At 69.2% G+C, this 222,986-nt stretch carries 212 protein-coding genes, 6 tRNA genes, 1 other RNA gene and 2 pseudogenes (2 of these 221 only partly in view); 119 read left to right on the top strand and 102 right to left on the bottom strand.

Features of this window, described 5'->3' with window-relative positions; all coding sequences use genetic code 11:
• The 6 genes from E4191_RS12615 to hflX form a co-directional block, all read left to right on the top strand.
• Positions 1 to 636: the 3' end of a sensor histidine kinase NtrY-like gene (locus E4191_RS12615; protein WP_135313720.1), read on the top strand. 1,626 nt of this gene lie to the left of the window's left edge; the window shows 636 of its 2,262 coding nt (coding positions 1,627-2,262); its start codon lies beyond the left edge, outside the window; it ends in the stop codon at positions 634 to 636.
• Positions 633 to 2,024: a nitrogen assimilation response regulator NtrX gene (gene ntrX, locus E4191_RS12610; protein ID WP_135313719.1), complete on the top strand. Its 1,392-nt coding sequence runs from the start codon at positions 633 to 635 to the stop codon at positions 2,022 to 2,024. Before E4191_RS12615 ends, ntrX begins: the two co-directional genes overlap by 4 nt.
• Before the next feature lie 119 nt (positions 2,025 to 2,143).
• Positions 2,144 to 3,520, top strand: a complete 1,377-nt coding sequence (gene trkA / locus E4191_RS12605; protein WP_135313718.1) for a Trk system potassium transporter TrkA — start codon at positions 2,144 to 2,146, stop codon at positions 3,518 to 3,520.
• A gap of 14 nt (positions 3,521 to 3,534) precedes the next feature.
• Positions 3,535 to 5,166 carry a TrkH family potassium uptake protein gene (locus tag E4191_RS12600; RefSeq protein WP_135313717.1) on the top strand — a complete coding sequence of 544 codons (1,632 nt, stop codon included), beginning with the start codon at positions 3,535 to 3,537 and terminating at the stop codon, positions 5,164 to 5,166.
• A gap of 120 nt (positions 5,167 to 5,286) precedes the next feature.
• Complete coding sequence (gene hfq / locus E4191_RS12595; protein WP_042250201.1) at positions 5,287 to 5,520, top strand: RNA chaperone Hfq; 234 nt, start codon at positions 5,287 to 5,289, stop codon at positions 5,518 to 5,520.
• Positions 5,521 to 6,912 carry a GTPase HflX gene (hflX, locus tag E4191_RS12590; protein WP_135313716.1) on the top strand — a complete coding sequence of 464 codons (1,392 nt, stop codon included), beginning with the start codon at positions 5,521 to 5,523 and terminating at the stop codon, positions 6,910 to 6,912.
• A gap of 231 nt (positions 6,913 to 7,143) precedes the next feature.
• On the opposite strand, the gene E4191_RS12585 is transcribed toward hflX, so the two are convergent.
• The 11 genes from E4191_RS12585 to E4191_RS12535 form a co-directional block, all read right to left on the bottom strand.
• Positions 7,144 to 8,061, bottom strand: a complete 918-nt coding sequence (locus E4191_RS12585) for a carbohydrate kinase family protein (RefSeq protein WP_135313715.1) — start codon at positions 8,059 to 8,061, stop codon at positions 7,144 to 7,146.
• Between the two features lie 19 nt (positions 8,062 to 8,080).
• Complete coding sequence (locus E4191_RS12580; protein WP_135313714.1) at positions 8,081 to 9,244, bottom strand: zinc ribbon domain-containing protein; 1,164 nt, start codon at positions 9,242 to 9,244, stop codon at positions 8,081 to 8,083.
• 1 nt (position 9,245) lies between these two features.
• Positions 9,246 to 10,373: an SPFH domain-containing protein gene (locus E4191_RS12575; RefSeq protein ID WP_135313713.1), complete on the bottom strand. Its 1,128-nt coding sequence runs from the start codon at positions 10,371 to 10,373 to the stop codon at positions 9,246 to 9,248.
• 27 nt (positions 10,374 to 10,400) lie between these two features.
• Complete coding sequence (locus E4191_RS12570; protein ID WP_135313712.1) at positions 10,401 to 11,438, bottom strand: DUF2927 domain-containing protein; 1,038 nt, start codon at positions 11,436 to 11,438, stop codon at positions 10,401 to 10,403.
• Positions 11,438 to 12,637, bottom strand: a complete 1,200-nt coding sequence (locus E4191_RS12565; protein ID WP_135314462.1) for a toxic anion resistance protein — start codon at positions 12,635 to 12,637, stop codon at positions 11,438 to 11,440. Before E4191_RS12565 ends, E4191_RS12570 begins: the two co-directional genes overlap by 1 nt.
• 168 nt (positions 12,638 to 12,805) lie before the next feature.
• Positions 12,806 to 14,992 (bottom strand): 3-hydroxyacyl-CoA dehydrogenase NAD-binding domain-containing protein, encoded by a 2,187-nt coding sequence (locus tag E4191_RS12560; RefSeq protein WP_135313711.1) that lies wholly within the window; start codon positions 14,990 to 14,992, stop codon positions 12,806 to 12,808.
• A gap of 10 nt (positions 14,993 to 15,002) precedes the next feature.
• Positions 15,003 to 16,214, bottom strand: a complete 1,212-nt coding sequence (locus E4191_RS12555) for an acetyl-CoA C-acetyltransferase (RefSeq protein ID WP_135313710.1) — start codon at positions 16,212 to 16,214, stop codon at positions 15,003 to 15,005.
• Entirely contained in the window at positions 16,211 to 16,852 is a 642-nt protein-coding gene (locus E4191_RS12550) for a glutathione S-transferase family protein (RefSeq protein ID WP_135313709.1), read from the bottom strand. Before E4191_RS12550 ends, E4191_RS12555 begins: the two co-directional genes overlap by 4 nt.
• 277 nt (positions 16,853 to 17,129) lie before the next feature.
• Positions 17,130 to 18,908 carry an acyl-CoA dehydrogenase C-terminal domain-containing protein gene (locus tag E4191_RS12545; RefSeq protein ID WP_135313708.1) on the bottom strand — a complete coding sequence of 593 codons (1,779 nt, stop codon included), beginning with the start codon at positions 18,906 to 18,908 and terminating at the stop codon, positions 17,130 to 17,132.
• A 4-nt stretch (positions 18,909 to 18,912) separates the two neighbouring features.
• The gene (locus E4191_RS12540; RefSeq protein ID WP_135313707.1) at positions 18,913 to 19,311 is read right to left on the bottom strand and encodes a MerR family transcriptional regulator; all 399 of its coding nucleotides are present in this window, start codon (positions 19,309 to 19,311) and stop codon (positions 18,913 to 18,915) included.
• A 107-nt stretch (positions 19,312 to 19,418) separates the two neighbouring features.
• On the bottom strand, positions 19,419 to 19,796 hold the full coding sequence (locus E4191_RS12535) for a MerR family transcriptional regulator (RefSeq protein ID WP_135313706.1): 378 nt from the start codon (positions 19,794 to 19,796) through the stop codon (positions 19,419 to 19,421).
• 134 nt (positions 19,797 to 19,930) lie between these two features.
• Between E4191_RS12535 and E4191_RS12530 the strand changes: the two genes are divergently transcribed.
• The 6 genes from E4191_RS12530 to E4191_RS12505 all read left to right on the top strand — a co-directional run bounded on the left by E4191_RS12530 (position 19,931) and on the right by E4191_RS12505 (position 23,911).
• A complete protein-coding gene (locus tag E4191_RS12530) occupies positions 19,931 to 20,356 on the top strand; it encodes a PaaI family thioesterase (protein WP_135313705.1) in 426 nt (141 codons plus the stop codon).
• A 3-nt stretch (positions 20,357 to 20,359) separates the two neighbouring features.
• Positions 20,360 to 20,860, top strand: a complete 501-nt coding sequence (locus E4191_RS12525; protein WP_135313704.1) for a PaaI family thioesterase — start codon at positions 20,360 to 20,362, stop codon at positions 20,858 to 20,860.
• Between the two features lie 113 nt (positions 20,861 to 20,973).
• The gene (locus E4191_RS12520; protein ID WP_176562714.1) at positions 20,974 to 21,438 is read left to right on the top strand and encodes a hypothetical protein; all 465 of its coding nucleotides are present in this window, start codon (positions 20,974 to 20,976) and stop codon (positions 21,436 to 21,438) included.
• Between the two features lie 55 nt (positions 21,439 to 21,493).
• Complete coding sequence (gene ppk2 / locus E4191_RS12515) at positions 21,494 to 22,399, top strand: polyphosphate kinase 2 (RefSeq protein WP_168217451.1); 906 nt, start codon at positions 21,494 to 21,496, stop codon at positions 22,397 to 22,399.
• An 88-nt stretch (positions 22,400 to 22,487) separates the two neighbouring features.
• Complete coding sequence (locus E4191_RS12510) at positions 22,488 to 23,450, top strand: PhzF family phenazine biosynthesis protein (protein WP_228461299.1); 963 nt, start codon at positions 22,488 to 22,490, stop codon at positions 23,448 to 23,450.
• Positions 23,450 to 23,911 (top strand): tellurite resistance TerB family protein, encoded by a 462-nt coding sequence (locus E4191_RS12505; protein ID WP_135314461.1) that lies wholly within the window; start codon positions 23,450 to 23,452, stop codon positions 23,909 to 23,911. The genes E4191_RS12510 and E4191_RS12505 overlap by 1 nt, the downstream gene beginning before the upstream one ends.
• 15 nt (positions 23,912 to 23,926) lie before the next feature.
• On the opposite strand, the gene E4191_RS12500 is transcribed toward E4191_RS12505, so the two are convergent.
• The 3 genes from E4191_RS12500 to E4191_RS12490 are packed head-to-tail and all read right to left on the bottom strand — an operon-like array spanning position 23,927 to position 27,296.
• Positions 23,927 to 25,237 carry an NAD(P)/FAD-dependent oxidoreductase gene (locus tag E4191_RS12500; protein WP_135313702.1) on the bottom strand — a complete coding sequence of 437 codons (1,311 nt, stop codon included), beginning with the start codon at positions 25,235 to 25,237 and terminating at the stop codon, positions 23,927 to 23,929.
• Positions 25,234 to 26,589, bottom strand: a complete 1,356-nt coding sequence (locus tag E4191_RS12495) for a glutamine synthetase family protein (RefSeq protein ID WP_135313701.1) — start codon at positions 26,587 to 26,589, stop codon at positions 25,234 to 25,236. The genes E4191_RS12500 and E4191_RS12495 overlap by 4 nt, the downstream gene beginning before the upstream one ends.
• On the bottom strand, positions 26,586 to 27,296 hold the full coding sequence (locus E4191_RS12490) for a type 1 glutamine amidotransferase (protein ID WP_135313700.1): 711 nt from the start codon (positions 27,294 to 27,296) through the stop codon (positions 26,586 to 26,588). The genes E4191_RS12495 and E4191_RS12490 overlap by 4 nt, the downstream gene beginning before the upstream one ends.
• A gap of 147 nt (positions 27,297 to 27,443) precedes the next feature.
• Between E4191_RS12490 and E4191_RS12485 the strand changes: the two genes are divergently transcribed.
• From E4191_RS12485 to E4191_RS12470, 4 genes are all read left to right on the top strand, one after another.
• Positions 27,444 to 28,571: an aminotransferase class V-fold PLP-dependent enzyme gene (locus E4191_RS12485; RefSeq protein WP_135313699.1), complete on the top strand. Its 1,128-nt coding sequence runs from the start codon at positions 27,444 to 27,446 to the stop codon at positions 28,569 to 28,571.
• Positions 28,572 to 28,637: 66 nt separating this feature from the next.
• Positions 28,638 to 29,099, top strand: a complete 462-nt coding sequence (locus E4191_RS12480) for a GNAT family N-acetyltransferase (RefSeq protein WP_135313698.1) — start codon at positions 28,638 to 28,640, stop codon at positions 29,097 to 29,099.
• A gap of 71 nt (positions 29,100 to 29,170) precedes the next feature.
• A tRNA-Arg gene (locus tag E4191_RS12475) sits at positions 29,171 to 29,247 on the top strand.
• A gap of 284 nt (positions 29,248 to 29,531) precedes the next feature.
• On the top strand, positions 29,532 to 31,103 hold the full coding sequence (locus tag E4191_RS12470) for a glycosyltransferase family 61 protein (RefSeq protein WP_176562713.1): 1,572 nt from the start codon (positions 29,532 to 29,534) through the stop codon (positions 31,101 to 31,103).
• A gap of 36 nt (positions 31,104 to 31,139) precedes the next feature.
• On the opposite strand, the gene E4191_RS12465 is transcribed toward E4191_RS12470, so the two are convergent.
• From E4191_RS12465 to cobD, 3 genes are all read right to left on the bottom strand, one after another.
• Complete coding sequence (locus E4191_RS12465) at positions 31,140 to 31,349, bottom strand: hypothetical protein (RefSeq protein ID WP_135313696.1); 210 nt, start codon at positions 31,347 to 31,349, stop codon at positions 31,140 to 31,142.
• A 36-nt stretch (positions 31,350 to 31,385) separates the two neighbouring features.
• A complete protein-coding gene (locus tag E4191_RS12460; RefSeq protein ID WP_228461298.1) occupies positions 31,386 to 32,969 on the bottom strand; it encodes an FAD/NAD(P)-binding protein in 1,584 nt (527 codons plus the stop codon).
• 112 nt (positions 32,970 to 33,081) lie between these two features.
• Positions 33,082 to 34,044: a threonine-phosphate decarboxylase CobD gene (cobD, locus tag E4191_RS12455; RefSeq protein WP_135313695.1), complete on the bottom strand. Its 963-nt coding sequence runs from the start codon at positions 34,042 to 34,044 to the stop codon at positions 33,082 to 33,084.
• A gap of 197 nt (positions 34,045 to 34,241) precedes the next feature.
• On the opposite strand from cobD, the gene E4191_RS12450 reads away from it, so the two are divergent.
• The 6 genes from E4191_RS12450 (at position 34,242) to E4191_RS12425 (ending at position 38,215) form a co-directional block, all read left to right on the top strand.
• On the top strand, positions 34,242 to 34,745 hold the full coding sequence (locus tag E4191_RS12450) for a type III secretion system chaperone family protein (protein ID WP_135313694.1): 504 nt from the start codon (positions 34,242 to 34,244) through the stop codon (positions 34,743 to 34,745).
• A 36-nt stretch (positions 34,746 to 34,781) separates the two neighbouring features.
• Positions 34,782 to 35,597 (top strand): pyrroline-5-carboxylate reductase, encoded by an 816-nt coding sequence (proC, locus tag E4191_RS12445; protein ID WP_135313693.1) that lies wholly within the window; start codon positions 34,782 to 34,784, stop codon positions 35,595 to 35,597.
• Complete coding sequence (locus E4191_RS12440; protein WP_135313692.1) at positions 35,594 to 35,926, top strand: tRNA-binding protein; 333 nt, start codon at positions 35,594 to 35,596, stop codon at positions 35,924 to 35,926. The genes proC and E4191_RS12440 overlap by 4 nt, the downstream gene beginning before the upstream one ends.
• Positions 35,923 to 36,870 (top strand): 2-hydroxyacid dehydrogenase, encoded by a 948-nt coding sequence (locus E4191_RS12435; RefSeq protein ID WP_135313691.1) that lies wholly within the window; start codon positions 35,923 to 35,925, stop codon positions 36,868 to 36,870. The genes E4191_RS12440 and E4191_RS12435 overlap by 4 nt, the downstream gene beginning before the upstream one ends.
• A gap of 61 nt (positions 36,871 to 36,931) precedes the next feature.
• Complete coding sequence (locus E4191_RS12430; protein WP_135313690.1) at positions 36,932 to 37,129, top strand: CsbD family protein; 198 nt, start codon at positions 36,932 to 36,934, stop codon at positions 37,127 to 37,129.
• Between the two features lie 72 nt (positions 37,130 to 37,201).
• Positions 37,202 to 38,215, top strand: a complete 1,014-nt coding sequence (locus E4191_RS12425) for a magnesium transporter CorA family protein (RefSeq protein WP_228461297.1) — start codon at positions 37,202 to 37,204, stop codon at positions 38,213 to 38,215.
• On the opposite strand, the gene E4191_RS12420 is transcribed toward E4191_RS12425, so the two are convergent.
• The 10 genes from E4191_RS12420 to E4191_RS12375 all read right to left on the bottom strand — a co-directional run bounded on the left by E4191_RS12420 (position 38,212) and on the right by E4191_RS12375 (position 47,046).
• Positions 38,212 to 38,499 carry a protealysin inhibitor emfourin gene (locus E4191_RS12420; RefSeq protein WP_135313688.1) on the bottom strand — a complete coding sequence of 96 codons (288 nt, stop codon included), beginning with the start codon at positions 38,497 to 38,499 and terminating at the stop codon, positions 38,212 to 38,214. The two genes, E4191_RS12425 and E4191_RS12420, sit on opposite strands and share 4 nt — an antisense overlap.
• Before the next feature lie 31 nt (positions 38,500 to 38,530).
• Positions 38,531 to 39,607, bottom strand: a complete 1,077-nt coding sequence (locus tag E4191_RS12415) for a M4 family metallopeptidase (RefSeq protein WP_135313687.1) — start codon at positions 39,605 to 39,607, stop codon at positions 38,531 to 38,533.
• A 75-nt stretch (positions 39,608 to 39,682) separates the two neighbouring features.
• The gene (locus tag E4191_RS12410; RefSeq protein WP_135313686.1) at positions 39,683 to 40,690 is read right to left on the bottom strand and encodes a sn-glycerol-3-phosphate import ATP-binding protein UgpC; all 1,008 of its coding nucleotides are present in this window, start codon (positions 40,688 to 40,690) and stop codon (positions 39,683 to 39,685) included.
• A 1-nt stretch (position 40,691) separates the two neighbouring features.
• Complete coding sequence (gene ugpE, locus E4191_RS12405; protein WP_135313685.1) at positions 40,692 to 41,540, bottom strand: sn-glycerol-3-phosphate ABC transporter permease UgpE; 849 nt, start codon at positions 41,538 to 41,540, stop codon at positions 40,692 to 40,694.
• Positions 41,540 to 42,418 (bottom strand): sn-glycerol-3-phosphate ABC transporter permease UgpA, encoded by an 879-nt coding sequence (gene ugpA, locus E4191_RS12400; RefSeq protein WP_135313684.1) that lies wholly within the window; start codon positions 42,416 to 42,418, stop codon positions 41,540 to 41,542. Before ugpA ends, ugpE begins: the two co-directional genes overlap by 1 nt.
• Before the next feature lie 73 nt (positions 42,419 to 42,491).
• Complete coding sequence (ugpB, locus tag E4191_RS12395; RefSeq protein WP_135313683.1) at positions 42,492 to 43,805, bottom strand: sn-glycerol-3-phosphate ABC transporter substrate-binding protein UgpB; 1,314 nt, start codon at positions 43,803 to 43,805, stop codon at positions 42,492 to 42,494.
• A 104-nt stretch (positions 43,806 to 43,909) separates the two neighbouring features.
• The gene (locus E4191_RS12390) at positions 43,910 to 44,911 is read right to left on the bottom strand and encodes a DUF808 domain-containing protein (protein ID WP_135313682.1); all 1,002 of its coding nucleotides are present in this window, start codon (positions 44,909 to 44,911) and stop codon (positions 43,910 to 43,912) included.
• Between the two features lie 194 nt (positions 44,912 to 45,105).
• A complete protein-coding gene (locus E4191_RS12385) occupies positions 45,106 to 45,702 on the bottom strand; it encodes a fasciclin domain-containing protein (RefSeq protein ID WP_228461293.1) in 597 nt (198 codons plus the stop codon).
• A 70-nt stretch (positions 45,703 to 45,772) separates the two neighbouring features.
• Entirely contained in the window at positions 45,773 to 46,495 is a 723-nt protein-coding gene (locus tag E4191_RS12380) for an anti-sigma factor (RefSeq protein WP_135313681.1), read from the bottom strand.
• Positions 46,492 to 47,046, bottom strand: a complete 555-nt coding sequence (locus tag E4191_RS12375; RefSeq protein WP_135313680.1) for a sigma-70 family RNA polymerase sigma factor — start codon at positions 47,044 to 47,046, stop codon at positions 46,492 to 46,494. Before E4191_RS12375 ends, E4191_RS12380 begins: the two co-directional genes overlap by 4 nt.
• 180 nt (positions 47,047 to 47,226) lie before the next feature.
• Between E4191_RS12375 and cobS the strand changes: the two genes are divergently transcribed.
• Positions 47,227 to 48,198 carry a cobaltochelatase subunit CobS gene (gene cobS, locus E4191_RS12370; RefSeq protein WP_135313679.1) on the top strand — a complete coding sequence of 324 codons (972 nt, stop codon included), beginning with the start codon at positions 47,227 to 47,229 and terminating at the stop codon, positions 48,196 to 48,198.
• 47 nt (positions 48,199 to 48,245) lie between these two features.
• Here cobS and E4191_RS12365 read toward each other — a convergent pair whose 3' ends face one another.
• Positions 48,246 to 48,830: an NADPH-dependent FMN reductase gene (locus tag E4191_RS12365; protein ID WP_135313678.1), complete on the bottom strand. Its 585-nt coding sequence runs from the start codon at positions 48,828 to 48,830 to the stop codon at positions 48,246 to 48,248.
• A 127-nt stretch (positions 48,831 to 48,957) separates the two neighbouring features.
• On the opposite strand from E4191_RS12365, the gene cobT reads away from it, so the two are divergent.
• A complete protein-coding gene (cobT, locus tag E4191_RS12360) occupies positions 48,958 to 50,826 on the top strand; it encodes a cobaltochelatase subunit CobT (protein ID WP_135314458.1) in 1,869 nt (622 codons plus the stop codon).
• Positions 50,827 to 50,907: 81 nt separating this feature from the next.
• Here the strand turns inward: cobT and E4191_RS12355 are convergent, their stop codons facing one another.
• A complete protein-coding gene (locus E4191_RS12355) occupies positions 50,908 to 51,720 on the bottom strand; it encodes an NAD-dependent epimerase/dehydratase family protein (RefSeq protein WP_135313677.1) in 813 nt (270 codons plus the stop codon).
• On the bottom strand, positions 51,720 to 52,583 hold the full coding sequence (locus E4191_RS12350; RefSeq protein WP_135313676.1) for a glycosyl transferase: 864 nt from the start codon (positions 52,581 to 52,583) through the stop codon (positions 51,720 to 51,722). Before E4191_RS12350 ends, E4191_RS12355 begins: the two co-directional genes overlap by 1 nt.
• 228 nt (positions 52,584 to 52,811) lie before the next feature.
• Here E4191_RS12350 and E4191_RS12345 point away from each other — a divergent pair, with 228 nt between their 5' ends.
• The 6 genes from E4191_RS12345 (at position 52,812) to E4191_RS12320 (ending at position 59,184) form a co-directional block, all read left to right on the top strand.
• Positions 52,812 to 53,117, top strand: a complete 306-nt coding sequence (locus E4191_RS12345; RefSeq protein ID WP_135313675.1) for a hypothetical protein — start codon at positions 52,812 to 52,814, stop codon at positions 53,115 to 53,117.
• 171 nt (positions 53,118 to 53,288) lie between these two features.
• A complete protein-coding gene (locus E4191_RS12340; protein WP_135313674.1) occupies positions 53,289 to 54,095 on the top strand; it encodes a glycoside hydrolase family 25 protein in 807 nt (268 codons plus the stop codon).
• Positions 54,068 to 54,730, top strand: coding sequence for a CPBP family intramembrane glutamic endopeptidase (locus tag E4191_RS12335; protein ID WP_135313673.1), 663 nt, complete (start codon positions 54,068 to 54,070; stop codon positions 54,728 to 54,730). The genes E4191_RS12340 and E4191_RS12335 overlap by 28 nt, the downstream gene beginning before the upstream one ends.
• Positions 54,731 to 54,795: 65 nt before the next feature.
• Positions 54,796 to 56,571 carry an aspartate--tRNA ligase gene (gene aspS, locus E4191_RS12330; protein ID WP_135313672.1) on the top strand — a complete coding sequence of 592 codons (1,776 nt, stop codon included), beginning with the start codon at positions 54,796 to 54,798 and terminating at the stop codon, positions 56,569 to 56,571.
• 65 nt (positions 56,572 to 56,636) lie between these two features.
• Complete coding sequence (locus tag E4191_RS12325; RefSeq protein WP_135313671.1) at positions 56,637 to 58,004, top strand: DUF1800 domain-containing protein; 1,368 nt, start codon at positions 56,637 to 56,639, stop codon at positions 58,002 to 58,004.
• A 4-nt stretch (positions 58,005 to 58,008) separates the two neighbouring features.
• Positions 58,009 to 59,184 carry a DUF1501 domain-containing protein gene (locus tag E4191_RS12320; protein WP_135313670.1) on the top strand — a complete coding sequence of 392 codons (1,176 nt, stop codon included), beginning with the start codon at positions 58,009 to 58,011 and terminating at the stop codon, positions 59,182 to 59,184.
• Here E4191_RS12320 and E4191_RS12315 read toward each other — a convergent pair.
• Positions 59,181 to 59,915, bottom strand: coding sequence for a response regulator (locus E4191_RS12315; RefSeq protein ID WP_135313669.1), 735 nt, complete (start codon positions 59,913 to 59,915; stop codon positions 59,181 to 59,183). The two genes, E4191_RS12320 and E4191_RS12315, sit on opposite strands and share 4 nt — an antisense overlap.
• 126 nt (positions 59,916 to 60,041) lie before the next feature.
• Between E4191_RS12315 and mce the strand changes: the two genes are divergently transcribed.
• Together mce and E4191_RS12305 are read left to right on the top strand one after the other, a co-directional pair.
• Positions 60,042 to 60,446: a methylmalonyl-CoA epimerase gene (gene mce / locus E4191_RS12310; RefSeq protein WP_135313668.1), complete on the top strand. Its 405-nt coding sequence runs from the start codon at positions 60,042 to 60,044 to the stop codon at positions 60,444 to 60,446.
• Positions 60,446 to 60,715 carry a DUF1467 family protein gene (locus E4191_RS12305; protein WP_135313667.1) on the top strand — a complete coding sequence of 90 codons (270 nt, stop codon included), beginning with the start codon at positions 60,446 to 60,448 and terminating at the stop codon, positions 60,713 to 60,715. Before mce ends, E4191_RS12305 begins: the two co-directional genes overlap by 1 nt.
• Here E4191_RS12305 and E4191_RS12300 read toward each other — a convergent pair.
• The 3 genes from E4191_RS12300 to E4191_RS12290 form a co-directional block, all read right to left on the bottom strand.
• On the bottom strand, positions 60,672 to 61,385 hold the full coding sequence (locus E4191_RS12300) for an EI24 domain-containing protein (RefSeq protein WP_135313666.1): 714 nt from the start codon (positions 61,383 to 61,385) through the stop codon (positions 60,672 to 60,674). The genes E4191_RS12305 and E4191_RS12300 overlap by 44 nt on opposite strands.
• On the bottom strand, positions 61,385 to 61,957 hold the full coding sequence (locus tag E4191_RS12295; protein ID WP_135313665.1) for a nitroreductase family protein: 573 nt from the start codon (positions 61,955 to 61,957) through the stop codon (positions 61,385 to 61,387). The genes E4191_RS12300 and E4191_RS12295 overlap by 1 nt, the downstream gene beginning before the upstream one ends.
• A 170-nt stretch (positions 61,958 to 62,127) precedes the next feature.
• A complete protein-coding gene (locus tag E4191_RS12290; RefSeq protein WP_135313664.1) occupies positions 62,128 to 62,373 on the bottom strand; it encodes a hypothetical protein in 246 nt (81 codons plus the stop codon).
• Between the two features lie 144 nt (positions 62,374 to 62,517).
• Here E4191_RS12290 and E4191_RS12285 point away from each other — a divergent pair, with 144 nt between their 5' ends.
• The 3 genes from E4191_RS12285 (at position 62,518) to E4191_RS12275 (ending at position 65,146) form a co-directional block, all read left to right on the top strand.
• Entirely contained in the window at positions 62,518 to 63,303 is a 786-nt protein-coding gene (locus E4191_RS12285) for a M48 family metalloprotease (RefSeq protein ID WP_228461287.1), read from the top strand.
• Positions 63,304 to 63,306: 3 nt separating this feature from the next.
• Positions 63,307 to 64,644 carry a DUF2254 domain-containing protein gene (locus tag E4191_RS12280; RefSeq protein WP_135313663.1) on the top strand — a complete coding sequence of 446 codons (1,338 nt, stop codon included), beginning with the start codon at positions 63,307 to 63,309 and terminating at the stop codon, positions 64,642 to 64,644.
• A 115-nt stretch (positions 64,645 to 64,759) separates the two neighbouring features.
• Positions 64,760 to 65,146: a hypothetical protein gene (locus E4191_RS12275; RefSeq protein ID WP_135313662.1), complete on the top strand. Its 387-nt coding sequence runs from the start codon at positions 64,760 to 64,762 to the stop codon at positions 65,144 to 65,146.
• Between the two features lie 57 nt (positions 65,147 to 65,203).
• On the opposite strand, the gene ilvN is transcribed toward E4191_RS12275, so the two are convergent.
• From ilvN to E4191_RS12260, 3 genes are all read right to left on the bottom strand, one after another.
• Positions 65,204 to 65,764 (bottom strand): acetolactate synthase small subunit, encoded by a 561-nt coding sequence (ilvN, locus tag E4191_RS12270; RefSeq protein WP_135313661.1) that lies wholly within the window; start codon positions 65,762 to 65,764, stop codon positions 65,204 to 65,206.
• A 66-nt stretch (positions 65,765 to 65,830) separates the two neighbouring features.
• Entirely contained in the window at positions 65,831 to 67,585 is a 1,755-nt protein-coding gene (locus E4191_RS12265) for an acetolactate synthase 3 large subunit (protein ID WP_135313660.1), read from the bottom strand.
• Between the two features lie 175 nt (positions 67,586 to 67,760).
• Positions 67,761 to 68,600: an arginyltransferase gene (locus tag E4191_RS12260; protein ID WP_135313659.1), complete on the bottom strand. Its 840-nt coding sequence runs from the start codon at positions 68,598 to 68,600 to the stop codon at positions 67,761 to 67,763.
• 191 nt (positions 68,601 to 68,791) lie between these two features.
• Between E4191_RS12260 and E4191_RS12255 the strand changes: the two genes are divergently transcribed.
• Positions 68,792 to 71,587, top strand: coding sequence for a [protein-PII] uridylyltransferase family protein (locus tag E4191_RS12255; RefSeq protein ID WP_135313658.1), 2,796 nt, complete (start codon positions 68,792 to 68,794; stop codon positions 71,585 to 71,587).
• Between the two features lie 251 nt (positions 71,588 to 71,838).
• On the opposite strand, the gene E4191_RS12250 is transcribed toward E4191_RS12255, so the two are convergent.
• Positions 71,839 to 74,142, bottom strand: coding sequence for a glycosyltransferase family 2 protein (locus E4191_RS12250; RefSeq protein WP_135313657.1), 2,304 nt, complete (start codon positions 74,140 to 74,142; stop codon positions 71,839 to 71,841).
• 119 nt (positions 74,143 to 74,261) lie between these two features.
• Entirely contained in the window at positions 74,262 to 75,410 is a 1,149-nt protein-coding gene (gene carA, locus E4191_RS12245; RefSeq protein WP_135313656.1) for a glutamine-hydrolyzing carbamoyl-phosphate synthase small subunit, read from the bottom strand.
• Between the two features lie 156 nt (positions 75,411 to 75,566).
• Here carA and E4191_RS12240 point away from each other — a divergent pair, with 156 nt between their 5' ends.
• Together E4191_RS12240 and E4191_RS12235 are read left to right on the top strand one after the other, a co-directional pair.
• Positions 75,567 to 76,028, top strand: coding sequence for a GatB/YqeY domain-containing protein (locus E4191_RS12240; protein WP_135314456.1), 462 nt, complete (start codon positions 75,567 to 75,569; stop codon positions 76,026 to 76,028).
• Between the two features lie 44 nt (positions 76,029 to 76,072).
• A complete protein-coding gene (locus tag E4191_RS12235; protein WP_135313655.1) occupies positions 76,073 to 76,261 on the top strand; it encodes a DUF3008 family protein in 189 nt (62 codons plus the stop codon).
• Positions 76,262 to 76,300: 39 nt separating this feature from the next.
• On the opposite strand, the gene E4191_RS12230 is transcribed toward E4191_RS12235, so the two are convergent.
• From E4191_RS12230 to lipB, 4 genes are all read right to left on the bottom strand, one after another.
• Positions 76,301 to 76,747, bottom strand: coding sequence for a DUF2244 domain-containing protein (locus E4191_RS12230; RefSeq protein ID WP_407947022.1), 447 nt, complete (start codon positions 76,745 to 76,747; stop codon positions 76,301 to 76,303).
• 60 nt (positions 76,748 to 76,807) lie between these two features.
• Positions 76,808 to 78,487, bottom strand: a complete 1,680-nt coding sequence (locus E4191_RS12225) for a cytochrome c oxidase subunit I (protein ID WP_135313653.1) — start codon at positions 78,485 to 78,487, stop codon at positions 76,808 to 76,810.
• Between the two features lie 193 nt (positions 78,488 to 78,680).
• Positions 78,681 to 79,121: a c-type cytochrome gene (locus E4191_RS12220; RefSeq protein WP_135313652.1), complete on the bottom strand. Its 441-nt coding sequence runs from the start codon at positions 79,119 to 79,121 to the stop codon at positions 78,681 to 78,683.
• A 116-nt stretch (positions 79,122 to 79,237) separates the two neighbouring features.
• Positions 79,238 to 79,882: a lipoyl(octanoyl) transferase LipB gene (lipB, locus tag E4191_RS12215; protein ID WP_135313651.1), complete on the bottom strand. Its 645-nt coding sequence runs from the start codon at positions 79,880 to 79,882 to the stop codon at positions 79,238 to 79,240.
• Positions 79,883 to 80,063: 181 nt separating this feature from the next.
• Between lipB and E4191_RS12210 the strand changes: the two genes are divergently transcribed.
• Positions 80,064 to 80,150: transfer RNA gene (locus E4191_RS12210), tRNA-Leu, on the top strand.
• 116 nt (positions 80,151 to 80,266) lie between these two features.
• Here E4191_RS12210 and E4191_RS12205 read toward each other — a convergent pair.
• From E4191_RS12205 to E4191_RS12195, 3 genes are read right to left on the bottom strand one after another with little or no spacing between them, the layout of a single operon-like run.
• Positions 80,267 to 81,652: an efflux transporter outer membrane subunit gene (locus E4191_RS12205; protein ID WP_228461285.1), complete on the bottom strand. Its 1,386-nt coding sequence runs from the start codon at positions 81,650 to 81,652 to the stop codon at positions 80,267 to 80,269.
• Positions 81,649 to 84,759 (bottom strand): efflux RND transporter permease subunit, encoded by a 3,111-nt coding sequence (locus E4191_RS12200; RefSeq protein WP_135313650.1) that lies wholly within the window; start codon positions 84,757 to 84,759, stop codon positions 81,649 to 81,651. Before E4191_RS12200 ends, E4191_RS12205 begins: the two co-directional genes overlap by 4 nt.
• Before the next feature lie 9 nt (positions 84,760 to 84,768).
• Complete coding sequence (locus E4191_RS12195) at positions 84,769 to 86,100, bottom strand: efflux RND transporter periplasmic adaptor subunit (RefSeq protein WP_135313649.1); 1,332 nt, start codon at positions 86,098 to 86,100, stop codon at positions 84,769 to 84,771.
• Between the two features lie 111 nt (positions 86,101 to 86,211).
• On the opposite strand from E4191_RS12195, the gene E4191_RS12190 reads away from it, so the two are divergent.
• The gene (locus E4191_RS12190; protein WP_176562712.1) at positions 86,212 to 86,793 is read left to right on the top strand and encodes a TetR/AcrR family transcriptional regulator; all 582 of its coding nucleotides are present in this window, start codon (positions 86,212 to 86,214) and stop codon (positions 86,791 to 86,793) included.
• Between the two features lie 5 nt (positions 86,794 to 86,798).
• Here E4191_RS12190 and E4191_RS12185 read toward each other — a convergent pair whose 3' ends face one another.
• Positions 86,799 to 87,818, bottom strand: a complete 1,020-nt coding sequence (locus E4191_RS12185) for a LacI family DNA-binding transcriptional regulator (protein ID WP_135313647.1) — start codon at positions 87,816 to 87,818, stop codon at positions 86,799 to 86,801.
• A 156-nt stretch (positions 87,819 to 87,974) separates the two neighbouring features.
• On the opposite strand from E4191_RS12185, the gene E4191_RS12180 reads away from it, so the two are divergent.
• The 5 genes from E4191_RS12180 to E4191_RS12160 are packed head-to-tail and all read left to right on the top strand — an operon-like array spanning position 87,975 to position 93,666.
• Positions 87,975 to 89,033: a sugar phosphate isomerase/epimerase family protein gene (locus E4191_RS12180; protein ID WP_135313646.1), complete on the top strand. Its 1,059-nt coding sequence runs from the start codon at positions 87,975 to 87,977 to the stop codon at positions 89,031 to 89,033.
• Positions 89,034 to 89,035: 2 nt separating this feature from the next.
• A complete protein-coding gene (locus tag E4191_RS12175) occupies positions 89,036 to 90,148 on the top strand; it encodes a Gfo/Idh/MocA family protein (RefSeq protein ID WP_135314454.1) in 1,113 nt (370 codons plus the stop codon).
• Positions 90,145 to 91,683, top strand: coding sequence for a sugar ABC transporter ATP-binding protein (locus tag E4191_RS12170; RefSeq protein ID WP_135313645.1), 1,539 nt, complete (start codon positions 90,145 to 90,147; stop codon positions 91,681 to 91,683). The genes E4191_RS12175 and E4191_RS12170 overlap by 4 nt, the downstream gene beginning before the upstream one ends.
• Entirely contained in the window at positions 91,680 to 92,684 is a 1,005-nt protein-coding gene (locus E4191_RS12165) for an ABC transporter permease (protein ID WP_135313644.1), read from the top strand. The genes E4191_RS12170 and E4191_RS12165 overlap by 4 nt, the downstream gene beginning before the upstream one ends.
• A 46-nt stretch (positions 92,685 to 92,730) precedes the next feature.
• Positions 92,731 to 93,666: an ABC transporter substrate-binding protein gene (locus E4191_RS12160; RefSeq protein WP_135314453.1), complete on the top strand. Its 936-nt coding sequence runs from the start codon at positions 92,731 to 92,733 to the stop codon at positions 93,664 to 93,666.
• A gap of 42 nt (positions 93,667 to 93,708) precedes the next feature.
• On the opposite strand, the gene E4191_RS12155 is transcribed toward E4191_RS12160, so the two are convergent.
• The 6 genes from E4191_RS12155 to E4191_RS12130 form a co-directional block, all read right to left on the bottom strand.
• Complete coding sequence (locus E4191_RS12155) at positions 93,709 to 94,539, bottom strand: alpha/beta fold hydrolase (protein ID WP_135313643.1); 831 nt, start codon at positions 94,537 to 94,539, stop codon at positions 93,709 to 93,711.
• A gap of 103 nt (positions 94,540 to 94,642) precedes the next feature.
• The gene (locus E4191_RS12150; RefSeq protein WP_135313642.1) at positions 94,643 to 95,431 is read right to left on the bottom strand and encodes an enoyl-ACP reductase FabI; all 789 of its coding nucleotides are present in this window, start codon (positions 95,429 to 95,431) and stop codon (positions 94,643 to 94,645) included.
• A 21-nt stretch (positions 95,432 to 95,452) separates the two neighbouring features.
• Positions 95,453 to 96,682 (bottom strand): beta-ketoacyl-ACP synthase I, encoded by a 1,230-nt coding sequence (gene fabB / locus E4191_RS12145; RefSeq protein ID WP_135313641.1) that lies wholly within the window; start codon positions 96,680 to 96,682, stop codon positions 95,453 to 95,455.
• 23 nt (positions 96,683 to 96,705) lie between these two features.
• The gene (gene fabA / locus E4191_RS12140) at positions 96,706 to 97,215 is read right to left on the bottom strand and encodes a bifunctional 3-hydroxydecanoyl-ACP dehydratase/trans-2-decenoyl-ACP isomerase (protein ID WP_135313640.1); all 510 of its coding nucleotides are present in this window, start codon (positions 97,213 to 97,215) and stop codon (positions 96,706 to 96,708) included.
• Between the two features lie 132 nt (positions 97,216 to 97,347).
• Positions 97,348 to 98,220, bottom strand: coding sequence for a glycosyltransferase family 2 protein (locus tag E4191_RS12135; RefSeq protein ID WP_176562711.1), 873 nt, complete (start codon positions 98,218 to 98,220; stop codon positions 97,348 to 97,350).
• Complete coding sequence (locus E4191_RS12130) at positions 98,220 to 98,996, bottom strand: hypothetical protein (RefSeq protein ID WP_135313639.1); 777 nt, start codon at positions 98,994 to 98,996, stop codon at positions 98,220 to 98,222. The genes E4191_RS12135 and E4191_RS12130 overlap by 1 nt, the downstream gene beginning before the upstream one ends.
• 201 nt (positions 98,997 to 99,197) lie before the next feature.
• Here E4191_RS12130 and infC point away from each other — a divergent pair, with 201 nt between their 5' ends.
• From infC to E4191_RS12110, 4 genes are all read left to right on the top strand, one after another.
• Entirely contained in the window at positions 99,198 to 99,737 is a 540-nt protein-coding gene (gene infC / locus E4191_RS12125) for a translation initiation factor IF-3 (RefSeq protein ID WP_135313638.1), read from the top strand.
• Positions 99,738 to 99,811: 74 nt separating this feature from the next.
• The gene (gene dut, locus E4191_RS12120; protein WP_135313637.1) at positions 99,812 to 100,303 is read left to right on the top strand and encodes a dUTP diphosphatase; all 492 of its coding nucleotides are present in this window, start codon (positions 99,812 to 99,814) and stop codon (positions 100,301 to 100,303) included.
• Positions 100,303 to 101,355: a HesA/MoeB/ThiF family protein gene (locus E4191_RS12115; protein ID WP_135313636.1), complete on the top strand. Its 1,053-nt coding sequence runs from the start codon at positions 100,303 to 100,305 to the stop codon at positions 101,353 to 101,355. The genes dut and E4191_RS12115 overlap by 1 nt, the downstream gene beginning before the upstream one ends.
• A 26-nt stretch (positions 101,356 to 101,381) precedes the next feature.
• On the top strand, positions 101,382 to 103,406 hold the full coding sequence (locus E4191_RS12110) for a M3 family metallopeptidase (RefSeq protein ID WP_135313635.1): 2,025 nt from the start codon (positions 101,382 to 101,384) through the stop codon (positions 103,404 to 103,406).
• A gap of 78 nt (positions 103,407 to 103,484) precedes the next feature.
• Here the strand turns inward: E4191_RS12110 and E4191_RS12105 are convergent, their stop codons facing one another.
• A complete protein-coding gene (locus E4191_RS12105) occupies positions 103,485 to 104,042 on the bottom strand; it encodes an SH3 domain-containing protein (RefSeq protein ID WP_135313634.1) in 558 nt (185 codons plus the stop codon).
• A 169-nt stretch (positions 104,043 to 104,211) separates the two neighbouring features.
• Here E4191_RS12105 and E4191_RS12100 point away from each other — a divergent pair, with 169 nt between their 5' ends.
• Together E4191_RS12100 and E4191_RS12095 are read left to right on the top strand one after the other, a co-directional pair.
• Entirely contained in the window at positions 104,212 to 105,216 is a 1,005-nt protein-coding gene (locus E4191_RS12100; protein ID WP_135313633.1) for a 2-hydroxyacid dehydrogenase, read from the top strand.
• A gap of 12 nt (positions 105,217 to 105,228) precedes the next feature.
• The gene (locus E4191_RS12095; protein WP_228461284.1) at positions 105,229 to 106,374 is read left to right on the top strand and encodes an MFS transporter; all 1,146 of its coding nucleotides are present in this window, start codon (positions 105,229 to 105,231) and stop codon (positions 106,372 to 106,374) included.
• Between the two features lie 223 nt (positions 106,375 to 106,597).
• On the opposite strand, the gene panB is transcribed toward E4191_RS12095, so the two are convergent.
• A complete protein-coding gene (gene panB, locus E4191_RS12090) occupies positions 106,598 to 107,419 on the bottom strand; it encodes a 3-methyl-2-oxobutanoate hydroxymethyltransferase (protein ID WP_135313631.1) in 822 nt (273 codons plus the stop codon).
• A gap of 9 nt (positions 107,420 to 107,428) precedes the next feature.
• Positions 107,429 to 108,274, bottom strand: coding sequence for a pantoate--beta-alanine ligase (gene panC, locus E4191_RS12085; protein ID WP_135313630.1), 846 nt, complete (start codon positions 108,272 to 108,274; stop codon positions 107,429 to 107,431).
• Between the two features lie 152 nt (positions 108,275 to 108,426).
• On the opposite strand from panC, the gene E4191_RS12080 reads away from it, so the two are divergent.
• Positions 108,427 to 110,919: a GcvT family protein gene (locus tag E4191_RS12080; RefSeq protein ID WP_135313629.1), complete on the top strand. Its 2,493-nt coding sequence runs from the start codon at positions 108,427 to 108,429 to the stop codon at positions 110,917 to 110,919.
• A 167-nt stretch (positions 110,920 to 111,086) separates the two neighbouring features.
• Here the strand turns inward: E4191_RS12080 and E4191_RS12075 are convergent.
• Positions 111,087 to 111,161: transfer RNA gene (locus E4191_RS12075), tRNA-Gly, on the bottom strand.
• A 125-nt stretch (positions 111,162 to 111,286) separates the two neighbouring features.
• Positions 111,287 to 114,148 (bottom strand): excinuclease ABC subunit UvrA, encoded by a 2,862-nt coding sequence (gene uvrA, locus E4191_RS12070; protein ID WP_135313628.1) that lies wholly within the window; start codon positions 114,146 to 114,148, stop codon positions 111,287 to 111,289.
• A 175-nt stretch (positions 114,149 to 114,323) separates the two neighbouring features.
• Here uvrA and E4191_RS12065 point away from each other — a divergent pair, with 175 nt between their 5' ends.
• The 23 genes from E4191_RS12065 to trmB all read left to right on the top strand — a co-directional run bounded on the left by E4191_RS12065 (position 114,324) and on the right by trmB (position 138,759).
• Positions 114,324 to 117,758, top strand: a complete 3,435-nt coding sequence (locus E4191_RS12065) for a pyruvate carboxylase (protein ID WP_135313627.1) — start codon at positions 114,324 to 114,326, stop codon at positions 117,756 to 117,758.
• Positions 117,759 to 117,993: 235 nt separating this feature from the next.
• On the top strand, positions 117,994 to 118,311 hold the full coding sequence (ndhC, locus tag E4191_RS12060) for an NADH-quinone oxidoreductase subunit A (RefSeq protein WP_407947065.1): 318 nt from the start codon (positions 117,994 to 117,996) through the stop codon (positions 118,309 to 118,311).
• Entirely contained in the window at positions 118,302 to 118,835 is a 534-nt protein-coding gene (locus tag E4191_RS12055; protein ID WP_176562710.1) for a NuoB/complex I 20 kDa subunit family protein, read from the top strand. The genes ndhC and E4191_RS12055 overlap by 10 nt, the downstream gene beginning before the upstream one ends.
• A gap of 2 nt (positions 118,836 to 118,837) precedes the next feature.
• Positions 118,838 to 119,458, top strand: coding sequence for an NADH-quinone oxidoreductase subunit C (locus E4191_RS12050; protein ID WP_135313625.1), 621 nt, complete (start codon positions 118,838 to 118,840; stop codon positions 119,456 to 119,458).
• Positions 119,458 to 120,696, top strand: a complete 1,239-nt coding sequence (locus tag E4191_RS12045) for an NADH-quinone oxidoreductase subunit D (RefSeq protein ID WP_176562744.1) — start codon at positions 119,458 to 119,460, stop codon at positions 120,694 to 120,696. The genes E4191_RS12050 and E4191_RS12045 overlap by 1 nt, the downstream gene beginning before the upstream one ends.
• On the top strand, positions 120,696 to 121,607 hold the full coding sequence (gene nuoE / locus E4191_RS12040) for an NADH-quinone oxidoreductase subunit NuoE (RefSeq protein ID WP_135313623.1): 912 nt from the start codon (positions 120,696 to 120,698) through the stop codon (positions 121,605 to 121,607). Before E4191_RS12045 ends, nuoE begins: the two co-directional genes overlap by 1 nt.
• Before the next feature lie 115 nt (positions 121,608 to 121,722).
• On the top strand, positions 121,723 to 121,932 hold the full coding sequence (locus E4191_RS12035) for a DUF5337 domain-containing protein (RefSeq protein WP_135313622.1): 210 nt from the start codon (positions 121,723 to 121,725) through the stop codon (positions 121,930 to 121,932).
• A 24-nt stretch (positions 121,933 to 121,956) separates the two neighbouring features.
• Positions 121,957 to 123,252, top strand: a complete 1,296-nt coding sequence (gene nuoF, locus E4191_RS12030) for an NADH-quinone oxidoreductase subunit NuoF (protein ID WP_135313621.1) — start codon at positions 121,957 to 121,959, stop codon at positions 123,250 to 123,252.
• A gap of 101 nt (positions 123,253 to 123,353) precedes the next feature.
• Positions 123,354 to 123,749: a DUF5333 domain-containing protein gene (locus E4191_RS12025; protein WP_135313620.1), complete on the top strand. Its 396-nt coding sequence runs from the start codon at positions 123,354 to 123,356 to the stop codon at positions 123,747 to 123,749.
• A gap of 10 nt (positions 123,750 to 123,759) precedes the next feature.
• On the top strand, positions 123,760 to 125,772 hold the full coding sequence (gene nuoG, locus E4191_RS12020; RefSeq protein WP_135313619.1) for an NADH-quinone oxidoreductase subunit NuoG: 2,013 nt from the start codon (positions 123,760 to 123,762) through the stop codon (positions 125,770 to 125,772).
• A 4-nt stretch (positions 125,773 to 125,776) separates the two neighbouring features.
• Positions 125,777 to 126,523 carry a hypothetical protein gene (locus E4191_RS12015; RefSeq protein WP_228461283.1) on the top strand — a complete coding sequence of 249 codons (747 nt, stop codon included), beginning with the start codon at positions 125,777 to 125,779 and terminating at the stop codon, positions 126,521 to 126,523.
• Positions 126,524 to 126,541: 18 nt separating this feature from the next.
• Positions 126,542 to 127,573: an NADH-quinone oxidoreductase subunit NuoH gene (gene nuoH, locus E4191_RS12010; RefSeq protein ID WP_135313618.1), complete on the top strand. Its 1,032-nt coding sequence runs from the start codon at positions 126,542 to 126,544 to the stop codon at positions 127,571 to 127,573.
• Between the two features lie 3 nt (positions 127,574 to 127,576).
• On the top strand, positions 127,577 to 128,068 hold the full coding sequence (gene nuoI, locus E4191_RS12005; RefSeq protein ID WP_131576394.1) for an NADH-quinone oxidoreductase subunit NuoI: 492 nt from the start codon (positions 127,577 to 127,579) through the stop codon (positions 128,066 to 128,068).
• Positions 128,065 to 128,478 carry a carboxymuconolactone decarboxylase family protein gene (locus E4191_RS12000; protein WP_135313617.1) on the top strand — a complete coding sequence of 138 codons (414 nt, stop codon included), beginning with the start codon at positions 128,065 to 128,067 and terminating at the stop codon, positions 128,476 to 128,478. The genes nuoI and E4191_RS12000 overlap by 4 nt, the downstream gene beginning before the upstream one ends.
• Entirely contained in the window at positions 128,475 to 129,077 is a 603-nt protein-coding gene (locus E4191_RS11995; protein WP_135313616.1) for an NADH-quinone oxidoreductase subunit J, read from the top strand. The genes E4191_RS12000 and E4191_RS11995 overlap by 4 nt, the downstream gene beginning before the upstream one ends.
• Positions 129,078 to 129,137: 60 nt before the next feature.
• Complete coding sequence (gene nuoK, locus E4191_RS11990) at positions 129,138 to 129,443, top strand: NADH-quinone oxidoreductase subunit NuoK (protein WP_135313615.1); 306 nt, start codon at positions 129,138 to 129,140, stop codon at positions 129,441 to 129,443.
• 4 nt (positions 129,444 to 129,447) lie between these two features.
• A complete protein-coding gene (gene nuoL, locus E4191_RS11985) occupies positions 129,448 to 131,553 on the top strand; it encodes an NADH-quinone oxidoreductase subunit L (protein ID WP_135313614.1) in 2,106 nt (701 codons plus the stop codon).
• 2 nt (positions 131,554 to 131,555) lie between these two features.
• Entirely contained in the window at positions 131,556 to 133,109 is a 1,554-nt protein-coding gene (locus tag E4191_RS11980) for an NADH-quinone oxidoreductase subunit M (protein WP_135313613.1), read from the top strand.
• Between the two features lie 10 nt (positions 133,110 to 133,119).
• Positions 133,120 to 134,598 carry an NADH-quinone oxidoreductase subunit NuoN gene (gene nuoN / locus E4191_RS11975; protein WP_135313612.1) on the top strand — a complete coding sequence of 493 codons (1,479 nt, stop codon included), beginning with the start codon at positions 133,120 to 133,122 and terminating at the stop codon, positions 134,596 to 134,598.
• On the top strand, positions 134,588 to 135,355 hold the full coding sequence (locus tag E4191_RS11970) for a biotin--[acetyl-CoA-carboxylase] ligase (RefSeq protein WP_228461282.1): 768 nt from the start codon (positions 134,588 to 134,590) through the stop codon (positions 135,353 to 135,355). The genes nuoN and E4191_RS11970 overlap by 11 nt, the downstream gene beginning before the upstream one ends.
• A gap of 4 nt (positions 135,356 to 135,359) precedes the next feature.
• Positions 135,360 to 136,139: a type III pantothenate kinase gene (locus E4191_RS11965; protein ID WP_135313610.1), complete on the top strand. Its 780-nt coding sequence runs from the start codon at positions 135,360 to 135,362 to the stop codon at positions 136,137 to 136,139.
• Positions 136,132 to 137,808, top strand: coding sequence for a ribonuclease J (locus E4191_RS11960; protein WP_135313609.1), 1,677 nt, complete (start codon positions 136,132 to 136,134; stop codon positions 137,806 to 137,808). Before E4191_RS11965 ends, E4191_RS11960 begins: the two co-directional genes overlap by 8 nt.
• Positions 137,809 to 138,045: 237 nt before the next feature.
• A complete protein-coding gene (gene trmB, locus E4191_RS11955; RefSeq protein ID WP_135313608.1) occupies positions 138,046 to 138,759 on the top strand; it encodes a tRNA (guanine(46)-N(7))-methyltransferase TrmB in 714 nt (237 codons plus the stop codon).
• Positions 138,760 to 138,792: 33 nt separating this feature from the next.
• On the opposite strand, the gene glmS is transcribed toward trmB, so the two are convergent.
• Both glmS and glmU read right to left on the bottom strand, forming a co-directional pair.
• On the bottom strand, positions 138,793 to 140,610 hold the full coding sequence (gene glmS / locus E4191_RS11950; protein WP_135313607.1) for a glutamine--fructose-6-phosphate transaminase (isomerizing): 1,818 nt from the start codon (positions 140,608 to 140,610) through the stop codon (positions 138,793 to 138,795).
• Positions 140,610 to 141,953: a bifunctional UDP-N-acetylglucosamine diphosphorylase/glucosamine-1-phosphate N-acetyltransferase GlmU gene (glmU, locus tag E4191_RS11945; RefSeq protein WP_135313606.1), complete on the bottom strand. Its 1,344-nt coding sequence runs from the start codon at positions 141,951 to 141,953 to the stop codon at positions 140,610 to 140,612. Before glmU ends, glmS begins: the two co-directional genes overlap by 1 nt.
• Positions 141,954 to 142,068: 115 nt before the next feature.
• On the opposite strand from glmU, the gene E4191_RS11940 reads away from it, so the two are divergent.
• Positions 142,069 to 142,743 carry an HAD-IA family hydrolase gene (locus E4191_RS11940; protein WP_135313605.1) on the top strand — a complete coding sequence of 225 codons (675 nt, stop codon included), beginning with the start codon at positions 142,069 to 142,071 and terminating at the stop codon, positions 142,741 to 142,743.
• A 69-nt stretch (positions 142,744 to 142,812) separates the two neighbouring features.
• Here the strand turns inward: E4191_RS11940 and bfr are convergent, their stop codons facing one another.
• Positions 142,813 to 143,298 carry a bacterioferritin gene (gene bfr, locus E4191_RS11935; RefSeq protein ID WP_135313604.1) on the bottom strand — a complete coding sequence of 162 codons (486 nt, stop codon included), beginning with the start codon at positions 143,296 to 143,298 and terminating at the stop codon, positions 142,813 to 142,815.
• Entirely contained in the window at positions 143,246 to 143,539 is a 294-nt protein-coding gene (locus E4191_RS11930) for a (2Fe-2S)-binding protein (RefSeq protein ID WP_135313603.1), read from the bottom strand. Before E4191_RS11930 ends, bfr begins: the two co-directional genes overlap by 53 nt.
• Positions 143,540 to 143,658: 119 nt before the next feature.
• On the opposite strand from E4191_RS11930, the gene queA reads away from it, so the two are divergent.
• The 3 genes from queA (at position 143,659) to lpdA (ending at position 147,527) form a co-directional block, all read left to right on the top strand.
• Entirely contained in the window at positions 143,659 to 144,705 is a 1,047-nt protein-coding gene (queA, locus tag E4191_RS11925; RefSeq protein WP_135313602.1) for a tRNA preQ1(34) S-adenosylmethionine ribosyltransferase-isomerase QueA, read from the top strand.
• Positions 144,706 to 144,791: 86 nt separating this feature from the next.
• Complete coding sequence (locus E4191_RS11920) at positions 144,792 to 146,057, top strand: MFS transporter (RefSeq protein ID WP_135313601.1); 1,266 nt, start codon at positions 144,792 to 144,794, stop codon at positions 146,055 to 146,057.
• 78 nt (positions 146,058 to 146,135) lie between these two features.
• Positions 146,136 to 147,527, top strand: a complete 1,392-nt coding sequence (gene lpdA / locus E4191_RS11915; RefSeq protein ID WP_135313600.1) for a dihydrolipoyl dehydrogenase — start codon at positions 146,136 to 146,138, stop codon at positions 147,525 to 147,527.
• 100 nt (positions 147,528 to 147,627) lie between these two features.
• On the opposite strand, the gene E4191_RS11910 is transcribed toward lpdA, so the two are convergent.
• Positions 147,628 to 150,045: a penicillin acylase family protein gene (locus E4191_RS11910; protein WP_135313599.1), complete on the bottom strand. Its 2,418-nt coding sequence runs from the start codon at positions 150,043 to 150,045 to the stop codon at positions 147,628 to 147,630.
• Positions 150,046 to 150,198: 153 nt separating this feature from the next.
• On the opposite strand from E4191_RS11910, the gene E4191_RS11905 reads away from it, so the two are divergent.
• Both E4191_RS11905 and E4191_RS11900 read left to right on the top strand, forming a co-directional pair.
• Positions 150,199 to 151,065 carry an NAD(P)-dependent oxidoreductase gene (locus E4191_RS11905; RefSeq protein ID WP_135313598.1) on the top strand — a complete coding sequence of 289 codons (867 nt, stop codon included), beginning with the start codon at positions 150,199 to 150,201 and terminating at the stop codon, positions 151,063 to 151,065.
• 112 nt (positions 151,066 to 151,177) lie between these two features.
• Positions 151,178 to 151,561: a PaaI family thioesterase gene (locus tag E4191_RS11900; protein ID WP_135313597.1), complete on the top strand. Its 384-nt coding sequence runs from the start codon at positions 151,178 to 151,180 to the stop codon at positions 151,559 to 151,561.
• A gap of 59 nt (positions 151,562 to 151,620) precedes the next feature.
• On the opposite strand, the gene E4191_RS11895 is transcribed toward E4191_RS11900, so the two are convergent.
• Both E4191_RS11895 and E4191_RS11890 read right to left on the bottom strand, forming a co-directional pair.
• Positions 151,621 to 151,872 (bottom strand): ribbon-helix-helix domain-containing protein, encoded by a 252-nt coding sequence (locus E4191_RS11895; RefSeq protein ID WP_176562709.1) that lies wholly within the window; start codon positions 151,870 to 151,872, stop codon positions 151,621 to 151,623.
• Between the two features lie 10 nt (positions 151,873 to 151,882).
• Positions 151,883 to 152,077, bottom strand: a complete 195-nt coding sequence (locus E4191_RS11890; RefSeq protein WP_135313595.1) for a DUF4169 family protein — start codon at positions 152,075 to 152,077, stop codon at positions 151,883 to 151,885.
• A gap of 47 nt (positions 152,078 to 152,124) precedes the next feature.
• Between E4191_RS11890 and E4191_RS11885 the strand changes: the two genes are divergently transcribed.
• Positions 152,125 to 152,643, top strand: a complete 519-nt coding sequence (locus E4191_RS11885; protein WP_228461718.1) for a GNAT family N-acetyltransferase — start codon at positions 152,125 to 152,127, stop codon at positions 152,641 to 152,643.
• A gap of 39 nt (positions 152,644 to 152,682) precedes the next feature.
• Here the strand turns inward: E4191_RS11885 and fumC are convergent, their stop codons facing one another.
• From fumC to ssrA, 4 genes are all read right to left on the bottom strand, one after another.
• The gene (gene fumC / locus E4191_RS11880; RefSeq protein ID WP_135313593.1) at positions 152,683 to 154,077 is read right to left on the bottom strand and encodes a class II fumarate hydratase; all 1,395 of its coding nucleotides are present in this window, start codon (positions 154,075 to 154,077) and stop codon (positions 152,683 to 152,685) included.
• Between the two features lie 95 nt (positions 154,078 to 154,172).
• On the bottom strand, positions 154,173 to 155,054 hold the full coding sequence (locus E4191_RS11875; protein ID WP_135313592.1) for a dihydrodipicolinate synthase family protein: 882 nt from the start codon (positions 155,052 to 155,054) through the stop codon (positions 154,173 to 154,175).
• Between the two features lie 10 nt (positions 155,055 to 155,064).
• Complete coding sequence (locus E4191_RS11870) at positions 155,065 to 155,550, bottom strand: SspB family protein (protein ID WP_135313591.1); 486 nt, start codon at positions 155,548 to 155,550, stop codon at positions 155,065 to 155,067.
• A gap of 89 nt (positions 155,551 to 155,639) precedes the next feature.
• Positions 155,640 to 155,995: a transfer-messenger RNA gene (gene ssrA / locus E4191_RS11865) on the bottom strand.
• 104 nt (positions 155,996 to 156,099) lie between these two features.
• Here ssrA and E4191_RS11860 point away from each other — a divergent pair.
• Positions 156,100 to 156,372 (top strand): PepSY domain-containing protein, encoded by a 273-nt coding sequence (locus E4191_RS11860; protein ID WP_135313590.1) that lies wholly within the window; start codon positions 156,100 to 156,102, stop codon positions 156,370 to 156,372.
• Positions 156,373 to 156,504: 132 nt separating this feature from the next.
• Here the strand turns inward: E4191_RS11860 and E4191_RS11855 are convergent, their stop codons facing one another.
• Positions 156,505 to 156,819 carry a DUF1476 domain-containing protein gene (locus E4191_RS11855; protein WP_135313589.1) on the bottom strand — a complete coding sequence of 105 codons (315 nt, stop codon included), beginning with the start codon at positions 156,817 to 156,819 and terminating at the stop codon, positions 156,505 to 156,507.
• A 130-nt stretch (positions 156,820 to 156,949) separates the two neighbouring features.
• Between E4191_RS11855 and purC the strand changes: the two genes are divergently transcribed.
• From purC to E4191_RS11820, 7 genes are all read left to right on the top strand, one after another.
• Positions 156,950 to 157,711, top strand: a complete 762-nt coding sequence (purC, locus tag E4191_RS11850) for a phosphoribosylaminoimidazolesuccinocarboxamide synthase (protein ID WP_131575411.1) — start codon at positions 156,950 to 156,952, stop codon at positions 157,709 to 157,711.
• A gap of 17 nt (positions 157,712 to 157,728) precedes the next feature.
• Positions 157,729 to 157,968: a phosphoribosylformylglycinamidine synthase subunit PurS gene (gene purS / locus E4191_RS11845; protein ID WP_135313588.1), complete on the top strand. Its 240-nt coding sequence runs from the start codon at positions 157,729 to 157,731 to the stop codon at positions 157,966 to 157,968.
• Positions 157,969 to 158,061: 93 nt separating this feature from the next.
• Entirely contained in the window at positions 158,062 to 158,859 is a 798-nt protein-coding gene (locus E4191_RS11840) for an ABC transporter ATP-binding protein (protein ID WP_135313587.1), read from the top strand.
• Positions 158,860 to 158,884: 25 nt separating this feature from the next.
• A complete protein-coding gene (locus tag E4191_RS11835) occupies positions 158,885 to 159,631 on the top strand; it encodes a transporter substrate-binding domain-containing protein (RefSeq protein ID WP_135313586.1) in 747 nt (248 codons plus the stop codon).
• Positions 159,632 to 159,684: 53 nt separating this feature from the next.
• On the top strand, positions 159,685 to 160,566 hold the full coding sequence (locus E4191_RS11830) for an ABC transporter permease (protein WP_135313585.1): 882 nt from the start codon (positions 159,685 to 159,687) through the stop codon (positions 160,564 to 160,566).
• A complete protein-coding gene (locus E4191_RS11825; protein WP_135313584.1) occupies positions 160,563 to 161,387 on the top strand; it encodes an ABC transporter permease in 825 nt (274 codons plus the stop codon). The genes E4191_RS11830 and E4191_RS11825 overlap by 4 nt, the downstream gene beginning before the upstream one ends.
• 6 nt (positions 161,388 to 161,393) lie before the next feature.
• On the top strand, positions 161,394 to 162,725 hold the full coding sequence (locus tag E4191_RS11820; RefSeq protein ID WP_135313583.1) for a glutamine synthetase family protein: 1,332 nt from the start codon (positions 161,394 to 161,396) through the stop codon (positions 162,723 to 162,725).
• Between the two features lie 3 nt (positions 162,726 to 162,728).
• Here the strand turns inward: E4191_RS11820 and E4191_RS24480 are convergent, their stop codons facing one another.
• The 4 genes and pseudogenes from E4191_RS24480 to modA form a co-directional block, all read right to left on the bottom strand.
• The gene (locus E4191_RS24480; protein ID WP_231714321.1) at positions 162,729 to 163,403 is read right to left on the bottom strand and encodes a TOBE domain-containing protein; all 675 of its coding nucleotides are present in this window, start codon (positions 163,401 to 163,403) and stop codon (positions 162,729 to 162,731) included.
• Positions 163,404 to 163,822: pseudogene (locus E4191_RS23800) on the bottom strand (ATP-binding cassette domain-containing protein); the annotation flags it as partial. It lies immediately after the preceding gene.
• Complete coding sequence (gene modB, locus E4191_RS11810; RefSeq protein ID WP_135313582.1) at positions 163,822 to 164,490, bottom strand: molybdate ABC transporter permease subunit; 669 nt, start codon at positions 164,488 to 164,490, stop codon at positions 163,822 to 163,824. The pseudogene E4191_RS23800 and the gene modB, both read right to left, overlap by 1 nt.
• A 3-nt stretch (positions 164,491 to 164,493) precedes the next feature.
• The gene (gene modA, locus E4191_RS11805; protein ID WP_135313581.1) at positions 164,494 to 165,279 is read right to left on the bottom strand and encodes a molybdate ABC transporter substrate-binding protein; all 786 of its coding nucleotides are present in this window, start codon (positions 165,277 to 165,279) and stop codon (positions 164,494 to 164,496) included.
• Positions 165,280 to 165,497: 218 nt separating this feature from the next.
• Here modA and E4191_RS11800 point away from each other — a divergent pair, with 218 nt between their 5' ends.
• Genes E4191_RS11800 through E4191_RS23795 form a run of 6 tightly spaced genes read left to right on the top strand, consistent with a single transcriptional unit; the run spans position 165,498 to position 173,453 of the window.
• Positions 165,498 to 166,178 carry a hypothetical protein gene (locus E4191_RS11800; RefSeq protein ID WP_139615478.1) on the top strand — a complete coding sequence of 227 codons (681 nt, stop codon included), beginning with the start codon at positions 165,498 to 165,500 and terminating at the stop codon, positions 166,176 to 166,178.
• Positions 166,179 to 166,215: 37 nt separating this feature from the next.
• Entirely contained in the window at positions 166,216 to 168,543 is a 2,328-nt protein-coding gene (bcsA, locus tag E4191_RS11795) for a UDP-forming cellulose synthase catalytic subunit (RefSeq protein WP_135313579.1), read from the top strand.
• Positions 168,540 to 170,948 (top strand): cellulose biosynthesis cyclic di-GMP-binding regulatory protein BcsB, encoded by a 2,409-nt coding sequence (locus E4191_RS11790; RefSeq protein WP_176562707.1) that lies wholly within the window; start codon positions 168,540 to 168,542, stop codon positions 170,946 to 170,948. Before bcsA ends, E4191_RS11790 begins: the two co-directional genes overlap by 4 nt.
• Positions 170,949 to 170,950: 2 nt before the next feature.
• On the top strand, positions 170,951 to 172,051 hold the full coding sequence (locus E4191_RS11785; RefSeq protein WP_135313577.1) for a glycosyl hydrolase family 8: 1,101 nt from the start codon (positions 170,951 to 170,953) through the stop codon (positions 172,049 to 172,051).
• Complete coding sequence (locus E4191_RS11780; RefSeq protein ID WP_135313576.1) at positions 172,048 to 172,437, top strand: hypothetical protein; 390 nt, start codon at positions 172,048 to 172,050, stop codon at positions 172,435 to 172,437. The genes E4191_RS11785 and E4191_RS11780 overlap by 4 nt, the downstream gene beginning before the upstream one ends.
• The gene (locus E4191_RS23795; RefSeq protein WP_176562592.1) at positions 172,383 to 173,453 is read left to right on the top strand and encodes an outer membrane protein assembly factor BamD; all 1,071 of its coding nucleotides are present in this window, start codon (positions 172,383 to 172,385) and stop codon (positions 173,451 to 173,453) included. The genes E4191_RS11780 and E4191_RS23795 overlap by 55 nt, the downstream gene beginning before the upstream one ends.
• 4 nt (positions 173,454 to 173,457) lie before the next feature.
• On the opposite strand, the gene E4191_RS11770 is transcribed toward E4191_RS23795, so the two are convergent.
• The 3 genes from E4191_RS11770 to E4191_RS11760 all read right to left on the bottom strand — a co-directional run bounded on the left by E4191_RS11770 (position 173,458) and on the right by E4191_RS11760 (position 176,565).
• Complete coding sequence (locus E4191_RS11770) at positions 173,458 to 174,513, bottom strand: hypothetical protein (RefSeq protein ID WP_135313575.1); 1,056 nt, start codon at positions 174,511 to 174,513, stop codon at positions 173,458 to 173,460.
• Positions 174,500 to 175,363, bottom strand: a complete 864-nt coding sequence (locus E4191_RS11765; RefSeq protein WP_135313574.1) for a viral aspartic protease — start codon at positions 175,361 to 175,363, stop codon at positions 174,500 to 174,502. The genes E4191_RS11770 and E4191_RS11765 overlap by 14 nt, the downstream gene beginning before the upstream one ends.
• A gap of 131 nt (positions 175,364 to 175,494) precedes the next feature.
• Positions 175,495 to 176,565 carry a GGDEF domain-containing protein gene (locus E4191_RS11760; protein ID WP_176562706.1) on the bottom strand — a complete coding sequence of 357 codons (1,071 nt, stop codon included), beginning with the start codon at positions 176,563 to 176,565 and terminating at the stop codon, positions 175,495 to 175,497.
• A 243-nt stretch (positions 176,566 to 176,808) separates the two neighbouring features.
• On the opposite strand from E4191_RS11760, the gene E4191_RS11755 reads away from it, so the two are divergent.
• Positions 176,809 to 178,053, top strand: coding sequence for an EAL domain-containing protein (locus tag E4191_RS11755; protein WP_135313572.1), 1,245 nt, complete (start codon positions 176,809 to 176,811; stop codon positions 178,051 to 178,053).
• Positions 178,054 to 178,069: 16 nt separating this feature from the next.
• On the opposite strand, the gene E4191_RS11750 is transcribed toward E4191_RS11755, so the two are convergent.
• On the bottom strand, positions 178,070 to 179,209 hold the full coding sequence (locus tag E4191_RS11750; RefSeq protein ID WP_135313571.1) for an alpha-D-ribose 1-methylphosphonate 5-triphosphate diphosphatase: 1,140 nt from the start codon (positions 179,207 to 179,209) through the stop codon (positions 178,070 to 178,072).
• Between the two features lie 95 nt (positions 179,210 to 179,304).
• Between E4191_RS11750 and E4191_RS11745 the strand changes: the two genes are divergently transcribed.
• A complete protein-coding gene (locus E4191_RS11745) occupies positions 179,305 to 179,988 on the top strand; it encodes a DUF1045 domain-containing protein (RefSeq protein ID WP_135313570.1) in 684 nt (227 codons plus the stop codon).
• On the opposite strand, the gene phnN is transcribed toward E4191_RS11745, so the two are convergent.
• Genes phnN through phnG form a run of 8 tightly spaced genes read right to left on the bottom strand, consistent with a single transcriptional unit; the run spans position 179,964 to position 185,480 of the window.
• Positions 179,964 to 180,494 carry a phosphonate metabolism protein/1,5-bisphosphokinase (PRPP-forming) PhnN gene (gene phnN / locus E4191_RS11740; RefSeq protein WP_135313569.1) on the bottom strand — a complete coding sequence of 177 codons (531 nt, stop codon included), beginning with the start codon at positions 180,492 to 180,494 and terminating at the stop codon, positions 179,964 to 179,966. The two genes, E4191_RS11745 and phnN, sit on opposite strands and share 25 nt — an antisense overlap.
• Positions 180,491 to 181,189 carry a phosphonate C-P lyase system protein PhnL gene (phnL, locus tag E4191_RS11735; protein ID WP_135313568.1) on the bottom strand — a complete coding sequence of 233 codons (699 nt, stop codon included), beginning with the start codon at positions 181,187 to 181,189 and terminating at the stop codon, positions 180,491 to 180,493. The genes phnN and phnL overlap by 4 nt, the downstream gene beginning before the upstream one ends.
• 3 nt (positions 181,190 to 181,192) lie before the next feature.
• Positions 181,193 to 181,951, bottom strand: a complete 759-nt coding sequence (gene phnK / locus E4191_RS11730; RefSeq protein WP_135313567.1) for a phosphonate C-P lyase system protein PhnK — start codon at positions 181,949 to 181,951, stop codon at positions 181,193 to 181,195.
• A 5-nt stretch (positions 181,952 to 181,956) separates the two neighbouring features.
• On the bottom strand, positions 181,957 to 182,817 hold the full coding sequence (locus E4191_RS11725) for an alpha-D-ribose 1-methylphosphonate 5-phosphate C-P-lyase PhnJ (RefSeq protein ID WP_135313566.1): 861 nt from the start codon (positions 182,815 to 182,817) through the stop codon (positions 181,957 to 181,959).
• Positions 182,814 to 183,413 carry an HAD family hydrolase gene (locus E4191_RS11720; protein ID WP_135313565.1) on the bottom strand — a complete coding sequence of 200 codons (600 nt, stop codon included), beginning with the start codon at positions 183,411 to 183,413 and terminating at the stop codon, positions 182,814 to 182,816. Before E4191_RS11720 ends, E4191_RS11725 begins: the two co-directional genes overlap by 4 nt.
• Entirely contained in the window at positions 183,410 to 184,489 is a 1,080-nt protein-coding gene (locus E4191_RS11715; RefSeq protein WP_135313564.1) for a carbon-phosphorus lyase complex subunit PhnI, read from the bottom strand. The genes E4191_RS11720 and E4191_RS11715 overlap by 4 nt, the downstream gene beginning before the upstream one ends.
• Positions 184,489 to 185,046: a phosphonate C-P lyase system protein PhnH gene (gene phnH / locus E4191_RS11710; protein ID WP_135313563.1), complete on the bottom strand. Its 558-nt coding sequence runs from the start codon at positions 185,044 to 185,046 to the stop codon at positions 184,489 to 184,491. Before phnH ends, E4191_RS11715 begins: the two co-directional genes overlap by 1 nt.
• Positions 185,043 to 185,480, bottom strand: a complete 438-nt coding sequence (gene phnG / locus E4191_RS11705) for a phosphonate C-P lyase system protein PhnG (protein ID WP_135313562.1) — start codon at positions 185,478 to 185,480, stop codon at positions 185,043 to 185,045. Before phnG ends, phnH begins: the two co-directional genes overlap by 4 nt.
• 77 nt (positions 185,481 to 185,557) lie before the next feature.
• On the opposite strand from phnG, the gene phnF reads away from it, so the two are divergent.
• Complete coding sequence (phnF, locus tag E4191_RS11700; RefSeq protein WP_135313561.1) at positions 185,558 to 186,268, top strand: phosphonate metabolism transcriptional regulator PhnF; 711 nt, start codon at positions 185,558 to 185,560, stop codon at positions 186,266 to 186,268.
• 13 nt (positions 186,269 to 186,281) lie between these two features.
• On the opposite strand, the gene phnE (E4191_RS11695) is transcribed toward phnF, so the two are convergent.
• From phnE (E4191_RS11695) to E4191_RS24715, 6 genes are all read right to left on the bottom strand, one after another.
• Entirely contained in the window at positions 186,282 to 187,640 is a 1,359-nt protein-coding gene (gene phnE / locus E4191_RS11695; protein WP_135313560.1) for a phosphonate ABC transporter, permease protein PhnE, read from the bottom strand.
• Positions 187,637 to 188,482, bottom strand: a complete 846-nt coding sequence (gene phnE / locus E4191_RS11690; protein WP_135313559.1) for a phosphonate ABC transporter, permease protein PhnE — start codon at positions 188,480 to 188,482, stop codon at positions 187,637 to 187,639. Before phnE (E4191_RS11690) ends, phnE (E4191_RS11695) begins: the two co-directional genes overlap by 4 nt.
• A gap of 65 nt (positions 188,483 to 188,547) precedes the next feature.
• Entirely contained in the window at positions 188,548 to 189,447 is a 900-nt protein-coding gene (phnD, locus tag E4191_RS11685; RefSeq protein WP_135313558.1) for a phosphonate ABC transporter substrate-binding protein, read from the bottom strand.
• A 25-nt stretch (positions 189,448 to 189,472) separates the two neighbouring features.
• A complete protein-coding gene (gene phnC, locus E4191_RS11680; RefSeq protein WP_135313557.1) occupies positions 189,473 to 190,303 on the bottom strand; it encodes a phosphonate ABC transporter ATP-binding protein in 831 nt (276 codons plus the stop codon).
• 96 nt (positions 190,304 to 190,399) lie between these two features.
• Positions 190,400 to 194,158 (bottom strand): error-prone DNA polymerase, encoded by a 3,759-nt coding sequence (locus tag E4191_RS11675; protein ID WP_228461281.1) that lies wholly within the window; start codon positions 194,156 to 194,158, stop codon positions 190,400 to 190,402.
• Positions 194,155 to 194,919 carry a DinB/UmuC family translesion DNA polymerase gene (locus E4191_RS24715; RefSeq protein ID WP_331459643.1) on the bottom strand — a complete coding sequence of 255 codons (765 nt, stop codon included), beginning with the start codon at positions 194,917 to 194,919 and terminating at the stop codon, positions 194,155 to 194,157. The genes E4191_RS11675 and E4191_RS24715 overlap by 4 nt, the downstream gene beginning before the upstream one ends.
• A 137-nt stretch (positions 194,920 to 195,056) precedes the next feature.
• On the opposite strand from E4191_RS24715, the gene E4191_RS24710 reads away from it, so the two are divergent.
• Positions 195,057 to 195,362 carry a hypothetical protein gene (locus tag E4191_RS24710; protein ID WP_331459646.1) on the top strand — a complete coding sequence of 102 codons (306 nt, stop codon included), beginning with the start codon at positions 195,057 to 195,059 and terminating at the stop codon, positions 195,360 to 195,362.
• Here the strand turns inward: E4191_RS24710 and E4191_RS24705 are convergent.
• Positions 195,251 to 195,634, bottom strand: a pseudogene (locus E4191_RS24705) (Y-family DNA polymerase); the annotation flags it as partial. The gene E4191_RS24710 and the pseudogene E4191_RS24705 overlap by 112 nt on opposite strands.
• 233 nt (positions 195,635 to 195,867) lie before the next feature.
• Between E4191_RS24705 and E4191_RS11665 the strand changes: the two are divergent.
• The 4 genes from E4191_RS11665 to E4191_RS11655 are packed head-to-tail and all read left to right on the top strand — an operon-like array spanning position 195,868 to position 199,346.
• A complete protein-coding gene (locus E4191_RS11665) occupies positions 195,868 to 196,350 on the top strand; it encodes an HAD family hydrolase (RefSeq protein ID WP_228461279.1) in 483 nt (160 codons plus the stop codon).
• A gap of 2 nt (positions 196,351 to 196,352) precedes the next feature.
• Positions 196,353 to 196,550, top strand: coding sequence for an HAD family hydrolase (locus E4191_RS24175; protein ID WP_228461277.1), 198 nt, complete (start codon positions 196,353 to 196,355; stop codon positions 196,548 to 196,550).
• Between the two features lie 55 nt (positions 196,551 to 196,605).
• Complete coding sequence (locus tag E4191_RS11660; RefSeq protein WP_135313556.1) at positions 196,606 to 198,744, top strand: FAD-dependent oxidoreductase; 2,139 nt, start codon at positions 196,606 to 196,608, stop codon at positions 198,742 to 198,744.
• Complete coding sequence (locus E4191_RS11655; RefSeq protein WP_135313555.1) at positions 198,741 to 199,346, top strand: CDP-alcohol phosphatidyltransferase family protein; 606 nt, start codon at positions 198,741 to 198,743, stop codon at positions 199,344 to 199,346. The genes E4191_RS11660 and E4191_RS11655 overlap by 4 nt, the downstream gene beginning before the upstream one ends.
• A gap of 19 nt (positions 199,347 to 199,365) precedes the next feature.
• Here E4191_RS11655 and E4191_RS11650 read toward each other — a convergent pair whose 3' ends face one another.
• Entirely contained in the window at positions 199,366 to 200,451 is a 1,086-nt protein-coding gene (locus tag E4191_RS11650; RefSeq protein ID WP_135313554.1) for an FAD-dependent oxidoreductase, read from the bottom strand.
• A gap of 216 nt (positions 200,452 to 200,667) precedes the next feature.
• Positions 200,668 to 201,675, bottom strand: coding sequence for a class 1 fructose-bisphosphatase (locus tag E4191_RS11645; RefSeq protein WP_135313553.1), 1,008 nt, complete (start codon positions 201,673 to 201,675; stop codon positions 200,668 to 200,670).
• Between the two features lie 263 nt (positions 201,676 to 201,938).
• On the opposite strand from E4191_RS11645, the gene E4191_RS11640 reads away from it, so the two are divergent.
• Positions 201,939 to 202,577 carry a phosphatase PAP2 family protein gene (locus E4191_RS11640; RefSeq protein ID WP_176562705.1) on the top strand — a complete coding sequence of 213 codons (639 nt, stop codon included), beginning with the start codon at positions 201,939 to 201,941 and terminating at the stop codon, positions 202,575 to 202,577.
• Positions 202,578 to 202,863: 286 nt separating this feature from the next.
• Here the strand turns inward: E4191_RS11640 and E4191_RS11635 are convergent.
• Positions 202,864 to 202,939: transfer RNA gene (locus E4191_RS11635), tRNA-Ala, on the bottom strand.
• Positions 202,940 to 203,221: 282 nt separating this feature from the next.
• Positions 203,222 to 203,539, bottom strand: coding sequence for an FYDLN acid domain-containing protein (locus tag E4191_RS11630; protein WP_135313551.1), 318 nt, complete (start codon positions 203,537 to 203,539; stop codon positions 203,222 to 203,224).
• A gap of 97 nt (positions 203,540 to 203,636) precedes the next feature.
• Here E4191_RS11630 and E4191_RS11625 point away from each other — a divergent pair, with 97 nt between their 5' ends.
• The gene (locus tag E4191_RS11625) at positions 203,637 to 204,332 is read left to right on the top strand and encodes a M48 family metallopeptidase (RefSeq protein WP_135313550.1); all 696 of its coding nucleotides are present in this window, start codon (positions 203,637 to 203,639) and stop codon (positions 204,330 to 204,332) included.
• A gap of 31 nt (positions 204,333 to 204,363) precedes the next feature.
• Entirely contained in the window at positions 204,364 to 204,999 is a 636-nt protein-coding gene (locus E4191_RS11620; RefSeq protein ID WP_135313549.1) for a GntR family transcriptional regulator, read from the top strand.
• 194 nt (positions 205,000 to 205,193) lie between these two features.
• Here the strand turns inward: E4191_RS11620 and E4191_RS11615 are convergent, their stop codons facing one another.
• Together E4191_RS11615 and hemB are read right to left on the bottom strand one after the other, a co-directional pair.
• A complete protein-coding gene (locus E4191_RS11615; protein ID WP_135313548.1) occupies positions 205,194 to 205,820 on the bottom strand; it encodes a lipid-binding SYLF domain-containing protein in 627 nt (208 codons plus the stop codon).
• A 70-nt stretch (positions 205,821 to 205,890) separates the two neighbouring features.
• On the bottom strand, positions 205,891 to 206,886 hold the full coding sequence (gene hemB, locus E4191_RS11610; RefSeq protein WP_135313547.1) for a porphobilinogen synthase: 996 nt from the start codon (positions 206,884 to 206,886) through the stop codon (positions 205,891 to 205,893).
• Between the two features lie 96 nt (positions 206,887 to 206,982).
• Between hemB and E4191_RS11605 the strand changes: the two genes are divergently transcribed.
• The 4 genes from E4191_RS11605 to E4191_RS11590 are packed head-to-tail and all read left to right on the top strand — an operon-like array spanning position 206,983 to position 212,827.
• Positions 206,983 to 207,555 carry a hypothetical protein gene (locus E4191_RS11605; protein WP_135313546.1) on the top strand — a complete coding sequence of 191 codons (573 nt, stop codon included), beginning with the start codon at positions 206,983 to 206,985 and terminating at the stop codon, positions 207,553 to 207,555.
• Positions 207,556 to 207,597: 42 nt separating this feature from the next.
• Positions 207,598 to 211,116 carry a transcription-repair coupling factor gene (gene mfd / locus E4191_RS11600; RefSeq protein WP_135313545.1) on the top strand — a complete coding sequence of 1,173 codons (3,519 nt, stop codon included), beginning with the start codon at positions 207,598 to 207,600 and terminating at the stop codon, positions 211,114 to 211,116.
• The gene (locus tag E4191_RS11595) at positions 211,113 to 212,231 is read left to right on the top strand and encodes an aminodeoxychorismate synthase component I (protein ID WP_135313544.1); all 1,119 of its coding nucleotides are present in this window, start codon (positions 211,113 to 211,115) and stop codon (positions 212,229 to 212,231) included. The genes mfd and E4191_RS11595 overlap by 4 nt, the downstream gene beginning before the upstream one ends.
• Positions 212,192 to 212,827, top strand: a complete 636-nt coding sequence (locus tag E4191_RS11590) for an aminotransferase class IV (protein WP_228461275.1) — start codon at positions 212,192 to 212,194, stop codon at positions 212,825 to 212,827. Before E4191_RS11595 ends, E4191_RS11590 begins: the two co-directional genes overlap by 40 nt.
• Positions 212,828 to 212,889: 62 nt before the next feature.
• Here E4191_RS11590 and E4191_RS11585 read toward each other — a convergent pair.
• Together E4191_RS11585 and E4191_RS11580 are read right to left on the bottom strand one after the other, a co-directional pair.
• Positions 212,890 to 212,964, bottom strand: a tRNA-Asn gene (locus E4191_RS11585).
• 60 nt (positions 212,965 to 213,024) lie between these two features.
• Positions 213,025 to 213,888, bottom strand: coding sequence for an MBL fold metallo-hydrolase (locus tag E4191_RS11580; RefSeq protein WP_135313542.1), 864 nt, complete (start codon positions 213,886 to 213,888; stop codon positions 213,025 to 213,027).
• Between the two features lie 34 nt (positions 213,889 to 213,922).
• On the opposite strand from E4191_RS11580, the gene E4191_RS11575 reads away from it, so the two are divergent.
• The 5 genes from E4191_RS11575 (at position 213,923) to dusA (ending at position 219,505) form a co-directional block, all read left to right on the top strand.
• Positions 213,923 to 215,278 (top strand): ATP-binding protein, encoded by a 1,356-nt coding sequence (locus tag E4191_RS11575; RefSeq protein WP_135313541.1) that lies wholly within the window; start codon positions 213,923 to 213,925, stop codon positions 215,276 to 215,278.
• Between the two features lie 157 nt (positions 215,279 to 215,435).
• Positions 215,436 to 217,853 (top strand): endopeptidase La, encoded by a 2,418-nt coding sequence (lon, locus tag E4191_RS11570; protein WP_135313540.1) that lies wholly within the window; start codon positions 215,436 to 215,438, stop codon positions 217,851 to 217,853.
• Positions 217,854 to 218,001: 148 nt separating this feature from the next.
• Positions 218,002 to 218,340 carry an HU family DNA-binding protein gene (locus E4191_RS11565; protein ID WP_228461273.1) on the top strand — a complete coding sequence of 113 codons (339 nt, stop codon included), beginning with the start codon at positions 218,002 to 218,004 and terminating at the stop codon, positions 218,338 to 218,340.
• Between the two features lie 45 nt (positions 218,341 to 218,385).
• Positions 218,386 to 218,460: transfer RNA gene (locus tag E4191_RS11560), tRNA-Val, on the top strand.
• A gap of 55 nt (positions 218,461 to 218,515) precedes the next feature.
• Positions 218,516 to 219,505, top strand: a complete 990-nt coding sequence (dusA, locus tag E4191_RS11555; protein WP_135313539.1) for a tRNA dihydrouridine(20/20a) synthase DusA — start codon at positions 218,516 to 218,518, stop codon at positions 219,503 to 219,505.
• Positions 219,506 to 219,550: 45 nt separating this feature from the next.
• Here dusA and mazG read toward each other — a convergent pair whose 3' ends face one another.
• Complete coding sequence (gene mazG / locus E4191_RS11550; protein WP_135313538.1) at positions 219,551 to 220,366, bottom strand: nucleoside triphosphate pyrophosphohydrolase; 816 nt, start codon at positions 220,364 to 220,366, stop codon at positions 219,551 to 219,553.
• 255 nt (positions 220,367 to 220,621) lie between these two features.
• Here mazG and yajC point away from each other — a divergent pair, with 255 nt between their 5' ends.
• The 3 genes in view from yajC to secF are tightly spaced (at most 16 nt apart) and all read left to right on the top strand, a layout consistent with a single transcriptional unit that may run on beyond the window.
• Positions 220,622 to 220,954, top strand: coding sequence for a preprotein translocase subunit YajC (gene yajC, locus E4191_RS11545; protein ID WP_135313537.1), 333 nt, complete (start codon positions 220,622 to 220,624; stop codon positions 220,952 to 220,954).
• A gap of 16 nt (positions 220,955 to 220,970) precedes the next feature.
• Complete coding sequence (secD, locus tag E4191_RS11540; protein ID WP_135313536.1) at positions 220,971 to 222,635, top strand: protein translocase subunit SecD; 1,665 nt, start codon at positions 220,971 to 220,973, stop codon at positions 222,633 to 222,635.
• Between the two features lies 1 nt (position 222,636).
• On the top strand, positions 222,637 to 222,986 hold the beginning of the coding sequence (secF, locus tag E4191_RS11535; protein WP_135313535.1) for a protein translocase subunit SecF. Its footprint extends 640 nt past the window's final position; 350 of the gene's 990 nt are visible here — the first part of the coding sequence; it begins with the start codon at positions 222,637 to 222,639; its stop codon lies beyond the right edge, outside the window.

The raw sequence follows: 222,986 nt of genomic DNA, 5'->3' as shown, positions 1-222,986 counted from the left end.
GCCGAGGGCGACCGCGCCGCGCTGGAACAGTATACCGACGTCATCATCCGTCAGACCAACGACCTGCGCCGGATCGTGGACGAGTTCAGCCGCTTTGCCCGCATGCCGGAACCGGATCGGGCCGAGACGGACATGGCCGCCCTGCTGCGCGAGGTGGTGCTGCTGCAGCAGGATGCCCTGCACGGCGCGCTGGTCTGCGAGATCGGCGACACGCCGGTGATCGTCGATTGCGACGCGGGCATGATGCGGCAGGCGCTGACGAACCTGCTCAAGAACGCGGGCGAGGCGGTCGAGGAACAGGCGGCCCATGCCCCCGAGGGCTGGGTGCCGCAGATCCGCGTCGGCATGGACACCCAGCCCGAACAGGTCTGCATCCGCGTCATCGACAATGGCGCGGGCCTGCCCGCCGACCGCTCGCGCCTGTTCGAGCCTTATGTGACGCTGAAAAGCCACGGCACCGGGCTGGGCCTGCCCATCGTCAAGAAGATCGTCGAGGAACATGGCGGCAGCCTGTCCCTGACCGATGCCCCCGACCGGCCGGGCGCCATGGCCGAGATCCGGCTGCCGCGCGAACGCCATCCCGTCCGGGGGGCAAAACCGAAAAGCAGACACGACAAAGACGAGGCGACACCATGAGCGACATCCTGATCGTCGATGATGAACGCGACATCCGCGAGCTGATCGCGGACATCCTGAAGGACGAGGGCTTCGACACCCGGCTGGCTGCCAATTCCGACGAGGCGGTGGCGGCCCTGAACGACGCCGAACCCGCGCTGATGATCCTGGACATCTGGCTGAAGGACAGCCGGATGGACGGGATCGACATCCTCAAGCAGGTCAAGCGCAACAACCCCGCCGTGCCGGTGATCATCATCTCGGGGCATGGCAACATCGAGATCGCGGTCGCGGCGATCAAGCAGGGCGCCTACGACTTCATCGAGAAGCCCTTCAACATCGACCAGCTGATGGTGGTCATCAACCGCGCGATGGAGACCAGCCGGCTGCGGCGCGAGAACAGCACCCTGCGCCGGGGCGGCGACCGCGCCTCCGAGATGCTGGGCCATTCGGCGGCCTTCAAGCGGCTGCGCGACGGGCTGGACAAGCTGGCCAAGTCCAACGGCCGGGTGATGCTGGCGGGCGAGCCGGGCACCGGCAAGGAGATGGCCGCGCGCTACATCCACGCCCACAGCCCCCGTGCCGCCGCCCCCTTCGTCACGGTCCCCTGCGCCACGATCGAGCCCGAGCGGATGGAGGAGGTCCTGTTCGGCCGCGAATCCCCCGAACGCGGGATCGAGCCGGGGCTGCTGGAACAGGCGCATGGCGGGATCATCTATTTCGACGAGGTGGGCGACATGCCCATGGGCACCCAGCCCAAGATCCTGCGCGTGCTGACCGAACAGCAGTTCGTGCGCGCGGGCGGCGCCGACAAGGTGCGCGTCGACCTGCGGGTGCTGTCCTCGACCAACCGCGACCTGATGGCCGAGATCGCCGCCGGGCGCTTCCGGCAGGAGCTGTTCGACCGGCTGAACGTGGTGCCCATCGCGGTGCCCTCGCTGGCCGACCGGCGCGACGACATCGCGGCGCTGGCGCGGCATTTCATCACGCAGTTCCACCGCCACCAGGGCCTGACCCCGCGCGATCTGCCCGAGGAGACCGTGGCCGCGCTGCAATCCATGCGCTGGCCGGGCAATATCCGACAGCTGCGCAACGTGATCGAGCGGGTGCTGATCCTGGCCGAGGGCCATGGCCCGATCCTGCCGTCCGAGCTGGAGCCGCAGGGCGCCACGCCGGACAACAGCGAGACGCTGAGCCTGGGCCCCTCGGTCACCGCGATGGCGCTGCGCGAGGCGCGCGAGCTGTTCGAGCGGGAATACCTGGTGGCCCAGATCAACCGCTTCGGCGGCAACATCAGCCGCACCGCGCAATTCGTGGGGATGGAGCGCAGCGCGCTGCACCGCAAGCTGAAATCCCTGGGCGTGGTGGGCGGCATGCGCAGCGACGACGAGATGGCGATGGGGAAATAGGGCGGGGGCGCCCCCGATGGCTGCGGGCGGGCCGTGACGCGGGGGCCGCGCTTGCGCCCCGCGCGCGCCCGGCATAGGCAGGTGATGCGCCGGTCACGGCAGCGACAAGAGGGCTGTGGATGAAGATCATCATTTGCGGGGCCGGTCAGGTCGGCTGGCAGATCGCGCGCCATCTGTCGGGCGAACGCAACGACGTCACCGTCATCGACAACAACCCCGATCTGGTCCGCCGCGCCACCGAGGCGCTGGACGTGCAGGGCCTGACCGGCTTTGCCAGCCATCCCGACGTGCTGGATCAGGCGGGCGCGCGCGACGCCGACCTGATCATCGCCGCCACCCATTCCGACGAGGTGAACATGGTCACCTGCCAGGTGGCCCATTCCGTCTTCCAGATCCCGCGCAAGATCGCGCGGCTGCGGTCGGGCGCCTATCTGGACGCCATCTATTCCGACCTCTACCGCACCGAACACCTGCCCATCGACGTGGTCATCAGCCCCGAGCGCGAGGTCGCGATGGCCGCGCTGCAGCGCCTGTTGGCACCCTCGACCTTCGATGTGGAAACCTTCATGGGCGGCAAGATCCAGCTGCTGGGGATCGATCTGGAACCCGACTGCCCGGCCCTGAACACGCCGCTGCGCCAGCTGACCGAGCTGTTCTCCAGCCTGCGGGCCATCGTGGCGGGGGTGCGCCGCGAGGGGCGGCTGTTCGCGCCCGAGGCGGGCGACCAGCTGTTCTCCCATGACCAGATCTATGTCTTCAGCCATGCCGAGGACGTGGCCCGCACGCTGGACATCTTCGGCAAGCCTCCGCAGAAGCAGGAGCGCGTGACGATCATCGGCGCGGGCAATGTGGGCCTTGCCGTCGCGCAGGCGCTGGAGGCCCGCCCCGACCGCATCCGCGCCAAGCTGATCGAGCGTGACCGCAGCCGCGCCGAATTCGCCGCCGACCGTCTGGAACGGACCATCGTGCTGAACGGCGACGGGCTGTCGGCCGAGATCCTGGACGAGGCCGGCGTGCCGCTGGCCGATGCCGTGCTGGCCGTGACCGATGACGACAAGACGAACATCCTGGCCTCGGTCCGCGCCAAGCAGGCGGGGGCCAAGATGGCCATCGCGCTGATCAACGATCCGACGCTGGTGCCGCTGATGGCGGCGCTGGACATCGACGCCTATATCAACCCGCGCGCCACGACCGTGTCCACGATCCTGCGCCACATCCGCCACGGGCGGGTCCGCGACATCTATTCCATCGGCGATGCCGAGGCCGAGGTGATGGAGGCGCAGGTCCTGTCCACCAGCCCCATGGCGGGCCGGGCGATCCGCGACATCGACTTTCCCGAAGGCGCGCTCTTGGGCGCCGTGCGCAAGGGTGACCGGGTGCTGAAGCCCCTGGCCGACACCCGCATCGACGAGGGCGACATCGTGCTGATCTTTGCCCTGACCAAGGACGTCCCCGAGGTCGAGCGCCTGCTGCAGGTCTCGATCGACTTCTTCTAGACAGGGGCCGCCGCATGACCAGCACCGTCCAGCGACTGCCGCTTCTGATCCTGCTGGCCGGGATGGCGGCGCTGCTGATGCTGGTGCCCGCCGCCTATGCCTCGGTCACCGGATACGCGTCCATCGCGCGCAACTTCTTCTATGCGGCGCTGCTGACGCTGGTCTTCTGCGGGCTGATCGGGCTGGCGACCCAGGCCAATCCCCGCCCGCAGCGCGCCCGCGAGACGCTGCTGATGATGCTGGGCGCCTATGGCATCCTGCCCTTGCTGCTGGCGGTGCCCTTTGCCGAAAGCCAGCCCGACACCGGCTTCTTCAACGCCTGGTGGGAGATGGTGTCGTCGCTGACCACCACCGGCGCCTCGCTCTACTCGGCCGACCTGCTGCCGCTGCCGCTGCATCTGTGGCGGGCCATCGTCGGCTGGATGGGCGGGTTCTTCGTGCTGGTCGCGGCCGTGGCGATCCTGGCCCCCCTGCGCGTGGGCGGGTTCGAGATCATGTCCAGCCCTTATGGGCGCGAGGAATACCGCCAGCACCTGCCCAAATCCTCGGACCCGCGCCGCCCGGTCCTGCACATGTCCGATCCCCGCACCGAGGGGCACCTGTCCGACCCCACCAGCCGCCTGGCCCGCGCCGCGCTGGAGGTGGGTCCGCTTTACGCGGGGCTGACCCTGGCGCTGTGGGTGGGGCTGGCCATGCTGGGCGACCCGGCGCTGGTGGCGCTGACGCGGGCGATGGGGACGCTGTCCACCTCGGGCATCTCGCCGGTCATCGGCCCCGCCGGCCAGGCCACCGGCATCGCGGGCGAGATGCTGGTCTTTCTGTTCCTGATCCCCGCCCTGTCGCGCCGCTTCTGGCCCGGCGGCGCCGAATTGCAGGCGACCGACCGCTTGGTCGAGGACCCCGAGCTGCGCATGGCCCTGGCGCTGGTCCTGATGGTGGGCGCGGTGCTGTTCCTGCGCCATTTCCTGGGCGCCATCGAGATCGAGCGCAGCCTGCCCGAGGACGCGCATCCCCTGTCCGGGCTGGGCCGGGCGCTGGCGGCGCTGTGGGGCGGGCTGTTCAGCGCGCTCAGCTATCTGACGACGACGGGCTGGACCTCGGTCGAATGGGCCGATGCGCGGGCCTGGTCGGGGCTGGACGCGCCGGGGCTGATCCTGGCGGGGCTGGCGATGATGGGCGGCGGCATCGCCACCACGGCGGGGGGCGTCAAGCTGCTGCGCGTCTATGCCCTGGCCCGCCACGGCCAGCGCGAGATGGAGCGGATCATCCATCCCAGTTCCGTCTCGGGCGGGGGGCGCATCGCGCGGCGGCTGCGCCGCGAGGGGGCCTATCTGGCCTTCATCTTCTTCATGCTGTTCGCCATGTCCATCGCGGTGGTCATCTGCCTCGTCTCGATCCACGCCATCGAGTTCGAGACCGCGACGATCCTGTCCATCGCCGCACTGACCAATGCGGGGCCCCTGGCGGGCGCCATTCCCCTGACCCCGGCCTTCGAGGGGACCGCCGGCATCGCCTCGGCCCCGTGGGAGGGCTGGTCGGGCCTGCCCGACTTCACCAAGGCCGTGCTGGCCGCCGCGATGGTGCTGGGCCGGATCGAGACGCTGGCGGTGCTGGCCATCTTTTCGCCGGATTTCTGGCGGCGCTGAACCTTCAGGTGTGGCGCAAATGTTATCGAGACCGGGTTGCGCAAGCGCGCTTGCTTGCAAGGCCGGACGCATGCGCCTAGATATTGACATGACAGGGCAGTGAAAAACGGACGAAAACAGATGGCTGGCGACAAGCAGAACCTGCAGGATGCGTTCCTGAACCATGTCCGCAAGGCCAAGGTGCCGGTCACCATCTTCCTGATCAACGGCGTCAAGCTGCAGGGCGTCATCACCTGGTTCGACAATTTCTGCGTGCTGCTGCGCCGGGACGGCCAGTCGCAGCTGGTCTACAAGCATGCGATCAGCACGATCATGCCCGGCCAGCCCATCACCCTGTATGAAGGCGAGGACTGATTGGCCGACCTGACGGACACCGAAGCCAAGCCGACCCGTGCCTATGTGATCCACCCCGATCTGGGCCGCGCCCGGACCCAGAGACGCGAGCCCGAGCATTCGCTGGCCGAGGCCGTGGCCTTGGCCATGGCGTTGCCCGGCATCGAAATGGTGGGCTCCGAAGTCGCGAACCTGCGCGAGCCCAATCCCGGCAAGCTGTTCGGCAAGGGCAAGCTGGCCGAGATCAAGGAGCGGCTCGAGGCGCTGGAGGTCGAGCTGGTGCTGGTCGACGGCCCCGTCACTCCGGTGCAGCAGCGCAACCTGGAAAAGGACTGGGGCGTCAAGCTTCTGGACCGGACCGGGCTGATCCTCGAGATCTTCGCCGACCGCGCCCGCACCCGTGAGGGCGTGCTGCAGGTCGAACTGGCCGCGCTGTCCTATCAGCGCACGCGCCTCGTCCGCGCCTGGACCCACCTGGAACGCCAGCGCGGCGGGCTCGGCTTCGTGGGCGGCCCCGGCGAGACGCAGATCGAGGCCGACCGCCGCGCCATCGACGACCAGATGACCCGGCTGCGGCGCCAGCTGGAGCGCGTGGTCAAGACCCGCAGCCTGCACCGCGCGGCCCGCGCCAAGGTGCCCTATCCGATCGTGGCGCTGGTGGGCTATACCAACGCCGGCAAGTCGACGCTGTTCAACCGGATGACCGGGGCCGAGGTCTTCGTCAAGGACATGCTGTTCGCGACGCTGGACCCGACCATGCGCGCCATCCAGCTGCCCGATGCGGGCGCGGGCGGATCGGGGCGCAAGATCATCCTCTCCGACACGGTGGGCTTCATCTCGGATCTGCCCACGGAACTGGTCGCCGCCTTCCGCGCCACGCTGGAGGAGGTGCTGGAGGCCGACCTGATCCTGCATGTCCGTGACATCAGCCATCCCGAGACCGAGGAACAGGCCGAGGACGTGGCCGACATCCTGGACAGCCTGGGCGTCGACGAGGACGTGGCCGCCATCGAGGTCTGGAACAAGATCGACGCATTGGGCGACGAGACCCGCGCTGCCCTGCGCCGCACCGATGCCCGCACCGAGGGCGTGCAGGCCGTCAGCGCCCTGACCGGCGAGGGTCTGGACGACCTGACCGCCGCCATCGACCACCTGCTGGGCCAGGTCCTGGACGAGCCGCGGACCGAGGACGAGGTGACCCTGGATTTCGCCGACGGCCGCAGCCGCGCCTGGTTGCACGAGGCGGGCGTGGTCGAGCGCGAGGCGGCGGCCGAGGACGGCCTGCACCTGAACCTGCGTTGGACCACGCGGCAGAAAGGCGCCTTCGAGGCCTTCACGGGCACCGCCGAGGAGCCGGTCGAGGATGACGAACCCGACGCGCCGCGCACCGGCGGGTGGCACCCGGCGGACTGACCGGCACCCAGCCCTCGCGTCCCGCGACGACCGGTTCTCGAACCCGGGGCGCACCAACTGGCGACCCCGCCGAGGATATTTGTGCCAAGATGAAATCGGCCATCCTCCTGCCGCTCATGAAGGATCTTCGCGTTTCATCTTGGCGGAAGTATCCTGCGGGGGGAGTCGCGCAACGCGCGACGGGGGGCGCAAAGCCCCCCTCTTGCACCGCTTGGCATCAAGTACGGCAGATCAGTCCGATGCAGCCATCTCATGGGCCCAAGGCGGGTTGGCCCCCGGCCGCGAGACGGTGACCGAGGCGGCCTGTGCACCAAGCGTCAGGGCGGCGCGGATCTGGTCGGGGGTGATGGCCGCGATGCCGTCCTTGCTCAGCAGCCCCTGACGGTCGAGGCTGGCAAGGACGCCCGCGTTGAACGTGTCGCCGGCGCCGATCGTGTCGGCGACGGTCGTGCGCACGGCAGGAACGGCGACCGTCTCGCCGGCCCAGATGGCCCGGGCGCCGGATTCGCCGCCGGTGTGCAGGACCAGCTTCGGGCCGGTGGCGAGGATGCGGCGGGCGGCCTCCTCGGGGGCCAGGTCGGGATGCAGCCACTCCAGATCGTCCGACGACAGCTTGACGACGTCGGCCATGGGCAGCAGGCGCGCCAGACGGGCGCGATAGGCCTCGGGATCGGTGACGAAGAACGGCCGGATGTTGGGATCGATCATCACCGGCAGGCGGGCGTGATGGGCGGCGACCAGCCCTTCAAGGGTGGCGCCGCAGGGATCGGGCACCAGGCTGATGCCGCCCGCGAAAAGCGCCGTCACTGTCCGGGGCAGGGGGCCGATGTCGCCGGGCACCAGCATGCGCCCCGCCGAACCCTCGTCATAGAAGGAATAGCGCGCCTCGCCGTTCGTCAGGGTCACCAGCGCCAGCGTGGTCAGCCGGTCGGTGCGGGGGCAGAGGTCGGTGTTCACCCCGGCCTCGGCCAGCGGCGCCAGGATCTGGTCGCCGAAGGGGTCGCGGCTGATCGGCCACAGATAGCCCGTGGCCCGGCCCAAGCGACCCAGCGCGATGGCGGTGTTGTAGACCGCGCCGCCGGCCAGAGGCCGGAAGGCGCCGTCCTGCGGCACCATGTCGATCAGCGATTCGCCCGCGCACAGGATCATGTCCGTCCCCCTCTGTACCTCAGCCTGACCCCGTCACATACAGGATCGCCGTTAGCGCGACCAGCGCCACGGCCACGGCGGCGGCGATTTTCCAGGCCGACCACGGGCGCTCTCCCGCGACGCGGCCCGACTGGCCGTTCACCACGAAGCGATAGCTCTTGCCGTTGTAGCGGTAGGCGGCGGTCCAGACGGGCAGCAGGATATGCTTGAACGTCTCGGCCGAAAAATCGCTCTCCAGGCTGTCGATGCGCTGCTGGCTGCCGCCGATGGCGCGGCGCACATCGGTGGCGATGACCTGGGCCATCTGCGCCCGCGCCGCCTCGTGCCCGTCGGCCAGCGGGACGGTATAGCCCTCGGCCTCGAAGCCCGACAGGAAGGCCGGATCATAGCCCGACAGCTGCGACAGGTCCCACGGCACCAGCGCATCGGTGATCCGGGCGGGCAGCGCGGTCGAGGCCAGCACCAGCACGTCGTTGAAGTCGCGCGCCACCTCGCCCGAGGCGGGGCTCCAGCGGATGCGGGGCACCTGCCGGGCGACCCGTTGGCTGCGGCCGTTGACGGTCTGGGTGACCCATTGGGTCACGTAATAGACATCGCCGCGCTGGCCGCGATAGCGCGAGCGGCTGGCCGCGTCGAAGGTCCAGAAGGGCGAATAGACCCCGGTCAGCCGCCGGTCCCGCCGCGCATAGGCCGTCAGCCCCGAGGGCGCGAACCACAGCCCGCCCAGCCAGTCGGTCATCGCGTCGCGCGCCTGATCATGGGTCAAGGCAAAGGGCAGCACGCCCTGCGGCTTGATGCGGCGGGTGGCGCCGGTGTCGGTCACCACGGGCGAGGCGCAGAAGGGGCAGGCGCCGGCGTGATGGGTCTCGTCCAGGTCCACCCGCGCGCCGCATTGCGGGCAGGACAGCGTACGCACCACCTGCGCGATGGTCGAATCGGCGTCCAGATGCAGGCCTTGGTCCAGCGGGATCTCGGCCAGTTCCGGGGCCTTGTGGGCGGCGTCCCATTGCAGGGGCGGCGGGTTGGCGCCCGCGCGGGGCAAACCGGGCGCGCGGGCCGGGCCGGGGCCGATCTCCTGCCGGTGTCCGCACCAGTCGCAGACCAGACTGTGCTGGCCCGGCTGAAAGCGCAGGCTGGCCCCGCATTGCGCGCAGGGAAAGCGGTGTTCGGCGGGCGCGGCCACCTTACTGCGGCAGGGGCAGGGGCGGGGGCAGGGTGGTGAACAGCTGCGCCAGCTCGGCCACGTCCTCGGCGGGCAGCCAGCCGTCCTGGCCCGGCGCCCAGACCAGCGTGTCGCGCGCGAAGCGTCCCTCGGGCACCATGCGGCCCAGATGGCCGCGCCCGAAGGGACCTTGGGGCGCGCCGTCCAAGGCGACGTGCCAGACCGTCTCGACCGTGCGGCCGGGCAGGGGCGGGGGGCTGGCGGCCGCAGGCGCGGCGGTGGGCGCCGCGCCCCAGGGACCGGGCCGGGGGGCGGCGACGCCCATGCCCATCGCGGCGCCCATGGCCGCGCCGAAGCCCGCCCCCGCGCCGCCCTCGTTGCGGGCGGCGGCCAGCATCGCCTCGGAGGCGGCATATTGGCCGAAGCGGTCCAGATCGCCGATGATCCCCATGCTGGTGCGCTTGTCCAGCATCGCCTCGACCTCGGCGGGCAGGCTGATGTTCTCGATGTAGAACTCGGGCAGGATCAGGCCGTAGGCCTCGATCACCGGGGCGATGGCTTTCGCCACCAAAGCGCCCAGCTGGTCGGTGTTGGCGGCCATGTCGAGGACCGGGATATTGGCCGAAGCGATCGCGCGCGAGAACTCCTGCACGATCACGTTGCGGATCTGGAAGGCGATCTCGTCGCGGGTGAAGTCGCCATCGGTGCCGACGATCTCGGACATGAAGCGCGCCGGGTCGCTGACGCGCATCGAATAGGTGCCGAAGGCGCGCAGGCGGATCGGGCCGTATTCCGGATCGCGCGCGATGATCGGGTTGCGCGTGCCCCATTTCAGGTCGTTGAAGCGGGTCTTGTTGACGAAATAGACCTCGGACTTGAAGGGACTGCGAAAGCCGTGATCCCAGTGCTGCAGGCGGGTCAGCACCGGCAGGTTGTTCGTCTCCAGCAGGTAGAGGCCGGGGCCGAACACATCGGCCAGCTGCCCCTCGTGGACGAAGACGGCGGCCTGCCCCTCGCGGACGGTCAGCTTGGCGCCGTACTTGATCGCGCGCCCGACCGTGTCGTAGCGCCAGACCATCGTGTCGCGGCTGTCATCGACCCATTCGATGATCTCGATGAATTCGCCGCCCAGGATATCGAAGATGGACATGGCTTGCCTCTGGGGTTCGGGATGGGATCAGGCGGCCTCGCCCAGCAGCTCGGCAGCGATCTGCCGGACGAGGGGCGCGGCCTCGGCCTCGGTCATGCCGGGGGTCAGGCGCGGGTCGTAGAGGATGCGCAGCAGCAATTCGTCATGCCGGGTCAGCAGGGCGAATTCCTCGTCGTCGTTGAAGATCGAGGGGCGCGCGGCGGGGCTGTCGGCGGCCAGACCCATCCCCTGCGCCAGCTCCTCGTGGATGCAGGAGGTGCGCAGCAAGGGCGGCAGTTCCGCCCGGATCACCGCGACGGCATGGGCATAGTCGCTGGCGCCGCCGCGCGAATAGGCGAAGACCGAACAGCTGATCGCGGGTGGCAGGTCGGTCAGGATGCGGATATCCTGCGCGGGAATGCCGGGCACCAGCTGCGCCAGACGCGGGCCCGCGGCGCGGCGTTCATCCTCGTTCAGCACCAGGATGGTGAAGTTGCCGCGCTCGGCGGTCAGGCGGACCGGATGGCGGGTGGTGTCGGACAGGCGCGCGGCAAACTCAGCCACCTCGGCGCGCCAGGCGGGACGCGCGGCCATGTCGAAGGAGGCGCCGAATTCCAGCTGCATCCGCACCGGCTCGCGCCAGCGGCGCAGGGGGGCGGCGGCACTCTGCGCCACCAGCCCGTCCGAGGTCTGGCTGTATTCGTCGCGCAGCGCGATGGCGATGAAGTTGCGGGTCAGCGTCTCGGCGTCGATGGGCGCATCCAGCGGCACGCGGTCGCGGCGCAGCCGTCCCTGCGCCACCAGCCGTCGTTCGGCCGCGGCGTAGAAGTCGCGCTGCGACTGGCTGGCCTGGCTGGGATTGGCCGAGACCTGTCGCGCCGCCGCATTGGCCTCGCGGTTGCGCTCGGCGCGGGCGCGGCGCAGCTCGGCCTGGCTGGCGGGCTGGTCCTGCTGCAGGGCGGGGCGCGCGTCGGTGCGCGAGGGATCGGGCCCTTCGGGATCGATCCGCCCGCAGGCGGCTCCCGCCAGCAGCACCAGCGCCAGACCAAGCGCCGTCTTGCGCGAGGGCAGGGGCGCCTGCCGCATCAGCGCACCCCGCCGCGTCCGAGACGCGCGGTGTCCGCCGGGGCGGCGGGCCTTTGCGCCGAGGCCGAGGCCAGCGCGTCGCGCAGCTCCGCCTCCATCCGGGTCAGCTCGGTCTCGGCGGCAGCGCGGCGCGAGCGGCCCTCGTCCGCGATGCGCAGGCTGTCCTCGATCGTGGCGATCAGCTGGGCATTCGCGGTCTGCACGGCCTGGATGTCGAAGACGCCGCGCTCGGTCTCGGCGCGGATCTGGGCATTGGCCTGGCGCAGGTTGTCGGCATTGCGCGTCAGCAGCTCATTGGTCAGGTCGCTGGCCTCCTTGACCGCGCGGGCGGCCTCGGCGCTGCGCTGGATGGTCACCGCCTGCGCCAGCTGGGTCTCCCACAGGGGCACGGTGTTCACCAGGGTCGAGTTGATCTTGGTGACCAGCGACTTGTCGTTCTCCTGCACCAGCCGGATCGAGGGCAGGGACTGCATCGTCACCTGCCGCGTCAGCCGCAAATCGTGCACGCGCCGTTCCAGATCGTCGCGCAGGGTGCGCAGGTCGCGCAGCTCCTGCGCCTCGATCACCTGATCGGGCTGGGGCTTGGCAGCCAGCTCGGCCTCCTTGGCGGGGATGGCGTCGGTGTCCAGCTCGCGCAGCTTCTCGGTGCCGGCGGCGATGTAGAGCGCCAGCTCGTCATAAAAGGTCAGCGTGCGGTCATAGAGGATGTCCAGCGACTTGACGTCCTTGAGCAGCTTCTGCTCGTGCGATTCCAGCTCGGCGGTGATGCGGTCGATCTGGGTCTGGACCTGTTCGTAATTGGCCACGAATTTCGCGAAGGGCGCCGAGCGGCCCAGCAGCTTTTCCCACCAGCTGCGGCTGCGGCGCATGTCCAACTCGGTCGTGGAGAAGCCGCGGATGGTGGTCACCACCTCGCGCAGGCTGTCGCCGGCGGGGCCGACCTCCTTGGTCTTGACGTCGGCCAGCATGGCCTGGCTGATCTGCTGCAGATCCGCTTGGGCACGCGTGCCGAATCGCAGGATCGAGTTGCTGTCCTTCAGATCGATCTCGGCCATGCGCGACCGGATCTGGGCCTGGGTCGCCGGATCGGCCTCGGTCAGCCCGGAGGGTGCGGGCGCGGGTTCGGGCAGCGACGCCTGCGTCAGCGCATCGATCTGCGCCTGAGCGGCTTCGGCGCGGCGTTTGGTGTCGTCGGTCATCATCGGATCCCCTTGTCAGCCATCCGCCACAGGCGGTGCCGTCGCCATAGCATATGGCGAAATCACGTCCGATCAACGACATGACCGTCGGAAAGTTTCCGCCGATGGGCGGGGCGTCGCAGGCGAGGTGCCGGATGGGCCGCAGGCGCGGCCCATCCGAAGGGCGGATCAGGCGGCCGAGGGCTGCGCGGCCCGGGCGCCGTAGAAGCTGCCCTCCGTCTCGGCCATCTTGCGCAGCAGCGCGGGCACCTGGAACCGGTCGCCCTGCTCGGCCGTCAGGCGGTCGCAGATCTCGACCGCGCGGGCGGCGCCCAGCATGTCCAGCCAGCCGAAGGGACCGCCGGTCCAAGGCGCGAAGCCCCAGCCCAGGATGGCACCCACATCGCCCTCGCGGATGTCTTCGAGGACGCCCTCCTCCAGCGCGCGCACGGCCTCCAGGGTCTGCGCGAACATCAGGCGGTGCTGGACGTCGTGCAGGTCGGGCTGGTCCGCGCTGCGCGGATATTGCGCGTCCAGGCCGTCCCACAGCCCCTGCCGCTTGCCCGCCTCGTCATAGGCATAGAAGCCCGCATTCGCCTTGCGGCCCAAGCGGTTCTGATCGGCCATCCAGAACAGCACCTCGTCCACCGCGCCGTCGGGATAGGCGTCGCCCATCGCCGCGCGGGTCGCCTTGGCGATCTTGACACCCAGATCGATGCTGGTCTCGTCGACCAACTGCAGCGGGCCCAGGGGCATGCCCATCATCTTGGCCGCATTCTCGATCAGCGTGGGGTTCACGCCCTCGGCCAGCATGCGGATCCCCTCGTTGATATAGGGGATGATGCAGCGGTTGGCGTAGAAGAAGCGCGCGTCGTTGACCACGATCGGTGTCTTGCGGATCTGGCGGACGAAATCCAGTGCCTTGGCCACGGCGACCGGGCCGGTCTGCCGGCCCTTGATGATCTCGACCAGCAGCATCTTGTCCACGGGGCTGAAGAAGTGGATGCCGATGAACTGCTCGGGCCGCGACGAGGCCCGCGCCAGATCGCCGATCGGCAGGGTCGAGGTGTTGGTCGCGAAGATCGCATCCGCCGGGATGACGGCTTCCGCGCGCTTGGTGACCTCGGCCTTGACGGCGGGATCCTCGAAGACCGCCTCGACGACCAGATCGCAGCCCTCCAGCGCCGCGTAGTCGGTCGTGGCGGTGATGCGGGCCAGCACCTCGGCCTTCTTCTCGGGCGTGGCCTTCTTGCGGCTGATGGCCTTGTCCAGAAGGCCCTCGGACAGGGCCTTGCCCTTGTCGGCGCTGGCCTGCTGCGCATCGATCAGCACGACCTGGATCCCGGCCATGGCGCTGACATGGGCGATGCCCGCGCCCATCATGCCCGCGCCCAGGATGCCGACCTTGCGCACGGTCTGGTCGGGCGCCTCGGGGCGGTTCGCGCCCTTCTCCAGCGCCTCCTTGTTGATGAACAGGCTGCGGATCATCGCCGCCGAGGACGGGTTCATCAGCACATGCGTGAACCAGCGCGCCTCGATCTTCAGCGCGGTGTCGAAGGGCACCATCGCCCCTTCATAGACCGCGCTCAGCAGCGCCTTGGCGGCCGGATAGACGCCCATCGTCTTGCCATGCACCATCGCGCTGGCGCCCACGAAGGTCATGAAGCCCGCCGGGTGGAACGGCTCTCCGCCGGGCATCTTGTAGCCCTTGGCATCCCAGGGCTTGACCAGATCGGCCTCCTTGGCGGACAGGACCCATTCGCGGGCGGCGGTGACGGGATCGGCCACGACCTCGTCGATCAGGCCCGCCGACTTGGCCTTCTTGGGATCGGACAGCTTGCCCTCCAGCAGGAAGGGCGCGGCCATCATCGCGCCCAGCTTGCGCGCCAGGCGGGTGGTGCCGCCGCCGCCCGGAAAGATGCCGACCATGATCTCGGGCAGGCCGATCTTGGCCTTCGGATTGTCGGCGGCGAAGATGCGATGCGTGGCCAGGGGCAGTTCCAGCCCGATGCCAAGCGCCGTGCCCGGCAGGGCGCTGGCGATGGGCTTGCCGCCCTTCAGCGTCTTGGGATCCATGCCCGCGCGCTCGATCTTGCGCAGCAGGTGGTGCAGCGTCATGACGCCGTCGAAGACGCCCTGCGCGCTTCCCTGGTCCTTCATGCCCGTGATGACATTGAGGTCCATGCCGGCGGCGAAATCTGCCTTGCCGCTGGTGATGACGATGCCCTTGACGGCCGCGTCGGCCAGCGCTTGGTCGATCAGCCCGTCCAGGGCGGTCGCGCCCTCCATCGACAGCACGTTCATCGACTTGCCCGGCACGTCCCAGGTGATGATCGCCACGCCATCATCGCCGGTCTTCATGGTGAAATCGGTCATGGATGTCTCCTCACACGCGCTCGATGATGGTGGCCGCGCCCATGCCGGACGCGATGCAGAGGGTGGCCAGGCCCATGGTCTTGTCCTGCCGCTCCAGCTCGTCCAGCAGGGTGCCGATGATGATCGCCCCGGTGGCGCCCAACGGATGGCCCATCGCGATGGCGCCGCCGTTCACGTTGACCCGCGCCGGATCGACCTGAAAGGCCTGCATGAAGCGCAGCACGACGGCGGCGAAGGCCTCGTTCACCTCGAAGAGGTCGATGTCGCCGATCGACAGGCCGCTGTCCTTCAGGATCTTTTCGGTGACAGGGACGGGGCCGGTCAGCATGATCGTGGGATCGGTGCCGATCTTGGCGGTGGCGCGGATGCGGGCGCGGGGCTTGAGGCCATGGGCCTTGCCGAAGGCGGCATCCCCGATCAGCACGGCGGCGGCGCCATCCACGATGCCCGAGCTGTTCCCGGCATGGTGGATGTGGTCGATATGGGTCAGATGCGGGTATTTCAGCATCGCCACCTTGTCGAAGCCGGGCATCGTCTCGCCCATCTCCTTGAAGGCGGGGCGCAGCTTGGCCAGGTCCTCAGGCGTCGTGCCGGGGCGCATGTATTCGTCGCGCGCAAGGATGGTCAGACCGTTCTGGTCCAGCACCGGGACGATGGACCTGTCGAACCGCCCCTCGGACCAGGCCTGCGCGGCCCGGCGCTGGCTTTCCAGCGCCAAGGCATCGGCCTCCTCGCGCGAGAAGCCGTATTCCGTCGCGATGATGTCGGCGCTGATGCCCTGCGGCACGAAATAGGATTTCATCGTCAGCGACGGGTCGACGGCGATCGCCGCCCCGTCGCTGCCCATGGCGACGCGGCCCATCATCTCGACCCCGCCCGCGATATAGGCCTGGCCGGCGCCGCCCTTGATCTGGTTGGCGGCCAGGTTCACGGCCTCCATCCCGCTGGCGCAGAAGCGGTTGATCGACAGGCCCGGGATCCGCTCGTCGAGATCCGAGGCCAGCACGGCCGAGCGTGCCAGGCAGCCGCCCTGTTCCTTGACCTGGGTGACATTGCCCCAGATCACGTCCTCGACCGCATGGCCGTCCAGGTTGTTGCGGGCCTTCAGGGCATTGAGCAGCCGCGCGGACAGAGCCAGCGAGGTGACCTCGTGCAGGCTTCCGTCCGGGCGGCCCTTGCCGCGCGGGGTGCGGGCGGCGTCATAGATGAATGCGTCGGTCATGTGTCCTCCTTGGGCGCCCGGTCGGAGGGGTGCCCGGGCATCAGGTCATAGGGATGGGACCAGCCGGGCAGGGCGGCGATGCCCTCCAGCCAGCGGTCGATATGGGGCCAGTCGGCGCGGTCGAACCCAAAGGGCTCGGGGTAATAAAGGTATCCGCACAGCGCGAAATCCGCGACGGTCGGACCGCCGGGCGCGACCCAGTCCCGGTCCGCCAGATGGTCGTTCAGCACTTGGTACGCGGCCTTCAGCCGCCCCTGCAGATAGGCGGCCGCCCCGGCGGGGCGCTTCTCCTCGGGCAGGAAGTTCAGCAGGAAGCGCGCCGGTCCCGCCTGGCCCGAGATCTTGTGATTGTCGAACATCAGCCAGCGCAGCGTCTCGGCCCGGTCCGAGCCCTGGAATTTTCCGGCCTTCTCGGCGATGTGCAGCTGGATCACGGCGGACTGGGTCAGGACCAGATCGTCCTCGCGAAAGACCGGCACCTCGCCCATCGGGTTGAGGGCACGGAACGCCGCGCCCCGCGCCTCGCCCCCGAAGAAGTCGACATAGACGGGCTGCCAGTCATGGCCGGCCAGTTGCAGGGTCAGGGCGGCCTTGTAGGCATTGCCCGATTCGCCAAAACACCAGAGCTGTGCGGTCATCTTGCCTCTTCAAACAGCCGGGGGCTTCGCGCCCCCGGACCCCCGCGGGATATTTTCGGGAAGAAGAAGGGGCGGGTTAAACCTTCCTCAACCATTTGGCGCCACTCTGGGCAGGCGGTACAGGCTGGGAAGCCGATGACCGCTGAAGGAGAGGTTCCCGGCTCGCGCGCTTGATGCCGATGGCCCTGCGCGGGCCGGGAATGCCGCTTCTTCTTCACTCAAATATCTCCGCCGGAGGCATCCGCGCTGTCCACGGGCGCCGCGCGGCGGAGCAGGCTCAGAACGCTTCCGCTTCCAGTTCCATCACCGTGGCCGCACCGGACTGGATGCGCGCCAGATGGGTCGCGGTCATCGGCAGCTGGCGCTTCATGTAGTAGCGGCCGGTGATCAGCTTGGTCTTGTGGAAGGCCGGGTCGGCCGTTCCGGCGTCCAGCGCGGCCTGGGCGGCGACCGCCATCCGGGCCCACATGTAGCCGAGCGTCACATGCCCGAAGAGGTGCATGAAGTCGTAGCTGCCCGACAGCGCGTCGTTGGGGTTCTTCATGCCGCGTTCCATGAAGAACATCGACGCCGCCTGCAGATCCTTCGACGCGGCCTTCAGCGGCTCGATGAAGTCGGCGCGGATCGCGTCGTTCCCGGCCTCCTCGCGGCAGAAGGTCTTGATCATCTCGAAGAAGGCCATGACGTGCTTGCCGCCGTCCAGCGCCAGCTTGCGGCCGACCAGATCCAGCGCCTGCACGCCGTTGGCGCCCTCGTAGATCATGGTGATACGGGCGTCGCGGACGAACTGGCTCATGCCCCATTCCTCGACATAGCCGTGCCCGCCCAGAACCTGCTGCGCCAGCACGGTGGCCTCGAAGCCCTTATCGGTCAGGAAGCCCTTCACGACCGGGGTCATCAGCGAGATCAGCCCCTCGGCATCGGCATCCTGCCCCAGGTTGCTGCGATCGACCAGATGCGCCCCCCAGAGCGTCAGGGCGCGGGCGCCCTCGAGGAAGGATTTCTGGTCCAGCAGGCTGCGGCGGATGTCGGGATGCACGATCAGCGGGTCGGCCGCGCCCTGCGGGTTGTCGGCACCGGTCACGGCGCGGCCCTGCAGGCGGTCCTTGGCATAGGCCAGCGCGTTCTGATAGGCGGGCACGGCGCCCGCATAGCCCTGCAGGCCGACGCCGATCCGCGCCTCGTTCATCATGGTGAACATGGCGCGCATGCCCTTGTGCAGGTCGCCCAGCAGCCAGCCGCGCGCGCCGTCATAGTTCATCACGCAGGTCGCGTTGGCGTGGATGCCCATCTTGTGTTCCAGCGCGCCGACCGACACGCCGTTGCGGTCGCCCAAGGTGCCGTCCTCGGTCACCAGGAACTTGGGCACGATGAACAGGCTGATGCCCTTGGTGCCCGCGCCGCCGCCCGGCGCCTTGGCCAGCACCAGGTGGATGACGTTCTCGGCCATGTCGTGATCGCCGGCCGAGATGAAGATCTTCTGGCCCGTGATCAGATAGCTGCCGTCGTCCTGCGGCTCGGCCTTGGTGCGCAGCAGGCCCAGATCGGTGCCGCAATGCGGTTCCGTTAGGTTCATCGTGCCGGTCCAGTCGCAGCTGACCATCTTGGGCAGGTAGGTCTGCTTTTGCGCGTCCGTGCCATGGGCGTGGATGGCGGAATAGGCGCCATGCGTCAGGCCCTGATACATGTTGAAGGCCATGTTGGCGGACACGAAGATCTCGCCCGTGGCCACGCCCATCACATAGGGCATGCCCTGGCCGCCATACTCCGGGTCGCAGTCCAGCGAGGTCCAGCCGCCCTCCTTGACCTGCTCGAAGGCGGCCGCGAACCCGTTGGGGGTCCGCACGATGCCGTTCTCCAGCCGGCAGCCCTGCTGGTCGCCGGGCAGGTTCAAGGGCGCCAGCACCTCGGAGGCCAGCTTGCCCGCCGCCTCCAGCACCGCCTCGGTGAAGTCGGGGGCCAGGTCGTCATGGCCGGGAAGATCGGAATGCGACAGCTTCAGGACGTCGTGAAGGACGAACTGCAGGTCGCGGATCGGGGGCGTGTAGCTGGGCATGGCGTCATCCTGTGGGCTGTTCGTGGGGGGCTGCGGAAAGTCGGCCCTGGGCATCCGTGATCTGGACCCTGAGCTCGGCGATCGCCTCGCTCAGTTCGGCATATTGCTGTTCCATGTCGGCCAGCCGGGCGCGGCCGATCTCGATCGTGGCCGCGACCTGGGCGCGGTTGGTCCCGCCGGGCTCGTACAGCTCCAGCAGCTGGCGGATCTGTTCCAGGCTGAAGCCGAAGCGCTTGCCGCGCAGGATCAGCGTCAGCCGGGCCCGGTCGCGCCGGTCGTAAAGGCGGTGCTGGCCCCGGCGATGGGGGAAGATCAGTTCCCGCGCCTCGTAGAAGCGCAGCGTCCGGGGCGTGACCGCGAAGGCATCGCACATCTGGCGGATGGACATCAGGTCGTCGGACATATCGGTACGCTCCTCCTCACACCGGCTTTCCGTCCTGATGTGGTCATAACTTGAAGCTGACGCTCACGTAAGCGAAACGCCGCGTCACGGGTGGGCCTGCCGCCGCGTCAGCCCAGCTTGTCCAGCTCGTCCCGCGTGATGCGGCGCAGCTGGTCCAGGTCGTCGCGGGCGGCGCGCAGGTCGGCGATCTGCCCGTCCAGCACCGCAAGCTGCCGGTCGGCCATGTCGATCCAGACCTGGTACTGCTCGCGCGAGCCCTTCTTGTCGTAGATCTGCAGCCATTGCCGGATCTCCTCCAGGCTGAAGCCGAAGCGGCGGCCGCGCAGGATCAGCGTCATCCGCGCCACCTCGCGCGCGCCGTAGAACCGGGTGCGGCCTTCCTTGCGGGGCTGCAGCAGCTCGATGTATTCGTAGTAGCGCAGCGTCCTCGGCGTCACGTCGAAGCGCGTGCACATGTCCTTGAAGCTGATCCGGTCATCGCTCATCCGCGCCTCCTTGCCGATTTCCCTTCGCGTCAGCCTAGGGCGAGACGCGGGGTTTCTCAACCGAAACGCGCATCGGCGGGGGCTTGAGTGTGCGCGGCACCTGGCGCTACGCTCGTCCAAAGAAGGAGCGCCCGATGACCGACCCCCAGGATCACGCCCGCATTGCCAAGCAGTTCATCGAGGCAATCCCCCATGCCCGCGCCCTGGGCATGCGCGTGGACGAGATCGGCGCGGGCCGGGCGGTGATCAGCATGCCGTGGGCCGAGCATCTGGTGGGCGACCCGCGTACCGGCGTGATCCATGGCGGCGTCGTCTCGGCGCTGATGGACACCTGCTGCGGGGCGGCGGTGATGGTGCATCCGACGAACCCGCGATCGACCGCGACGATCGACCTGCGCATCGACTACATGCGCGCGGCGACGCCGGGGCAGCGGATCACGGCGCGGGCCGAATGCTATCACATGACCCGCAGCGTGGCCTTCCTGCGCGCCGTCGCGCTGGACGAGGACGAGGAGAACCCCGTCGCCGCCGCGACCGGCGCCTTCACGGCGGAAAGGTAAGCCATGGCCGACCGCAACGAGCCCCTGCACCAGATCAAGTCGCGCCGCGACAGCGCCCTGCACGCGATGGTCAGCGGCGTGCCCTACATGAGCTGGCTGGGCATCCGCTTCGACCGGCGCGGGGACGAGCTGACGGCGATCCTGCCCTATGACGAGAAGCTGATCGGCAACCCGATGCTGCCCGCGCTGCATGGCGGGGTGACGGCGGCCTTCCTGGAGGTCACGGCGATCATCGAGCTGGGCTGGGCCGCCATGTGGGAGGATCTGGAATCGGGCCGCATCGCCCCCGATGCCGCCGTCGAGGGCAGCCTGCCGCGCCTGCCCAAGACCATCGACTTCACCGTCGACTATCTGCGCTCGGGCCTGCCGCGCGACGCCTATGCCCGGGCCCGGGTGGTGCGGTCGGGGCGGCGCTATGCGAGCGTCCATGTCGAGGCCTGGCAGGACAACCGCGCGCGGCTGATCGCGCAGGCGACCGGGCATTTCCTGATGCCGCAACCCTGAGGCGCCGCCCCGACGCGCCGACCGGTGCGGACCATCCGGGGTGGATCAGGCTCTGGCGCCGGGCGCGATCCTTGGCCATGATGGGGCACGCCGTCACGAGGACCGATCCCGCCATGCTGCGTCTTGCGCTGAGCCTCTCTCTGCTGCTGCCCGTCCCCGCCCTGGCGGATGCGCCGCTGGTCGTCCTGGACCGCACGCAGCTGCCCTTCGACCTGGGGCCGGGCCATCCGGCCAACAACCCGGCGCGGGCGGGCAACGCGCCCCATGCGGCGTGGAATTCGGCGGGCAACACCGCCAACTCCGCCTCGGCCCCGGCGAACCGGCCCGAGAACCCGGCCAACGAGCAGCGGGTGATCTTCACCTCGGACGGGTCGGTGCTGGGCTATTACGCCCCCAATGCCGGGGGCGTTCTGAACCTGTTCGACCTGGGCGGGCGGCGCATCGCCTATCGCCCGGCGCGCGGCACGAAGAGCCTGTTCACCACGCAGGGCGCCTGGTGCGGGACGGTGGACGGGCTGCGCGATGGCGGGTTCGTCCTGGCGGTGACCCCCGAATGTGCGCGGCTCTTCGCGCGCTGACGCGGGATTGTCACATATCCCTCCTAGACCGCAGCAACATATTCCGGAGATGTCGATGACCAACACCTACAAGGACTGGCTGGAAGCCGAGCTGCAGGAAACCCTGGACGAGGACATGGAGCTGGAGCTGGAGGATGCGGTCCTGTCCGCCGAGATCCGCCGCATCTATCGCAGCCACCATCCCGACCAGATGGACCGCAAGACCTATTTCCACGAGCTGCTGCGCCTGCAGTCCGAGCTAATCCGCCTGCAGGACTGGGTCAGCCACCATCAGGAGAAGGTCGTCGTGATCTTCGAGGGCCGCGATTCGGCCGGCAAGGGCGGCGCGATCAAGCGCATCACGCAGCGGCTGAACCCGCGCGTGGCCCGCGTCGTGGCGCTGCCCGCGCCCTCGGACCGCGAGAAGACGCAGTGGTATTTCCAGCGCTACGTGCCCCATCTGCCGGCGGGCGGCGAGATCGTGCTGTTCGACCGCAGCTGGTACAACCGCGCGGGCGTCGAGCGGGTGATGGGCTTCGCGGGCGAGGACCAGGTCGAGCAGTTCTTCCAGGACGTGCCGGAATTCGAACGCATGCTGGTGCGCTCGGGGATCCGGCTGGTGAAGTACTGGTTCTCGGTCACCGACGAGGAACAGCAGATGCGCTTCCAGATCCGCATCCACGATCCGCTGAAGCAGTGGAAGCTGTCGCCCATGGACCTGCAGTCCCGCATCCGGTGGGAGGCCTATACCAAGGCCAAGGAGGACATGTTCGAGCGCACCAACATCCCCGAGGCGCCGTGGTACATCGTGCCCGGCAACGACAAGAAGCGCGCCCGCCTGAACTGCATCGATCATCTGCTGGGGCTGATCCCCTATGGCGACGTGCCCCATGAGGAGGTGCTTCTGCCCGACCGGGTCTTCAACCCCGATTACGAGCGCGAGGTCCTGCCGCGCGAATTGTACGTGCCGCAGAAGTACTGACGGGCGGGGCCGGGGGGAAGGGGGCTCCCGCCCCCGTCGCCTGGCGGCGACTCCCCCGGGGATATTTGGGCCAAGATGAAAGGGCGGCATGCTGGAGTTCTTCGTCTACGACGTGTTCACCGACCGGGCCTTCTCGGGCAATCCGCTAGCGGTGGTGATGGGGGCGGATGCCCTGAGCGGCGTGCAGATGCAGGCGATCGCGCGGCAGTTCAACCTGTCCGAGACGATCTTCGTGATGGCGCCGCGCGATCCGGCCCATGCGGCGCGGGTGCGGATCTTCCTGCCCCTGGCCGAGATCCCCTTCGCGGGCCATCCGACCATCGGCTGCGCGCTGCATCTGGCAGGCGGGGCGGACGGGGCGCTGGTGCTGGAGGAGGAGGCCGGGCCGGTCCCGGTGCGGATCGCCGCGGGGCTGGCCGAGTTCGCGGCGCCGGTGCTGCCGGTGCTGTCGCCCGAGGTGGTGGCGCCCGAGGCGGTGGCGGCGGGCTTGGGGCTGGAGGCGGTGCAGGTGGGCTTTGGCGCGCACCGGCCCTGCATCGCCCATGCCGGGCCGGGCTTCGTCTTCGCGCCGCTGCGCGATCTGGCGGCGCTGGCGGGGGCGCGTCCCCGGGGCGCGGCCTTCGACGCGCTCACCGGCGAGATCGCCAAGCTCTATTGCTATGCCCCCGAGGGCGCGGGCTTCCGGGCGCGCATGTTCGCGCCGGCCAATGGCGTCCCCGAGGATCCGGCGACCGGATCAGCCACGGCGGTGCTGGCGGCAGCCCTGCTGGCGGCGGGCGCGCTGGCCGAGGGCGAGACGCGGCTGTCCCTGCGCCAGGGGGTCGAGATGGGACGCCCGGCCGAGCTGGGCCTGCGCATCACCGTGGCGGGGGGCGCCTGGTACAGGTCTGCGTCTCGGGCCGGGCGGTGCGGGTGGCCGAGGGGCACATCCGTGTGCCCGGTGCGTGAGCGGGCGATGCGGGCGGGTCGCGGGCGCGCTGCCGCAGATGTGATCGGGGCCGCGCCGCCGCCGGGCTGGACCCGGGGCGGGCCAGGGGGCATGTTGCCATGATGTTCAAGGATCTTCTGACCCGTCTGATGGGCGATGCGCCCGGGCCCGACACCTTCGGCGCCGAGGATGCAGAGCTGGCCATCGCCGCGCTGCTGGTCCGCGTGGCCCGCGCCGACGATCACTATGACGATGCCGAACGTGCCCGCATCGACCAGGTGCTGGCCTGCCGCCGGGGCCTGACCCCGCATGAGGCCGCCGAACGCCGGGCCGAGGCCGAGGCGATGGAGGCTGAGGCCAGCGATACCGTGCGCTTCACCCGCCAGATCAAGGACCGCATCGCGCTGGAGGATCGCCAGGGCGTGCTGGCCGCGATGTGGGAGGTGGCCTTTGCCGATGACACGCGCGGCGCCGACGAGGACAGCCTGATCCGCCTCGTGTCCGGGCTGCTGGGGATCACCGACCGGGATTCGGCGCTGATCCGGCGTCAGGTGATGGTGCAGATGGGGCTGCCGCCCGCCTGATCGGAGGTCGGGCGCCTAGAAGCCCAGCCTGTCGCGCAGCCCGAACCATGCCATGCCCGCCACCAGCAGGGGCGCGCGCAAGGCCGCGCCGCCCGGGAAGGGGCGGGTGGGCACCGCCGCCATGGCGTCGAACCCCTCGGCCTGTCCCGCCACCGCCTCGGCCATCAGCCGTCCCGCCAGCGTCGCCATCGCGACGCCATGGCCCGAATAGCCGCTGGCCGACAGGCAGTTGGACGCGGGCCGGGCAAAGCAGGGCATGCGGTTCATGGTGATGGCCAGCGTGCCGCCCCAGGCATGGGTCAGGGGGATCTCCGCCAGCTGCGGATAGACCGACAGCAGATGCGGGCGCACGACGCCTTCGATGTCGCGGGGAAAGCGGTAGGTCGCGGTCTCGCCGCCGCCGAAGATCAGGCGGCGGCGGTCGTCCAGCCGCCAGTAGTTCACCACGAACTTGGTGTCGGCGGCGGCGATGCGGTCGGGCAGGATCTCGGGGAAGGCCTCGCCCAGGGGCGCGGTCGCGACGATGTAGTTGTTGATCGGCATGACGCGGGCGGCGATGTCCCGGTCCAGCCTGCCCAGATAGCCGTTGCAGGCCAGGATGACGTGATCGGCCGTCACATGGCCCTCTGCCGTGCGGACGGTGCTGGGCGTGCCCGCGTGGGGGGCGTGGTCGATGCCCGTGACCTCGCTGCCCTCGTGGATGCGGGCGCCTGCGGCCTCGGCCAAGCGCGCGAGGCCAAGCGTCAGGGCCAGCGGCTGGACATGGCCCGCGCCCCGGTCCAGATCGCCCCCGGCATAGGCGCTGCTGCCAAGCGCCCGTGCCAGCCCGTCGCGGTCCAGCGGCTGCACCTTGTCATAGCCGTAATGCCGCGCCAGATGGTCGGCCATGTGGCGGGCGTGATCGACCTCGGCGCCCGAGCGGCAGGCATGGGCGATGCCGTCGCGGACCGGCACGCCGGCCTCGGCGGCCAGCGCGCGGGTCAGGGCCTTGGCCTCCTCGCCCAGATCCCAGAGGCGGCGGGCGGTGTCGCGGCCCAGCTGCGCCTCCAGCCAGTCGACCTCCTGCCGCTGGCCCGAGCCGATCTGGCCGCCGTTGCGCCCCGAGGCGCCGAAGCCCACGCGCTGCGCCTCGATCACCGCGACCGACAGCCCGCGCCGCGCCAGATGCAGCGCGGCGGACAGGCCCGTATAGCCCGCGCCGATCACCGCCACGTCGGCCCGCGCCTCGCCCCGCAAGGGCGGGCGGGCGGCGGGCGGCGGGCTGTCCGCGGCATAGAGGCTGGGCGGATAGGCCCCGGGCCGGTCGTTCAGATGCAGCAGGTTCATACGTTCAGCAGCAGGTGTTCGCGTTCCCACGGGCTGATGACCTGCAGGAACTCCTTGTATTCGTTGCGCTTGACGGATTCGTAGACGGCGCAGAACTCCTCGCCCAGGACCTCGCGCATCTGCGCGTTCTCGACCAGCAGGTCCAGCGCGTCGCCCAGGTTGTAGGGCAGCTCGTCGCGCGACATGTAGGCGTCGCCCAGGCATTCGGCGCGGGGATTTTCCGCCTCGATCAGGCCCAGATAGCCGCAGGCGAGGCTGGCGGCGATCCCCAGATAGGGGTTGCAGTCCATCCCGGCCAGCCGGTTTTCCAGCCGCCGCGCCTCGGGGCCGGAGATGGGCACGCGCAGCCCGGTGGTGCGGTTGTCGCGGCCCCATTCCAGATTGATGGGCGCCGCGAAATCCGGGACATAGCGGCGATAGCTGTTCACATAGGGCGCCAGCAGCGCGATGGCCGCGGGCAGGTGCTTCTGCATCCCGGCGATGAAATGCAGGAAGGCCGGCGTCTCGCGCCCCCGCTCGTCCGAGAAGATGTTCTGCCCGGTCGCCTGGTCGATGACCGAGTGATGGATGTGCATCGCGCTGCCGGGCTCGCCCTCGATGGGCTTGGCCATGAAGGTGGCGAAGCAGTCGTGGCGCAGCGCCGCCTCGCGGATCAGCCGCTTGAAGTAGAAGATCTCGTCGGCCAGGGCCACCGGGTCGCCGTGGTTCAGGTTGATCTCGACCTGGCCCGCGCCGCCCTCCTGCAGGATGCCGTCGATCTCGAAGCCCTGCGCTTCGGCGAAGTCGTAGATGTCGTCGATGACCTTGCCGTATTCGTCGACCGCCGACATGGAATAGGCCTGCTTGGCGGCCGCCCTGCGCCCCGTGCGGCCCATCGGCGGGATGATCGGCTGGTTGGGATCGATGTTGCGGGCGACCAGGAAGAATTCCATCTCGGGCGCGACGACGGGCTTCCAGCCCTTCGCCTCGTAGAGCTGCACGATGCGCTTGAGGACGTTGCGCGGCGCGATGGGCATGGGGTTGCCCTGCTGGTCGGTTGCGTCATGGATGACCTGGATCGTCCAGTCCGCCGTCCAGGGGGCAGCGGTGGCGGTCGTGTAGTCGGGCACCATCACCATGTCGGGCTCGGTGAAGGCGCCCGAGGGGTTGTCGGCCCATTCGCCGGTGATCGTCTGCAAAAAGATCGAGTTGGGCAGGTAGAACTGGTTCTGCCGGGCGAATTTGGATGCGGGCATGGCCTTGCCGCGCGCGACGCCCGCGATGTCGGCCACGATGCATTCGACCTCGTCCAGGCGCCGGCCCGCCATGAAGGCCCGTGCGGCGGCGGGCAGCTTGTCGGTCCAGTCGCTCATGCGGCACCTTGGGCATCTTGGCGCGCCAGCGCGCGGGGTTGCTTGAAGAAGGCCTCGATCCGGTCGGCGATCAGGTCCGCGCCCTTGTGCTCGCCCATCCGGGCGGCGGCACCGTCCAGGAGGGCGTCGGGCACCACGCCCTTGGCGCGGGTGTCCATCAGGCCCTGCACGAAGGCGTCGTCGAATTCGGGATGCGCCTGCACGGTATAGGCGCGGTCGCCATAGATCAGCGCGGCGTTCTGACAGAAGGCGTTGCGCCCGGCCACCTCGGCGCCCGGGGGCAGGGCCACGACCTGATCCTGGTGCCAGGCGTTCAGGCGAACGGGCTGGCCGCCGAAGTCGTAATCCTGGGTGCCCACCGCCCATCCGTCGGGATGCTTGACGACCGTGCCGCCAAGCGCCTGCGCGATGATCTGGTGGCCGAAGCAGATCCCCACCATCGGCACGCCCGCGTCATGGGCGCGGCGGATGAACTCCTCCAGCGGCGCGATGAAGGGGTGATCCTCGTAGGCGCCGTGGCGCGATCCGGTCAGCAGCCAGCCGTCGGCCTCGGTCACCTGGTCGGGAAAGATCATCGCCTCGACATGCCAGGTGCGGAAGGTGAAGCCGCGCCCGGCCAGAAGGCGCACGAACATGTCGGGATAGTCGCCCAGGGTCTGCTTCAGCTGGTCGGGCGACTGGCCGCATTGAAGGATGCCGATCCGCATGAAAACCCTTGATGTTGTTCGGACAGGGGAAAGGTAGTCGCGCCACGGGGGGGCCTGCAAGGGGGGATCGGACCCAACCCTTTGGCGGTCTGGCCGCAGGGGCTCGGCGGGTCTAGACTGCCCCCCAAAGATGCGAAAGGACGCCCCATGCCCCATCAGCGCCCCCAGATCGACCCGCAGGGTCTGGACGAATTCTCGGTCGTCTTCACCGACCGCTCGCTCAACCACATGTCGCAGCGCTTCGGCCAGGTGATGCGCGACCTGTCCGCCACGCTGGCCGAGGTCTATGGCGCGGCCCAGGTGGCCATCGTGCCGGGCGGCGGCACCTATGCGATGGAATCGGTCGCCCGGCAGTTCGGCCGGGGCGCCCATGCGCTGATCGTGCGGAACGGCTGGTTCAGCTATCGCTGGAGCCAGATCTTCGAGGCGGGGGGCTTTGCGCGCGAGGTGACGGTCGCCATGGCCCGCCCGCAGGGGAACGAGCCGCAGCCCGCCTATGCGCCGCCCCCAATTGACGAGGTGGTGGCCAAGATCCGCGACGCGCGGCCCGATGCGGTCTTCGCCCCGCATGTGGAGACCTCGGCCGGGCTGATCCTGCCCGACGACTACATCGCCGCGCTGGCCGAGGCCGCGCACGAGGTGGGCGCGCTGATGGTGCTGGACTGCATCGCTTCGGGGGCGGTCTGGGTGGACATGGCGGCCACGGGCGTCGACGTGCTGATCTCGGCCCCGCAGAAGGGCTGGTCGGCCTCGCCCGCCGCCGGGCTGGTGATGCTGTCCGAGCGTGCCGCCGAGCGGCTGGCCGGGACCGCCAGCGACAGCTTTGCGCTGGATCTGAAGAAGTGGCGCGCGATCATGGCGGCATACGAGGACGGCGGGCACGCCTATCACGCGACTATGCCCACCGACGCGCTTCTGGGCCTGCGCGACGCGATGGAGGAGACCCGCGCGATGGGCTTTGCCCATGCCGCCGAGGCGCAGTGGCGGCTTGGCCGCGCGGTGCGGACCGAACTTGCAGCGCGCGGCATCCGCTCGGTCGCGGCCGAGGGGTTCCAGGCGCCCGGCGTGGTGGTCAGCTACACCTCGGACCCCGAGGTGAAGTCGGGGCGGGCCTTCGCCGCCCTCGGCACGCAGATCGCGGCGGGGGTGCCCTTGGCGCTGGACGAGGGCGAGGGGTTCTCGACCTTCCGCCTCGGGCTCTTCGGGTTGGACAAGCTGCAGGACGTGGACGGGACCGTGGCGCGGCTGGTGCCGGTGCTGGACCAGGTGCTCTGACGCTTTACCCGGGCGTCAGGCCGGGCTAATCCGCAGCGCCGACCCCGGCTATGCGGAGAGCCCCTGATGACGCTGACGATCGATCTGGAAAGCCCGCTTGGCGCGGATCTGGAGCCGCTGTTCCAGCGCCACACCGCCGAGATGCATGCCGACACGCCCCCCGATTCGGTCCACACGCTGCCCAGGGCCGCCCTGGCCGATCCGGCCATCGCCTTCTTCGTGATCCGCGATGCGGGCCTGCCGGTCGCGATGGGCGCGGTCAAGGATCTGGGCCGGTCCGAGGCCGAGGTGAAGTCCATGCATGTCCTGGCCGAACAGCGCGGCCGGGGCCTGTCGCGCATGCTGCTGCGCCACCTGCTGGCCCATTCGCGGCAGGCCGGCTTCCGGCGCCTGTCGCTGGAGACCGGCGTGCAGCCCGGCTTCGCGCCGGCGCGGGGCCTCTACGCGCGCGAGGGCTTCACCGAATGCCCGCCCTTTGCCAGCTATCGCCCCGACCCGCATTCGGTGTTCATGACCCTGCTGCTGTAGCCTTGCGCGGCCCCCGCATGCGATAAGGCTTTGAAAGCCGCCCCATCCGGCGCTATGAGAGGGTCAGTGACGGCCCCGTAGCTCAACTGGATAGAGCAATTGACTTCTAATCAATAGGTTGCAGGTTCGATTCCTGCCGGGGTCGCCAGTTTTCCGCCAATGTTCGATCCTGGACGGCATTCCGGCCCCGCCCCGGAGCCATGCTCCTTTTCTTACGGGCATGGGTCGCCGCAAAAAGGGGGGCGGCATTAATACCAAACAGTTTATTATTATATTACGGATATCAAACCGTCGCCGATCTGTCATTCTGCTCACGTCAGAAGCACCATTCATTATTCCTTAATCATTGCACCCTACACGCGAACCTGAGGTTGCCGGTGCAATGCAAAGATGCTAGCCCCCGTTCCAAGACAGCAGAAAAGAGCGGACAATATGCTGCACAGTTTTGCGAAAGACAGCGGGATAAGGCTTCTGGAATATCCCGAGGATATGCTGACAGAAACTCCGCTTGGGGATATTGCCGCATATAACCTTCTCGAAAATGAACGACGCAGCAAGATTTTCGATGCCCATCTGACGGATTATTACTGGCAGCGCCGCATGGTGATGGGATTTTCCGTCAGGACCATTCTGGCGGAGATCCAGCGGCCGAAGCTGAAGGGCACCTATATCACCACCCGGGGCAAGATCGTCCTGAACGGGGCGGCGGCCCATCGGGCCCGGAACAAGCTGCGCAAGGACATGAAGTTCGCGCCGGAAAGCGTCACGATCTTCGACCGGCTCATCGATCCCCGCTCCCTCAAGCTGACGACCGCGCAGGCCCGGTCGGTCTGGATCGACGCGAAGAACCTGCACAACTTCTTCCACTTCACCAGCGAAAGCCTGCATCAGGCTTTCGTCGCGGGATCCCTGGCCGAAACCTTCGACGACATCACCTTCGCGACGAAGAACAAGCGGATCGAGCCCTATATCGAACGGTGGGTGGCCGATTGCAACGCCTTGGTCACGCCGCATCTTTCCGCCAAGGCCTTCTCGCAGAACGAGGCGGACGACGTGCCCTCGGTCGTGATGCCGATCTCCTGCGAACATCTGCTGTATCAGTTTTCCGGCGATCATCACGGGAAAATCGCGGCCGCCCGGCCCGCAGGGCATAACTGGACCGGCTATGACGCCAAGCCGCATGCGGTCAAAACCCTTCAGCTGAACTCATTCGATCAAACGCTGGTCCGCTTCCGCGAGGCGATGGTCGAACGCGCTCAGGCGACCGTCAGGAAGACCTGGTCCAAGCTGATCTACACCGCGCGGGCGGAGGGGCTTGCCCGCAAGCGGGTGATGAAGGGCGAGACGGAACTGATCCGATCCCTGACGGCCCTCGGGTTCGAAGTCGTGCATTTCGAGAACATGTCCCCGCTCGAGCAGGTGAAATGCGTGAACGATGCGGATTGCGTCATCGGTCAGCATAGCGCGGGACTGACCAACATGCTGTTCGCCCGCGAGGACGCCCATGTCTTCGAGATCGCCACCTATCAGACGGCGGTCAGCCGGTGGGTCGATTTCATTCCCCTGTGTCATGCGGCGGGATGCCATTATCGTCTGATCGTCGTCGGCATGGATTTCGCCGATGAGGACAAGGACCCGTCCTTCAACAATGACGGCTTCTTCGCCCCTGTCGTTTCCGAAAAGGATACCCACCGGATTATCGACATCGTGACATCTGGAATGAAGGACAGGAAGGACGGACGTATGTCCGGACTGCTCCGGCATTGCCGTTTCTTCATGGACCGAAACGCCTATGCCCAGGCCTATCGCCTGCTTGACGCGAATATGGCGTTCTTTTCCGAATGCCCCGAATATTGGGAACAGCGCGGCCAGCTGGCCGAAACCTGCGGGCACAACAGGCGGGCGCACGAGTGCTATTCCCGATTGTTGAGCCTTTCGGAGTCGGACGAGGCCTGGCAGGGGCTGGCGCGGATAAAGGAAAAGCAGGCAGCCTCGGGGCAATAGTCCCACGACCACAGGCGCGCACGCACGCCTCGGTGCCTAGGTCGGATCGTTTTCCAGCGACAAAACCTCGATGATCGTCGCGCGCAGGCCCTTGAGGGGCTCGTTCTCGGTATGCGCCAGCACATAGGCATAGGCGCTGTCATGGCTGTCGAAGGCCATGTGCGGACCGGCGGCCAGGAACTCGCGCCCCGATTCGCACAGTTTCATGTGGGGCGCGGCGCCCATCACGATGGTGAAGACTGGCATGGGATTCTCCTATCTGGTCGGGATCGGGCGGGGGCGTCAGGACACGAGGTGGCGGCGCCTGCGGGTGGACAGGCCTCCGGCGATGGCGGCGGCGATGTCGGCGCTGGCCGTGATGCCTTGGACGAAGGGCCGATCATGCATCAGGTAGGGGATCGCGGCCAGGGACAGGCGCCCGGAATAGCCCGCGACATCGATCAGGCTGTAGTCCTGGGCCACGTCGGGGGTCGTCTGGCCCGCCGCCAGCAGGGCCTTGCGCAGCGTCGGGAAGGGCAGGTCGGCGCTATCCAAAGGCTTCTGGCCGCGGGCATCGACGAAGACCTCGAAGGTGAGTTCTTCGCCCTCGGTCCGGATCAGGGTGCGGGACCCGTCCCGGGTCAGGTCGTAATCCTCGCCCAAGGCACGGATCGACAGCAGGCCCGCATCGCGCAGCGCCAGCACCCGGCGGATCGATTCCGAGGGCACGGCGGCGTAATTGTCGACGAAGACCTTCTTCAGCCCCGCATCGAAGCGCGCGCAGTCGGCCTCGGGCAGGTCGGACAGGACCTCCTCCAGTGCCTCGTGCATCCGCAGTAGGGCATAGCGCCAGGGGACGGTTGCCCGGGCGGCCTTGTTCCGCTCGACCTCGGCCAGGTTGCGGCGGGCCCATCGGAAGGGATCGGCGGCCACGCGGACGGCGAAATAGGCCGGGGCGAAGCTGTCGGCATCCAGGCCCCCCAGCCCGATGCGCAGGGCGAAGGCGGGATCGGCCTGCATGATCTCGGCCCGCAGCAGATCGAACAGCGCGTCCAGCGGCGCAGGCCACGCAAGGCAGGACGCGACCGCGGGGCCGGTCATCACCGACAAGGGCTCGTGCGGGATCGGGCAGTAGAAATCCGCCTCGGGCAGGATCCCTGCGCGCGACATCAGCGTGATGTGCAGCCCGCGCCCTTCGGGGTGAAAGACCAGATCCTCGCCCTCCTGGACAAAGCGGCCATGCTGGTTGGCCACCGCCATGGCCGCATCGATGGAGCTGAGCGAGGTGCCCATGATGCCCACATCGGTGGCAGGGATGCGCGCCTCGATCAGCCCGGACCAGGGGCTGGGGAAATAGCTGCACGTCGCCTCGTCCGCATCGGGGAAGGAGTGGCCGGTGGCCAGGATCACCTGGTCGAAGGGCCCTTGCACGCCCAGGCCCGCGACCTGCAGGCACAGCCCCGCGTCGCCGGGGGCGATGTCCGCCACTTCGGCATTCTCCACGATCCGGATGTCGTGCCCGGCGCCGCGGGCCTGCGCCACCAGGGCCAGAAGCTGGTCGCGGAAATAGTCGCCCAGCAGCAGCCGGGGCGTGAACTGGCGGTCGTGCAAGATGGCCCGGTCCAGCCCGCATTCGGCCAGCCGGTCGTCGGGCAGGCGGCGCAGCCAGTCCAGATAGGGGATCACCACGGGCGGGATCTCGATGCTGGCGATATTGGCCAGCATCGCCATGCTGGAGGCGTCGGTGGAATAGGGCATGCCGACCCCGGCGCGGTCGGTCTTCTCGAACAGGGTGACCGACAGGGGCAGGCCGGTCGTCAGCAGCTGCTGCAAGGCATAGATGCCGGTCGGGCCGGTGCCGACGATCGCGATGCGTTTCTTCATCATGGTCCCGTGACGCTGTCGGCAGGAACGCCATCTGCCCCGGCTTGTTCCGGCAGCGGCAGGGCCCGTGGCGGGGCAGGAGGTCGCAGGCGCCCGACGCCGTCAGCCCGTCGCCTCAGGGCCGCAGCGCGGCGGTCACCCGGTCCCATTCCCCGGCATCGCCCGGGATGCCCAAGCGCAGCCAATGGTCGGAATAGGGGAAGCGTCGGCTCCAGATCCGTGCGCGGGCCAGCCGGTCCTGCGCGGCCCCAGCCTCGGGCGTGTGATACAGCCGGAACAGGTGCGTGCCGCCCAGGGGCCGCCAGCCCGCGCGGCTGGCCAGCCGGTCCAGGTTCAGGCTGGCCTCGCCGTGATAGGTGACGGCCTCGTCGGCCCACGACCTGTCGGCCATGGCGGCGGTCGCGATCTCCAGCGCGGGGCCGCTGACGGACCAGGGGCCCGCCGCCTCGCGCAGCCGGGCCAGCAGGTCCGGCTCGGCCAGCACGAAGCCGAGCCGCAGCCCCGCCAGCCCCCAGAACTTGCCGAAGCTGCGCAGCACCACCGCATTCGCGGGCAGGGCGGGGGCCAGCGACAGGTCGGGGCGCGGATCGGCAAAGCTTTCGTCGACGACCAGCCAGCCCACCCGCGCGGCCAGATCGGCCAGCGCCTCGGGGGGCCATTCGCGGCCGTCGGGATTGTTGGGGTTCACGACGACGGCCAGATCGGCGCCCGCCATCGCCGCAAGATCCGGGGCAGGGGTGACCTGCCACCCGGCGGCAGCAAGGCTGGCGGCATGTTCGTTGTAGCTGGGCGTCAGCACCGCCGCGCGCCGTCCCGGCAGCAGGCGGGGCAGCATCTGGATGGCCGCCGTGGCCCCCGCCACCGCCAGCACCCGGTCGGGGGCGCAGCCGAACCAGTCGGCGGCGCAGCGGACCAGCGCGGCCTCGGCCTTGGCCGTGGGCAGGGCGCGCCACGCGGTCGGCGACAGGGGCGGCACGGGCCAGGGACGGCGGTTGATGCCGGTCGACAGGTCGATCCAGTCGCCCGCGCCGTATTGCGCCACCGCCGCATCCAGATTGCCGCCGTGATCCCTTGGCATCCGCCGCCTCCTGCCCCTGTGGCCTTGGCCGTCCTGCTAGGCCAGCGCGAGCGGCTTCGCAATCCCGGCGCCCCTGATTCCCGCTTTACACGAGGGGCAAAGGTGACCACGATATATGGTGTAGGCATCGGGCACACCCGCCCGGTCTTGTGCAGCCGCCCAGTGACAGCGGTGCGCACCCCGGCAGGAGGCAGGCCATGGCACAGACCGACCATTTCATCGCCAGCGACGAGATCCATCCGATCGACATCGTCGAGGCCGTGGCCACCCATCACGAATGGGATTTCGACCGGCTGGCCGACAACCAGATCGCCATGGCGGTCGAGGGGCAGTGGCGCAGCTATTCCCTGACGCTGGCCTGGTCGCCCGGCGACGAGGTGCTGCGCCTGATCTGCACCTTCGAGATGGACCCGCCCGAAGGCCGCCTGCCCGCCATCTACGAGACGATCAACCTGGCCAACGACCAGGTCTGGGACGGCGGCTTCACCTTCTGGGTGCCGCAGCGGCTGATGGTCTGGCGCTATGGGCTGGGGCTGGCCGGCGATGCCATCGCCCTGCCCGAGCAGGTGGACCAGATGATCGGCAATGCGCTGACGGCCTGCGAGCGGTTCTACCCCTCGTTCCAGTTGGCGGGCTGGGGCGACACCACCCCCGCCGCCGCGCTGGACATCGCCTTGGGCGCCGCCTACGGACGGGCCTGAACGGGGCACGGCCCCGAGACCAAAAGGGGACAAGCCATGAGCGATTTCACCGAGATCAACCGGCGCGGTCTGGTGCTGGTCGGCTGCGGCCGGATGGGCGGGGCCATGCTGACAGGCTGGCTGGCCGGCGGACTGGAGCCCGGCGCGGTGACCGTGCTGGACCCCAAGCTGGCGCCCGAATGGCAGGACCGCGGCCTGCGCGTGAACGCGGACCTGCCCGACAGCCCCGCCGTCCTGGTGCTGGCGGTCAAGCCGCAGATGATGGGCGACGCGCTTGGCGCGATGCCGGACCTGTCGGACACGCTGGTGATTTCGGTCGCGGCGGGCACGACGATCGCCACGTTCGAGGCGGCGTTTCCCGGCGCCCCCATCGTGCGGGTCATGCCCAACACGCCCGCGGCTATCGGGCAGGGCATCAGCGCGATGATCGGCAACGGGGCCACCACCCCCGCCCATCTGGACCTGACCGAGGCGCTGATGCGCGCCGTGGGCCGCGTCGTCCGGCTGGAGAACGAGGACCAGATGGACGCCGTCACCGGCCTGTCGGGCAGCGGCCCGGCCTATGTCTTTCACATGATCGAGGCGATGGCGGCGGCGGGCGAGGCGCAGGGCCTGTCGCCCGCGCTGGCGCTGGAGCTGGCGCGCATGACCGTCGCGGGCGCCGGCGCGCTGGCCGTTCATGCCGACGAGGATCCCGCGGTGCTGCGCCGGAACGTGACCTCTCCGAACGGGACGACGGCGGCGGGGCTGGCGGTGCTGATGGATGCGGACAGCGGCCTGCCACCCCTGATGGCGCGCACCGTGGCCGCCGCGACCGAACGGGGCCGCGAGCTGGGGCGGGGTGCGGCATGACCCTCACCCATGACGACTTCCTCAAGGTCGACATCCGCGTGGGCACCATCACTCGCGCCGAGCCCTTCCCCGAGGCCCGCAAGCCTGCGATCAAGCTGTGGGTCGATCTGGGAGAGATGGGCGAACGCAGATCCTCGGCCCAGATCACCCGGCATTACGACCCGGCCCGGCTGGTCGGCACGCAGGTGCTGTGCGTGGTGAACTTTCCCCCTCGCCAGATCGGTCCCGTCCGGTCCGAGGTGCTGGTGCTGGGCGTGCCCGATCCCGAGGGCGAGGTCGTGCTGATCCGCCCCGACCAGTCCGTGCCGAATGGAGGGCGCCTGTTTTGAAGGTCCTTGTCACCCGCCCAATGACCGACCGCGCCACGCAGGCGATCCGCGCGGCCTGCGACGCGACATTCCGCGACAACACGCCCCTGACCGAGGCCGAGGCGGCGCAGGCGATGCGCGACCATGACGCGATCATTCCGACGCTTGGCGATGCCTTCACGGCGGCCGCGTTCCAGGGTGATCCGCGCTGCCGCCTGCTGGCCAATTTCGGCGCGGGCTACAACCACATCGACATCGCGGCGGCACAGGCGGCGGGCGTCACCGTCACCAACACGCCCGACGTGGTGACGGATGCCACCGCCGACATCTCGGTGACGCTGATGCTGATGGTCCTGCGCCGCGCCTCGGAAGGCGAGCGGATCCTGCGCGCCGGGGACTGGACCGGCTGGAACCCCACGCAGCTGCTGGGTCACGAGATGTCGGGCCGCACCCTGGGCATCATCGGCATGGGTCGCATCGGCAAGGCCATCGCCCGGCGCTGCCATCACGGCTTCGGGATGGAGGTGGTGTTCTTCAACCGCTCGCGTGTCTCCGATCCCGGCGTGCCCGCGCGCCAGATCGACGATCTGCGGGACCTGCTGGCCGCATGCGACGTGGCGGTGATCGCCGTGCCGGGGGGCGCGGGCACGCGCGGCCTGATCGGGGCGGAGGAGCTGCGCGCCCTCGGGCCGCAGGGCTGCCTGGTCAATATCGCCCGCGGCGACGTGGTGGACGAGGACGCGCTGATCGCCGCCCTGACCGACGGCACGATCGCCGGCGCGGGCCTGGACGTCTATGCGCGCGAGCCGCTTGTGCCCGCCGCTCTGATCGCCGCACCCAACGCCACGCTGCTGCCGCATCTGGGCACCGCCACGGACGACACCCGTACCCGGATGGGCCTGCGGGCCCTCGCCAACCTGCAGGCCTTTGCCGAGGGCGCCCCGCCTCCCGATTTGGTGAGCTGAGGAACCGGGCCGGGCCAGAGGCGTTTGATATCCATACATCATCGTCTTCAAGGAGATCGACATGAACTGGGATATCATTCAAGGCAAGTGGAAGCAGCTCAAGGGTTCGGCCAAGGAAAAATGGGGCGAACTGACCGACGACGAGCTGGACCAGATCGACGGCAACAAGGACAAGATGGCCGGCAAGCTTCAGGAGAAGTACGGCTATACCAAGGATCAGGCGGACAAGGAAATCGACGACTATTTCCGCGACAAGTGATCGCTGAAGGTCATCTATGACCGGACAGGGCGCCCCTCATGGGGCGCCCTTTTCCATGCCCTCCGGCCCCGCTTGATCCCGCGCCCGGGCCGGGGCACCAAGGGCGCAGCCAAGGAGGCCGCCATGCATTACGCCTATGCCGTCCAAGGCAACCGTCTGGTCCCCCACGATCCCGACCGCGATCTGGGCGAGGCGTTGTGGATCGACCTCATCCAGCCCTCGGATGCCGAGATGGATCGGCTGCGCGATCTGGGCGTGCCGCTGCCCGACCTGGCCGAGATGGAAGAGATCGAGCTGTCCAACCGCCTCTATCGAGAGAACGGCTTGGACTACATGACCGCCGTCCTGCCGGGCGAGACGGCCGGGGGCGATCGGTCCTCCATGCCGGTGACCTTCATCCTGTCGGCAGATCGGCTGGTGACCGTGCGCCACCATTCGCCCCGGCCCTTCCTGACCTTTCCGACGCGGGCCGAACGGTCGACCTTGGGCTGCGGCGGGCCGGACCGGCTGTTCGCGGGCCTGATGGAGGAGATCATCGCCCGGCAGGCCGACATCCTGGAAGGCTCGGGCCGGGTGCTGGACCAGACCACCGCCGGCATCTTCGAACGCAGCGCGGCGGCGGCGTCCTCGGACCGGTTGCAGGCCGCGCTGCAGGGCGTGGGCCGCGAGGCCGAGACGATGGCCCGCGTCCGGCTGGCCCTGCTGACCATCGAGCGGATCTTGGCCTTTTATACCGCCACCATCGACGACCGCCCCGAGGCCGATCGGCTGCGGCCGGTCATCCGCGCGCAGATGCGCGACGTGCAGGCGTTGGAGGTGCATGCGGACTTCCTGGGCAGCCGGGTCAGCCTGGCCGTGGACACCACGCTTGGCATGATCAACCTGCAACAGAACAACACCGCCCGGATCCTGTCGGTCATCGCCGCGCTGTTCCTGCCGCCGACGCTGATCGCGAGCATCTACGGGATGAACTTCACCACCATGCCCGAGCTGGACAAGCCCTGGGGCTATCCCCTGGCACTGGCGATGATGGGGGCGGCGACGCTCGGCACCTGGCTGTTTTTGCGCTGGAAGCACTGGCTCTAGACGCTGTCGATCAGGTCCAGCATCTCGGGCGGCAGCTGCCCCTCGGACAGGGTGACGCTGTGCGGGCCGTCGGCGGCATCCCCGGTCACGGTGATCGCATAGCGCATCCGGTCGGGACAGCCGGGGCAGGGGGTCCGGGCCAGTTCCGACAGCGCACCGGGCCGGAAGGCCGCGCACAGCGCCGCGCGCATCTCGGCGGGCTGGGCATCGGTGTCGATGCGGCGGGACTGGGCGGCGGCCGCGATGCCGCCGAAGCCGCCATGGCTGCGGATCTCGATGATCATGCGGACCTCCGTTCTGGGCCCGAAGATAGGATCAGACGGCGATTCCGACAAGCTTCCATGCGCGGCGCAGCAGCAGCACCGGGGCGCTGCCCGCACCCTCCAGCGCCGAGGCCGCGCGCAGTGTCTGGTCGGCCCAGTCCGCAAAGCTGGCCATGGGGTTGTTGATGTCCTGCAGCGTCTTGTACCAGATCCGGCCCGGCACCTCCCAGGCCCGCCCGCCCAGATAGGCGCAGAACAGGTAGAAGGCGTGGTTAGGGATGCCCGAGTTGATGTGCACGCCGCCATTGTCGTCGGTCGTGGTGTTGAACTGGTCCATGTGCCAGGGCTGCGGATCGGTGCCCAGCAGGTCGTCCGAATAGGCCGTGCCCGGCGCCTTCATGCTGCGCAGGGCTGTGCCATTGATGCCGGGGCCCAGGATGCCGCGCCCGACCAGCCAGTCGGCCTGATGCACCTCCTGGCCCAGCACGCGCTGCTGGGCCAGTGCGCCGAAGACATCGGCCACATGCTCGTTCAGCGCGCCCGACTGGTTTTCATAGATCAGCCCGCCGGAATGCTGGATGACGCCATGCGCCATCTCGTGCGCGATCACCGACAGCTCCAGGAACGTGCGGAAGATCTTGCCGTCGCCGGTGCCATAGGCCATCTGCTGGCCGTCCCAGAAGGCGTTGTTGTAGTTGCGGCGGTGCTGCACCGTCGCCACCAGCGGCATCCCCCGCCCGTCCAGCGAGTTGCGGCCATATTCCTCGGCGAACAGCGAGAAGACCTGCCCCGCGCTGTCATAGGCCATGTCGGCATCAGCGATGCCCGAGGGGCCGTCGCCCTCGGACCGGACCAGACGGCCGGGCAGGGCGGCGCGGAATTCGCCGTCATGGATGCGGCGGTCGGGACAGCAGAGGTCGGGATCGGCCTCGGGCAGCACCCCCTGCAGGCCCGGCGGCAGGCTGGTGAAGGCCGCCCGCTCGTCGCGCATCTGCTCGTCATGGCGCAGCAGGGTCCGGGCCATGTCGGCGGTGGCCGGATCGCCGCGCAGGGCCAGCACCCGCAGCATATAGGGCGGCACGATGCAGGCGATGGGGTTGTGATGGCTGCAGGACAGGGACAGGCACATGAGGCGACCTCCGGCTTCGGACTGGCCCCACGGTAGCACGGATCACCCGCCCGGCAAGGGGCGAATGTTCACGTTTCAGTCCAGTCGCTTTCCCGTGTCCTTGTGGAACAGGTGCAGCGCATTCGGGCGATAGGACAGGCGCAGGTCGTCCGACAGCTCCGCATCCGAGGCCATGGTGATGGTGATGCGCTGATCGCCGGTCTTGCCATGGACCAGACGCTGCGCGCCCAGTTCCTCGACCGCCAGCACGCGCATCTGGATGGGGCCGTCGGGGGTGACGGTCAGGTCCTCGGGGCGGATGCCGATCTGGCCCGCATGGGCGCTGCCCGCCAGATGCGGCACGGCGCTGCTGTCGATCAGGTTCATCGCCGGGCTGCCGATGAAGCTGGCCACGAAGGCCGAGGCGGGGCGGCGATAGACCTCCAGCGGCGTGCCGATCTGTTCGATCTGGCCGCCGTTCAGCACCACCAGCCGGTCGGCCAGCGTCATCGCCTCCAGCTGGTCGTGGGTGACATAGATGGAGGTCGTGCGCAGGCGCTTCTGCAGCTCCTTGATCTCCAGCCGCATGGCGACGCGCAGCTTCGCATCCAGGTTCGACAGCGGCTCGTCGAAGAGGAACGCGGCGGGTTCGCGCACGATGGCGCGGCCCATGGCGACGCGCTGGCGCTGACCGCCGGACAGGGCGCGGGGCTTCCGATCCAGGAACGGTCCGATCTGCAGGATGTCCGAGGCGATGCCCACGCGGCGTTCGATTTCCGCCTTGGGGGTGCCGCGGTTCTTCAGCCCGTAGGCCAGGTTCTGGCGCACCGACATATGCGGGTAGAGCGCATAGTTCTGGAACACCATGGCGATGTCGCGGTCGGCGGGTTCCACATCGTTGACCACGCGGTCGCCGATGCGGACCTCGCCCTCGGAGATGCTCTCCAGCCCCGCGACCATGCGCAGCAGGGTGGATTTCCCGCAGCCCGAGGGGCCGACAAGGACCAGGAACTCGCCATCCGCGATGTCGATATTGACGCCGCCCACGGCGCGGGCGCCTCCGGCATAGACCTTGCCGAGGTTGTTCAGGGTGATGGATGCCATCTTATTTCTCCGTCTCGACAAGGCCCTTGACGAACAGGCGCTGCATGGCGACCACCACGATCACGGGCGGGATCATCGCCAGCATCGCGGTCGCCATGACCAGATGCCATTGCGGCAGACCGTCCACGGCATCGGCCATGCGCTTGATCCCCGCAACGATGGTGTAGTAATCCGAGCTGGTCGTGATCAGCAGCGGCCAGAGATACTGGTTCCAGCCATAGATGAACAGGATCACGAAGAGCGCGGCGATATTGGTGCGCGACAGCGGCAGCAGGATGTCGCGGAAGAATTTCATCGGGCCCGCGCCGTCGATGCGCGCGGCCTCGGTCAGCTCGTCCGGGATGGTCAGGAAGACCTGGCGGAAGAGGAACGTGGCGGTGGCGCTGGCGATCAGCGGGATCGACAGGCCCGCATAGCTGTTCAGCATGCCCAGATCGGCCACAACCTGGAAGGTCGGCACGATGCGCACCTCGACCGGCAGCATCAGGGTGATGAAGATGCACCAGAAGGCCAGGCCCCGGAAGGGAAAGCGGAAATAGACCACCGCGAAGGCCGACAGGACCGAGATCACGATCTTGCCGATGGCGATCGACAGGGCCATGATCATGCTGTTGAACATCATCACGCCCACCGGGGGGGTGCCGCTGGTCGACACGCCCGCGCCCAGCATCTGGCTGTAGTTGGCGATCATCTGGTCGCCCGGCCACATCGGGATCGTCCCCGACATGAAGGCCGTGGGCCCGTGGGTCGAGGCCACGAAGGCCACCCACACGGGCAGCGCCACGATGCAGACGCCCAGGATCAGCGTCAGATGGGCGAGAAGGTTCAGGATGGGGCGGTTCTCGATCATCAGTAGGCCACCTTCTTCTCGACATAGCGGAACTGGATCACCGTCAGCACCAGCACCAGCACCATCAGCACCACCGATTGCGCGGCGGACGAGCCCAGGTTCTGCCCCACGAAACCGTCGAAATAGACCTTGTAGACCATGATGTTGGTGGCCTGCGCCGGGCCGCCCTCGGTCGTGGCGTCGATGACGCCGAAGGTGTCGAACATGGCATAGACGATGTTGACGACCAGCAGGAAGAACGTGGTGGGCGACAGCAGCGGAAAGGTGATGTCGAAGAAGCGCCGCACCGGGCCTGCGCCGTCGATGGCCGCCGCCTCGCGCAGGGACGCCGGGATCGCCTGCAGGCCCGCCAGGAAGAACAGGAAGTTGTAGCTGATCTGCTTCCACGCGCTGGCGATCACCACCAGCGTCATCGCGTCGCCCTTGTCCTGGATGTGGTTCCAGTCATAGCCGAAGCCCCCCAGCAGATAGGGCATGATGCCGATGGTCGGGTTGAAGATGAACCACCACAGGATGCCCGCGACCGCGGGCGCCACCGCATAGGGCCAGACCAGCAGGGTGGTATAGACGCGGGTCGACCGGATCATCCGGTCCACCGCGATCGCCAGCAGCAGCGACAGGCCCATCGACAGCACCGTGACCGAGATCGCGAAGACCGCCGTCACCTGCAGGCTGTTGAGGTATTCCGGGCTGCCCCACAGCCGGGCGAAGTTTTCCAGCCCCACGAAGGCCGTGCGGGTGCCGAAGGCGTCCTCGCGCAGGAAGCTCTGGCGGACGGCCTGACCGGCGGGCCAGAGGAAGAAGACGAAGGTGATGACCAGCTGGGGTGCCAGCAAGAGCCAAGGCAGCAGCTGATTGCTGAAGATGGTGCGCTTCATCGGGGACCTGCGGCAGGAACGGGAAAGACCGGGGCCGCGCATGGTGCGCGGCCCCGGCCGTCATGGGAAACGCTTACTGGTTCTGGGCCTGGAACTGGTCCAGCAGGTCGTCGCCGCGGGCGACCACCGCATCCAGCGCGCCCTGCGCATCCTTGGAGCCGGACAGAAGCTGCTCGAACTCCTCGTCGATGACGCCGCGGATCTGGACGTAGCTGCCAAAGCGCAGGCCCTTGGAGTTCTCGGTCGGCTCGTTCAGCGTGATCTGGCGGATGCCGGTATCGGCGCCGGGGTTTTCCTCGTGGAACGCCGCCATCGCGTCATAGGCGGCCTGCGTGATCGGCAGGTAGCCCGTGAAGGACGCCCAATCCGCCTGGACCTCGGGCTGGGTCAGGTATTCGAAGAAGGCGGCGGTGGCCGCGTATTCCTCGTCCGACTTGCCCGACAGCACCCACAGCGAGGCGCCCCCGATGATCGAGTTCTGCGGCGCGCCGTCGACATCGTCGTAATAGGGCAGCATGCCATAGCCCAGGTCATAGGCCTCGGAATTGGCGATGACGCCCGCGCGGCTGGCCGAGCTGCCCATCATCATCGCGCATTCCTGCGAGTAGAACATCGGGGCCGCGCCGTCGGCGCCGACCGGGCCGCCATACTTGAAGATGCCCTCGTCGGACCAGCGCTTGAGGTTGCCCCAGTGCTGAACCTGGACGGGGCCGTTCAGCGACAGGCGCGCATCCAGACCGCCGAAGCCGTTCTCCAGCGTGCCGATCGGCTGGTTGTGCCAGGCGGACAGGTTCTCGGTCTGGACCCAGCTGATCCACTGGGTGGTGAAGCCGCAGGTCGCCGCCTCGGAGTCCATGATCTGGTTGCTGAATTCCTCCAGCTGCGCCCAGGTCTGGGGCGGCTGCTCGGGATCCAGGCCGGCGGCCTCGAAGACCGACTTGTTGTAGTACAGGATCGGGGTCGAGCTGTTGAAGGGCATCGACAGCAGGTTGCCTTCGGGATCGGTGTAGTAGCCCACGACCGAGGGCAGGAAGGCGGAGGGATCGAAGTCCTGGCCGTGATCGGCCATCAGCTGGTGGACCGGGACGATGGCGCCGTCGGCGGCCATCATGGTGCCGGTGCCGACCTCGAAGACCTGCACGATGGCGGGCTGCTGGTTCGCGCGGAAGGCGGCGATCGCGGCGGTCATCGTCTCGGGATAGGTGCCCTTGTAGGACGGCGTGACGGTGTACTCGTCCTGGCTGTCGTTGAAGCCCTGGGCGATCTCTTCCAGCTTCGCGCCAAGCTCGCCGCCCATGGCGTGCCACCATTCGACATTGGTCTGGGCCTGTGCGGCGCCAAGCGACGCCATCAGCGCCACCGCGGATGCGGTGCTCAATCGGTTCATGGTCAGTCCTCCCCTAGGAGTTGCGGTGCTGTCCCCGCCTAGCGGCGGGTCGTGACAGCTTCGCAACGCTCATGCGACAGTCTTGTGACGACTGAGGGGTCCGGTCAACGATTTTCGTTGGCGTTCGGTTTTTTCCGCATCTGCGCGATTGCCCCCTTGCCGGTTTCGATGAGCGGCGAGACGACCCGCGTGGCCACCGGAATCAGCGCCAGACCCAGGATCAGACCGATCACCCCGTCGCAGAAGGCGGTCACGATCCACGCCACGACCCCGGGGGCGGCCGGCACGGCGGCGGCCGCCGCGACGGACCAGTCGTGGATCAGGTCATAGGGCGCGTGCCAGCCCAGCTGGTGCAGCCCGTGGACGATGATCTGCCCGCCGACCCAGATCATCGCCGCCGTGCCGACGACGGTCAGCGCGGTCATGAAGCCCGGCATGACCTTGACGATGCCGCGCCCGAAGCCCGCCACCGCGCCGTTCGACCGTGTCGCCAGATGCACGCCCAGATCGTCCGCCTTCACCACCAGCGCCACGAAGCCATAGACGGCGACGGTGATTGCCACCGCCACCAGCGCCAGGATCACCGCCTTCATCCACAGGCTGTCCTCGGCGGGGATGGTCGACAGGGCGATGGTCATGATCTCGGCCGACAGGATGAAGTCGGTCTTGATGGCGCCCGCCACCCGCGCCTCTTCCAGCGCGGCGCCGTCGGTGTCGGGATGGGTGTGCTTGTCGCTGTCATGGGTGTCGGTCTTGTGGAAGAGATGCGCGACCTTGTGCGCACCCTCAAAGCACAGATAGGCCCCGCCCAGCATCAGCAGCGGCGGGATGGCCCAAGGGGCCAGCGCCGACAGCAGCAGCGCGATGGGCAAGAGGATCACCAGCTTGTTGAAGATCGACCCGCGCGCGATCTTCCACACGATGGGCAGCTCACGGCTGGCATCGAAGCCGTGGACGTATTTCGGCGTCACCGCCGCATCGTCGATGACCGCGCCGGCGGCCTTGGCGCCGGCCTTGGCGGCCTGTCCCGCCACGTCGTCGATCGAGGCCGCCGCCACCTTGGAAATTGCCGCGATATCGTCAAGAAGCGCGATCAGCCCGCTCATGTCATCGTCCCTCGAAAGCCCCGGTTGCGGCATCCTGCCGCAGCGCAGTGGCACCCGGCAACGCGGCCCGAGGCAAGGGGGTTCATCGCGGTCCCGGCCATCAGGCCAGAAAAAACCCGCGCAGACGGATCTGCGCGGGCAACGATCAGGGATCGGGTCGGGGGCCGGACGGGTCCGGCCTTCAACTGCGGGCCTCAGGCGGCGGGCAGCAGGACCGTGTCGATGACATGGATCACGCCGTTCGACTGGTCGACATCGGGGATCAGGACGGTGGCGGCATTGCCGTTCTCGTCGGTGATCTGCAGCGCGTTGTCGCTGGCGCGGATCGACGCGGTCAGCGTGCAGCTGCCCACGGTCTCCAGCGCGGCCGAGCCGCCGCCCTGCTGGATCATGTTGCCAACCGCGGTCGAGAAGGCCTCGGTGGGCACGACATGGCAGGTCAGGATGGTCTGCAGCGCTTCCAGGCTCTCGGGCTCCAGCAGGCCCTCGACGGTGCCGTCGGGCAGCTTCTCGAAGGCGGCGTTGGTGGGTGCGAAGACGGTGAAGGGGCCGGGGCCCGACAGCGTCTCGGCCAGACCGGCGGCCTGCACGGCGGCGACCAACGTGGTGTGATCGGCCGAGTTCACGGCGTTCTCGACGATGTTGTTGGTGGGCAGCATCTCGGCGCCGCCGACCATCGTGTTCTGGGCGAGGGCAGGGGCGGACAGGGCGACGGTGGCGGCAAGGATCGAAGCGCCGACTTTGGCAAAGCTGGTGTTCATGGTCTTTTCCTCCAGTTGGGTCCGGCGCATCTCTGCGTCCGATACCCCCAAACACGAGAGGGGTGGGGTTTAGTTGCGCCGGGTCCCGATCACCGCGTCATCACAACGCGGTGAGCCCGGCGATGGCCACGACCGGCCCGGTGGCCTGCCCGGTGGGCGACCCGCCGGCGGGCTCGTCCGACAGCGCAAGCCGCACCAAGGGCGAGGGCTCCATCCCCTCGGGCAGGGTCATGCGCATCTCGCCGTCGCGCGGCATCACGCCCATCGAGACGGGGGTCGCGTCCTCGGACCCGATCCACCAGACCTCCCAGTCCCGGCCCTCGGGCGCGGCGCCGCTTTCCAGCGCGATGCGCACGTCGCGGCCCTCGATCCGGGCGGCGGCCTGCAGGACGGCATCCGCGCCCGACAGCTGCGCCTGATAGACCGGCGCGCCGGGGGCCATGGGCGCCTCGGGTCCGGGCTGGCCCGGCTGCCACAGCAGGGCCACGGTCGCGGCGACGGCCAGAAGGCCCGCCAGCCACCCGGCGGGGCCGCGCCACCACGCCGGGCGGGCGGTGGGATCGTTGGCCAGCGGCGGGCGGGCATGGCCAAGCCGCTCGCGGATCGCCTGGCGCGCGCGGGCGGGAGCCATGACCGGGGTCAGCCCCTCGGCCAGCCCGGCCAGCCGTTCCTGCCAGCCGCGCACCGCGCGGGCAAAGCCCGGGTCCTGCGACAGCCGGGCCACGGCGGCCTCGGCCACAGCGCCGTCCAAGAGGCCCAGGGCCAGTTCGGCGGCCAGGACTTCGTCATCCTCGGCGGGGGTCAGGGGGGTGTCGGGGGTCATTGGGTCACGCAATCCTTCAGCCGCAGCAGGCTGCGGCGCAGCCAGCTGCGCACGGTGTTGATGGGCAGCCCCTCGCGTTCGGCCAGATCGGCATAGCTGAACCCCTCCAGATAGACGGCCCGCACCGCCCCGGCCTGCGGCGCCGCCAGCTGCGCCAGGCACTCGTCCAGCATCCGGCGTTCCTGCGCGGCGATGGTCGCCGATTCGGGCGTGGGATCGCCCGAGGCGACCTGCGCCGCCGCATCCTCGGGCGCGGTGGGGGGGCGCGCGCTGCGTGCCCGCAGCCGGTCGATGGATCGGTTCCGGGCGATGGTGATCAGCCAAGTCATCGGCGACAGCCCGTTCGCGGCATAGCGCGCGGCGCCCTGCCAGATGCGGATATAGACCTCCTGCAGGGTCTCCTCGGCCTCGGGGCGGTCCTTGAGGACCGACAGGCAGACCGCATGCAGCTTGGCCGAGGTCGCGTCGTACAGCGCGTCAAAGGCCGCCCGGTCGCCCAGGGCGACGCGAGAGATCAGGCTTTCCAGGTGGGATCGGCGGGCATCTGTCAAAACCGGGTCGTCCTTGCCTTGGGGCCGCGATACGCCGCACCTTAGGAAGCCTGCCCCGCTCCGTCAACGCGCGCCCCGCCCTGCGCCCCCGCTGCGCGGCCCGTCTTGCGCAGGCCCGTCTTGCGCCTGCCCGGCGAATGCGCGATCAATGCGCCGATATGATGGAAAGGGCCCGGGCCGATGCTGGACATGAACGCGAAACCCACCGAAGAGATCGACCTGCGCGAGGTGTTCGGTCTGGACAGCGACATGAAGGTCAAGGGCTTCTCCGACCGCAGCGAGCGGGTGCCCGAGATCGACAGCACCTACAAGTTCGACCCCGACACCACGATGGCGATCCTGGCGGGCTTTGCCTACAACCGCCGCGTGATGATCCAGGGCTATCACGGCACGGGCAAATCGACGCATATCGAACAGATCGCGGCGCGGCTGAACTGGCCCTGCGTGCGGGTGAACCTGGACAGCCATGTCAGCCGGATCGACCTGATCGGCAAGGACGCGATCAAGCTGGTCGACGGCAAGCAGGTCACCGTGTTCCACGAGGGCATCCTGCCTTGGGCCTTGCGCAACCCGACCGCCATCGTCTTCGACGAATACGACGCGGGCCGCGCCGACGTGATGTTCGTGATCCAGCGCGTGCTGGAGGCCGACGGCAAGCTGACGCTGCTGGACCAGAACGAGGTCATCACCCCGAACCCGTTCTTCCGCCTCTTCGCGACCGCCAACACGGTGGGTCTGGGCGACACGACGGGTCTTTACCACGGCACCCAGCAGATCAACCAGGGCCAGATGGACCGCTGGTCGCTGGTGGCCACGCTGAACTACCTGTCCCATGACGCCGAGGCCGCCATCGTGCTGGCCAAGGTGCCCCATTACAACACCGAGAAGGGCCGCAAGACCATCAGCCAGATGGTGACGCTGGCCGACCTGACGCGCACGGCCTTCATGCAGGGCGACCTGTCCACGGTCATGTCGCCGCGCACGGTGATCTCCTGGGCACAGAACACCCGCATCTTCGAGAATGTGGGCTACGCCTTCCGGCTGACCTTCCTGAACAAGTGCGACGAGCTGGAACGCCAGACCGTCGCCGAGTTCTACCAGCGCCTCTTCGACGAGGAACTGCCCGAAAGCGCCGCCGCCCGCGCCGTCTGAGACGTCACGTCCCGGGGCCGCTAAGCGCCCCGGGACGTGACCTGCGATCAGGGCTTGGGCGCGTCCTTCAGCAGCTTGGCCCAGAAGGTCAGCTCGTCCAGCATGCCGTCCAGCCCGCCCTGCAGGTGATCCTCGATCGCCGACATGGGGGCGTCCTCGCCCAGGGGCGAGACCTTCATGAAATCGCCGCCGCCGATATGGACGGCATTGCGCAGCGGCACCATCTGCAGCTCGACCGCGATCAGGCGCAGCTGTTCGACCGCCCGCGCGCCGCCCACGCCGCCATAGGCCAGCGCCGCCATCGGCTTGCGGTTCCATTCCTTGTAGGCCTGGTCCAGCGCGTTCTTCAGCGCGCCGGTGATCGAATGGTTGTATTCTGCCACCACGAAGACGAAGCCGTCGAACCCGGCAAGCTTCTGCTGCCACGCCACGGCGCGCGGATCCTCGGACGGCGCCCAGAGGTTCGAGGCGGCCTCGTCGAAGAAGGGCAGGTCCTGGTCGCGCAGGTCGACCAGCTCGAAATCCAGATCGGCATGGTCGGCCACCCAATCCATGAACCACTGGGCGGGCTTGTCGGCAAAGCGGGTCTTGCGGGTCGAGCCGATGATGACGGCGATGCGGGGATTGGACATGGGAACCTCGGGCTGTGGGAACTGGGACCGTAACACCGGCAGGGCCGCGCGGGTTGCCTTTAGAGCGCGCCGTGCCGGGCCTTCGGTTCCCCTTGTCTGGCGCGGCGGGGGGTGGTTTATGAAGAGCATGAAGAAATCCGACAATCCCGCCGATCCGTTCAAGAAGGCCCTGTCCGAGGCGACACGGGCGCTGGCCCATGACCGCGATCTGAACGTGACCTACAGCGCCGATCCGGCGGGCGTGGCGGGCGACACGATGCGCCTGCCGCAGATCAGCCGCCGGATGGGCCGCGAGGAGGTGCTGCTGGCGCGGGGCACGGCGGATGCGCTGGCCATGCGGCTGCGCCATCACGACGCGGGGCTGCACAACCGCTACATCCCGGCGGGCCCGATGGCGCGCGAGCTGTACGAGGCGATGGAGACGGCGCGCTGCGAGGCACTTGGCGCCCGCGACATGCCCGGCGCCCTGTCCAACATCGACGTCAAGATCGGCGCCGAGGCCGACAAGAAGGGCTATGCCCAGATCAAGGCGCCCGCCGATGCGCCCCTGTCGGTCGCGGCGGGCTATATCCTGCGGCAGGCGGCGACGGGGCGCGCGCTGCCACCCGGCGCGCAGCACGTGGCCGACCTGTGGCGGCCCTTCGTGGAATCCCAGGCCTCGGGCGCGCTGGCCGACGTGAACCGCGCGCTGGCCGATCAGGCGGAATTCGCGCGGCTGTCGCGGCGCATCATCACCGACCTGGGCTATGGCGACCAGCTGGGCGAGGATCCCGACCAGCCGCAGGACGACGACGCCGAGGACAATGCCGAGCAGGACGAGGAGTCGGGCGACAGCCAGTCCCAGGACGAGGAGGATGGCGAGGACAGCGAGGCCAGCCCCGAGCGCAGCCAGGAGCAGACCCAGGACGAGCGCCAGGCCCAGGTCAGCATGGACGAGGGCTCCGAGGACGAGATGTCCGACGAGGCCGAGATGCCCGATCAGGACAGCCCTCCGGACATGCCGCCGCCGGTCAGCGAGGCCAGCCCCGACTACCGGATCTTTGCCCAGACCTGGGACGAGGAGATCCGCGCCGAGGATCTGGCCGACCCCGCCGAGCTGGAGCGCCTGCGCGCCTATCTGGACAAGCAGCTGGAGCCCTTGCGTGGCGCCGTCAGCCGTCTGGCCAACAAGCTGCAGCGCCGGCTGCAGGCCCAGCAGAACCGGTCCTGGGAGTTCGACAAGGAGGAGGGCGTTCTGGATGCCGGGCGCCTGGCCCGCGTGGTGGCGAACCCGACGACGCCCCTGTCCTTCAAGGTCGAGAAGGACACCGAGTTCCGCGACACGGTGGTGACCCTGTTGATCGACAATTCCGGGTCGATGCGCGGTCGGCCCATCAGCATCGCCGCGATCTGCGCCGACGTTCTGGCCCGCACGCTGGAGCGCTGCAACGTCAAGGTCGAGATCCTGGGCTTCACCACCCGCGCCTGGAAGGGCGGGCAGTCGCGCGAGGCCTGGCTGGCCGCGGGCCGCCCCGCCCAGCCCGGCCGCCTGAACGACCTGCGCCACATCATCTACAAGTCCGCCGACGCCCCTTGGCGCCGGGTGCGCCCCAATCTGGGGCTGATGATGAAGGAAGGGCTGCTGAAGGAGAACATCGACGGCGAGGCCTTGGAATGGGCGCACAAGCGCCTGACCCGGCGGGCCGAGGCACGCAAGATCCTGATGGTGATCTCGGACGGGGCGCCGGTGGACGATTCGACCCTGTCGGTGAACCCGGCGAACTTCCTGGAACGCCATCTGCGCGACGTGATCGCCATGGTCGAGAAGCGCCGCGCGGTCGAGCTGCTGGCCATCGGCATCGGCCATGACGTGACGCGCTATTACGAGCGCGCGGTGACCATCACGGATGCCGAGCAGCTGGCGGGTGCGATCACCGAGCAGCTGGCGGCCCTGTTCGACAGCGATCCGAGGAAGCGTGCGCGGGTGCTGGGCATGGCTTCGATCCGGCGCGGCTGAGGTTTGCGTCCCGCGACGGCCGGGGGCGCTTCGCCCCCCGGACCCCCCGAGGATGTTTTTTGCCAAGATGAAAGGGCCACGCTAGTCGCGCAAGAGCGCCGGGAGGGTCCGGCTCAAAAGCGCGACGCCGCCGGGATGCCAGCCGAGAGCCGTGAGGGCGGCGCAGTCGGGCAGGCGCAGGGGGTCCGGGTCGGCGCGCGGCGGGGGCGGGTGCGGGCAGCCGGTGAGGTCGCGGACCATGCCGAGGAGGTCGTGGCGGTCGAGAATCAGGTCGCTGCAGTTCAAGGTCGGCGGCGGGGCCGGATGGGCCAGCAGCAGGATCAGGGCCTGGGCCAGGTCGTCGACATGGACCTCGGTCGCGACGCGGGGGGCGACGGGGTGTCCGGCGCGGTAGTCTGCGAAGAGGGACCGCCATTTATGCGCGGGACCGGGGCCATAGACGCCCGTGGCGCGGATCGCGCATCCGGACAGGGGCAGGCGGGCCAGATGCGCCTCGGCCTCGGCCTTAACCCGGCCGTAGAGGCTGGTGGGGCGCGGGGGCAGGTCGTCGGGCAGGCGCATTCCGGCCGGATGGCCGTCATGGACCGCGCGCGACGACAGGAACAGCACGCGGCCCAAGCCCTGCTGCGCCGCCTGATCGAAGAGCGCGCGGGTGCCGTCCAGGTTGGCGGCGATGAAGGCCGCGGGGTCGTCGCCCTCGCCGCCGCGATAGCGGCCCGGTGCATGGGCGAGGGCGCAATGGATCAGGGCGTCCTGACCGGCAAGCGGTGCCGGGTGGCCCAAGTGCCAGCCCTGCGCGCGGCCCAGGGGCGTGACGCGGTGCCCGGCGGCGGTCAGGGCCCGGGCCACGGCCCCGCCGATGATGCCCGAGGCGCCGGTCAGGGCGACGCGCATCAGGCGCCGGGGCCGGGCAGGGTGGACAGGTCGGGCATCGGCCGGCCCGCCGCGATGTCGCGCCAGAGGCCGATCAGCGGGGCGAGTTGCTGCGCCTTGTCATGGTCCTGCCAAGGCTTCTCGTACTGGAAATGCAGGATCCGCACCTGATCCCAGCTGAACAGCTGCGGCATGTGCAGCCAGACATATTGCAGCAGGTTGTGGTGGATCGAGAGGCCCTGCCAGTCGGGATAGACCTCCTGCAGGAAGCTCTGGTCGGTGCGCCGCCAGAAGGCGCCGGGGCGGTCCAGCCGGTCCCGCATGCCTTCGAAGGTGGCGCGGTCGGGGCGGGCGGTGAAGACGCCCGAGTTCATGCGGTGGAACCCGTCCAGCCCGTCATAGACATTGGGCGCGGCGCAGAATTCGGGAAACTGGAACAGCTTGTCCACGCCGCGCAGCACGACGGCATCCGCGTCGATGAAGACGCAGGCGTCGTAATCCAGCTGCCACAGGCGCAGCTTGATGAAATTGTCGAGGGGCGTGTGGAAGTTGGGCTTGCCGCCCTTGGTGAAGGCCGCGCGGGCGTGCAGCGCGTCCCGCGCATGGGCCTGGTCGAAGGCGGCCGAGGTCGGCAGCAGGTCGGCGGCGATCAGGCGCGGGCCATGGGGGCGCAGGCGGGCCAGATCGGCCTTTGACAGCCCGCGATGCAGCACCACGAGATCGGCCTTCGTGCCGGTCAGCCGCAGCGAGCGCAGCAGCGCCTCGGCGCCGGGCAGATAGGCGGGGTTGCTGACCAGCGTGACATAGGCGTGGTCCGCCCGGCGGGGGCTTTCGGCGATCAGCCCGTCGGGCAGGGCGGCGGTGGCAGGGCGGGGCAGAGCCATGATCGGGGTCCTGGGGTGGGGCTGCGGCGTGATGCCGCGCTGGCCCCGTCATGCCAGACGGATGCCGGGTCGGGCAACCATGTAGGCGGGGATATGGGCCCTGTCCGCCGGATCCCGCCGCAGCGGAGGGCCGGGGTCCCCATGCGGCGTCCCGAGCGCGGCGGTGAGGGGGGGAACCCCGCACCCCGCGCGACGTTGCGCTGTGACTCATCAGAGAGGGAACCCCCCATGTCCTACAATCACGACGATCCGCAGAAAGCCGCCAGCAAGCACAAGCCTGCCATCATTGCCATCATCGTGGCGCTGGTCGTCGCAGGCTTGGCGTTCCTGGTCTTTACTCCCGGGGCGAACGAGCAGGGCGACGGCATCGCCACCACCGCGCCGCCGTCCGACGTCCCGGTGACCGATGCTGCCGGCCTGGGCGAAGATACCGCACCCCCGATGGTCTCGGATGCCGACACCCCCGCCGCCGGCACGACCGCCCCCGCGGGCACCGTCGATGCCCCGGCAGGCGCGGACGCTCCGGCCAACTGAGCGGCCACACGACCCATGAGATCCCGACACGGGGCCCGGAGCGATCCGGGCCCTTTCTGCGTCCTGACGCAACCGTGACCGCCCCGGCACGATGACATTGCCTCACGGGTTTGAGATAACCCCGCACAAAGGCGCGCAAAGCGCAGGAACGATCGGAAGGACGGGGCAGGGATGACATTTCTGACAAGACTGATGCTGGGGCTGGCGGTCCTGACCTTCGCGGTCGCATGTGCCCGCACCCCTCCGCGGGGCGGGGCCCCGGCCACCTATCAGGCGGCACCGGGCCCGGGGGCCACGCCGCAGCTGGGCGACCGCCGCCCCCATGCCTGGACGGGCGGGGCGCCCTACGGCCATGCGGTCCATGGCATCGACGTCTCGCGCTGGCAGGGCGACATCGACTGGAGCCGGGTGCGCGGGTCGGGAATCAGCTTTGCCTTCATCAAGGCAACGGAAGGGGGCGACCACGCCGACCCCAACTTCCGCCGCTACTGGTACGAGGCCGCGCAGGCGCGCATTCCGCGCGGCGCCTATCATTTCTACTATTTCTGCCGCTCGGGTGCGGAAAACGCCTATTGGTACATGCGCAACGTCCCGCGCGAGGCGGGATCGCTGCCCCCCGTCCTGGACCTGGAATGGACCAATTCGCGCAATTGCCCGCGTCGCCCTCCGGCGGCCGAGGTGCTGCGCGAGGCCGAGGTCTTCATGCAGCTGGTGGGCCGCCACTATGGCCAGCGCCCGATCATCTACACCACGGTCGACTTCTACCGCGAGAACCAGCTGGGCCGGATGAATGCCGAGTTCTGGCTGCGCTCGACCGCGAACCATCCAAGCGTGACCTATCCGGGGCAGCGCTGGACCTTCTGGCAGTACACCGGCACCGGGATCGTTCCCGGCATCCAGGGTGACACGGACATCAACGCCTTTGCGGGCTCGGCTACGGATTGGGCACGATGGTTGCAGGCACGACTGGTGCGGTAGCCCCGCATCGCTGGCTGAAGCTGGAATTCGCGGCGCTCTATATCGGGGCGCCGCTGGCCATCGCGCTGTTCCTGCCGCCCGACCAGCTATTCACGGCGCTGGCGATCTTCAGCCTGGCGGGCATGGGCCTCTTGTGGCTGACAGGGGGCTTCCGTTGGCGGGTGCTGGTGCGCGGCTGGCGGCGCATGCCCTGGCGCGAGGTGGCGGGGATCGCGCTGGCGGTGCTGGTGGCGGGCTGGGTGATCCTGTCCCTGACCAGCCCCGGCGCGCTGTTCGCCATGGTGCGCGACCGGCCCGAGTTCCTGCTGGTGATCTGGACCTTCTACCCGATCCTGTCGGCGCTGCCGCAGGAGCTGATCTTCCGCCCGCTGTTCTTCCACCGCTACGGCGCCATCCTGCCCCAGGGGCGCGCGGCCATCGCGCTGAACGCGGCGATCTTCGCCTTCGCGCATCTGATGTTCTGGTCCTGGATCGTGGCGATCATGACGTTCATCGGCGGCTGGATCTTTGCCCGCGCCTATCTGCGCCACGGGTTTCCTGCGGCCTGGGCGCTGCATGCCGTGGCGGGAAACATCCTGTTCGCGGTGGGCATGGGCGTCTATTTCTACAGCGGCAATGTGGTGCGGCCCTTCTAGTGAAAGGTTGACTTCCCGCCCGTCCCGCGCTTTGAGCGGGGGCTTCAATCAACGGGGAAACGCTCATGCACGCCTATCGCAGCCATACCTGCGGCGACCTGAAGGCCGCCGATGCCGGCACCACCGTCCGACTGTCGGGCTGGGTGCACCGGGTCCGCGACCACGGGGGCGTGCTGTTCGTCGACCTGCGCGACCATTACGGCATGACCCAGGTGCTGGCCGACAGCGACAGCCCGGCCTTTGCCGCCATGGACAAGCTGCGGGCCGAGACGGTGATCCGCATCGACGGCCGCGTGAAGCTGCGCGACGCCAGCCTCGTGAACGCCAAGCTGCCCACCGGCGAGATCGAGGTCTATGCGACCGAGATCGAGGTGCTGGGCCCCTCGGACGAGCTGCCGCTGCCGGTCTTCGGCGATCAGGACTACCCCGAGGAGACGCGGCTGGCCTATCGCTTCCTCGACCTGCGCCGCGACAGCCTGCACGCCAACATCATGCTGCGGTCCAAGGTGATCCGGTCGATCCGCAACCGCATGTGGGACCAGGACTTCACCGAGTTCCAGACCCCGATCATCACGGCCAGCTCGCCCGAGGGCGCGCGCGACTTCCTGGTGCCCTCGCGCCTGCATCCGGGCAAGTTCTATGCGCTGCCGCAGGCGCCGCAGCAGTTCAAGCAGCTGATCATGGTCGCGGGCTTCGACAAGTATTTCCAGATCGCGCCCTGCTTCCGCGACGAGGATCCCCGTGCCGACCGCAGCCCCACCGACTTCTACCAGCTGGACATGGAGATGTCCTTCGTCCGGCAGGAGGACGTCTTCGCCACCGTCCAGCCGGTCATCCAGGGGCTGTTCGAGGAATTCGGCAAGGGTCGCCGGGTCGATGCCGACTGGCCGCTGATCCCCTATGCCGAGTCGCTGCTGAAATACGGCACCGACAAGCCCGACCTGCGCAATCCGATCGAGATGCAGGTGGTCAGCGACCATTTCCGCGGCTCGGGCTTCGGCATCTTCGCCAAGCTGCTGGAGCAGGAGGGCACGCAGGTCCGCGCCATTCCCGCGCCATCGGGCGGCAGCCGCAAGTTCGCCGACCGCATGAACGCTTTTGCCCAGAGCCAGGGCCTGCCCGGCATGGGCTACATCATCTGGCGCCGCGCCGAGGATGGCTCGACCGAGGCCGCCGGCCCCATCGCCAAGGCCCTTGGGGCCGAGAAGACCGAGGCAATCCGCACGCAACTGGGTCTGGCCGAGGGCGACGCGGCCTTCTTCCTGGGCGGACGCCCCGACCAGTTCGAGGCCGTCGCGGGCCGCGCCCGGACCGAGATCGGCCGCGAACTGGGCCTGATCGACGAGAACCAGTTCAAGTTCGCCTGGATCGTCGACTTCCCGATGTACGAGAAGACCGATGACGGCAAGATCGACTTCAGCCACAACCCCTTCTCCATGCCGCAGGGCGGGATGGAGGCGCTAAATGGCGATCCGCTGGACGTGCTGGGCTATCAGTACGACCTGGCCTGCAACGGCTACGAGCTGATCAGCGGCGCGATCCGCAACCACACGCCCGAGATCATGTTCAAGGCCTTCGAACTGGCGGGCTATCCGGCCTCCGAGGTCGAGAAGCGCTTCGGCGGCATGGTCAAGGCGTTCCGCTATGGCGCGCCGCCGCACGGGGGTTGTGCCGCGGGCATCGACCGCATCGTGATGCTGCTGGCCGACGAGCAGAACATCCGCGAGGTGATCATGTTCCCGATGAACCAGCGCGCCGAGGACCTGATGATGGGCGCGCCCTCCGAGCCCACCAACGAGCAGATGCGCGACCTGCGCCTGCGGGCGCTGCCGAAAGAGTGACCTGACATCGGGGGGTGTCCGTGGCATGATGCTGCAGAGCAGCAATCACCCGGACCCTCCGCCAGATGCTACCCTATGACCACCTCGCCGCGTTCCGCCTTGGCTATGGCCTGTCGCCGCACCTGACCCCGCCCGCCGATCCGCAGGCGGTTGCGGCCTCCGTGCAGGCCTCCACCAGCCTCGCCCCGGGCGATGTCACGCAGGACCAGCTGCGCGACTGGCAGATCGAGGGTCAGGAGCTGGGCCGCAACCGACGCGAGGAGATGCCCGGCGCGGACGAGGCCTTCCGCGCGCATCGACAGCAGATGAACGGCATCTTTCGCGGCGCCATCGTGCAGCGCTTTGCCCGGGCCGTGGACGATCCCTCGGGCTTCGGCGAGCGGCTGGTCTGGTTCTGGGCGGACCATTTCACCGTCGCGGGGCGCAACCACTACACCAACCTGATGACCGAGGCGCTGATCTCGGACGCGATCCGTCCGCACCTGACCGGGCGCTTCGCGCAGATGATGTTCGCCGCCGAAACCCATCCCGCCATGCTGACCTATCTGGACCAGTCGCGCTCGATCGGGCCGAACTCGATCCAGGCGCGGCGCAATCCCGACAAGGCCGGCGGGCTGAACGAGAACCTCGCCCGCGAGATGATCGAACTGCACAGCCTGGGGGCAGGGGCGGATTACGACCAGCAGGATATCGAACAGCTGGCCGAACTGCTGACCGGCCTCGCCTACTATCCGCGCCAGCCCGGTGTGTTTCAGCGCCGGCGCGCCGAACCCGGGGCCGAGACGGTGCTGGGCACCAGCTATGGGGGGCGCAAGGGCAGCCTGGACGACATCCGCGCGGTGATCGACGATCTGGCCGTCCATCCGGCGACCGCCGCGCATCTGGCGCGCAAGATGGCCGTGCATTTCGTGGCCGACGATCCGCCGCAGGCGCTGGTCGACCGGCTGGCGGGCGTCTTCTCCGAGACGGGCGGCGATCTGGGGGCGATGAACTTGGCGCTGGCCGAGGCGCCGGAACTGGCCACCCATTTCCGCGTCAAGATGCGCCAGCCCTTCGAGTTTCTCGTGGCCGGGATGCGCAGCCTGGGGATGGACGGGGCGCAGATCCGCGACCTGCCGCCGCGCAAGGTGGGCCTGCACCTGATCCAGTCGATGGCGATCATGGGCCAGCCCTGGGCCAGCCCGCCGGGCCCCGACGGGTGGCCCGAGGCCGCGGAAAGCTGGGCCAGCCCGCAGGGTCTGGCGATGCGTATCAACTGGGCCCTGGCGGCGCCGGCGGCCCTGGTCGGGCGGCTGCCCGATGCGCGCCGCTTCCTGCACAGCTGCCTGGGCGATACCGCGTCCGAGACTCTGGCCTGGGCCGTGCCGCGCGCCGAAAGCCAGGCCGATGGCGTGGCGCTGATCCTGGCCTCTGCCGATTTCAACCGGAGGTGATGCGATGCTGACCCGGCGCCTGTTCCTGAAATCCACCGCGCTGATCGGCTGTTCCGCCGCCGCGCATCCCCTGATGTCCACCGCCGCCTTCGCCAGCGCGCCGGGCGACAACCGGCTGGTCGTCATCATCCTGCGCGGCGCGATGGACGGGCTGGACGTGTTCCAGCCCTATGGCGACCGCGATCTGGCCGCGCTGCGCAAGACCCTGTCGCTTGGTCCCGACCATGGCGCGACCGACCTGGACGGGTTCTTCGCGCTGCACCCGGCTCTGTCGCAACTGCTGCCCCTGTGGAACGCGGGCCAGTTGGGCTTCGCGCCCGCCGTCTCGACCCCCTATCGCGACAAGCGCAGCCATTTCGACGGCCAGGACATGCTGGAGGCCGGCACCGGCACCGATCTTCAGGCCGACATCCAGCAGGACGGCTGGCTGAACCGGCTGCTGCAGCAGATGCCCGGTCAGGACAGCGAGACCGCCTATTCGGTGGGCGTGGCGCAGATGCGCATCCTGCGCGGCGCGGCCGAGGCGAAAAGCTGGACCCCCAAGGCGAACATGGACCTCAGCCCGCAGGCCCAGCTGCTGCTGACCCGGATCTATCACGACGACCCGCTGTTCCGCGAGGCCAGCGCCCAGGCGATCGAGATCGTGTCGGGCCTGTCGCCCGAGCTTCCCGAGGCGAAGCGCGGCCAGGAGCATCTGGAACTGGCGCGCTTTGCCGCCGACCGGCTGAACGGGGCCACCCGCATCGCCAGCTTCTCGCTGCCGGGCTGGGACACGCATGCGGGCCAGGCGCGGGGGATCGAGCGGTCGCTGACCCGGCTCTCCGAGACGATCCTCAGCCTGAAGGCGGATCTGGGCGCGAACTGGGACCGCACCACGGTTCTGGCAATGACCGAGTTCGGACGCACCGTGCGCGAGAACGGATCGGCGGGCACCGATCACGGCACCGGCGGCGCCATGCTGATGGCGGGCGGCGCCGTCCGGGGCGGGCGCGCCTTGGGCGAGTGGCCGGGGCTGGCCGAAGGTGACCTCTATGCCGGGCGCGACCTGATGCCCCTGCGCGACATCCGTGCCTATGCGGCCTGGGCGATGCATGCCAAGTTCGGCATCTCCAAATCCGCGCTGGAGGGGGCGGTCTTCCCCGGCCTGGACATGGGTCCCGATCCCCGGATGCTGGCCTAGATCTCGGCCACGCGGGACAGGCGGTCCTGGACAAGGCTGCTGATCCGCGCCAGGTCGGTGGCCAGCGCATGGCCCGCCAGATGGTCGCGGGCCAGCGCCGTCGCCGCCGCCTCCAGCGCGGGATCGTGCGAGGATCGCGCGACACCCGCCAGGAAGCGCGCGATATAGTCGACAGCGGTCGTGTCCCGGGCGCCCGACAGCACCTCGGCCACATGGGTCAGGTCATCACGCAGGCCCGAGCGGTCGGGGCGGATCACGTCGTCGGGCAGGACCCGCAGCACCACCGCGGCGGTCTCGGGCGGCAGGACGGTCAGGATCGTCTGCTGGAACAGCGCCAGGCTTTCGACGGGCTTGGGCAGGAAGCCGTCCGCCCCCGCCGCCAGCGCCTCGCGCGCGCGGTCCGGGTCCCCCGACATCGCCAGGATGACCGGCACGCGCGGCTCGACCGCGTGCAGGTCCGCGATCAGCTGTCCCCCGTCGCCATCCGGCAGGCCCAGATCCACGATCACCACCGCCGGGCGATAGGTCCGCAGATGGCGCGTGGCCGAGCGCAGGCAATCGGCGCGGCGAATGCGCGCACCGGATTTCAGGCACAGCAGGCGCACCGCCTCGCTGGCAAAGCGCGAATCCTCGACCACCAGCACGGTCAGGCCGCTCAGCGGGCGGGGCGGCAGGGTCAACCGCCAGTGTGGCAAGGACTTTTCCGGTTCCGTCGCGGTCTGTGTCAACATCGGCCGATCCCCATTCTGGATGTCCTCTCCAGTTAATCGCCGACTCGCTAAGAAGCCGTTAACGGCCTGCGGTTTTCCTTTCGCGCCGGGGCCGATGGGCATAGAACGGGGCAAATGGAGGATGTGATGATCGGCCGCCTGAACCATGTCGCAATTGCCGTCCCCGACCTCGCGGCGGCCTCGGCGCAATACCGGACCACTTTGGGCGCCGATGTCGGCCCGCCGCAGGACGAGCCCGACCACGGCGTGACCGTCGTCTTCATCACCCTGCCCAACACCAAGATCGAGCTGCTCCATCCCCTGGGCGAGGACAGCCCGATCCGGGGGTTCCTGGACAAGAACCCCTCGGGCGGCATCCACCACATGTGCTTCGAGGTCGAGGACATCCTGGCCGCCCGCGACCGGATGCAGGCCGAGGGCGCGCGCGTCCTAGGCAGCGGCGACCCGAAGATCGGCGCCCATGGCAAGCCCGTGCTGTTCCTGCATCCCAAGGATTTCAACGGCTGCCTGATCGAACTGGAGCAGATCTGATGAACCTCACCGGCGGTATCGTGCTGTTCGCCTCCCTCTGGTTTCTGACGCTGTTCTGCGTCATGCCCATCGGCCAGCGCAGTCAGGCCGATGCGGGCGCCGTCGTGCACGGCACCCATGCCGGCGCCCCGGAGGGGCTGAACTGGCGGCGCAAGCTGATCTGGACCACGGCGATCACCAGCGTGATCTGGGCCGTGCTGGCCTGGATCATCCTGGGCGGCGTGATCACCCGCGCCGATATCTCGCAGCTGGATCAGCTGATCCGCTGATCATCTGGTAGAGATGGGTGAAGGCCGCCGCCGCCAGCAGCGGCACGGCGATGTTGACCAGCGGGATGACCAGACCGACCGCCACCAGCACCCCCGTCGCGGTGATCCGCCCGGCATGGGCGCGGCGCAGGTCCTTGGCGGGACCCTCGGCCAGATGGCGGCGGGCGGCCATCTGGAAGAACTCGCGCCCCAGCAGCCAGCCGTTCGCACCAAAGAACAGAAGCGGCGCCAGCGGTCCCAAGAAGGGCGTCAGGATCAGGCAGATCACCGCCACCGCCAGCACCGCCGCCACCACGGCCAGCGATTCCAGCACCCCGTCGAAGAAATCCAGCGAGGCGCCGCGCCGGTCGGGATAATGGATCGCCTCGACCTTCTCGGCCACGGTCTCGGCAAAGAGGCCCGCGAAGCCAGCGGCGACCGGCGCCATCAGGAAGATCCCCATCACCGGAAACAGCGCCAGGGACCCCCAGGACAGGACCTGCCCGAACTCGACTTGGCCCAGCCATGGCAGCGTCAGCCCCCCCGGCAGCCACAGCCGCACCGCCCAGAAGATCATCGCCTGCAGCGCCACGAACAGCCCCAGGGTCAGGGCGATGCCCAGCAGCACCAGCTTCAGCACCGAGGGGCGCAGCAGGTCGCCCCAGCCCTTCGCCAGGGCGCGGAGGGGCATCACGGCAGCCACCGGGTCTTGGCGGCGATGTCGGGGCGCGGGCGGTCGGGCGGCGTCAGGGTGCGGGTGCCGATATGGATCATCCCGGCCACCCGCTCATGTTCGGCGATCCCCAGGTGGGCTTGCGCGAAGTCGTGGTTCAGCGCCACGTAGCCGCTGAGCCAGGCCGCCCCCCAGCCCGAGGCCAGCGCGGCATTCACCAGCCCCAGGCAGACCGCCCCGACCGACAGCATCTGTTCCCATGTCGGCACCTTGGGACTGTTCACCGGGGAAAAGACGACGGCCACGATCACGGGGCTGGCCATGGCCGAGGCCGCCTTGTCCGCCGCCGCCTGATCCTGCCCGTCCGCCAGCACGGCGGCCTGCAGGGCGGGGGCCAGCGCGTCCAGCGCCTGCCGCCCCAGCACGATGAAGCGCCACGGCTCCAGCTTGCCGTGGTCGGGGACGCGGGCGGCCAGCGTCAGCAGCTCGGTCAGCTGCGTCTGGTCCGGCCCCGGGCCGGTCAGCAGCTTGGGCGGATGAGAGCGGCGGCTGGCCAGAAACTGCAGGGCGGCGTCGTTGCGATGGTCCATGCGGATCTCCTCGGGTTTGTCCGGGGTGTCTCAGATGCCCGCACCCATCGCAAGCGGGCTTGCGGGGCAGGGGCCGCGCGGGCCACCGGGGCGGCGCATGGGCGACCTGACCCATCCGGCGCCACCGGGCACCGTGCCGGGCCTGTACGCACCCAGCTGCTCCCGTTGGACTAGTCCGGCTTGTCGAGGCGATAGTTGCCCTCGGGCAGGTTCAGCGCCAGGCGCAGCTCGGTCAGCTGGTGCATGGACAGGGTCACGCGCACCACCTCGTCGCCATCCGCGCTCATCTGCTCCAGAACCACCCGGTCGTCGAAGCCCAGGATGACGACATCCTCGTTCAGGGGGCGGGCGCCGGGGGCGGCCTCGTCGATCAGGGTGATCACGGTCGCGTCGAAATCATGCTCGATGGTGAACATCCGAATCTCCTTGATAAGGGTCCGACAATCGCGTGAATGGGCGGCTGCGGCAAGCGGTCGGGGTTTACGTCCCCCCCCACGGGGTAGACTGCCCGGGAACGAAGGTCGCGCCGGATCTGCCGGCGCCGGAACAAGGCGGAATTCATGGGCAAGGTGAGGACGCGCGGCTGGCTGGCGGGACTGGTCGCGGCCGCAATGACGGTGTCGGCCTGCGCGCCGATGCCCGCGCCCCAGACCGGACCCGCCAGCGACCCCTATGGCGCCCGCAGCGCCCCGGCCCCGGCGCTGCCCGCCCCCTCGGCCCCCCATGCGGCGACTCCGGACGGCGCGGCGCGCAGCTTCGTGCAGGTCATGCGCCGGATGGAGCCCGCCATCCGCCAGGATTGCCTGAACCGCCGCACCCGCCCGATCAGCTGTGATTTCGTCTTCGTCGTCGACGACCGCCCGGGGCTGGAGCCGAACGCCTTCCAGACCGTCGACCGCAACGGCCGTCCGGTCGTGGGCTTCACCCTGTCGCTGATCGCGCAGACCCGGAACCCCGACGAGATCGCCTTCGTCGTCGGCCACGAATCGGCGCATCACATCCTCAACCACCTGGACCGGAAGTCTGGGGCGGCCACGGCGGCGGCGGTGGTGCTGGGCAGCATCGCCTCGGCCTATGGCGGCGACCCCTCGGCGATCGAGCGCGCGCAGGAGATCGGCGCCTCGGTCGGCGCCCGCTACTATTCCAAGGAATGGGAGCTGGAGGCCGACTATCTGGGTGCGATCATCACGCTGAACGCGGGCTTCGATCCGATCAGCGGCTCGGGCCTGTTCCAGCGCATCCCCGATCCCGGCAACCACGTGCTGGGCACCCACCCGGCCCGGGCGCAGCGGCTGGCGCAGGTCCGCCGCGCCGTGGCCGACGTGCAGGCCGGCCGGGTGCGCTGAGCCATGGCCGAGCATTGGGGCGTCGGAGGGCTGCGCTGGCGTCTGCGCGAGATCCTGCAGACGCTGTGGGTCCGCGTCGCGGCCTTCGCGGCCCTCGGCCTCGTGACCGCTGCCACGGGTTCGCTGATGGGCCCCTTCATCCCCGACGGGCTGGCCCTGCAGATCGGGGCCGAGGCGATCGAGGCGATTCTCGAGATCATTGCATCGTCGATGCTGACGGTCACGACCTTCTCGCTGTCGATCCTGACGGCGGCCTATGCGACGGCCAGTTCCGGCTCCACGCCGCGGGCGGTGCAGCTTCTGGTGCGCGACGGCGTCAGCCAGACGGTCTTGGCGACCTTCATGGGCGCCTTCGTCTTCAGCCTGGTCGGGCTGATCATGCTCAAGACCGAGCTCTACGGGGGCGGCGGGCGGGTCGTGCTGTTCGTCGTGACGCTGCTGGTGATCGCGGTCATCATCCTGTCGCTGCTGCGCTGGATCAACCGGCTTGGAGAGCTGGGCCTGATCGGCGACAACCTGGCCCGGGTCGAGCAGGTGACGCTGGATGCGCTGCAGACGCGGCTGGAATCCCCCTGGATGGGCGCGAACCCCCTGCGCGGCCCGCCGCCCGCGGACAGCGTGGCGATCATGGCGCCCGAGGTCGGCCATGTGCAGAACCTGGACATGCAGTCCCTGTCCGACCTGGCCGACAAGGCCGGAGTGATCCTCTACCTGACCGCCGCCCCCGGCGACATGGTGCATCCGGCCCAGGCATTGTGCCATGTGCAGGGCATGCCCACCGACCCCAAGGCGGCGCATGCGCTGCGCCGCGACCTGATCGCCTGCATCAACCTGCGCCCCGCCCGCAGCTTCGCCCAGGATCCGCGCTTCGGCTTCGTGGTCCTGACCGAGATCGGCCAGCGCGCCCTGTCGCCCGCCGTCAACGATCCCGGCACGGCCATCGCCGTCATCACCCGCATGCTGCGCATCCTGTCGGTCTGGACGCACGAGGTCGCCCCCGAGGTCCGCTTCCCCCGCCTGCATGTCCGTAGCATCACCGCCGAGGATCTTCTGCGCGACAGCCTGATGCCCTTGGCGCGCGACGGCGCGGCGATGGTCGAGGTGCATCGCGCGGTTCAGAACATGCTTCTGGCACTGACCCGCATGGCGCCGTCGGTCTTCGAATCAGCCGCGTCTGAACTGTCCCGGTCGGTTCAATTTTACGCCGGGCAAGTCATTGTTTTACCTCGGGAAATCGAAGAACTGGATCGCATGTCGAATCAGGTTCTGGCGGCGTCGGAAAAGGTTGTGCCGTCCAAGCCACGCGACAACCGCCAGATGAATAAAAGTTCCCTGTCCTGATGGAAAAAGCTGGCGTGTCGGCGGGATTCTGCTCTAGTCAGGGAATGCTTGTGCAAGATGAAATCGAAGCCGCACTATTGGGCGCCTCGGCGCCGCGACGATTGGGGGAACGGCCATGATTGGTGTTGTCGTCTGGAGCAACGCCTCGCGCGAGAAGGCGATCATCTGGTGTGAAGACCAGTCGACCTTGGCCTACCTGCAGGGCCGCGCCAATTTCATCGATGCCCAGAAGTGGCCGGACGGCCTGAAATGGCCGCAGGCCGGGGATCTGGTCGAGCTGGAAACACGGACCGCAGGCAACCTGCGTCACGCCTTCAACGTGTCCATGCTGTCCGAACAGATGGCGCCGCATCTGCCGCAGATCCTGTCCCAGTATCACCCCGAGCCGCGCGGCCCCCAGCTTCGGGTCGTGTCCCAGCAGGAGTGGCCCCAAGGCCCCGCATCCGCGCCCCACCGCGGCGACGACGGCTATGCGCCCACGCGCAGCAACGCCGCGGGCTGATCTCTCGGACCTCGGGCGGACGGCGGCGATCAAGCGCCGCCGAGACCTCACGACAGCCTAGATGCCCCGCGACAGCGCCGCCACGCCGGTGCGCGCGATGTCGGTCAGGCCCAGGGGGCGCATCAGGTCGGCAAAGGCGTCCAGCTTGGTCGACGGGCCGACCAGTTCGAAGACGAAGCTTTCCAGCGTCGAATCGACCACATTGGCGCGGAAAATCTCGGCGATCCGCAGCGCCTCGACGCGCTTCTCGCCCTGCCCGCGCACCTTGAACAGCCCCAGTTCGCGCTCGACCGAAGGGCCCTCGACGGTCAGGTCATGGACCTCGTGCACGACGACGATCCGGCCCAGCTGCGCCTTGATCTGCTCGATCACCGACGGGGTGCCCCGGGTCACGACCGTGATCCGAGAGCGATGCCCGGTATGATCCACCTCGGCCACGGTCAGGCTGTCAATATTGTAGCCGCGCCCCGAAAACAGCCCGATCACCCGCGCCAGCACGCCCGGCTCGTTCTCGACCAGCACCGCCAGGGTATGGCTTTCCTCAAGCTGCAGGTTGGGGTCGCGCAGGTCATAGGCCGAATGGCGCGACATGCCCTTCTGGATGTTCAGTGCATTCATGGCTCTGCCTTTTCATCTTGGCATCAATATCCCGGGGGTCGGGGGGCTGGCCCCCCGTCCGGCAGTTCAGACCAGCACGGCGCCTTCGGATTCGATGACGCCCAGGGTCTCGGCCTCGCCCATCAGCATCTCGTTATGCGCCTTGCCCGAGGGGATCATCGGGAAACAGTTCTCGTGCTTCTCGACCAGCACGTCCAGGATGTAAGGACCATCGTAATCCAGCATCGCCTGGATGGCCGCGTCCAGATCCTTGGGATCGCGCACCTGCGCCCCCTTGCAGCCGAAGGCCTCGGCCAGCTTGACGAAATCGGGCAGGCTGTCGGACCAGGACTGGCTGTAGCGCTCGCCATGCAGCAACTGCTGCCACTGGCGCACCATGCCGAGGCGCTCGTTGTTCAGGATGAACTGCTTGACCGGCAGGCGGAACTGCACGGCCGTGCCCATCTCCTGCATGTTCATCAGCCAGCTGGCATCGCCTGCCACGTTGATGACCAGCGCCTCGGGATGCGCCATCTGCACGCCGATCGACGCCGGCAGGCCGTAGCCCATCGTGCCGAGCCCGCCCGAGGTCATCCAGCGGTTCGGCCCCTCGAAGCCCAGGTACTGCGCCGCCCACATCTGGTGCTGGCCCACCTCGGTGGTGATGTAGCGGTCATGGCCCTTGGTCAGCGCCTCCAGCCGCTGCAGCGCGTGCTGCGGCTTGATGATCGTGTCGCTGTTGCGGAAGCCCAGGCAGTTCTTGGCCCGCCAGCCCTCGATCTCGGCCCACCAGGCCTTCAGCCCCGCGCCGTTGGTGCGGCGGCCGCGCGACTTCCAGACCTTCAGCATGTCCTCCAGCACATGGCCGACATCGCCCACGATCGGCACGTCCACCCGCACGACCTTGTTGATCGAGGACGGGTCGATGTCGATATGCGCCTTGACCGAGCCCGGGCTGAAATCCGCGATCCGCCCGGTGATGCGGTCGTCGAAGCGCGCGCCGATGTTGATCATCAGGTCGCAGCCATGCATGGCCAGGTTGGCCTCGTAGGTGCCGTGCATGCCCAGCATGCCCAGCCACTTGTCGCCCGAGGCCGGATAGCAGCCCAGCCCCATCAGCGTCGAGGTCACCGGGAACCCCGTGGCCTCGGCCAGTTCGCGCAGCAGCTGGCTGGCGCCGGGCCCCGAATTGATGACCCCGCCGCCGGTATACAGGATCGGTCGCTCGGCCTGTTCCATCAGCTCGACCAGCCGGGTGATGGCCGCCAGATCGCCCTTGCGGGCGGGCTGGTAGCGGCCGGTATCGACCTGCTTCGGCCCCACATAGGTGCCGGTCGCGAACTGCACGTCCTTGGGAATGTCGATCAGCACCGGCCCGGGCCGGCCCGAGGTCGCCACATGGAATCCCTTGTGGATGGTCGCGGCCAACTGCTCGGTATCCTTGACCAGCCAGTTGTGCTTGGTGCAGGGGCGGGTGATGCCGACGGTATCGGCCTCCTGGAAGCCGTCGGTGCCGATCATGAAGGTCGGCACCTGGCCCGACAGCACGACCAGCGGGATCGAATCCAGCAGCGCATCGGTCAGCCCGGTCACCGCATTCGTGGCCCCCGGACCCGAGGTCACCAGCACGACGCCCGGCTTGCCGGTCGAGCGGGCATAGCCCTCGGCCATGTGCAGCGCACCCTGCTCGTGGCGGACCAGCACGTGGGTGATGTCGTTCTGCTGGAAGATCTCGTCATAGATGGGTAGCACCGCCCCGCCCGGATAGCCGAATACGGTGTCGACGCCCTGATCGCGCAGCGCCTCGACCACCATTCTCGCACCCGTCATTGTTCGGGACATTGCCTTGCTCCATCCATCAAAAATACCCGTCGGACGGGACGATCCCTGACCCGACGTCGGCGCAAACTAGGGTCGCCAACTGGCAGGGTCAATGGGGATCGGCGGATAAAGTGACGCAGGAGGCGGGCAATTTGAAATTTTATTTCGCGGTTTAGGTCGCCGCGATGGCCCGTCGTTACCGGTCCGACTGCGGTAGCGCGATCCGGGCCACCTGCTCGACGATCGGATCGACGGACAGGGGGTGGGCCTCGTTGGAATGGGCCTCGGGGCTGCCGATATCCTGCCAGACCCCGCCCTTGTAGATCTCCAGCGCGCCGAAGCGGGCCTTGTAGTCCATCTTGCGGCTGCCCGGCACCCAATAGCCCAGATAGACGTAGGGCAGGTTCGCCGCCCGCGCGATCTCGATATGGTCCAGGATGATGTAGGTGCCGATGCTGGCCGGGCGCAGCAGCGGGTCGTAGAAGCTGTAGACCAGGCTCAGCCCGTCATCCAGCACGTCGGTCAGGCAGACCCCCGCCAGATGGTCGTCGCCCTTGGCCAGGTCGGGCATGGCGTCGTCGCTGCAGCGGTATTCGATGACACGCGTCTTGACCGGGGTCTCCTCGATCATCGCGGCGAATTCGAAGATGTCCATGTCGGCCATGCCGCCATCCGCATGACGGCTGTCCAGATAGCGGCGGAACAGCTCGAACTGCTCCTCGGTCGCCCAGGCACTGGTGGCCAGCCGCCGCAGGGGCGCGTTGCGCGCGCGGATGCGGCGCTGCGTGCGCGAGGGCTGGAAATCCGCGACCCGGATGCGCGCCGACATGCAGGCCACGCAGCTTTCGCAGCTGGGCCGATAGAGGACGTTCTGCGACCGGCGAAACCCCTGCCGCGACAGGGCGTTGTTCAGATCGCCCGCATTGTCGCCCTGCAGCGCGGTGAACAGCTTGCGTTCCGCGCGACCGTGCAGATAGGGGCAGGGCTGGGGCGCCGTGACGTAGAACTGCGGCGCATGGGGCAACGTATGGCGCATCAGGCGCGCCCCTTGCGGCTTCTGGTCAGGTTACGGCGGGTCATGCGGGGGTTGCGAGGTCCGTTTCGCAGGGCGTGTGTCGGCCAGAGCCTAGCAACCTTTGCCGGACAGGCCAAGCGCCGAAAGCGTACGCGCACCCACCCACCCGGCTTGGCGTTGACGGCGGGGCGGCGGCGCCTAAGGTGGCGGGCATGAGCTTTTCCGACCGCATCACCCGCCGGCCGCTGCCCGTCGACCCCGCCCGCGGGGCCGATGCCGCGGCGCTCTGTCCCGACCTGCCCCAGAGGCTGCGCGATCTGGTCGCGGGCGTCGCGGGCTCCAGCCCCTATCTGGCCGACCTGATCCGGCGCGAGGCCGCCTGGCTGCCCGGCGCGCTGGATCATGACGACGTGGTGGCGCGCGAGACGGCGGGCTTCGACGATCTGGACGCGGCCGCCCTGTCGGTCGGCCTGCGCCGGGCCAAGCGCCGCGTGGCGCTGCAGGCCGCGCTGGCCGATCTGGGCGGCGTCTGGCCGCTGGAGCAGGTGACCGCCGCCCTGTCCGACCTGGCTGACCGCGCCGTCGACCTGGCCCTGCGTGCCCATGTCCGGGCCGAGGTCGCGCGCGGCAAGCTGCCCGCCACCGGGGCCGATGCGGGCGGCATCTTCGCGCTGGCCATGGGCAAGGGCGGGGCGCGAGAACTGAACTACAGCTCGGACATCGACCTGATCGTGCTCTTCGACGAGACCGCCTATCCCGAGGCCGATCAGGCCGAGGCTCGTGCAGCCCTGATCCGTGCGACCCGCAAGATGGCCGGCACCCTGTCGGACGTGACCGAGCACGGCTATGTCTTCCGCACCGACCTGCGGCTTCGGCCCGATGCCTCGGTGACGCCGGTCTGCATCTCGGCCGCCGCGGCGCTGGCCTATTACGAGGCCGAGGGGCGGACTTGGGAACGCGCGGCCTTCATCAAGGCCCGCGCGGCGGCGGGCGACATCGCGGCGGGCGAGCGGTTCCTGCGCGAGTTGCGTCCCTTCATCTGGCGCAAGCATCTGGACTTCGCGGCGATCCAGGACGCCCATGACATGCGGCTGCGCATCCGCGACCACAAGGGACTGGGCGGGCGGCTGGAGGTCGCGGGCCATGACATGAAGCTGGGCCGCGGCGGCATCCGCGAGATTGAGTTTTTCACCCAGACCCGCCAGCTGATCGCCGGCGGGCGCGACCCGGACCTGCGCGCCCGCGACACGGTCGGCGGGCTGGCCGCGCTGGCCGCCAAGGGCTGGATCCCCGCCGATGTGGCGGCGGAACTGACCGACCACTACCGCCGCCACCGCGACATCGAGCACCGCATCCAGATGGTGAACGACGCCCAGACCCACGTCCTGCCCAAGGACGGCCCCGGCCTGCGCATCATCGCCGCCCTGATGGGCGAGGCCGATCCGCAGGCCTGGGCCACCGCTCTCAAGACCCGGCTGGAGCGGGTGCATGGCCTGACCGAACGGTTCTTCGCCCCTTCCGAGCCGACCGAGGACCGGCCCCCCCTGTCGGACGCCGCGCAGGCGATCATCGACCGCTGGCAGGACTATCCCGCGCTGCGGTCCGACCGCGCCCGGCAGATCTTCCGCCGGATCGAGGCGCCGCTGCTGTCGCGCATGGCACGCGCGGGCCATCCGGCCGAGGCGCTGGCGCGCTTCGACAGCTTCCTGTCGGGCCTGCCCGCCGGGGTGCAGCTCTTCTCGCTGTTCGAGGCCAATCCCCAGCTGATCGACCTGCTGGTCGACATCTGCGGCACGGCGCCTGCGCTGGCCGCCTATCTGGCGCGCCACCCGTCGGTGCTGGAGGCGGTGCTGGCGGGCAGCTTCTTCGCCCCCTGGCCCGGCGAGGCGGGGTTGCAGGCCGAACTGGACCGCGCCCTGCAGCGCGCCCTGACCCAGCCCGGCGGCGGCTACGAGCGGGCCTTGGATGCCGCGCGGCGATGGGCGCATGAATGGCAGTTCCGCAGCGGCGTGCATCACCTGCGCGGCCTGATCGGCGCCGAGGAGGCCGCCGCGCAATATGCCGATCTGGCGGGCGCCTGCATCGCTGCGCTGTTCCCGGTGACCGCCGCCGACTTCGCCCGCCGCCACGGCCCGCCGCCGGGGCGGGGCGCGGTGGTGCTGGGCATGGGCTCGCTTGGCGCGCGGGTGCTGAATGCCGGGTCCGACCTGGACCTGATCGTCATCTATGACGCGGACGGGGTCGAGTCCTCGGATGGACCGCGCCCGCTGGCCACGCGGCCCTATTACGCGCGGCTGACGCAGGCGATGGTCACCGCCCTGTCCGCCCCCACGGCGCAGGGGCGGCTCTACGAGGTCGACATGCGCCTGCGCCCCTCGGGCCGGCAGGGGCCGGTCGCCACCGCGATCGAAAGCTTCGAGGCATATCAGATGGACGAGGCCTGGACATGGGAGCATCTGGCCCTGACCCGCGCCCGCGCCGTCGCCCGGATCGGCGCGGATGCCCCCGCCCTGGCCCAGCAGATCGAGGCGCTGCGCCGCCGGATCCTGACCCGGCGCGGGGGCGACGCCCGCGTCCTGCCCGACCTGGCGCAGATGCGCGCCCGCCTGTTCGCGGCCAAGCCCGCCCATGGCGCCCATGACGCGCGGCAGGGGCCGGGGCGGCTGCAGGACATCGACCTTCTGGCGCAAAGCTGCGCGCTTCGGGCCGGGGATCCCGCCCATGGCACGCTGGCGCAGTTGCGCGCGGGCCGCCGGGCCGGGCTGCTGAGCCCGCAGGTGGCCGACGGCCTGTCCTCGGCCTGGCGGGCGCTCTGGGGCCTGCATGCGGCGGTGCGCCTGCTGACGGACCGCCCGCTGGACATGGACGAGATCGGACGCGGCGGCCAGGCGTTCCTGCTGCGCGAGGTCGATGCCGCCAGCCCCGAGGCCCTGCGCGCGGCCTTGGCCCGGCAGGTCGATACTGCCCGCCAGCTGATCGAGGACCACCTGCCTCCGCCCGATCCGTGATCAGGGCGCAGGTAAGGCGGGCAGATGCGTCGAGGCAAGGTCCCTGCTTGAGGGGCAACCGCAGAGATCGGGCTCCGAGGCGCTCTTGGCGCTGCCTGTCTTCAGGTGGTTCCTCCGAAGCCCGAAGCCCGAAGCCCGAAGCCCGAAGCCCGAAGCCCGAAGCCCGAAGCCCGAAGCCCGAGGCCAGATGCCCGAAGCCAGATGCTGAAAGCCTGCGCCGGCACGCGAGTTTGTCGAACGTCGGTGTTCCTTCACGGCTTATCTTGAACTGCCCCCTCCCCTCGTAAAGCGGGCGCAAAGACAACCCTGCGCGAATCATCACGCTCACCGCTGCGCCATGGACTGGTGCCGGTCGCCGCTCTGGCGGTGTTCCGCAGCCTCCTCCCGATCATTGGCGGCACCATCCACCGGTGCCGCATCCCGCGGTGCAGGTCCGTCGCCAGATCCCTGTCCTTTGGAAAACCCCGCGCCGTGCGACATCTCGTCCGCATCGCTGGCGTGCTGGGCGGTCTCCTGCAGTTCGGCTGCGACCTCGGACAGCGAGCGTCCGCCGATCTGGCCCAGGACGGGCAGCGAGACGAGGCCGGGGGTGAGGGCTGATCGGCGGCCTCGACGAAAAGCCCGTGGGCGGTCTTGTCCCAGTAGAAGGGCTTGGTCACCACCTCGTAGATGGCCTTCCAGCCGGCAAGGCAGCCAAGCGGGTGGTAGAAATGCAGCGTCGGCACCCAAGGCAGCAGATGGCGGTGCTTGCTGCCCCGGACCGCGCGCATGCCCACGAAGATGGCCAGCGCCTCGGAGCCGATGAACAGGCAGAAAAGCCCCATCACCGCCCAGTCCCCCAGGCTGCTTTCCAAGGGCGCGCGCAGCGGGTGGGGCAGGCCGAAGGCCAGAAGCCAGAAGCTCCACAGCACCGGGGCCATCAGGTATTGCGACAGTGCGCCGAGGAACTGTACTTGGAAGCCCCAGAAGCGCCGCGCCCCCAGGTCGCGATAGAGCGCCGCCGGATCGCGCATGTGGACCCCCCAGGTCATCGCGTAACCCTTGAGCCAGCGCGACCGCTGCTTGACCCAGGGCAGGCCCCGGCAGTTGGCCTCTTCGTCGGTGGTGGTGTCGATGATCTCGGTCCGATAGCCGCGCCGGGCCAGGCGGACGCCCAGATCGGCATCCTCGGTGACGTTCCACGCGTCCCAGGCCCCGACCTGTTCCAGCAGGGGTCGGCGGAAGAACAGCGTGGTGCCGCCCAGGGGCACGACCAGCCCAAGCCGCGCGACACCGGGCAGCAGCACCCGGAACCAGCTGGCATATTCGACCGTGAAGCAGCGGGCCAGCCAGTTGGTGCGGGGGTTGTAGAAGTCCAGCGCGCCCTGCAGGCAGGCCACCTCGGGCGGGGCGGTGCGGAAGCGGTGGGCGACCTTGTGCAGCTGGTCGGCATCGGGGCGGTCCTCGGCGTCCCAGATGCCCACGATCTGGCCCCGGCAGAAGTTCAGCGCATAGTTCAACGCCCGCGGCTTGGTCTTGATCGGGCCGTCGGGCACCCGGATGACCCGGATCCAGGCGGGCAGGCGGGCCCCCTCCAGCGCCTTCTCGGTCACCTGATCGCTGGCCTCGATGACCAGCAGGATGTCGGTCAGCTCGCGCGGATAGGCCAGCCGCGCCAGCCGGGCGACCAGCTTGCCCGTCACGTCGCTTTCCTCGAACAGCGGCACCATGACCGAGATCACGGGCAGCGCGGCATCCGGCACGGGCGGCTGCCCGGCCTCGACCTGCGCCCGGGCGATCCCCTCGACCTCGATCCGGACACGCCGTGCGGCCAGGAAGGACAGCAGCTTGAGCCCGCTCTGCGTCAGCAGGGTCAGGACCGCCCATCCGGCCAGCAGCGCCACCAGGACCGCGGGCGCCGCGACCACGCCCACAAGCGCCAGCGCCAGCAGCCCCGCAGCCAGCCGTCCGGTGCGGGCATGGTTCTGCGTGCGGCAGCTTTCCATGGCAGGCACCCGCGTCTCGGCCTCGCGGATCAGGCGGGTGCCGCGCGAGGTCAGGACCGCGGCCTGCGCCTGATCCTCGTTGCACAGCAGCATCCGGACATGGCCGAACTCGGGCGGCAGCAGCGGCAGGCAGGCGGCGAATTCGTCGGGGCGGGCGGTGGCGATCCAGGTGACGCCGCCGATCCGCCGCCACGGCAGCAGGCCGTGCGTCAGGCAAAAGCCCGCGCCCGCCACGTCGATCAGGCGCGGATCGGCGCGGCTTTCGGTCGGGTCGATGCAGCTGGTGCGCCATTGCCGGGACAGGGCGCGGGTCAGTGCGTCCGGCGCGACCGCCCCCTGCGCCAGCAGCACCTGCCCAAGCCGCAAACCGTGGCGCTGCGTGACGACGGTGGCCTTCAGCAGATCGTTCGGGGTGATGGCCCCGTCTTCCAGCAGGATCTGCCCCAGGGGGCGCGGATCGCGGGTGCCGGGGGCGGGGCCGCGCAGCACGACGGCGCCCTGTCGCCCCGCCGCAGGATCGGCCCGGTCGGGCAGGTTGGCGGGACGCGGCAGATAGGCAAGCTGGGCCATGATCGATTCCCCGTTGGATCGACCTCATCTGGCATGGCGATGCTTAACAGCCGGTTAAGCCGGAGCGCGGCGCGGCAGGGGCCGACCGCCCCTGCTTAGATCCGTCGCCCGGGAGCGGTTCAGCCGCGACGCGCGCGCATCGAATCGGCAAAGCGCTTGAACAGGTACAGGCTGTCCTGCGGCCCCGGCGCGGCCTCGGGGTGGTACTGCACCGAGAAGACCGGGCGGTCGGCCATGCGGATGCCGCAATTGCTGCCGTCGAACAGGCTGACATGGGTCTCGACCACGCCCGTGGGCAGGCTTTGCGAATCGACCGCGAAGCCGTGGTTCATCGAGGTGATCTCGACCTTGCCGGTCTCGACATCGCGGACGGGGTGGTTTGCGCCGTGATGGCCGTGGCCCATCTTGACGGTCGTGGCGCCAAGCGCCAGCGCCAGCATCTGATGGCCCAGGCAGATGCCGAAGATCGGCATGTCGCGGTCCAGCAGCCTCTGGATCATCGGCACGGCATAGGCGCCGGTCGCAGCCGGATCGCCGGGGCCGTTCGACAGGAACACGCCCTCGGGCTCGTGGGCCAGCACCTCCTCGGCGGTGGCGGTGGCGGGCAGGACGGTCACCTCGGCCCCATGCGCCACCAAGGACCGCAGGATGTTGCGCTTGGCGCCGTAATCCAGCGCGACGACCTTGAAGGGCCTGTCCTCGGGCGAGGTGCCGAAGCCCGCGCCCCACTGCCACGCGCCCTCGTCCCACCGATAGCTTTGCGCGCAGCTGACATCCTTGGCCAGATCCAGCCCGACCAGGCCCTTCCAGTCGCGGGCGCGGGCGACCATGGCCGCGATGTCGAAATTGCCGTCGGGATCATGGGCCAGCATGACATGGGGGGCGCCCTGCTGGCGGATCGCGCGGGTCAGGCGGCGGGTGTCGACGCCGCCCATGCCCACGCGCCCGCGCCGGGCCATCCAGCCGGTCAGGTCAGAGGTGGCGCGCCAGTTCGACGGCTCGGTCGGGTCCCACCGCACGATGATGCCGCTGGCGACCGGGTCGGGGGCCTCGTCATCCTCGGGGGTGACGCCGGTATTGCCGATATGGGGAAAGGTGAAGGTCACGACCTGGCTGGCATAGGAGGGATCGGACATGATCTCCTGATAGCCGGTCATGGCGGTGTTGAAGACCAGTTCGGCCACCACCTCGCCCGGGGCGCCGAAGCCCTGACCATAGAAGACGGTGCCATCGGCAAGCGCCAGGCAGGCGGTCGGTTTTGCAGCCATGTCGGCACCTCTGGTGTGAAATCAGGCGGTGGATAGTGGGGCGCCGCCGCAAGGTCAACCCGCCCCGGCGGGGGCCTGCCGCTTGAACCCGGGCGCGGGCAGGGCTAGATGCCAGTCTTTCCGGGCGCATTCCGCGCCCTGGATCCGGAGACGATCATGGAATTGCGAGCCAAGCTGCAAGCCGCGACCAAGGAGGCGATGAAGGCCAGGAACAGCTCTCGTCTGTCCACGCTGCGCCTGATCGGGGCGGCCGTCAAGGACCGCGAGATCGCGGCGCGCGGCAGCGACGGGGACGGCACCCTGACCGAGGCCGACCTGATCGCGATCCTGTCCCGCATGGTCAAGCAGCGCCAGGAATCGGCCCGCGCCTATGAAGAGGGCGGGCGGCTGGAACTGGCCGCCAAGGAGGAAGAGGAAATCCTGGTGATCCAGGAATACCTGCCCCGCCAGATGAGCGCCGAGGAAACCGTGGCCGCCATCGACAAGGCCATCGCCGACCTGGGGGCCGAGGGCATCCGCGACATGGGCCGCGTCATGGCCGCGCTGAAGGAACGCCATGCCGGGCAGATGGATTTCGGCGCCGCGGGCCCGGCGGTCAAGGACCGCCTGCTGGCCTGAACCTTTCGGCCGGATGACACGTTCGGCGGGCAGGAGGTGACCCCATGCCCGCCAGATCCAAGGCCCAGCAGCGCGCCGCCGGCGCCGCCCTCTCCGCCAAGCGTGGCGAGACGAAGGTCGGCGACCTCAAGGGCGCATCGAAGGACATGCATGACAGCATGTCCGAGGACGAACTTCAGGACATCGCCGCGACCGACCTCGACGACCTGCCCGATCGCGTCGACGGGACGTGACGCGGGGCGCATAGCCGGTTCGCGGCGCCCTGTTCCCGATCAGCGCAGATGCGACAGGCGACGCAGCAGCTCGTCGCACAGGCTGCGGCGTTCGTCGGGCGTCAGGAAGGCGCCCAGCTCGATCTCTCGCTGGCCGTCCGACAGGGTCAGGTAGGCCTCGACCGGTCCCTTGCGCAGGACCGGACGCACCCAGTAGCTGTTGGTCTGCCAGATCCGCTCGGGGCGGCCCGGATCGTTGCGGCGGATCTGCAGGCGGCTGCGGTCCATGACCAGCTCCTCGCGCGTCTGTCCGCTGCGATAGCTGTGCTGGATGGCGAACCACACGCCCCCCACCGCCAGCACCATGAAGGGCAGAAGCCCCCACAGCACACCCGTCCCCAGCACCGCCAGGATCGGCAGCGACAGGAACGCCGCCGTCACCGCGATGAACCAGACGAAGCCGCGCTTGGGCAGGGACCGGTGCGGCCAGAGGGTCAGGGTTTGCAAAAAGGCCCCGGACGTGTCCGGGGCCGTTTCTGTCCATTGATATGGCATCGTCGGACGATCTCAGTGGTTGGCGCGGCTGTGGTCCCAGTCCTCGCGCTTGGGCAGCTGCTCGAACGTGTGCTCGGGCGGGGGCGAGGGCAGGGTCCATTCCAGCGTGTCGGCGTACTCGTTCCAGTAGTTGTTCTGGGTGACGCGCTTGCCGGCCAGCAGCGTGTAGAACACGATGCCGATGAACAGCAGGAAGGAGGCGAAGGACAGGTAGGCGCCCCACGAGCTGACGGCGTTCCAGAACGCGAACTCGACCGGATAGTCGATGTAGCGGCGCGGCATGCCCTGGCGACCCAGGAAGTGCTGCGGGAAGAAGGTCAGGTTCGAGCCGATGAACATCATCCAGAAGTGCAGCTTGCCCGCCCATTCCGGATACTGGCGACCCGACATCTTGCCGATCCAGTAATAGACCCCGGCGAAGAGGGTGAAGACCGCACCGAGCGACATCACGTAGTGGAAGTGCGCCACGACGTAGTAGGTGTCGTGATACACGCGGTCCAGCGGCGCCTGGCTCAGCACGACCCCGGTGACCCCGCCCACGGTGAACAGGAACAGGAAGCCGAAGGCCCAGAGCATGGGCGTCTTGAACTCGACCGAGCCGCCCCACATCGTCGCGATCCACGAGAAGACCTTGATGCCCGTGGGCACGGCGATCGTCATGGTGGCCAGCATGAAGTAGCTCTGCTGGGTCAGCGACATGCCGACGGTGTACATGTGGTGCGCCCACACGACGAAGCCCAGGATGCCGATCGCGGCCATGGCCAGGACCATCGGTAGATAGCCGAAGACCGGCTTCTTCGAGAAGGTCGCGATGACGTGGCTGATGATGCCGAAGCCGGGCAGGATGATGATGTAGACTTCCGGGTGTCCGAAGAACCACAGGATGTGCTGGTACAGCACCGGGTCGCCGCCACCGGCCGGGTTGAAGAAGTTCGTCCCGAAGTTGCGGTCCATCAGCAGCATGGTGATGGCGCCGGCCAGGACGGGCAGGGCCAGCAGGATCAGCCAGGCGGTGATGAAGACCGACCAAGCGAACAGCGGCACCTTGAACAGGGTCATGCCGGGGGCACGCATGTTCAGGAAGGTGGTGATGATGTTGATCGCGCCGACGATGGACGAGGCACCCGAGACGTGGACGGCGAAGATCGCCAGGTCCATCGAGTAGCCGCCCTCGTTGGTGGACAGCGGCGGGTACAGCACCCAGCCCACGCCCGAGCCCAGCTGCTGGTTGCCGCCCGGCGACAGCAGCGAGGCGACGCCCAGCAGCAGGCCGGTCACGTACAGCCAGTAGCTGAGGTTGTTCATGCGCGGGAAGCTCATGTCCGGCGCGCCGATCTGCAGCGGCATGAAGTAGTTGCCGAAACCGCCGAACAGCGCCGGGATCACGACGAAGAACATCATCAGGACGCCGTGATAGGTGACCAGGACGTTCCACAGATGGCCGTTGGGCGTGCAGGCCTGGCTGGCATCCGCGAAGAATCGCGCGCCTTCCAGACACATGTACTGAACACCTGGCTCGTGCAGCTCCATCCGCATGTAGACGGTGAAGCTGACGGCGATCAGGCCGGCCAGACCCGATGTGAACAGGTAAAGGATACCAATGTCTTTGTGATTGGTGGACATGAACCAGCGGGTGAAGAACCCGCGGGTGTCATGGTGGTCGTCATGGCCGTGTGCGGCTGCGTCTGCCATACCCGAACTCCCTCAAGATGTCGTCGACCCGGTCAGGCAGACCGGCATAATCACGCATTCTTTAGACCACCCGGACTGACCGGGCAATGCGTCACAGTGGCCTCGATCAAAGAACGCCCCCGCAGGCATGCCTGCCGGCGGGGGCGCAAGGCAGAGGGGTGCGGCAGCGCGCCGCACCCGACCCGGGATGGTATCACTCGGCCGGGGCATCCGGCGAGACGCTGACCAGATAGGCCACCAGATCCTCCTGGTTGCGGTTCAGCTTGAAGGTCATCTTGCTGCGCGCCGAATCGTCGCCCGACTTCTCCTTTACCCAGGCCGTGGGGTCGGTGACGTAGGCGACCAGCTCCTCGGGGGTCCAGACCATGTCCGGATTGGCCTCGGCCGAGGCGATCAGGCCGTCGCCATAGCGATAGCCTTCTTCGGCGGCGATGCCCGATCCGACGATGTTCCACAGGTTCGGGCCGGTCGCCCCGCCCCGCACGATATCGGTGCCCTCGCTGTCCTGGATCATGTGGCAGGCCCGGCACTTGCGGAATTCGCCCTCGCCCGCGGCAACGTCGCCCATCTCCTGCGCCGTTGCGGGAATGGCTAGGGTCGCGCCCAGAAGGGCGCCGACAATGGCTGATCTCATGCTGTAGTTCCTCGCTCCGCCCCTCGGGGCCTTGGTCTCCCAAAGGTCAAGCTAAGGGCAAGACGGCGGGAAAGGCCAGCCATCGAAAGGTCGCATCCGAAGACGTGATGCGGAAATCAGGTAAAATTGCGGGAAAAGGCTTGGCGCAGGGCGACATCCAGATCGGCCATCCCGACCGGCAGCCCCAGATCGACCAGCGAGGTCACCCCGTGCCCGCTGATCCCGCAGGGCACGATGCCGTCGTAATGGCGCAGGTCCGGATCGACATTGATCGACAGCCCGTGGAAGCTGACCCACCGCCGCAGCTTGACCCCGATCGCGGCGATCTTGTCCTCGTGCTGGGATCCGTCGGGCAGGGGGGGCTTGTCGGGCCGCGGCACCCAGACCCCGACGCGCCCTGCCCGGACCTGGCCCGAGACGCCGAACTCGGCCAGCGTGTCGATCACCCAAGCCTCCAGCTGCGCGACGAAGGCCCGCACGTCGCGCCCGCGCCGGTTCAGGTCCAGCATGACATAGGCGATTCGCTGCCCCGGCCCGTGATAGGTGTACTGTCCGCCGCGCCCGGTCGCATGGACGGGAAAGCGCGCCTCCAGCAGGTCCGAGCCCTTGGCGCTGGTCCCGGCGGTATAGATCGGCGGATGCTCGACCAGCCAGACGGCCTCGTTCGCCGTGCCCGCCAGGATCGCGGCCACCCGCGCCTCCATGACCGCCACGGCCTCGTCATGGCCGGTCAGGCCCTTGCTGATGATCCATTCCACCATGGGGCCGATGTGGCGCGCCCGGCCGCCGCCGTCAATGGGGCGCCCTCGGGGATTGCTCGGGTCCGGAAATATCCCGGGGGGTGGCGCAAGCCGGGGGCAGCGCGCCCCTCGACGACGGCCATCCGCAAATACCCCTTTCCAACACCGCGCCGCTCGGCTATCAGGCGCGCACTGCCCGGATGCGGCCGTGGCGGAATTGGTAGACGCGCAGCGTTGAGGTCGCTGTTCCTTAACCGGAGTGGAAGTTCGAGTCTTCTCGGCCGCACCAAGGCAGGCTGTCCATGAGCTTCATGGATCCCCCCCCCCTCAAGAACAGAATCGCCTGCACATCGCGACGCCCCCCGGGGCCGGTCGCGGCGACAGGTTGCTGCCGCCGCGTCGGGATCACTCGGCGATGCTTGCCACGGCGGCACCTGCACCTGTCGCGATCTGCAGCGCGGCCCATTCGCGGGCGGCGTCGTTGCGGGCCGAGGCGGCCTGCAGCCGGGCTGCCGCGCGCTGGCGGTCGGCGTCCAGCAGGTCGACCAGCGGCAGAGCGCCGGCCTCGAAGTTGGTGCGCGCCAGATCATAGGCCCGGTCATAGGAGGCCGCGGCCTCGTCCAGCGCCGCGACGCGCTGGCGCAGGCGCCGCAGGTTCGACTGGCTGGTCTGCACGTCCTCGACCGCCGCCGCGACCGAGGCGCGCCAAGCCAGATCGGCAGAGCGTGCCTCGGACAGACGGCGGGTGCGGGTCGCGGCCAGCACGCCCTGGCCCGCCACCGGCAGGGACAGGCGCGGGCCGAAGCCCCATCCCGTCGCCCCGCCCGAATCACTGACCGTGCCGGTCAGCGACAGCGAGGGCAGCATGTCCGCCGTGGCCACGCCCACCGCCGCCAGCGCCTGCGCCAGGTCTTGCTGGGCGGCGCGCACGTCGGGGCGGTTGCGCAGCAGGTCGGCAGGCACGCCGGTGCCGGGGCCGGGCGGGATGCGCAGCGCCCCCGATCCGCCCTGCATGGTGGTCATCAGCGGCCCGGCCTGCCGGTTCAGCAGCGTGGACAGGCGATAGACCTGGGCCGAGAACTGCGCCTCGAAGGCGGGCAGGTCGGCGCGGGCGGTCTGCAGCAGCGCCTCGGTCTGGGCGATGTCGTAATCGGTCGCCAGGCCCAGGGACAGCATGTTGCGCGTGACCTCCAGCGTGCCCTCGCGGGTGCGGATCGTCTCGCGCGTCAGGGCCAGCGCCTGCTGGTTGTAGCGCGCCTCGGAATAGGCGCCGATGACCTCGGCCAGCCAGGCCAGCCGGGTGACCTGCACCTGCGCCTCGGCCGAGGCATAGGCGGCCGCGGCCCCCTCGCGCGCGCGGCGGGCGCCGCCGAACAGGTCGAAGACGAAGCCCGCCGACAGGGTGGCGCTGCTGGAATAGCCGGTGGCCAGCCCGTCGCCGCCCGACCGCACGCGGCTGGCCGAGGCCGGATCGCCCGCGACCTGCGCCGACAGGGGCTGGGTCGCCTGCAGGTCGGCGGCGGCGGCGCGGATGCGCTCGTTGGCGGTGATGATGTCCAGGCTGGTGTCCAGCCCGTCCGCGATCAGCCGCGACAGGGTGCGGTCCTGATAGCCCGACCAGAAGGCATTGGCGCCCAGCTGGCCCAGGGGCGCGGCCCCGCCCTCGTCATAGGCCGCCTGGACGCGAGTCTCGGGAAGGTCGGACGGATCCGGCCCCACCGCCGCGCAGGCCGAGATCATCAGCAGCGCCGTCAGCGACAGCGCGGCCCGCGCCGAATGAGAGAATGTCACGAGGTCTTTTCCTTTCGGCTCAGCATCTGCCGCAGCTTCAGCACGGCAACATAGAAGACGGGCACCAGGAAGATCCCGATCACCGCGGACGAGGCCATGCCCCCCAGAACCCCGATCCCGATCGAGTTCTGCGCCCCGGCCCCCGCGCCCGAGGCGATGGCCAGCGGCAGCACCCCCAGCATGAAGGCGAAGGTGGTCATCAGGATCGGCCGCAGGCGCTGGCGAGAGGCGATCAGCGCGGCCTCGGCCACCGATTTCCCCTCGTGCACCTGGGCCTGGGCGAACTCGACGATCAGGATGGCGTTGCGGGCCGCCAGCCCGATCGTCGTCAGCAGGCCCACCTTGAAGTAGACGTCGTTCGACTGCCCGAACCACAAGGCGGCGGCCAGGGCCCCCAGGATCCCCACCGGCACGGTCAGCATGACCGCCAGCGGCACGGCCCAGCTTTCGTAAAGCGCGGCCAGCGACAGGAACACGACCAGCGCGGACAGCGCGAAGAGCAGCGGCGCCTGATTGCCCGAAAGGCGTTCCTGATAGGACAGGCCCGTCCAGGCGGTGCCGTATCCGCCCTCCAGCTCGCCCACCATCTCCTGCATGGCGTCCATCGCGGCGCCCGAGGACAGGCCCTGCACGGCGGCGCCGCTCAGTTCCAGCGCGCGGGTGCCGCCGAAGCGCGCCAGCGCCTGCGGTTCCTGCTGCCAGCTCTGGTCCGAGAAGGCCCCGAACGACACCATCTCGCCCTGGTCGTTGCGCGCATACCAGCGGTCGATGTCCTGCGGCTGGCTGCGGGCCTCGGCCTCGCCCTGCACGATCACCGGGCGCAGGTCGGTGCCAAGCGAGAAGTCGTTGACGTCCCGCCCCGCGAAGATGACCGACAGCATGGCGTTGACCTCCTGGATCGACAGGCCGAAGGCCGCGGCCTTCTGCTGGTCGATGTCCAGGCGCAGCGCGGTCTGGGTCGCGGCCTCGTTGCCGCGCAGGTTGGTTACGCGGCCGTCGGCCTGCGCCCCGGCGACCAGGTCGTCGGCGGCGGCGATCAGCGCGTCCTGGCCCTGGCCCGACTGGTCGACCATGTACATGGTGAAGCCCGACGAGGTGCCCAGGCCTTGGATGGCCGGCGGCTGCAGCACGAAGATGTTGCCCTGCCGGTTGGTGGTGAAGAAGTATCCGTTGGCCCGGCCCACCAGCGAGGCGATGTCGAAGCCCTCGCGGGCGTCGTAGTCGCGCAGTTTCACGAAGACCATCGCGTTGTTCTGGCCGGTGCCGCCGAAGCTGAAGCCAAGCGCGGCAAAGACCGATTCGACCGTGTCGGATTCCTGCGTCAGCAGGTAATCCTCGACCTTCTCGACCATCGCCTGCGTCTGCTGGGTGGTGGATCCGTCGGGCCCTTGGATGATGACCAGCGCCACGCCCTGATCCTCGTCGGGCAGGAAGGATCCCGGCAGGCGGTCGAACAGCGTCATCACGCCGAAACCGATGACGACCAGGACCAGCAGCATGCGCAGGGGCCGCTTGACCATGCGGGTGACGGCGCCGACATAGCCGTCGTTCACCCGGTCCAGGTTGCGGTTGAACCAGCGCGCGGGCGCGATGCCCCCCTGGCCGTGCTTGCGCGGCTTGAGAAGGCTGGCGCACATGGCGGGCGTCAGGATGACGGCCACGCCCAGGGACAACACCATCGCGGTGATGATGGTGATCGAGAACTGTCGATAGATCACCCCGGTGGCCCCGGTCATGAAGGCCATGGGCAGGAACACCGCCGACAGGACCAGCACGATGCCGACCAGCGCGCCGGTGATCTCGTCCATGCTCTTCTCGGTGGCCTCAACCGGACCCAAGCCCTCTTCCTCCATCACCCGCTCGACATTTTCCACCACGACGATGGCGTCGTCGACCAGCAGGCCGATGGCCAGCACCAGCGCGAACATGGTCAGCGTGTTGATCGTGTAGCCCGCCGCCGCCAGCACCGCGAAGGTGCCAAGCAGCACGACGGGGATCGCCACGACCGGGATGATCGTCGCCCGCCAGCTCTGCAGGAAGACCAGGATCACCAGGAAGACCAGCACCACGGCCTCGGCTAGGGTGTGATAGACTTGGCTGATCGATTCCTCGACGAAGGGCGAGGTGTCGTAGGGATAGACGATCTCGACGCCGGCGGGCAGGGCGCCCGCCACCGCGTCGATCGTCTCGCGCACCGCCTCGGCCGTGTCGACCGCATTGGCGCCCGTGGCCAGGTTGACGGCAAAGCCCGCCGCCGGATTGCCGTTGTGGCGCGATTCGCCGCCATAGCTTTCCTGGCCGATCTCGATCCGCGCCACGTCGCCCAGAAACACGGTCGAGCCGTCTGGATCGACGCGCAGCAGGATGCTTTCGAACTCGTCCACCGTCGACAGCTGCGACTGCGCCGACACGGACACCGTCAGCCGCTGGCCTTCGGCCGCAGGTTGCGCGCCCAGGTTGCCCACGGTGACATTGGTGTTCTGCGCCGCGACCGCCGCCGTCACGTCGGCGGGGGTGACCTGATACTGGACCATCTTCATCGGATCCATCCAGATCCGCATCGCATAGCCCGACCCGAAGGTGTTGATCGAGCCCACGCCCGGGGTCCGCTTGACCGGATCCTCGATCAGCTGCGCGATCAGGTCGCCCAGCTCGACCGTGGAATAGCTGCCGTCGGGCGAGGTCAGCGCCCCCACCAGCAGGATCGACGAGGTCGAGCGCGCGACCTGCACGCCCTGCTGCTGCACCACGTCGGGCAGCTGCGAATTGACCAGCTGCAGCTTGTTCTGCACCTGCACCTGCGCGATGTCGGCGTCCACGGTGTCGTCGAAGGTCAGCGAGACCGAGGCTGATCCCGGGGTCGAGTTCGAGGTCATGTAGATCAGGCCGTCGATGCCGGTCATCGCGTCCTCGATCACCGTGGTGACCGAGCTTTCCACGACCTCGGCCGAGGCACCGTTATAGGTCGCGCTGACGCTGACCGTGGTCGGCGCGATCTGGGGATATTGCTCGATGGCAAGGCTGTTGAGGCCGAGGGCGCCGACCAGCATGGTGATCAGCGCGATGACCCAGGCAAAGACGGGTCGATGGATGAAGAAACGGGCCATGGGTCTGGGTTACTCCGTCGCGGGCGCGTCAGCGGGCGCCTCGGCGGCGGGGTCAGCCGCCGGCATGTCTGCGGGGGGCGCGTCCGCCGCCGGGCCGTCCGTCGCTGTACCGTTCGATGCGGGGCCGTTCGATGCGGGGCCGTCCGATGCGGGGGCCTCGGCAGATGCGGCATCCGCGGGCGGGGCGTCCGCGGGGGCGGCGGTCTCGCGCACCACGCCCGCCTCGTCGAAGGTCACCGGGACGCTGACGACCTCGGCCCCCTCGGCCAGGCCGGTCAGCCCGTCGACGACCAGCATGTCGCCGTCCTCCAGCCCCTCGGTCACGATCCATTGCTGCTGATAGCTGCCATCCTCGGTCAGCTGGCGCTGCTGCACCGCGCCGTCCACGACGACCCAAGCCGACAGGTTGCCGATCTTGTCGCGGCTGGCCGCCGATTGCGACACGAGGAACGCCTCGGTCACGCCCAGCTCGACCTGCCCGCGCAGGAACATGCCCGGCAGCAGCAGGTTGTCGGGATTGGCGAAGCGGAACCGCGTGTCGATCGACCCGGTCGAGGTCGAGACCGTCACGCCCGGCGCCACCAGCTCTCCCACCGCCTGGTATTCGCGGCCGTTCTCCAGCGTCAGGACAGCGTTCAGCTCGTCGTTCAGGCGCAGGTTGCCGTCGTTGATGTCGTCCAGCACGCTGAGAAACCGCGACGAGGGCTCGTACATGTCCACCTCGATCGGGTCCAGCTGGGTCACCGTGGCCATCGCCTCGGCCTGACCGGCGGTCACCAGATCGCCCACCGAAGCCTCGGCCACGCTGGCAAAGCCCGAGATCGGCGTGGTCACGGTGGTCCATTCCAGATCGGCCTCGGCCAGGATCAGGGCAGCCTCGGCCGATTGCTGGGCCGCCCGCGCCTGGTCCAGCGTGGCCTGCGCCTGCTCAACCTGGGCCTGGGTGGTGCCCGATCCCAGCAGCTGCTGCGTGCGGTCGAACGAGGATTGCGCCTGCGTGACCTGCGCGCGGGCCGAGGCGACCTGCGCCTCGGCGCCCGCCAGGTTGGCCTGATAGGTCCTCTCCTCGATGCGGAACATCGGCGTGCCGGCCTCGATCAGCTGGCCGGGCTCGTAGAGAATCTCGGTGATGATGCCGCCCACGCGGGGCCGGATCGCCGTGTCCGAGGCCGCCACCGCCCGTCCGGGCAGGGTCACCACGCGGGGCACGTTCTGGCGCGCCACCTCGACCACGCCCACCTGCTTGGGCGGCATCCCGCCCGGAGCCTGGGCCGCCGCAGGAAGGGCTGCAAGCATCGCGCCGGCCAAGGCCGCGCCGGTGGCAAAGATCGTCTTGTGCATGGTGATGGATCCCGATCAATCGCCCCGCGGGCGCCGTTGTTGGCTGCTCATTGCATGATTTTGCGGAGTGTGCAATGTTTGCTTTTACTGCACGAGGAGGGTGCCCGCGAAATGTCCATCAATCTCCGTGATCGGCGCCGACAGCAGACCGCCAAGGATATCCAGCTGGCGGCGCTACGCCTCAGCCTGTCCCTGGGCTATCCGGCCGTGACCACCGATTCCATCGCCGTCGAGGCCGGGATCAGCCCGCGCACCTTCTTCAACTACTACCCCAACAAGCAGGCCGCCGTGCTGGGCGAGCCGCCCTCGCTGGATTGCGACTGCGCGGCTTGGATCGTCACCTCGACGGCGCCGTTGCGCAGCGATCTGGCGCGGCTGCTGGGATCCATGCTGGAACAGAAGCAGCTGGACCGGCAGATCGTGCGCATGATCGAGCAGATCTGGGACAGCGCGCCCGAGCTGATGACGATCTTTCGTAATTCCATGGACAATATCGCGCTGGCCATCGGGCGGCTGCTGGAGGCCCGGCTCGGCCCCGGCCGCCAGCAGGAGGCGATGCTGGTGGCGGAACTGGCCACCCACGCGCTGTCCAACGCGGTCCGGGCCTGGGCCGCGGACGAGACGATGCGCGTGGCCGACATCCCGCCCCTGATCGAGCGGCAGATGGCCGAGGTCGGGGGCCTGGTGATCTGATCCCGCTACCTTGCGATCCCTGTGCTGTCTCGTTCCAGGAGTTCGACATCGAGGGTGAGGGTGTTCTGGGGTGTCTCGCCTGCCATTCTTTGGATGAGGGTTTCGGCGGCTTTTCGTCCGAGGCGGGCGCGGTGCTGTCGGATGGTGGTGAGGGCGGGGAGGCAGAAGGCGGCCATCTCGATGTTGTCGAAGCCGATGACCGAGATGTCGTGGGGCACGCGCAGGCCCGCGGTGATCAGGCCGGTCATCAGGCCGATGGCCATCTCGTCGTTGTCGCAGAAGACGGCGGTGGGGCGGTCGGGCAGGGCCAGCAGGCGGGCGGCGGCGTCGCGGCCGCAGCGGGCGGTGAAGTCGCCGCCGAGGCGGTCGTGGGGCCCGGGCTCGGGCAGGCCGGCCCGGGCCAGGCCCTGCAGGAAGCCCTGGCGGCGGGCATGGGTGAGCGAGCTGTCCCCGGGGCCGGTCAGATGCAGGATGCGGCGATGGCCGAGGCCGGTCAGGTGGGCGGCGGCCAGGCGCCCGCCGCCGGCATTGTCGGCCAGCACGCGCGGCGCGGCCAACCCCTCGATCCATTCGCAGGCCTGGACCAGCGGCGGGCATCCGGGGCGGTCGAACAGGCCCGGGTCCAGCCGCCCGTCCAGCACGATCACCCCGTCCGAGCGCGAGCGGTTCAGATAGGGGGCCAGCACGGTCATCGCGGGCTGGTCGGGCACGGCGGTGGTGTCCATGACCAGAAGGCTGAGGTGGTGGCGGCGCAGCACCTCGGAGATGCCCGACAGGATCTGCGAGAAGAACGGATTGGCGAGGTTGGGGACCAGCGCCAGCACGCCGCCGACCTGCTGCTGGCGCAGGTTCCGGGCGGTGAAGTTCAGGGTGTATCCGGTCTGCGCGATGGCCTCCTCGACGGCCCTGCGGGTGGCCTCCGAGACGATGGCGGGGTTGGACAGGGTGCGGCTGACGGTGGCGACCGACACGCCCGCCAGCTTGGCGACATCGAGGATGCGGGGCGGACGGGATTGATCTGACACGGGAAACGCACCTTCGGGCGACGGGGGGCAGGGTCACGCTTAGCGGAAAAAAGGCGGTTGTAAACCGTTTCATCCTGTGGTTTCGTCCGATGAAACCGATTACACACGCTGGAATCGGCCAAGGAGGAGCTTCGGGGAGAGGCTTCGGGAGGATGCATGCAGACCATCAAGGGCCCCGGCCTGTTCCTGGCGCAGTTCGTCGGCGATGCCGCGCCGTTCGACAGCTTCGACGCGATCACCGCATGGGCGGCGGGCTGCGGCTATCTGGGCGTGCAGGTGCCCTCGGGGGCGGCGTCGCTGATCGATCTGGACCGGGCGGCGGCCTCGCGGACCTATTGCGACGAGCTGTCGGGACAGGCGCGGGCGCATGGCGTCCAGATCACCGAGCTGTCGGCGCATCTGCAGGGCCAGCTGGTGGCGGTGCATCCGGCCTTCGACGCGGCCTTCGACGGCTTCGCGCCGGCGTCCGTGCGCGGCGACGCGGTGGCGCGGCAGGCCTGGGCGGTGGATCAGGTCCGAAAGACCATCGACGCCTCGGCGAACCTGGGTCTGGACCGGATGGCGGCCTTTTCCGGCGCGCTGGCCTGGCCCTACCTCTATCCCTGGCCGCAGCGCCCGGCGGGGCTGGTCGAGGCGGCCTTCGACGCTCTGGCGGCGCGCTGGCGGCCGATCCTGGACCATGCCGACAGCCGCGGCGTCGACATCTGCTTCGAGATCCATCCCGGAGAGGACCTGCATGACGGGGTGACCTTCGAGATGTTCCTCGATCGCGTGGACCAGCATCCGCGCGCCAGGATGCTGTACGATCCGTCGCATTACCTGCTGCAGCAGCTGGATTACCTGGCCAACCTCGACATCTATGCCGAACGCATCGGCATGGTCCATGTGAAGGATGCCGAGTTCAACCCGACGGGGCGGCAGGGCGTCTATGGCGGCTACCAGCCCTGGGTGGACCGGGCGGGGCGCTTCCGCAGCCTTGGCGACGGGCAGGTGGACTTCAAGGGCATCTTCTCCAAGCTGGCCACGATGGGCTTCGATGGCTGGGCGGTGGTCGAATGGGAATGCGCGCTCAAGCACCCCGAGGACGGCGCCCGCGAGGGGGCGGCCTTCGTGCGCGACCACATCATCCGGGTGACCGACCGGGCCTTCGACGACTTCGCGGATGGCGGCGCGGATGACGCGGCCAACCGCCGGATGCTGGGGCTGGGGGCATGAGCATGGACAGGCATATCCCGATCCGGCTTGGCATGGTGGGCGGCGGCGCGGGCGCGATGATCGGCAATGTGCACCGCATCGCGGCGCGGCTGGACGGGCGGTTCGAGCTGGTGGCGGGCGCGCTGTCCTCGGACCCCGCCCGGGCGGCGTCCAGCGCGGCCGCCGCGGGCATCGCGCGCAGCTATGACGACTTTGAACGGATGGCGCGCGACGAGGCCGCCCGCCCCGACGGGATCGAGGCGGTGTCGGTCTGCACGCCCAACCACCTGCACGAGCCCGTGGCCCGGGCCTTCCTGGCGCAGGGCATCCACGTGATCTGCGACAAGCCGATGACCGCGACGCTGGCGCAGGCGCAAGATCTGGCCGCGGCGGCGCGGGCCTCAAGCGCGCTGTTCGTGCTGACCCACAACTATTCCGCCTATCCGCAGATCCGCCAGGCCCGCGCGATGATCGCCCGCGGCGATCTGGGCGCGCTGCGGCTGGTGCAGGTCGAATATGCCCAGGACTGGCTGACCGAGGAGACGACCAGCAAGCAGGCCGACTGGCGCACCGATCCGGCCCGCGCGGGTGCAGGCGGCGCGATCGGCGACATCGGCACGCATGCCTTCCAGCTGGCGCGCTTCGTCACCGGGATGCTGCCCGAGCGGCTGGCCGCGGACCTGAGCAGCTTCGTGCCCGGGCGCCGGCTGGACGACAACGCCCATATCCTGCTGCGCTACGGCACCGGGGCGCGGGGGATGCTCTGGGCCTCGCAGGTGGCGCCGGGGCGCGAGAACGGGCTGCGGCTGCGCGTCTATGGCGAGACGGGCGGTCTGGAATGGCAGCACGACCTGCCCGAGACGTTGCTTCATACCCCCTTCGGCCAGCCCGCGCAGGTCCTGCGCCGGGCAGGTCCCGGCAGCACGCCCGAGGGCAGCCGCGTGCCGCCCGGCCATCCCGAGGGCTATCTGGAGGGCTTCGCCAACCTTTACGCCGAGGCCGCCGACGCGATCCGCAGCGGCGTGCATCCCGACACGCTGCCGGGCCTGCGCGACGGGCTGGAGGGGATGGCCTTCATCGACGCCTGCATCCGCTCGCAGGCCGCCGACGCGGCGTGGGTCGAGGTGACGCCATGACCCTTCCCGGACCCACCACCCCCGCCCCCGTCCTGGCGCTGGATGCCGTCACCAAGGCCTTCGGCCCGATCGAGATCCTGCACGGCGTCGACTTCGCCCTGCATCCCGGCGAGGTCCATGCCCTGATCGGCGAGAACGGTGCGGGCAAGTCCACGACCATGAAGATCCTGGCCGGCTATCTGGACCCCACCGGCGGCCGGGTGCTGCTGGAGGGGGCGCCCGTGACCTTCGTCGGCTCGGACGAGGCCGAGGACCGGGGGATCATCATGATCCACCAGGAGTTCAACCTGGCCGAGCACCTGTCGGTGGACCAGAACGTCTTTCTGGGCCGCGAGCTGAGGCGCGGCTTCCTGCTGGACCACAGGGCGATGCGCGCGCGCACCGCCGACCTGCTGGCGCAGCTGCACTGCCGGGTCGATCCGGCCACGCCCGTCAATCGCCTCTCGGTCCCCGACAAGCAGATGGTCGAGATCGCCAAGGCCCTGTCGCGCGACGCGCGCGTGCTGATCATGGACGAGCCCACCGCCGTGCTGACCGAGCGCGAGACCGAGGTGCTCTTCGCGCAGATCGCGCGGCTGCGGGCCGAGGGCGTGGCGATCCTCTACACCTCGCACAAGCTGGGCGAGGTGAAGCGCATCGCCGACCGCGTCACCGTGCTGCGCGACGGCACGATGGTGCGCTCGGACCTGACCGCCGACGTGACCGAGGACGACATGGCCGCCGCGATGGTCGGGCGCGAGCTGTCGGATCTCTATCCCCCCAAGGTTCCAGCCCAGGTCGGGGGCGGCGCCGAGCCGATCCTGGAGGCCCGCGGCATCACCGTGCCGGGCATCGTCCATGATGCCAGCCTGGTCCTGCACCGGGGCGAGGTGCTGGGCATCGGCGGGCTGGTCGGATCGGGACGCACCGAGCTGGCCGAGGCCATCGCCGGGCTGCGCCCCCGCACGGGCAGCGTCCGCCTGGACGGGGTGGACCTGCCCGCGGGGCAGGTGGCCCAGGCCATGCGCGCGGGGCTGGCCTATCTGACCGAGGACCGCAAGGGCGCGGGGCTGCTGCTGGACAAGTCCCTGCGCGAGAACCTGACCCTGCCGCTGCTGGAGACCTTCGGCCGCCCGCTGATCGACCGCAGGCGCGAGGAGGCGGCGCTGGACCGCGCCATCGCCGAGTTCGGGATCCGCGCCCCGGCCCGCGACATGGCGGTGGGCGATCTGTCGGGCGGCAACCAGCAGAAGCTGCTTCTGGCCAAGGTGCTGCTGCCCGACCCGCGGGTGGTGATCATCGACGAGCCGACGCGCGGCATCGACATCGGCACCAAGCAGCAGATCTACACCCTCATCGCCCGGCTGGCCGCCGAGGGGCGCAGCATCATCGTCATCTCGTCCGAGATGCCCGAACTGATCGGCCTGGCCAGCCGCGTGATCGTCATGCATGCCGGCCGCATCGCCGGAGAGCTGTCGGGCACGGCGGTCACCGAAGGCGGCATCGTGCGGTTGGCGATGGGCATGGACGACACATACAAGGACACCGCCGCATGAGCACGGCCACGCACGCACAAACTTCCGCCCCCCGCCGCCGGCGCGTCAACCTGACCGTCATCGCGCCGCTGGTGGCGCTGCTGGTGCTGATCGGCATCGGCATGGCGCTGAACCCGAACTTCCTCAGCTATGCCAACATCACCAACGTGCTGGCCCGCTCGGCCTTCATCGGCATCATCGCCATCGGCATGACCTTCGTGATCACCGCGGGGGGGCTGGACCTCTCCGTGGGCTCGATGGCGGCCTTCGTGGCCGGGCTGATGATCCTGGTGATGAACCTCCTGACCGACAGCATGGGGCCGGGCCTGCCGGTCATCGCCCTGGGCATCGCGGTGGCGCTGCTGGCGGGGCTGGCGGCGGGCTTCATCAACGGCATCCTGATCACCCGGGCGGGCATCGAGGCCTTCATCCTGACGCTTGGCACCATGGGCATCTATCGCTCCCTGGTGACCTGGCTGGCCGATGGGGGCACGCTGTCCCTGGGCTACGAGATGCGCGAGATGTACCGCCCCGTCTATTACGGCGGCATCCTGGGCATCGCCTGGCCGATCATCGTCTTCGCCCTGCTGGCCATCCTGGGCGAGATCGCCATGCGCCACACCGCCTTCGGCCGGCACTGCGCCGCGATCGGCTCGAACGAGAAGGTCGCGCGCTATTCGTCCGTGGCGGTGCTGCGGGTGCGGCTGGCGACCTATGTGCTGCTGGGCGTGCTGGTGGGCATCGCGGTCGTGATGTACGTGCCGCGCCTTGGATCCGCCTCGGCCACCACCGGCCTCTTGTGGGAGCTGGAGGCGATCGCCGCCGTCATCATCGGCGGCACGCTCTTGAAGGGCGGCTTCGGCCGGGTCTGGGGCACCGTCGTGGGCGTGCTGATCCTGTCGCTGATCGGCAACCTGCTGAACCTGACCGACTTCGTCAGCCCCTATCTGAACGGCGCCATCCAGGGCGTCGTCATCATCCTGGCCGTCGTGCTGCAACGCAACACCGGCGCGGCGCGCTGAACCTGATCCCGTGGGAGGAGAACCACCAATGAAAGCCACTTTGCCAATGAAGGCCACCCTGGTCGCCACCACCGCCCTTCTGGGCCTGACCGCCGTCCCGGCGCTGTCCCAGACCGTCGGCATCTCGATCCCCGCCGCCACGCATGGCTGGGCCGGCGCGCTGAACTTCCATGCCGAGCGCACCGTCGCCCGCCTGGCCGAGGCGAACCCCGACATGGAGTTCGTGCTGACCACCACCTCGGATCCCGGCCAGCAGGTCTCGGACCTCGAGGACATGGTCGCCACCCGCGGCATCGACGCGCTGGTCGTGCTGCCCTTCGAATCCGAGCCGCTGACCGGCCCGATCGCGCGCATCGCCGACAGCGGGGTCTGGGTCACGGTCGTCGATCGCGGCCTGGCGCAGGAGGGGATCGAGGACCTCTATGTCGCGGGCGACAACGACAGCTTCGGGCGCACCGCCGGCCAGTACTTCGCCCAGACCCTGGACGAGGGCGCGCAGGTCGTGGTGATGCGCGGCATCGCCTCGACCGTCGACAACGAGCGCGTGGCGGGCTTCGAGGCCGCGCTGGAGGGATCGGGCGTCGAGGTCGCCGCCATGGATCACGGCAACTGGAACCGCGACACCGCCTTCAACCTGATGCAGGACTGGCTGTCGCGCTTCCCCGAGATCGACGCGGTCTGGGCGGCCGACGACGACATGGCCGTGGGCGCGCTCGCCGCCATCGACCAGGCCGGCCGCACCGGCGAGATGTTCGTCGTCGGCGGCGCCGGCATGAAGGAGATGGTCGACCGCATCCGAAACAGCGATCCCACCGTGCCGGTGAACGTCACCTATCCCCCCTCGATGATCTCCACCGCCATCGAGATGACCGTCCTCGGCCTCACCGCAGGCGCCCCCATGAGCGGAGACTTCATCATCGCATCCGAACTCATCACACCCGATAACGCCGAAAACTTCTACTTCGAAGACAGCCCGTACTAAGGGGATAAGAGGCGCGGGGGGGAGGACGCCCCCCGCGTGCCGTCAGTCCGCTGCGCGGCAGGCCTCCAGCCAGCGGCCGATCGCCTCCAGCGCGGGGGCCTCGTCCAGCCAGGGAATATGGGCGCGGCCCGGCACCTCGGCCAGGATCAGGTCCGGGCGCATCCGCACCATCCGCGCCACGGTCTCGGGCGCCAGAAGGTCCGAATTCGCCCCCCGGATCAGCGCGACCGGTATCGCCGCCGCCGCCTGCCACAGGGGCCACAGATCCACCGGCGGCCCGTCGAAGGCCGCCAGGAATGCCTCGCGCAATGCCGGATCATAGGTCAGCGCCAGCCCCTCCGGCGTCTCGACATAATGCCGCCGGACGTCCTCCAGCCAGCGTCCCTCGGGCACGTCCGAAAACCCCGGCATCAGGTCGGGCAGGCGCCCGGCCAGCGCCGCATGGGTGGGCGCTTCGGGCGCGCGTCCGACATAGTCGAAGATCCGCTCGAGTCCCGCCCTCGCGATCTCGGGCCCGACATCGTTCAGGCACAGCCCCAGCATCCGCTCCGGCGTGGTCGCAGCCAGAACCATCCCGATCAGCCCGCCCCGGGACGTGCCCAGCACCGCCGCCCGGTCCACGCCCAGATGATCCAGCAGCTCGACCGCATCGCGGGCCTCGCGCGGCACGGTATAGCTTTCGGAGCCGGTCCAGTCCGATCCCCCGCGCCCCCGATAGTCCATGCGGATCAGCCGCACCCCGTCCAGATGCGGGGCGAGGTAGTCGAAATCCGACATGCCGCGCGTCAGCCCCGCCAGGCACAGCACCGGCAGTCCCGTGCCCTCGTCCGCATAGACCAGACGCGCCCCGTCACTCGCCCGAAACTCAGCCATGCGCAGCCCTTTCATCTTGGCGAAAATATCCCGGGGGTCCGGGGGCTGGCCCCCGGCTCAACCTAATGGTTCCTATTCTGCGGGCCGGCCCCCGGCACCAACCTCAGAGGTTCTCGCTCTGCGGCATCCCCAGCACGTGATAGCCGCCATCCACCGTCACGATCTCGCCCGTGGTGCAGGCCCCCCAGTCCGAGGTCAGCCACACGGCCGTGCCGCCGATCGCCTCCAGCGTGGCATTGGCACGCAGCGGCGCATTGGCCTCGGTGTGGCGGAAGGTCTTGCGTGCGCCGCCGATGGCGGCACCGGCCAGCGTCTTCATCGGGCCCGGGCTGATCGCGTTCACGCGGATGCCGTCGGGGCCCAGGTCGTTGGCCAGATAGCGCACACTGGCCTCGAGCGCGGCCTTGGCCACGCCCATGACGTTGTAGAAGGGCGTCACCCGGTTCGATCCGCCATAGGTCAGGGTGATGATCGAGGCGCCCGGTGCCATCAGCGGATGGGCGCGGCGCGCGACCTCGATCAGGGAATAGCAGCTGATCTCCAGGCTGCGCTTGAAGTTGGCGCGGCTGGTGTTCATGAACCGGCCGGTCAACTCGTCCTTGTTGGAAAAGGCGATGGCATGGATCAGGAAGTCCAGCTGGCCCCACCGCTCGGCCAGGGTCGCGAAGGCCCCGTCCAGCGAGGCGTCGTCGGTCACGTCCACATCGACCAGAAGGTCCGATCCGACCGAGGCGGCCAGCGGCTCGACCCGCTTGCCGAAGGCCTCGCCCTGATAGGAGAAGGCCAGCTCAGCCCCCTCGGCCGCCATCGCGCGCGCGATGCCCCAGGCAATGGACCGCTCGTTGGCGACCCCCATGACAAGCCCGCGCTTGCCCTTCAGAAGATCGCCCATGAGCTGTCCCTTGTCGTTACGTCATTCCAGATAGCGCGACATCAGCAGCGTGGCATTGGTGCCGCCGAAGCCGAAGCTGTTCGATAGGACCGAATCCAGCCCGGCATCGTCGACGCGGCTGGAGGCAATCTCGCCCGGTTGAATCTCGGGGTCCAGCGTGGTCACGTTCGCCGAGGCGGCGATGAAGTCATTTTGCAACATCAGCAGCGCATAGATCGCCTCGTGCACGCCGGTCGCGCCAAGCGAATGCCCGGTCAGCGACTTGGTCGAGCTGACCGGCGGGGTCGCGCCCTCGCCGAAGATGCGGCGGATCGCCTTGATCTCACCCAGATCGCCGACCGGGGTCGAGGTGCCGTGGGCGTTGATGTAGCTGACCTTGCGGCCCTCGGGCAGGGTGGCCATGGCGACGCGCATCGCCCGCTCGCCGCCCTCGCCCGAAGGTGCGACCATGTCGTATCCGTCGCTGGTGGCCCCGTATCCGGTGACCTCGGCATAGATCTTGGCGCCGCGCGCCAGCGCGTGGGACAGCTCTTCCAGCACCACGACGCCGCCGCCGCCCGCGATCACGAAGCCGTCGCGGGTCGCATCATAGGGGCGGGAGGCGGTCTCGGGCGTGTCGTTGTACTTGGACGACATCGCGCCCATCGCGTCGAAGAGGCAGGACAGCGTCCAGTCCAGTTCCTCGCCGCCGCCGGCGAAGACGATGTCCTGCTTGCCCATCTGGATCTGCTCGACCCCGTTGCCGATGCAGTGCGCCGATGTCGCGCAGGCCGAGGTGATGGAATAGTTCACGCCCTTGATCTTGAAGGGCGTCGCCAGGCAAGCCGAGTTCGTCGACGACATGCAGCGGGTCACCATGAAGGGGCCCATCTTCTTGGGCGCGCCCTTCTCGATGACCGTCTGGTGGGCCAGGAAGAAGTTCGAGGTCGACGGCCCGCCCGATCCCATGATCAGGCCGGTGCGCTCGTTCGACACGTCGCTTTCGTCCAGGCCGCTGTCGGCGATCGCCTGCTCCATGGCCAGGAAGTTGTAGGCCGCCCCCGGACCCATGAAGCGCAGGTTGCGCTTGTCGACATGGTCCTCCAGCACGATCTGGGGCATCCCGTGGACCTGGCTGCGAAAGCCGTGCTCGGCATATTCGGGGGCGAAGACGATGCCCGATTTGCCGGCCCGCAGGCTGTCGGTGACCTCGTCGGCCGAGTTGCCGATGGGGGATATGATGCCAAGCCCGGTGATGACGACGCGACGCATGGGGGCCTCCTTGATGAGTGGGATCAGCTGGCCGACAGGGCCACTTTCATGTCCTTGACCTGATAGATGACCTCGCCATCGGCCTCGACGCGGCCATCGGCCACGCCCATGGTCAGGCGGCGGGTCTGCAGGGCCTTGGTGAAGTCGACGGTATAGCGCAGCAGCTTGCGGTCGGGGCGGACCATGCCGGTCAGCTTGACCTCTCCCACGCCAAGCGCATAGCCGCGCCCCTGCCAGCCGCGCCAGCCCAGGTTGAAGCCGGTCAGCTGCCACAGCCCGTCCAGGCCCAGGCAGCCGGGCATGATCGGGTTGCCGGGGAAATGGCAGGTGAAGAACCACAGGTCCGGGGTGATGTCGAATTCGGCCACGATATGGCCCTTGCCATGTTCGCCGCCATCCTCGGACACCTCGGTGATGCGGTCCATCATCAGCATCGGCGGCTCGGGCAGTTGGGCATTGCCGGGGCCGAACAGCTCTCCGCGCGCGCAGGCAAGCAGGTCGTCGCGGGTGAAGCTGGTCTGGGTCAAAGCCATGCGGGTCGTGCCTTTTCTGGGCGGCCCCTGCGGGCCGGGCGGGATCGTCGGATTGCGCAAGGGTCTATCATCCGGGGTCAGATCGACGCAAGGGCAAGCGGCGCGCCGCCCCCGCCGCCGGTCACCCGCCGCCTAGAACCACTGCCCGGGCTCCATCAGGCCCAGGTTCATCAGCTGGTCGCCGCTCCACTCGAAGGGATGCGAGTTGCGCCAGGTCAGGCTGCCCACCTGGTCGCGCGACCCGGGATTGGTCGCCAGCGCCTTGGCCACCCGGAACGAGGCGATGGCGGCGGTCAGGTTGTGGTGCCAGGGACAGGAATAGGTGTTGTATTCCTCGATGGAGAAGCGGTGATCGGCAGTCACCTGCAACCCCGGCGCTGCACGGAACAGGGCGATGCGGTCGATGCGGCGCCGGTCGGGGGGCAGCAGCTCCTCGTAGCGCCAGCGCAGGCCGCCGTGGAAGTCCAGCTGCCGGTCGCGCGCCTGACCGTCGGGCCCGATCCGGCCAAGCGCGTAATAGCCCGCGCGGTCGAACAGCGGCGCGTCCAGGTCCACGGCATCGGGATGGGTCGTCAGGTCGCCCGCATAGAGGTCGACCACATAGCTCAGCATGGCGGGGCGGCGTTCCTCGGTGTGAAAGCCCAGCATCTCGCCCACGCTGCGGGTCTCGCAGAAGGGATAGAACAGGAATTCGGCATTGTAGCAGTAGTACAGCCAGGTCCCCGTCGGCACCGCGCGGATGACCGCGTTCACCGCCTCGACATGGGCATCGGGGCGGCGAGTGTCATAGGGCAGCTGCGTGACCTTGGAGGCCAGCACCTCGGGCAGGTCCTGCGGCTGGTCCGAGAACAGCAGGATGTGCCGGAAGCCGCGTCCGATGTGATGTTCGACGGTCGCGGCGACGGCGGTGGCATCCTCGACCAGGATCAGCGCCAGCGGACCCTTGGCCAGCACCTCGGGCTTGCGGGCCAGGAAGCGCTCCATGCTTTCCGGGGGCAGCAGCATCAGCGCATCACCGCCTTGACCTGCTCCAGCGCCTGCGCCAGCAGCTGGGGATTGCCCTCGGCGGCGGCGACCAGTTCCTTGAGCGTCTGCTTCTGCGGCTCGGCCAAGGTGGCGCCGTCGATGATCCGGTCGACCTGCGCGCGGTCGAACCCCTCGGGGGTCAGCAGCGCCTCGATCCGCGCGGCGATCGAGGCGGCGTCGGCGGTATCTGACGCGGCCTCGGCGGCATCCTGCGCGGCGGTCGCGGCCTCTTCGGCGGCTTCGGCCGGCGCCAGCGCCGTCACGCCGGCGGTCGCACCGGCAGCGGCGGCGGCAGCACGGTCGGCGGCGTCCAGGGCGGCGACGGCGGCGGCCTCGGCGGCGTCGGCTGCGGCCGAGGCCGGGGCGGCGCCGGTATCCTCGGAGGCGCGGGCGGCTTCGGCGGCGGCATCCGCGGCGATGGCCGCGGCATCGGCTGCGGCGTCTGCCGCGGCCTCGGCGGCGGCCTGGTTGTCGGCATCGGGATCCGAGGGCGCCTCGTCCGCCAGTTGCGCGGCATCGCCCGCGGCCTGGGCCGCATCCTCGGCCAGACGCGCGGCGGCGCCCGCATCGGTCTGCGGCACATCGGCCTGCGGCGCGTCGGCGGGGGCAACCTCGGCGGGGGCAGGGGCCTCGACAGAGCCTTGGGCGGGGGCTTGGGCCAGGACTTCGGCCTCGTCATCCGCGCCTTGCAGGAACAGCCATCCGCCCCCGGCCGCCAGCAGAAGAATCACGACGATCGGCAACAGTTTGGACATGCGGCACCTGGGAACTGAGGATATGAGCCCTTCTATGGCACAGCCCTTCGGGCCAGAAAACCCGCCGCAGGGCCCGCAGGACCTCCGATCCGGCCCCGGATGGTCGATTTGCGGCCGATATCGATCAATTCCGGTTGAAACATGGCGCGCGGGGCCTTATTTTCCTGCCACTTGCGCATTGGCCATTAAAGGAGCACCGCCATAGCCCGTCGCCCGCATAACGCACCGCCCCAACGTGACACCGGCCCCCGGACCAACGAACGCATCCGCGTGTCCGAGATCCGCCTGATCGGCCCCGAGGGAGAGAACATCGGCGTCGTGCCGCCCTCCGTCGGCATGCAGATGGCCCAGGATGCCGGGCTGGATCTGGTCGAGATTTCGCCGAACGCGGCCCCGCCGGTCTGCAAGGTCATGGACCTCGGCAAGTACAAGTACGAGATGCAGAAGCGCGAGGCCGAGGCCCGCAAGAAGCAGAAGGTCATCGAGGTCAAGGAGATCAAGTTCCGTCCGGGAACCGACATCCACGACTACGACGTCAAGATGCGCAGCGTGATGAAGTTCCTGGAAGGCGGCGACAAGGTCAAGGTGACCCTGCGCTTCCGCGGCCGCGAGATGGCCCATCAGGATCTGGGACTGGAACTGCTGCACCGGGTCCGCGACGACGTGGGCGAGGCCGGCAAGGTGGAAACCATGCCCAAGCTGGAAGGCCGCCAGATGGTCATGATGATCGCGCCGAAATAGGCCTGCGACACATGCGACATCTTCAGGGCCGCGCGGGCATTGCCGCGCGGCCTTTTGCATGGCTAGGGTGGCGCATGACCGATGCCCCCCAGATCCGCCTGATGCGCCTGCCCGAGGGCGACCCCGCCATTCCCCTGCCGCGCTATCAGACGCCCGGCGCGGCGGGCGCCGACCTCTGCGCGAACCTTGCCCCCGTCGACCGGGCCGCCGGGATCACGCTGCCGCCCTTGGGCCGTGCGCTGATCCCCACCGGGATGGCGCTGGCCATCCCCGAGGGGTGGGAGGTGCAAGTCCGCCCCCGCTCCGGTCTGGCGCTGAAGCACGGGATCACCCTGCCCAATGCGCCGGGCACCATCGACAGCGACTATCGCGGCCCGCTTGGGGTGATCCTGCTCAACCTGGGCGATGCGCCCTTCACCGTGGCCCATGGCGACCGGATCGCGCAGATGGTCGTGGCCCCGGCCCCGCAGGCCCGCTTTGCGCCGGTCGCGGCGCTGGACGAGACCGCGCGCGGGCAGGGCGGCTTCGGCTCGACCGGGACCGGGCCGGACCGGGGGGGCATCTGATGCTGGGCGTCTTCCTGATCGTGATGCTGCTGATTCTGGGCCGCGTGCTGCATCTGCCGCGGCAGGTGACGCTGCTGATGATCGGCCTGCTGTGGGTGGGCATGCTGTCGCTGCAGGTGGTGGCCCCGGGCAGCGGGGCGGCGGCGGCGGTCGGCGGATCGGCGGCGGGCTGGCTGGTGCTGGGCGCCATGGTCGGGCTGGTCATCGCCTATCGCGGCCTTCTGCGCCGGTTGCGCGCCCGCGCGACGCCCGATCCCGTGCCGGTCACCCGCGACGAGGGCCTGTCGGGGGCCGAACTGGACCGCTATGCCCGCCATCTGGTCCTGCGCCAGATCGGCGGCGGGGGCCAGATGCAGCTGAAGGCCGCGCGGGTGCTGGTGATCGGCGCGGGGGGGCTGGGCTCGCCTTTGTGCCTGTACCTGGCGGCGGCGGGGGTGGGGCGCATCACCCTGGCCGATGACGACACGGTCGGCCTGTCCAACCTGCAGCGGCAGGTGATCTTTCGCGACGATCTGCGCGGCGAGCCCAAGGCTTATGCCGCGGCGCAGGCGATGCTGGCCCTGAACCCGCATCTGGACATCACCCCCCTGACGCGGCGCATCACGGAAGGCGACGGTGCCCTGATCGCCGCCCATGATCTGGTCATCGACGGCACCGACAGCTTCGCCACCCGCGCCGCCATCAACCGCGCCTGCGTGGCGGCGGGCGTGCCGCTGATCTGGGGCGCCATCGGGCAATGGGACGGGCAGGTGACCCTGTCCGATCCGGCGCGGGGCGGCCCCTGCATCGCCTGCCTCTTTCCCAAGGCCCCCGAGCACGACGCGCCCTGCGCCGAGGCGGGCGTCGTCGGCGCCCTGCCCGGTGTCATCGGCAGCCTGATGGCGCTGGAGGCGATCAAGCACCTGACCGGCGCGGGGCAGGGGCTGCGGGGCCGGATGATCCTGTTCGACGGGCTCTATGGCGAGACGCGGACGATCGGCACCTTGCCCGATCCGGGCTGTCCGGTCTGCGGGCGCCAATCGGCTCTGGCCCGCGGGGCGGCGCCTCTCTAGGGTCGGGGCAACCGACAGGAGGTCTCATGAACCCGCAACTGACCCGCTGGACCGGCCCCGAGGGGCTGCCGCGCTTCGATCTGATCGCCGATGCCGATTTCGCCCCGGCATTCGACCGCGAACTGGCCGCATCGGAGGCCGCGCATGAGGCGATCGCCGCCAATCCCGACGCGCCCGACTTCGCCAACACCATCGCCGCGATGGAGCTGGCCGACGAGGGGCTGAACCGCGTCCTGTCCGTCTTCTACACGCTGGCCGGCGTCGATTCGAACGAGGCGCGTCAGGCGCTGCAGCGCGATTTCGCGCCGCGCCTGGCCGATCACGGCAGCCGCATCAGCATGGACCCCCGCCTTTACGCCCGGGTCAACGCCGTGGCGCAGAGCGCCTCCGCCCTGCCGCCCGAGGATGCGCGCATCACCGAACTGGCGCTGCGCGACCTGACCCGGGCGGGGGCCGGGCTGGACGAGGCGGGGCGCGCCCGGATGACCGCGATCCGCGCCCGGCTGGCGGTGCTGACCACCCAGTTCACCCAGAACGTGCTGGAGGATGAGCGCGACTACATCCTGCCCATCCCCGACGACCGGCTGGAGGGCCTGCCCGGCTGGCTGCGACGCGCCATGCGGGCGGCGGCGAAGGAGCGCGGGCTGACCGGCCAGATCGTGACGCTGAACCGCTCGCTGATCGTGCCCTTCCTGGAACATGCGGGCGACCGGGCGCTGCGCGAGACCGCCTTCCGCGCCTGGACCGCGCGCGGATCGGGGGACGGTGCGGGCGGGCAGGGGACCGACAACCTGCCGGTCCTGCACGAGATCCTGGCCCTGCGCCATGAGCGCGCGCAGCTGCTGGGCTTTGCCGATTTCGCCTCGTGGAAGCTGGACACCCAGATGGCCGCCACGCCCGAGCGGGTCGAGGCGCTGCTGTCCGAGGTCTGGACCGCCGCCCGCGCTCGCGCCGCCTCGGACGAGGCGCGGCTGACCGAGATGCTGCGCGCCGACGGCGTCAACGGCCCGCTGGAGGCCTGGGACTGGCGCCTGTATGCCGCCCGGCTGCGCCAGCAGGATCACGACGTGGATGCCGATCAGGTGGCGCCCTATCTGACGCTGGACGCGATGCTGGGCGCGGTCTTCGACGTGGCGCAGCGCCTGTTCGGGCTGGAGTTCCAGCCGCTGCAGGCGCCGCTGTGGTCGCCCGATGTGCGCGCCTGGCGGGTCACGCGCGGGGGACAGCTGATGGCGGTCTTCGTGGGCGATTACTTCGCGCGGCCGTCCAAGCGGTCGGGGGCGTGGTGTTCGTCGCTGCAGGTCCAGCACAAGCTGGGCGAAGGGCAGCGGCCCATCGTCGTCAACGTCTGCAACTTCACCCCGCCCGAAGAGGCAGGCGCCCCGGCCTTCCTGTCCTGGGACGATGCGCGGACGCTCTTTCACGAATTCGGCCATGCGACGCATCACATCCTGTCGGACGTGACCTGGCCCTCGATCTCGGGGACCTCGGTGGCGCAGGACTTCGTCGAACTGCCCAGCCAGCTGTATGAACACTGGCTGGAGCAGCCCGCCGTGCTGGATGCCCATGCCCGCCACCACGAGACGGGCGAGGTCCTGCCCGCCGACCTGCGCGACCGCCTGCTGGCGGCGGGCAAGGCGGGGGCGGGATTCTCGACGGTGGAGTATCTGGAAAGCGCGCTGGTCGATCTGGCCTTCCATCGTGGCGCACCGCCCCAAGATGCGATGGCCCGGCAGGCCGAGATCCTGACCGCGCTGGACGGGCCGCGCGCCATCCCGATGCGCCACGCCACGCCGCATTTCGCCCATGTCTTCGCGGGCGACAGCTATGCCAGCGGATACTACAGCTACATGTGGTCCGAGGTCATGGATGCCGACGCCTTCGCGGCCTTCGAGGAGACGGGCGACATCTTCGATCCGGCCACCGCGCGGCGGCTGGAGGAGACGATCCTGTCGCGCGGCGGATCGGCCCCGGCGGACGAGCTGTGGATGGCGTTCCGCCAGCGCATGCCGGGGGTGGATGCGCTGCTGAAGGGGCGCGGGCTGGTCTGATGCGCCCGAGAGGGGGCGCTGCCCCCGCGCCTGCGGCGCCCCCCCGGGATATTTGCGGACCGCCGCAGGAGGGTGGGGTCAGTCGCGGATTTCCGCGGCGTCGACGCCCCAGATGGTGGCCTTGGGCACCCAGCCCCGCTGGCCGCCGCCCGAGACGCGGCACCAGTCGGGGTCGCATTCGTTCAGGCGCAGGATGGCTCCGGCCTCGGCCCGGGCCACGATGTCGGCATCCGGGTTGGGGCGGGTGCGCAGTTCCAGCATGTCCTGGGTCACCAGCGCGGTGCGCACGCCGGACAACAGCGCATAATGGATCCAGCCGCCGGTGCCGTCGCGATCCTCGACCCGGCGCCAGTGGCCGAATTCGGCCACCACGCGCAGCGGCATGCCGGCATGGCGGAAGACCCAATCGATGCGGTGCGACAGGCTGGGGCCGCGCCGGGCATTGCCCTCGTTTCCCTTGAGGCTGACATAGCGGGGCAAGGGCAGGTTGGTCACCGGGCCGCGCTGACCGGCCACGGTCTGCGCCTGCTCGGCCGGGGTCTGCGCCGCAGCCGGGCCGGCCAGGCCCCAGGCCCCGATCATCCCCGCAAGCGCGAGTGCCGCCGCTGCGCCCGTTCTGCCAAGCCGTGCCGTCATGCCCTGTCCGTCCCTGTCCTGCGTGGGCCGCCCCGTGCCCCGGATGGGGTGGCGGCCCTCTGGGGTCTTGTGCCGGCCCCTCAACGCGGGCAGTTTGCCAAATGCGGCCCCCGATGGAAAGGGCGGGCCGACATGCCTGTCCGACCGCGTGCAACACAGTGAGGTGACCATGCCCGCCAGCCCCTTGTCCGACCGCCGCAAGCTGCGCGTGGCCGTCACCCGGCGCCTGCCCGACGCGGTCGAGACCCGCATGTCCGAGCTGTTCGACATCGTGCTGCGCAATGACGACCGCAAGCTGGGCCAGGACGAGCTGGTGGCGCTGATGGAGGGGGTGGACGTGCTGGTGCCCACCGTCACCGACCAGATCACCGCCGCCATGCTGGCCCGCGCGGGCGAGCGGCTGAAGCTGATCGCCAATTTCGGCGCGGGGGTGGATCATATCGACGTGCTCTCGGCCCGCCAGCGCGGCGTGCTGGTCAGCAACACGCCGGGCGTGGTGACCGAGGACACCGCCGACATGGCCCTGGCGCTGATCCTGGCGGTGACGCGCAAGATCCCCGAGGGGCTGGCCGAGATGCAGGCCGGGCGCTGGCAGGGCTGGTCGCCCACCGCGCATCTGGGCGGGCGCGTCGGGGGGCGGCGCCTTGGCATCCTGGGCATGGGCCGGATCGGGCAGGCCGTCGCGCGCCGGGCCAATGTCTTCGGCATGCAGGTCCATTACCACAACCGAAAGCGCCTGCGCCCCGAGATCGAGGAGGCGCTGCAGGCCACCTGGTGGGAGAGCCTGGACCAGATGCTGGCGCGCATGGACATCGTCAGCGTGAACGCGCCGCACACGCCCTCGACCTTCCACCTGCTCAATGCGCGGCGGCTGAAGCTGATGAAGCCCTCGGCGGTGATCGTGAACACCTCGCGCGGGGAGGTCATCGACGAGAACGCCCTGACCCGGATGCTGCGCGCCGGAGAGATCGCGGGCGCGGGGCTGGACGTGTTCGAGCATGGGCACGAGATCAATCCCCGGCTGCGCGAACTGCCCAACGTGGTCCTGCTGCCGCATATGGGCAGCGCCACGGTCGAGGGCCGCGCCGAGATGGGCGAGAAGGTCATCATCAACATCAAGACCTTCGCGGATGGCCACCGGCCGCCCGATCTGGTCGTGCCGTCGATGCTGTAGGGATCCATGGACATGACGGACGGAAGGGCGCGGTGGGCGGTCTCGGCCCTGTTCTTCGCCAATGGGCTGCTGGTGGGCAGCTGGGCGCCCAAGATCCCGGTGCTGATGGCGCGGTTGGGAATCACCGAGGCGATGGCCGGGCTGATCGTGCTGGGTCTGGGCGCGGGGTCCTTGTGCGTGATGCCGCTCTTTGGCGCGATGGTGGCGCGGGCGGGATCGGCGCGGGCGGTGCGGGTCGCGGCCTGGGCCGCCTCTTCCTCGCTCGTCTGGATGTCGATGATGCCGGGATACTGGTCCGTCGCGGCGGCGGTGTTCCTGTTCGGGGGCGTGATCGGCGGGATGGATGTCGCGATGAACGCCAATGCCGTCGCGGTCGAGCGGCACCGGGGGCGGGCGATCATGTCCTCCTGCCACGGATTCTGGAGCCTCGGCGGCCTGGCCGGGGCCGGGGCGGGCGGGGCGCTGATCCTGGCATTTGGCGAGATATTTCATTCGGTTATGGTGACCGTCGCGGTGGTGGGGGTGCTGGTCTGGGCGCTGCCGCGCCTGCTGGAGGACCGCCCGGCGCCGGAGGCCGAGAAGGTGCCGCTGCGCCTGCCGCGCACGCCCTTGCCCTATCTGATCGGGCTGATGGCGCTGACCGCGATGATCCCGGAAGGGGCGATCCTCGATTGGGCGGCGGTCTATCTGCAGCGCGAGATGGGCGCATCCTTGGCCGTGGCGGGCTGGGGCTTCGCGGCCTGCGCGGGGACGATGGCGGTGATGCGGTTTCTGGGCGACGCGCTGCGGCGGCGCTTCGGCGCGGTGACCACGCTGCGTGCCAGTGCGGGCGTGGCGATGGCCGGGCTGGCGCTGGCGGGGCTGGCGGATACGCCGGGGCCAGCGATTGCAGGCTTTGCGCTGGCCGGGATCGGGATCGCCAACATGGTGCCGATCGCCTTTTCGGCGGCCGGGAACGTGCCGGGGCTGGCGGCCGGGATGGGCCTGTCGGTGGTCACGATGATGGGCTATTCCGGCATCCTTCTGGCGCCGGGCAGCATCGGCTTTCTGGCCGAGCATCTGAGCCTCGGGACGATCTATCTGGCGCTGGCGGTGCTGCTGGTCATTCCGCTGGCGCTGTCGCGTCTGGCGGGGACGGCGGATTTCGAAAAGAGGTAAGGTCCGGCGCAACGGCTGCGGGCGTTGCTTTGGCGGTGCGCGCAACGGCCGGGACGGGGGCGGCGCGGATCGGGCAGCGATTGCTGGGGATTCGGCCGCACCGGGGGTGCACGGGGGCGGCACCGGCTGTGCACAGGCTGTACACCGGTTGCGGGCGTTGCGCGGGGGACGCACCCTTTGGCGACCCCCTGCAGGATATGCCCGCGAAGAGGATGGGGCCGGCTCAGCGGTAGAGGTTGGCGGGCCCCGGAAAACTGCGGTCGCGGACGGCGGCAGCGTAGGCCGCGATCGCGTCCTCGGCGCGGGGGCCCAGATCGCCGAACTTCTGCACGAAGCGGGGCACGCGGCCCGAGAGGCCCAGCATGTCGTCCAGAACCAGGATCTGGCCGTCGCAGCGGGCGGAGGCGCCGATGCCGATGGTGGGGATGGACACGGCCTCGGTCAGGCGGTCGGCCAATGCCTCGGTCACGCCCTCGATGACGACCGAGAAGGCGCCGGCGTCGCTGACGGCCCGGGCATCGGCCAGATGGGCGGGCCAGCTGGCCTGATCGCGGCCTTGGGTCTTGAAGCCGCCCAGCGTGTGGGTCGATTGCGGGGTCAGGCCGATATGGGCCATGACCGGGATGCCGCGGTCGGTCAGGAAGCGGATGGTGGGGGCCATGCGGGCGCCGCCCTCCAGCTTGACGGCGCCTGCGCCCGTCTCGGCCATGATGCGGGCGGCGTTGCGGAAGGCGGCTTCCGGGCTTTCCTCGTAGCTGCCGAAGGGCATGTCGATGACGACCAGCGCCCGGGCGCTGCCGCGCATGACGGCCTGGCCATGCAGGATCATCATCTCCATCGTGACGCCGAGGGTCGAGGGCAGGCCGTGGACGACCATGCCAAGGCTGTCGCCCACCAGGATCACCTCGGCATGGGGATCGACGGCGGCGGCCATGGGCGCGCTGTAGGCGGTCAGCGCGACGATGGGCGTGTCGCCCTTGCGGGCGGCGATCTGGGGGGCGGTGATGCGGCGGACGGGGGCCGGATCGGAGGGGCGTGCGGACATGGGCTTTCCCTATGGATGGACGACGCGCTGGTCGATCAGCAGCACCTCGCCGAAGCGGACGGCCAGCAGGATCACCACGGGGCGGTCCAGCGTGGCGATGCGCGTGAGGTCGCCCGCGTCGCGGATGTCGATGGAGCGGATCTGGCCTCGGGGCTCTGCCGCCAGCAGGGCGCGGATCGCGCGGCGCAGGGCGGCGGGCGTGGTGCCTGGGGCGACCATCGCCTGGGCCCGGTCCAGCGCGCGGGCCAGGATCGGGGCGCTTGCGCGGTCCTCGGGCGTCAGGCGCTGGTTGCGCGACGACAGCGCCAGCCCGTCGGCATCGCGCACGGTGGGTCCGGCGAGGACCTGCACGGGGATGTCCAGATCCGCGACCATCTGCCGGATCAGGGTCAGCTGCTGATAGTCCTTTTCGCCAAAGACCGCCGCCTGCGGCTGGATGATGTTGAAGAGCTTGGTCACCACCGTCGCCACCCCGCGGAAATGGCCGGGCCGCAGCCGTCCCATCAGCATGCGCCCGAGGCCCGTGACCTCGACCTGGGTCTGCGCGCCGGGGCGGTAGATGTCGGCGACCTGCGGCAGGAAGACCGCGTCGCAGCCCGCGCCCGCCAGCAGGTCCAGATCCTGCGCCTCGGACCGGGGGTATTTGTCCAGATCCTCGCTGGGTGCGAACTGCGTGGGGTTGACGAAGATCGAGGTGACGACCCGGCCGCCGCCCTGCGCGTCCAGCCAGTCGCGGGCGCGGGTGACCAGCGACAGGTGCCCCGGATGCAGCGCGCCCATGGTGGGGACCAGCGCCACGCGGCCTGCACCCTCGCGCCAGTCGCGCATGGCCTGCGTGCTGCGGCAGATCTGCATGAGGGCCCCCCTGGAAACGTGGCGCAACCTAGCGGCGGGGCCGGGCATGGGCAAGGCCATGTCGTTTTTCGCCCGCATGTGTCGGGCGCCTTGGACGCCACGTCGCGGGGATGGGGCATCACAGGGAAAATCGGTCCAGATGAGGTCACGGGATGAAGTCGCAGGTGAAGGTTCTTGTCGTCGGAGGCGGCGCCGTGGGCTGCGGGATCGCGCTGCATCTGGCCCGCGCGGGCTGGGACACCCTGCTGGTCGAGCGCGACGAGCTGACCGCCGGGTCCACCTGGCATGCGGCGGGGCTGCTGCCCCTGTTCAACATGGGCTATGCGACCAGCCATATCCACGATTACTCGGTGCGCCTTTATGCGGGGCTGGAGGCCGAGACGGGGCTGAACGCGGGCTTCACCCGCTGCGGCAACCTGCGCATGGCGCAGACGGATGCGCGGATGGACGAATACATGCTGTATTCCGCCACCGCCGAGACGGTGGGGATCGAGCATCAGTTCCTGACCCCGGCCCAGATCAGGGACCGCTGGCCGCTGGTCCGGACCGAGGATCTGAAGGGCGCGCTGTTCCATCCGACCGATGGCTACATCAACCCCGCCGACGTGACGCAGGCCATGGCCAAGGGCGCGCGCATGGCGGGATGCGCCATCGAGCGCAAGATCCAGGTGAACGGCTATCGCTGGACCGGGTCCGACTGGGTCGTGACGGTCGAGCGGATGGTCGAGAAGGGCGGCAACCTGATCCCCTCAGGCGAGGTCTTCGAGATCCGGGCCGAGCATGTGGTGACCGCCACCGGCAACCATGCGCAGCGCACCGCGCGGCTGCTGGGCATCCGCATCCCCGCGATCCCGGTCGAGCACCAGTTCATCGTGACCGAGCCGGACCCCGCGCTGATGCGCTGGCGGGCCGAGGGCAATCCCGAGCATCCGGTGCTGCGCGACGCGGACGCCAAGTGGTACGTGCGCGAGGAGCGGGGCGGCTGGATCCTGGGCCCCTATGAGAAGGGGGCGCCGGCGCGCTTCCCCTATGGCGTGCCCGACAGCTTCCGCGCCGATCTGTTCCCCCTGGATCTGGAGCGGATCGAGGAGGAGTACATGGCGATGATCCACCGCATCCCGACCAGCGAGACGGTGGGGCTGAAGGACGATTTCAACGGGCCGATCTGCTACACCCCGGACGGCAACCCCTTGGTCGGGCCCGCGCCGGGCCTGCGCAACATGTGGCTGGCCGAGGGGTTCAGCTTTGGCATCACCGCCGCCGGGGGGGTGGGGCATTATCTGGCGCAGATGATGGTCGAGGGTGAGGCCGAGATCGACATGGCGTCTTTGGACCCGCGCCGGTTCGGCGACTGGATGACCACCGAATATGCCGTGAAGAAGAACGAGGAGGCGTATGAGAACGTCTTCGTGCTGCATCATCCGGATGAGGAGCGCGGCGCGGCGCGGCCGCTGCGGACCTCGCCCGCCTATGACCGGCAGGCGGCGCGAGGCGCGCAGTTCGGGCAGGTGAACGGCTGGGAGCGGCCGAACTACTACGCGCCGATGGGCTTCGACGACCATGACAGCCGCAGCTTCCGGCGCGGCGGCTGGTGGAAATATGCGAAGGCCGAGGCCGAGGCGGTGCGGAGCGCGGCGGGGCTGGTCGATGCGACAGCCTTCGCAAAGCATGTGGTGACCGGGCCGGGGGCGACGGCGTTCCTCGACTGGCTGACCACCAACAAGCTGCCCAAGGTGGGGCGGATCAACCTGACCTATGCGCTGACCGATGCCGGGACGGTGCGGACGGAATACACCATCGTGCGGCGGGGCGAGCAGGATTACTATCTGGTCTCGGCGGGGGCCTGGACGGATTACGACCGCGATCACCTGGTGAAATCGGCCGAGGATTTCATGGCCTCGGGCGGGGCCTTCGTGGCGGTGCAGGACGTGACGACGCAATGGGGCGTCTTCGCCATCGCCGGGCCGCAGTCGCGCGCGGTGCTGGCGCAGCTGGTCCGGGATGCCGAGCCTGCGACCGTGTTGTCCAACAAGCGCTTTCCCTGGCTGTCGATGCGGCGGATCGAGCTGGGCATGGTGCCGGTCATGGCCATCCGCGTCGCCTATACGGGCGAGCTGGGATGGGAGCTGCATCACCCGATCGAGATGCAGAACCACCTGTTCGACCGGCTGATGGAGGCGGGCGAGCCCCTGGGGCTGACGCTGGTCGGCGCGCGGGCGCAGAACTGGCTGCGCCAGGAGAAGTCCTATCGCGCCTTCGGCACCGAGCTGGGCCGCGATGCGACACCGCTGGAGGCCGGGCTGGACCGCTTCGTGGACCTGTCGAAGGACTTCCGCGGCAAGGCGGCGATGGAGGGCAAGGGGATCCGGTCGCTCTGCGTCACGCTGCGCATCGACGGGCCGGCGGATGCCGATCCCTGGGGGCGCGAGGGGCTGTTCCTGGACGGCGCGCGGATCGGGCGGCTGACCTCGGGCGGGTATTCGGTGGCCTTCGGGCAGCAGATCGGCATGGGCTATGTCCGGCCCGACCTGGCGGTGCCGGGGACGCGGCTGCAGGTGCGGATGTTCCGCGAACTGTTCGACGCGGTGGTGTGCGAGGACAGCCCGCATGATCCGCAGAATGCGCGGATCCGGGTCGATGGCTGAGGCCCTGGTCGGGCGGTGAGGGAGGCGGGGGGCCTTGCGCCCCCCGTCGCGTGCCGCGACTCCCCCCGCAGGATATTTATGCCAAGATGAATGGGGGGCGGTGTTTGCTGGGGAGGCGTCTGGGGGACATGCAAAAGGCCGGACCCTTGGGTCCGGCCTTTTTGTGTTGGAGCGGGCGAAGAGATTCGAACTCTCGACCCTAACCTTGGCAAGGTTATGCTCTACCCCTGAGCTACGCCCGCGCTCCGTACCTGTGGCGTTCCGGTTGGACCGTTCCGCCTTCGGTGAGCGGTGATCTAAGGGAGGGCGCGCGGGGCTGCAAGGGAAAAAACGACCCAGGGCGTCATTTTTTCCCCGGCAGGCGGGGTCATTCGGCGGCGCGGATGCGGACGGGTTTCAGCATCGGGCCGAGGTAGCGGCCCGTGTGGCTGGCTTCGACCAGCGCCACGTCCTCGGGGGTGCCGGTGGCCACGATCACGCCGCCGCCGTCGCCGCCCTCGGGGCCGATGTCGATGATCCAGTCGGCGGTCTTGATGACGTCGAGATTGTGTTCGATCACCACCACCGTGTTGCCTTGGTCGACCAGCTCGTGCAGCACCTCGAGGAGCTTGCGCACATCCTCGAAATGCAGGCCCGTGGTGGGCTCGTCGAGGATGTAGAGGGTGCGGCCGGTGGAGCGGCGGCTGAGTTCCTTGGACAGCTTGACGCGCTGCGCCTCGCCGCCCGACAGGGTCGTAGCCTGCTGACCGACCTTGATGTAGCCCAGCCCCACCTGCATCAGCGCGTCCATCTTTTCGCGGATGGGCGGGACGGCGGCGAAGAAGCCCTGCGCATCCTCGACCGTCATGTTCAGCACGTCGGCGATGGACTTGCCCTTGAACTGCACCTCGAGCGTCTCGCGGTTGTAGCGCTTGCCCTTGCAGGTCTCGCATTCGACATAGACGTCGGGCAGGAAATGCATCTCGATCTTGATGACGCCGTCGCCCTGGCAGGCCTCGCAGCGGCCGCCCTTGACGTTGAAGCTGAAGCGCCCGGGCTTGTAGCCGCGCGCCTTGGCCTCGGGCAGGCCCGCGAACCAGTCGCGGATGGGGGTGAAGGCGCCGGTATAGGTGGCGGGGTTCGACCGGGGCGTGCGCCCGATGGCGCGCTGGTCGATGTCGATGACCTTGTCGAGATGCTCGAGCCCGCGGATCGTCTCGCAGGGGGCCGGGGTCTGGCGGGCGCCGTTCAGGCGCAGGGAAGCGGTCTTGAACAGCGTCTCGATGGTCAGGGTCGACTTGCCGCCGCCCGAGACGCCGCTGACGCAGACGAACTTGCCCAAGGGAAACTCGGCGGTGACGTCCTTGAGGTTGTTGCCGGTGGCCTTGACCACGGTGACCTTCTTGCCATTGCCCTTGCGACGCTCTGCCGGCACCTCGATGGCGCGGGCGCCCGAGAGATACTGGCCGGTCAGGCTGTCCGGGTCGGCGGCGATCTGGTCGGGGGTGCCGTGGCTGACGACCGTGCCGCCATGGACGCCCGCGCCAGGGCCCATGTCGAAGACGTAGTCGGCGTGGCGGATCGCATCCTCGTCATGTTCCACGACCAGCACGGAATTGCCCTGATCGCGCAGGTTCATCAGCGTGGTCAGAAGCCGGTCGTTGTCGCGCTGGTGCAGCCCGATGGAGGGCTCGTCCAGCACGTAGAGAACGCCCGTCAGGCCCGAGCCGATCTGGCTGGCCAGGCGGATGCGCTGGCTTTCGCCGCCCGACAGCGTGCCCGCGGCGCGCGACAGGGTCAGGTAGTTCAGGCCGACATTGACGAGGAAGCCCAGACGCTCGCGAATCTCCTTGAGGATGGCGGCGGCGATCTCGGTCTTCTGCTTGGAGAGGTGGTTGGGGGCGTCCTGCACCCAGTCCAGCGCCTCCTGGATCGACAGCTGCACGACGCGGCCCACATGGTCGCCGGCGATCTTGACGGCCAGCGCCTCGGGTTTCAGGCGATAGCCGTTGCAGGCGCCGCAGGGGCGGTTGTTCTGGTAGCGTTCGAACTCCTCGCGGACCCAGTTCGAATCGGTCTCGCGCAACCGGCGCTCCATGTTGGGGATGACGCCCTCGAAGACGCGGGCGATCTCGTAGACGCGGCCGGCATCGTCGAAGCGGAACTTGATCTCCTCCTTGCCCGAGCCGCGCAGGAACATCTGCTGGATATTGTCGGGCAGGTCCTTCCACGGGGTCTCCTTGTCGAAGCCGTAATGCTTGGCCAGCGCGTTGATGGTCTGGGTCAGGTAGGCGGACTTGGTCTTGGCCCAAGGGACGATGGCGCCCTTGTCGACGGACAGGGCGGCGTCGGGGACGACCAGGCGGTCGTCGAAGAACAGCTCCATCCCCAGCCCGTCGCAGACCGGGCAGGCGCCGAAGGGGGCGTTGAAGCTGAAGAGGCGCGGCTCGATCTCGGGGATGGTGAAGCCCGAGACGGGGCAGGCGAACTTCTCGCTGAAGGTCAGGCGTTCGGGCTCTTCCTCGCCCTCGGTGGCCAGCTCCAGATGGGCGATGCCGTCGGCCAGGTTCAGGGCGGTGCGAAGCGAGTCGGCCAGCCGCGTCTCCAGCCCCTCGCGGACCACGATGCGGTCGACGACGATGTCGATGTTGTGGCGGAACTTCTTGTCGAGGGTGGGGGCCTCGTCCAGGTCGTGGAAGGTGCCGTTGATCTTGACGCGCTGGAAGCCCTGGCGCTTCAGCTCCATCAGCTCCTTCTTGTACTCGCCCTTGCGGTCGCGGACGATGGGGGCCAGCAGATAGGCGCGCGTGCCTTCGGGCAGGGCCATGACGCGGTCGACCATGTCCTGGACCTGCTGCGCCTCGATCGGCAGTCCGGTCGCGGGCGAATAGGGGGTGCCTGCGCGGGCAAACAGCAGGCGCATATAGTCATAGATCTCGGTCACCGTGCCGACGGTCGAGCGGGGGTTCTTCGAGGTCGTCTTCTGCTCGATGCTGATCGCGGGCGAGAGGCCCGAGATATGGTCCACATCGGGCTTGCCCATCATGTCGAGGAACTGGCGCGCATAGGCCGACAGGCTTTCGACATAGCGGCGCTGCCCCTCGGCATAGACCGTGTCGAAGGCGAGGCTGGACTTGCCGGATCCCGACAGGCCGGTGATCACCACCAGCTTGTCGCGCGGAATGTCCATGTCGACGTTCTTCAGATTGTGTTCGCGCGCGCCGCGCACTTCGATGAACTTCTGTTCCATGCGTGCCCCTTTGACCGCTGCCACAGATAGGGACGCTTGGGCGAAAAGCAAGTTCCATTTGTGAACATAAGTGGAACATGGCGAGTCTGCACCCAAGGTCGCGGCTGTTCACGGACACTTGCGCTGCACTGCGGCACGGATAGGATGCGGCAATCAGTCATAGGGGGCCCGCGCCATGTTCAAGAAAATTCTTATCGCGAACCGGGGCGAGATCGCCATCCGCGTCATGCGCGCGGCCAACGAGCTGGGCAAGAAGACGGTCGCCGTCTATGCCGAGGAAGACAAGCTGGGCCTGCACCGCTTCAAGGCCGACGAGGCCTATCGCATCGGCGAGGGGCTGGGCCCGGTCGCGGCCTATCTGTCCATCCCCGAGATCATCCGCGTGGCCAAGCTGGCGGGCGCCGATGCGATCCATCCGGGATACGGGCTGCTGTCCGAGAACCCCGATTTCGTGGATGCCTGCGTCGAGGCCGGAATCACCTTCATCGGCCCGCGCGCCGACACCATGCGCGCGTTGGGCGACAAGGCCAGCGCCCGGCGCGTGGCGATCAAGGCGGGCGTGCCGGTCATCCCCGCGACCGAGGTGCTGGGCGAGGATTTCGACGCCATCAAGGCTGAGGCCGCCGAGGTCGGCTATCCGCTGATGCTGAAGGCCAGCTGGGGCGGCGGCGGGCGCGGCATGCGGCCCATCAACAACCCCGAGGAGCTGATCGAGAAGGTCCGCGAGGGGCGCCGCGAGGCCGAGGCGGCCTTCGGCAATGGCGAGGGCTATCTGGAGAAGATGATCCTGCGCGCCCGCCATGTCGAGGTGCAGCTGCTGGGCGACACGCATGGCGGGCTCTATCATCTCTATGAACGCGACTGCACCGTGCAGCGCCGCAACCAGAAGGTCGTCGAGCGCGCCCCCGCCCCCTATCTGAGCGAAGACCAGCGGGCCGAGGTCTGCGCGCTGGCGCTGAAGATTGGCCAGGCGGTCGGATACCAGAATGCCGGGACCGTCGAGTTCCTGATGGATATGGACAACCAGCAGTTCTACTTCATCGAGGTGAACCCCCGCGTTCAGGTCGAGCATACCGTGACCGAGGAGGTCACCGGCATCGACATCGTGCAGTCCCAGATCAAGATCGCCGAGGGCGCGACCCTGGCCGAGGCCACGGGGCATGCCGCGCAGGCCGACATCACCCTGTCGGGCCATGCGCTGCAATGCCGGGTCACGACCGAGGATCCGCAGAACAACTTCATCCCCGATTACGGCCGCATCACCGCCTATCGCAGCGCCACCGGCATGGGCATCCGCCTGGACGGCGGCACGGCCTATTCGGGCGGCGTCATCACGCGCTACTATGATTCGCTGCTGGTCAAGGTGACAGCCTGGGCGCAGACGCCCGATCAGGCGATCAAGCGCATGGACCGGGCGCTGCGCGAGTTCCGCGTGCGGGGGGTCAGCACGAATATCGACTTCGTCATCAACCTGCTGAAGCATCCGGTCTTCCTGGACGACACCTATACGACGAAGTTCATCGACACGACGGACGACCTGTTCACCTTTGCCAAGCGGCAGGACCGGGCGACGCGCATCCTGACCTATCTGGCCGATATCAGCGTGAACGGTCACCCCGAGACGGCGGGGCGCCCGCTGCCGCCCGCGCAGGCGCGCGCGCCGATCCCTCCGGCCCCCAAGGGCGCGCCCGCGCCGGGCACGCGGCAGATGCTGGAGGACCAGGGCGCGCAGGCGGTGGCCGACTGGATGGCGGCGCAGACGCAGCTGCTGATCACCGACACGACCATGCGCGACGGCCACCAGTCGCTGCTGGCCACCCGGATGCGGTCCATCGACATGATCCGCGTGGCGCCCAGCTATGCCGCCAACCTGCCGCAGCTGTTCTCGGTGGAATGCTGGGGTGGCGCGACTTTTGATGTCGCCTATCGGTTCCTGCAGGAATGCCCGTGGCAGCGGCTGCGCGACATCCGCGCCAAGATGCCGAACCTGATGACGCAGATGCTGCTGCGCGCGTCGAACGGGGTCGGCTATACCAACTATCCCGACAACGTGGTGCAGTTCTTCGTGAAGCAGGCGGCCGAGACGGGGGTGGACGTGTTCCGCGTCTTCGACAGCCTGAACTGGGTCGAGAACATGCGCGTCGCCATGGATGCGGTGATCGAATCGGGCAAGATCTGCGAGGGCACGGTCTGCTATACCGGCAACATGCTGGACCCCGACCGGGCCAAGTACGACCTCAAATACTATGTGAAGACCGCGCAGGACCTGAAGGCCGCGGGTGCGCATGTGCTGGGGCTGAAGGACATGGCGGGGCTCTTGAAGCCGCCCGCCGCCCGTATCCTGATCAAGGCGCTGAAGGAGGAGGTGGGCCTGCCCATCCATTTCCACACCCATGACACCTCGGGCATGGGCGGGGCGACGATCCTGGCCGCGGCGGATGCGGGCGTCGATGCGGTCGATTGCGCGATGGATGCGCTGTCGGGCAACACCAGCCAGCCGACGCTGGGCAGCGTCGTCGAGGCGCTGGCGCAGACCGAGCGCGACACGGGGCTGGATATCGGCGCGGTGCGCGCGATCAGCAACTATTGGGAGCGGGTGCGCGAAAGCTATGCCGCCTTCGAATCGGGGCTGCAGTCGCCGGCCTCGGAGGTCTATCTGCACGAGATGCCGGGCGGGCAGTTCACCAACCTGAAATCGCAGGCGCGCAGCATGGGGCTGGAGGATCGCTGGCACGAGGTCGCGCAGGCCTATGCCGACGTGAACCGCATGTTCGGCGATATCGTCAAGGTCACGCCGTCGTCGAAGGTGGTGGGGGACATGGCGCTGATGATGGTGTCGCAGAACCTGACGCCCGAGGATGTCATGAACCCCGACCGCGACATGTCCTTCCCGGATTCGGTCGTGGACATGATGCGCGGCAATCTGGGCCAGCCTCCGGGCGGCTGGCCGCAGGCGATCCAGGACAAGGTGCTGAAGGGCGAGGCCCCGATCACCGACCGCCCCGGCGCGCATCTGGAGCCGGTGGATCTGGAGGAGGTCCGCGCCAAGCTGTCCGAGGAGCTGGACGGCAAGGCGATCGACGACGAGGATCTGAACGGATACCTGATGTATCCCAAGGTTTTCACCGACTACATGGCACGCCACGAGACCTATGGCCCGGTCCGCACCCTGCCCACCCGCAGCTTCTTCTATGGCATGGAGCCGGGCGACGAGATCAGCGTCGAGATCGACCCGGGCAAGACGCTGGAGATCCGGCTTCTGACCCTGGGCGAGACCGACGAGAAGGGCGAGATGAAGGTCTTCTTCGAGCTGAACGGCCAGCCGCGCCAGGTGCGGGTCCCCAACCGCAAGGCGACCGGCACCTCGGCGGCGCGGCCCAAGGCGGATCCGGCCAATGCGGGCCATGTCGGCGCGCCGATGCCGGGGGTCGTGGCCTCGGTGGGCGTGACGGCGGGGCAGGCGGTGGCGCAGGGCGACCTGCTGTTGACCATCGAGGCGATGAAGATGGAGACCGGCCTGCATGCCGACCGCGACGGCACCATCACCGCGCTGCATGTGAGCCCGGGCCAGCAGATCGACGCCAAGGACCTGCTGGTCGAGATCGGCTGACCCGAGGGCAGGGGGCAGGGGGGGACCCTCTGCCCCGGCCTGTGGCTTGCGGACAATCCGGCGCAATTCGCCGCGCCCCTGCGGCCCTGCGCCCGTTGACCCCGGCCCCCGCCGGGTCTAAACCCGCACTCAGCCAACCCGTCGCGGGGCAGCCATGATCCCGCGACCGACAAGGGGATCACCGCCCGTGGAACACCTCGCGCAGGACTATCTGCCCATCCTCGTCTTCGCGGGGATGGCTTCGGCACTTGCCCTGATCTTGCTGCTGTCGGCCATGATCATCGCCGTGCGCAACCCGGATCCGGAAAAGGTCAGTGCCTACGAATCCGGCTTCAACCCGTTCGACGACTCGCGGATGAAGTTCGACGTGCGGTTCTATCTGGTGGCGATCCTGTTCATCATCTTCGATCTCGAGGTGGCGTTCCTGTTCCCCTGGGCGGTGAGCTTCCAGTACATCAGCCCGACGGCCTTCTGGTCGATGATGGTGTTCCTGGGCGTGCTGACGGTGGGCTTTGCCTATGAATGGAAGAAGGGGGCGCTGGAATGGGCGTGATGACCGGCGCGAATACCGCAGGGCCCGACCGCGAGGTCGCGACCGGCGCGCTGAACCGCGAGCTGCAGGACAAGGGCTTCCTGCTGACCACGACCGAGGACATCATCAACTGGGCGCGCAACGGGTCCTTGCACTGGATGACCTTCGGGCTGGCCTGCTGCGCGGTCGAGATGATGCACACCTCGATGCCGCGCTACGACCTGGAGCGCTTCGGCACCGCGCCGCGCGCCTCTCCGCGCCAGTCGGACCTGATGATCATCGCGGGCACGCTGACCAACAAGATGGCCCCGGCGCTGCGCAAGGTCTATGACCAGATGCCCGAGCCGCGCTATGTCATCAGCATGGGATCCTGCGCCAATGGCGGCGGATACTATCACTACAGCTATTCCGTGGTGCGCGGCGCCGACCGGATCGTGCCGGTCGACATCTATGTCCCGGGCTGCCCGCCGACCGCCGAGGCGCTGCTCTACGGCATCCTGCAACTTCAGCGCCGCATCCGGCGCACCGGCACGCTGGTGAGGTGACCATGGCGCAGTATCAAGACATCGACGCGATGGACCAGCTGGGCGAGCACATCAGGCTGCGCCGCCCCAACGAGGTCGTGGGCACCTCGGTCTCGTTCGGAGAGCTGACGGTCACCGCCACGGCCAGCGGCGTGCTGGACCTGATCGACTTCCTGCGCAGCGACAGTTCCTGCCGCTTTTCCACGCTGGTCGACATCACCGCGGTCGATCACCCGTCGCGCCAGCAGCGCTTCGACGTGGTGTGGCATTTCCTGTCGATGTACCAGAACCACCGCATCCGCGTGAAGGTGGCCATCCGCGAGGACGAGATGCTGCCGACGCTGACCGGCATCCATCCCTGCGCCAACTGGTTCGAGCGCGAGATCTTCGACATGTTCGGGATCCTGTTCACCGGGCATCCCGACATGCGGCGCATCCTGACGGATTACGGCTTCTCGGGCCATCCGCTGCGCAAGGACTTCCCGACCACCGGCTATGTCGAGGTCCGCTATGACGAGGCCGAGAAGCGCGTGATCTACGAGCCGGTGCGGCTGACGCAGGAATACCGGCAGTTCGATTTCCTGTCCCCGTGGGAGGGCGTGCAATACGCCCTGCCGGGCGACGAAAAGGGGGCCGCGAAATGATGGACGGCGATATCCGGAACAACCAGTACGACGACGGCAGCGAGGATCTGCTGACCGGCGAGCAGCGCATCCGCAACTTCAACATCAACTTCGGTCCCCAGCACCCGGCCGCGCACGGCGTGCTGCGCCTGGTGCTGGAGCTGGACGGCGAGATCGTCGAACGCGCCGACCCGCATATCGGGCTGCTGCATCGCGGCACCGAGAAGCTGATGGAAAGCCGCACCTATCTGCAGAACCTGCCCTATTTCGACCGGCTGGACTACGTCTCGCCCATGAACCAGGAACATGCCTGGTGCCTGGCGATCGAGCGGCTGACCGGCACGCCCGTGCCGCGCCGCGCCAGCCTGATCCGGGTGCTGTTCTGCGAGGTGGGGCGGATCCTGAACCACCTGCTGGGCCTGACCACCGGCGCGCTGGACGTGGGCGCGCTGACCCCGCCGCTGTGGGGATTCGAGGCGCGCGAGGATCTGATGATCTTCTATGAACGCGCCTCGGGCGCGCGGCTGCACGCGGCCTATTTCCGGCCCGGCGGCGTCCATCAGGACCTGACCCCGGACCTGCTGGACGACATGGAGGAATGGTGCGGCCGCTTCCCCAAGGTGCTGGACGATCTGGACACGCTCTTGACCGAGAACCGCATCTTCAAGCAGCGGCTGGTCGATATCGGCATCGTCAGCGAACAGCAGGCGCTGGACTGGGGCTTCTCGGGCGTGATGGTGCGCGGATCGGGCATGGCCTGGGACCTGCGCCGCAGCCAGCCCTATGAATGCTATGACGAATTCGACTTCAAGATCCCGGTCGGCACGAATGGCGACTGCTATGACCGCTTCCTGTGCCGGATGCAGGAGATGCGCGAATCGACCAGCATCATGCTGCAGGCGATCGCCAAGCTGCGGGCCGAGGGGCCGGGCGACGTGATGGCCCGGGGCAAGATGACGCCGCCCAAGCGCGCCGACATGAAGCGCGACATGGAAAGCCTGATCCACCATTTCAAGCTGTATACCGAGGGCTTCCGCGTTCCGGCGGGCGAAGTCTATGCCGCCGTCGAGGCGCCCAAGGGCGAATTCGGCGTCTATCTGGTCAGCGACGGCACCAACAAGCCCTATCGCGCGAAACTCCGCGCGCCGGGCTATCTGCATCTGCAGGCGATGGACTGGATGGCCCGCGGCCATCTGCTGGCCGACGTGCCCGCGCTGATCGCCACCCAGGATATCGTTTTCGGAGAGGTCGACCGCTGATGCTGCGCCGCTTGCACCCCGTCCAGCCGGACAGCTTTGCCTTCACGCCCGCCAACCTGGACTGGGCGCGGGCGCAGATGACCAAGTATCCCGAGGGCCGCCAGCAATCGGCGATCATCCCGATCCTGTGGCGCGCGCAGGAGCAGGAGGGCTGGCTGTCCCGCCCCGCCATCGAATATTGCGCCAGCCTGCTGGGCATGGCCTATATCCGGGCGCTGGAGGTGGCGACCTTCTACTTCATGTTCCAGCTGCAGCCGGTGGGCCGCGTGGCGAACATCCAGATCTGCGGGACGACGACCTGCATGATCTGCGGAGCCGAGGATCTGGTCGCGGTCTGCAAGCGCAGGATCGCGCCGACCCCGCACACCCTGTCGGCGGACGGCAAGTTCAGCTGGGAAGAGGTCGAGTGCCTGGGCGCCTGCGCCAATGCGCCGATGGCCCAGATCGGCAAGGACTACTACGAGGACCTGACCGCCGAGACCCTGGAATCGCTGATCGACCGCATGTCGGCGGGCGAGGTTCCGGTGCCCGGCTCGCAGTCGGGACGCTTCGCCTCGGAGCCCGCGACCGGGCTGACCAGCCTGACGGAGGCCCAGGGGTTCGAGTCGGCGAATGCCAGCGTCGCGCTGGCCACCGAGATCGGCGAGACGCTCAAGCGCATCGACGGGACCGAGGTGCCGATCCTGACCAAGTGGCGGCGCAACCCGGAGGCGGCGATCGACGACCAGACCGGCATCGACAGCGCCCCCGAGATCGAGCCGCGCCCCGCCGAGGGTGCGCCGGCCGACGCGACCGGCGCGACCGAGCAGGAGGCGCAGGCCAGTTCCGCCGCGCGCCCCGTGTCCAAGCGCGAGCCCGCGAATGTGCGGGCGGACGAGACCGATGCCGTCAAGGGCTCGGGCAAGGACTGACCGAGACGACAGTGCTGATGCAGAAGGGGATCGCCGCGATGCAAGGCTTGTGCAGACCGACCGCAGCAGGCGCCGCGCGACCCCCGCGCCGGCAGCCCCGCCGCAGGTCCGCGTGATGGCCGCGCCCGACCGCGATGCCCGGCAGATGCGGCTGGTGGCGATCGTGATCGCCGTCGCCATGCTGGGCTGGCTTGCGGTGCAGGCGATCGGGCGGGAATATGGCTGGGCGGCGGAGTGGGCCTATCTGGCCGACCTTGCCGCCATCGGCGCTTTTGTCTGGTCGCTGATCGTGACCTGGCGTATCTGGCGGCGCAGGAATGCGTGACGCCGGGAATAGAGGATTTGACGGATGCTGAAAGACCAGGATCGCATTTTCACCAACCTGTACGGCATGGGCGACCGCAGCCTGAAGGGCGCGCAGTCGCGCGGCCATTGGGACGGCACCGCCGAGATCATCGGCCGCGGCCGGGACAAGATCGTCGAGCAGATGAAGGCCTCGGGCCTGCGCGGGCGGGGCGGTGCGGGCTTTCCGACGGGTCTGAAATGGTCCTTCATGCCCAAGGAATCGGACGGGCGCCCGTCCTATCTGGTCATCAATGCCGACGAATCCGAACCCGCGACCTGCAAGGACCGCGAGATCATGCGCCATGATCCGCATACCCTGATCGAGGGGGCGCTGATCGCCAGCTTCGCGATGAACGCGCATGCCTGCTACATCTACCTGCGCGGCGAATACATCCGCGAGAAGGAGGCCCTGCAGGCCGCCATCGACGAATGCTATGACGCGGGGATGCTGGGCGCGAATGCGGCGGGATCGGGCTGGGAGTTCGACCTGTACCTGCATCACGGCGCCGGCGCCTATATCTGCGGCGAGGAGACCGCCCTGCTGGAAAGCCTGGAGGGCAAGAAGGGCATGCCGCGCATGAAGCCGCCCTTCCCGGCGGGCGCGGGCCTGTACGGCTGCCCGACCACGGTGAACAACGTCGAATCCATCGCCGTGGTGCCGACGATCCTGCGGCGCGGGGCGGAATGGTTCGCGGGCTTCGGGCGTCCGAACAACGCGGGCGTCAAGCTGTTCGGCCTGACCGGGCATGTGAACACCCCCTGCGTGATCGAGGAGGCCATGTCGATCCCCGTGCGCGAGCTGATCGACCGGCATGGCGGCGGCATCCGCGGCGGCTGGTCGAACCTCAAGGCGATCATCCCCGGCGGCGCCTCCTGCCCGGTGCTGACGGCCGAGCAATGCGAGAGCGCGATCATGGATTACGACGGCATGCGCGAGGTGAAATCCAGCTTCGGCACCGGCTGCATGATCGTGATGGACCAGTCCACCGACGTCATCAAGGCGATCTGGCGGCTGTCGGCCTTCTTCAAGCATGAAAGCTGCGGGCAGTGCACGCCCTGTCGCGAGGGCACCGGCTGGATGATGCGCGTCATGCACCGCCTGGTGACCGGCGAGGCCGAGGTCGAGGAGATCGACATGCTGCTGGACGTCACCAAGCAGGTCGAGGGGCACACGATCTGCGCCCTGGGCGACGCCGCCGCATGGCCGATCCAGGGCCTGATCCGCAACTTCCGCGGCGAGATCGAAGACCGGCTGAAGGCCAAGAAGACCGGGCGCATGGGCGCGCTGGCGGCGGAATGATCGCAGGGGCGGCATATCACGGGGCCCGCACGGGCTCGTGTCGGGCAAAGCGCCCGGCGGGTGCTTATGTGGAGACACGTCATCACCCGAAGGATCGTGCCATGTTTCGCCCCCTGATCGCCGCCCTTCTGCTGGCCGCCACGCCCGCCGCCGCGCTGGAGCCCCTGTCGTCCGAGCCTTACGTCAACGACCGCCTGGTGCAGGCCCGCGTGGCCGATCTGGTCCGTCGCGGCTGCCCCTCGATCGACGCGCGGTTGGTGCGGGCCTTCAGCGAGGCGCGGGCGCTGAAGCGCTATGCCCGCGACAAGGGCTATTCCGAGGCGCAGATCGACGCGTTTCTGGACAGCCGCCCCGATCGGCAGCGCATCTATGCGCAGGCCGACCGCTATATGGTCGAACGCGGCGTCGTGAACGGCGATCCGCAGACATTCTGCCGCCTCGGGCGGGACGAAATCGCACAGCAGACGGTCGCCGGATCGTTGCTGAGTGCCAGGTAAGGAACGGATCATGGCAGAGCTGCGGACAATCAAGATCGACGGGACCGAGATCGCGGTCGATCCCAACCTGACGCTGATCCAGGCCTGCGAGCAGGCCGGGATCGAGATCCCGCGCTTCTGCTATCACGAGCGTCTGTCCATCGCGGGCAACTGCCGGATGTGCCTGGTCGAGGTCGTGGGCGGCCCGCCCAAGCCCGCCGCCTCCTGCGCGATGCAGGTCAAGGACCTGCGCCCGGGGCCCGAGGGCGCGCCCTCCGAGATCCGCACCAACAGCCCGATGGTCAAGAAGGCCCGCGAGGGCGTGATGGAGTTCCTGCTGATCAACCATCCGCTGGATTGCCCGATCTGCGATCAGGGCGGCGAATGCGACCTGCAGGACCAGGCGATGGCGTATGGCGTCGATTTCAGCCGCTATCGCGAGCCCAAGCGCGCCTCGGAGGAGCTGAATCTGGGCCCGCTGGTCGCCACCCACATGACCCGCTGCATCAGCTGCACCCGCTGCGTGCGCTTCACTTCGGAAGTGGCCGGCATCAGCCAGATGGGCCAGACCGGCCGGGGCGAGGACAGCGAGATCACCAGCTATCTGAACGAGACGCTGGCCTCGAACCTGCAGGGCAACATCATCGACCTGTGCCCGGTGGGGGCGCTGGTCAGCAAGCCCTATTCCTTCAAGGCCCGCCCGTGGGAGCTGTCAAAGACCGAGACCATCGACGTCATGGACGCGCTGGGCAGCGCGATCCGCGTGGACACCAAGGGGCGCGAAGTCATGCGCATCCTGCCGCGCAACCATGACGGCGTGAACGAGGAGTGGATCAGCGACAAGACCCGCTTCGTCTGGGACGGGCTGCGCCGCCAGCGGCTGGACCAGCCCTATCTGCGCGAGGGGGGGCGGCTGCGCCCCTCCACCTGGCCCGAGGCGCTGGCCGCCGCCGCCCACGCGATGAGCGGCAAGAAGGTCGCGGGCCTCGTCGGCGATCTGGCCTCGGTCGAGGCGGCGTTCAGCCTGAAGACCCTGATCGAGGGTCTGGGCGGGTCGGTCGAATGCCGCACCGACGGCGTGAAGCTGCCCGAGGGCAACCGCAGCGCCTATCTGGGCAATGCGGCCATCGCCGATATCGACACGGCCTCGCGGATCATCCTGATCGGGACCAACCCGCGCGACGAGGCGCCGGTGCTGAACGCCCGCATCCGCCGCGCCTGGACGCAGGGCGCGCAGGTGTCGCTGATCGGCCCGGCGGTGGACCTGACCTTCGACTATGACCATCTGGGCACGGACCGCGCGGCGCTGACCACGCTTCTGGGCGGCATCGAGGCCAGCGACGAGCGGGGCCTGATCATCGTGGGGCAGGGCGCGCTGCGCGAGGCCGATGGCGCGGCGGTGCTGGGCCATGCGATGGCCTTGGCCGAGGCCGGGAACTGCGGTCTGCTGGTCCTGCACGGGGCGGCCGGGCGCGTGGGCGCCATGGACGTGGGCGCGGTGACCCGTGGCGGGCTGCCGGCGGCCATCGAGGGGGCGCAGGTGATCTTCAACCTGGGCGCCGACGAGGTCGACATCGCCGCCGGTCCGATCGTCATCTATCAGGGCAGCCACGGCGATCGCGGCGCCCACCGGGCCGACATCATCCTGCCCGCCGCCTGCTATACCGAGGAGATGGGCCTTTTCGTGAACACCGAGGGCCGTCCCCAGCTGGCACTGCGCGCGAACTTCGCGCCCGGCGAGGCCAAGGAGAACTGGGCCATCCTGCGCGCGCTGTCGGGCGAGCTGAACCGGACCCTGCCCTGGGACAGCATCGCGCAGCTGCGCCGCAAGCTGATCGAGGCGGTGCCGCATCTGGGCCGCCTGGACCAGATCGCGGAGACCGAGTGGCAGCCCCTGCCCAAGGGCGACCTGGGCCGCGCCAGCTTCGTCAACCCGGTCAAGGACTTCTACCTGACCAACCCGATCGCCCGTTGCTCGCCCCTGATGGGCGAGCTGTCCCGGATGGCTGCGGCGCGTCAGGCGCCTGCCCTGGCTGCGGAGTAAGCCGATGCCCACACCGATCCGATTTCGTTCCGCGGCCCTGCTAGGCACCGTCCTGGCCCTGTCGGGCTGCTTTGCCGGAACCTCGGGCGGTGATCGCCCCAGTGCCGCGCCCGTGGCGCAGATGCCGGGCACGGCGGGGGCGGGCGTCCTGAGCCGGGCGCGGATCTCGACCCAATCGGCCGAGATCCTGATTCTGGAAGAGGACGGATCGGTCACCACGCTGGATCTGGACAGCGCCGGCGGCCGTGACGCCTTCGAGGTCAGCGAGGCCGATCTGGCCGCGCTGAACGCCAACCTGGACATGGATTTCGGCGGGCTGGTCGCGCCGAACCTGCCGCGCCGCAAGACCGCGCAGGAAGAGGCGCTGGAGGCTTTCGCGGCCCGGACCCAGCCCGCGCTGCCCACGCTGCCCGAGGGGGTCGAGATCGACCCGCAGGTCTTCCTGGCGGTCAAGGTCGACGCGCTCAACCGCGGGGCCGGGGCCGATCTGGTCGAGGTGACGGCCAATCTGCGGCAGGGGGTGGACGCGGATATCGCGTTTTCGTATGCCACCTGCGCATTGGCCGGTTGGGCCAGGGACAATGGCAACCCCTATGGACGGCACATCCGGACGCTGCAGGCCGAGCGGAACGGCAAGCTGCTGATCGGCGCGGCCTTCCTTCTGTCGGACGACAAGCCGATGGGATTGCGGGTGATGGAAACGGAAGACACCTTGCGCGAATGCAGGGCACGCGGCATTCCCGCGGCGTAAGGCAAAGGGACGGGCAACATGGCTGATTTTTGGGCTTCCTCATGGGGCATCGCCATCATCCTGCTGGCGCAGGGTCTGGCGATCATCGTCTTCGTCATGCTGTCGCTGGTCTACATGGTCTATGGCGACCGCAAGGTCTGGGCGGCGGTGCAGATGCGCCGCGGCCCCAACGTGGTCGGCCCCTGGGGCATCCTGCAGACCTTTGCCGATGCGCTGAAATTCGTCGTCAAGGAGGTCGTGATCCCCGCCGGGGCGGACAAGTTCGTCTTCTTCCTGGCGCCCTTCCTGTCGATGATGCTGGCGCTGCTGGCCTTCGTGGCGATTCCCTTCGCGCCGGGCTGGGTGATGGCCGACATCAACGTGGGCATCCTGTTCATCTTCGCCGTCTCCTCGCTGGAGGTGTACGGCGTGATCATGGGCGGCTGGGCGTCGAACTCGAAATTCCCGTTCCTGGGCTCGCTGCGCTCGGCCGCGCAGATGATCAGCTACGAGGTCAGCCTGGGCCTGATCATCATCGGCATCGTGATCTCGGCCGGGTCGATGAACCTGACCGCCATCGTCGAGGCGCAGCGCGGGGCGGGGCTGCTGTCCTGGTTCTGGCTGGCGCATTTCCCGATGCTGGTGCTGTTCTTCATCTCGGCCCTGGCCGAGACGAACCGCGCGCCCTTCGACCTTCCGGAAGCGGAATCCGAACTGGTCGCGGGCTTCATGACCGAATATTCCTCGACCCCTTACCTTCTGTTCATGGCGGGCGAGTACATTGCCATGTGGCTGATGTGCGCGCTGATCAGCCTGCTGTTCTTCGGCGGCTGGCTGTCGCCCATCCCGGGCCTGCCGGACGGGGCGATCTGGATGTTCCTGAAGATGGTCTTCTGGTTCTTCATGTTCGCCATGGTGAAGGCGATCGTGCCGCGCTATCGCTACGACCAGCTGATGCGGATCGGGTGGAAGGTCTTCCTGCCGCTGTCCTTGGGCTGGGTCGTGCTGGTGGCCTTCCTTGCGAAATTCGAAGTCTTCGGGACCTTCTGGGCCCGCTGGGCAGGAGTGTAAAAGATGGCTTTCGACGTCGTCCGCGCCACCAAGTACTTCCTGATGGTGGATTTCATCAAAGGCTTCGGCCTGGGCATGCGCTATTTCTTCGCGCCCAAGGCCACCATCAACTATCCCCATGAGAAGGGACCGCTGAGCCCCCGCTTCCGGGGCGAGCACGCGCTGCGCCGCTATCCCAACGGCGAGGAACGCTGCATCGCCTGCAAGCTGTGCGAGGCGATCTGCCCCGCGCAGGCGATCACCATCGATGCCGAGCCCCGCGACGACGGCTCGCGCCGCACGACGCGCTATGACATCGACATGACCAAGTGCATCTATTGCGGCTTCTGCCAGGAGGCCTGCCCGGTCGATGCCATCGTCGAGGGGCCGAACTTCGAATTCGCCACCGAGACGCGCGAGGAGCTGTTCTACGACAAGGCCAAGCTTCTGGACAACGGCGCCCGGTGGGAATCCGAGATCGCCCGCAACCTCGCGATGGACGCGCCCTACAGATGACCGATCCCTTCACCAAGATGTTCCAGCAGATGCTGAGCCAGGGCCAGGAGATGGCCCGCACCTTCAATCCCGCGCTGGAGCATTTCGACCTGAAGGCGGTCGAGAAGATGTTCCCGACCATGCCCGCCGACATGCTGGAGATGTGGTTCGGCCGCACCTTCAACCGCGAGGGGCTGGATGCCAAGACCCGGCTTCTGGTGACGGTCGCGGCGATGACCGTGCAGGGCGCCCTGGCCGAGCCGCAGCTGCGCATGACCATCCGCCACGCGATGGAGGCGGGCGCCACGCCGCGCGAGATCGCCGAGGTGATCTATCAGATGGGGATGTTCGGCGGGCTTCCCGCGATGCAGAAGGCGCTGGAGATCGCGCAGGGCGTCTTCACCGAATCCGAAGGGAAAGCCCAGCCATGATGACCTTCGCCTTCTACCTCTTCGCCATCTCGGTCTGCACGGCGGGCTTCATGGTGGTGCTGTCGCGCAACCCGGTCCATTCGGTGCTGTGGCTGATCCTGGCCTTCCTGTCGGGGGCCGGGCTTTTCGTGCTGCTGGGCGCGGAATTCGTGGCCATGCTGCTGATCATCGTCTATGTGGGCGCGGTCGCGGTGCTGTTCCTGTTCGTGGTGATGATGCTGGATGTCGATTTCGGCAATCTCAAGGGCGAGTTCGCCCGCTACCTGCCGTTGGCGGGGCTGATCGCGCTGGTGCTGCTGGCGCAGCTGGCCATCGCCTTCGGGGCCTGGGAGAGCAGCGAGCAGTCGATCGCCCTGCGCTCGGTTCCGATCGTGTCGCAGGAGGTGAACACCAACGCCATCGGGCTGGTGCTTTATGACCGCTACATCCTGCCGTTCCAGTTCGCCGGGCTGATCCTGCTGGTTGCGATGATCGGGGCGATCACCCTGACGATGCGCCACCGCAAGGACGTCAAGCGCCAGGACGTGATCAAGCAGATGCACCGCGACCCGGCCAAGGCCATGCAGCTGCGCGACGTCAAGCCGGGGCAGGGGCTGTAAAGGCCCCCGCCCGCGCCAACAGAAGAGCAACGGGTACAAGAACCCGGAGGGACTGAGACGATGATCGGACTGACACATTACCTTGTCGTGGGGGCGATCCTCTTCGTCGCCGGGATCTTCGGCATCTTCGTGAACCGAAAGAACGTCATCGTCATCCTGATGTCGATCGAGCTGATGCTTCTGGCGGTCAACATCAACTTCGTCGCCTTCTCGGCCCATCTGGGCGATCTGGGCGGGCAGATCTTCACCCTGTTCATCCTGACCGTCGCCGCGGCCGAGGCCGCCATCGGCCTTGCCATCCTGGTCGTCTTCTTCCGCAACCGCGGCACGATCGCGGTGGAAGATGTCAACGTGATGAAGGGGTAAGGCCATGCTGCAATTCATCCTGTTCGCGCCCCTCCTGGGCGCGCTGATCGCGGGCTTCGGCTGGCGGATCATCGGCGAACGCGGCGCCCAGGTGCTGACGACCGCCATCCTCTTCGCCGCCGCCGCCCTGTCCTGGGTGGTGTTCCTGACCTTCGACGGGCAGCTGCTGCAGGTGCCGGTGCTGGACTGGATCGTCTCGGGCGACTTCACCAGCGAATGGGCGATCCGGCTGGACCGGCTGACGGCGATCATGCTGATCGTGATCAACTCGGTCTCGGCGCTCGTGCACCTCTACAGCTTCGGCTACATGGCGCATGACGAGAATTTCGGCGATGACGAGCCCTATCGCGCCCGGTTCTTCGCCTATCTGTCCTTCTTCACCTTCTCGATGCTGATGCTGGTGACAGCGGACAACCTGCTGCAGATGTTCTTCGGATGGGAGGGCGTGGGCGTCGCGTCCTATCTGCTGATCGGCTTCTACTTCAAGAAGCAGTCGGCCGGGGCGGCCGCCATGAAGGCCTTCATCGTCAACCGCGTCGGCGATTTCGGCTTCCTCTTGGGGATCTTCGGGCTGTGGTGGATGACCGGCACGATCCAGTTCGACAAGCTGTGGGCGCAGATCCCGATGCTGGCCGAGACGCAGATGACCTTCCTGTGGCGCGACTGGAACGCGGCCAACGTGCTGGCGATCCTGCTGTTCATCGGCGCGATGGGCAAGTCGGCGCAGCTGTTCCTGCACACCTGGCTGCCCGACGCGATGGAGGGGCCGACGCCCGTGTCGGCGCTGATCCACGCGGCCACCATGGTCACGGCAGGCGTCTTCCTGGTCTGCCGCATGTCGCCCCTGTACGAGTTCGCCCCCGAGGCGAAGATGTTCATCGTCTATGTCGGCGCGACCACGGCGTTCTTCGCCGCCACCGTGGGCCTGGTGCAGAACGACATCAAGCGCGTGATCGCCTATTCGACCTGCTCGCAGCTGGGCTACATGTTCGTCGCGGCGGGCGTGGGCGTCTATTCGGTCGCCATGTTCCACCTGCTGACCCATGCCTTCTTCAAGGCGATGCTGTTCCTGGGCGCCGGATCGGTGATCCATGCGATGCATCACGAGCAGGACATGCGCAATTACGGCGGGCTGCGGAAGAAGATCCCGCTGACCTTCTGGGCGATGATGATCGGCACCATGGCCATCACCGGCGTGGGCATCCCGCTGACCCATATCGGCTTCGCGGGCTTCCTGTCCAAGGATGCGGTCATCGAGAGCGCCTTCGTGGGCAGCAGCTATGCCTTCTGGATGCTGGTGATCTCGGCGCTGATGACCAGCTTCTACAGCTGGCGGCTGATGTTCCTGACCTTCTTCGGCACGCCGCGCGGCGATCACCATGCGCATGACCATGCCCATGAAAGCCCGCGCGTGATGACCGCGCCGCTGGTCGTGCTGGCCTTCGGCTCGATCTTCGCGGGCATGATCTGGTACAACAGCTTCTTCGAGGAGGAGGGCGTGCAGGGCTTCTTCGGCCTGCCCGTGGCCGAGGCCGAGCATGCCGCCGCCGAGGGGACCGAGCCGGCCCTCATCGACCCCCCCGCCGCCGAGGCGCCCGCGGATGCGGGCCACGCCGCCGCCGATGCCACGGACGGCATCCGGACCGAGGGCGTGGTCGTGGGCCAGGGCGCGATCTACATGCATCCCGACAACCACGTGATGCACGACGCCCACTATGTCCCGGCCTGGGTCAAGGTCTCGCCCTTCGTGGCGATGCTGATCGGTCTGGGGCTGGCCTGGCTGATGTACATCCGCCGCCCCGAGCTGCCCGGCCAGCTGGCCGCGCAGCAGCGCGGGCTGTACCAGTTCCTGCTGAACAAGTGGTATTTCGACCAGGCCTATGACGCCATCTTCGTGCGCCCGGCCCGCTGGATGGGCCGCAAGCTGTGGACGGGCGGTGACGGAGCCGTTATCGACGGCGCCATCAACGGGCTGGCCTTGGGAATCATCCCGCGCCTGACCCGCTTCGCCGGACGGGTGCAGTCGGGCTATCTGTTCCACTATGCCTTCGCCATGGTGCTGGGGATCGTGGGCTTGCTGATCTGGGTGATGATGCGGGGCACGTACTGATCATGACGAACCTTCTTTCGATCATCACCTTCCTGCCCATCGTGGCGGCGGGCATCCTGGCGCTGTTCCTGCGCGGCGACGATGCCGCCTCGCAGAAGAACGCCAAGTGGCTGGCCCTGATCGCGACCAGCGCGACCTTCCTGATCTCGATCTTCCTGCTGACCGGGTTCAACCCCGCCGACACGGGTTTCCAGTTCGTCGAGGATCACGCCTGGATCATGGGCCTGCGCTACAAGATGGGCGTGGACGGCATCTCGATCCTGTTCGTGATGCTGACGACCTTCCTGATGCCGCTGACCATCCTGTCCTGCTGGGACGTCAAGATCCGCGTCAAGGAATACATGATCGCCTTCCTGGTGCTGGAGGGGCTGATGATCGGCGTCTTCACGGCGCTGGACCTGATCCTGTTCTACCTGTTCTTCGAGGCGGGCCTGATCCCGATGTTCCTCATCATCGGCATCTGGGGCGGCAAGGACCGCATCTATGCCAGCTTCAAGTTCTTCCTCTATACCTTCATCGGCTCGGTGCTGATGCTGGTGGCGATGATCGCCATGGCGCGCACCGCGGGCACCACCGACATTCCCACGATGCTGGCCTTCGACTTTCCGTCGGTCACGATGCAGGTGCTGGGCTTCACCGTGATCGGCGGCATGCAGACGCTGCTGTTCCTGGCCTTCTTCGCCAGCTTCGCGGTCAAGATGCCGATGTGGCCGGTCCATACCTGGCTGCCCGACGCGCACGTGCAGGCCCCGACCGCCGGGTCGGTCGTGCTGGCCGCCGTGCTGCTGAAGATGGGAGGCTACGGCTTTCTGCGCTTCTCGCTGCCGATGTTCCCGGTCGCCTCCGACCTGCTGCAGCCGCTGGTGCTGTGGATGTCGGCCATCGCCATCGTCTACACCTCGCTGGTGGCGCTGGCGCAGTCCGACATGAAGAAGCTGATCGCCTATTCGTCGGTGGCCCATATGGGCTATGTCACCATGGGCATCTTTGCCGCCAACCAGCAGGGGCTGGACGGGGCGATCTTCCAGATGCTGTCGCACGGCTTCATCTCGGGCGCGCTGTTCCTCTGCGTTGGCGTCATCTACGACCGCATGCACACGCGCGAGATCGACGCCTATGGCGGGCTGGTCAACCGGATGCCGGTCTATGCGCTGGTCTTCATGTTCTTCACCATGGCCAATGTCGGCCTGCCCGGCACCTCGGGCTTCGTGGGCGAGTTCCTGACCCTGATGGGCGCCTTCCGCGCCAACACCTGGGTGGCGCTGGTCGCCACGACAGGCGTGATCCTGTCGGCGGGCTATGCGCTGTGGCTCTATCGCCGCGTCACCATGGGTGCGCTGATCAAGGAAAGCCTGCGCACGATCACCGACATGACCCCGCGCGAGCGCTGGATCTTCGCGCCGCTGATCGCCATGACCCTGATCCTGGGCGTCTATCCGCGCCTTGTCACCGACATCACCGGCCCCTCGGTCCAGGCGCTGCTGGTGGACTTCCACGACGCGCTGCCCGAAGAGGCCGCCGATGACGACCTGGCTGCGGCCGCCGTCAGCCATTGAGGAACGCAAGATGACCGGTTTGGATCTCTCCACCATTCTGCCAGAGCTGTGGCTTGCGATCTATGCGCTGGCGGCCCTGCTGGCGGGAGCCTATCTGGGCAAGGACCGGATCGCGATGCCGATCCTCTGGGCCAGCGTCCTGGCGCTGCTGGTGGCGGGGGCCTATGTGGGCCTGTCGGAGCGCCCGCAGCAGATCGCGTTCTTCGGGATGTTCGTCGACGACGCCTTCGGGCGCTTCGCCAAGGTGACGATCCTGCTGTCCGGCGCCGCCGTCCTGGCGATGAGCGCCGACTATCTGGACCGCCACGGGCTGATGCGCTTCGAATATCCGATCCTGATCGTGCTGGCGACGATCGGCATGATGATGATGGTCTCGGCCGGCGACCTGCTGTCGCTCTACATGGGGTTGGAGCTGCAGTCGCTGGCGCTCTATGTCGTGGCCGCGATGCGGCGCGAGAGCGTCAAGTCGTCCGAGGCCGGCCTGAAGTATTTCGTGCTGGGCGCGCTGAGTTCGGGCCTGCTGCTCTATGGCGCCTCGCTGGTCTACGGCTTTGCCGGAACGACGCAGTTCTCGGGCATCATGCAGGCGGTGCAGGCGGGCAGCCTGCCCCTGGGCCTTCTGTTCGGTCTGGTCTTCCTGCTGGTCGGTCTGGCCTTCAAGGTCTCGGCGGTGCCCTTCCACATGTGGACGCCCGACGTTTACGAGGGCTCGCCCTCGCCGGTGACGGCCTTCCTGGCCACCGCGCCCAAGGTGGCGGCCATGGCGCTGATCGCGCGGCTGATGTTCGACGCCTTCGGCAACGTCCCCGCCGACTGGACGCAGATCATCGCGGCGCTGGCGGTGATGTCGATGTTCCTCGGCTCGATCGCGGGCATCGGGCAGCGCAACATCAAGCGCCTGATGGCCTATTCCTCGATCGCGCATATGGGCTTCGCCCTGGTGGGTCTGGCGGCGGGCACGGCCTATGGCGTGCAGGCGATGCTGATCTACATGGCGATCTATGCGGTGATGAACGTGGGCACCTTCGCCTTCATCCTGTCGCTGGAACGCGAGGGACGCCCGATCACCGATCTGGAGAGCCTGAACCGCTTCGCCCAGGCCGAGCCGCTGAAAAGCTTTGCCGTGCTGTTCCTGATGTTCAGCCTGGCGGGCGTGCCGCCCTTCCTGGGCTTCTTCGCCAAATACGGCGTGCTGACGGCGGCGGTCGATGCCGGCATGTCCTGGCTGGCCATCGCGGGCGTCATCGCCTCGGTCATCGGCGCGTTCTACTACCTGCGCATCGTCTATTACATGTTCTTCGGCGGCGAGAGCGAGGGCGTGACCAGCCGGATGGGTGCGGTCCAATATGCGGCGCTGCTGGTCTCGGCCGGGGCGCTGCTTCTGGGCGCGGTCACGATGCTGGGCGTGGACGAGGCGGCGGCCACCGCCGCACTGTCGCTGGTCGAGCCCCTGGTGGTCGTCGACCCGGCCGTGGTCGTTGTCGAGTAATCCCGCGTCCTGGCCTGAGGGTGTCGCGCGGCATGTCCTGGACCGCGTGGACAGCACGAATGCCCATGGGCTGCGGCTGGCCCCGTCGCTGAGCGGCCCCGCCTGGATCATGGCGCGGCGGCAGGAGGCCGGTCGCGGCCGTCGCGGCCGGGCCTGGACCGACCCGCCGGGCAATTTCGCAGCCACCTTGGTGATGCGCCCCGAGGGCGGGCCGGGCGACGCCGTCCGCCTGTCCTTCGTCGCGGCGCTGGCGGTGCATGACGCGCTGCGCGCCCTTTGCGGCCCGGGGCTGGCCCTGTCGCTGAAATGGCCCAACGACGTGCTGCTGAACGGCGGCAAACTGTCGGGGATCCTGCTGGAAAGCAGCGGCGCGGGCGGGCAGGTCGCGGTGCTGGCCGTGGGCATCGGCATCAACCTGGTCGCGGCGCCCGAGCCCGAGCAGCTGGAACCCTGCGCCCTGCGCCCGGTCAGCCTGGCCGGAGAGACGGGTCTGCAGATCGCGCCCGAGGATCTGCTGGACGCGCTGGCCGCCAGCTTCGATCATTGGCAGCGGCAGATGCGGACCCAGGGCTTCGAGCCGATCCGCGCCGCCTGGATGGCCCGGGCCGCACGCTTGGGCGAGACGATCACCGCCCGCATGGGCACGACGGAGACGACCGGCCGCTTCGACGGCATCGACCCCACCGGCGCGCTGGTCCTGACGACGCCGCGCGGCCGGCAGGCGATCTCGGCCGCCGACATTCATTTCGGCGGATAGACCCATGCTTCTGTGCATCGACACCGGCAACACCAACACCGTCTTCTCGGTCTGGGACGGGACGCAGTTCCTGGCGCATTGGCGCATCCGCACCGATCACCGGCGCACGGCCGACGAATACTATGTCTGGCTGTCCACCCTGATCGCGGTGAAGAAGTTCGAGCTGCAGATCGACGCCTGCATCATCAGCGCCACCGCGCCGCGCGTGGTCTTCAACCTGCGCGTGCTGTGCAACCGCTATTTCGACACGCGGCCGCTGGTGGTGGGCAAGCCCGACTGCCTGCTGCCGGTCGAGCCGCGCGTCGACATGGGCACCACGGTCGGCCCCGACCGGCTGGTGAACACCGTGGGCGCCTATGACCGCCACGGCCCCGACCTGATCGTGGTCGATTTCGGCACCGCCACCACCTTCGACGTGGTCGACGTGGACGGCGCCTATATCGGCGGCGCCATCGCGCCCGGCGTCAACCTGTCGCTGGAGGCGCTGCACATGGGCGCGGCCTCGCTGCCTCATGTCGATGTGACGATGCCGGGACGGGTGATCGGTACGAATACGGTTGCATGTATCCAGTCCGGCGTGTTCTGGGGATATGTCGGTCTGGTCGACGGTATCGTGGACAAGATCCGCGCCGAGCGCGACCGTCCGATGAAAGTCATAGCCACTGGCGGGCTCGCGCCACTCTTCGATCAGGGATTCGACCTGTTCGATGCCATAGAAGACGATCTGACGATGCACGGGCTTCGGCTCATTCACGATTACAACAAGGAGATGGGAAATGGCTGAACGCCTGATCTATCTGCCGCTCGGCGGAGCGGGCGAAATTGGCATGAATGCCTATGTCTACGGTTACGGTCAGCCCGGCAAGGAACGTCTGATCCTTGTCGACCTGGGGGTGACCTTCGGAGACATGGAAGGCAGCCCGGGCATCGACCTGATCATGCCCGACATCACCTGGCTGGAGCAGAACCGCCACCGGCTGGAGGCGATCTTCGTCACCCACGGGCACGAGGACCATATCGGCGCCATCGGCCATCTCTGGGGCCGGCTGGACGCGCCGATCTATGCCCGCCGCTTCACCGGCACGCTGGTGCGGCTGAAGATGGAGGAATACGGCCTGCCCGCCGAGGCGGTCAACATCGTGGCCCCCCGCCCCGAGGTCACGCAGGTGGGACCCTTCTCGGTGCAATACGTGCCGATCAGCCACTCGATCCCCGAAAGCTCGGCGCTGATCATCGACACGCCGGCGGGCCGCATCGTGCATACGGGCGATTTCAAGACCGACGTGACGCCGGTCCTGGGCGATGCCTTCGATCCGGTCGGGCTGTCCGAGATCGCGGCCGAGGGCGACGGGGTGAAGGTCCTGGCCTGCGACAGCACCAACATCTTCTCGACCCATCCGGGCCGGTCCGAAGCCGTGCTGGCCACGCCGATCCTGGAATGGGTGATGGCGCAGCCGAACATGGTGGTGGCGACGACCTTCGCCAGCAACGTGGCGCGGCTGAAGACGCTGGCCGATGCGGCCCGTGCCTCGGGGCGCAAGGTCTGCCTGCTGGGCCGCGCGATGCGGCGCATGGTCGGCGTGGCCTTCGATTCGGGCGTGCTGAAGGACTTTCCGGACACGATCGGCCCGGAGGAGGCGGCCAAGCTGCCCCGCAACAAGGTCCTGCTGCTGGTCACCGGCAGTCAGGGCGAGCGCCGCGCCGCCAGCGCGCAGCTGTCGCGCGGCCGCTATCTGGGCCTGTCGCTGAAAGAGGGCGACAGCTTCCTCTTCAGCTCCAAGACCATCCCGGGCAACGAGAAGTCGGTCGGCCGCATCATGAATGCGCTGAGCGAGGCGGGGGTCGAGGTCTATGACGCCGATGACGGGCTCTACCACGTGTCGGGCCATGCCAACCGCCCCGACATCGAGGCGGTGCACGACCTGCTCAAGCCGCGGATCGTGATCCCCATGCATGGCGAGCATCTGCATCTGCGCGAGCACATGCTGCTGGCCCGTGCCAAGGGGATGACTTCGGAGATCGTGACCAACGGCAAGATGCTGGACCTGACGGGCGACCGCCCCAAGGTCGTGGATCATGTCGAGACGGGGCGCCTCTATCTGGACGGCAACCAGCTGATCGGGTCGATGGACGGTGTCGTGCGGGACCGCATCCGGCTGGCGCTGAACGGCCATGCCATGGTCAGCGTGATCGTGGACGAGGACGACAAGGTCCTGCCCGATGCCTGGGTTGAGCTGATGGGCCTGCCCGACAAGACCCGCGCCGGCGGCGATCTGGCCCGCCATGTCGAATCCGAGCTGTCCGAGTTCCTCGAGCGGGCCGATGCCCGCACGGTGCGCGACGATGGCAAGATGGACGAGGCGATCCGCAAGATCACCCGCCAGGTCGCCATGGAAGAGATCGGCAAGAAGCCCGAGGTGACGGTCATCATCAGCCGCCTGATGGCCGACTGACCGCCCGCTTGCGTCCCGCGACCGCCGGGGGGCTTCGCGCCCCCCGGACCCCCCGCGGGATATTTGGGCCAAGATGAAGGCAAGGGCCTCCGGGCCCTGCCGCGAGGCCTCTCTTTCTTCTTCATGAAAATATCCTGCAGGGGGTCCGGGGGACGCAAAGTCCCCCGGCCGTCGCGGGACGCACATGGCCGCGCGCCGGGGCTTGAAACCGGCCCCGGCTTGCGGCACTTCGGCGGCATGAGCGACTCAAGCCCCCCCGTCTTCGATCCGAACCCGCCGCGCCGCAACTTCTATGGTCGCCGGCATGGCAAGACCCTGCGCCAGAGCCAGAAGGGCTATCTGTCCGAGGATCTGGGCGAGCTGCGCCCGCGCGGCATCACCCTCGAGGACAATCCCGACCGTCACCCCATCGACCCCAAGACGTTCTTCGGGGACGACCGCCCGCTCTGGCTGGAGGTGGGCTTCGGCGGCGGCGAGCACATGGTGCACATGGCCGCGACCTATCCCGACATCGGGATCATCGGCTGCGAGCCCTATATCAACGGCGTCGCCATGCTCCTGGGCAAGATCCGGGCGGCGGGGGTCGAGAATGTCAGCGTGCATCCGGGCGATGCGCGCGACCTGATGGACGTGCTACCCGACGCCTCGATCGCGCGGGCCTTCCTCATGTATCCCGATCCCTGGCCCAAGCTGCGCCATCATCGCCGCCGCTTCGTCACGCCCGAGCATCTGCAGCCCCTGGCGCGGGTGATGGCCCCGGGCGGCATCTTCCGGGTGGCCAGCGACATTCCCGACTACATCCGCCAGACCCGCGAGGAGGTCCCTCCGGCGGGGTTCGAGATGATCGGCGATACCGACCAGGCCTGGGACGACTGGACGCGCACCCGCTACGAGCAGAAGGCGCTGCGCGAGGGGCGGGCGCCCCATTACGTCACCTTCCGCCGGCTGTAGGGACACGGCCCGCCGGATCGGCGGGCCGTGCTCTCATTCCACGGTGACGGATTTGGCCAGGTTCCGGGGCTGGTCCACGTCGGTGCCTTTCGCCACGGCGGTGAAATAGGCCAGGTACTGCATCGGCACCGCGTAGAGGATCGGCTGGAACACCCCGCCGCCCGAGGGCAGGGCCAGGCTGGCCGTCACCCCTTCGCCCGCCGCCGCGATCCCGCCGGCATCCGAGATCAGCAGGACGCGGCCGTGACGGGCCATCACCTCCTGCATGTTCGAGATGGTCTTGTCGAACAGCGCGTCATGCGGGGCCAGCACGACCACAGGCACGTCGCCGTCGATCAGCGCGATGGGCCCGTGCTTCAGCTCGCCCGAGGCATAGCCCTCGGCATGGATGTAGCTGAGCTCCTTGAGCTTCAGCGCGCCCTCCAGCGCCACAGGGTACAGCGCGCCGCGCCCCAGATAGAGGACGTCGCGGGCCTGGGCCAGCCAGTCGGCCTGCACCCGGCAGTCATCCGACAGGGCCAGGGCCTGGGCCAGCAGCGCGGGGATGCTGCGCAGGTCGCGCAGATGGGCGGCCAGCCCCGCATCGTCGATCCGGCCCCGCGCATGCGCGGCTTTCAGCGCCAGCACGGCCAGCACGGCCAGCTGGCAGGTGAAGGCCTTGGACGAGGCCACGCTGACCTCCATCCCCGCCAGGGTCGGCAGGGCCAGATCGGCGTCGCGGGCGATGGCCGAGGTGCCCACGTTCACCAGGCCCACGGTCTGCGCGACCTTGCCGCGCGCGTAATGCAGGGCGGCCAGGGTATCGGCGGTCTCGCCGGACTGGCTGACGGCCACGAAGAGGCTGCGGTCCGACAGCGGCGGCTCGCGATAGCGGAACTCGGAGGCCACGTCGATGTCGCAGGGCAGGCCCGCCAGGCTCTCGAACCAGTATTTCGCGACATGGCCCGCCAGATGCGCCGTGCCGCAGCCGACCAGGGTGATGCGGTCGATGGCGGCCAGGTCCAGCCCGTCGGGCAGCACGATGCGGTCGTCCTTGACGTAGTGGGTCAGCACGTCGCCGATGACCACCGGCTGCTCGGCGATCTCCTTGGCCATGAAATGGCGATGGCCGGCGCGGTCGATCACGCTGGCGCCCACGTCGATGCGGGCGATGGGGCGGTGGGTCTGCTGACCTTGGGCATCCGAGACCTGCATGCCGGCGCGGGTCAGCACGGCGTGATCGCCGTCCTCCAGATAGGTGATGCGGTCGGTGAAGGGCGCCAGGGCCACGGCGTCCGAGCCCAGATACATCTCTCCAGTGCCGTGGCCGATGGCCAGCGGGCTGCCCCTGCGGGCGGCGATCAGCAGGTCGCCCTCGCCCTGGAACAGGAAGGCCAGCGCGAAGGCGCCGTGCAGCTGCGCCAGCGTCGCGCGGGCGGCCTCCAGCGGGGTCAGGCCCCGACCCAGGTGATGGGCGCACCACAGCGCGACGGTCTCGGTGTCGGTCTGCGATTCGGGCTGGATGCCCAGATCGGCCAGGCCGGCGCGCAGCTCGCGGAAGTTCTCGATGATGCCGTTATGGACGACGGCGACGGAGCCCGACTGGTGGGGATGGGCGTTGACCTCGGTCGCGGCGCCATGGGTGGCCCACCTTGTATGGCCGATGCCCGCATGGCCGGGCAGGGGGTCGTGGACCAGCCGGTCGCTGAGGTTGACCAGCTTGCCCACCGCGCGGCGGCGGTCCAGCCGGCCCGAGGCGTCGACGGTGGCCACGCCCGCACTGTCATAGCCGCGATATTCCAGGCGCCGCAGCGCGTCGACCAGCTGAGGCGAGACCTCGTGGCTGCCCAGGATTCCAATGATGCCGCACATCAGCGCGCCTCCCGTGCGGCGCGCAGCGCCGTCATCAGTCGGACCGCAAGGCCCGGTTTCGTGGCCTGCCGCGCGCGGCTGATCGCCAGCGCGCCGTCAGGAATGTCCTGGGTGATGACGCTGCCCGATCCGGTCATCGCATCGGCGCCGACCGTCACCGGGGCGACCAGCATCGTGTCGCTGCCGATGAAGGCGCGCGGCCCGATCACCGTGCGGTGCTTGGAGACGCCGTCATAGTTGCAGGTGATGGTGCCCGCGCCGATATTGCTGTGCTCGCCCACATGCGCGTCGCCCAGATAGGTCAGGTGGCCGACCTTGACGCCCTCGTCCAGGACCGCGTTCTTGATCTCGACGAAGTTGCCGACATGCACGTCGCCGCCCAGTTCGGCGCCGGGACGCAGGCGGGCGAAGGGGCCGACGGTGGCGCCGGCGCTGACATGGCAGCCTTCCAGATGGCAGAAGGGCAGGATCTCGGCCCCCGATTCGATGGTGACGCCGGGGCCGAAGACCACGTTGGGGCCAATGATCGCGTCGCGCCCGATCACCGTGTCCAGCGCGAAGAAGGTGCTGGCCGGATCGGTCAGAGTGACGCCGTCCTCCATCGCGCGGGCGCGGGCGCGGGCCTGGAAGGCGGCCTCGGCCGCGGCCAGTTCGGCGCGGGTGTTGATGCCAAGCGTCTCGTCCTCGTCGCAGATGACGACATCGGCGCGGTGGCCTTCGGCGCGGGCCAGGGCGGGCAGGTCGGTCAGGTAGTATTCGCCCGAGGCGTTGTCATTGGTCAGCCGCACCAGCAGGCGCCGCAACAGGCCCGCATCCAGCGCCATGACGCCCGAATTGCACAGCGCGATGTCGCGGGTGGCGGCGTCGGCGTCCTTGTATTCCACGATCCGGTCCAGCCCCAGCGCGGTGACGATCAGGCGGCCGTAGCGGCCCGGATCCTCGGCCTCGAAGCCCAGCACCACCAGGTCGGAGGGATGGCTGGCCAAGGCCGCCAGCGTCTCGGGGCTGATGAAGGGGGTGTCGCCGTAAAGGACGATGACGCGCCCCTCGAACCCCTCCAGCGCGGGCAGGGCCTGGCGGACGGCATGGCCGGTGCCCAGCTGCTCGGGCTGCAGCACGGTCGCCGCCTCGGGGTCGAGGCGGGCGATGGCCTTGGCGACGGCGGGGGCCCCGTGGCCGGTGACCACGACGATCTGTTCGGGATCGAGGCTGTGGGCGGCGGCAAGCGCATGGCCCACCAGCGGCACGCCCCCCAGCCGGTGCAGCACCTTGGGCAGGTCCGATTGCATCCGGCTGCCCTGGCCTGCCGCCAGAATCACAACCGCCATCGCATTTTCCGACATGCCGACCCCATCGCCTGTTTGCTTTTCGTCCCCGGCGTTCTAATCGGGGCGGGACGCGCTGGCTAGGGTCGGCGCATCACCTTTGTTTTCCGATCGTTTCCGAAGGGGATGGCGCATGGCGGGCACGGTGGTCTTCGATCTGGACGGAACGCTGGCCGATACCTCGGGCGATCTGGTCGCCGCCGCCAATGCCTGCTTCCGGGCGCGGGGCCTGGGCGACCTGCTGGATCCGGCGGGCGACGCGCTGACGGCCTTCCACGGCGGGCGGGCGATGCTGCGGGCGGGATACGGGCGGATGGGCCCCGACCACCTGCTGCCGCCGGGCGCCGAGGACGAAGATTTCAACCTGCTGCTGAGCCATTACGGCGCGTCCATCGCGGTGCATACGAAACTGTATCCCGGCGTCATGGAGACGCTGGACCGGCTGGCCGGGGACGGGCACATCCTGTCCATCTGCACCAACAAGCCCGAGGCGCTGGCCCATCAGCTGCTGGGGGCCCTGGGCATCGCCGACCGCTTCGCCGCGATGATCGGGGCGGACACGCTGCCGGTGAAGAAGCCCGATCCGCGCCATTACCGCGCCGCGGTCGAGCAGGCGGGGGGCGAGGTCGCGCGGTCCTTCCTGGTGGGCGATACCGAGACCGACCGCAAGACGGCCGCGGCCGCCGGGGTGCGCTGCGTATTGGTGGGGTTCGGGCCGGAGGGCGAGGCGATCACCCGGCTGGCGCCGGACGCGCTGCTGGCGCATTTCGACGCATTGCCCGATCTGGCGCGGGACTGGCTGGGGTAGGAAGAAGGGGGGCGCTGCCCCCCATCGCCATAGGCGATTCCCCCCGGGATATTTTCATGAAGAAGAAGCCTATTCGGCGTCGTCGGCGGGGCTGGCGTTGAGCTGGCCGTAGTTCTGGGGGCCGATCGTCTCGAAGAGGTGCAACTGCGTCTCGAGGAAGTCGATATGGCCTTCCTCGTCCTGGATCAGCTCCTCGAACAGCATCTTGCTGGGATAATCGCGGACCTGGTCGCAATGGTCGCGCGCCTCGATATAGAGGCTGCGGGCCTCGTGTTCGGCGGCGAGATCGCTTTCCAGCGTCTCCTTGAGGGTCTGGCCGATGCGCAGCGGGTCCAGCTTCTGCAGGTTCGGATGGCCCTCGAGGAAGATGATCCGCTGGATCAGTCGGTCGGCGTGGTTCATCTCCTCGATGGATTCCTCGCGCGACTTCTTGGCGATCTTGCCGAAGCCCCAGTCCTCCTGCAGGCGGTAGTGCAGCCAGTACTGGCTGACCGCGGTCAGTTCAGACCGCAGCGCGGCGTTGAGATAGTCGATGACCTTGGCGTCGCCCTTCATCGGGGAGCTCCTTCTTGCTGTCTGCGCGCGTCCTCAGGATCGGCGGTGCGACGCCCAGCTTATCGCAGGCGCGCATGGTGTCCAGAAAGAGCGGCATGCAGCCGCCGCAATCGGCGCGTTTCCCCAAGGCGTGATAGATCTTGCCGGGCGTGATGATGGTCTGCGCGTCCGCGGTCCGCATCCAGTCGATGGCGGCGCGGATGTCGTGGTCCGAGATCTGGGTGCAATGGCAGACGATCATGGCGGGCTCCCTGTCGCGGTGAAACTGACGGATTTGCTCGGGCTTGTAAAGTCCGAGCGTTTCGCTTGGGCATCACGGCCGCTTGACCCCGGCGCGGGCGCGCCGCACAAGCCGGGGCCATGAAGCTGTCCGATTTCGATTTCGACCTGCCCGCCCATCTGATCGCCACGCGGCCCGCCCGGCCGCGCAGTTCCGCGCGGCTGCTGCGCGCCGAGGGCGGGCGGATCGAGGACCGGCATGTGGGCGATCTGCCCCGGATCCTGCGCCCGGGCGATCTGCTGGTGCTGAACGACACCAAGGTGATCCCCGCGCGCCTGTCGGGCACCCGCACGCGCCAGTCGGCGCAGGGCGAGGTCACCGCGCGGATCGAGATCACCCTGCTGGAGCCTGCCGCCGAGGGCTGGCAGGCACTGGCCAAGCCCCTGCGCAAGCTGCGTGCGGGCGAGGTGATCCGCTTTGGTGATGCCCTGTCGGCCGAGGTGGCCGAGATCGGCGAGGGCGGGCTGCGGCTGGTCTTTGACGCTGTGGGCGAGGCCTTCGACGCGGCGCTGAACCAGGTGGGGGCGATGCCCCTGCCGCCCTATATCGCCGCGCTGCGGGCGCCGGACGATCAGGACCGGCTGGATTACCAGACGGTCTGGGCCGCGCGGCGGGGGGCGGTCGCCGCGCCCACCGCCAGCCTGCATTTCGACGCGCCCCTGCTGGCAGCCCTGCGGGCTCGGGGGGTCGAGTTCGTGCATGTCACGCTGCATGTCGGCGCGGGCACCTTCCTGCCGGTCAAGGTCGAGGACGTGACGACGCATCGCATGCATGCCGAATGGGGCGAGGTGGATGCCGCCGCCGCCGCCGCCATCACCCGCGCGAAATCCGAGGGGCGGCGGGTGATCCCGGTGGGCACCACCGCGCTGCGGCTGATCGAATCGGCGGCGACCGGGCCGGGGCGGGTCGCGGCCTTCCGGGGGACCACCGACATCTTCATCTATCCCGGCCATCACTTCCGCGTCACGGACGGTCTGATGACGAACTTCCACCTGCCGAAATCGACGTTGATGATGCTGGTCTCGGCACTGATGGGGCCGGAAAAGATCAAGGAAATCTATGGACATGCGGTCCGGGACGGGTATCGTTTCTTCAGCTATGGCGATGGGTCGCTGCTGATCCCCTGAGGTCGCATTCCGGCTGGCATCGGCCGGTCGGCCCGACTAGGGCAGGGGGCTGACCCCTCCCCACCCCTGACGAGACGAGACCCGCGATGATTTCGGTGTTGCGCACCACTTGGCCGCTGCTTCTGGGCATCCTTCTGCTGATGGTCGGCAACGGCATGCAGGGCACGCTTCTGGGCATCCGGGGCGGGATCGAGGGCATCCCGACACTGCAGATGTCCATCGTCATGTCGGGATATTACGGCGGCTTCCTGCTGGGCAGCCTGACCGTGCCGGACCTGATCAAGAACGTGGGCCATGTGCGGGTCTTCGCGGCCTTGGGCTCGCTGGTCTCGGCGGCGCTGGTGCTGTTCGCGGTCGAGCCGCACTGGATCAGCTGGACGGCGCTGCGCTTTCTGATCGGGTTCTGCTTCTGCGGGGTCTATGTCACGGCGGAGAGCTGGCTGAACGCGGGATCGACGAACGAGAACCGGGGCCAGTCGCTGTCGGCCTATATGATCGTGCAGCTGCTGGGGATCGTGGTGGCGCAGGCGCTGCTGAACGTGGGCGATCCGGGGGGATACCTGCTGTTCATCATCCCCTCGGTGCTGGTGTCGCTGGCCTTCACGCCGATCCTGCTGTCGGCCCAGCCCGCCCCGCAGTTCGAGACGATCAAGCGGATGTCCTTCGGCGATCTCTACCGCGCCAGCCCCCTGGGCTGCGTGGGCATCTTCCTGATGGGCGGGGTGTTCTCGGCGCTGGCGGGCATGTCCTCGGTCTGGGGCGCGCAGGTGGGGCTGTCGGTGGCGCAGATCAGCCTCTTCGTGGCCGCGATCTATGCAGGCGGGCTGGTGCTGCAATATCCGATCGGCTGGATCTCGGACCGCTACGACCGCCGCAAGCTGGTGCTGATCCTGTCGGCCATCGGCGGGCTGGCCGCGCTGATCGTGATCGCGGCGCAGCCGGGCACGGTGGGGCTGATCGTCACGGGCGCGGTGATGGGGGGCGTGGCCAACCCGATCTATGCGCTGCTTCTGGCCTATACCAACGACTATCTGGAGCAGACGGACATGGCCTCGGCCTCGGCGGGGCTGCTGTTCATCTATGGGATCGGCAGCATGGGCGGGCCGATCATCACCGGCTGGCTGATGGGGGCGATCGGGCCGGACGGCTACTGGGTCTACATGGGCGTGCTGCTGGCGCTGCTGACGGCCTATGCGGGCTGGCGCGCGACGCAGCGCCGGGCGCTGACCCCCGACCAGCAGGGCAGCTTTGCCGTCATCACCCCGAACGCCACCCCCCTGGCGGTCGAGGCGGTGCTGGACGAGGCGCAGTCCGACAACCCGCCCAGCCAGCAGGCCGCCGCTCCCGGCTGAGGGGGCCGCGCGCCCGGCTTGCCGGTGTGGCGCGAATGGTTTAACGCTGAACTATATTGCATTTCAGCGGGGGACCCGATGGCCCAGAATTTCGACATGGTGGTGATCGGCGCCGGACCGGGCGGCTATGTCGCCGCGATCCGGGGCGCGCAGCTGGGCCTGAAGGTCGCATGCATCGAGCGCGAGCATCTGGGCGGCATCTGCCTGAACTGGGGCTGCATCCCCACCAAGGCCATGCTGCGCAGCGCGGAGGTCTATCACCTGATGCACCGCGCCAAGGAATTCGGCCTCAAGGCCGACGGCATCGGCTATGACCTGGACGCGGTGGTCAAGCGCTCGCGCGGGGTGGCCAAGCAGCTGTCGGGCGGCATCGGGCACCTGTTCAAGAAGAACAAGGTCACGACGATCATGGGCGCGGCCAAGCTGGCCGGCAAGGGCCGCGTGACGGTCACCACCGACAAGGGCACCGAGGAGATCACCGCCAAGGCGATCGTGCTGGCCACCGGCGCCCGCGCCCGCGAGCTGCCCGGGCTGGAGCCCGACGGCAAGCTGGTCTGGAACTACAAGCATGCGCTGGTGCCGCCGCACATGCCCAAGAAGCTGCTGGTCATCGGATCGGGCGCCATCGGGATCGAGTTCGCCAGCTTCTTCAACACTCTGGGGGCCGACACGACGGTGGTCGAGGTCATGGACCGCGTGCTGCCCGTCGAGGATGCCGAGATCGCGGCCTTCGCCAAGAAACAGTTCGTCAAGCAGGGCATGACGATCCTGGAGAAGGCGTCGGTCAAGAAGCTGGACCGCAAGGGCGACACCGTCACCGCCCATATCGAGAGCGGCGGCAAGACCGAGACGCGCGATTTCGACACCGTCATCTCGGCCGTGGGGATCGTGGGCAACACCGAAGGGCTGGGCCTGGAAGAGGCCGGGATCAAGGTCGACCGCGCCCATGTCGTGACCGACAGCTATTGCCGCACCGGCGTCGAGGGGGTCTATGCCATCGGCGATCTGGCCGGTGCCCCCTGGCTGGCGCACAAGGCCAGCCACGAGGGCGTCATGGTGGCCGAGCTGATCGCGGGCGGGCATCCCCATGCGGTCGATCCGGGATCCATCGCGGGCTGCACCTACTGCCATCCGCAAATCGCCAGCGTCGGTCTGACCGAGGCCAAGGCGAAGGAGATGGGGCTGGAGATCAAGGTCGGCCGCTTCCCCTTCATGGGCAATGGCAAGGCCATTGCCTTGGGCGAGCCCGAGGGCATGATCAAGACCATCTTCGACGCCAAGACCGGCGAGCTGCTGGGCGCGCATATGGTCGGGGCGGAAGTGACCGAGCTGATCCAGGGCTATGTCATCGGCCGCAAGCTGGAGACGACCGAGGCCGACCTGATGGAGACGGTCTTCCCGCATCCGACCCTGTCCGAGATGATGCACGAATCCGTGCTGGACGCCTATGGCCGCGCGATCCACTTCTGATCGCGCTCGATGACGGAGGGTGGCGGGGGGCCTTGCGCCCCCCGTCGCGTTCCGCGACTCCCCCCGCAGGATATGTGCGGACCGCCGCAGGAGCGGGGGGTCAGGGAAGGGGGGTCAGGGTGGTGACGCCCGCCGAGGCCGCCCGCGCCAGGTCGGGATCCAGCGACATGCCCACATATTCGCCCCGCCGCCAGAGGCCCGCCAGGTCGTCGTAATGGCGCGAGAGCGGGTGGCCGGATTGTCCCGTCGAGGTGATGAAGACCGAGCTGTCGGGATCGGCCAGGTCCATCACCGTGCGGAACCCCGCCCCCGTCTCTGCCTGGAAGGGCAGGGCGCCGGCGCCGTAGAGGCTGCTGCGGGCGACCGTGAACTCTCCGCCCGAGAGGGACTGGGTGATGTTCATGATCCAGCCGAGCGCGGGCAGGCCCCCCAGGCCCGGGTGGTGATGGCGGGCCTGGTGCGCGTCGCCCCATCGCCAGCTGGCCACGTCGGGCCCGTAGCGTGCCGTCAGGTCCAGGATCGCGCGGTCCAGCGCCTGGCGCGCGATGGTGGCGCAATCCTCGGTCGCGGCGCTTTGCACGACGTTGCACCAGCGCGCGGCGCCGCCCCGGTTGCGGAAGACCGCGTCGATGAAGGTGGGCTGCAGGCGGGCGATGTCGTCGGCCAGCGGTCCCAGCTCGTCGCGGATCAGCCGGTCCTGCAGGGCGGCCATCCAGGCGGCGTGGATCAGCGGCTCGGGCAGGTGCTCGTTCATGGCGCCGTCCCATTCGGCCAGCAGGGTCAGCGCGTCCTGGCGCTGGCGTTCGGGCGTGCCGGGGGCGGCGGGATCGCCGGTGAACCACAGGTTGGCGCCCACCAGCGGCAGCAGCGCCCGGGCCGCCGGGCTGACGATGTCCAGCTGCGCCGCGATGAAGCTGTCGCGGGAATGCACCTCGCGGTCGGCCAGGAGGCGGGTGAGGCGGCCGCGGCGCAGGTCGTCCGGGGCGGGCTCCTCGGTCGAGAGCGACAGGCCATCCGCGGCGCGATGCGCCTCGGAGGCCAGCGCGCGGGCCCGGGGCCAGGCGGTGGAGGCCAGCCAGCCCGGCGCGGGCAGGGCGCCCCCGGTCGGATGGTCTGCCGCGCGTTCGGGGGCGGCGCCGGCGGCCAGGCGGGTGACGCGGCCGCCCTCGGCCAGGGTCACGTTCAGCGCGGGCGCCACGACGCCGGCCAGCGCGCGCCCGGCCTGGTCCGTCCCTTGGGCGCGCATCAGGCCCATCAGCGCGGTCATGGTGGTGTCCTGGCGCGAGAGCCCCGTCCAGCGCAGGGCCGCGACATGGCCGATGGGCGTCACGTCGCGCAGGCCCGGGTCCAGCCCCGGCACGACCGGGCCGTTCAGCGTGTCGCGCAGCGTGATGGTGCGGGGCGGGGCGTCCAGCACGCGGATCACCTCGGTCCGGGTCTGGAAGGGCGTCCAGCCCTGCGGGCCGCGATAGCGGTCGGGATTGCCGGGCTGCACCTCTTCGATGGCGATGTCGGCATCGTCCAGATCCAGCGGCGTGATCCCCCAGGACAGGCGTGGGTTGCGCCCCGACAGGACCAGGGGCAGGCCGGGCACCGTCGCCCCGATCACGCCGCCGCCCTGCAGCTGCAACCGCGCCAGATAGAAGAGCGAGGGCACCGTCAGCCCGACATGCAGGTCGTTGGCCAAGAGGGGGCCATCGGCGGCGGTGCGCTGCGGCTCGGCCGCGAAGGCATTGCCGCCGAAGCCCGCGCCGGGCAGCAGGAAGCTGAAGGGATCGCGCGGCGCATCCGCGTCGCGGCGGCGTTCGGGCGTGCCGAGCCGGGCGCCGGGAAAGAGCGAGGCATAGGCGGGCAGGTCGGCGGCCACGCCCGCGCGCGACAGGATCTGCGGGCCGCCCTCGGGCCAAGCCAGCGACAGGCGGGCGCGCAGGATCTCGTCGGCGGCGGCATGGCTGCCGGCGGCGGCCAGCAGCTTCAGGATCGCCAGCGAATCCGCCGGCTGCCAGAAGGTGATCACGTCGGGCACCAGGAAGAATTCCGGCGCGCCGCGACCCATCGCACCCTCGTTGACGATGCCGATCCAGCGGTTCACCCCGGCCGCATAGGCCGACAGCGCCGCCCGGGTGGGGGCGTCCTGCACCTCGAGCGAGGCCTGCGCGTGGCGATAAAGCCCCATCCGGCGGATCAGGTCGTCGGCGGGCAGCGCGCGGGGGCCCTGGATCTCGGCCAGGCGGCCTTGGGCCGCGCGGCGCAGCATCGTCATCTGGAACAGGCGGTCCTGGGCATGGGCCAGGCCCAAGGCGAAGAACACGTCCTCGTCGGTGGCGCCGAAGATATGGGGCACGTTCTCGGTCGAGCGTACGATCTCGACCGGGGCCGAGATGCCCTCGACCGCGTGGCTGGCGGTGTAGTCGGGCAACGAGCGGATGGCGAAATACCAGATCAGCACCGCCGCCAGGACCATCAGGACGATCAGGCCGACGGTCAGCCGCAGAAGCCAGCGAAACAGGATCAGCATGGGGGGCGGGGTCCTTGCGGCGAAAGGCGGTGCGGTGGGACGGCGATGGGGCGGGTTGACCCGGCGGCGCTTGGGTGGTGGTGTGCTGCATAGGACAGGCGCGCGGCCATTTCAACGCGCCCGCGCGGTCCGCGGCACCCGACGGAGGACAGCATGGCCAAAACGGCATTTCTGGGACTGGGCGTGATGGGGTTTCCGATGGCCGGGCATCTGGCCGGGGCGGGGCATCAGGTCACGGTCTACAACCGCAGCCCCGCCAAGGCCGAGGCCTGGACCGCCCAGCATGGCGGCGCCTCGGCGCCCGTGCCGCGCGCCGCCGCCGAGGGGGCCGAGATGGTGCTGGCCTGCGTGGGCAATGACGACGACCTGCGCCAGGTCTGCCTCGGGCCCGACGGGGCCTTCGCGGGGATGCGGGCCGGGGCGGTCTTCGTCGACCACACCACCGTGTCGGCCGAGGTCACGCGCGAGCTGGCCGAGGTCGCGCAGGCGGCGGGCATCGCCTATGTCGACGCGCCCGTCTCGGGCGGCGAGGCGGGGGCCCGGAACGGCCAGCTGTCCATCATGTGCGGCGGCGCCGAGGCCGATGTGGCGCGCGCCGCGGCGGTGATCGGGGCCTATGCCAAGATCTGCCGCCGCATGGGGCCGGTCGGCGCGGGACAGATGACCAAGATGTGCAACCAGATCGCGATTGCGGGGTTGGTTCAGGCGCTGTCGGAATCGCTGGCATTCGCGCAGAAGGCGGGGCTGGACGTCGCGGATGTCGTCGAGGTGATCAGCCAGGGGGCGGCCAGCAGTTGGCAGATGGTCAACCGCCACGCCACGATGGCGTCGGGGTCGTTCGATCACGGCTTTGCCGTGGACTGGATGCGCAAGGATCTGGCGATCTGCCTGGCGGCGGGGGACGAGCTGGGCGCGGCCCTGCCGGTGACGGCGCTGGTGGATCAGTTCTACAAGGACATCCAGGTGATGGGCGGGGGACGGTGGGACACCTCGTCCCTGATCGCCCGTCTGGTGCGCTGACGTACATGCGGGACGGGTTGCAGGAGGGCGGAAATTTCGTCCTTTTGAGCCCGCCCGGGGTCCAAGCGATTCGCGCGGCGGGTCAGGGGCCATTGGGAAAGGACTGAACGCCATGGCTGAACGCATCTTTCGCGGACAGATGGAATTCGACATCGTCGGCGTCAACGAACACGAGGCGGTGGGCGAGATGGAGGTCACCGAGGCCATCCTCAACGGCTTTGGCACGATCCAGGCGGGCGCGCTGGTCTGGTTCGCGGATGTCGTCGCAATGAGTCTGGTCCTGGGAGACGAGCAGCCGCAGGAGGGGCGGGACAATTTTCCCGTGGCCGTCACCCTGAACGCGCAACTGCTGGGCAGCTGCCGCGACGGTCATCTGGTGGCCCGGGCGCGCTGGATGATGCAGGAGGGCGATGTCCTGGCGGTGCGCACGAAGGTGCGCGATGCCGAGGGGCGGGTGCTTCTGGATCTGACCTCGACGCTGGTCGGGGCGCATTGACGGGACTTGTGCCGTGACGGCAGGGGGGCTGCCCGCCCCCCTCTTGGCCTGCGGCCAATTCACCCCCCGGGGATATTTCCGCCAAGATGAAGGGCCAGGCGTTTCTCGGCCGCGTCGATCGCGTAGAGGCGCAGGGCGGTGGCCAGGCCCACCCCGGGCGGACGGGCATGATCGATCCGGCCGATCAGGGCGGCGCGGGTCAGATCAAGGGCTGCGGCCTCGCGCGCCAGCGCCTTCCAGAACGGATCCTCGAGCGAGACGGACGTGCGGTGGCCGTCGATGCTGACCGAGCGCTTGACCGGCGCGGTCATGGGGGGAAGGTCAATCATCGCCGGGGGCGGGGTCGTCCTGGCGATGCGCGTCCAGCCTGAGGGCGGCGCGGGTCGCCTCGGCCGTGCGGGCGTCGCGCAGATGGGCGGGTTCGCCGAAGCGGGCGGCGTTGGTGTCGCCCTCGGCGCGCTTGTCGCTGCGGGCGCGCTGCTTGCGGGCTTGGCGCAGGTTGATGATCCGGGTCATGGGCGGTCCCTTGGGGTGGCGTTCATTCTGCCGCGCGGGGCCGGGGGCTGGCAAGAGGGGGCCGCGCGACGACCGTTCCGACGCTGAAGACGGCGCGGCTGGCGCTGCGGGCGATGCGGTTCGCGGACTGGCCGGGCTATGCCGCGCTGATGGGGTCCGGGCGGGCAGGCTACATGGGCGGGCCGTTCGGGGTGCCGGCCGCCTGGGGCATGTTCTGCGCGGATCACGCGCAATGGGAGTTCTGCGGCTCGGGCGCGCTGATGATCGAGGATCGCGCGACGGGGGCCTGCCTGGGGCAGGTCGGGATCAATCGCGGGCCACTGTTTCCCGAGCCGGAGCTGGGCTGGATGGTCTGGCCCGATGCCGAGGGGCGGGGGATTGCCCATGAGGCGGCGGTGGCGCTGCGGGACTGGGCGCGGGACGTGGCGCGGCTGGACAGCCTGGTCAGCTATGTCGATCCGGCGAACGCCCGGTCCTGCGCGCTGGCGCGGCGATTGGGGGCATGGCGCGACGACCGGGCGGCGCGGCCCGATCCGGACGACCTGGTCTTTCGGCATTTCGGATGAGGCTGCGGCGCGCCGGGGTGGCCGGCGCGCCGCGCGGCGTCAGCCCTTGGGGCTGATCATGTCCTCGGGGCGGACGACGCGGTCGAAGGTCTCGCCATCGACGAAGCCCAAGGCGATGGCCTCTTCGCGCAGGGTCGTGCCGTTCTTGTGGGCGGTCTTGGCGACCTTGGTGGCGTTGTCATAGCCGATGGTGGGGGCCAGCGCCGTCACCAGCATCAGCGATTCGCGCATCAGCTGGTCGATGCGCTTGACGTTGGCCTGCGTGCCCACGACCATGTTGTCGGTGAAGCTGGAGGCCGCGTCGCCCAGAAGCTGCATGGATTGCAGCACGTTGTAGGACATCATCGGGTTGTAGACGTTCAGTTCGAAATGGCCCTGGCTTCCGGCAAAGCCCACCGCGGCGTCGTTGCCCATGACATGGGCGCAGACCATGGTCAGCGCCTCGGCCTGGGTGGGGTTCACCTTGCCGGGCATGATCGAGCTGCCGGGCTCGTTTTCGGGCAGGATCAGCTCGCCCAGACCCGAGCGGGGGCCGGAGCCCAGGAGGCGCATGTCGTTGGCGATCTTGAAGAGCGATCCGGCCACGGTCTTCAGCGCGCCCGAGAACATGACCATCGCGTCATGGGCGGCCAGCGCCTCGAACTTGTTGGGCGCGGTGACGAAGGGCAGGTCGGTGATCCTGGCGATCTCGGCCGCGATGGCCGTGTCCCAGCCCACCTTCGTGTTCAGGCCGGTGCCGACGGCGGTGCCGCCCTGGGCCAGTTCGTAGATGTCGGGCAGGCAGGCCTTCACCCGCTCAATCCCCTTGCGGACCTGATGGGCATAGCCGCCGAACTCCTGCCCCAGGGTCAGGGGCGTCGCGTCCTGCGTATGGGTGCGGCCGATCTTGATGATGTCCTTGAACTCGGCCGATTTGGCCTCGAGCGCCGCGGCCAGCTTGTCCAGACCGGGCAGCAGCACGTCGCGGGCCAGCATGGCGATGCCCACATGCATGGCGGTGGGGAAGGTGTCGTTGGACGACTGGCCCATGTTGCAATGGTCGTTGGGGTGAACGGGCTTCTTGCTGCCCATCTCGCCGCCCATGATCTCGATCGCGCGGTTCGAGATCACCTCGTTGGCGTTCATGTTCGACTGCGTGCCGGATCCGGTCTGCCAGACGACCAGCGGGAAGTTGTCGTCGAAGCGGCCCTCGAACACCTCGGTCGCGGCCTGTTCCATCGCATCGGCCAGATCGGCGGGCAGATCGCCCGTGGCGCGGTTCACGCGGGCGGCGGCCAGCTTGATGGCGCCCAACGCGCGGATGATCGGGACCGGCTGGCGTTCCCATCCGATGGGAAAGTTGATGATCGAGCGCTGCGTCTGCGCGCCCCAGTACTTGGAGGCGTCAACCTCCAGCGGGCCGAAGCTGTCGGTTTCGGTGCGGGTCATGGTCATCCGGGTCGCTCCCTCACGGTTTCGTGGGGGTTGTAGCGGGCGGGGCGGGGATAGGCAATTCGCATGCCATGGCATGCTGGCACAAACAGGCCCCCTCAGCCGTCCAGCGCCTGCATGGCGGCACGCAGGCTGGGGGTCAGCGCGTCGGGCAGGGGCAGGATCGGGCGGGGCGGCTGCGCGTCTGTCAGCTCCATCAGCCTGGCGCAGGCATGCACGACCCGCAGGCTGCCATGGGCCTGGAACAGGTCCCACATGGGGCGGAACCGCGCCTGCACGCGGTCGGTCTGTGCCCGGTCGCCCGAGCCCGCCGCGCAGGACAGGGTCAGCGTGTGGTCGGGCCACAGCCCCGCGGCGACGCTGAACCAGCCATCCGCGCGGTTGAGCAGCGCATCGGGGCAGCCCCAGTCCCCGCTGTAGCCGATGATGAACCCCTGGGGCAGGTCGGCCCGCAGGGCGGCGATCTGGCCCGCGATGTCGCCGTCGGCGGGCAGGGGCATCTTGACCGCCGTCACCGAGGGCAGCGCGGCCAGACGCGCCAGCAGCGCGGGCGGGAAGGTGAAATGCGTGGTCGAGGGGTTGTTGTAGATGCAGATGGGCAGGTCCGAGGCATCGGCCACGGTCTGGAAATGCGCGAAGACCTCGTCCTCGGTCAGCGGCGTGTAGGATATGGGGGCCAGCAGCAGGCCCGCCGCCCCCGCATCCGCCGCGTGCCGCGCCAGCGCGGCCGAGATGTCGCTGCGCAGCGCGCCCACGCCCGCGATGACCGGCACCTTGCGCCCGGCCGCGTCCAGCGCGGTTTCCAGCACCTCGCGCCGCTGGCCGGGGTCCAGATAGGCATAGCCGCCGGTCGAGCCCAGAACGCCGATGCCGTCCACCCCCGCGCGCGCCAGCCGCAGGATCAGGCGGCGCAGGTCGGGCACCAGCAGCCTGCCCTCGGCATCGGTGGGGGTGATGGGAAAGGCCGACAGCCCGCGCATCGCCTTCGGCCTACTTGCGCCAGCGGTCCAGGCGCACGACCTCTCCGCCGCCCGAGGGGGGCTTGTCGTCGCCGTCATCCTCGACATCCAGCTGGAATTCGGCGTCGGCCTCGGCATCCTCGTCGTCGTCCTCGTCGCCATCCTGCGTCTCGAAGCGCAGGCCGAACTCGACCGAGGGGTCCACGAAGGTGCGCAGCGCGTCGAAGGGGATCTTGAGCGGCTCGGGCTGGTTGCCGAAGTTCAGGGTGATGGTGAAGTGGTCGGGCTGGATGGTCAGGTTGTCGAACCAGTGCTGGATGACGATGGTCATCTCCTCGGGATAGCGGTCGCGCAGCCATGCGGCCATCTCGACGCCGTCGTCGCGGGTGTCGAAGGTGATGAAGAAATGATGTTCGCCCGGCAGACCCTCGGTGGCGATCTTGCGCAGCACCTCGGCGATCAGCCCCTGCATCGCGCGACGCATCATCCCGCCGTAATCCAGTCCCTGCCGCGCCATGCCATGCCCTTTCCTGTCCCGAACCCAAGCATAGGGATATGACCGGCGATGAAAAGGGGGGCAGGCAGGGTTTCGAGGCGGGGGGATTAGGTGCAGGATTCTGTTGCCAGGCTCCTGCGGGCCCCGCCTTACGCTGCTAGGCGCAAGGGCTTAGGTTTCGATCTCTCGAACTGCTTACGCAGCCAGAGCGACCGGAGCACGGTTGTCGTTGGCAACTGTACAATTTGCACCGATATCGGTGGTAGCTCACCGAGACAAAGCATAACCCCTTTAGACGTTCGTCGATCCTGTTTCGACCCCATTGTCCCCCAACGAGGGTGATCTGGTGGAGTCGCCGGGTACCGCCCCCGGGTCCGATCCGCTTATTACGAGCGCGTTTATGTCCATAGTCCGGATTGCTCCGGACAGGACCGATATAGGACATTCCCGGGCCTGCCGCAAGATGGCGGGCGCGGGGCGACGCAGCGGTCATTGCCATGCGTGGGGAACGGAACCGTCGGGCCGCAGCGGGTGTTGGCCCGGCGAATGTCTGACACCAAGGAAATCACCATGACCCTTCGCATCCTGACCGCCGCCGCCCTGATCCTGTCGCCCGCCGCCGCCCTGGCGCAGGTGACCCCCGGAGACATGCCCCCGGCCGGCGCCATGCCCCTGTCCGAGATCATCGCCAAGGTCGAGACCGACCTGGGCGCCGATCTGGGCTATATCGACGACATCCAATGGGACGACGACGGCTATTACGAGGTCGAATACCACACCGCCGACGACCGCGAGGTCGAGATGCGCATCGACCCGACCACGGGCGAGACCATCGCGCGCTGAGGCCGGGCACAGCATCGCGACGATTTGGGGCGGCCTTCGGGCTGCCCCTTTTTCGTGGCCGCGCCTGCCCTGCGGCACGCAAAAGGGGGAGCGTCTCCGCTCCCCCGATCGTCGTTCCTGACCCGAAGGCCGTCAGCTTTCGTCGGCGACCTGGCGGCGGGCCTCGCCGGTCAGTTCCGCCATCTTCGCGCGGATGGTCGCGGCGTCGGCATGGCCCGCCAGATCGGCCTCGACCTTGCGGAAGACGTCCTCTTCGCCGGGCTCGTCGAAATCGGCGCTGACGACGGTCATCGCATAGCTGCGCGCCTCGTCGCCGGTCTTGCCCAGCAGGCCGGCCGCCCATTCGCCCAGCAGGCGGTTGCGGCGCGCCTCGGCCTTGAAGCGCAGGTCGGCATCATGGGCGAACTTGCTTTCATAGGCGCGTTCGCGATCGTTGAAGGTGGACATGGATCACTCCTGACTGTCTTGTGTCCCAGATATGCCCCTCGGGGGCAGCTGTCGCAAGCCTCGTATTGCCCCCGGGTGGCATTCTGCGCTAAGCCGCATCTTCAGGGACATGCGAAAGGACGGTGGGCCCATGGCACCGCGGCGCAAGAAGGTTTACGAAGGCAAGGCGAAGATCCTGTACGAAGGGACCGAGCCGGGCACGCTGATCCAGTATTTCAAGGACGACGCCACCGCCTTCAACGCGCAGAAACGCGCCACGATCGAAGGCAAGGGCGTGCTGAACAACCGCCTGTCCGAGTTCTTCATGAACGGGCTGACGAATATCGGCGTCCCCAACCACTTCATCCGACGCATCAACATGCGCGAGCAGCTGATCCGCCAGGTCGAGATCATCCCGCTGGAGGTGATCGTGCGCAACTTCGCCGCAGGCTCGCTGTCCAAGCGGCTGGGGCTGGAGGAGGGCACGCTGCTGCCCCGTCCCATCGTCGAGTACAGCTACAAGAACGACGAGCTGGGCGACCCGATGGTGTCCGAGGAATACGTGATCGCCTTCGGTTGGGCGACGCAGCAGGATCTGGACGACATCATCAGCCTGGCGCTGCGCGTGAACGACTTCCTGTCGGGGGTCTTCTACGGCGCGGGGATCAAGCTGATCGACTTCAAGATCGAGATCGGCCGGGTCTGGGACAACGACTTCATGCGCCTGATCGTGGCCGACGAGATCAGCCCCGACAGCTGCCGGCTGTGGGACGTCAAGACCGGCCAGAAGCTGGACAAGGACGTCTTCCGCCGCGACTTGGGCAACCTGACCGACGCCTATACAGAGGTCGCGCGCCGTCTGGGCCTGATGCCCGCCAACACCACCAGCCTCAAGCCGACCGCGATCAACTGAACAGAAGGACTGCCGCCATGAAGGCACGTGTCACCATCATGCTGAAGGACGGCGTCCTCGACCCCCAGGGCGAGGCGATCCGCCATGCCCTGGGGGGCCTGGGCCACAAGGACGTCTCGGGCGTGCGCCAGGGCAAGCTGATCGAGCTGGACCTGACCGCCACCGATGCGGACGCGGCCCGCGCCGAGGTCGAGGCGATGTGCAAGGGCCTGCTGGCCAACACCGTGATCGAGAAATATTCGATCGAGATTGCGTAAGCTTTCACCTGACGCCGCGGCAACCTGCGCTTATCGCCGGGTTGCCCCACTGAACCCGTTGCAAAGCGGGGCCATTTCACGCCCAATGCGCGGATGACGAACCAGATCCCTTCCCCCGACGCCGCCGCCCCGGTCATCACGATTTCGGGGCTGCACAAGTCATATGGCCAGCTGGATGTGCTGAAGGGCGTGTCCATGACGGCGCCGCGCGGCCATGTGATCAGCCTGATCGGATCCTCGGGCTCGGGCAAGTCGACGCTGCTGCGTTGCTGCAACCTTCTGGAAAACAGCCAGGACGGCGAGATCCTGTTCGAGGGCGAGCCGGTGCGCTGGAAGGGCCGGGGCCAGGCCCGCGTGCCCGCCGACCGCGCGCAGGTCACGCGGTTTCGCACCAACCTGGCGATGGTCTTCCAGCAGTTCAACCTGTGGGCCCACATGACGATCCTGCAGAACGTGATGGAGGCCCCGGTGACCGTGCTGGGTGAGGATCGTGCGGTGGTCGAGGCCCGCGCCCGCGACCTGCTGGCCAAGGTCGGCATCGGCGACAAGGCGGACGCCTGGCCCGCGATGCTGTCGGGCGGCCAGCAGCAGCGCGCCGCCATCGCGCGGGCGCTGTGCATGGAACCCAAGGCGCTTCTGTTCGACGAACCCACCAGCGCGCTGGACCCCGAACTGCAGCAGGAGGTCGTGCGCGTCATCAAGGATCTGGCGGGCGAAAGCCGCACGATGATCCTCGTCACCCATGACATGCGGCTGGCCGCCGATGTCAGCGACCACGTCGTCTTCCTGCATCAGGGCGTGGTCTGCGAAGAAGGCCCGCCGGACCGGCTGTTCGGGAACCCGCAGACCGACCGTCTGCGCCAGTTCCTGTCCGCCTCGATGGCCCAATAAAAGACCCCAACAGGAGACTATGTTCATGAAATCGCTGACCCTTGCCGCCACCGCCCTGGCCCTGACCGCCGGTCTGGCGCCCGTGTCGTCCCTGGCCCAGACCGTCCGCATGGGGACCGAGGGCGCCTATGCCCCCTACAACTTCATCGACGACGCCACCGGCGAGGTCACCGGCTTCGAGATCGAGCTGGGCAATGCGCTGTGCGAGCGCGCCGGGCTGGACTGCACCTGGGTGCGCAACGACTGGGATTCGATCATCCCGAACCTAGTGTCGTCGAACTATGACACGATCATGGCAGGCATGAACATCAACGAGGAACGGCAGGCGGTCATCGCCTTCACCCAGCCCTATACGCCCGCGACGCCCTCGGCCTATGCGGCCCTGTCGGCGGATGTGGATGTCGAAAGCGCCATCATCGCCGCGCAGACCTCGACCATCCAGTCGGGCCATGTGGCCGAGACTGGCGCCGTGCTGCTGGAATTCCCCAATCCCGACCAGACCATCGCCGCCGTCCGCAACGGCGAGGCTGATGCCGTGCTGGCCGACCGCGATTTCCTGGCCCCCATCGTCGAGGAATCCGGCGGAGAGCTGGTCTGGGTCGAGGGCATGGATCAGGTCGTGCTGGGCGAGGGCATCGGCATGGGCCTGCGCCAGTCCGACACCGAACTGCTGGAGACCTTCGACGCGCAGATCACCGCGATGAAGGAAGACGGCAGCCTGAACGAGCTGATCCTCAAGTGGTTCGGCGAGGACGCGCTGGTCTTCGAATGATCTGACCCGCCGCCGCGGGCCCTTGTCCCGCGGCGGCCCTCGCGGGGCCTTCCATGTTCGCATATTGCGCCGATCCATCCCTGCTTGAAGGGCTTGCCTGGCTGTCGTGCTACCTGACCTCGGGCACGCATCTGCTGTTCTATGCCAGCTTCGGGACCGTGCTGCTGCTGCTGGCCGTGACGGCGCCCATCGCGCTGCTGTTCGGCTTCGGCGGCGCCATGGCCAGTCGGTCGCGGATCGCGCCGCTGCGCTGGTTCGGGGGGCTTTACACCTCGATGGTGCGCGGGATCCCGGACATCATCTTCTTCCTGTTCGTGCCGATCGCGCTGGACCAGGGCTTCGAATGGCTGCGCCATCAGGTCCTGTGCGAGACCGACGCCCCGGTCCGCCAAGGCAACGATTTCGTCGTCTGCGCGGCGGCCAAGCTGCCGCTGAACACCGCCGCCCCCTGGGTGCATGACGCCTATGGGCTGTTTTTGGCGGTCATCGCCTTCTCGGTCGTCTTCGGCGCCTTCGCCGCGAACGTGCTGTCTGGCGCCATGAACGCCGTGCCGCGCGCGCAGCTGGAGACGGCCGAGGCCTATGGCATGTCGTCCCGGCAGGTGAACCGGCGCGTCCTGATTCCGCAGATGTGGACCTATGCCCTGCCGGGCCTGTCGAACCTGTGGATGATCCTGATCAAGGCCACGCCCCTGCTGTTCCTGCTGGGGGTCGAGGATATCGTCTATTGGGCGCGCGAGCTGGGCGGGTCCAAGACCAGCGCCTTCAGCTATCCGCATCCCGACTGGCGGCTGTACTATTTCCTGGGGATCCTGGTCTTCTATCTGGGGATGACCTGGATCTCGGGCCGGGTGCTGGACCGGGTGACGCGGCGGCTGTCGCGGGGACAGGCGACCATGGGCGGTGACGCCGGACGCGCGGCGGTGCCCGCATGAGCTGCGTCCAGACGATCATGGATTACGGGCTGCGGTCGCTCGGCATCGGCGAACGCCTTCTGCCGCGCGCCGACTATACCCTGTGCCAGCAGGCGACGCTGATCGGCTCGGGACTGATCTGGAACCTCTATTTCGCCATCATCGCGCTGTCGGTGGGCTTCTTCATCGCCACCGCGCTGGCCCTGGCCAAGACCAGCCCCAACCCCTGGCTGCGCAAGCCTGCGGATGCCTTCATCTTCGTCTTCCGGGGCAGCCCGCTGTTCATCCAGTTCTTCATCGCCTACGAGATGCTGGTCCTGCTGCCGCGCGCGGGCCTCGACATCTTGGGGATGACCGTCCAGACCAGCTGGCTGACGCGGGCCTGGGCGGGGGCGCTGATCGTCCTTATCCTGAACACCGCCGCCTACAGCGCGCAGATCTTTCACGGCGCGCTGATGACCGTGCCGCGCGGCGAGGTCGAGGCGGCAGACGCCTATGGCCTGACCGGCTGGAAGCGCTTTCGCCGGGTGATCTGGCCCACCATGCTGCGGCTGGCCTGGCCCAGCTATACCAACGAGGCGATCTTCCTGTTCCACGCCACGACGCTGGTCTATTTCTCGGGCTTTCCGGCCTTCCAGCAGAAGGGCGACGCACTGTACTATGCCAGCTATTTCGCCGACCGGACCTTCAATCCCTTCGTCGCCTATCCCATTGCGGCGGCTTATTTTGTCGCCGCGACCTTGGCTTTGATCTGGATCTTCGGCAGGGTGAACCGGCGGCTGAACCGCCACCTTCCGGGCGCGGCCCGCCGCATCCGATACCGCCCCTTGTTGATGAGATGAACCGATATGGAATGGCTGCGCGAACATCCCGAGGTCAAGACGATCCGCATGGCGGCCGCCGACCTGAACGGCGTCGCGCGGGGCAAGCGCATGCCCGCGCGCTATGCCGGCAAGCTGCTGGAGGAGGGGACCAAGTTTCCCTATTCCGTCCTCAACCTCGACATCTGGGGCGAGGATGTGGAGGACAGCCCGCTGGTCTTCGAATCCGGCGACCCCGACGGGCTGCTGCTGCCCACCGAACGCGGGTTCCTGCCCATGCCCTGGCTGGACGCGCCCACGGGCCTGTTGCCCCTGTGGATGTTCCATCCCGACGGCACCCCCTATGACGGCGATCCGCGTCAGGCGCTGGCGCGGGTGGCCGAACGCTATGTCGCCGCCGGGCTGACGCCGGTGGTGGCCACGGAACTGGAGTTCTTCCTGATCGACGACAGCGGCAAGACCCTGCGCGTGCCCCCCAGCCCTCGGTCCGGCAAGCGCCGCACCGGGGGCGAGGTCCTGTCGCTGCGCGCGCTGGACGCGTTCGATCAGTTCTTCACCGCGCTCTATGACGCCTGCGAGACGATGGACATTCCCGCCGACACCGCCATTTCCGAGGCGGGGCCGGGCCAGTTCGAGATCAACCTGATGCACCAGGCCGATCCCTTGAAGGCCGCCGACGATACCTGGCTGTTCAAGATGCTGGTCAAGGGCATCGCGCGGTCCTACGGCTTTGCCGCCAGCTTCATGGCCAAGCCCTACGAGGTCTTCGCGGGCAACGGGATGCACATGCATTTCTCGATCCTCGACAAGGATGGGGTGAACATCTTCGACAATGGCGGGGAAGAGGGCACGCAGGCCCTGCGCCAGGCCGTGGCGGGCTGTCTGCGCGCCATGCCCGGATCGACGCTGCTGTTTGCCCCGCACGAGAACAGCTATGACCGGTTGGTGCCGAATGCCCATGCGCCGACCGGCATCGGGTGGGCCTATGAGAACCGGACGGCGGCGATCCGCATCCCGTCCTCGAACCCCAAGGCGCGGCGGATCGAGCATCGCGTGGCAGGGGGCGACGTGAACCCCTACCTGACCATCGCCGCGATCCTGGGCGCCGCCCTGATCGGGATCGAGGAGGGGCTGGAGGCGCCCGAGCCCTTCAAGGGCAACGCCTATGACAAGCAGTTGGACCAGCTTCCCGGCGATTGGGGTGCGGCGATCGAGGCGTTCGATCAATGCCCCGACATCCGCCGCATCCTGCCCGCCCATCTGGTCGACAACTACCTGATGACCAAGCGGCAGGAGCTGCATTACATGGCGGAACTGTCCGACGAGGAGACGGTCGAGCTGTATCTGGACACGGTCTGATCCCTAGCCCGCGTCCCGCGCGATGTGGTCGCGGGCGACCGACATGGATTTCAGGATGGCATGGGTCTGCTCGCCGGGCTGCAGGGCCAGCTGGTCGGCGGCGCGGCGGGTGATGCGGGCCAGCAGCTGGTCCGTGCCCACGGCCAGCCGGACCATCACCGCGGGGCCGTCCCCCTGTCGCTGATCGATCACCCGCACGGGCAGGATGTTCTGCGCCGACAGGCCCTCGGGCCGGGCGCGCGACAGGATCACGTCATGGGCCATGATCCGCACCTGCAGGCGCGTGCCCGGCGCCGCATCGACGCGGGGCAGCCAGATCGTGCCGGTGGCGGTGGTCAGTTCCGACATGCCGTCCGGGTGGTGACGCAGCACGGTGGCGCGCAGCATCGCCGCCGCCTCGCGCAGGCCCACCGCGCGCAGGGCGGCCGGGTCGGACAGGACGGCGGCGGTCGGACCTTCGGCCACCATCCGCCCGGCGGCGATCACCACCATCCGGTCGGCCAGTGCCTGCGCCTCGGTCATGTCATGAGTGACCAGCACGACGGGCATCGCCAGATACGCGCGCAGCGACTGGATCTGCGCATGCAGCCCCTCGCGCGTGGCGCGGTCGACGGCCGAGAAGGGCTCGTCCAGCAGCAGGGCCTTCGGACGCCGGGCCAGGGCGCGGGCGATGGCCACGCGCTGCTGCTGGCCCCCGACAGCTGCGCGGGGCGGCGGTCCGCCAGCCCGCCCAGATCGACCAGATCCAGCAGGCGCAGCGCCTCGGGCAGCCGATGGGCGCGGGGCAGGTCGCCCATCGCGCAGGCGACGTTCTGCACCGCCGTCAGATGCGGGAAGAGGGCATAGGACTGAAAGACCACGCCCACGCGGCGCCGGTCGGGGGGCAGGATCACCCCGGCCCGCGTGTCCAGCCAGACCGCGCCGCCCGCCACCACCCGCGCCTGCGCCGGGCGCCACAGCCCGGCGATGGTGCGCAGCAGCGTCGTCTTGCCGGACCCCGACGGCCCGACCAGCGCCAGCAATTCGCCCGGCTCGACCCGGAAGGACAGGTCCAGCGGGATCGGGCCGGTGTCGCGGACCGTGACCTCCAGCGCCATCAGCCCAGCCTCCGCCCGATGCGGGCCGAGAGCCACGTCGTCGCCATGATCGCCGCCAGCGAGATCCCCACCAGCACCGCCGACATGATCGCGGCGCCGCGGTCGTCGAAGCCCTGCACGCTGTCATAGATGGCGATGGCGACGGTCTTCGTCTCGCCGGGGATGGACCCGCCGACCATCAGCACGATGCCGAACTCGCCAAGCGTATGGGCGAAGGTCAGCACCAACGCGGTCAGCACGCCCGGCCAGGCCAAGGGCAGCTCGATCCGCCACAGCCGCCGCAGGGGGGACATGCCGCAGCAGGCGGCGGCCTCGCGCAGATCGACGGCGACGGCCTCGAACCCGCGCTGCGCGGGCTGGATGGCAAAGGGCAGGTTGAAGATGACCGAGGCCAGCACCAGCCCCGGAAAGCTGAAGACCAGCTGCCCGCCGAAGACCTGCGTCCACAGCTGCCCGAGGGGCGAGGCCCCCCCGAAGGCCGTCAGCAGGTAGAAGCCGAAGACCGTGGGCGGCAGCACCAGGGGCAGCATGATCAGCGCCTCGACCAGCCGCTTGCCGCGAAAGCGGCGATAGGCCAGCGCCCGTCCGGCCAGGATCGAGACCGGCAGCAGGATCGCCACGGTCCATCCCGCCAGGCGCAGCGACAGGGCGAGGGCGGTCCAGTCCACGGCCTAGCCCTCCGGCAATTCGAACCCGTGGCGGGTCATGACCGTGCGGGCCTCGGCGCCCTGCAGATAGGCATGGAAGGCCCGCGCAACCTCGCCCGCATCCTTCAGCAGCACCATGCGCTGGCGCAGGGGGGCGTGCAGGTCCTGCGGGATCAGCGCGAACTCTCCGCGTTCAGCCAGTTCGGGCGCCAGCGCCAGCGAGAGGGCGATGATCCCGCCCGCGGCATCGCCCGACAGCGCGAATTGCGCGGCCTGGCTGACATTCTCGCCCAGGACCAGCGCGGGGCGGATGTCGTCCCAGAGGCCGCGCGCCATCAGCGCCTCCCGCGCGCGCAGGCCGTAGGGGGCGTGGTCGGGATTGGCGATGGCAAAGCGGGTGATCCGCCCCTCGGCCAGCATCCGCGCCAGATCGTCCATGCGCGGATCGGGGGTCAGGGCCGAGCCTTTCGGCGCGATCAGCACGATGCGGCCCAGGGCGTACAGATCGCCCGCATCCTCGGTCAGCCCCTCGGTATCAAGATCGGCCACGAAACTCTCGTCGGCGGCCAGGAACAGCTCGAACGGCGCCCCCGCCCGGATCTGCCGGGCGAAATTGCCCGTCGAGCCGAAGGACAGCCGCACCGACTGCCCCGTGTCGCGGGTGAAGGCCGCCGCGATTTCGGTCAAGGCGAATTGCAGGTCCGAGGCCGCCGCCACGACCGGCGCGGTCTGCTGCGCGGCGGCAAGGCGGGGCGGGACGAGGCAGGCCAGCGCTGCGGCCAGCAGAAGGCGGCGTCGGGTGGGGGTCATGTCCGTCGGTCTCCGGCTGCGGCACGGGACGGTTATCGGACGGGCGGGGCGGTCTCTTCAAGCGTTATCTCCCGCCGGATATATCGCCTGTTTTCGTGGCGAAGGATGATCCGAATGCCACAGGCACGCATTTGACGTGTGCGATATGCCGGCGGCTCTTCCGAAAGTTGACGGAACTGCGCTAGACTGTTCATTCAACAACCTGCAGGGGTGGTGGAATGTCCAAGGCTCGTGGCCGTGTCGGCGCCGGATGGCGGCGGGTGCGCGCAATTCCTCTGCTGCTGGCCGGGCTGGCGCTGTCCGCCTGCACCGAGGGGCCGGCCAGCCTGCTGACCACGCCCGCGCAGCTGCAGGAACGCACGCCCTTCACCCAGGTCGCGCCCACGCAGAGCTGGATCAACGCCCCGGGAATCGTGCTGGTCATGCAGCGCGGCCTGCGCGGCGAATCCCAGCAGCGGGTGGCCTTGGCCAACCAGACCGGCGTGCCGGGCGACAATGTCGTCGTCATGCGCGCCCAGAGCCTCAGCGGCCGGCCCGGGCGATTCGGCTACGAGGACTTCATGTCCCGGATCGGCGGCGCCCCGGCGCCCTTCGAGGCGGTCACCTCGGGCGACCTGATCTCGGCCGAGGACGATGTCGGCCCCTATTTCTGGACCGAGCAGCGGTTCGGGGACAGCACGATCTGTGTGCTGGGCATCCGCCGCATCACCTCGTCGCAGCGGCTGCTGCCGGGAACGGCCACGGTGCTGGACATCATGCTGCGCAACTGCGTGCTGGGCGAGGCCGAGGAGGCGCTTGGCCCCCTGATGAGCGGCAGCGTCAGCGCGCCGCCCGTGACCGGCGCCGTCGTGGGCGAATCGCGCGTCATCTCTCCGCTGGCCGCCCCGGCGGTCCGCTGACACATCACCCTCCCCTTGCCGAAAAGGCCCTCTGCCGATGACCCGAGGCCGTTCCTTCCCGCGATGGTTCCTGCCCTTGTGGCTGGTGGCGATCGTCCCCGTCCTGATCCTGGCCTCGGTGCCGACCTCGAACGCGGCGCAGGCGATGCTGGGCGTGGCCTCGGTCACGCTGGTCGCGGGCCTCAAGCCCTTCGCCGCGCATATCGTGGCGCGGATCGCGCTGATGAGCATCGCCAGCGTCACGGTGATCCGCTACCTGGTCTGGCGTCTGACCTCGACCCTGCCGGATGTGGACCTGACCCTGTCCTTCGTGCTGGCGATGCTGCTTCTGCTGACCGAGTTCTATTCGATCCTCGTCTTCTTCCTCAACGCCTTCATCACCGCCGATCCGGTCATGCGCGACCTGCCGCCCCAGGTCCGGGCCGAGGATCTGCCCACCGTCGACATCTTGGTGCCGTCCTACAACGAGCCCATCGAGATGCTGTCGATCACCCTGTCGGCGGCCAAGAACATGATCTATCCGGCCCGCCTGCGCCGGGTGGTCCTGTGCGACGACGGCGGCACCGACCAGCGCTGCGAATCCAGCGATCCCGTCATGGCCAAGGCGGCCAAGCAGCGCCGCGCGCAACTGCAGCAGCTGTGCCTGGATCTGGGGGTGATCTATTCGACCCGGGCGCGCAACGAACACGCCAAGGCCGGCAACATGAGCGCCGCCCTGGCCCGGCTGGACGGCGAACTGGTCGTGGTCTTCGATGCCGATCACGTGCCCTCGCGCGATTTCCTGGCCCGCACGGTGGGGTACTTCACCCAGGACCCGCGCCTGTTCCTGGTCCAGACGCCGCACTTCTTCATCAACCGCGACCCGATCGAGCGGAACCTGGGCCTGAAATGCCCGCCCGAGAACGAGATGTTCTACGGCAAGATCCATCCCGGCCTGGACCGGTGGGGCGGCGCCTTCTTCTGCGGATCGGCGGCGGTCCTGCGCCGCAAGGCGCTGGACAGCGTCGGCGGGTTCGCGGGCGAGACGATCACCGAGGATGCCGAGACTGCGCTGGAGATCCATTCCAAGGGCTGGCGCAGCATGTATCTGGACCGCGCCATGATCGCGGGCCTGCAGCCCGAGACCTTCGCGTCCTTCATCCAGCAGCGCGGCCGGTGGGCGGCGGGCATGATGCAGATGCTGATCCTGAAGAACCCGCTGATGCGCAAGGGCCTGAACCCGCTGCAGCGGCTGTGCTACATCAACTCGATGTCCTTCTGGCTGTTTCCGCTGATCCGGATGGCCTATCTGCTGGCGCCGCTGTCCTACCTGTTCTTCGGGGTCGAGATCTTCGTGACCACCCTGAACGAGGCGGCGGCCTATGTCCTCAGCTACATGGCCATCGTGCTGCTGGTGCAGAACGCCGTCTTCGCGCGGCAGCGCTGGCCGCTGATTTCCGAGATCTACGAGATCGCGCAGGCGCCCTATCTGGCGGGCGCGATCATCCGCACCGTGCTGCGGCCCCGCGCGGCCAAGTTCAACGTGACCGCCAAGGACGAGACGCTGGCCGAGGACTACATCTCGCCCATCTACCGCCCGCTGCTGATCCTGTTCGGGCTGACCGCGGCCGGGGTGGTGGCGCTGATCGCGCGCTGGATCGCCTTTCCGGGCGACCGCAGCGTGCTGATGGTGGTGGGCATCTGGGCAGTCCTGAACATGCTGCTGGTCAGCATCTCGCTGCGCGCGGTGTCCGAAAAGCAGCAGCGCCGCGCCTCTCCGCGCGTCGCCATGCAGGAAAAGGGCAGCCTCAGGTGGGACGGCTCGGACGGGCAGGCGATCCCGGTGACGGTCTGCGACGCCTCGACCAGCGGCGTGGGTCTGGAGATGCGCGACCTGCCCGGCCCGGCGCGGTTGCGGGCGCCCGCGCTGCGCTCCGAGGTGATCTTTCGCCCCGACTTTCCCCATGCCCCGCATCTGGAGCGCGACGTGCGCGCGGTGCTGCTCAAGACCTCGACGGCGGGCAGCGGGGCGGTGGTCCTGAACCTGCAATTCGTGGCCGAACAGGATTTCGACGTGCGCGAGGCGGTGGCGCATCTGATCTTCGGATCCTCCGAACACTGGTTGGCGCAGCGCCGGGACACCCAGTCCGGCAAGGGGCTGGTCGCGGGGCTGTTCTATGTCCTCAAGCTGACGCTGACCTCTCTGCCGCTGACGGTGCGGGATTTCGCGCGCGAACCGGCCCGCCGCCGCCGCGCCGCGATGAAGGCCGGGCAGACGGCGATCCCGGCCCATCTGGTCGCCTTCGGGGCGGATTTCGACACGCCCGAACATCGCGAGGAACGTCCCATGACGCCCGAGGAACTGATCGGGGGGGTGCGCCTATGACCGCGCGATCCGTCTGCCCGACGCTGCGGTGGTTCGCCGCCGCCGCGCTTGGCCTGTCGGTGCTGGCGTCGGCGCCGGTCCGGGCGCAGGATACGGCCCCGCCGATCATCAGCCTGCCGGGCAGCTCGGGCACCGCGCCCGCAGCCCCGGCCACCTCTGCCGCGCCGGCCCCCACCGGTGCGCCCGCGACGGCGGCCGCGCCCGGGGCCGACAGCCCGATGATCCAGCTGCAATCCGTCCCCGGCCAGCCGGTCGAGCAGGCGCTGGTCGTGGCACCGGTCGAACGCGACCGCACGCTGGAGATGCAGCCCCAGGGCCAGGACTGGCTGCTGCCGCTGGTCGCGCCCACCGCGATCCTGCCGCAGGAGGTGCGGATCGGCGAAAGCCTGCCCGCGCCGGGCATCCTGCGCCTGACCGGCGAGACGGCCTCGACCCGGCTGCGGCTGGACCTGCCCGCCAGCGTCATCACGCCGTCCGAACTGCGGCTGGCGCTGCGCTCGGGCGTCGATGTGCTGACCGGGTCGGGGATGCTGCAGGCCTCGGTGAACGGCGCGGATCCCGTCGAGATCCCGCTGCCGGGCGCCTCGGACTTCACCACCGTCAGCCTGCCCAGCACGGCCTTGGTCGCCGGGGCCAACACCATCGCGCTGAGCGTGCGCCAGCCGCACCGCATCTTCTGCGGCCCCGAGGCCAGCTTCGACGTCTGGACCGAGATCGACCTGTCCTCCAGCGGCGCGGCGCTGACCGCCAACGCGCTGCGCCCGGATGCCGAGGGCTTCGCCCATGCCGTGCGCGCGCAGCTGGCCCGCAGCGGATCGCTGGACCTGCTGGTCGAACCCACGGTCGACAGCGCGGTGCTGCGCGAGGCGTCCGGCGTGATGATCGCCAGCCTGGCCGGGGTAGGGCGTCTGGCGGTCAGCTCGTTCTATGGGCTGCAGGCGCCCCAATACGCGGCCGTGGCGCTGGTCGCCTCGGAGCGCAGCGCGGTCAGCTATCGGCGCGGGGCCAGCGGCGCGATCGTGCTGCAGGTCGAATATCAGGGCGACGCGCTGCCCGACCTGACCGGCGCGCTGCCGATGCTGGACGCCGTCCGCCCGCCCACCGCGCGGATCCAGCCGGGGCAGGCGACGCCCCTGTCTGATCTGGGCGTGGCCGACATCCTGGGCAACACGCATTACTTCCGGCGCGACATCCCCTTCTCTCTGCCCGACGACTGGCTGCTGCTGGCCAACCAGAAGGCGCGGCTGACCCTGCGCTACGGCTTCTCGCGGTCGCTGGCCGACGGGGCGATCCTGCTGGTCAAGGTCAACGAGCGGACCGTGCGCCTGCTGCCCCTAGACCGCGACGGCGGAGAGATCCTGCCGCCGCTGGCGGTGGGCTTCAATGCCAGCCTGCTCAATCCGGGCCGCAACATCCTCAGCTTCGAGATGATGGTCCCGGGCGCGCCGCCCGACCAGGCCTGCCCGATCCGCACGACCGACATGCTGGTGGTGCTGGCCGACAGCACGCTGCAGATCCCGCCCTCGCCCTCGATGACCCTGCCGGGGCTGGCGGCGCCGTTTTCCGGGCTGACGCCCGCCCGGGTCACCGTCCCCGCCGAGGTGGCGTCCGACGTGGAGCTGCAGGCGCAGGCGCTGCGGCTGGCCTCGGGCCTGTCCGAGCCGCTGGTGCCGAACCCGGCCGTGTCGCTCAGCGTGATCCGCTTGGGCAACCTGAGGCTGGTGCCGCTGGACGACGCCGGGGTCACGCAGCGCCAGGTGCAGGACCTGCTGCTGGCGGCGCGGCCCGCGGGCGCGGGCAGTGCCGAACCGCTGACGCCCGCCCCCGAGGCGGAGGCCGAGGCCAGCGCCCCCGCCGCCCCCGCCTTCCGGCTGGACGAGACGCGCGAGGCGGGCGCGGTCGACGGCCCCGGCATCCTGGGCCGCTTCGGGGCCTGGATCGGCAGCGCCTTCACCGCGCAGGGGCGGCTCTGGCGCGATGCCAACGAGTTCCGCCAGACCGCGTTCCTTGGCTCGCAGCTCAGCTTGCCCGAATGGATGGAGGGACGCCGGGGCGACGCGCTGCTGTGGCGCCCCGATCCCGCCCAGCCCGAGGCGCTGTGGCTGATCCTGTCGCCGCAGGTCGCGGTCGACACGGTGGCCGACCGGCTGGAGGGGCTGATCGCGAACCGCACCGCGATCGGCGAGGCGGCGGTGCTGCGCGCCGACGGCACCTGGGACATCTGGACGCCGATCCGCCCACCGATGCTGCGCGAACGTCTGGCCGGCGCCGACCTGCGCGCGATCCTGGGCAACTATGCCTCGTGGTCGCCGCTGATCTTCACGCTGGCCCTTTTGGGGCTGGCGCTGCTCTCGGCGCTTCCGGCGCTGATCTACATCCTCGCCACGCGCGAACGGAGGAACTGACCATGAACCGACGGGCGTGTCTGTCGCTGATGATGGCCGGGCCGGCCCTGGCCGCCACATGGCGCCCGGCCCTCGGGCAGGACGGGGTGCGGCCCCTGACCGACCCGGCGCATCCGCTGCGCCCGGCCTGGGAATCATGGAAGGCGCTGTGCCTGACGCCCGAGGGGCGGATCGTCGACGGCTTCCAGAGCGGCGCCAGCCATTCCGAGGGGCAGGGCTATGGGCTGGTGCTGGCCGCGACCTTCGGCGACGTGCCGGCCTGCCAGGCCATCGTGACCTGGACCGAACGGCATCTGGCGGTGCGCGAGGACGCGCTGCTGGCCTGGCGCTGGCGGCAGGAGGCGACGCCGCAGGTCACCGACCGCAACAATGCCAGCGACGGCGACCTGTTCTATGCCTGGGGCCTGATCCTGGCCGAGGCGCAGGGCGCCAGCGCCGAATTCCGGCCCCGCGCGCTGGCCATCGCGCAGGATCTGGCGCGGCTGTGCCTGGTCGATCACCCCGACGGGGGCGGGCGCGTGCTGCTGCTGCCCGCCGCGATGGGCTTCGTGCGCGAGACGGGGGTGGTGGTGAACCCCTCCTATTACATGCCGCTGGCGATGACGCAGCTGGCCGAGGCGGCGGGCACGCCGCGTCTGGCAGAGGCCGCGCGCGACGGGGTGGCGCTGATCGACGATCTGGCGCAGGGCGGACCGGTCCCGGACTGGGTGATGATCGACGCTGCCGGCGTGCAGCCCGCACCGCCGGAGTTCTCGGGCCTGTCGGGATACGAGGCGGTGCGCGCGCCCCTGTTCGCGCTGTGGTCGGGGCAGGGCCAGGGGCAGGCCGTGCGCGCCCATGTCGCCGCGACCGCGGACGACGAGGGTGCCGCGACGGGGCAGGGCACGCCCACCCGGATCGACCCCCGCACCGGCGAGGTCAGCGAACGCAGCCCGCATCCCGGCTATGCCGCCGTGGCGCGCCTGGCCGAATGCGTCCAGCGCGGCGGCACCGGGTCGCTGATGCCGCGCTTCGACGCCAACCAGCCCTATTACCCCGCGACCCTGCATCTGATGTCGCTTGTCGTGCAGATCACGACCTATCCGAGGTGTGTTCCCCTATGATCCGCAACGCCGCCCTTGCCGCCCTTCTCGCCCTTGCCGCCGGGATGGCGCAGGCCCAGACCGACGCCGCCCCCGACCCCGAGGAGCTGCTGGCGCTGACCTTCTACTATCAGCAGCAGGACGAGGCCTCGATCCGGTCCGAACTGCAGCGGTTGCAGGTCAGGTATCCCGACTGGCAGCCCCCCGAGGATCTGTCGCGCCTGACCCAGAACGGCCCGAGCGCCGAGATCGACACGATCTTCCGCCAGATTGGCGCCGGCCAGTTCGACGAGGCCCGCGCCACCATCGACCAGACGCTGATCGCCTTTCCCGACTGGCAGCCCCCGAGGACATGCTGGCGCTGCTGCAGACGAACGAGGGGCAGACGCTGCTGGACGCGGCCCTGACCGAGGGCGATCTGGACCGCGCTCTGTCGCTGGCGGGCGAGAGGCCGGGCCTTCTGCGCTGCGACCGGATCAACAATGCCTGGCGCATCGCCGAGGCGCAGCAGGCGGCTGGGCTGGCCCCGGACGCGCTTGGCACCTATCGCGCGGTGCTGGGCGCCTGCGTGAACCCGGCCGACATCGTGGCGACGCTGGAAAAGGCCAGCGCCGTGGCCTCGACCGAAGAGATGCAGGGACTGTTCGGTCAGGCCCTGGCGCGGTTTCCCGAGATGACGCAGACCCTGCAGCCGGTGCAGCAGCGCCTGCTGGGCAGCGGGGCGCCCGGGGCTACCACCGGCGCCGCCGCCCCCGCCGCCGCGACGACCACGACGACGACCGCCGCGACGACGCCCGCGCCCGCAGCGGCCCCGGCGCAGACCGCCGCCGCCGCGCCCGCTGCCACCCCGACCCCGGCACCTGCCGCAACCCCGAGCCCGGCGCCCGCGCCCGCGGCGACCCCGGCCCCAGCTCCCGCAACTTCGGCTCCGGCGCGGCTGGCGGCGGCGGCCCCCTCGGGCGGCGGCAGCTATCAGCAGGCTTGGCAGACCTACAACATGGACCGGCCGATGGAGGCGATCGCCCAGTTCGAGGCGGCGCTGCGCGGGCGGCTGGACGCCACGCAGCGGCGCGACGCGCAATACGGCATGGCGCTGTCCTATCTGAAGATGGGCATGGCCGACAACGCCGCGCGCATCGCGGCGGGCGTCGATCTGACCCGCACGCAGCGCGTCGATGTCGAACGCCAGATCCTGGATCAGCGCGGGGTGGCGGCCTACAACCGCCGCGACTATCGCCGCGCGGTCGAGTTCTTCGACGCCATCGAGGGGCTGACCGGCAGCCTGCGCCGCGATCTGGCCGTGCTGCGCGCCTATGCCTATCTCAACAGCAACCGCCAGGATCGCGCGCGCCAGGAATTCATGCGCCTGCACAGCGAACTGGCCACCGCCGAGACGCGGCGCGGGCTGGCCGCGCTGGAGTGACCCTTCAGCGCAGCTGGTCCAGCCGCAGATCCAGCGTGACCTGCCGGTAATTGGCGATCCCCGCCGTCGAGCGGCTGTCGATCACCCCCACCCGCAGGGAGGCGCCGGGCCGCAGGCGGGTGGACAGCGACAGGCCCCAGACCCGGTCGCGGCGCGGCACGCCCAGGAACGCGCCGCCCTCCAGCACCTGGGTCTGCAGGTCCAGGCTGACGGGGCGGTCGCCCATCAGCCAGGTCACGCCGCCGTCCAGGCGGTGATGCAGCAGGGTGGCGCCGTCGCGGGGGTGGCCCAGGGTCAGCTCGGCCCGGCTGGCCAGGCGGTTCCAGACCGACTCGGCCGATAGCGCCAGGCGCGTCTGGTCCTGGCCCGATCCCGAGACGCGGCTGGCCCGGACCTCCAGCTGGTGGGCCGCATTTTCGGCAGCCAGGACCTGCACGATCCCGGCCGAGCGCTGATAGGCCGTCCCCCGGTCCAGCTCGCGCCAATAGCGCGCCGCCGTGCCGCACAGATCCAGAAAGCTCCAGCCGCGCAGGTGATTTTGCAGGCAGACCGAGGCCATCGCGTCCGCCCGCCCGATCCGGTGCCGGGGCGACCAGCCGATCTCGGCAGCACCCCGGATCTCGATCAGGCGGCCGGTCTGCCAGGCATGGCGCATGACACCCGCCGCCGAGGCGCCCGCGACCAGCCCGGACTTGGCCCGCACGTCGGGCGCCGCCTCGAAGGTCAGCCCGTTGAAGACGAAGCGGTCCTGCAGCACGCCGCCGTTGATGTTGCCGTCCCATGCCAGCATCGGCGCGACCGAGGTGTCGCGCGCCACCAGCGCCGGCGGGCCGCCGTCGAAGTAATGGCCCTGCCGCACCATGTCGGCCCGCATCCGCGCCACGCCGCGCGGGGGCAGGGCACCCGCCGCCAGGGCCTGGGCATGGACGCGCAGCCGCAGCCGCTCGGGCGCCGCCGCCTCGGCCAGCCGCAGCCGGTCTGCGATGTCGGCAGCGACCGGCGGGGCGATCAGGCAGGCAAGGCCAAGGACCAGTCCGAAAAGCCGGTTAGCGCCGCGCATTCGGATCGGCGCCGGTATAGGCGCCGTCCACCGTCACCGCATGTCCCTTGTCCCCGCCCGTCGCCGTGTAGAGGCCCGAGGTGGTCATGCCGTGCCGGTCGTTGCGATAGGTCGGGCTGCCGCCGACATTGCCGCGCAACTGCCCGTCGATGCGGAAGGTCTCGGCCGCATCGGGGTTGCGCACGCGGATCACCGTGTCGCCGCCATAGGCGCCGGTCACCACGTTGAAGGGCAGGTTGCGGGCGCGCAGCCCGATCTCGACCTGCGAGCGGGGCGAGACCTCGGTGCGGATGTCGATATTCGCGGTGCCGCGGTCGAAATCCAGGATCAGGTTCTCCAGCCCGTCGCTGTGGCGTCCCGACAGCAGTGGGCCGTCGTCGATCGTCACCCAGGCAAAGCTCTGGCCCTTGAAGAAATACTGCCCGCTGGCCGCGACTAGCTCGCCGTCGCGCAGGTTCTCGAACGGGGCCTGGTCGGCGGTCAGGCGCAGAAGCCGCGTGGCCCGGTTCCCGCCCTGCGGGTCGACCTCGGCGATGACCTCGATCGTCATCCGCCCGGCCCGGTCCGCCTCGCTGCGCGCGATCAGGTCGCGATAGCCGGCGGGATCGGCGGGATCTGCGTCGTCGAAGGCCGCCAGCACGCGGGCATCGCCGGGTTGCGAGGTGCTTGATCGCACGCGGCTGAAGCCGTTGTGCTGGGTCGTGTAGGTCTCGAACGGGCCCGAGGCCACGGGGCGCCCCTCGGGCGGCGGGGCCGGGGGCGGGGCGTCATCCGCCCCCCCTCCGCCACCGCCGCCACAGGCGGCAAGCACGACCAGCGACAGCGCGGCAAGATGGCGGGGCAGGGACATGGGACGATCCGTTCACACAAGGACAAATCAATCATAGCGTGTGGACGGATCCGCTCAAGGATTCTGAACCGATTTTCCGGCAGTGTGGGGAAATAACCCCGGCCCCCTGGTGGGGGCTGGGGCGGGGCGCCTCAGGCGGCCTGCAGATAGGGGGTGATGGTGGCGCGGTTGCGCCCCTCGGCCTTGGATTGGTACAGCGCCAGATCGGCCAGCTTGTAGCCGTCGAGATAGCTGAAGGGCTTGCGGTTGAACGAGAAGCCGCCGACGCTGATGGTCGAGATGCGGCGTTCGGACGGGGGGCCATAGGGCACCTGCACGGCCTGGCGGAACCGCTCGGCCACCTGCTGGCCGGTCGAGATGTCGTTGGTGCGCACGACGACCGCGAACTCCTCGCCGCCGATGCGGGCGGCGAAATCGCCCTCGCGGATGGTGCCCTTGATGGCGGCGGCGATGCCCTGCAGGACGCGGTCGCCCTCGTCATGGCCGTAGTCGTCGTTGATGCGCTTGAAATGGTCGACATCCAGCAGCAGCAGCGTCACGTCCTGGGCGCCGGCCTCCTCCAGTTCGCGGGTATAGTTCTCAAGCGCGCGGCGGTTGGGCAGGCCGGTCAGCGCGTCGGTGGCGGCGGCCCGGGCCAGTTCGCGTTCGCGGCGGCCGCGGCGCTGCTCGGTCTCCAGCATCTTGCCGAAGCAGATCATCAGCGCGCCGATCAGCACCGCCAGGAAGACCTTCAGCTGCTCGCCGGTGTCGGCGTATCGGTGCAGCGCCAGATAGGTCGGCAGGCTGGAGGCCACGCTGAGCAGGATCCATGCCTGCCAGTTGCGCTTGCGCGCGGACCTGTAGACCGCGAACCACAGCCCCGCGCAGGCCGCGGTGGCCAGGATCACCACCACGCCGGTCAGGGCGCCCTGGCCGCCGATCAGCAGCCGGGTCAGGATGGCCAGCGTGACGGTCACGGCGGCGGCCAGCGGTCCGCCGAAGGCCATGGCCATGCCGACGAAGGCGCCGCGCGTGTCGGCCTGGATCCCCGGGGCCAGATAGATGGGTTGCACCATCACGACCATGGCCGCGGCGCCGAAGGACAGGCCCACAAACAGCGCACGCAGCACGCGGTCGGGGACCTGTCGTTGAAGCAGGCTGTAGACGACCGTACAGATCGACATGACGCCCAGAGTGTTCACAAGAATTAAAAACTGCTGCATGGTACTATCCACTATAACACAACCAGACGTTTTGCACATTATGGTCGTCAAATGAACCTGACTTATAGTTAGGTATTCGGTTTAGTTCGGAGGATGATCGTGCCTTCTCCGCCACCAAAGCCAAACTATTCTTGGCGTTGCCTTCTCGGGGGCGTCGTGCAGGTGTTACGAGGACAGGATGCCGGGTCGCGGGGATAAACCCTTTTTGCACGCCCCTGCGGCAGGAATGAGGGAACGACTCGGATGACCGACATGGGCGACGGCAATCTGCGCGGGATCTGCGTGCTTGGCCTGAACTATACCGACCAGCTTCTGATTGCCGGGGGCGACGGGCCGCTGCTGGCCCTGCGCACGGCCGTCAGGGACCTGCTGACCGACAGCTTCGGGGCCGCGCAGGTCACGCAGATGGCGCCCTGCGGGGCGATCGTCATCCGCCTGCAGGACGCGCCCCGCGACCAGCTGGTCGAACAGGTTCGCGCGGCGCTGGCCCGCGTGCCCGACTGCCGCCTGCCGGCCGGGCAGATCCACTACGCGACCACCGCCCATGCCGGGATCGTCTGGACCGAGGGCGGAACCGAGGTGGCGGAACTGATCCGCATCGCCTCGGCCGCCTGCGCCGCCGCCAATATCCGCGGCCTCGATCTGGTCGAATACGATTCGGTCGATCATCCGCATCTGCAGGCCGACATCCTCAGCGCGCGGCTGCTGGCCGATGCGATGTCGGCGATGCAGGACCGCCGCCTGGTCCTCTATGCCCAGCAGATCGTCGATATCGACCAGACCAGCCGCGTCCGGCAATACGAGGTGCTGGTCAAGATGCGCGACCGCGAGGGGCGCGAACATTCGCCCTCGGCCTTCCTGCCCCTGGCCGAGCGGACCGGGATGATCTGCCTGATGGACGGCTGGATCATCCGCGAGGCGATCCTGGGCCATGCCGAGGCGCTGGTGCGGATGGAGCATATCCACATCTCGCTGAACATGTCGGGCCGGACCCTGTCCAGCCCCGGCTTCTGGCGCGGCATCGAGGAGATCCTGACCCAGACCGGCATCGCCCCCGCCCGTATCCAGTTCGAGATCACCGAGACCTCGGCCATCTACGACCTGGCCCGCGCCAAGGAGAACGTGCAGGCCTTCCGGCGCATGGGCTGTTCGGTCGCGCTGGACGATTTCGGCGCGGGGCTGTCGGGGTTTTCCTACCTGACCGATCTGGACGTGAACTGCGTCAAGATCGACGGCGGGCTGGTCGCCAATGTGGTCTATCCGCAACGCCGCGAGCTGAAGATCGTCGAGGCGCTGGTGTCGCTGTGTTCGGAACTGGGCCTGGACGTGGTGGGCGAGCATGTCAGCTCGCCGCAGATCTTCGACATCCTGCGCGATCTGGGCGTGACCAAGATGCAGGGCTATGCGATGGGCGAATCGGTGCCCTACGAGACGATCTTCACCGCGCCCCCCGGCGGGGTCCGCCCGGCCATGATGGCGCCCGCCTGACGGGCCCGCGCCCGGGTCAGACGCGCTGCCCGCGCACCCAGACCCCGCGCAGCGCGCCCGCAGCCCCGAGCCGCGTCACGCGGATCACGTCGGCCCGCGCGCCGGGCGCCAGCCGCCCGCGATCGGCCAGATCGACCGCCGCCGCGGGCGCCGCCGTGACGGTCGCCACCGCCCGCGCCATGTTCCCCCACAGATCGCCCAGCATCAGGGCCGCCGACAAGAGCCCCGAGGGCACGTAGTCCGAGGACAGGATGTCCAGCAGATCGGCCCGCGCCAGATCGGCGGCGGCGACGTTGCCGCTGTGCGAGCCGCCCCGGATCAGGTTCGGCGCGCCCATCATCACCTTGATGCCGTGGTCGCGGCAGGCCTGTGCCGCCTCGACCGTCGTCGGGAACTCGGCGAAATGGCAGCCATGGCCCGCGCTGACCGCGACCTGCGGGGCGGTGGTGTCGTCATGGCTGGCCAGCACCGCGCCATAGCGGCGCGCGTGGGCCACCGCCGCCGCCTCGTGCGCCACGCCCACGCGCGCGCGCAGGGCCTGCTGGTCGGCGACATGGGACTGGAACTCGGCCTCGGACAGGCCCTTCTTGCCGATGACATAGTCGCGCAGCTTGGTGATGTCGCGGAACTGCCGCTCGCCCGGCGTGTGGTCCATCAGGCTGACGATGCCCACGCGGTCATGGGGGCCGAACTTGGCCATCTCCTCGGGCAGGGTCTGGGAACAGATCTCGGCCCGCAGGTGCAGGAAATGGCTGATCCGCAGGGCGCCCTTGGCGCGCAGGTCCAGGATCTCGTCGGCCAGCGCGCGGGCATATTCGCCGTAGCCCGCATTGTTCTCGGTCACGACCGAGCCCACCCGCAGCGCGTCGAAGACGGTGGTGATGCCCACGCTGGCCAGTTCGGCGTCATGGGCGATGATGGCGCTGGCATGGGGCCAGTCGACGCCGGGCCGCGGCTCCATGTGGCGTTCCAGATTGTCGGTATGCAGCTCGACCAGCCCCGGCATGACCAGATCGCCGTCGCAATCCAGCGCGCCGGGCGGGATGGCCGCGCCCTGACCGATCTCGGCGATGCGGCCGTCGCGCAGGACCAGATGGCCGTGGATGACCTCGTCAGGCAGAACAAGGCGGGCATTGGCAAGGATCGTGTCGGTCATTCGGAAAGGTCCAGTCTTGAAGCGAGGGGGCAAAGCGGGTGATCTGGCAGACAAGCGTCACATGGGTGTGACAGTTTCGGCGTAGGGGCGGGGACATGCAGGACTTCACCAGATACGCGGTCTATTACGCGCCGCAACCCGGACCCTTCGCGGAGGCGATGGCCGCGTGGCTGGGCTGGGACGTGGCGGCGGGCCGGGCGGTCGCGCAGCCCCGGCTGCCCGGTCTGCCCGGCGAGGTGGCCGAGCTAACGCGCAGCCCGCGCAAGTACGGCTTTCACGGCACCATCCGCGCGCCCTTCCGCCCCGTGGTGGCCGAGGCTGACCTGATCGCCGCGCTGGACGATCTGGCCGCCGCTCGGCCGCCGGTGCGCTGCGAGGGGCTGCAGATCCACGACCTGCACGGCTTTCTGGCGCTGCTGCCGCAGGGCTGCGACAGGGCGCTGGCGGATCTGGCCGAGGCGGTGATGCGCGCCACCGATCCGCTGCGCGCGCCCCTGACGCAGGCCGAGATCGCGCGGCGCCGCCCCGAGACCCTGACCCCGCGCCAGCGCGCGCTGCTGGACCGGTGGGGCTATCCCTTCGTGATGGAGGAGTTCCGCTTTCACCTGACGCTCACCGACCAGCTGCCCCCCGCGCCGGCGCAGGCAGTGGCGCAGGTGCTGCGGGCGCATCTGGACCCGGTGCTGCCGCGCCCCTTCGTGATCGCGGATCTGTGCCTGATGGCCGAGGATGCGCAGGGCCGCTTCCATCTGCGTCACCGCAGCACCCTGTCGGGCTGAAGGGCGGCCAGCAGGCGCGCGATCCCCTGTTCGGGGCTGGCGTCATTCACGACCGTGACATGGGCGATGCCGGGCGGCAGGGCAAAGCCCGCGCGGTCCAGCCGGGCGGCGATGTCATCTTCGGTCTCGCGGCCGCGCGCGGCCAGACGGCGGGCCAGAAGGGCGGTGGGCGCGGTGACCAGCACCACGCGCAGCCCTGGCAGCCGCGCCACCGCCTGCGGCAGGGCCGCGCGGCTGCCGTTGAAGATCACCGGGCCGTCGCCCGTCAGCTGATCGCGGGGGATGCCGTAGCAGAGGCCGTGCGCCTGCCAGTCCAGCGCGAACAGACCGTCCCGCTGCATCCGGGCAAATGCGTCCGGTGTCACGCCGTCGAAATCCTCGCCGCCCGCCTCGGTCGGTCGGGTGATGACCCGCCGCGCGAGGCGCAGCGACGGCCAAGCGGCCAGCGCGCCCTCGATCAGCGTGTCCTTGCCCGCGCCCGAGGGGCCGACGACGGCGGCGATCATGCGGCCTGCCCGCCCGCGGGCCGGGCGGGGGTGAAGCCCGTCACGTCGACCAGCCGGTCGCAGACGCGGGCGCGCGCCTCCTCGTCATGGAAGATCCCCAGGATCGCGGCGCCGCGGGCCTTGGCCTCCAGGATCAGGGCCAGCACGACCTCGCGGTTCTGGGCGTCCAGGCTGGCGGTGGGCTCGTCCAGCAGCAGGACCGGGAAGGGATGGACGAAGCCCCGCGCGATGTTCACGCGCTGCTGCTCGCCGCCCGAGAAGGTGGTGGGCGACAGCGACCACAGCCGGCGCGGGATGTTCAGCCGCCACAGCAGGCATTCGGCCCGGGCCTGCGCCTCGGACTGCGCCACGCCAAGGGCGCGCAGGGGTTCGGCCACGACTTCTACCGTGGGCACGCGGGGCAGGAGGCGCAGGAACTGGCTGACATAGCCCAACGTGTCGCGGCGCAGGGCGATGACGCGGCGCGGCTCGGCCCCCGCCATCTGCACCCCCGCGATGCGGATCGAGCCGCCCGCGGGCAGGTAGTTGCCGTGGATCATCCGCATCAGCGTGGATTTTCCCGACCCCGACCGGCCCACCAGCCCGACGCATTCGCCGGGATCGACATGCAGGTTGGCGCCCGCCATGACCGGGATCACCGTGCCGCCCTGATTGTGCAGCGTGAAGGTCTTGGAGAGATTTTCGACATGGATCATGGCTTACACCTGCAGGACGGAAGAGACGAGAAGCTGCGTATAGGCATGCTGCGGATCGTCCAGCACCTGATCGGTCAGGCCCTGTTCGACCACCCGGCCCGATTTCATCACCATCAGCCGGTCGGCCAGCAGCCGCACGACGGCCAGATCATGGGTCACGATGATCACCGACAGCCCCATGTCGCGCACCAGCCCGCGCAGCAGGTCCAGCAGCCGGGCCTGCACGCTGACATCCAGACCCCCGGTGGGTTCGTCCATGAAGACCAGACGCGGCCCGGTGACCAGATTGCGGGCGATCTGCAGCCGCTGCTGCATGCCGCCCGAGAACGCCGTGGGGCGGTCGTCGACGCGGTCCTCGGCGATCTCGACCCGGCCCAGCCAGTCCACCGCCGCCGCACGGATGTCGCCGTAATGGCGGTGGCCGGTGGCCATCAGGCGCTCGCCCACATTGGCGCCCGCGCTGACGCCCATGCGCAACCCGTCGCGGGCGTGCTGATGGACATAGGCCCATTCGGTGCGCGCCAGACGGCGGCGCTCGGTCTCGGCCATCGCCAGCACGTCGCGCCCGTCATAGGTGACCGAGCCCGCATCGACGCCCTGATGCCCCGCCAGGCACGACAGCAGCGTCGACTTGCCCGAGCCGCTTTCGCCGACGATGCCCAGCACCTCGCCGGGATAGAGATCGAAGCTGACATCGGTGCAGCCGATGCGGGCGCCATAGCGGCGCTCCAGCCCCGTGACCGACAGGATGGGTTGGGTCATGTCCCTCATGCCGTGACCCCCGCCAACCGGCCCCGATGCCCCGCGCCCGTGCGGGTGGTGCAGTAATCGGTGTCCGAACAGACGAACATCCGCCCGCCGTGGTCGTCGGTGATCACCTCGTCCAGATAGCTGGCGCTGGCACCGCAGAGGTCGCAGTCGTGATCGGCCTTGCTGGGATCGAAGGGGTGATCGTCGAAATCCAGACTGACCACCTGCGTATAGGGGGGCAGCGCATAGATGCGCTGTTCGCGGCCTGCACCGAACAGCTGGATGGCCGGGCTGTCCGACAGCTTGGGATTGTCGAATTTCGGGATGGGCGAGGGGTCCATGACATAGCGCCCCTCGACCTTGACGGGATAGTCATAGGAGGTCGCGATCTGGCCGTGCCGGGCGATGTCCTCGTAGAGCTTGACGTGCATCAGCCCGTATTCCTCCAGCTCGTGCATCTTGCGGGTCTCGGTCTCGCGCGGCTCCAGAAAGCGCAGGGGCTCGGGGATGGGCACCTGATAGACGAGGATCTGGCCGTCGGTCAGGGGTGTCTCGGGGATGCGGTGGCGGGTCTGGATCAGCGTGGCCTCGGTCGTGTCGGTCGTGACCTCCACGCCTGCGGTGCGCTGGAAGAACTTGCGGATGCTGACGGCATTGGTGGTGTCGTCGGCGCCTTGGTCGATGACCTTCAGCCGGTCCTCGGGCACCAGGCAGGCGGCGGTCAGCTGCACGCCCCCGGTGCCCCAGCCATAGGGCATGGGCATCTCGCGGCTGGCGAAGGGCACCTGATAGCCGGGGATCGCCAGCGCCTTCAGGATCGCGCGGCGGATCATCCGCTTGGTCTGTTCGTCCAGATAGGCGAAGTTGTAATCGCTCACAGCAGCCCCCGTGCGGTCAGGTCGCGCTCCAGCGTCTCGGGATCGGTGAAGCGGTGCGCCGCCATCCCCGAGGCGAGCGCGCCCGCGATGTTGTAGGCGCTGTCGTCGATGAACAGGCAGTCCTCGGGTGCGACCCCCGCGCGATCGCAGAGCAGCGCGAAGATGCGGGGGTCGGGCTTGATGACGCCCTCGATCCCCGAAACGATGGTGGTGCCGAAGGCGGTGGCCAGCCGGGGATGGGTGGCCAGACCGAGGGGCCAGGTCTGGGCCGACCAGTTGGTGATCGCGTGGATGGCGTGCCCCCGCGCCCGCAGCCGGTCCATCAGCGCCCAGGTCCCCTCGATGGGGTCCGTGATCGAGGCCGCATAGCCCGGCAGATAGGCCGCGAAAAGGGCGCGGTCGTCAGGGTCCGCGATCTCGGTCGCCAGATCCGCGAAGCTTTCGCCCCCGTCGGCGCGCAGGTTCAGGGCCCGGAACCAGACCCGGTCGAGGAAGGCCTGCACGCTGTCCCGGTCGCCCAGATGCGGCAGGAAGGGGGCCACGGGGTCCCACCGGATCAGCACGTTGCCGATGTCGAAGACGAGGGTGGTGATCATTCGGCAGCCTCCTGAAGGGCGGTCCGGGCATCGGCGCGCAAGCGGCGGACCAGCTCGAGCTCGGCCTGGAAATCGACGTAATGGGGCAGCTTGATATGTTCCAGAAACCCGGTCGCCTGGATGTTGTCGCAATGGGACAGCACGAATTCGGCGTCCTGTGCGGGCGCGCCGGTGAAATCCTCGCCCAGCTCCTGCCAGCGCAGCGCGCGGTCCACCAGACTGACGGCGATGGCCTTGCGTTCGGACTGGCCGAAGCTCAGCCCGTAGCCGCGCGTGAACTGCGCGGGCTCGGTACGGCTGCCCTTGAACTGGTTGACCGTCTCGCATTCGGTCAGCTCGATCTCTCCGATCTCGATGGCGAAGCCCAGTTCGGGGACCTCCATCTCGACCGCCACGCGGCCGATGCGCAATTCGCCCACGAAGGCATGGGTGCGCCCGTATCCGCGCTGCGTGGAATAGGCCAGCGACAGCAGGAACCCCTCGTCGCCCCGCGCCAGGGCCTGCAGGCGCAGGGCGCGGCAGGCGGGCAGTTCCAGCGGTTCGCGGGTCAGGTCGGGGGCCGGGCTGTCGTCGGGGGCTATGGGTTCGATCAGCCCGTCGCGGTCCAGGATCTGCGTGACATGGGGCAGGGGCGCGGGGTCGGGCTGGCCCAAAGGCGCGGGATCCACGGCGGCGGCCTCGGCAAAGTCCAGCAGGCGGTGGGTGTAGTCGAAGGTCGGGCCCAGCACCTGCCCGCCGGGCAGGTCCTTGAACGTGGCCGAGACGCGCCGGTTCACCGCCATCGCGCCCGTGTCCAGCGGCACCGAGGCACCCAAGCGCGGCAGGGTCGTGCGATAGGCGCGGATCAGGAACACCGCCTCGATCAGATCGCCCCGCGCCTGCCGGATCGCCAGCGCGGCCAGATCGGGATCATAGAGCGAGCCCTCGGCCATCACCCGGTTCACTGCCAGCGTCATCTGCGCCCGGATCTGGGCCACCGACATCAGCGGCAGGTCCGGATCGCCGCGCCGCTCCTCGGCCAGCCAGGCATGGGCATTGTCGATGGCGCGCTCGCCCCCCTTGACGGCGACATACATCAGCAGTCCTCCACGATGGTGCTGCGCGGCAGGCAGGCCAGCCGGTCGCCGCAGGTCAGGATGACATCAAGGCCCCTCGGGAACAGCGCCCGGTTCGCGCGAAAGGCCGCCGTTTCGGGCAGGGACAGGCGGGCGTGGCCCTTGATCCCGGGTCCGGTCAGGCGGGGGCCGTCATTCTCCAGCCGGTCCAGCTCCACGATCAGCGTGGCCGAGCGGTCGGGGTAATCCGGCAGGCCCACCGGGAAGCGGTCCAGCGGCTGCAGGTCGGACCAGCGGCCCAAGGCCAGCGCGGCGGTTTCGGGGCCGCTCAGTGGGCAGCCCGCGTGAAAGCGCAGCCACTCGGCCAGGTCGGGCGCGGGGGCGGCCAGATGGACCGGACACGTCGGATCGGCCAAGAGCAGCAGGACCGTGCCCGCCGCCCGCCCCAGGGGCGCCGGAGGGGCGGCCAGCGTCAGGTCGTGGATCGTGCCGGGATGGGCCATGGCCTGCATCAGGATGCGGAAGCCTTGGGCCGACTGGATGGCGGGGTCGGTGAACCCCCCGGTCAGGGCGCTCATGCGTCTTCTCCGCGCTGCAGGGTGAAGAACTCGACCCGGGTGGCGGCGGCCTTGGCGGCGCGCAGGTCGCGGGCAGCCTGCGCCGTGGTCCGCAAGCCCTCCAGCAGGGGGGTCAGGCGCGGGGCCTCCTCGGTTTGCATCAGCGCATCCACCACCGCCGCGCGGCGGGCATGGGCGTGGCTGCGGCCCTGCACATGGCCGTGCCCCACCGTTCCGCAGTCCAGCCGGACGGCGCAGCGGGTCACCGTCATCTCGCCCAGGTTGAAGGGCGCGCCGGTCGCGCTGACGCGGCCCTGCACCATGACGGTCCCGGTCTCGGGCGCGCGCAGCATGGCGTGGGCGGGCAGGTCGGGCAGCACCTCGGCCAGCCGCTCGGGGGCCGAGCGCGCCAAGAGGGACAGCCAGTCGCGGCGGGGATCGGGGGGTGCAGACATCTTGCGAACCTGTCCAGTCTTCTATACAACTAGACAAGTGATAGCGCGATCCCCGCGCGAAGGCCCGTGAATTTTCCATGACAGACGCCAAGCCGACCCTGTGGCAATCCATCGCCGACAGCCTGCGGGCCGAGATTACCGGCGGCCATTACCCGCCCGGCGCGCGCCTGCCCTCCGAGGCGCAGCTGTCGGCCCGCTTCGGCGTGAACCGCCATACGGTGCGCCACGCCCTGTCCCATCTGATCGAGGCCGGTCTGGTCCGCCCCCGGCGCGGGGCGGGGGTCTTCGTCACCGGGCAGCCCACGGATTATGCGCTCGGCCCCCGCGTGCGGTTCTCGCAGAACCTGGCGGCGCAGGGGCGCACGGGCGCGCATCGCTTCACCCGGCTGGAGACGCGGCCCTGCGACGCGACCGAGGCGCAGGCGCTGGACCTGGCCCCCGGCGATCCGGTCCATGTGATCGAGGGGATCTCGCTGGCCGACGACCAGCCGCTGGCGCTGTTCCGGTCGGTCCTGCCCGGCTGGCTGGAGGGGTTTCCCGACCATGCCGCGCGGCTGCGCTCGATCACGGCGGCGCTGGCGGCCTGCGGTGTGGCCGACTACACCCGCGCCAGCACCCGCCTGACCGCCAAGCTGGCCAGCCCGACGCAGGCCGCGACCCTGCGGATCGCGCGGGGCGCGCCGATCCTGCGATCCGACGCGCTGAACCGCGACCTGCAGGGCCGACCCGTCGAGATGGGCCGGACCTGGTTCGCGGGCGACCGGGTGACGCTGGTGCTGGCGGAGTGAAGCGCCCCCGGCGTCACTCCCCCCGGATCAGCTTGCGGCGCAGCCAGCCCGACAGGCTGTCCATGGCGATGACCATGATCACCACCAGCAGGATGTAATAGGTCACCTTCTCCCAGTCCTGCGTGGTCTGGATGGCCTGGGTCAGCAGCAACCCGATGCCGCCGCCGGTGATCGCGCCGATGATCGTGGCGCTGCGGGTGTTGGATTCCAGGAAATACAGCATCTGCGACAGCAGGACCGGCATGACCTGCGGGATGACCCCGAAGCGGTATCGCTGGATGGCGCTGGCGCCTGTGGACCGGATGCCCTCGATCGGCTTGTCGTCGACGTTTTCCAGCGCCTCGGAAAACAGCTTGCCGAAGCTGCCGGTGTCGGTCAGCAGGATCGCCAGCGCGCCGGTCAGCGGGCCGGGGCCGAAGGCACGCGACAGGATGATGGTGAAGATCAGCGCATCCACGCCGCGCACGAAGTCGAAGACCCGCCGCACCGCAAAGCGCAGCCAGCGCGAGGGGGTGAAGTTCTGCGCCGCCAGGAAGGCCAGCGGCAGGGCCACGAAGGCCGCCCCGAAGGTGCCCAGAAAGGCCATCAGGATCGTCTCGAAGATCGCCCAGGCCACGGCGCCATGCTGCCAGATGTCGTTGGTCCAGAACTCGGACAAGGCGAGGGACAGGTTGCTCTGGTCCGCCACCAGCCGCTCGCCGCCGACGATCGTGCCCAGCACGGCGCCCGCCGACTGGCCAGAAAAGGGGCTGGAGAGGTCGAAGAAGAACATCTCCCACCCCCAGAAATAGCGCAGGGTTTCCGTGCGCGACCGGGTGGCGGTGACGCGGCCCTGATCGGTGGTGATCGTCACGCGGGCGGGGGAGGCGTTGATGAAATCGGGGACCGTTCCACCGGGCGCATCCAGCGCGATCTCCTCGCCCACCACCATCGTGACGGGGCCGTAGCCCGGGATGTCATAGGTCGTGCGCGGCCCGTCATAGGTCACCACATGGCCCGCGCCCAGGTCGATGCGGGTCACGTCGCCCTGCGTCTCGATCCAGTCGGGCACGCGGTCCTGCGGATAGACCGCGCGGTTCGATCCCTCGACGGCGACCTGCACGGTCTCGCGGCGGTTGTCGCGGGCCACATGGACCTTGTGCGTGACCATGTCCGACAACAGCACGGCGGCATTGTCCAGCCGCGCCCGCTGCGCCAGCCCCGACAGATCGAACGAGATGGCGGCATAGACCAGATAGGCCAAAATCATCGCGGGCACGGCCAGCGCCATGCGCCGCCTGCGGTCCATCATGCGGATCGTGCTGTCGCGCAGGTCGGACTGGCGCAGGTCGTTGGCGGTCAGGTCGTTTGCGGACAGGGTGGGGGCGGTCATACGCGCGCTCCGTGCGTCAGGCGGTTGCGGGCCACGCCCGAGATCTGGTCGACCACCACGATGGTCGCGAACAGCATCAGGAAGATCGCCGCCGCCTGATCGAACTTGCCCTGCCCGAAGGTCATGGCGTTGCGCAGCTCGTAGCCGATGCCGCCCGCGCCCACGAAACCCAGGATGGCCGAGGCGCGGATGTTCACCTCCAGCCGCAGCAGGCCATAGGACAGGTAGTTCGGCGCCACCTGCGGGATCACTCCCAGCCAGATGCGCTGCGACCAGTTCGCACCGACCGAGGCCAGCCCCTCGACGGGCTTCAGGTCGACGTTCTCGTTCACCTCCGAGAACAGCTTGCCCATCGCGCCCGCGGTGTGGATGGCGATGGCAATGACGGCGGGGACCGGGCCGCCGCCCAGGATGAAGATCAGGATCAGCGCGATGACGATCTCGGGGATCGCCCGGAACAGGTCCGACACGCGCCGCGCCACCGGCACCAGGCGCGGCCAGCGCGCCAGCCCGCGGGTCGCGGCCATGGCCAGCGCGCCGCCCGCCATGCAGCCCAGCAGCGTGGCGACGATGGCGATGTTCAGCGTCTCGATCATCGCGGGGATGGCATTGACCATGTGTCCGGGCAGGTTGCCGGCCTTCTCGATGGCCTCGCCGATCAGGGCGGCGGGAAAGTCGCCGACCTGATGCAGCCCCTGCCAGAAGCCCCCGGCATTGCGCCCGTCGGCCACCCGGAAGCCCGACACCATCATGGCCACGAAGATCACGACCAGCAGCCCGCCATAGATGCGGCGGCGGCGTGTCAGCGCCAGATAGTCGTGCTGGATATCGGCCAATGCCATCGCGGGTCCCCCGGAAATGCAAAAGGCCGGACCCGCGCGGGGTCCGGCCGGATTGGGCAAAAGGATCAGTTCATCTCGGCGCGGCGGATGTCGATGATGGTCTGGTATTCCTCGTGCGTGACGGGGGTGAAGCCCGCCGTCTCGCCGGCGGCCACGCCATAGGCGCAGTCGGGATCGGCCTCGTGCAGACCGGCGACCAGGTCGATCATGGTCTGCTTGACGTCGTCGGGCAGGGCCTGGCGCAGCACGACCGGGCCTTCCGGGATCGGCGAGGACTTCCAGATCTCGACGATGTCGTTCATGTCGACGATGCCACTGTCGGCGGCCTTGCGCAGCGCGCCCGAGTTGTAGCCGTCTTCCCATGCGCCCTGGCCGTCGGCCCAGGTGACGCCCGCGTCATAGTCGCCGTTGACGACCGCGATGATCGACTGCTCGTGACCGCCCGAGAAGCCGATGCGGCTGAAATACTCGCCCTCGGCCATCGAATAGCCCTCGGCGGGCAGTTCGACATTGGGGATCAGGAAGCCCGAGGTCGAGTTCGGGTCGGCGAAGGCGAAGGACTTGCCCTCCATGTCGGCGACCGAGGTGATGCCGCTGTCGGCGCGCGCGAAGCCGATGGAGTGATAGGTGTAGCTGCCGTCCAGGTTGGTCTTGACCAGCACCGGCTCGATGGCGTTCTCATCGGCCACGTAGACGGCGGCATAGGCCGAGGCGCCCAGCCAGGCCATGTCCAGCGACCCGCCCAACAGGCCCTGGATGACGCCGTTGTAATCGGCAGGGGTGAACAGGCGGACCGGCACGCCAAGCGCCTCTTCGGCATAGCCGCGCAGGCATTCGTTCGACGCCATGCGGTCCTGGGCGTTCTCGCCGCCCAGAAGGCCGATGCGGAACTCGGTGATCTCCTGCGCGTGCAGGGGGGTGGCGAAGGCGGCGGCGGTGGCCAGCAGGGTCATCAGTCGGGTCATCGGGATCGTCCTTGGTGAGGGTGGGTCAGGCCAGCATCTGCGCCGCGTATTCGGCGTCCTTGTCGGATTTCGGGCTGGAATCGGGGGTGATGGCGGTCGAGGTGGCGGATTCGTTGAAATCCGCATCGGCGCCATAGATGTCGCGCGCCACGTTGGTGGTCAGCTGTTCGGGCAGGCCGTCGAAGACCACGCGCCCGTCGCGCATGCCGATCACCCGGTCGCAATAGCGGCGCGCGGTGTCCAGCGTGTGCAGGTTGGCGATGACCATGCGGCCATCCTCGATGTTGATGCGCTTGAGCGTGTCCATCACGATCTGCGCGTTCATCGGGTCGAGGCTGGCGATGGGCTCGTCGGCCAGGATGATGCGGGGGTCCTGCATCAGCGCGCGGGCGATGGCCACGCGCTGCTGCTGGCCGCCCGACAGGGCCTCGGCCCGCTTTGGGGCCTGTTCGGCGATGCCGAGGCGATCCAGGATCTCCAGCGCGCGGACGATGTCGGCGCGGGGCCACAGGTTCAGCACGGTGGACCAGGTGGACCGGCGGTTCAGGATGCCGTGCAGCACGTTCGACACCACGTCCATGCGCGGGACCAGGTTGAACTGCTGGAAGATCATCGCGCAGTCGCTTTGCCAGGCCCGCGCCTCGGCGCCGCGCAGCGCCAGCACGTCGCGCCCCTCGACCAGGATCCGGCCCGAGGTGGCGGGGGTCAGCCCGTTCATCATCCGCAACAGCGTGGACTTGCCCGCGCCCGAGCGGCCGATGATGCCGACGAAGGCCGGTCCGTCGATGCGAAAGGACACGCGATCGACGGCAGCCTTCTGGCCGAAGAAGCGGGTCGCGTCGTGAATGTCCAGCATGAAGCCTCCGGGTGTCCTGCGTGCCGTCTAGCGGCCCTTCATGACCGTTGGCCGACGGGCGGGTGACATTGCGGTGACGAAACCGATGGGCCGGCGTCAGTGAAAATCCCGGCTGGGAAACAGCTTGCCCGCCTGCGCGCGCGGATGCTGCGCGGCGCTGCCCGCCCGGGCCGGGCGGCCGGGCCTGCCCCCGGTTCCGGGCCCGGTCGGCACCGGCTGGCCCAGGGTCGAGAGCCAGGGCGACAGGTCCTCGATCGCCTCGGCGATGACATGGACCACCGGCCCGTCGCGCTCGATCCGGCCCCGGACGCGCAGCAGGCGTCCCGCGACGACGGCGCTGCGGAAGGCCTCGTAGATGCGGGACCAGACGACGACGTTCGAGGTGCCCGTCTCGTCCTCCAGCGTCAGGAAGATCACCCCCGAGGCGGTGCCGGGGCGCTGGCGGGTGATGACGAGGCCGGTGACGGTGACCCGGCCCCGGGCCGCGTCCAGCCGGGCATGGGGCAGGCTTTCGGGCAGGCGCGGGCGCAGGACCGCCAGCGGATGGGCGCGCAGGCTGAGGCGCAGCGACAGGTAGTCCTCGATCACCGACTGGCCCAGGGTCATCGGCGGCAGCGTCACGGCGGGCTCGATCCCGCCCTCGCCATCGGCGCCGAACAGCGGCAGAGGCTTGGGCGCGCGCAGCGCCCGCGCCGCCCACAGGGCGTCGCGCCGCGTCAGGCCAAGGGCGGTGAAGGCGTCGCCCTCGGCCAGCCGCTCCAGCGCGTCGGGACGCACGCCCGCGCGGCGCCAGACGCTTTCCACATCGGGATAGCCGTTCGCGCGGGCGGCCACGATCCAGTCCGCATCCTCGTGCCGCAGCCCCTTGATCTGGCGGAACCCAAGCCGCAGGGCCAGCGCGCCGTCCCCGCGCCGTTGCAGGATATTGTCCCACAGGCTGTCGTTCACGCACACGGGCCGTACCTCGACGCCCCGGTCGCGGGCATCGCGGACCAGCTGCGCGGGGGCATAGAACCCCATCGGCTGCGAATTCAGCAGCGCGCAGGTGAAGGCCGCCTGATGGTGCCGCTTGAGCCAGGCCGAGACATAGACCAGCCGCGCGAAGCTGGCCGCATGGCTTTCGGGAAACCCGTAGGATCCGAAGCCCTCGATCTGCGCGAAGCAGCGCTGCGCGAAATCCGCGTCATAGCCGCGATCGCGCATGCCGGTGACGAAGCGGTCGCGAAACCCGCCGATGGTGCCCATGCGCTTGAAGGTGGCCAGGCTGCGGCGCAGCAGGTCGGCCTCGGCGGGGGTGAAGCCCGCGCCGACGACGGCGATCTGCATGGCCTGTTCCTGGAACAGCGGCACCCCGTAGGTGCGCGACAGGACCTTGTTCAGCGCCGGCCCCAGATCCTCGACCGGCTGCAGCCCGCGCCGGCGCGACAGGAAGGGATGGACCATGCCGCCCTGGATCGGGCCGGGGCGCACGATGGCCACCTCGCAGACCAGATCATAGAGGTTGCGGGGCCGCATCCGGGGCAGGAAGTTCAGCTGCGCCCGGCTTTCGACCTGGAACACCCCCACCGCATCGGCCCGGCACAGCATGTCATAGACCGAGGCATCGGCCTGCGGGACGTTCGCCAGATCGTGCGACAGCCCCTCGTGGTCCTTCAGCAGGCCGAAGGCCTTGCGGATCGCGGTCAGCATGCCAAGCGCCAGCACGTCGACCTTCATCAGGCCAAGCGCGTCGATGTCGTCCTTGTCCCATTCGATGATGGTCCGGTCGGCCATCGCCGCATTCTCGATCGGGCACAGCTCGTCCAGGCGGCCATGGGTGATGACGAAGCCGCCGACATGCTGGCTGAGATGGCGGGGAAAGCCGATGATCTCGCCGATCAGCCGCATGGTCAGCGCCAGATGCGGGTCGGTCGGGTCCAGCCCTGCGGCGCGCAGCCGGTCGTCCTTGGGCGCGTCCGAGGAAAAGCCCCAGATCTGCCCCGACATGGCCGCCAGCACGTCGGGCGACAGGCCCATGACCTTGCCCACCTCGCGGATCGCGGCCCGCGAGCGGAAATGGATCACCGTCGCGGTCAGCCCGGCCCGCTCGCGGCCATAGCGGTCATAGATGTACTGGATCACCTCCTCGCGCCGCTCGTGTTCGAAATCGACGTCGATGTCGGGCGGCTCGCCGCGCTCGCGGCTGATGAAGCGCTCGAAGATCAGGGTGATCGATTCGGGCGGCACCTCGGTGATGCCCAGCAGGTAGCAGATCACCGAATTGGCCGCCGAGCCGCGCCCCTGGCACAGGATGCCGCGCGAGCGCGCGAAATCCACGATGTCGTGCACGGTCAGGAAATAGGGCGCGTATCCCATGACGGCGATCAGCCCCAGCTCCTTGTCGACCCGCGCGGTGATGTCCCTTGGCGGTCCGCCCGGATAGCGCCAGCGCAGCCCCTTGGCGGCCAGCCGGGCCAGCCGGTCCTGCGCGGGCTCTCCGTCGCGCGCCTCGTCGGGATAGTGATAGGTCAGGTCGTCCAGCCGGAAGGTGCAGCGCGCGGCGATGTCCAGCGTCAGGTCCAGCGCCTGCGGGTGGCGGTGGAACAGCCGGATCATGTCGGTGCCCGATTTCAGCCGCCGCTCGGCATTGGGCAGGCGGCGCAGGCCCAGATCGTGGATCGTGCAGCCGACCCGCAGGCAGGTCAGCACATCGGCCAGGGGCCGCCGGCTGGCGCGGTGCATCAGCACCTCGCCCACCGCCACCATCGGCGCGCCCGTCGCCTGCGCCAGATCCGCCATCCGGTCCAGTCGCATCCGGTCCTGCCCGTCATAGCCAGGCGCCGCCCCCAGAAAGACGCAGCCCGGGAAGGCCCGCACCATGTGGGCGATCTCCGTGGCGACCTGCGGGGCGGCATCGGCGGGCAGGGACGAGGCCAGCGGATCGGGGGGGCGGGCGATCAGGATCAGGCCCTCGCCCCAGTCCAGAAGATCGGCGGCCGAGATCAGGCAGTCGCCCTTCTCCGCCCGCCGCTTGCCCAGAGACAGCAGCCGCGTCAGCCGCGACCAGGCGGGCAGGTCGGTGGGCAGGGCCAGCCAGTCGACCGGGCTGTCGACCAGCACCAGCCGCGCCCCCGCGATCAGGCGCGGCAGCGGCAGGTCCGAGGGGGCGGGCGCCGGGGTCTGGCCGGTGAAATGCGGCACGGTCTGGCGGCTGGAATGATCCGTGACCCGCTGCGAGCGGATCACCGGCCCCTGCGCCGCGCGGTCCGCGGGCGGGGCGTCGCCGGGCGGGGTGGCCTCGGCCGCCATCGCCTCGTCGCGTAGCCGGGTCAGTTCCTTCAGCGCCGAGAAGGCCCGGACGACGCCCGCGACCGAGTTGCGGTCGGTGATGGCGATGGCCGGCAGGCCCAGCTCGGCTGCGCGGGTCATCAGCTCCTCGGGATGCGAGGCGCCGGTGAGGAAGGTGAAGTTCGTGGTCACGCAGAGTTCGGCATAGGCCGGGGCGGAACCGGGATGCCCGGGGGCGGGACCTGCCAAGGCCGCCGGGACCTGCCTTGGGGCCGCCTGCGCCCCCGCGTCCCTGACGCACAGGGCTGCCCCGGGTGGGCCGGTCCGCGGGGGTGCGGCCTGCAGGCATGCGGCTTGCAAAGATGCCGGAGGGGCGAAACCCTCAGCCTCCTCAGCCTCCTCAGCCTCCTCAGCCTCCTCAGCCTCCTCAGCCTCCTCAGCCTCCTCAGCCTCCTCAGCCTCCTCAGCCTCCTCAGCCTCCTCAGCCTCCTCAGCCTCCTCAGCCTCCTCAGCCTCCTCAGCCTCCTCAGCCTCCTCAGCCTCCTCAGCCTCCTCAGCCTCCTCCCGCGTGCCTGTCGGGGGAGTCATGCGAATTCGCCCTGCACGGACCAGTGGTCGCGGCGGGGGGTGTGGAACATCCACAGGCGTGGGCCCTCGGCCGTCTCGATGCGCCAGTAGTTGCGCAGCCCCCCCTGCCAGGCGGGATCTTCCAGCCACCATTCCGGGGCGATCCGCTCGGGCCCGGTGGCGCGCAGGGTGGTGTATCGGGTGCGGCGCCAGCGGAAGCTGGCCGGGGGATGGCCGAAGGCGCCCAAGACCGGCTCGGGCGGGAAGATGGCGATGGGGCGCGGCGGAACCGGGCGGGGCGGTACGGGGCAGGGGTCCGGGTCCGGCGCCCCGGCGGCGGGGGCCAGGCGAAAGGTGCGCTCGGGCGTCAGGCTGGGGGCGGGATGCAGGCGCTGCACCCCCTCGAACCCGATGCGGTTGCCCAACCGTGAGATCAGGTCGGCCATGTCGTCGCGCGCCGGGCTGCCGCCCTGCGTGGTGATCTGCTCGGGGGCCAGGGGCTCGGTCACCGGGGCGCTCAGCCGCAGGGCCTCGATCCCGAAGCCCGCATCCACCTCTGCGACCTTGGCCGAGAAGAGCGCGGCGATGCGGGCGGGGTCGCGCATGGGGCGGGCCAGCCCGATCTGCACGTGAAGGGTGGAGTGGTCCACCCGGTGCAGGTCCAGCTGCAACCGCCGCGCGCCCATCCCCCGGGCGACCAGCTGCGCGCAGAGGGGGTCCAGCAGCCGTGCCAGCCCCGCCATGACATCGGCATGCCGCCCGATGGGCTCGGGCAGGGACATGCGGACACTGAACCGGACCTGCCGGGGCGGGGCGCCCACCGGCTCGGGCAGGTGGCCCGATCTGGTCCAGCCGGCGGACCAGATCGGGCCCGAAGCGCCGCGCCAGGGGCGCCCGGGGCAGGGCGATCAAATCGCCGATGCGCGACAGGCCGCTGCGGGCCAGGGCCTGCGCCATCTCGGCCTCGATGCGCAGCGCCGCCACCGGCAGCGCCGACATCCTGGGCACCAGCGCCCGGGGCGCGATGATCCCGCCGCCATGGCGGGCCTGCGCATGGGCCGCGCCCCGCGTGCAGGCGATGGCGCTGCGGGCCGCGATCCCGCCCCGGTCCAGCCGCGCCTGCAGGTCGTCCCGCAGCTCAGCCTCGCCGCCGAAGAGATGCGCGACCCCGGTGATGTCGGCGATCAGCCCGTCCGGCCCGTCCGGCGCCACCAGCGGCGCATAGCGCCCCGCCCATCGGCAGAGCGCGGCCAGCGCCGCCGCCTCGGCCTCGGGCGCGGCGGGGCGTGTCTCCAGCGCCGTGCAGATCGCCCGCGCATCCGCCAGGGCCATGCCGCGATGCAGGCCCCGCGCCTCGGCGGCGGGGTTCAGGCAGTGCAGCCGGTCGCCCCGCCCGGACCGCAGGACCAGCGCGAAGGGCCCCGGGACGGGGCGGTGCCGCAGGGCATGGTCGCTGGCCAGCCGCGGGAACCAGAGGGACAGCAGGCGACGTGCCATTCCGGATGGACCTCCGATGAAATATGTTCCTGTTTCGTTCTTTTGGCACAGCCTGCGGCATCCTGTCGAGTCCCTGCCTGCAACCTTGACCTTTTGTCCTGCCCGACAGGGTGTCGCTGCCCCGTGACCGGGCAGGCGCGGCCGTTGCGCGCAAGCGCCGGCGAGGGGCTGGCCCCGGATGCCGTTGCAGGCCATCCTGCCCGCGATCCGCGCCGCGCGGAGCGGAGGCCGCCATGACCCGACCGATCCTTGTCTTCGACGTGAACGAGACGCTGCTGGACCTGGACCACCTGTCCCCGCTGTTCGCCGACCTGTTCGGGGACGGCGCCGTGATGCGGGACTGGTTCGCGCAGCTGATCCTCTATTCCCAGACCGTCACCCTGTCCGGGCTGCACAGCGATTTCGCGACGCTGGCGGGCGGGGTGCTGCGGATGATCGGAACGATCCGGGGGGTGCGGATCACGGAGGACGACATCGCGCGGCTGCGCGCTGCCCTGGGGTCGATGCCCGCCCATCCCGATGCGGCGGACGCGCTGGCCCTGCTGCGCGACCACGGCTTTCGCATGGTGACGCTGACGAACTCGCCGCCCTCCGACGGCCCCTCGGCGCTGCAGCGTTCGGGCCTGGGGCCGTACTTCGAACGGGCGTTCAGCGTCCAGCCCTCGGGGGCTTCAAGCCTGCGCCGCAGACCTACGGGCTGGTGTCCGAGGCGCTGAAGGTGCCGCCATCGGCGCTGTGCCTGGTGGCCTGCCATGTCTGGGACACGATCGGGCTGCAGGCCCTGGGCGGCAAGGGGGCGCTGGTCACGCATGGGGTGAACGCGCCGCTGGTCGTGCCGGGCCTGCCGCAGCCCGACCTGACCGCCCCGGACCTGACCGCGCTGGCCCGGCTGATCGTGCGGAACTGGGGCACATGACCCGCCCCGGCCCGGCGCGACGGCCCCCCGGGGCGTCCCTTCGGGGACCTTGCGGATGACACGGCCGCTGCTGCTGATCGGGCTTCTGGCCGGGGCCGCCGCGCTGGCCTGGCTGCTGCAGGGCCAGCTGACCGGCCCCGAGACCCTGCGCGCGCAGCTGGCCGCCATCGGGGACCTGCGCCGCGATCACCCGCGGGCGGTCGCCCTGGGCTTCTGTCTGGCCTATGTGGCCGTCACCGCCCTGTCGCTGCCCGTCGCGGTCTGGCTGACGCTGGCCGGGGGGGCGCTGTTCGGCTTCTGGCAGGGGCTGGCGATCGTGTCCGTCGCCTCGGCCCTGGGGGCCACGCTGGCCTTTCTGGCGGCGCGCTATCTGCTGCGGGACTGGGTACGGGTGCGGTTGGGCGCGCGGGTGCAGGCGGTCGAGGCGGGGCTGCGCCGCGACGGGGCCTTCTATCTGTTCTCGTTGCGGCTGATCCCGGTGGTGCCGTTCTTCGCCGTGAACCTGCTGATGGGGCTTGGCCCGATGCGGGTGCGGACCTTCTATGCCGTCAGCCAGCTGGGGATGCTGCCGGCGACGGCGGTCTACGTGAACGCGGGCACGCAGCTGGCCGCGCTGGACAGCCTGTCGGACATCGCCTCGCCCGCCCTGCTGGCCTCGTTCGCGGCGCTGGCGCTGTTTCCCTGGATCGCGCGGGCCGGGCTGGCGCTGTGGCGGCAGCGCGCGATCACCGCCCGCTGGACGCGGCCCAAGCGCTTCGACCGCAACCTGGTGGTGATCGGCGCGGGCGCGGCGGGGCTGGTCTCGGCCTATGTGGCGGCCGCCGCGCGGGCGCGGGTCACCCTAGTCGAGGCGAAGGCGATGGGCGGCGACTGCCTGAACACCGGCTGCGTGCCCTCGAAGGCGCTGATCCGCAGCGCGAGGCTGGCCCATCAGATGCGCCATGCGGGGGACTGGGGCCTGACGGACACGCCCCCCGCCATCCCCTTTGCCCGGGTGATCGCCCGCGTGGATCGCATCATCGCCGACATCGCCCACCATGACGGCATCGCCCGCTATCGGGGGCTGGGGGTCGAGGTGCTGCAGGGCCAGGCGCGGCTGGTCGATCCCTGGACGGTGCAGGTCACCGCCCCCGAGGGCGGCGTGCAGCGGCTGACCACCCGGGCGGTGATCCTCGCCACCGGCGCCCGGCCCGTCCTGCCGCCGCTGCCGGGGCTGGATCTGGTCGATCCGCTGACCTCCGAGACGCTGTGGGACCTGCTGCGCGACCGGGCCGAGGCGCCGCGGCGGCTGGTCGTGCTGGGCGGCGGCGCGATCGGCTGCGAGATGGCGCAGGCCTTCGCCCGGCTCGGGTCCCGCGTGACCCAGATCGAGGCCGCGCCCCGGCTGCTGGCGCGCGAGGATCCCGAGGTCTCGGCCCTGGTGCGGGACGCGCTGCAGGGCGACGGGGTGCGGGTGCTGACCGGCAATGGGGCCGTCCGCTGCGGCCGAGACGACGAAAAGTGGATCGAGGTCGAGGGCACCGGCCGCATCCCCTTCGACGAGATCCTCGTCGCGGTCGGCCGCCGCGCCCGGCTGACCGGCCTGGGGCTGGAGGATCTGGGCATCCCGACCGAGTCCAGCCTCGACACGAACGCCTACCTGCAGACCCGCTTTCCGCATATCCTGGCAGCGGGCGACGTGGCGGGGCCGTGGCAGTTGACCCATGCCGCCGCCCATCAGGCCGGGATCGCCACCGCCAATGCCCTGCTGGGCGGGCTGTGGCGCCTGAAGGCCACCGGCCAGGCGATGCCGCAGGTGATCTTCACCGACCCCGAGCTGGCCCGCATCGGCCTGTCCGAAACCGAGGCGCGCGACCAGGGCGTCCCGCACGAGGTCACCCGTTTCGATCTGGCGGGGCTGGACCGCGCCCGGACCGAGGGCGCCGCGCGCGGCATGGTCAAGGTGCTGACCCCGCCGGGCAAGGATCGCATCCTGGGCGTGACCATCGTGGCCGAGAATGCGGGCGAGATGATCGCCCCCTTCGTGCTGGCCATGCGCCACGGGCTGGGCCTGTCCAAGATCCTGGGCACGATCCACGCCTATCCCACCTGGTCCGAGGCCGCCAAGGCCACCGCCGGCGCCTGGCGCCGTGCCCATGTCAGCCCGCGCGCCCTGGACCTGGCCGCGCGGGTCCACCGCTGGAGGCGCGGATGATCGATGCCCGACTGCAACCTTTGCTGCGCGCCGCGATGCACCCGCCCGCGCGCTGGCTGGCCCGGCGCGGCGTCCGGGCCGATACGCTCAGCATCGCGGGCTTTGCCTTGGGCCTTCTGGCGGTGGGGGCGCTGGCCTTCGGCTGGTGGCTGGCGGCGGCGGCGCTGATCGCGGCCAACCGGCTGATGGACGGGCTGGACGGCGCGGTGGCGCGCATCGCGGGGCCGACCGATCGCGGGGCGTTCCTGGACATCGCGCTGGATTTCGTCTTCTACGCGCTGGTGCCCCTGGGCTTCGCGCTGCAGGATCCGGCGGCGAACGCGCTGCCCGCGGCGGTGCTGATCGCGGCCTTCGTGGGCACCGGATCGTCCTTCCTGGCCTTCGCCGCCATCGCGGCCAAGCGTGGGCGCCAGGCCGAGGCCTTTCCGTCCAAGGGCATCTACTATCTGGGCGGGCTGACCGAGGGGTTCGAGACGATCGTCCTGTTCCTCGCCATGTGCGCCTTTCCCGGCAGCTTCCCGCTGCTGGCGGGGATCTTCGCCGCCGCCTGCGCGGTCACGACACTGCTGCGCTGGCACCAGGGCTGGACGGCCTTCGACTGAAAGCGCCGGCAGGGCGCCGTCACCCCCCGCGCAGACCGGCGATGAAGCGTCGGTCGATGCGGTCCTTCCAGCGCCACAGCCACGGCCCGTGCAGGGTCATCCCGCGCCATTCCGCCAGCGCCGTCCGCCCGCCAAGCGAGACGATCTTCAGGGCATGGCGCTGCGGATCGTGGCGTTCCGGCGCCCTGCCGCGATGCAGGGCGATCACGTTGCGCGCCAGCACCGGCGCCTGCCGGACCGCGAAGACCCCGGCCTTGGGGCGCGGGGCGTGCATCATCGCGGCGCAATCCCCGGCGGCGAACAGCATAGGATACCCCTCGACCTGCAAGCTGGGGGTGACGCGCACGAAGCCCGCGCCGTCCACCGGCAGATCGCGTGCCCACCAGCCCTGCGCCCGCGCGCCGGCCACGCCCATCGTGAAGGCGCTGTCGATCCGCGCCCCGTCCTGCAGGATCACCTGCCGGTCCGTGACCTCCGCGACCTGCACCCGCACCCGCACCCGCACCCCGGCGCGGTCCAGCGCGCGGCGCAGAAGCGCCTGCGCCCGGGGCCCCAGGCTGGCCACGAGGGTGGGCCCGGCCTCGATCAGCGTGACCGCCCCGGCCCGGCGGTGGGCCAGCGCCAGGGCCAGCTCGACCCCCGCCACCCCGCCGCCGATGATCGCGGCGGGCGCGCCCGGCGGCAGTCGCGCCAGCCGGGCCAGCGCGCCGTCCAGAGGCTTGACCGGGACCGCATGTCGCTCGAAGCCCGCGATCTCGGGCATGGCGGCCTGGCTGCCCAGATCTAGCACGGCCAGATCATAGGCAAGGCGCCGATCTTCGCTCAGCCGGACCTCGCGCGCGGCGGGATCCAGCCCGGCCACCCGCGCCTGCAGGAAGGCGATGCCGTGCCGGACCGCGACGGCAGCCAGATCGACGCTCAGGTCGGCGGGCGCGTAATGCCCCGCCACATGGCCCGGAAACATCCCCGAATAGATCGCATGGCTTCCCGCATCGACCAGCGTGATGCGCGCCCGGGGCAGGCCCGCGCGCAGCAGGGGGACCGCCAGCAGGTTCGCATGTCCCGCCCCCAGCAGCAGGATCCGCGGGGCATCGCCGCCGGGCATGGGCACCTCTTCTCCGTGTCGCGGGCCAGACTGCGGGGCTTTGGCCGCGCGATCAAGCGGCACGAACAGCGCATCGCATCGGCCGCGCCCTCGGGGCGGCGACCCCGGCCCGCACCTGCGCCGCGATCAGGCCGAGGCGCGGATGCGGCAGGGCCTCCGGACCGGTCGCCGCCCCGGCAGTCCGGAACGGCGAGGCCCCTTCGCAGCCCGACCCCGTCAGGCCTCAAAATAGCCCAGGATCCGCTGGACCTCGTCGCGGTCGCCCATGGTCACGCCGACCCGCTGGTGCAGGGCCTGCGGCTGGATGTCCAGGATCGTGTGGTTCTCCTCGTAGGCCAGGCCGCCGGCCTGCTCGATCAGGAAACCCATCGGATTGGCCTCGTAGAGAAGCCGCAGCTTGCCCGCCGCATTGGGGTTGCGGCTGTCCCAGGGGTACATGAAGACCCCGCCGCGCTTGAGGATGCGGTGGATGTCGGCCACCATCGACCCGGTCCAGCGCATCCCGTAGTCATGGCCCAGGGGGCCGTCCTTGCCCGCCATGCAGTCGTCGATATAGCTGCGCACCGGCTGGGACCAGTGGCGGCGGTTGGACATGTTGATCGCGAATTCGCGCTTGCCCTTGGGGATGCGCAGGTTTTCTCCGGTCAGCTCCCACGCGCCCATCGTCCGGTCCAGCGAGAACTCGTAGACGCCGGTGCCGACCGACAGGACCAGCAGCGTCTGCGGACCGTAGAGCGCATAGCCCGCCGCGACCTGCCGCCGCCCGGGCATCAGGAAATCCGCTTCCGTGGGGGTGCGGCCCGAGATGTCGGCTGGCGCCTCGACCACCGAGAAGATCGTGCCCACGGACAGCGCCACGTCGACATTGCTGGATCCGTCGATCGGATCGAACATCATCAGGTATTCGCCCATCGGATAGCGGTTGGGCACCGGATGGATCGTGTCCATCTCCTCCGAGGCCATGGCGGCCAGGTGCCCGCCCCATTCGTTGGCCTCCAGCAGCATCTCGTTGGCCATCACGTCCAGCCGCTTCTGCGCCTCGCCCTGCACGTTGATCGCGCCCTCGTCGCCCAGAAGCCCGTCGGTCCCCGCCTGGTTGACGGTATAGCCGATGCGCTTGCAGGCCCGCGCCACGACCTCCAGCAGCAGCCGCAGCTGCCCGGGCAGGGATTCGTGCTCGCGCTGCTGCTCGACCAGAAACTGTGTCAGGCTTTTCCGACGCATGGATGTCTCCTGTAATCTTGGTGCCGCAGGACGCCCTGCGCGGATCGGGCGATCCCGGGCACATCCTTGTCGCGTCCCGCCGGGACTGGCAAGCCGGCGCGGGGCCGAGGGGCGGCGGCTGTCACCGATTTGCAGGAATGGCCTCCGGGGCGCGCGCGCCACCTGACGTTTGCGAAAGGAAGGGGAACTTCGGGGCCGGCATCCGGCTTCCCCGCCTCTGGCCGAACGACCGGCCCAGACATCCAGACGAGAGATTTCACGACATGAACGACATGGCCCGCCGCGCTGACGGTGCACCCGATGCAGCCTCCTCGATCGAGGAGGCCGACAAGGACGTCGCCGGCAAGGCCGCCCGCCATCGCGATCACCCCGCGGTCAGGGCCCTGGGGGCCGTCAGCGAGATCGCCGACCAGACTCCGCTGGCGCTGGTCTGCGCGGGTGTGACGGTTGCGGGCGTGCTGACGGGCCGACCCCGCCTTGCGCGGACGGGGCTGGACATGATGGCCGCCCATGTGCTGGCCAACCTGATCAAGAGGGCCATCAAGAACCGGGTGCGCCGCACGCGGCCGAACAAGATGATCGAGAAGCGGACCTATCGCTTCGAGCCGGACGAGGGGCAGGGGGGCGATGAATCCTCCTTCCCGTCCGGCCATACGGCCGGCGCCGTCGCCGTGGCGACAGCCATGGCCTGCAATCTGCCCCGGACGTCGGTTCCCGTGCTGCTTGCCGCGGCGGTCGTCGCGGGCATCCAGGTGCCGCGGGCCAAGCATTACCCGATGGACGTGGCCGCAGGGGCGGTGCTGGGCCTCGCCTCGGCGCTGGTCGTCCGCGCCGTGTCGTCCAAGGCGTGGCGCATGGTGGAGTCGTCCCAGGGGACGATGCGATCCTTGAAGGACCGGTAGGGTGGCAGGCGGGGAAGCTTCAGCTTCCCCGCCCGATTGCTGGACCCTGCCCGCGGACGCCGAATGTCACCTGGGCTCGGGCGCTGCCGCCGGTCAGGCAGGCGCGGCGGTCGGGCTGACGTTTCGCCCTGCCCATTGCACGGACCACTTCGGTCAAGGGCTAGCTGACCCGATATCGAACGTGGACAGGGATTTGCGTCTGCCGCGATCATGTGGGGGAGGTTGCAGGGGAGAAAGAGGCAGACATCACCCTGGAAAGTCGCATCGACGACTTGGGAAGGATGTCTGGTGGAGCCAAGGGGAATCGAACCCCTGACCTCTTGAATGCCATTCAAGCGCTCTACCAACTGAGCTATGGCCCCACCGTGAAGTCCGCGAGGCGCCTCAGCGCCGCCGCGTGTGGGGTCTATAGGGGGGGGCGCCGAGGGGTGCAAGCGGAAAACTTCGCCCTTTGCGGTGCAGACCGGAAAATCCGGTCCGGGGCCGGTTCAGGGCCAGGTGCGAGGGCTTTGAAGTCCTTGGGGCAGGGGCAATGGCCGGGCTCGGCTCTTGGCCGGTTGGCATCGGCACCGGATCATCGCCCCCGTCCCGGACCCGCCTCCGGCAACGACAAAGGCCGCGCCTTGGGGGCGCGGCCTTCGGGGTCATTCCTCTTCGTCGCCGGCGACATCGGCGATGTCGTCCAGCGACACGTCGCCGTCGTCATCATCCTCTTCCAGCAGGTCGTCGTCGATCTCGCCGGCATCGTCGGCGACATCCTCCTCGTCGTCGACCAGTTCGTCGTCATCGGTGGGGGCCACGGTCTTCTCGGTCACCAGCGTCTTGCCGCGGCCGTCTGTCAGGCTGTCCACGGTAAAGCGGTTGCTGCAGGCCGGGCAGGTCATCGGATCCGCCTTCAGGTCGTAGAAGCGGGTGGCGCAATGCGGGCACAGGCGTTTGGTGCCCCATTCTTCTTTGGGCATGGTATTCTCCTTCAGCCGCGATTAGGGGAAATCGGGCGATCCCCTGCCACAGCGGCCGGAGGGTGTCAAAGGCTTTATCTGGCAGGCCGGGGCGGGCATGGCAAGCGGCGATCAGCGGATCATCCTCGAAGACGGGCTGGAGCTGCGGCTGCGCCGCTCGGCCCGGGCGCGGCGCATGACGCTGCGCGTGCCCCGCGACGGATCGGGCGCGGTGCTGACGCTGCCCCCGGGCGTGCCGCTGGCCCAGGGGCGCGATTTCGCCCTGTCGCGCCAGGACTGGCTGCGCCGGGCGATGGGGCGGCTGCCGGGTCTGCGGCTGGCCCGCCCGGGGGCGGTCCTGCCGGTCGAGGGACGGGCGCTGGTCCTGACCCCTGCCGCCGTCCGCCGCCCCGAGCCGCAGGGCGATGCACTGCTGATCCCCGAAGGCCGCCCGGCGGGGCCGGTGGTCGCCGCCTGGCTGAAGCAGCTGGCGCTGATCCGGCTTCGGGCGGCCTGCGACGGATTCTCGGCCCGTCTGGGGCGACCCTATCGCGCCATCGTGCTGCGCGACACGCGCTCGCGTTGGGGCAGCTGCACCCAGGACGGGCGGCTGATGTTCTCGTGGCGGCTGGCGATGGCGCCGCCCCTGGTGCTGGACTATGTCGCCGCCCACGAGGTCGCGCATCTGGCGCATATGGACCACTCGGCCCGATTCTGGGCGCAGACCGAGGCGCTGATGCCGGGCCACGCGCCCCATCGCGCCTGGCTGAAGGCAGAGGGCGGCGATCTGATGCTGTGGCGCTTCCGCGATTGACGGCACCGCGATTCGTGATCACATCAGGATCATGAGCCCGACCGACCCCACCGCCCATGAACGCCTGTATCGCAGCCTGCGCAGCCAGATCATGCTGGGCGAGCTGCCGCCGGGCAAGGCGCTGACCCTGCGTGGCATCGCCCGCGACCATCACCTGTCGATGACGCCCGCGCGCGAGGCGGTGCGCCGGCTGGTGGCCGAGGGGGCGCTGACGCTGTCGGGCTCGGGCCGGGTGGCCACGCCCGCGCTGTCCGACGACCGGATCGAGGAACTGGCCGCGCTGCGTGCCCTCATCGAGCCCGAGCTGGCCGCGCGCGCATTGCCGCGCGCGCATTTCGCGCTGATCGACCGGCTGGCCACGATGAACGGCCGCATCGCCGACGCGGTCGAGCGGCATGACGCGGTGGGCTATATCCGCTGCAATCTGGATTTCCACCGGATGCTGTACCTGCGCGCCCAGGCCCCGGCCATGCTGGCGATGCTGGAGACGATCTGGCTGCAGCTGGGGCCGACGATGCGCGCCCTCTACGGCCGGGTGAAGCGCAACGAGCCGCCCCGCCATCACCGCATGATCCTGGCCGCGCTGCGGGCGGGCGACGAGCCGGCGCTGCGCCTGGCCGTGCGCGCCGACGTGACCCACGGGCTGAGGCACTTGACCTCGGCCTGAGCGGACAAGATCCACGAAAGAGAAAGGGGGGCGCTGCCCCCCGTCCTTCGGACTCCCCCCGGGATATTTCTGCCAAGATGAAATCGTCCTTTCATCTTGGCAGAAGTATCCCACGGGGGGTCGCCGGACGGGGCGCCACCGGTTCGAGAGCCGTTCGGCGACGGGTGTGAAACCCCCGGCTTTGGACCGGCCTGTCAGCCGGCCGGACTCGCGGGCGGCGCGCCCATCGTGCCGAAGCGCAGGTTGGGCAGGGTCGAGGGGATGATGCGGGTGTATTTCGTGCCCTCGATCGAGGCGCCGGCGATCAGGCCGGATTGGCCGAAGATCATCGCGACCACCGGGAATTGGGCCGAGAAGGTGTCGGCGCCCACCGCCATGCCGCCCGAGGGGATGGCATAGAAGGCACCCGCGCCGGCGGTCCAGCCGGGGGCGGCGCGGAAGGCGGCCAGCGACTGGTCGGTCTGGAAGATCAGCACATGCGCGTATTGCTGCGCGCCCGCCTGCAGGCCTACGGTGGCGCGCGACGAGGAATAGTAATCGACCGTCTGACCGCCGATCCTGAGCGCGCCTTGCCCGTAGGCGCCGCCGAAGCCGAGCGCGGCCTCGGTCATCAACGGCATGTAGAGGACGCCGCGCGCACCCTCCAGCAGGGGCTGGGCGGCGGGATAGGTGCCGATCAGATACTGATGCGTCTGATCGACGCGCGCGTCCAGCTGCGCCGCGCCGTCGGTGCCCACCGCGTTGGTGCAGCCGGCCGCCAGCAAAGCGGCGCCGCCCGCCAGCAGCAGGTTGCGGCGGGACAGGTGATGGGGATTGCTCATGTGTCGCCTCGTGTCGGGGTGCGGGGCTCGTCGCGGCCCGTTGCGCGGCAGGATACGCGAGGGTGCCGCGTCACGCCAGCATCTCGGCGACGGTGGGCGCGAAATAGCTCAGCACCCCATCGCAGCCTGCCCGCCGGAAGCTCAGAAGGCTTTCCACCATCGCATCGCGCGACAGCCAGCCGTTGCGGATCGCGCCTTCGATCATCGCGTATTCGCCGCTGACCTGATAGGCGAAGGTGGGGGCGCCGAACTCGTCCTTGACCGCGCGGCAGATGTCCAGATAGGGCATGCCGGGCTTCACCATGACCATGTCGGCGCCCTCGGCCAGATCGCGGGCGACGCAGCGGATCGCCTCGCCCCGGTTGGCGGGGTTGATCTGATAGGTCTTCTTGTCGCCTACCAGCCGCCCCGAGGCACCGACCGCATCGCGGAACGGGCCATAGAAGGCCGATGCGAACTTGGCGGCATAGGACAGAATCGCCACGTGCTGATGCCCCTCGCGTTCCAGCGCGGCGCGCAGGGCGGCGATACGACCGTCCATCATGTCGCTTGGCCCCAGGATGTCGGCGCCGCATTCGGCCTGGATCAAGGCCATGCGGACCAGCGCCTCGACGGTCTCGTCGTTCAGGATCTCACCATCGACGACCAGCCCGTCATGGCCGTTGGCGTTATAGGGGTCCAGTGCGATATCGGTCATCACCACCAGATCGGGGACGGTCTCCTTGATAGCGCGGATGGCGAGGTTGCCGATATTGTCGGGGTCCCAGGCACGGGCGCAATCCTCGGTCCGGCTGGACTGGTCGGAATGGGGAAAAATGCAGATGGCGGGGATGTTCAGCCGCGCCGCGCGTTCGGCGGCCCGCTTGGCCCCGTCCAGCGTCAGCCGTTCCACGCCGGGCATCGAGGCGATCTCGCCTTCCGCCCCCGCGACCTCGGTCACGAAGATCGGCCAGATCAGGTTGGCGGGGGTCAGGTTTCGCTCGGACACCATGGCGCGGATATTGGCGGTGCGGCGCAACCGGCGCAGGCGCGTGGCGGGGAAGGGGGCGATGATCGGACTGGCCATGCGGGCCTCCTGTGACAGCGGTGGGACAACCGGGGCGCTTTTCCTTGGTCGAAACCCGTTCTAAGGTCGCCGGCAGCCAAGGACAAGGAACTGCCCGTGCCGCAATTCGACAGCCTGATCGGGCTTCTGGACAGCAGGTCCTTCACGACGATCTGGTACTGGCTGGCCCTGATCGGCATGTGGTCGGCCGCGGGCCGCACCGTGCTGGGCGTGCCCTCCGAAGTGCTGGCCCGCGCCAGATCCGCCCAAGGCGAGGGCGAGGGGCAGGGCCCGGCGGTCATCACCCTGCTGGACTGGCTGTCGCTGGTGCTGCCCCGCTGGCGGCTGGGCCCGCGCGAGGGGGCGGTGTTCCTGGGCGTGACCAGCTTCCTGATGACCTCGCTGATCGTGCTGGGATTCGTCTTCTGGCTGGAGCTGGCGCAGGCGCTGGTCCTGCTGCTGGTGCCCTTCTGGATGCTGTTCTGGATGCGCGTGCGGCTGGCGCGGCGCCTGTTCCCGCTGATCGCGGCCGCGCAGGACGGCGGCGCCCCGGTGGCCGAGGCGGCGCTTGGGGTGTCGAGGGCGATGACCTGGCACCGGCGGTGGGTCACGGTGCTGTCGATGGTCTCTGTCGCGCTGGCGGCCCTGTGGGGGGCGCTCTGGTCGGTCATTCACCCGGTGGGGTTCTGAGGTGCGCTTGACTTCCCCGCCCACCGCCTTAGGTCAGCAGCCATGTCCGACCAGCTGATCCTTTCCGGCGCGCCCGAGGGCTATGACGCCGCCCTGATCGCGCGCGAGGCGCTGCGCCCCGAGAACCGGGGTGCGCCCGTCATCCATATCGCCCGCGATGATCGGCGTCTGGCCGCCACCCGCGCGGCGCTGGCCTTTCTGGCGCCGCAGCTGCCGGCGCTGGATTTCCCGGCATGGGACACGACGCCCTATGACCGCGTCTCGCCCGCGCCCGAGATCCAGGCGGCGCGCATGGCCACGCTGGCCGGGCTGGCGCAGGGCCGCGTCAAGGGGCCGTTCGTGCTGCTGACCACGCTGAACGCGGTGCTGCAGCGCGTGCCCGCCCGCAAGCTGGTCACCGGCACCGCCTTTGCCGCCCGCGTGGGCGACCGCATCGACGAGGCCGCCTTGCGCGATTTCCTGGTCCGGATGAGCTTTGCGCAAAGCCCCACCGTGACCGAGCCGGGCGATTACGCCGTGCGCGGCGGCATCATCGACATCTTCCCCCCCGGCGCCAGCGGGCCGATCCGGCTGGATCTGTTCGGCGACGTGCTGGACGGCGCGCGGCGTTTCGACGCGGTCACGCAGCGCACCACCGAGAAACTGGACCGGATCGAGCTGGCGCCCATGTCCGAGGTGATCCTGGACGAGCCCTCGATCACCCGGTTCCGGCAGGCCTATCGCACCGAATATGGCGGCGGCAGCAGCGATCCCCTGTACGAAAGCGTCAGCGCGGGCCGCAAGACCGCCGGGATGGAACATTGGCTGCCCTGGTTCCATGACCGGATGGAGAGCCTGTTCGACTACCTGCCCGGCGCCTCGGTGGTGCTGGACGACCATGTGGGCCAGGTGATCGACGCGCGGCGCAAGACCATCGCCGAACAGTTCGACGCCCGCCGCGCGGCCATGTCCGCCAAGGGCCGTGCCGACACGGTCTACAAGCCCGTGCCGCCCGACGCGATGTTTCCGACCGAGGCCGAATGGGCGGCTTGGCTGGCCCCGCACCGGGTGCTGCGCCTTTCGGTGCTGCAGCAGCCGCCCGGGCCGGGCGTGCTGGATGCGGGCGGGCGCCCGGGCCGCAACTTCGCGCCCGAGCGGCAGGCCGAGCAGATCAACCTGTTCGGCGCGCTTGCCACCCATATCAAGACGCTGTCCAAGACCCACCGCGTGGTCATCGCCAGCTTCTCGGACGGCGCCCGCGACCGGTTGTCGGGCCTTCTGACGGACGAGGGGCTGGCGGGCGCGACCCCCATCGCCGATCTGCGCGACCTGCCCCAGACCCCCGGGTCCATCGGGCTGACCGTCTGGCCGCTGGACGAAGGCTTCGTGGCCGACGGTGCGGCGCTTGGCAGGATCGCGGTCATCTCGGAACAGGACGTGCTGGGCGACCGGCTGATCCGGGGCGCCAAGAAGCGCCGCAAGGCCGAGAATTTCCTCAAGGACACCCAGACCCTCAGCCCCGGCGATCTGGTCGTGCATGTCGAACACGGCATCGGCCGCTATACCGGCATCGAGACGATCATGGCGATGAAGGTGCCGCATGACTGCGTGGCGCTGGAATATGCGGGCGGCGACCGGCTGTACCTGCCGGTCGAGAACATCGAGCTGCTGACCCGCTATGGCCACGAGGAGGGCATGCTGGACCGCCTTGGCGGCGGCGCATGGCAGGCCCGCAAGGCGCGCCTCAAGGAACGCATCAAGCTGATCGCCGACAAGCTGATGCGGGTGGCCGCCGAACGCCTGCTGCGTCCCGCCCCGGTGCTGATCCCCGAGGATCACGACTGGCAGGCCTTCGCCGCGCGCTTCCCCTACAGCGAAACCGACGACCAGCTGTCGGCCATCGAGGACGTCTCGGACGATCTGGGCGCGGGCCGCCCGATGGACCGTCTGGTCGTGGGCGACGTGGGCTTCGGCAAGACCGAGGTCGCCATGCGCGCAGCCTTCATCGCCGCGAGCCAAGGCATGCAGGTGGCCGTGGTGGCGCCGACGACCCTGCTGGCGCGCCAGCATTATCGCAGCTTCGTGGACCGCTTCCGCGGCACGGCGATCACCGTGCGCCCGCTGTCGCGCTTCGTCAGCGCCAAGGATGCGGCCCTGACCCGCACCGGCCTGTCCGATGGCAGCGTCGACATCGTCGTGGGCACCCATGCCGTGCTGGCCAAGGCCATCCGCTTCAAGAACCTCGGCCTGCTGATCATCGACGAGGAGCAGCATTTCGGCGTGGGCCACAAGGAACGGCTGAAGGAGCTGCGCTCCGACATCCACGTCCTGACCCTGACCGCCACGCCCATCCCCCGCACGTTGCAGCTGTCGCTGACCGGCGTGCGCGACCTGTCGGTGATCGGCACGCCCCCGGTCGACCGTCTGGCGATCCGCACCTATGTCAGCGAGTTCGACAGCATCACCATCCGCGAGGCGCTGCTGCGCGAGAAATATCGCGGCGGGCAGTCATTCTTTGTCGTCCCGCGCCTGACTGACCTGCCCGATGTGGAACACTGGCTGGCCGAGAACGTCCCCGAGATCAGCTATATCGTGGCCCATGGCCAGCTGGCGGCGGGCGATCTGGACGGGCGCATGAACGCCTTCTACGACGGCAGCCATGACGTGCTGCTGGCCACGACCATCGTCGAATCAGGGCTGGACATCCCGACCGCCAACACAATGGTCGTCTGGCGCGCCGACATGTTCGGGCTGTCGCAGCTCTATCAGATCCGGGGCCGGGTGGGGCGGTCCAAGGCGCGCGCCTATGCCTATCTGACCACCAAGCCGCGCGTGCCCCTGACCCCGCAGGCGATGCGGCGGCTGAAGTTCCTGGGCAGCATCGACGGACTGGGGGCGGGGTTCAATCTGGCATCCCAGGATCTGGATCTGCGCGGCGCGGGCAACCTGCTGGGCGATGAGCAGTCCGGCCATATCAAAGAGGTCGGGTTCGAACTGTACCAGCAGATGCTGGAGGAAACGATCGCCAAGCTGAAATCCGGAGAGCTGGAGGGCACGCCCGAGGATGAATGGGCGCCCCAGCTGAACCTGGGCGTGCCGGTGACCATTCCCGACAGCTACATCCCCGATCTGGACGTGCGGCTTGGCCTCTATCGTCGTCTGGCCGAGCTGACCAGCAAGGTCGAGCTGGAAGGCTTTGCCGCCGAGCTGATCGACCGCTTCGGCCCGCTGCCGCGCGAGGTGAACACTCTGCTGCTGGTCATGCGCATCAAGGCGATGGCCAAGCGGGCCAACATCTCGCGCCTCGATGCCGGGCCCAAGGGCGTCACGGTGCAGTTCCACATGGACAAGTTCCCCAACCCCGCCGGGCTGGTCGATTTCCTGTCCGACGAGCGCGGCTCGGCCAAGGTCACCGACAACAAGGTGGTCCTCAAGCGCGAGTTCACCACGGACGCGGAACGGATCAAGGGCGCCTTCGCGGTGGCCCGCGACCTGGCCGCCAAGGTGCGCGAGGGCGCGGCCCGGCATGCCGCGAAGAAGGCCGCCGACAAGGCCGGACCCAAGGCCGTCACCCGGGCATGATCCGCTTCGACCATGGCCCCTTGGGCGGGGGCACGCAGTTCACCGCGCCGCAGACGGTGATCCGCGCCGACACGGCGGCGGGGGTCGGTCCCGCGCTGGCCGCGATGCAGGCGGCCACCGCACGGGGCTGCTGGCTGGCGGGCTATCTGTCCTATGAGCTGGGCCATGCGCTGACCCCGCGCCTCGCCGACCTGATGCCCGACGACCGGCAGATGCCGCTGATCCTCATGGGCGTCTTCGACGCCCCGCGCCCCGCGCCGCCTTTGCCGCCGGCCGAGGCTGTGAGCATCGGCGCCCCGCGCCCGCTGTGGGACCGGGCGCGCTACGACGCGGCCATCGCGGCGGTGCAGGACTACATCGCGGCGGGCGACACCTATCAGATCAACCTGACCTTCCCGATGGAGGCCCGCGTGACGGGCGATCCGCTGGCGATCTATGCCGCGCTGGCGGCGCGCCAGCCGGTGGGCGAGGGGGCCTTTGTCGATTTGGGCGGCCCGGTGATCCTGTCGCGCAGCCCCGAGCTGTTCTTCGCCGTGGACGCCGACGGCACGATCCGCACGCGCCCCATGAAGGGCACCGCCCCGCGCGGCGCGACGCCCGCCACCGACCGCGCCGCCGCCCTGGCCCTGCAGGGGTCCGAGAAGAACCGCGCCGAGAACCTGATGATCGTCGATCTGCTGCGCAACGACATCAGCCGCATCTGCCATCCCGGAAGCGTCCGCGTCCCGCAGCTGTTCCATATCGAGCAGTATGCGACGCTGCACCAGATGGTCTCGACCGTCGAGGGGCGGATGCTGCCCGGCACCGGGCTGGCGCAGATCCTAGGCGCGCTGTTTCCCTGCGGCTCGATCACCGGGGCGCCCAAGATCCGGTCCATGCAGATCATCGCCGAACTGGAACAGGCCCCGCGCGAGGTCTATTGCGGGGCCATCGGATGGGTCGATCCGGCGGGGCCGATGCGCTTCGGCGTGGCGATCCGCTCTCCCTGGATGGTCGAACCCAGCCTCTTGCGGCTGAACGTGGGGGGCGGCATCGTCCATGACAGCGACGCCGCATCCGAATGGCAGGAGGCTTTGTGCAAATCCGCATTCCTGGCCCCATTCCCGACGGCCTGACCGTCTTCGAGACGATGCGCCGCGAGGCGGACGGGCGCATCGTCCTGTGGCCCCTGCATCTGGCACGGCTGCGGCGCGGCTGCGCGGCGGTGGGCTTTCCCTTGGACGAGGCGCGGCTGGCCCCTGCGCTGGCCGCCCTGCCGCAGGGCGCGGTGCTGCGGACCCGGCTGGCGGTGGACGGGGCCGGCGAGGTGGCCGTGACCCATGCGCCGCTGCCCGCCAACCCGCCCCTCTGGCGCGTGATCCTGTCGGACCTGCGCCTCGACCGGGACGACCCCTGGCTGCGCCTCAAGAGCAGCCGACGCCCGGTCTATGACGTCGCCCGCGCCGCCCTGCCGCCCGGGATGGACGAGGCGCTGCTGATGAATACCCAAGGCGAACTGTGCGAGGGCACGATCACCTCGCTGTTCCTGCGCCAAGGCGACCGTCTGCTGACCCCGCCGCTGGATTGCGGCCTTCTGCCGGGCGTCCTGCGCGAGAGCCTGCTGGCCACGGGCGCAGCCATCGAGGCCGTCCTGCATCCTGAGGACTTGCCAAGGGGAGAGCTATTCTGCGGCAACGCCCTGCGCGGCCTGATCCCTGCGCGGCTGGCCTGACGGCCGATCCTTGGCTGGAAAGGGGGGATGTGTCTGCCAGATCAAAACCTAAGGGGATTGATTGGCTCCGGCGGTAGGGATCGAACCTACGACCAATTGATTAACAGTCAACTGCTCTACCGCTGAGCTACGCCGGAACACGGGGCGGATATAACAACCCCGCCCGGGGGCGTCCAGAGCCGTTTGGCGCTTTTGTGTCATGCGGCCGAAAAAATCGTTCTTTCGGAAATTTCCTCCGGAAAATCAACGGCCCCCAGCTGTGCCAGCGCGATCAGGTGGGCCAGCACGTTGCGCGCGGCGGCGGGCAGCAGCGGATCGGGCACCGCATAGATGCGCCGGGCCAGCCCTTGGGCGGAATCGCTGGACTGGCGCAGGGCCGCCAGGATCTGCGTGGTGCGGGCGCGGCGATGATGGGCCAGTTCGGCCAGGCGGAGCAGGGGGGCCTCGATCGCCGCGCCATGCGTGGGACGCAGGCGGCGCGGCGCCAAGGCGACCAGCCGGTCCAGCGAGCGCAGGTAATCCCCCAGATCCCCGTCGGGGGGTGAGATCAGCGTCGAGGACCAGCCCATCACCAGATCGCCGCAGAAGATCTGCGCGCCCCACTGGAAACTCAGATGGCCTGCGGCATGGCCGGGCGTGTGCAGCGCGGTCAGCTGCCAGTCGGGGGTGGCGATCACCTCCCCGTCGGCCAGCAGGCGGTCGGGCGCGAAATCGTGATCCAGCCCCTCGCCCCCCGCGACCAGCCCGCCCGCCGCCAGCCGGGCCATCAGGGGGGCGCGTCCCGCCTGCGCATCGCCATAGGCCAGCACCGGCGCCCCGGTCAGCCGCGACAGGCGGGCCGCGCCGGCGCTGTGGTCGCGATGCGCATGGGTGACCAGGATATGGCCGATGCGGTCGCGGCCCGCCCGGGCGACGGCGTCCAGGTGGTCTGCGTCGTCGGGGCCGGGGTCGATCACCGCGACATGGTCCTGGCCGATCAGGAAGGTCGTCGTGCCCGGCCCGGTCAAGGCCGAGGGATTCGGGGCCAGGATCTGCAGCGGCTCTTTCGCGGGGTCGCACATGGCGCTAGCCTAGCGCGCGACGGAGGGGGTTTCCATGTCCAACCAGTCTGACGGACCGATCGCCCGGACCCTGGTGCCGCGCGGCCTCTATGCCCGCGCCGCGCTGATCCTGTTCCTGCCGGTGGTGGTGGTCACGCTGGTGGTCAGCGTCATGTTCCTGCAGCGCCATTTCGAGGGCGTCACCCGGCAGATGACCGCCAGCATGTCGCACGAGCTGGCCTTCGTCGCACGCCTGATCGACAGCGCCTCCAGCCCCGAGGCGGCGCGCCGGGCGGGCGTCTCGGTCGCCCGGCCGCTGGAGCTGACGCTGGAACTGCCCGCCAATCCGGTGGCCCAGGACCAGCGGCTGTTCTACGACTTTTCCGGCCGCGTGGTGACGCAGGTGCTGCGCGAGGCGCTGCCCCGGGTCCTGTCGATCGATCTGGCCAGCGACGACAAGCGGGTGGTCGTCGCGCTGGAGGGGCCGACCGGCCCCTATGCGCTCAGCTTCGAGCGGCGGCGGGTCAGCGCCTCGAACCCGCATCAGCTGCTGGTGCTTATGGTGGCGACCTCGCTTCTGATGACCGGGATCGCCACGATCTTCCTGCGCAACCAGCTGCGCCCGATCCGGCGCCTGGCCTCGGCCGCCGAGGATTACGGCAAGGGCCGCATGGTGCCCTATCGCCCGCAGGGCGCGGCCGAGATCCGCAGCGCCGGCACCGCGTTCCTGGACATGCGCAACCGGCTGGAACGCCAGAACGAACAGCGCAAGCTGATGATGTCGGGGATCAGCCACGATCTGCGCACGCCCCTGACGCGGCTCAGGCTCAGCCTGTCGATGGTCTCGCCCGACATGCCCCCCGATGCCGAGGAGATCGCCGCGATGGAGGCCGACATCGCCGAGATGAGCCGCATGGTCGACGGCTTTCTGGACTATGCCCGCGACGAGGCGCAGGACCGGCCGCCCGAGCAGGTCTCGGCGGTGGGGTTTCTGGAGACCATCGTGGCCGATGCGCAGCGCGCCGGCCAGCCCGCGGCCCTGGTCCAGTTCGAGGGCGACCGCGCGGGGATGGCCACCTGCCGCCCCGACATGCTGCGCCGCGCGCTGGAGAACCTGATCGGCAATGCCGTGCGCTATGGAAGCCGGGCCGAGATGGACGCCGCGCTCGGTCCCCGCAGCCTGCGCATCGGAATCGAGGATGACGGCCCCGGCATCCCCGAGGACAGCCTGGACGCGGCCATGCGCCCCTTCACCCGGCTGGACCCGTCGCGGCGCAGGAACAGCGCGCAGGGGGCCGGGCTGGGGCTGGCCATCGCCGCCGACGTGGCCCGCGCGCATGGCGGGCAGCTGCGCCTTGGCCGGGGCCCGCGCTTGGGCGGGTTGCGGGCCGAGATCGTCATTCCCCGCTGAGGGCGGCCTCGGCCCGGGGTCGGGCGGACCCGAACGCACATCAACTGCATTTATACTGTCATATTGAACGCGGACGATGCTGGCCCTAGATTGAACGCATGCAGGGGCCGCGTGTCGCCATGACGGGGCCGCGGCTTCGGGCGGAAAGGACAAGACCATGACGGAATTCACCACCCAGACCTACCCGGTGCTGCCCTTGCGGGATATCGTCGTCTTCCCGCACATGATCGTGCCCCTCTTCGTGGGACGCGAGAAATCCGTGCGCGCGCTGGAGGCGGTGATGGAATCGGACAGCCCGATCCTTCTGGCCGCGCAGATGGATGCGGCGGTGGACGAACCCACCGAGGAAGGCATCTATCGCGGCGGCGTGCTGGCCAATGTGCTGCAGCTGCTCAAGCTGCCCGACGGCACCGTCAAGGTGTTGGTCGAGGGCCGCGAGCGGGTGCACATCACCGAATTCGTGCCCCATGACGATCACTTCATGGCGACCGCCATCGCGCTGGAGGAGACCACCGGCGACGAGGCGACCGTGACCGCGCTGGTCCACACCGTGTCCGAGGAATTCGAGCGCTACGTCAAGGTGCGCAAGAACATCCCCGACGAGGTCGTGACCGCCGTGTCCGAGGCGACCGAGCCCGGCAAGCTGGCCGATCTGGTCGCGGGCCACATGGGCATCGATCTGGACCGCAAGCAGGACCTGCTGGACACGCTGGAGATCTCGGCGCGTCTGGAGAAGATCTACGGCCACATGCAGGGCGAGATGTCGGTCCTGCAGGTCGAGAAGAAGATCAAGTCGCGCGTCAAGACCCAGATGGAGAAGACGCAGCGCGAATACTATCTGAACGAACAGATGAAGGCGATCCAGAAGGAACTGGGCGACGGCGAGGACGGCCAGAACGAACTGGCCGAACTGGAAGAGAAGATCTCGGCCACCAAGTTCAGCAAGGAGGCCCGCGAAAAGGCCGACAGCGAGCTGAAGAAGCTGAAATCCATGTCGCCCATGTCCGCCGAGGCGACGGTCAGCCGCAACTACCTCGACTGGCTGCTGGCGCTGCCGTGGGGCGTGAAGTCGCGCACCCGCAAGGATCTGGGCCGGGCCGAGGCGATCCTCGACGAGGATCACTACGGTCTGGACAAGGTCAAGGAACGCATCGTCGAATACCTGGCCGTGCAGGCCCGCAGCACCAAGCTGAGGGGCCCGATCCTGACGCTGGTCGGTCCTCCGGGCGTGGGCAAGACCTCGCTCGGCCGGTCCATCGCCAAGGCGACGGGGCGCGAGTTCATCCGCATCTCGCTTGGCGGCGTGCGTGACGAATCCGAGATCCGGGGCCACCGCCGGACCTATATCGGCTCCATGCCCGGCAAGATCATCCAGGCGCTGAAGAAGGCCAAGACCACCAACCCGCTGATCCTGCTGGACGAGATCGACAAGATGGGTCAGGACTTCCGGGGCGACCCGGCCAGCGCCATGCTGGAGGTGCTGGACCCGGAGCAGAACTCGACCTTCGTCGACCACTATCTGGAGGTCGAGTACGACCTGTCCAACGTCATGTTCGTGACCACGGCCAACAGCTACAACATGCCCGGCCCGCTTCTGGACCGGATGGAGATCATCCCGCTCTCGGGCTATACCGAGGACGAGAAGCGCGAGATCGCGCGCGGTCACCTTCTGGACAAGCAGACCAAGGCCAACGGCCTGCGCAAGGGAGAGTTCAGCGTCACCGACGCGGCGCTGACCCACATGATCCGCTACTACACCCGCGAGGCCGGTGTCCGCTCGCTGGAGCGCGAGATCGCGAAGCTGGCCCGCAAGGCCGTGACCGAGATCCTCAAGGGCAAGGTCACCTCGGTCGAGGTGACCCCCGAGAAGGCCGAGGAGTACCTGGGCGTGCGCCGCCACCGCTACGGCCTTGCCGAGAAGGAGGATCAGGTCGGCGTCGTGACCGGCCTGGCCTGGACCTCGGTCGGCGGCGATCTGCTGCAGATCGAGGCGCTGCGCCTGCCGGGCAAGGGCCGGATGAAGACCACCGGCACGCTTGGCGACGTGATGAAGGAATCGATCGACGCGGCGAACAGCTTCGTGCGCTCGGTCGCGCCGGAGATCGGGGTCAGGCCCCCGGAATTCGACAAGCGCGACATCCATGTCCACGTCCCCGAGGGCGCCACGCCCAAGGACGGCCCCTCGGCGGGCGTCGCCATGGTGACCTCGGTCGTCTCGGTGATGACCGGCATCCCGGTCCGCAAGGACGTCGCCATGACCGGCGAGGTCACGCTGCGCGGCCATGTGCTGGCCATCGGGGGCCTGAAGGAAAAGCTGCTCGCCGCGCTGCGCGGCGGCATCAAGACGGTGCTGATCCCGCAGGACAATGAAAAGGACCTCGTCGAGATCCCGGACAACGTCAAGGAAGGGCTGACCATCATTCCGGTCAGCAATGTCCGCGAGGTGCTGCGCCACGCCTTGGTCCGCCAGCCGGTGGCGGTGGAATGGGACGAGGCCGCCGAGGAGGCGGCCGAGGCCGCCCGCATCTCGGGGCAGCGCCCGAATGACGGGGCCGGCAGCGCCGTCGCGCACTGACCGACCGCAAACCGATCGGTCAAATCCGATCCCAAGCCGGGGGCGTCATGCGCCCCCGGCCTTTTTTTGATCGCGGCGAAAGAGTTGACGCAAGGTCATTTTGCGATAAACTGTTCGGACAAGTGTGCAGAGTAACAGGTGCGCGGACATGTCAGTCGAAACCACCGATGCCGAAGGCGGGGCAGGGATGCCGCCCCCGCTGTCGGCGCTGCCCGATCCCCATGCCGCCACCGTGGTGCCCAAGCGCGACTTCATCGACCGCGTCGTCGCCGCCACCGGCACGCGCCGCGCCGAGGCCCGCCCGATCATCGAGGCGACGCTGGACCAGCTGGGCCAGATCCTCTCCTCGGGCCAGACGCTGGCCGTCCCGCCCCTGGGCCGGGCGCGAATCAATCTGGAACGCGACGCCCGGGGCGGCGACGTGATCACCCTGCGCCTGCGCCGCCGCGCCAGCCCCGCCGCCCCTATCGTCGTCGAAAAGCCCTGAGCCCTCTTGCAACGCCCGCCGCCTGGCGCTAGAAGCCAGCCCGACGGGTGATTAGCTCAGTGGTAGAGCGCTTCGTTCACATCGAAGATGTCAGGGGTTCAAATCCCTTATCACCCACCATCCCCTTTCCGGCTGCGGGGGATTCCCGTTGCCCCAGCAGGCCCGGACCATTCCCATGACCGACCCGATCACCCGCGCCGCGCGCCTCTCCGTCGCGCCGATGATGGACTGGACCGACCGCAACTGCCGCCGCTTCCACCGGCTGATGTCGCGCCGCGCGCTGCTCTATACCGAAATGGTCACCGCCCCCGCGATCCTGCATGGTGACCGGGCCCGGCTTCTGGACCATGACGCCGCCGAACAGCCGCTGGCGCTGCAATTGGGCGGCTCGGACCCGGCCGAGCTGCGCGAGGCCACCCGCATCGCCGCCGACTGGGGCTATGCCGAGATCAACCTGAACTGCGGCTGCCCCAGTGACCGCGTGCAGTCGGGCGCCTTCGGGGCGGTCCTGATGACCATGCCCGAGCGCGTGGCCGATTGCGTGGCGGCCATGCAGGCCGTCAGCCCGGTCGAGGTCACGGTGAAATGCCGCATCGGCGTCGACGACCAGGATCCCGAAACGGCGCTGCCCGCCTTCCTGACCGCGATGCGGGGCGCCGGCATCCGCCGCCTGACGATCCACGCGCGCAAGGCCTGGCTCAAGGGCCTCAGCCCGCGCGAGAACCGCGAGATCCCGCCGCTGGACCATCCGCTGGTCGGGCGGATGAAGGCGCAGTTCCCCGACCTGCACCTGTCGATCAACGGCGGCATCGCCAGCCTCGATCAGGTGCGCGACCACCTCCGGGTGATGGACGGCGTCATGGTGGGCCGCGCCGCCTATCACGACCCCTGGACGATCCTCGGCGCCGCCGACCGCCTCTGGGACGACGCACCGCCCTTCGATGACCCCATCGAGGTCGCCCGCGCCATGCGCCCGCTGATCCTCGGCCACCTGGCGCAGGGCGGCCGCCTGCACCAGTTCACCCGCCACATGCTGGGCCTCTTCCACGGCCGCCCCGGCGCCCGCGCCTGGAAGCGCACCCTCTCCGAAGGCGCCTCCAAGGGCGGCATCGAGGTCTATGACGCCGCCCTCGCGCAGGTCACCGCCGTACCTTCTTCTTCATGAAAATATCCCGGGGGAGTCCCGGAACGGGACGGGGGCAGCGCCCCCTTACCCCGTCGTCGTCTTCTCGGCGACCTTGGCGGCATCCCACAGCCGGTCCATCTCGGCCAGGTCGCTGTCCTCGGGCCGCCGCCCTTGGGCCGCCAGCGCCGCCTCGATCGCGCCGAAGCGCCGGGTGAACTTGGCATTCGCGCGCCGCAGCGCCTGCTCAGGGTCGATCTTCAGATGCCGGCCCAGATTGGCCATCACGAACAGCAGATCGCCGAACTCCTCCTCCATCGCCTCGGGGCCCAGGCCGTCGCGGGCCTCGACCAGCTCGGCGGTCTCCTCGGTGATCTTGGCCAGCACGTCGCCGGGGCCGGGCCAGTCGAAGCCCACACGCGCGGCGCGGTTCTGCAGCTTCAGCGCGCGGGTCAGGGCGGGCAGGCCCAGGGCCACGCCGTCCAGCGTCCCGCGCTCGGCCTTGCCGGCGCGCTCGACCGCCTTGATCGCCTCCCAGTCCTTCACCTGCTGTTCGGCGGACTTGTCGCGGCTTTCGGATCCGAAGACATGGGGATGGCGGAAGACCAGCTTGTCGCTGATCGCCGCCGCGCAATCGGCAAAGTCGAACATGCCGGCCTCGCGCGCGATCTGCGCCTGAAAGACCACCTGCAGCAGCAGGTCACCCAGCTCGCCCGGCAGCTCGTCCCAGGCCTTGCGCTGGATCGCGTCCTCGACCTCGTGCGCCTCCTCGATCGTGTAGGGCGCGATCGAGGCGAAGTCCTGCTCGACATCCCACGGACAGCCCGTGTCGGGATCGCGCAGCGCCGCCATGATGTCCAGAAGGCGGGTCAGTTCGGCAGCGGGGTCGCGTCGCTCGGCCATGGCAGGTTCCTTCGGATGGCAGGGTGGGGCGCCCCCTCGACTGCCACAGCGCCAGCGCCAAGTCCACAGGCGCCCCCGCCACACGGCCCCGACCACACGGCCGCATCAACAGGGGCCGCCCTTCGATCACGAAGCCGTTTCGCGTCTTGCGGCCCGGGCCTCGGGGGCTTTCTTGCCAAGGGCGGGCGGCGCGGCTAGGTTGCGCGCCAATCCTGATGCGGCCCGTGGCCGTGCCCCTGACCGAAAGGACCCCCGATGTTCGTGACCCCCGCTTATGCCCAGGCCGCCGGCGCCGCAGGTGGCGGCGCAGCGCTTGCGCAGTTCATTCCGCTGATCCTGATCTTCGCGATCATGTATTTCCTGATGATCCGCCCGCAGCAGAAGCGCGTGAAGCAGCATCGCGCCATGGTCGAGGCCGTCAAGAAGGGCGACCAGGTCGTCACCCAGGGCGGCATCCTGGGCAAGGTCGTCTCCGTCCGCGACGAGGAGCTGGAGGTCGAGATCGCGACCGGCGTGCGCGTCCGCGTCATCCGCTCGACCCTGGCCCAGGTCGTCAACAAGACCGAACCGGTCGCCGCAAACAGCTGAGAAGGCGTTCGCCCACATGCTTCAGATCGACCGATGGAAGCGCATCCTGATTTTCGGGATCTGCCTTCTGGGCCTCTTCTACGCGCTGCCCAACGCCTTCTACGCCCGCGTCGAGGCGCATAACGATGCCGTTGCCCGGATCGAGGCCACCGGCGTCGAGACGCCCGAACTGGTGGCGGCGCGCGACGGCTGGCCCTCGTGGATGCCCTCCAATCTGGTCAATCTGGGGCTCGACCTGCGCGGCGGCGCCCACCTCCTGGGCGAGGTGCAGGTGACGCAGGTCTACAAGACCCGCGTCGACGCGCTCTGGCCCGAACTGCGCACGGCGCTCGCCGCCGAACGCGACACGGTCGGCGCGATCCGCCGCGTCGAGGCGCCCGAGGGCGTGCTGTCGGTCGAGATCGGCAATGCCGACCAGATGCCCCGCGCCATCGAGATCGCGCGCGGCTTCTCCGACCCCGTCACCACCCTGACCGGCGCGGGCCAGCAGTCGCTGGCCATCGCCACCCAAGGCTCCACGCTGACCATCCAGCTGTCGGATGCCGAGAAGGCCGTGACCGACGACCGCACCATCCAGCAGTCGCTGGAGATCGTGCGCCGCCGCGTTGACGAGGTCGGCACCCGCGAACCCACCATCATGCGCCAGGGCGAGGATCGCATCCTGATCCAGGTGCCGGGCATCGGCTCGGCCACCGAGCTGAAGGAGCTGATCGGCACCACCGCTCAGCTGACCTTCAACCCGGTCCTGGGCACCACCGGCGACGCCGAGGCGCAGCCGGGCCTGGGGCAGTTCATCGCCCCCTCGATCGACCAGGAGGGGGTCTACTACATCCTCGAGGACAGCCCCGTCGTCACCGGCGAGGATCTGGTCGATGCCATGCCCGGCAGCGACGAGAACGGCCAGCCCTCGGTCAACTTCCGCTTCAACCCGACGGGGGCGCGGGCCTTCGGCAGCTACACCTCGCAGAACATCGGCCAGCCCTTCGCCATCGTGCTGGACGACGAGGTGATCTCGGCCCCGGTCATCCGCTCGGCCATCACCACCGGCTCGGGGCAGATCTCGGGCTCGATGAACTTCGACCAGGCCAACCAGCTGTCGGTGCTGCTGCGCGCCGGCGCCCTGCCGGCCGAGATGACCTTCCTGGAGGAGCGCACCGTCGGCCCCGAACTGGGGCAGGACAGCGTGGACGCGGGCAAGGTCGCGGCGGGCGTGGGCTTCGTCGCCGTCGTGATGCTGATGATCCTGTCCTATGGCCGCTTCGGCGTCTTCGCGGCGGTCGCGCTGACCTTCAACATGGTGCTGCTGTTCGCGGTCCTGTCGCTGATCGGGGCCACGCTGACGCTGCCCGGCATCGCTGGCATCGTGCTGACCATCGGCATGGCGGTCGATGCCAACGTGCTGGTCTTCGAACGCATCCGCGAGGAATTGCGGACCGCCCGCGGCCCCGCCCGCGCGATCGAGCTGGGCTACGAGAAGGCCATGTCGGCCATCGTGGACGCCAACATCACGACGCTGATCGTGGCGGCCATCCTCTTCGTGCTGGGCTCGGGGCCGGTCAAGGGCTTTGCGGTGACGCTGACCATCGGGATCGTGACCTCGGTCTTCACGGCGCTGTTCGTGACGCGCCTGATCACCATCATGTGGTTCGAGCGCGCGCGCCCCAAGCAGATCGAGGTGTGAGATGGCTTTCCGTCTGAAACTGATTCCCGACCAGACCAGCTTCGACTTCTTCCGCTGGCAGAAGCTGACCTTCGGCATCTCGGCCTTCTTCATGGTCGCCTCGGTCGTGGTGCTGTTCCTCAACGGGCTGAACTTCGGCATCGATTTCCGGGGCGGCACGACGATCCGCACCGAATCGGCCCAGCCCGTCGATGTCGCGGCTTATCGCGACGCGCTGTCGGGGCTGGACCTGGGCGACGTGGCCATCACCGAGGTCTTCGATCCGGGCTTCGCGGCCGACCAGAACGTCTCGCAGGTCCGCATCAGCGCCCAGGACGGGACCGAGGCCGTGACCCCCCAGACCATCGCCAC

The sequence above is a fragment of the Paracoccus liaowanqingii genome (assembly GCF_004683865.2).
Taxonomy (GTDB): Bacteria; Pseudomonadota; Alphaproteobacteria; order Rhodobacterales; family Rhodobacteraceae; genus Paracoccus; species Paracoccus liaowanqingii.
The sequence above is the reverse complement of the archived record's forward strand: the minus strand, read 5'-3'. Positions and strand labels throughout refer to the sequence as shown.

Bases quoted from the DNA above. Each gene is read 5' to 3' on its own strand.
- ntrX (WP_135313719.1), top strand. From the start codon at position 633: ATGAGCGACATCCTGATCGTCGATGATGAACGCGACATCCGCGAGCTG.
- trkA (WP_135313718.1), top strand. From the start codon at position 2,144: ATGAAGATCATCATTTGCGGGGCCGGTCAGGTCGGCTGGCAGATCGCG.
- E4191_RS12600 (WP_135313717.1), top strand. From the start codon at position 3,535: ATGACCAGCACCGTCCAGCGACTGCCGCTTCTGATCCTGCTGGCCGGG.
- hfq (WP_042250201.1), top strand. From the start codon at position 5,287: ATGGCTGGCGACAAGCAGAACCTGCAGGATGCGTTCCTGAACCATGTC.
- E4191_RS12585 (WP_135313715.1), bottom strand. From the start codon at position 8,061: ATGATCCTGTGCGCGGGCGAATCGCTGATCGACATGGTGCCGCAGGAC.
- E4191_RS12575 (WP_135313713.1), bottom strand. From the start codon at position 10,373: ATGTCCATCTTCGATATCCTGGGCGGCGAATTCATCGAGATCATCGAA.
- E4191_RS12570 (WP_135313712.1), bottom strand. From the start codon at position 11,438: ATGCGGCAGGCGCCCCTGCCCTCGCGCAAGACGGCGCTTGGTCTGGCG.
- E4191_RS12565 (WP_135314462.1), bottom strand. From the start codon at position 12,637: ATGACCGACGACACCAAACGCCGCGCCGAAGCCGCTCAGGCGCAGATC.
- E4191_RS12560 (WP_135313711.1), bottom strand. From the start codon at position 14,992: ATGACCGATTTCACCATGAAGACCGGCGATGATGGCGTGGCGATCATC.
- E4191_RS12555 (WP_135313710.1), bottom strand. From the start codon at position 16,214: ATGACCGACGCATTCATCTATGACGCCGCCCGCACCCCGCGCGGCAAG.
- E4191_RS12550 (WP_135313709.1), bottom strand. From the start codon at position 16,852: ATGACCGCACAGCTCTGGTGTTTTGGCGAATCGGGCAATGCCTACAAG.
- E4191_RS12545 (WP_135313708.1), bottom strand. From the start codon at position 18,908: ATGCCCAGCTACACGCCCCCGATCCGCGACCTGCAGTTCGTCCTTCAC.
- E4191_RS12540 (WP_135313707.1), bottom strand. From the start codon at position 19,311: ATGTCCGACGACCTGATGTCCATCCGCCAGATGTGCGATGCCTTCGCG.
- E4191_RS12535 (WP_135313706.1), bottom strand. From the start codon at position 19,796: ATGAGCGATGACCGGATCAGCTTCAAGGACATGTGCACGCGCTTCGAC.
- E4191_RS12530 (WP_135313705.1), top strand. From the start codon at position 19,931: ATGACCGACCCCCAGGATCACGCCCGCATTGCCAAGCAGTTCATCGAG.
- E4191_RS12525 (WP_135313704.1), top strand. From the start codon at position 20,360: ATGGCCGACCGCAACGAGCCCCTGCACCAGATCAAGTCGCGCCGCGAC.
- E4191_RS12520 (WP_176562714.1), top strand. From the start codon at position 20,974: ATGCTGCGTCTTGCGCTGAGCCTCTCTCTGCTGCTGCCCGTCCCCGCC.
- ppk2 (WP_168217451.1), top strand. From the start codon at position 21,494: ATGACCAACACCTACAAGGACTGGCTGGAAGCCGAGCTGCAGGAAACC.
- E4191_RS12510 (WP_228461299.1), top strand. From the start codon at position 22,488: ATGCTGGAGTTCTTCGTCTACGACGTGTTCACCGACCGGGCCTTCTCG.
- E4191_RS12505 (WP_135314461.1), top strand. From the start codon at position 23,450: ATGTTCAAGGATCTTCTGACCCGTCTGATGGGCGATGCGCCCGGGCCC.
- E4191_RS12500 (WP_135313702.1), bottom strand. From the start codon at position 25,237: ATGAACCTGCTGCATCTGAACGACCGGCCCGGGGCCTATCCGCCCAGC.
- E4191_RS12495 (WP_135313701.1), bottom strand. From the start codon at position 26,589: ATGAGCGACTGGACCGACAAGCTGCCCGCCGCCGCACGGGCCTTCATG.
- E4191_RS12490 (WP_135313700.1), bottom strand. From the start codon at position 27,296: ATGCGGATCGGCATCCTTCAATGCGGCCAGTCGCCCGACCAGCTGAAG.
- E4191_RS12485 (WP_135313699.1), top strand. From the start codon at position 27,444: ATGCCCCATCAGCGCCCCCAGATCGACCCGCAGGGTCTGGACGAATTC.
- E4191_RS12480 (WP_135313698.1), top strand. From the start codon at position 28,638: ATGACGCTGACGATCGATCTGGAAAGCCCGCTTGGCGCGGATCTGGAG.
- E4191_RS12470 (WP_176562713.1), top strand. From the start codon at position 29,532: ATGCTGCACAGTTTTGCGAAAGACAGCGGGATAAGGCTTCTGGAATAT.
- E4191_RS12465 (WP_135313696.1), bottom strand. From the start codon at position 31,349: ATGCCAGTCTTCACCATCGTGATGGGCGCCGCGCCCCACATGAAACTG.
- E4191_RS12460 (WP_228461298.1), bottom strand. From the start codon at position 32,969: ATGATGAAGAAACGCATCGCGATCGTCGGCACCGGCCCGACCGGCATC.
- cobD (WP_135313695.1), bottom strand. From the start codon at position 34,044: ATGCCAAGGGATCACGGCGGCAATCTGGATGCGGCGGTGGCGCAATAC.
- E4191_RS12450 (WP_135313694.1), top strand. From the start codon at position 34,242: ATGGCACAGACCGACCATTTCATCGCCAGCGACGAGATCCATCCGATC.
- proC (WP_135313693.1), top strand. From the start codon at position 34,782: ATGAGCGATTTCACCGAGATCAACCGGCGCGGTCTGGTGCTGGTCGGC.
- E4191_RS12440 (WP_135313692.1), top strand. From the start codon at position 35,594: ATGACCCTCACCCATGACGACTTCCTCAAGGTCGACATCCGCGTGGGC.
- E4191_RS12430 (WP_135313690.1), top strand. From the start codon at position 36,932: ATGAACTGGGATATCATTCAAGGCAAGTGGAAGCAGCTCAAGGGTTCG.
- E4191_RS12420 (WP_135313688.1), bottom strand. From the start codon at position 38,499: ATGATCATCGAGATCCGCAGCCATGGCGGCTTCGGCGGCATCGCGGCC.
- E4191_RS12415 (WP_135313687.1), bottom strand. From the start codon at position 39,607: ATGTGCCTGTCCCTGTCCTGCAGCCATCACAACCCCATCGCCTGCATC.
- E4191_RS12410 (WP_135313686.1), bottom strand. From the start codon at position 40,690: ATGGCATCCATCACCCTGAACAACCTCGGCAAGGTCTATGCCGGAGGC.
- ugpE (WP_135313685.1), bottom strand. From the start codon at position 41,540: ATGATCGAGAACCGCCCCATCCTGAACCTTCTCGCCCATCTGACGCTG.
- ugpA (WP_135313684.1), bottom strand. From the start codon at position 42,418: ATGAAGCGCACCATCTTCAGCAATCAGCTGCTGCCTTGGCTCTTGCTG.
- ugpB (WP_135313683.1), bottom strand. From the start codon at position 43,805: ATGAACCGATTGAGCACCGCATCCGCGGTGGCGCTGATGGCGTCGCTT.
- E4191_RS12390 (WP_135313682.1), bottom strand. From the start codon at position 44,911: ATGAGCGGGCTGATCGCGCTTCTTGACGATATCGCGGCAATTTCCAAG.
- E4191_RS12385 (WP_228461293.1), bottom strand. From the start codon at position 45,702: ATGCGCCGGACCCAACTGGAGGAAAAGACCATGAACACCAGCTTTGCC.
- E4191_RS12380 (WP_135313681.1), bottom strand. From the start codon at position 46,495: ATGACCCCCGACACCCCCCTGACCCCCGCCGAGGATGACGAAGTCCTG.
- cobS (WP_135313679.1), top strand. From the start codon at position 47,227: ATGCTGGACATGAACGCGAAACCCACCGAAGAGATCGACCTGCGCGAG.
- E4191_RS12365 (WP_135313678.1), bottom strand. From the start codon at position 48,830: ATGTCCAATCCCCGCATCGCCGTCATCATCGGCTCGACCCGCAAGACC.
- cobT (WP_135314458.1), top strand. From the start codon at position 48,958: ATGAAGAAATCCGACAATCCCGCCGATCCGTTCAAGAAGGCCCTGTCC.
- E4191_RS12355 (WP_135313677.1), bottom strand. From the start codon at position 51,720: ATGCGCGTCGCCCTGACCGGCGCCTCGGGCATCATCGGCGGGGCCGTG.
- E4191_RS12350 (WP_135313676.1), bottom strand. From the start codon at position 52,583: ATGGCTCTGCCCCGCCCTGCCACCGCCGCCCTGCCCGACGGGCTGATC.
- E4191_RS12345 (WP_135313675.1), top strand. From the start codon at position 52,812: ATGTCCTACAATCACGACGATCCGCAGAAAGCCGCCAGCAAGCACAAG.
- E4191_RS12340 (WP_135313674.1), top strand. From the start codon at position 53,289: ATGACATTTCTGACAAGACTGATGCTGGGGCTGGCGGTCCTGACCTTC.
- E4191_RS12335 (WP_135313673.1), top strand. From the start codon at position 54,068: ATGGTTGCAGGCACGACTGGTGCGGTAGCCCCGCATCGCTGGCTGAAG.
- aspS (WP_135313672.1), top strand. From the start codon at position 54,796: ATGCACGCCTATCGCAGCCATACCTGCGGCGACCTGAAGGCCGCCGAT.
- E4191_RS12325 (WP_135313671.1), top strand. From the start codon at position 56,637: ATGCTACCCTATGACCACCTCGCCGCGTTCCGCCTTGGCTATGGCCTG.
- E4191_RS12320 (WP_135313670.1), top strand. From the start codon at position 58,009: ATGCTGACCCGGCGCCTGTTCCTGAAATCCACCGCGCTGATCGGCTGT.
- E4191_RS12315 (WP_135313669.1), bottom strand. From the start codon at position 59,915: ATGTTGACACAGACCGCGACGGAACCGGAAAAGTCCTTGCCACACTGG.
- mce (WP_135313668.1), top strand. From the start codon at position 60,042: ATGATCGGCCGCCTGAACCATGTCGCAATTGCCGTCCCCGACCTCGCG.
- E4191_RS12305 (WP_135313667.1), top strand. From the start codon at position 60,446: ATGAACCTCACCGGCGGTATCGTGCTGTTCGCCTCCCTCTGGTTTCTG.
- E4191_RS12300 (WP_135313666.1), bottom strand. From the start codon at position 61,385: ATGCCCCTCCGCGCCCTGGCGAAGGGCTGGGGCGACCTGCTGCGCCCC.
- E4191_RS12295 (WP_135313665.1), bottom strand. From the start codon at position 61,957: ATGGACCATCGCAACGACGCCGCCCTGCAGTTTCTGGCCAGCCGCCGC.
- E4191_RS12290 (WP_135313664.1), bottom strand. From the start codon at position 62,373: ATGTTCACCATCGAGCATGATTTCGACGCGACCGTGATCACCCTGATC.
- E4191_RS12285 (WP_228461287.1), top strand. From the start codon at position 62,518: ATGGGCAAGGTGAGGACGCGCGGCTGGCTGGCGGGACTGGTCGCGGCC.
- E4191_RS12280 (WP_135313663.1), top strand. From the start codon at position 63,307: ATGGCCGAGCATTGGGGCGTCGGAGGGCTGCGCTGGCGTCTGCGCGAG.
- E4191_RS12275 (WP_135313662.1), top strand. From the start codon at position 64,760: ATGATTGGTGTTGTCGTCTGGAGCAACGCCTCGCGCGAGAAGGCGATC.
- ilvN (WP_135313661.1), bottom strand. From the start codon at position 65,764: ATGAATGCACTGAACATCCAGAAGGGCATGTCGCGCCATTCGGCCTAT.
- E4191_RS12265 (WP_135313660.1), bottom strand. From the start codon at position 67,585: ATGTCCCGAACAATGACGGGTGCGAGAATGGTGGTCGAGGCGCTGCGC.
- E4191_RS12260 (WP_135313659.1), bottom strand. From the start codon at position 68,600: ATGCGCCATACGTTGCCCCATGCGCCGCAGTTCTACGTCACGGCGCCC.
- E4191_RS12255 (WP_135313658.1), top strand. From the start codon at position 68,792: ATGAGCTTTTCCGACCGCATCACCCGCCGGCCGCTGCCCGTCGACCCC.
- E4191_RS12250 (WP_135313657.1), bottom strand. From the start codon at position 74,142: ATGGCCCAGCTTGCCTATCTGCCGCGTCCCGCCAACCTGCCCGACCGG.
- carA (WP_135313656.1), bottom strand. From the start codon at position 75,410: ATGGCTGCAAAACCGACCGCCTGCCTGGCGCTTGCCGATGGCACCGTC.
- E4191_RS12240 (WP_135314456.1), top strand. From the start codon at position 75,567: ATGGAATTGCGAGCCAAGCTGCAAGCCGCGACCAAGGAGGCGATGAAG.
- E4191_RS12235 (WP_135313655.1), top strand. From the start codon at position 76,073: ATGCCCGCCAGATCCAAGGCCCAGCAGCGCGCCGCCGGCGCCGCCCTC.
- E4191_RS12225 (WP_135313653.1), bottom strand. From the start codon at position 78,487: ATGGCAGACGCAGCCGCACACGGCCATGACGACCACCATGACACCCGC.
- E4191_RS12220 (WP_135313652.1), bottom strand. From the start codon at position 79,121: ATGAGATCAGCCATTGTCGGCGCCCTTCTGGGCGCGACCCTAGCCATT.
- lipB (WP_135313651.1), bottom strand. From the start codon at position 79,882: ATGGTGGAATGGATCATCAGCAAGGGCCTGACCGGCCATGACGAGGCC.
- E4191_RS12200 (WP_135313650.1), bottom strand. From the start codon at position 84,759: ATGGCCCGTTTCTTCATCCATCGACCCGTCTTTGCCTGGGTCATCGCG.
- E4191_RS12195 (WP_135313649.1), bottom strand. From the start codon at position 86,100: ATGCACAAGACGATCTTTGCCACCGGCGCGGCCTTGGCCGGCGCGATG.
- E4191_RS12190 (WP_176562712.1), top strand. From the start codon at position 86,212: ATGTCCATCAATCTCCGTGATCGGCGCCGACAGCAGACCGCCAAGGAT.
- E4191_RS12180 (WP_135313646.1), top strand. From the start codon at position 87,975: ATGCAGACCATCAAGGGCCCCGGCCTGTTCCTGGCGCAGTTCGTCGGC.
- E4191_RS12175 (WP_135314454.1), top strand. From the start codon at position 89,036: ATGGACAGGCATATCCCGATCCGGCTTGGCATGGTGGGCGGCGGCGCG.
- E4191_RS12170 (WP_135313645.1), top strand. From the start codon at position 90,145: ATGACCCTTCCCGGACCCACCACCCCCGCCCCCGTCCTGGCGCTGGAT.
- E4191_RS12165 (WP_135313644.1), top strand. From the start codon at position 91,680: ATGAGCACGGCCACGCACGCACAAACTTCCGCCCCCCGCCGCCGGCGC.
- E4191_RS12160 (WP_135314453.1), top strand. From the start codon at position 92,731: ATGAAGGCCACCCTGGTCGCCACCACCGCCCTTCTGGGCCTGACCGCC.
- E4191_RS12155 (WP_135313643.1), bottom strand. From the start codon at position 94,539: ATGGCTGAGTTTCGGGCGAGTGACGGGGCGCGTCTGGTCTATGCGGAC.
- E4191_RS12150 (WP_135313642.1), bottom strand. From the start codon at position 95,431: ATGGGCGATCTTCTGAAGGGCAAGCGCGGGCTTGTCATGGGGGTCGCC.
- fabB (WP_135313641.1), bottom strand. From the start codon at position 96,682: ATGCGTCGCGTCGTCATCACCGGGCTTGGCATCATATCCCCCATCGGC.
- fabA (WP_135313640.1), bottom strand. From the start codon at position 97,215: ATGGCTTTGACCCAGACCAGCTTCACCCGCGACGACCTGCTTGCCTGC.
- E4191_RS12135 (WP_176562711.1), bottom strand. From the start codon at position 98,220: ATGCTGCTGCCCCCGGAAAGCATGGAGCGCTTCCTGGCCCGCAAGCCC.
- E4191_RS12130 (WP_135313639.1), bottom strand. From the start codon at position 98,996: ATGTCCAAACTGTTGCCGATCGTCGTGATTCTTCTGCTGGCGGCCGGG.
- dut (WP_135313637.1), top strand. From the start codon at position 99,812: ATGACCGATGCCCCCCAGATCCGCCTGATGCGCCTGCCCGAGGGCGAC.
- E4191_RS12115 (WP_135313636.1), top strand. From the start codon at position 100,303: ATGCTGGGCGTCTTCCTGATCGTGATGCTGCTGATTCTGGGCCGCGTG.
- E4191_RS12110 (WP_135313635.1), top strand. From the start codon at position 101,382: ATGAACCCGCAACTGACCCGCTGGACCGGCCCCGAGGGGCTGCCGCGC.
- E4191_RS12105 (WP_135313634.1), bottom strand. From the start codon at position 104,042: ATGACGGCACGGCTTGGCAGAACGGGCGCAGCGGCGGCACTCGCGCTT.
- E4191_RS12100 (WP_135313633.1), top strand. From the start codon at position 104,212: ATGCCCGCCAGCCCCTTGTCCGACCGCCGCAAGCTGCGCGTGGCCGTC.
- E4191_RS12095 (WP_228461284.1), top strand. From the start codon at position 105,229: ATGACGGACGGAAGGGCGCGGTGGGCGGTCTCGGCCCTGTTCTTCGCC.
- panB (WP_135313631.1), bottom strand. From the start codon at position 107,419: ATGTCCGCACGCCCCTCCGATCCGGCCCCCGTCCGCCGCATCACCGCC.
- panC (WP_135313630.1), bottom strand. From the start codon at position 108,274: ATGCAGATCTGCCGCAGCACGCAGGCCATGCGCGACTGGCGCGAGGGT.
- E4191_RS12080 (WP_135313629.1), top strand. From the start codon at position 108,427: ATGAAGTCGCAGGTGAAGGTTCTTGTCGTCGGAGGCGGCGCCGTGGGC.
- uvrA (WP_135313628.1), bottom strand. From the start codon at position 114,148: ATGGAACAGAAGTTCATCGAAGTGCGCGGCGCGCGCGAACACAATCTG.
- E4191_RS12065 (WP_135313627.1), top strand. From the start codon at position 114,324: ATGTTCAAGAAAATTCTTATCGCGAACCGGGGCGAGATCGCCATCCGC.
- ndhC (WP_407947065.1), top strand. From the start codon at position 117,994: ATGGCTTCGGCACTTGCCCTGATCTTGCTGCTGTCGGCCATGATCATC.
- E4191_RS12055 (WP_176562710.1), top strand. From the start codon at position 118,302: ATGGGCGTGATGACCGGCGCGAATACCGCAGGGCCCGACCGCGAGGTC.
- E4191_RS12050 (WP_135313625.1), top strand. From the start codon at position 118,838: ATGGCGCAGTATCAAGACATCGACGCGATGGACCAGCTGGGCGAGCAC.
- E4191_RS12045 (WP_176562744.1), top strand. From the start codon at position 119,458: ATGGACGGCGATATCCGGAACAACCAGTACGACGACGGCAGCGAGGAT.
- nuoE (WP_135313623.1), top strand. From the start codon at position 120,696: ATGCTGCGCCGCTTGCACCCCGTCCAGCCGGACAGCTTTGCCTTCACG.
- E4191_RS12035 (WP_135313622.1), top strand. From the start codon at position 121,723: ATGGCCGCGCCCGACCGCGATGCCCGGCAGATGCGGCTGGTGGCGATC.
- nuoF (WP_135313621.1), top strand. From the start codon at position 121,957: ATGCTGAAAGACCAGGATCGCATTTTCACCAACCTGTACGGCATGGGC.
- E4191_RS12025 (WP_135313620.1), top strand. From the start codon at position 123,354: ATGTTTCGCCCCCTGATCGCCGCCCTTCTGCTGGCCGCCACGCCCGCC.
- nuoG (WP_135313619.1), top strand. From the start codon at position 123,760: ATGGCAGAGCTGCGGACAATCAAGATCGACGGGACCGAGATCGCGGTC.
- E4191_RS12015 (WP_228461283.1), top strand. From the start codon at position 125,777: ATGCCCACACCGATCCGATTTCGTTCCGCGGCCCTGCTAGGCACCGTC.
- nuoH (WP_135313618.1), top strand. From the start codon at position 126,542: ATGGCTGATTTTTGGGCTTCCTCATGGGGCATCGCCATCATCCTGCTG.
- nuoI (WP_131576394.1), top strand. From the start codon at position 127,577: ATGGCTTTCGACGTCGTCCGCGCCACCAAGTACTTCCTGATGGTGGAT.
- E4191_RS12000 (WP_135313617.1), top strand. From the start codon at position 128,065: ATGACCGATCCCTTCACCAAGATGTTCCAGCAGATGCTGAGCCAGGGC.
- E4191_RS11995 (WP_135313616.1), top strand. From the start codon at position 128,475: ATGATGACCTTCGCCTTCTACCTCTTCGCCATCTCGGTCTGCACGGCG.
- nuoK (WP_135313615.1), top strand. From the start codon at position 129,138: ATGATCGGACTGACACATTACCTTGTCGTGGGGGCGATCCTCTTCGTC.
- nuoL (WP_135313614.1), top strand. From the start codon at position 129,448: ATGCTGCAATTCATCCTGTTCGCGCCCCTCCTGGGCGCGCTGATCGCG.
- E4191_RS11980 (WP_135313613.1), top strand. From the start codon at position 131,556: ATGACGAACCTTCTTTCGATCATCACCTTCCTGCCCATCGTGGCGGCG.
- nuoN (WP_135313612.1), top strand. From the start codon at position 133,120: ATGACCGGTTTGGATCTCTCCACCATTCTGCCAGAGCTGTGGCTTGCG.
- E4191_RS11965 (WP_135313610.1), top strand. From the start codon at position 135,360: ATGCTTCTGTGCATCGACACCGGCAACACCAACACCGTCTTCTCGGTC.
- E4191_RS11960 (WP_135313609.1), top strand. From the start codon at position 136,132: ATGGCTGAACGCCTGATCTATCTGCCGCTCGGCGGAGCGGGCGAAATT.
- trmB (WP_135313608.1), top strand. From the start codon at position 138,046: ATGAGCGACTCAAGCCCCCCCGTCTTCGATCCGAACCCGCCGCGCCGC.
- glmS (WP_135313607.1), bottom strand. From the start codon at position 140,610: ATGTGCGGCATCATTGGAATCCTGGGCAGCCACGAGGTCTCGCCTCAG.
- glmU (WP_135313606.1), bottom strand. From the start codon at position 141,953: ATGTCGGAAAATGCGATGGCGGTTGTGATTCTGGCGGCAGGCCAGGGC.
- E4191_RS11940 (WP_135313605.1), top strand. From the start codon at position 142,069: ATGGCGGGCACGGTGGTCTTCGATCTGGACGGAACGCTGGCCGATACC.
- bfr (WP_135313604.1), bottom strand. From the start codon at position 143,298: ATGAAGGGCGACGCCAAGGTCATCGACTATCTCAACGCCGCGCTGCGG.
- E4191_RS11930 (WP_135313603.1), bottom strand. From the start codon at position 143,539: ATGATCGTCTGCCATTGCACCCAGATCTCGGACCACGACATCCGCGCC.
- queA (WP_135313602.1), top strand. From the start codon at position 143,659: ATGAAGCTGTCCGATTTCGATTTCGACCTGCCCGCCCATCTGATCGCC.
- E4191_RS11920 (WP_135313601.1), top strand. From the start codon at position 144,792: ATGATTTCGGTGTTGCGCACCACTTGGCCGCTGCTTCTGGGCATCCTT.
- lpdA (WP_135313600.1), top strand. From the start codon at position 146,136: ATGGCCCAGAATTTCGACATGGTGGTGATCGGCGCCGGACCGGGCGGC.
- E4191_RS11910 (WP_135313599.1), bottom strand. From the start codon at position 150,045: ATGCTGATCCTGTTTCGCTGGCTTCTGCGGCTGACCGTCGGCCTGATC.
- E4191_RS11905 (WP_135313598.1), top strand. From the start codon at position 150,199: ATGGCCAAAACGGCATTTCTGGGACTGGGCGTGATGGGGTTTCCGATG.
- E4191_RS11900 (WP_135313597.1), top strand. From the start codon at position 151,178: ATGGCTGAACGCATCTTTCGCGGACAGATGGAATTCGACATCGTCGGC.
- E4191_RS11895 (WP_176562709.1), bottom strand. From the start codon at position 151,872: ATGACCGCGCCGGTCAAGCGCTCGGTCAGCATCGACGGCCACCGCACG.
- E4191_RS11890 (WP_135313595.1), bottom strand. From the start codon at position 152,077: ATGACCCGGATCATCAACCTGCGCCAAGCCCGCAAGCAGCGCGCCCGC.
- fumC (WP_135313593.1), bottom strand. From the start codon at position 154,077: ATGACCATGACCCGCACCGAAACCGACAGCTTCGGCCCGCTGGAGGTT.
- E4191_RS11875 (WP_135313592.1), bottom strand. From the start codon at position 155,054: ATGCGCGGGCTGTCGGCCTTTCCCATCACCCCCACCGATGCCGAGGGC.
- E4191_RS11870 (WP_135313591.1), bottom strand. From the start codon at position 155,550: ATGGCGCGGCAGGGACTGGATTACGGCGGGATGATGCGTCGCGCGATG.
- E4191_RS11860 (WP_135313590.1), top strand. From the start codon at position 156,100: ATGACCCTTCGCATCCTGACCGCCGCCGCCCTGATCCTGTCGCCCGCC.
- E4191_RS11855 (WP_135313589.1), bottom strand. From the start codon at position 156,819: ATGTCCACCTTCAACGATCGCGAACGCGCCTATGAAAGCAAGTTCGCC.
- purC (WP_131575411.1), top strand. From the start codon at position 156,950: ATGGCACCGCGGCGCAAGAAGGTTTACGAAGGCAAGGCGAAGATCCTG.
- purS (WP_135313588.1), top strand. From the start codon at position 157,729: ATGAAGGCACGTGTCACCATCATGCTGAAGGACGGCGTCCTCGACCCC.
- E4191_RS11840 (WP_135313587.1), top strand. From the start codon at position 158,062: ATGACGAACCAGATCCCTTCCCCCGACGCCGCCGCCCCGGTCATCACG.
- E4191_RS11835 (WP_135313586.1), top strand. From the start codon at position 158,885: ATGAAATCGCTGACCCTTGCCGCCACCGCCCTGGCCCTGACCGCCGGT.
- E4191_RS11830 (WP_135313585.1), top strand. From the start codon at position 159,685: ATGTTCGCATATTGCGCCGATCCATCCCTGCTTGAAGGGCTTGCCTGG.
- E4191_RS11825 (WP_135313584.1), top strand. From the start codon at position 160,563: ATGAGCTGCGTCCAGACGATCATGGATTACGGGCTGCGGTCGCTCGGC.
- E4191_RS11820 (WP_135313583.1), top strand. From the start codon at position 161,394: ATGGAATGGCTGCGCGAACATCCCGAGGTCAAGACGATCCGCATGGCG.
- modA (WP_135313581.1), bottom strand. From the start codon at position 165,279: ATGACCCCCACCCGACGCCGCCTTCTGCTGGCCGCAGCGCTGGCCTGC.
- E4191_RS11800 (WP_139615478.1), top strand. From the start codon at position 165,498: ATGTCCAAGGCTCGTGGCCGTGTCGGCGCCGGATGGCGGCGGGTGCGC.
- bcsA (WP_135313579.1), top strand. From the start codon at position 166,216: ATGACCCGAGGCCGTTCCTTCCCGCGATGGTTCCTGCCCTTGTGGCTG.
- E4191_RS11790 (WP_176562707.1), top strand. From the start codon at position 168,540: ATGACCGCGCGATCCGTCTGCCCGACGCTGCGGTGGTTCGCCGCCGCC.
- E4191_RS11785 (WP_135313577.1), top strand. From the start codon at position 170,951: ATGAACCGACGGGCGTGTCTGTCGCTGATGATGGCCGGGCCGGCCCTG.
- E4191_RS11780 (WP_135313576.1), top strand. From the start codon at position 172,048: ATGATCCGCAACGCCGCCCTTGCCGCCCTTCTCGCCCTTGCCGCCGGG.
- E4191_RS23795 (WP_176562592.1), top strand. From the start codon at position 172,383: ATGCTGGCGCTGCTGCAGACGAACGAGGGGCAGACGCTGCTGGACGCG.
- E4191_RS11770 (WP_135313575.1), bottom strand. From the start codon at position 174,513: ATGCGCGGCGCTAACCGGCTTTTCGGACTGGTCCTTGGCCTTGCCTGC.
- E4191_RS11765 (WP_135313574.1), bottom strand. From the start codon at position 175,363: ATGTCCCTGCCCCGCCATCTTGCCGCGCTGTCGCTGGTCGTGCTTGCC.
- E4191_RS11760 (WP_176562706.1), bottom strand. From the start codon at position 176,565: ATGCAGCAGTTTTTAATTCTTGTGAACACTCTGGGCGTCATGTCGATC.
- E4191_RS11755 (WP_135313572.1), top strand. From the start codon at position 176,809: ATGACCGACATGGGCGACGGCAATCTGCGCGGGATCTGCGTGCTTGGC.
- E4191_RS11750 (WP_135313571.1), bottom strand. From the start codon at position 179,209: ATGACCGACACGATCCTTGCCAATGCCCGCCTTGTTCTGCCTGACGAG.
- E4191_RS11745 (WP_135313570.1), top strand. From the start codon at position 179,305: ATGCAGGACTTCACCAGATACGCGGTCTATTACGCGCCGCAACCCGGA.
- phnN (WP_135313569.1), bottom strand. From the start codon at position 180,494: ATGATCGCCGCCGTCGTCGGCCCCTCGGGCGCGGGCAAGGACACGCTG.
- phnL (WP_135313568.1), bottom strand. From the start codon at position 181,189: ATGATCCATGTCGAAAATCTCTCCAAGACCTTCACGCTGCACAATCAG.
- phnK (WP_135313567.1), bottom strand. From the start codon at position 181,951: ATGACCCAACCCATCCTGTCGGTCACGGGGCTGGAGCGCCGCTATGGC.
- E4191_RS11720 (WP_135313565.1), bottom strand. From the start codon at position 183,413: ATGATCACCACCCTCGTCTTCGACATCGGCAACGTGCTGATCCGGTGG.
- E4191_RS11715 (WP_135313564.1), bottom strand. From the start codon at position 184,489: ATGTATGTCGCCGTCAAGGGGGGCGAGCGCGCCATCGACAATGCCCAT.
- phnH (WP_135313563.1), bottom strand. From the start codon at position 185,046: ATGAGCGCCCTGACCGGGGGGTTCACCGACCCCGCCATCCAGTCGGCC.
- phnG (WP_135313562.1), bottom strand. From the start codon at position 185,480: ATGTCTGCACCCCCCGATCCCCGCCGCGACTGGCTGTCCCTCTTGGCG.
- phnF (WP_135313561.1), top strand. From the start codon at position 185,558: ATGACAGACGCCAAGCCGACCCTGTGGCAATCCATCGCCGACAGCCTG.
- phnE (WP_135313560.1), bottom strand. From the start codon at position 187,640: ATGACCGCCCCCACCCTGTCCGCAAACGACCTGACCGCCAACGACCTG.
- phnE (WP_135313559.1), bottom strand. From the start codon at position 188,482: ATGGCATTGGCCGATATCCAGCACGACTATCTGGCGCTGACACGCCGC.
- phnD (WP_135313558.1), bottom strand. From the start codon at position 189,447: ATGACCCGACTGATGACCCTGCTGGCCACCGCCGCCGCCTTCGCCACC.
- phnC (WP_135313557.1), bottom strand. From the start codon at position 190,303: ATGCTGGACATTCACGACGCGACCCGCTTCTTCGGCCAGAAGGCTGCC.
- E4191_RS11675 (WP_228461281.1), bottom strand. From the start codon at position 194,158: ATGACTCCCCCGACAGGCACGCGGGAGGAGGCTGAGGAGGCTGAGGAG.
- E4191_RS24715 (WP_331459643.1), bottom strand. From the start codon at position 194,919: ATGTCCCTGCCCGAGCCCATCGGGCGGCATGCCGATGTCATGGCGGGG.
- E4191_RS24710 (WP_331459646.1), top strand. From the start codon at position 195,057: ATGCGCGACAGGCCGCTGCGGGCCAGGGCCTGCGCCATCTCGGCCTCG.
- E4191_RS11665 (WP_228461279.1), top strand. From the start codon at position 195,868: ATGACCCGACCGATCCTTGTCTTCGACGTGAACGAGACGCTGCTGGAC.
- E4191_RS11660 (WP_135313556.1), top strand. From the start codon at position 196,606: ATGACACGGCCGCTGCTGCTGATCGGGCTTCTGGCCGGGGCCGCCGCG.
- E4191_RS11655 (WP_135313555.1), top strand. From the start codon at position 198,741: ATGATCGATGCCCGACTGCAACCTTTGCTGCGCGCCGCGATGCACCCG.
- E4191_RS11650 (WP_135313554.1), bottom strand. From the start codon at position 200,451: ATGCCCGGCGGCGATGCCCCGCGGATCCTGCTGCTGGGGGCGGGACAT.
- E4191_RS11645 (WP_135313553.1), bottom strand. From the start codon at position 201,675: ATGCGTCGGAAAAGCCTGACACAGTTTCTGGTCGAGCAGCAGCGCGAG.
- E4191_RS11640 (WP_176562705.1), top strand. From the start codon at position 201,939: ATGAACGACATGGCCCGCCGCGCTGACGGTGCACCCGATGCAGCCTCC.
- E4191_RS11630 (WP_135313551.1), bottom strand. From the start codon at position 203,539: ATGCCCAAAGAAGAATGGGGCACCAAACGCCTGTGCCCGCATTGCGCC.
- E4191_RS11625 (WP_135313550.1), top strand. From the start codon at position 203,637: ATGGCAAGCGGCGATCAGCGGATCATCCTCGAAGACGGGCTGGAGCTG.
- E4191_RS11620 (WP_135313549.1), top strand. From the start codon at position 204,364: ATGAGCCCGACCGACCCCACCGCCCATGAACGCCTGTATCGCAGCCTG.
- E4191_RS11615 (WP_135313548.1), bottom strand. From the start codon at position 205,820: ATGAGCAATCCCCATCACCTGTCCCGCCGCAACCTGCTGCTGGCGGGC.
- hemB (WP_135313547.1), bottom strand. From the start codon at position 206,886: ATGGCCAGTCCGATCATCGCCCCCTTCCCCGCCACGCGCCTGCGCCGG.
- mfd (WP_135313545.1), top strand. From the start codon at position 207,598: ATGTCCGACCAGCTGATCCTTTCCGGCGCGCCCGAGGGCTATGACGCC.
- E4191_RS11595 (WP_135313544.1), top strand. From the start codon at position 211,113: ATGATCCGCTTCGACCATGGCCCCTTGGGCGGGGGCACGCAGTTCACC.
- E4191_RS11580 (WP_135313542.1), bottom strand. From the start codon at position 213,888: ATGTGCGACCCCGCGAAAGAGCCGCTGCAGATCCTGGCCCCGAATCCC.
- E4191_RS11575 (WP_135313541.1), top strand. From the start codon at position 213,923: ATGTCCAACCAGTCTGACGGACCGATCGCCCGGACCCTGGTGCCGCGC.
- lon (WP_135313540.1), top strand. From the start codon at position 215,436: ATGACGGAATTCACCACCCAGACCTACCCGGTGCTGCCCTTGCGGGAT.
- E4191_RS11565 (WP_228461273.1), top strand. From the start codon at position 218,002: ATGTCAGTCGAAACCACCGATGCCGAAGGCGGGGCAGGGATGCCGCCC.
- dusA (WP_135313539.1), top strand. From the start codon at position 218,516: ATGACCGACCCGATCACCCGCGCCGCGCGCCTCTCCGTCGCGCCGATG.
- mazG (WP_135313538.1), bottom strand. From the start codon at position 220,366: ATGGCCGAGCGACGCGACCCCGCTGCCGAACTGACCCGCCTTCTGGAC.
- yajC (WP_135313537.1), top strand. From the start codon at position 220,622: ATGTTCGTGACCCCCGCTTATGCCCAGGCCGCCGGCGCCGCAGGTGGC.
- secD (WP_135313536.1), top strand. From the start codon at position 220,971: ATGCTTCAGATCGACCGATGGAAGCGCATCCTGATTTTCGGGATCTGC.